This window comes from Sphingobacterium sp. BIGb0116 (genome assembly GCF_024808035.1).
In the GTDB taxonomy this organism is placed as follows: domain Bacteria; phylum Bacteroidota; class Bacteroidia; order Sphingobacteriales; family Sphingobacteriaceae; genus Sphingobacterium; species Sphingobacterium paramultivorum.
On sequence record NZ_JANUDT010000001.1, the window covers coordinates 749,727 to 980,412 of the forward strand.

Genomic DNA, 230,686 nt, shown 5'->3' on the forward strand with positions numbered 1-230,686 from the left:
CCTACGGTCTACTTCCAAATGCAGCATTTTTTGTCGGTGTTCAAGTAAGCCATGATCATCTCAGTATCGTGGTCATGAATATGAAAAAAGACATTATTGCCAGCCAGGAGGAAATTCCACATCGTTTGGAGAATAATCAGGAATCACTCCAGAATATATGCCGGGAGATCAATCAATTTATTGCCACACATCAGATTCAAAAGGATAAAATATTGGGTGTAGGTATCAATCTTTCTGGTCGCATCAACTATCGAACAGGTTATTCCTACAGTTATTTTAATTTTTATGAAGATCCTTTATCGAAATATTTCGAACAGGAGCTGCAATTGCGCACCTATCTTGAAAACGATAGTAAGGCGCTTGCTTATGGCGAATTTTCCAGCGGAATTTTAAAGGACGAGAAAGATGCACTCTTTGTCAATGTAGACAACGGTATCGGGTTGGGTATTTTAATCAACGGAAAGATCTATTATGGGAAATCGGGTTTCTCGGGTGAATTTGGACATATTCCCATTTTTGACAACGATATCATCTGTCGCTGTGGAAAAAAGGGTTGCCTCGAAACGGAAGCATCTGGTTTTGCACTTAGAAACCGTGTAATAGCAGCACTGCAAAATGGCGCAACGAGCATCCTAACAAAAAAATTCAATGACCTGGAAGATATCCGGCTCAGCGATATTATCACTGCTGCAAAAAAAGATGACAATCTCGCTATTGAGTTGATCAATGAACTTGGGGAAAAATTAGGTCGTGGGCTTGCTACATTGATCAATATTTTCAATCCAGAAATTATCATCGTAGGTGGTATTTTAGCCAAGAGTGAGGAATACCTGATGTTACCGCTGAAGAATGCAGTCAATAAGTTTTCATTATCCATTGTCAACAAGGACACCAAACTTGCTTATTCAAATAATGGGGAAAAACTTGCGGCCTTTGGAGCTTGCCTTCTCATTCGGGACCGTCTGCTTTCTATTATCGATTAAGACATAAGGCGTGGATTTCAGTGAAATCCACGCTACTTTATCTTTCTACAATCTCCTTCACAACCTCTCCATATTGATCTTTCACCTGCTCTTTCCTTTGTGCAAGGTATATCCACTTCTTAAACGTTCCGATAAATACTATCGCCATCAATGACATCGCTGCTACGGCCAAGCCCGCCAGTAGGTACTGTCCTTTGGGCACATATCCTTGTACCACCTGAAGATAGCCGGCCCAAAATGTAATCACGGCCATAAAGACACCGGGAACGGCTGCAAACAAGACATATTTTCGTCTATTCATCCGGATGAGCATCGTTGTACATACAATCAGACCACAGGCGGCCAAGAGCTGATTGCTAATACCAAATAATGGCCAAATGCTACTTACGTTACCGGTATAAACCAAATATCCCCAGGAAAACGTAAACAGAGCGCTGCAAATCCATACACCTGGTTTCCAGTTTTTATCGCTAAATTTAGGAAAAACAGTTCCAAGCATTTCCTGTAGAAAAAAACGCCCTACCCTGGTACCTGCATCAATCGCTGTAAGAATAAAAACAGCTTCAAACATAATCGCGAAATTATACCAATAGGCCATTATATCGTTCATAAAAGGAACCTTATCGAAGATATGAGCCATCCCTACAGCCAACGACACTGCTCCGCCCGTCCGACCGTGCAGATCTACACCTATTCTGTCTATAAAATGCGGTAAATCCACAGCCGAAAGATGGGGGTGCTGCGCTAGAAACTGTGCATAATCGGCTACCGGCGTATTGATTGCAAAATAATCACCAGGCATCAACGTACAAGCTGCAATCAATGCCATCAAGGCAACAAAGCCTTCAACAAGCATGGCGCCATACCCCACAAACAAGATCTCGCGTTCATTACCGATCATTTTGGGTGTTGTCCCGGTTGCGATAATAGCGTGAAATCCCGATATGGCTCCACAGGCTATCACAATAAAGATAAAGGGCAAGACAGGTCCTGAAATTACGGGTCCGCCACCATGGATAAATGAGGTCAAGGCGGGCATCTGAATTGTTGGTGCAACAAAAAATATCCCTACCGTCAGCATAATAATTGTACCTATTTTGAGATAGGTCGAAAGGTAATCTCTCGGAACCAATAATAGCCAGATGGGCAATACTGAAGCGAAGAAACCATATACAGCAATACCGATAGAGATCGTTTTCACATCCCAGTTGAAAAGTGCATGAAAAGTTGGAAGCTGCATCAGGTGATGACCGGCTATAATACCTGCAATAAGCAAGATACCGCCAATGATACTCGCCAAGGTCACCGAGCCCTCCCGATAGCGCATCATCAAGCCCATTAAAATAGCAATGGGCATTGTCAGTACAATCGTAAATAAAGACCATGGTGCCTCGTGCATTGCACTAATACAGGCCAGCGATAATCCGGCCAACGTTAGGATCAAAATGAAAAGTACGGCAATACCAGCAATAGCGCCAATAGGTTTACTGACCTCCTTGGAGGCAATGGTTGCCAAACTTTCCCCTTTATGTCGTACAGAAGCGAAAAGCACGACCATATCGTGCACACCGCCACCTAATACACAACCAATTAATATCCACAGAGCGCCCGGCAGATAACCAAACTGTGCCGCGAGAACTGGACCAACTAGTGGTCCTGCAGCAGCTATCGCCGCGAAATGATGGCCAAACAACACTTTTTTATCGGTTTTCACATAATCATGTCCATCAGCAAACTCCACCGCCGGTGTCTGGCGACTTCCATTCAACCTGAGCAGCCTATTTGCTAGAAACAAGCCATAAAAACGATACGCGATCGCAAAGATCAATATCGCTGCGAAAACTAAGGTCAACGCATTTATTCCATTGAGAGCATCCATACCAGTTAAGTTACACGATTATTTTTGCTTTTTCAAACACCTCATATACCTTCCATAAGGCACGAGGCACATGAAAGCATCCCTTCCATTTTCCGCCTTTGAGATCGAGCAATACCTCACCTCTTCGATTGAGGTAGCCAAACCATTCGCCATGTTCGGGGTCCCTAAAATGCGTCCAGGTATATTCATGAACCCGTTCGAACCAACGTTTAGCCTCTTCATTTCCCGTTAGTACCCAAGCTTTCGCCATACACACCAGTGTTTCACAGTGCACCCACCATAACTTCTGGTCCCATTCCAACTGCTGGGTCGGTTTACCCTGCGCATCCATAAAGTAGAATATACCTCCATATTTCTCATCCCATCCATGCTCCAACATACGAAGACCAATACGCATGGCTTTTTCAATCAACGCTGGTCGCTGCAATCTTTCTCCCAGATCCATCATAAACCACATGGCCTCTATCGCATGTCCCGGATTGAGCAATCTTCCTTCAAAACTATCCAGCAATGAACCATTGGGACTTACATTTTCAAAGACAAGCCCCTGCTCCTCTTTATAAAATACATCCATTACCTCGACCACGATATCCTCGATCAATTCCTGCACCAGCTTAGGTTCCAATAAATGCTCCAGTTCAATGGAGAGATTGCTCAAGATCATAGGCAACGCAAAATTCTTTGATGGACGTGTCCCTGGAACAGCCTTATCGTATATGCCCTTGGTATGTGTTCGACGTTTCAATATATTATGAAAGGTATCTTGCGCAATTTCTGCGTAACGCTGCTCCTGAGTTGCTGTATACAGGGCACCAAATCCCATGGCAGCAAAGCAATCGGAAAAAATATTGTAGGGCTGCACAAGTGCCTTCCCTTGTCGATCAAGTGAAAAATACCAGTTCCCCTCTTCGTCACGTCCATGTTTTTCCATAAAGCTGGCACCATGAACTGCAATATCCAACCAGGATGACCGTGTTTCAATTTTGTTGTAAATACTCGAAAAGAGCCAAACTTGCCGCCCCTGCAGCCACATAAACTTATCCGTATCAAAAACTCCACCTCTTCTATCCAGACAGGTAAAATAGCCACCATACTCCCTATCGAGCGAATGCTCCGTCCAGAAAGGAAGAATATGATTAAATAATTCGTCTTTATAAATTGTACTATAATGATTCATATATAAATGAATTTGCTCTTTAAAGGCCATTTAAAATCTCTGGCCTACTCTTATCAATAATGCTATTTCTTGTTCTCTGACTTTTTCGAGATTGCTTTTGTCTTCATTTCGCGTGCTGTAAACACGCGATCCCTATCACCAATTGTGGTTCAGTGCATGTTCCCGGTACCGATTGTAAAGGTGTCCTGCCTGTAAATAAGCGGATTGTGGACTCATAAAGTGAGAAAATTCAAAAGTAATAGCCTTATCATAACCCGCCTTTGCTGCAGCCTCAAGTTTTAGCCTTAGTTTATCAAACTTGATCGGCAAGAATTTGATCGGCATATCCCGGTCAAAAGATTCGGCATTCGTCCAACAGGCCATACCATATTTATCAGCCAATTTCTTATTGACCTCAAAGAAATCGGGAAGCTCATCGTAATCAATGTGTCCATCCTGAAAGGCCACTGCGTCGACAGCTCCTTGTATACCTTCAAAAATTTCGCCCCATTCCCGTTCGTGTTCCAATACCGAAACTGCATCGGCTTTACTAAGCTCGGGAGAAGCGGCAAGCACAGCTTTTTTTCCATCAATCCAGGGTGATATAAATGTCGGCAAGCCCCCACTGACGGCCTTGCACTGTAACCCAAGTGTACGAAAAGCATGAACAGCCCCTTTGGTTTTACGACTGATTTCCGTACTGATATACCATCCACCGAAGCTTTTATAATGCCCATATTTAGCCCAAACCTCTTCAATTACATATTGATTGGCATCGATTTCGTGACTCAGATCTCCTGTCTCCCAATAAATACCGCTGTCATAAAGTCCAAAATAGAATTTCATCTCATACTTGTCTGCAAGCTGCAGATAAAGCTCTACAAGATCCAACGATGGTTTAAAACAGCCATATTTGTCCATCAGATAAGCCGATGGATAGGTTATAAATTTACGATAGCCACTGCGAATCATAATAACAGTGTCTATACCAATTGCCTTCATATATGCAAAATCCCGATCCCACTCTTCCGGACCCCAATTCTGGTGCGGAATATCGTGGGAAATCTCGTCAATAAATGTTCCTGTAATTCTCATAAATATTTCTTTTCTTTTAATAATTGCACCCATTTTATATAGGCACTGGGTATCAGATGCACACCATCAGCTGAGTAAATTGCGTTAAGTTTTCCCTCATTGTCCTGAAAAAGTGGGCAGAGGTCGACAAATGGAATATTTTCATCTGCTGCAATCTGTCTTAGTTTTTCATTTAAGATCGGAACCAACACATTTCTACCTTTTGTATAAGGCTCTTTTGTTAATCCTTCATTGATCGGTAGAGCACTCTGAAGATAGATAAGGGTCTTTGGTGAGATCTTTTTTATTCGTTTAATGATACGCTTGTAGTTATTGACCGACACTTCCTGTGGAAGCTTTCGGAATTGGTCATTAATGCCATCCATCAGAAAAATTGCCCGCGGACGTCCGCGCAACACCTCATCTATACGCGCAAGAATCCCAAACGAATTATCTCCGCCTATCCCCCTGTTCAGTACAGGATATCTTGAATCTGCAAGCAATTCCTGCCATTCTGCCCGTTCAGTAATACTATTTCCCAAAAACACGACTGCTCCTTTAATTGTTGGACTTTGTTCGAAATAGGCCATTCGTTGTTGATAATACCAGTTGGCGTAACTGCTATCTATTTTAGTCTCCTGAGCTGAGAGGGACTGGGAAAATACCGATAGATATATTCCAATTAGGAAGCAACCTTGGAAAACACGATACAGCTTAAAAAATTCCAATGATCTCATAATAGTTTTTGCTGTTTTAAATAATTGGCCCAAATTAAATAGGTGGCTTGCTTCAGATGTAAGCCATCAATTGTTAGCTCAGCTTTTAGTTCCCCTTTACCATCCACCAATATCGGCTGTAAGTCTACAAAACGAACTTGATGTGCCGTACACAATTCTTTCAAAGCTTTGTTCAGTAGCACGATCTTGTCATTCCGAACCTCTTCATAGATTTTTGGCAGTAAAGATTCATTCACAGGTAGAAGTCCCTGCACAAAAAGCGCTGTATTTGGCGACTGCTTTTTAACCTGCTTTATTATCCTTTCTATATTCGTTGAAATAATGGAAAGCGGTATTCCTCTTTTCATGTCGTTCACCCCACAGAGCAGAAATATTTTTCGTGGTCTGGATGCTAGTATCTCGTCTAGTCGTGCTAAAATACCATAAGTCACATCACCGCTAATCCCACGATTGATCACATGCTTCCGCTGGAGGATTTCTTGCCATTTTCCACCTTCGGTAATGCTATTGCCAAGGAAAACGATTTCGTCCTTCTGATTGGGCATCGCTTTAAAAAACTCAAGCCTTGCGCGATAATGCTGATTATCAAACGTAGAATCAATACCCTTTGATTGTGCTAAAGTCAATGCCGGTAAAAAAAAAGGCAACAATATGGCCTTCCAGTTCCTATAAGAAAGTATGTTCATATGCATTAATTATTTTCGTCGGTATGCTCTTTTTCGGGTTTTCGCAATGGCACCCACCAGGAAACCAAAAAGGCTGGAATAGTAGAAATCAACACCCAGATAAAAAATTCTTTATAGCCCAAATAATCACTCAGCCAGCCGCTGATCATCGAAGGAATCATAAATCCCAGATTAACAAGTCCACTTCCGAAAGCGTAGTGTGCCATCTTATATTTGCCTGGGGCAATATTTTGCATGATAAAAAGAATAATTCCGATAAAGCCAAAACCATATCCAAAGTACTCGATGGCGACAGCAGCAGCTATGAGATAAAGGTTTGTCGGCAATGTGATCGCGAGAAATGCATAAGCTACAAATGGAATATTAAAGAAGGCACAAAGGATCATAAGTGTCCTCCGGTCTAAGCCCTTTTTGGATACAAAATGCCCTGCGACAATCGACCCCAACACAAAGGCTATGGCACCAAATACACCATAAAGCAATCCAATTTCCGAAGTACTCAGGCCAAGCCCACCTTCGGTACGTTGCGCTTTAAAAAATAAGGGGGTGATCTTAATAGCCTGCCCTTCAGCAAAACGATAAAAGACAATAAAAAGTAAACTAAACCAAATATTCTTTTTCTGAAAAAAAGTTATGATAACGTCTTTAAGCGTATCCATTCCCTCCTTTAAAGAAGTGGATTTGGGTGCTTCATCGTGAGCAGGTAAAGCACGTATGCTGTACAATCCAATCCCCAACATAATAAATCCATAAGCAAACATCACCACCATCCACGCGGATTTAATGCCGATTTCCTGCTCCAATTGCCCCGCCAAATAAACGAGTACGCCGCCAGAAAACACTTTGGCCACATTATAGAAGGCACCTTGCCAGCCGACATATTTTGCCTGTTGTTTTGCATTCAGTTCATTCAAATATACCCCGTCGGCTGCGGTATCATGTGTGGAACCACTGAATGCGATCAGTGTCAATAAGGCAATGGAGAAGCTAAAGAAATGATCCAACTGTAGCGTAAGACCAAGCAGACCAAAGAGTAGCCCCGTGAGTATCTGCGTGGTATAGACAAAAAATTTCTTGGTCTTATACAGCTCCAAAAAAGGCCCCCATAAGGGTTTTATTGTCCAGGGCAGCATAATCAATGAGGTCCAAAAAGCAATCTGTGCGTCCGATACCCCCAAATTTTTATACATAATGGAGCTCGCACCCGAAAGGGCAACAAAAGGTAGCCCCATGGCAAACCATGTTGTGGAGATCCAAAAAATAGGCGGAAGTGCCTTACGCCCTTTGCGAAGCTCCACCGTTTGTTCTAATAATTCATTCATTTTATGACTTCCAATAAAGTTTTAACCGGCTGCTCACGATCGTCAACAGCGCCACGATTCCAGTGAATAATACACCGCGCATCACTCCCCCAAAAACACCCTGTGCCCCCATCTGATCAAGAGCGCTCTGTAGTCCCGTAAGCGCCAATAGTGGGATCAACAATAGATTTCCTGCGGTATAGGCGACCATCGGATTTTTACCAACCAGTGCTATACCTCGAAACAGCGATTTTCCAAAAGCAAGTTTCTCGATACAACACAGCATTGTTAGCGCATAACAGGCTAAGCCCGTACAGACAAAATAATAGCTGTATGTGGAATAATCCTTTTTTATTCCTCCCTCATACGCTTCGAAGATCAGTCCTAAAAAAAGCAGATAGCTTCCGAGCACAGCCATTTTTGCCTGCAGTGTCAGTACTTCGCCCCTCCGAAAAACACCTGAACAGAAGCATAGCGAAAAGATCAACATCAGGGTAAGTCCGATATTGATATCGAGATAGCGCATGTATAGATTGAAGACATTCAGCCCAATTAGAAGTGCACAGAGCAAGCCTTGTAATGCCAGTTGAGACCGCTGCATCCTGGGTTTGTCGGCCAACGACGTATCAGCAATAATCCACTCGCCGACAACTGTAGCCGGAAGGATAATAAAGAGGTATTTGAGGTAATAAAATTGATAAAGCCAAGTCGCAGGGCTGAGTTTGTAGATAAATTCGTTGATACTACCGACTTCTTTGGATCCCAAAAAAACGCCCATAATAAATGGTAAAATCGCCATACGTAACCAGATGGATTTTGCCGTCAGCCACCACCACAGCGTTCCAAACAAAGCCATATTGGCCAGTACCAGAATAATAATATCTGTCTTCTGGAGGATAAATCTATCCGTTGGTGCATACAACAGATATAGCATCCCTACAGATAGCAACAGGGCCACTATGTGAACAAGTCTCGCGGTCCGCATCGACAAATAGGACTTTAAATCGGCATAGAGCGCAAAGAGCAGGGCAAACCCCACGATTGACAAGAGATACTGCGACGCAGCAGGCTCTCCACTCATAACCCAAGCGCGCATATAAAAAGAAAATAAGGCGAAAAAGAATAAGGCAACAAAACGCTTAAAAATTGCACCCACGATAGGCAAAGCGTTTAGGTTAGCCACTTTTTTCCGCATAGCCAATGGGATGGCCGCCCCCATCGTAAAAAGGAAAATCGGAAAAACCAGATCTACCCAGGTTATACCTGCTATACTGGGATCAAATACATGTTTGGGCGGTGGCACCTGTGCATGGTACATCCAGGCAGGAAGGTTTCCAAATGAAATGCTCGATGAAAGCACCATTAAAAGGATGGCAATTCCCCGCAGAACATCCAAACTATCGTTTCGCTGCTGTGGAGTCGCTTTGGAATTTGGTAAAATTGGTATCATCTCGTTTTTCTATGCGTTCGGAAATCAATTTTTTGTTGCTATAAATTGGCCGGTAAAATCCACCGGCCGTTCAAACGGCTTTAGGATATGATCCAACACAACCGCCACTTGAGCCCTTGTTAACACTTGATTTTCTTTTGCTGCAATGGCGGACCAGATTTTATCTTTATTCAAAGTGGGATCGACTTGGAGCAATAGAGCCGCAAAAAATTCTGCTGTGACATCGGCACCCGAGCCAGCAACTTTATCGGCCGCTGGATAATAACTACGCATACCGTCGATCAGGTCTACTTCGCTTATGCGGTGTTCGGGATAGAACCAAGTCTGATTGGCCCATTTGTAGGGCACCCCTTTTCCTTTAAGAATCCCGGTTGCTCCAATACGTTGGATTGCCTGAAAACGACTATCTTTTGGATCAACATCGATAAAGGGCATGAGATAGGCATGATTGTCCAAAAGTACTTGCTGTACCTCCCTTAATGAAAGATCTTTAGGAGTAACAGCTTGTTTTGCAGACAGCGCTGCCAGTACTCCAGCAGCTTGACCAATACCCAATACAACTGGCTGAAGGCGGGTGGCCCCAGCCACAATATTGCTCACACTGATGCTTTTTTCAGCAACAATAAAATCCGCTATTTTCTCAGGAATCAAACTTCCAAGGGGCACATTGTAAGATGGTACCCGAATCTTAACAAAATCAATTTTGGGTGCATCCGGGTTCTTCAGGTGATGATGATCGATGGTATAATCGCCTACTATCCCACCTGTGCGGTACAAAGGCAGCTCCTGCTGATAAGGGCTCTGCACATAAGGCAATGTAAGCTGCACCAAGCCTTTGGCACGTCTAGACTCGCGATGATAAGCAATAAAGGGAAGTTTATCGACCGTATCATATTCATCATCGGCAAGCCCCAAGTTTTTAAAACCAAGCTGATTTTGAAGATGATATACAAAACGTAAGGTATGATTTTTCGCCTTTTGCAATTCCACCGCCCTCGCCTTTGGCGACATTTCAATAATATTCAGGTAGATATCATTTCCATCTTTAGGCCAGTTTATCATGTATTTTCCATTCGGCAATTTGCCATAGGTAATCATTTGATCACAATTGATGATAGGCGTATTGCTGTGTGAAGCAGGATCTTTAACATCACAGGCATGTTCAAACTCTTTAGGATCATAACCTTGAGGTTTCTTTAGCAATCTCTTTGGATCGGCACCATAGTCTTTCAGGATAGCGACATAAGTAAGGTCTTGAATTATTGAATTGGCCTTTTCGGGAGCAAATTCTTCTTTCGTATCGTAGCGGCTATCCATACCGATGCTGTAAGCAACACCTGCACGCGGCAAGAGATCCCCTAATTCCGTCGCATCGACTAAAATAGAAGCGTTTACGGTTTTCTTTTTTCCTTCCTGTTCAATGGCAACGGTCCAGCCTTTAGGCTGTTTTTTCAGGTCTAAAAGGGTACTTTTATACCAAACGGCAATATTTTTTTCGGCTCCAACCATCTTTTTTAGCAAGCGGTTACCGACCGAAGGCTCAAATAGCGTATTGCTTACCCAACCTGTTTCCACTGCTTTTGGACCACCATAATAGGCATAAAGTTCTGCCCTAAATTCGCCCCATATTCCCGAAGGCATACGATGGTTACCATCAATAGCGGAGACCCCAGCGGCAGTGAGCATACCACCCAACCAGCTTGTCTCTTCCACCACAAGGACCTTACTTCCCAAACGGGCGGCTTGCAAAGCCGCAGAAACACCACTTGCTCCTCCTCCTACAATCAAGACATCGTATGAAGCAACAGCCTGCCCCTGCGAGGAGAGTGTGACAGAAATCAATAAAATAGAAAAAAAAGATTTAAACCAATTCATATGAAGTTAATTGCAGTAAATAATTTAAAAAATACGCACCAAATACCGGCGTAAGAACCACAGATACACTATTTTGTTGCCGGACTAAAGGATCAGTATAAGGTGAATAAAACATATAGGTTATCGATTAATGGATCAGACGATTAAAATATGCGAAATGAACCGGAATGGTTTTGGCCCAATAGCCAGAGGTATGAGCGCCGGGCTGCGCAATGTAAGTGGCTTTGATCTTGAGTACATCACAACTATCCCGAAGGGACTTATTGGCCCCATATAGATAATCTTCAGTACCACAATCAAAAATAAATGTCTTTTCACTCCCAGCGATCTTATGGACATTATGGATGACACTAAAACGATCGAATAATGGATTTTGATCGCTGTACTGACCTAAATGTTGGGCTAGACTTGTCTTCTTGAAAGCCGAATGTCTCAGATTGACAACTCCCGAACTGCTACCAGCACTTTTAAAAAATGATGGATAGTTAAAAAAGAGCCAAAGTGCACCATGCCCCCCCATACTCACACCCGTAATAAATGAGTTGTCCCGATCCGTATGATATTTGCCCTGTATGTAAGGCATTAATTCCCCTGTCAGGAACCGACCAAATTGTGCTCCGCCTTTTTGTGGACTGTCTAAAAACCAGCTCGTCCGAAGACCGTCAGGGCATACCACCACAAAGCCATATTGATCGCTCAATGCCTGAAAATCGACAAATTTTGAAAGACTTTTATAATTTGCCCCATGACTATGCAGCACATATACAACAGGTAAGGCACGGTTGTCCGGCTTCATCTTTGGTATATAGACGTAGCCGGAATCTACTCCAGAAAGATGAGCAGACTGTAACGTATAAAGCTCTTGTCCTTTGGCCAACATTGTACCAACGGCACATAAAAGGCATATGATTAAACGCATGGATATAATTGAGTCAGTCTTTAGATTTATAGTGAAGCTAAATTAATAATAAAATTTATAATAAAAAAAGTATTTAATAATTTTTTTTATTTAATAAGGTTGGATTACATTATTTTATAAAGAACTATATAAAACCGTAATTTTTCCAATAGTGGAATGAACATCCGATAAGATTTTGGCATAAAAAAAGCACCGGAGTTTTCCGGTGCTTTTTTTAGTTCAAAAGTTCAATAAAGACAAGTGAGTTAATTATTTTATGCTATAGGTTACGTTTGCCATAGTCAACCAAGGCGAGGTAAATCGTATATTAATTGTATCGCCCGATTTGCCCAAAGCCTGAACATACACGATCATTTTTCCATGATAAACGCGCTGTTTATTATCGGTATAGTCGCCCATATCTGCATTGTTCCCCGCTTCCATACCCAGTAATCGTGCATGCCCAGCAATATCACAGGTGATTTCATCTTCCGAAAGGACCACAGGAAGTCCCTTGTTATCAACCACTTGCAAGGCAACCTGCAAAATACCATCGCCTTCAATCGCTTTCCCTCCTATCACCGTCGCCTGGATCGCCGCCGGACGTTCACTGGATTCGATAGTGTGCCGAACTACTTCTTTTTTATTCGTGTCCAGACCAACAACCTCTAGTTTACCAGCGGCATAGGGAATATCCCAAAAGATGATACCTGTCTTCTCATCGTAATTTTTCTCTTCGCCAACAACTTTACCATTGAGCTCCAATCGCGCCTGAGGGCTATTGGTGTAACAGACCACCCTGATTTGCTGTCCCTCCTGATAGTTCCAAATTGGCCAGGCATCCATGGAGGGCGCTTCATTTTTCCGTTGTCCTTGCTCGGATTCCAACGCAGACCAAACATCGGTAGTCGTTGCTCCGCCCTTCAATGGATAGGTTCCCAAATAAGCCATTGGTTTATCGGACCACAGCGATTGACGATAATAACCCCTCGGTTTAATAAAACCTGCGAAATCCAGCAGTCCTGAATAAAATCCACGTGAAGGCCAACGCCCCGACTCTCCGAGGTAGTCAATACCTGTCCACAAGAACTGGCCAAATATATGCTTGTTGTCACGCACCGCAAGCCATGCCGGAAGATCATGTCGATTTTCACTTCCAAAAATTACGCGTGCTGGATAACGCTGATGATCCAGTTGATAACGACTTTCGGTATAATTGTACCCTGCAATATCAAGTGCTCCAGGATAGGCTGTTTCATTAGACATAGCCACACCTGCGAGGCCTGCAGTAACGGCTCTGCTCTTATCGTATCTTTTTACTGTAGCAACCAGTCTTTTGGCAATATCCCCAAGGCGCATCGCATCTGGTGCATCCTTTTTGTATCCGCCATACGAAGCCTGTGTAAAACCACCCTCCTTTTTCTCGCCGTTAAGGACAGGATGTGAATAAGGGTCATTTGGATAATCCACTTCGTTCCCTATACTCCAGGCGAAAATCGAGAGGTGATTGCGATCCCGTTTGACCATATCTGCGAGATCCTGCTCGCCCCAACATTCAAAAAAGTCATACGATCCCTCAAAACCGGGGGTCCCGACATTCCAGCCCTGCAGCCATTTCCGTTTTGGAAATTCCCATTCATCAAATGCCTCATCCATAACCAACAGCCCCAACTCGTCACATAAGGTGTAAAGCGAGGATGCTTGCGGATTATGACTGGTTCGAATGGCATTGACACCCAAAGATTTCAATGTCTGCAGCCGCCGACGCCATACCTCGGTATACATTTCAGCACCCAGCACACCGGCATCGTGATGTAGGCATACGCCTTTGACTTTCATCCATTCGCCGTTTAAAGCAAAGCCCTTGTTTGGATCAAATGTAAAAGTTCGGAAGCCCGTTTTGATTGCCGACTGATCAATTTGCTTTCCATTTTGCAATACGCTTGTCCGCAAGGTATATTGATTGGGTTGATCCAAGCTCCACAATTTAGGGTTGGCAACCGTCAATTGCTGCTGTATCGTCGCTTTAGCGGTAGCATCAATCTTCACTTTCTCCGATTTATTAGCGACAACCTTCCCTGCGGAATCAATCAACTCCTGCACAACGGTAACCGCACTGCCGTTGGACGTGCTATTGACAACGGTCACTTCGGTATTTAACATTCCTTTCCCTTGCTTTAGCTCGGGATAGGCATATACTCCCCATTGATCGATATGCAACGCATTTGCCTTTATAAGCCAAACGTCACGATAGATGCCCGATCCCGTGTACCATCTTGAATCGGCACTTTTACTGTGGTCGACCTTAACAGCGATGGTATTTTCTTTTCCAAACTCAATATATGGTGTGATATCATAAGAAAAGGATATATAGCCGTTGGGGCGTTTTCCAACAGATTTGCCATTGATAAACACCTCGCTTCGGTTGTATACGCCCTCAAAATAGATAAATATTTTTTTGCCCTGATCTGCCATAGGTATCAGGAGCTGTTTTTGATACCAGCCAATACCGCCCGGTAAATAGCCTGTCGCGCTGGCTAAACTTGGACTGAGCGGGTATTTTACGCCCCAATCATGGGGCAAACGGACCTGCTGCCACGCTCCACGCTTCGTTTCTGCACTGGCCTGCCCCTCGATATCACCCAAATGGAAACGCCAGTCTGAATTGATCGCTTCGGCCTCACCAAATCCAGCCTGTGCATATAGGCCACTGATGCCCATACCAATAGAAACAGCTAAGACTGATAGTTTTTTTATGAGATTATTCATTTTACTTTTTTGCATTAGGTTCAAGTGATTAAAGCGTTGGAACAACAGGCAACACATGGCCCTGATCATCAAAATACAAACGATCCATGCATACCTCCCGGTTAAATCCTGCTGCGTCGCCCATATCAATACCTTTGGGATAATTGAATCGATGGTAAACAATATACCATTCGTCTTTACCGGGAATCTGCAAAATCGAATTATGCCCAGTGCCATAGATCCCTTTCGCAGGATCTTTTTGTAAGACTAAATTATTAGCAGGAACTGTGATCGCTCCATCTGGGGAAGTTGCAGTTCCATAGCGTACCCGATAATTTTCACTCCGGGTATCGTCTTCTGACCAAAAGAAATAATAGCGTCCTTTACGGTAGACAACATAGGCACCTTCGCGGAATGTCTTATCCGGAGTGAGTACCTTGACTGTATTTTTTTTGATGGAAACCATATCTTTGTTGAGTTCAGCAACAGCTAGGTAACCATTTCCCCAATACAGATAGCTTTTTCCCGATTTGGGATCGTTAAACACCGCCGGATCAATCTCCTGCCCGCCATTGACACCCTCAGGCTTAAAATCGATCAGCGGTTTTCGCGAGTCCTTAAAAGGCCCGGTAGGTAAATCAGCTACCGCAACACCGATCTTTTGCGCTGCTGTAAAATAATAATAGTACTTATAATCGTTCTTGACTTTCTTTTCCGTGATTGTAGGTGCCCATGCATTTCGAGGTCCCCAGGCAACATCTTTTTTCAGGTCCAAAATCACCCCTTCATCTTTCCACTGATTGAGATCGGAAGACGAGAAGGTCTTGAAATAATAGCCCCCCCAGCCATCAAAACCATCACTCGTTGGATAGATATAGTATTTTTTTGTTTTATTGGAATAGAGTACATCCGGATCGGCATAAAAGCCATCTAAAACGGGATTCTTTCTGAATGCGAATTCCATATCTTTGGGTTTCCCCCATTTGGAGGTCAAGTCCAAAAGTTCTTGTCTTGAAATAGGAATAATGGTCCCATGACGTGGATGGAAATCCATGTCAATTTGATGGTCGATTACTTTAAAACGATCAAGGTCTTCGGAGGTGCAGAATTGGTACTTCCCTTTACCATAGACATCATACATAAGGATATATTGATCCGACTGATTGAGTTTAAAGACACTGGATCCTTCCACAGCATCATTGGTCTGCTGTTTATAACCCGGCTGTTCAATCCATTTCCCCGAAGTCAGTAAATCGGTTATCGCCAGCTTAATGCCATTGCCATGTCCTTCAGTTTTGTAGAAAAGGTAGAACAAGCCATTCTTTGCAATAATATCGCCATCGATACAGGATTTACCATTTTTTGGAAGAAACAGCACTTTAGGTTCGGTTTCAAAATCTGTAAACTCCTTATTAGCATAAGCATAGTAGATGATATCCGGACCATTTCCGTGCTGCATGGACCAGTATACCATGTATTTACCGACCGAAGGGTCATATATAGTCTGTGGTGCCCATACTCTCTTCAACGCTTCCTGGCCTTTGAAGCGCTGCTGGATATCAATTGCTTGATGAGACCAATGCACAAGGTCTTCGGATTTTAGCAGGATCAAACCCCGATTGGAATCCCAGCCTTTGGAGGAGGTCATGTCGGTGAGCACCATATAAAATGTTTTTCCATCTTCGCCACGGAGAATATGGGAATCCCGTACACCGCCAGTCTTGCTGATCACCTTCGAATCCAGGATAGGCTGGTTTTCATTCAAGGCTCTGTAGGTATAGCCATCTGTACTGATCGCAAAACAAACCGCTTCATCTGCGACAGCATTACCTTTGAAATAGGCAAATAAATAACCTGCAAAATCTTTGTCCGTAGGTCCGCTGCGATAAGCCTGAGCAAAAACACCGCATGTAGCATGTATTAAAAATAAGGTAACTAAGATTGAAATTTTGTTTTTTTTCATGAAGGTTTAGTAGAATAAATAAGCATTAGACCATTTTTTTGCATCGATGAAAGCCACGGAATATGATCCCGTGGCTTCGTAATCCGGCAATTTTACTTGCCATCAGCACCTATTTTAAAGCTATTTTTTGAACTGCTGTATAGTAGTACTCTCCGGATACCGTAGCTTTCACCCCAATTCGGGCAAACACATAATCGAGGTTTTTCAGGTTGTCCGGCAATTCACCGACGATACTTGTTGGTTGACCAAAAGCAACATTCGCCAAATTGGCATCCACACGCAGCTCGCGTTGTACCTGATCTGTTAAAACAGATTTACCGAGGTATAGACGCACAAACTCCAAATTTGCCGTACCTACTATTCTATTAACCGTAAAGCTAGCAGTAATACTGTTATTATTTTTTTGAAAAGACTCGTTTGTCACCGTGAAATAGGGTGTTACAGGCACATCAATTGTCGTATTGCCCTTCACTTGCACCAATACCGTATCGGTTGCCTGTTGTAGCCATGGTGAATCTCCTTTCCGCACCAATTTGTATTCACCATCAAAAAGACTAACAGAAAAAGAGCCGTCCTGATCAAAATATACGGGTATTGCTGAGCGAAGCGGATACCCATCCTGCCATAATTCCAATTGAGGCCCATTATTCCGAACGCCAATCGCCTTTCCTTCATAAACAACGCGTCCCGAAAGCGTTGATTTTGGGGCTTCAAAATTATCATATTTACAACCTACAACGAGTAAGCTTGCAAAAGCTACCAATAAGCTTAAAAATTTTATTTTCATGGTACAACTAGATTAATGGAATGGATTTCTAACTATTTTAGGATTTTTATTAATGACATCCTGACTAATGGACGCATAATAATTGGCCATACGGAAAAAGCGTGCCTTTCTGAAACGCGCAGGTCTTACCCGTTCATAGATATACTTACCGTCATCGGCATGCCCTGGACGCACGACACGATAAGCATATAGTCCATATACAACAGCGTTGGGATCATTTTCCGATCCGTCCCACACCAAATGTGCAATACGCCATCTTTTAAGATCATAGTAACGATGATCTTCGAAAGCAAGTTCGACACGACGTTCGTTCCGGATAATATCCATCGTTAGGTTGCTAACGCTATTGGCCGGAAATCCTGCTCTTTCGCGCAATTTATTGACGTAAGTTCTTGCGTCCACAGTCTGTCCCAGCTCAAATGCAGCTTCTGACGCGTTGAGATAAATTTCACCAAGACGAAACCACGGCCACCAGTTAGCAGCCGATGTACCGCGTGTACTGGCTGCCGGCGCATCGCTGACAAATTTACGGATATAGAAGCCGGTGTTGCTGACGTCCTGTGCGTCATAAAGCGGTCCATCAAAGCCGGTCCACAAACCACCACTCGCATAATTCTGTCCCAGTTGTGGCGCTGCAGTAAACTGGTAAGCTCCATTCGTCCCCCAAGTTGCCACTCCAGCTTGAATACTCACAGCACGTCCGCGGAAAGAAGTTCCCGGATAAATCACCGTCCCAAACAAACGAGCATCTTTATTCGCAAAAATATCGTTGATATTTTGGTAGGCTACGTAATTTCCTGCGCCGTTTTTATCATGTAGTGTACCTTTGCTACCGTCTAGATAATCAAAACTTTCTACAAGACTCAATGAAGGAGAAATCGTCGATGATGACTCATTGTCTTCGGTCAGACTTCTGACGATATTGTCATAAGCAAAGCGGTGAACTTTTAAACTCGTGACAAAATCTTTGGCAAAGATGACTTCAGCACCAGTTTTCTTATTGAGCATATCATAAAAATTGGCACCTTTATCGGCATTCTCATTATAAAGCGCATAGGGGCCATTCATAATTTCCTTGGAAGCAGCCAGCGACTTGGTATAATACCCCGTCGCCATATTGGCTGGAATCCCCACTTCTCCTCCGGCAGTCGTTATCGGTGAGGCCATTAGATTATTATATTTCGCGATGGACGCCGCATACAGCATTGCCCGACTTTCCAAAGCTAATGCTGTATACTTGTTGGCTCTAGTCTTACTGGCATTATAGACGGTAAGATCTTCCTTGATCTCTTCCAATTCTTTGTAAATAAAATCGTAGACTTCATACTCCTTGGCACGTGCCACCTGCAATGGTGTTGGATCACCGCTAAAGTCATAGATGAGCTGGGTTGTAACGATCGGTACGCCGCCCATGCGTTTGACGAGTTCGAAGTAAACAAAGGCCCGGATGAAGCGTATTTCGGCTTTATACTGCTTGCGTTGTGCATCAGACAATTGTGTACTGAACTGATCGATATTTTCTAGGGAAAGATTCAGATCCCGAATCAGTCCATAATCCCAATAGCGACCGTAATCGTCACCAAACTGATAATCATTACGCCAGTTTTGATCGCGATGTCCCGACCACATGGCATCATCCAATTCGGTCATTCCTCCTGTATTGAAAACACCATGTAGCGTTGGCATTCTGTCGTAATAATTGGCGACGAGTGAAGTCAACAGTTTCGGGTCATTCCAAAGCTGTGCATCGGTAATCAATGATTTTGAATCCCGGTCAAACCAATCGTCGTGATTGCAGCTGCTCAACGAGGACAAGGTCAATAAAGCAACTCCTATATATGTAAGTTTAAATCGTAGTTTCATGTTAAAAAGTCATATTAAATCCAACCATAAATACCCTTTGCTGTGGATATACTACTGCTGCTCTCGCTTCGATCTCAGGATCAATCTGGTAGTCTTTGACATTGTCAAAAGAAATCAAGTTTGAAGCATTGATATAGAACCGTATTTTTTCGGCCTTTATCTTTTGAATCCATGCTTTTGGCAGATTGTATCCAACCTCCAGGTTGCGGACACGCAGATAACGTACATTGGTCAACCAAAAATCACTATTTCGACTATTGGGACCTGAGTTGCCGTTACGAATCGCAGGGTAGCGTCCCGGAATCCATTCACTGTTTGGATCATAAGGGTCTTTGCGATGCCATCTATCTTCAAGTAGATAGGCTGGAGAATTACCCCCACCGTGGAAGGCATTACGTAATTCATAATCCTGAAACCAGGATTGTATTGCACCACCAGCAAGATCGATATTCAAGTTGATGCCTTTCCAGTCGAGACCAATACGACCACCAAAGCTCATCATCGGTGCCCAGCCCGTTTGGTAACCTATTGGACGTTGATCCATATCGTTAATGACACCATCTCCATTTACATCTTTATAAATTAAATCACCAGGGAGTTGGGACCTATTGTTCTGACCATCATTATTGATCGGATGGTTGCGGATCTCTTCTTCCGACTGAAATCGTCCGACGACTTGGTATCCCCACCATACTCCACCCCAGCGATCCTCAATGGAATTGCGATACTCATTCCAGGAGTTGCTGAAACGAGGTTTATAGGTTTCTAACTCCCGATAACGTGAAAAAGTCATATTTCCACTGACAACATAGTTTAACTCGCCGACCTTATCGGTATAGGTAATGATACCTTCCGCACCATAATAGCCGTTCTTACCGAGGTTTTCATTGGGAAGGTCATAACCGATTTCGGCTGGTAATAGGACATCGTATCGTTTGCCAGGATATCCAGTACGGATAATTTTAAAGATATCGGCCGTCAATGTCAGCTTATTGTTCAGCAGTGTCGCATCGATACCCATGTTATAATTGGTATTTTTAACCCAGGAGAGGTTGCGAACTGGTAAACCTCTAGGCTGTACCCCGGGTACATAGGCTCCGTCTAAGACAGCACTTCCAGCCGCCCAATTATATCCGGCAAGGTAATCATGCATTCCCACGCCCTCTTCAAGTCCTGTTTGTCCGATCGAAGCACGGATTTTAAGGTCACTAACCACGGATTTTAAGGGTTTAAAGAATCCTTCATCCGAAATACGCCAACCTACCGATGCTCCCGGAAACAATCCCCAGCGCTTACCTTCATAATATTTAAAAGATCCATCATAACGGCCCAATACTTCCAGAAGATACTTGCCCTTGTAGTTGTAATTTATACGGCCAATATATCCAGCCCGAGCCTCGTAAGCCCATTCATCGGCCAAACTATTGAGCTCCGACAGTCTTAACAACGGAATATAATTGTTTGAAGGATTTGCGCCCAATGCCTTATACGTCCGGTCCCAATCTGAACGCTCATAGCCTAACATTCCCGCGAAAGTGTGATCGCCAATCTGCTTGTTATAATCGATCTGGAACTGTGCAAAGCGGGAAACAATCTCCCTCGTGGTATCGTAACGCCAGCCAGCATCACTTCCGCCAGTTCGCTTATAAGCATTATTTTCGTATCGATATACATCATAGGTATATTGGAAGCCTTCAAATTTATTGTTGGTATAGTTGTAAGAAACAGTTCCTTTTGCCGACAAACCAAAATTTGTCTTATAGGCCGCAAAGAGATTCACATTTCCTGCAAGGTATTTATTGTCTTTATAGCCGGCAATATCGCGGCTAAAGAGAGCCGGATTATAGGGAAAATCATTGGTATGATTGATATATTCCGGATTGTCATTTGCGTAGGGACCTACAGTCGGCCTATTTTTCATAATAGCCAAAATAGACGAGAAGTATCCATCCCCACCTGGTAAGCCAACATCCTGTGTTCCTTCATGTCTTCCTGAAATCTGTGTCCCGACAGTAAGTCCTTTGAGTACCTCAGCTTCCATATTGGCCTGGAAATTGGTTCGCTTATAATTGAAATCCTTGATCATTGCATCCTGATTGAGGTGGCCCAATGACAGGAAGTAATTGGACTTTTCATTTCCACCGGTGACATTGGCATTGATGTATCGCTGTGGAATATTCTTACGGATCACCATGTCATAATAATCATAGCCTTGGTAGCCGGGCTCTGTCCCTGCCTGCCATTTCGCCAACTCCTCGGGTGTATAAACCGTCTTCGGGTCGCGGTTTTCATTCTGTGCGGCCTCAACTAATCCACGTGTGTATTGTTTAGCGTTTGCCATGGTCGGAAAACGTGTCAAATTTTGCCAGCCTTGGTAGCCATTAATATTGATTTTTGCACTTTCTCCTTTTGCGCCTTTTTTGGTGGTAATCAATACAACACCTCTGGAAGCACGGAATCCATATACTGCTGCTGCGGCATCTTTCAAAATAGAGATACTCTCAATATCTTCGAGATTCAGCGAATTAAAGATATCTGCGCCGGAGCCATTCTGTGTACCAACCCAATCAGTACCTTCCTGACCTCCATAAGCAACACCATCAATTACATATAAAGGCGAGCCCATATTCCGGATTTCGATCGCTGCACCACGACCGGGACGTGCGTCTTTGGCACGCACTGAGATCCCCTGCACCTTTCCTGCCAAAGCCCCAGCAGTCGTCGTCGATGATGACCGTACAATATCCTCTGATTTAATATTGCTTACCGCCCCTGTAATATTACGTTTGGACTGTTTACCATAACCAACAACGACGACATCCTCCAATACATTTTCATCTGCCTCGAGCTGGATTTTTAAATTTGTTGTTCCATCCAATGGAACTCGACGAGTCTTATACCCAACAAATGACACGACGAGCGTTCCTTTGTTAGCATTCAGCTCAAATTTCCCCGATTTGTCTGTTGAGGTTCCCTTCCCCCCTTCAAGGAGGAGTACACTCGCACCAACGATAGGCTCGTTTGCTTTGTTGAAAACTTGTCCCGTAACCTTCTCCTGCGCATACAGCAAAGTTGGCATCACGCTCAACATGGTGTAAAAAGAAGCAATCTTTAAGTTTTTCATAAATTTCAATACGAATTAAACAGTAAATAATACAATCTAGCTGGACAAGACAATATGATGGTAAACTACGGTCTACTTTGGTTATTTCTTTTGCATCGTTGCCACCCCTACCTAGATTTATAATTGGATTAATACCTCAAACTTAGCCGATATTGCAACACTCCATCGTACACAAATCCGTCAAAAAACATATATTTTTTAGTCAAAAACAGCTTTTTAAACATATTTAAGGCATATTTTATGTTTTTTTTCAAACTGATCTCGTTTTGATCGAAGTATATTAGACAGCAGCTTTATACGAAAAAACTATGCCCCTATCTATGTTGAAATAGTAGGGGCATACTTATCTGATGCGGATTGTTTTAATACACTACGCGGGCTTTATTGTCGGATCGTTGATATTCGGAAGGTAGTTGGCCAAACTCCTCTTTAAAGCATTGCCGAAAATAAATCGCACTATTGATTCCGACCATAAATGACACTTCGGTCACGTTATACTTCCCAGTCCGAAGTAGATCTGCCGCCTTATGGATACGTATCTTACGTACGAGCTGATTGATATTTTTTCCTGTGATGCCTTTCAATTTCCGATAAAGGGTAGACTGACTCATATTCATGCGATCAGCGAGGGCAGCAGCATCCAAGACCTCATCCTGCATATGCTGCTCGACGATCTGCATAAAATCCTGAACAAATTCATTTTCACGCCAGAGTTCCTCCGAAGGCTTTTGTTCTAGTTCTATATTGGTAGTTGAAAAAGATGGTTTTGTATTTAAACTTTCCAAAATCAGTTCATTGATCTGTTTCTGTCGGCTCAATAGATTGTCAATACGTTTGAAAAGTAAAGCTGCTGTAACTGGCTTGATCAGGTAGGAATCTATCCCTAGATCATAACCTCGTTGCCGGTCTGCATCGGTATTTTTTGCTGTCAATAGCAACAGTGGGATATGACTTGTACTACGTTCCTGTTTCAATTGCTGTACAAGCTGAAAACCATCCATATCGGGCATCATAATATCACTGATCACCAAATCGGGCACCCTAGCCATCGCCATTTGATAGCCTACAGTTCCATTTTCGGCGAGCACCACGTCATATTGTCTTTGCAATGTACTTCCCAGATATTCACGAAGTTCCAGATCATCCTCAACCAATAGCACTAGCGGACGTTGCGAAGAAACAGGCAGCTCGCCATTCTCAACAGGTAATCGATCGGTTTTCAATTTTACCGTAAAGGTGGTACCAAGGCCAAATGTACTATTCACATCAATCTTTCCATGATGGATCGCCACAAGTTCTTTCACCAAGGCCAGACCAATACCCGTACCCTGAGTACCTGTGTTCGCAACCTGATAATATTTTTCAAAAATCCTACCGATATCTTCTTTGTCAATACCTACTCCAGTATCTTCTACAGACAACACCGCCCAATGATCCAAATCCGATTCTTCGTAATGCAAGCTTAGTTTAATATAACCTGACTCGGTATATTTATAGGCATTCGACAATAAATTATCTACGATCAATTGTACGATTTCGGCATCAAATAGCGTACGTGAATCCCTCACAGGGAGTTCAGACAACACCCGAAGACCAGGTTTGTGATTCAATGTTTTATATTTATGGGCAAGATCTACGAGCATTTCTCCCAAAGACCCAGCTTCCGGTACAAAGGGTTTAAACTGCGATTCTACCTTCCTAAATTCCAACAACTGGTTGACCAATGTGAAGAGTCTATTAGCGCTTTTCTGTACCGTCTGAACCAGTTCGCGATGTTTTTCAGTAAGCTGCTGCTCTTGGGACAGGTCGTCAAGGGGGCCTAGAATCAACGTCAAAGGTGTCCGTAGCTCGTGCGTTATATGCGTATAGAAATTCAGGCGTTCTGCATGTAACTGTTCGTCCTGCACATGTTGCCGCTCTTTCAGTTTTAGTTCGGATTCAGCTTTCATTTTTTTGAAATAGAAAGAAATGATAATATATCCAATTAGCAGCACAAGGAGCAGATACACGATCTTGGCGGATAAACTGAGATAAAAAGGTGGCGCAATTTTGATCAATAGATGCTGGTAGTCCTGCGACCATTGCCCATTTTTCATCCGGGTGCGAATCAGCAGCTCATGTTCACCATAGGGTATATTACGAAAATCGAGGTTGGTCTCGTTTCCCAGAAAAATCCAGTCATTATTAAGCCCTTGCAATTTATAGCCAAACTCGACCAAACCGTCTAGAGCAAAGTCCATAACAGCAAGTTCGATGCGAAAGCTATTTTCATCATAATTGAGTTCAATTGCCTTTGTCGGCGAGGGATATTTATCGACCTGTGTACCGGACTCTCCGGATCGAAAAACAATAAATCGGCTAATACTTAGGGGTGAGGTTGGTAAATTGGACGGGATTGTGGCTGGGTTGAAATAACACATTCCTTCCTGCATCCCAAAATACAGTCGACCTTCACTGTCTTTTCCTACACTTGCATTGATAAAACCTCCCAAAGGCAAACCGAAAGACTGGTCATATTGTAGAAAACGTCTTTCTTTCGGGACATAGCGTAACATCCCCGATTTGGTCGAACACCAAATATTTCCGGTATGATCTTCTGCGAGTCCATTGACAAAAAGCCATGCATTCCCTCCCGGAGGCATCAATAGAGACAGATCACCAATCTTCTTACCCGCTTCCTGTACGGCCAGTCCTTGATTTGTAGCCACCCAGATATTGTTATTTCTGTCCCGCAACAAATGATTAATCGTGTTATTTTGCAAGCCATTACCCTTGTCCATTTTTCGAAGCAGTTTATGCTGGGGATCGTAAACATAGAGTCCTTGCCCATAAGTACCGACCCACATGTTGTGTTGGCCATCTTCCATCAACGTTCGGGGTGCATAATCGCCAAGCATTGGTTTGTTGATCAAAAGCTTCTGGACATGCCCCTTTCCTTCATCATATATAAATACCCCTTGATGTGCTGCAAACCAGATCTGTCCCAAATGGTCCTCATAAATCGCGCGTACCTCCGTCACAGGCTCACCTAAATCAATGGTTTTCCAAACGGACGATCCAGCATATTGAACGGCAATTCCACCTTTACGTAATCCAAGCCAAACATGTTGATGCTGGTCCTTAAAAGCTGTTAGAAGGAAATCGTCTGCCCCACCATTCTTTTTGGTAATCTGCTTCAATAAACGCCCTTCCGCATTCATTTCGACCAGACCTGAGCCTTCAGTGGCCAAACGTATTGTCCGATTTTCCCCCACCAATACATTGCTCACTGTTGCCAGTCGATCCGGCAGCATATTGTCTGATGGAAAGACACTAAAGAAGGGGGCAATATGACTCACAACTCCCAAGCCACCACCATATAACGCTAGCCAAACGTTTCCAAACCGATCGGGAGTAATATGCTGGACCATCGCATTATTGCCTTTCCCCAGATCAAAACGCTCTACATGCTGTACGGCCTCAATATGCTTATCATAACCATAGCTCGGCTGCAGTAAAAAGAGTTGCGACGATTCGGCCCCTATCCACAACGTATGACCAATTTCCTTAATCGCATATACAAAAGGTTCATTTCCATTTTTTGCCAATCCTGCCAAAGAAACCTGCTGTAGTTTACCGGAAGCTGGATGATACACAGCCAGCCCCTTTCGGGTCCCTATCCACATATTGCCGGCTTGATCACAAAACAAGACTTTAATTTCATTATCCGGTAATTGTCCGGAAGTATTGTGATTAGTTAGTCGTTTCAAAGAATGGCTAATGGGATCCATTATTGTTAAACCTTCGTTAACATGCCCTATGTAAAGCATTCTTTTTTGATCTTCGGCCAGAGACCAAATGCTATTTTCGGGAAGACCCGGAAAATTCTTTTTATTGAAATGACTAAATTCCCCCGTTACCGGATCAAAATGCTGCACCCCTTGATGGTAGGTCGCTAACCACAATTTCCCATCCTTGCCTTCGATCATATCCGTAATATCATTCGTGGCTATAGATTTTGGATTAGCTGCATCATGTGTATAATAACTGAATCTATTTGTGCCTAGGTCAAGCACATTCAGCCCATTGGATCTTGTTCCGATATACACTTTCCTGCCTGCATACAGTAGCGTATTAATTTCATTGCTATTGACCGATTGACCGTCCTGCTTATCGGCAGCATAATACGATTTAAAAGACTTTCCCGCATAACGGTTCAGCCCCAGCTCTGTGGCTACCCACATAAATCCTTCATCGTCATGCACGATATCCAGTACCTGCTGATTGCTTAAGCCATCTTGAAGGGAAAAAAAATGGGCACTATTGGGCTGTCCATAAACATGGGCCAACTGCCAAAAAAAACCAATGATAATGAGAAAATTTTTCATAGCTCCGCCACCACCTAATAAATTAACAACACCTACCTGTTCTCTTGGATGAGATCCTTTGCCGACTATCATTCGCCCCAACCCATTTGCAACTTTTTACAAAATTGTCGAACACCGCAACAACTATACAATGAAAATATTCAGGATATAAACACAACATAGGCCCATTCAAATAAAGGTTATTTTCAAGTTAAAGATAAGAATAAATATATAAATGTCAAACAAACATTTATAATAATACCAAGAGGAGTATTGCGCATAATCTCACGGAATATTGATCAACTAAAATTACCTGCCAATACCTGAAATATTGGTATATTGCAACAAAATCTAATAACACTTGTGAATCACAAAAAACACGTTCATGAATAAAATCTTCTCAACCTTACTCCTATCCTGTGCCCTGTACCTGCCGACACTAAATTTTGCGCAACAAAAAAATGCACTTCCTCAACTCATTCCATTTCCGCAGCAGTTGGAGGCTAAGCCAGGCCTTTTTCAGCTAAAGGGGCAAGAATTGGGTTACTATATTGATCCATCCCTATCTTCTAAATCATTATCGGGATGGATCGACCATTCCCTATTCGGGAAACTGAACAAAAAAAACGTGAAGCAAGCCAGCGCCACGTTGCAATTGATTAAAAATCAAGGGCTCTCAAATGAGGGGTATGAATTGATAATAGATCAAAAAGGTATCCAGATCATCGCCGCATCTGAAAAGGGTGCATTTTATGGATTACAGACAATCCAGCAATTATATTTACTCTCAGGAACAACAGCTAAGCTTGCTCTTCCCTATGTAACGGTCAAAGACGAGCCAGCTTTCCAATGGCGAGGTGTCGAACTCGATGTAGCCCGTCATTTTTTTCCAAAAGATTATATTTATAAATTTATCGATCTACTTGCAACCTACAAGTTCAACAAATTTCACCTGCACCTGACAGACGATCAAGGTTGGCGCATAGAAATCAAAAAATACCCCAAACTAACCGAACAAGGGGCTTGGCGGACGTATAACAATCAGGATTCTGCCTGCTTTGTGAAAGCCAAGGAAAATCCCGACTTTAATCTGCCCAAGGAACTGATCCGCACAACAAACGGAAAGGAAGAATATGGCGGTTTTTATACACAACAGGATATCAGAGACATTGTTGCCTATGCGGGCAGCCGACACATAGAAATCATTCCGGAAATAGATATGCCTGGGCATATGATGGTGGCTACAAAGGCCTATCCCGAACTCCTATTGGACAGTCAGTCCGCGGGCTGGGGAAAACAATTTTCTGTACCGATCAGCCCCTGGAAAGAAAGCAGTTATACTTTTGTTGAGAATGTACTAAGCGAAATCATTGAGCTATTCCCATCACACTATATTCACATTGGTGCCGACGAGGTAGAAAAAGATTCCTGGTCAAAATCAGCAGCTGCGCAAGCTTTTATGAAAGAAAAGCAAATACCTAACTTACATGATCTGCAAGGTTATTTCGTCAAAAGAGTGAACAATTTTATCCGTTCAAAAAATAAACAGAGTATCGGCTGGGATGAAATATTGGACGGCAGTTCCGATACCAGCATGATGGTCATGTACTGGCGTGGTTGGGTAAAAAATGCACCTATGGAAGCCGTTAACCGTGGTCACCGGGTCGTTATGACACCTACAAATCCGCTTTATTTTGATTACCTTCCAAATAGCAGCAGCCTAGATGCCGTGTACAATATGAGCGTGGTCCCTTCGGATATATCCAGCCAAAAAGCACATTTGATCCAAGGTGCACAAGCCAATATCTGGACAGAAATGATCCCCTCCACTGCGCGGTTAGAGTTTATGATCCTCCCACGTTTAAGTGCTTTATCGGAACGCGTATGGACCAACAAATCCCTCTATGATAGCTATAGAAATCGAGTAATTGCACACTTTGGACTCTGGAACAAAATGGGTTTACGGTATCGTATGCCAGACCTTAACGGTTTCGCTGAAACACAGGTAATTGTCGACGGACAATCTACACTAAAAGTTTCGAATGAACTTCCCCAAAATCCAATACACTATACTACCGATGGTAGTCTTCCAACAAAGCAAAGCCCAGTGCTTAACGGCTCTCTTGTCGTTAAAAAAGAAGGTCCTATTCGTTTTGCGACAATCTCGCCTTCGGGTGCAAAAAGTGAGCTCTATCAGGTTGATTTTAAAAATGATACTTGGAAAAAGGGTATAAAAGTTGATGAAAGCACCGTGGCCCCGGGCCTTACAGCGACATTTTTCAATGGAACTTTTACCAATACTTCCGCCATTTCGGGTCCCGAAGTGCGTCAGGAAGTGATAAGCAATGTAGCGCTAAGCGATACCATCAAAATGCCTTCTTTTGGTGCAAAAATAAGAGGATACCTCTACGTCAAAGAAAAAGGAATTTATAATTTCTACTTCACTTGTGATGATGGTGGTGTCCTGCGGATACATGATCAGCTTGTCGTTGATAATGACGGACAGCATGCACCGATTATGAAAAGCGGACAGATTGCGTTAGAAGCAGGCTACCACCCAATTGCTGTAGATTTCCTTGAAGCTGGAGGAGGTTTCACCTTAAAACTTCAATACAATGTCAATGATTCAAAAGTGATCGATATTCCCAAAGCGTCTTTTTTCCATAAAAAGGATTAAAAAAATCGACATAAAATAGCAGTGATACCATCCCCAGTGCAGTCAATGCTCACTGGGGATTTTTTTACCCCACAAGATTCTGGTCTAACGCGAAGCTAGGGATAACATATTCGCAAAAAGACGATATGCCCCTGCTACTCCTGCTGGCAGTTGTCTAAACAGCGACAGGCTGTTATAGATATAATAACCTTTTCCTTTTTTGTGCAGTAGCAATAACCCATCTTCCGTACGATTATCTCCATTTTGCCCACGCAGTATCGGTTCAAAATCCGAAGCCCATTTTTGAGGTAAAAAAAGTGCCCGGTCCTGCACCCAATTTTGAAAATCATGCTGTCCGATTACATTAGGGTAGTTCAATATGCGATGGGAAGGGTTCAAAAATGATATATGGCTTTCTGTATCTGTAATTCTTTCCGGGGAAACCGCTAAAGGATAAGCCCCAACCTCCGTCAAATGCAAATCATACGGCGTATTATACTGCCCTATCAATACACCGCCCTGCTCAACATAGTCACGAAAAAGCTGATGAAATCCCGTAATTAGGGGATGGCTATTGTATATTCGTATTCCCAAAACCACTGCATCAAAGCCTGAGAGATCCATTCCCCCAATTGACTCAAATGGAATAATCTCCAAATGACCAACAAGCTGGCGTAAGCTCCCTGCAAGTTCATCGTTCACCCCCGAAATATAAGCAACTTTCTGGGCCGTAATATTCACGGGTAAATTTAGCACCCGCAATATGCCCTTGGGAAAGTAAGTTACTTGATTAACATGTGGATAAATAATACTTCTGGATGTGAACGGATACCGCCCTGTAGTCGTCTCAATCTCAAAGCCGATCTCTTGAATATATTCCTGCTGCGCATGCGACCTCAACTCAAACTTAAGCTTCTCGGTTGCATTACCCGCTATATTGAGCTCAATTTCTTTCGGAAATACATCGAGCCCATCCGGTAGCGTAAGCTTAACCTTTATAGATAAGGATTCGGAGACATTAGATTGTAGCTCTAAAGCAATTAAACGTCTGGTCGCATTGGAGAGCACCACGATGTCCGAATCAAAAGTTGCTGTCACCGGAGGGGCCACCGCAATAGGACTACCAGCATGTTTCACAGGCAACTTAACCGCGATCGGCAAGCCGGCAAACTGCAGTTCCAAATGAACAGACAATTCAGTTCCAAATTGTGTCAATACAACATCAGCAGGCGATGCCGGCGCATAGTTATGTGCATCGCCCTCAGCACTAAGCCAAGTTGGAAAAGAAGGTAAAATCGTATCCAGAAGCTGACCATTTAAATGGATCGTCTTCGAAGGTGACAAAGTAAAGTCTTTTTGCTCTCCGTTACGAATAAATGGAACTTTCACCCTGGTCAGCTGTAGATTGGATTCCGATGGGATATGCGCATTCAGGACCATATTAACCTCGGTCCCTGGTACCCAAAGTTCCTCAATAGCCTGTACTTCCAAAGATACACCAGCAAAGTCGAGCAGAAGACGCTCTACCTCCGCTCGTTTTTCATGGATAACATGCCCCTCGGGAACAATCCTCATCCAAAATAAAATCGTTCCAAGCTCCAAGACAAGTTCTGCTGCATCTGACTCACATTTTGCAATGAGGTCGTCCACCAAGCGATTAAATACGAGTGAATAAGAATCTTGAGCAGTATATTGTGTAAAAATAGCGTGCTGTTTCTCCGAACTGATCGGTGTACCTTTTAATAATTCAAAATATTCGGTGCTAGGCTGATGCCGAACCAGACTTCCCATGGCCTGAGAGCGATGTCTATTACGGCTTTCTGCAGCAATCTCACCATAATGAAAGTCCAAAGAGCCGTGTCTCGCTGGAATATCCAGCGAAAAATACGCTGGCAAAGGCCTTACTTCTCCACCGATATCCTTAACACCACTGTCCTGATATACATTCCACAACAGCTGCCGAGCCTGCCAAGGCTCCAATTCGGATAGCTGTTCTATATAAGCTGATGGATCAGCGGCCAGATCAAAAGCCTTTGCCGCTAGAATTGCTGAGGCCTGATGATGTCCATGTGAGTCCGGGACATCCGGTGAAAAACGTGTTACAATTACAGTAGGGCGAAAATAACGGATGGTCCAAACCATATCGGCAAGTACACCGTTTTCATCCCATCGTGCCAGCGTTTCATCGACAGATTTTGCAAATCCAAAATCCTTAGCACGTGTAAAGAACTGTTTTGTTCCCTCAATTGCACGAGCGGCAAGTGATTCCTGCACCCGAAGTACACCCAGATCCAGTCCCTTTTCTGTGCCAATAAAATTCTGTCCTCCCTCACCACGCGTCACGGAAAGATAGGCCGTATCGACCAACTGGTGCTGAGCCAAAAAGGTCAACAATTTATTGTTCTCGTCATCCGGATGAGCACCGATATATAAAACACGATCAGACATTTTAAGCCTACATAACGCACGCATCATCATTTGTTCTTTACGCGAAAAAGCCTGATCTAAATGTTGTTCGTGTGTCTGTTGTGCTAAATATTCCAATGCCATATCCTTCCTACTAAATATTTCTACGGCTCAAATATAGGAATATTTTTTAATAAACTACTAAATAGGTAGATTATATATTTTAATAAAGAATTAGTATTAATTATAATGGAGGATTAGCGTTAAAAACAAAGATGTTGCTCGTAAAAAAACACTAATCTAATCGTGTCAATACACCTTCTTTATGGGCGTAAAATTCATAGCTGGCTCCTTTTCTAAACTGCATAACCTTTTCGATATGGATACTACTATGGTTTTTGCTGAGGGTAAAGTATTTTTGCCGGAGCTGAAAACTAAAAGCTACTTAACTGTAACACCTGACAAAGATGCCTCCCCTTTCTGTAGAAATTTAGAATTGATAGCCGCTGGTATTTATTTTTGATCTACATCATGCGTACACTGCCTGCTCAATCTTGTTTTGTATAAAAATTAAATGCTTTCGTATAATATCGATTTCCCGGTGTCACCAGGAGCATAGATTTGTAAGGATACCTCAGGTGATTGGGGAATCAAATGATTTTGAACGCAAATAAATTAGTAGCGATGAAAGTTAGGCAAGTGATGATTTTTAAAAGTTCAGTGAAGACCAAAGACAAGAAAAATTTTTTGATGCAATTGGTCAAGACCCATCTTCCACAAGTACAAGATGCTACGGTTGATATTGATGATGAGGATGCTATTTTCCGGTTCGAAACAGAAGAGTGTTGTGTCGACTATCTGACAAATTTCCTACGTAGTTATGGTATCCAAGTTGATTTTCTGGATCGCTTTGTGATGGCTTAAATCAGCCATCAGATCAGAGGAGTCCTCCGGTATATTGTTTAAAGAAAGATTCTCTATAGATCTCACCAATCGGGATTTCAAACTTATCGATGTAAACAGTATGGTTATCAAAAGAATCAATAAACGATAAATTAATCAGATAGGATTTGCTGGTACGCGCAAACAGGCTCACCGGAAGTTTCTGGTGAATTGTCTTCAAATTCATTGCAGTAATCAGTTTATTGTTCCGGGTATAGATGACCACATAATCTTTGAGTGCTTCTATAAAGCGAATATCGGTAAATGCAATTTTATAGAATTTCCTATCCGATTTAATAAAAAGTGCATCCTCACTGGCCTTCTCAACCGTACTTTGGTTTTCTTTTAACGCTAGTAATTTTTTATAGGCTATTGCTTTATCGATCGCTTTTGCCAAACGGTCTTTATTGATCGGCTTCAACAGATAATCTATTGCATCCAATTCGTAACTTTTCAGTGCATATTGCGCATAGGCAGTCGTCAGGATAACCAGCTTGTCATTGGGAAGAGACTGTGCAAAATCGAGTCCATTGACTGTCGGCATCTCGATATCCAAAAAAAGTAAGTCCACCGGGTTTGTCTTGATACATTCCAATGCCGATATCGCATTGGAAAATGTACCTACTATCTGAATAGACGAAATTTCTTCGATTAAATTTTTCATTTCTTCCCTAGCCAGGGGTTCATCGTCTACAATAATGCAATTCATAAGGGAATAGTAAGTTTAACGCTATATAATGTCTCAGTTGTTGACACAGACAGTTCATAATCATTTCTATACAGCAGATCCAGTCGTCTTTTGGCATTAGCCAATCCCAGTCCGCTATATTTGCTTCGGACAAATGAGTTGTCGGGATCTTTCGAATTTTCACATTCAAAACAAAGCTGTTGATCCGTCTCAGAAAAATGGATTGTGATGAAAGTATCAGCATCACCGGCACTGAGACTATGTTTAATCGCGTTTTCAACAAAGGCCGTAAATAGATGCGGCGGTAGAAATACACCTTTTTTTTCCAATTCTATTGGGCAAGATATACGCGTTTTTAGGTTATCGCGGCGTATTTCCTCCAATTTTAGGAAATTGCTTATAAAGTTGATTTCGGACTTGAGAAGTGTCTTATCATCGTTATTTTCATACAGCTGATATCTTAGAAAATCTGATAACTTCATGATGACCTCGGTAGCCATATTCGGATCTTTTCGAATTAGAGCTTTAACGTTGTTCAGCATGTTGAATAAAAAATGTGGCTGAATCTGATTTTTTAAGGAAACAAGCTCTGTGGTCAAAGCCAGGTTTTTCAGTTCAGAAATACGCTTATTGTCTTCCAACCAACGTTTAAAAAGCTTAAATGTCGTGGTGGTTAGAATAATCGGAATACAGATAAATAATGCAGCGATTAGCCCCATAGAGTCCGACTCCGGTTTTTTTATAGCGGGAATATGAATGGAATAGATGTAATTTGCAATGTACATGACTACCAGCAAACTGGCCGTTACCAGCAGTATCAATGCTAAGACATATAACTCATATTTGGCCTTAAAGAAAAACTTTGGGATCAGTACATACATATTGGCGTAAAACATGCAGACGAATACAAACCAAAGGATAATAGAAAAATAAAACCGATAACTCCCTTGAAAATGAGAACTCGAATTTGCATTTGCAAAGAGCAACAGTAAACCGATCAGAAAAAACACATGTCGCAGTGGCCTGAATTTATTTTCTGTAAAATACCTTAAAACAATGCTATTATTGAAGTCTTGCATGCATTAGAATGATTTTAACCTAAATAACAAAAATAAAGCTTTTCTTGGCAAGAATCCGATCTCTTATACGAAGACCTGTTTTTTTTATACCAAAACTGGGAGATGATTTTTAACGTTCCTTTTCACTGTTCCGCTAAATTGGACTTTTGTATAAAAACAAGACCTGTTGGTCTAAAAAAAAAATACCACCTACAAATTTCGGCTATCCTTACAATGATTTTAATCATACATTTATGCAAAAAATACTTTTAGTGTTTGTACTATTGTTTCGTATATCCACTTCAATCGCACAGACTAAGGATAGCGTACAGCAAAAAGTGAGGGCTGTTGTTACTGACAAATTCCCCATAACACGGGTCCTCAATTTGACCTATGAATCCAATACAGGATACAGTTATTCATCAAAACTCCAAGGTCAGGATTTACCTAAAACAAAAGTAGAATCGATGTACCAAGCCGGAGGTAGTATCAACATTAATTTTTTAAAGAGCAGAACCTGGAACTTGGGTACCAATATTGGCTATCAGTTCACTTCTGTAAACTCCAATCGTTTAGACCCCATCGCACAATCTACCATACAGTCAACCCATCAATATCATTATCATTACGAATCACTTAATCTTACCCGTTATTCACGTTTATGGGGCAAAGTAGCATTTTATACCGCAACGGTTGCTGCCAATGGGAGTGAAAAAGCAATAGAACGCATTAATGGGATATTATCTGCTACAGTGGTACTAAAAGCCACGCGGGAGATTCAAATGGCGGTGGGCCTCATCGGCTTTATAGATCCAGCAGCGATTATTCCGGTTTTCCCAACCTTTGCCTACAAGCAACAATTTGCCAATGGGATGATACTTGATGTCATCTTACCTAAAGGAGCCTACCTTCGAAAAGAGGTCTTGCGGAATGGCCGCGTTTCAATAGGTTCCGATTTAAATAGTACGATCTTTTACCTCTATAACTTTCAGGGCGCTGAAAAAGTATATACCTTCAGTCAGATGGAGATCAATTCGGGTCTGACTTATGAACATAACCTGGGCCGATCTTTTATTGCCACCCTTAAATCAGGACTAAAAACCATACCTCGTGCACGCGTATTTGAAAAAAATAAAACCCAGCGCGATTATGTATGGGAAGCAAATCCCGATCCTTCGTTTTATATTAATGCGGGGCTTTCCTTCAATCCCTTTGCTAAGAAAAGGAAATAATATCTTTTTTTCGGGTTATCCACCCCATATAAATCGATGATTGAAAGAATCGAACAGGAGGTTCAAATCCGGCTTCTTCACAGAGCTCGGCTAATCGTTCTTCCGAGACATGCAACAATTCATGCTCGATTCTTCGCAATCTTTGAGCGACCTGTGTTTCATCTATCCCCTTGGGCAGAAGAAGTCTCAACAACTGCAAGTTTTGTTGAATCTGCTCCTTATTGCCCGTAATATCTAATAATAACAAGGGTGCTTGCGACATCATTCTCTTGAAAATATCTTGGAGCATAACCAATTTTTCGCCATTGTCTTCTAAAAAGTGTAATACAAGCAAAAGCGTCGCAGCACCATATTGTTTCTCTTCGTCCAAATCACTTATCACACCTTCGACAAGATGAACATTTTCGTCTGCTTCAAATTTTTCCAGGGCCTGACTAATCATCTCAGGCGACGGATCTATCCCGGTTATTGTCCAAGATTCTGCTGTGTCAACAAAACGTTCTATTTCATTTCCTGTGCCACATCCTACCACCAATAAATCCTTATTTTCAGTTTCTCGGAGAAGCTTCGGCAGCTGATCTAAAAAATAATGGTAATTGGGAATCCAGCTCTCAACAAATTGGTCATAGCCACTTGCACGCTCATTTTCAAACAGTTCTACTTTATTCATCTAGCTAACAATAATCGTTCAATATAAAATCAGTATGCAGTTAAAAGGTATACCTTTTCTGCATTCCAAATATACATCCAAAGTTATCTATTTAAAACTATTCTAAATAACTAATGATTATTCTGACAATCTCGTTACTTATATTTCACCGAATAGATCGGTCAATGAGTTTCTATATTCAGATTATATCAATACTATTTTTTTGAGAGTGTATCAATTACTTTTTTCAGATCGATCCCTTTCCCCAATACAGGTTTAAAGATATCACCCAGCTCATGCATTCTTTCAATCGCATTAAACAAGGTGAAATCACTAATTTTCAGCCCTTTTTTAACTTCATCCCAATGTAGTGGCATGGACACTGTCGCTCCAGGCTTGGGACGCACTGAATATGCTGCAGCAATGGTAGCATGTGGTCTATTTTGAAGAAAATCAAGATACATTTTACCTTTCCGATCACGAACAGTTCGCTCTAAGCTGGTATAGTCGGGTAGCTCCGCATGAATCAGGGTGACAATAATATGCGCAAACTCCTTGGACTGATCGTAATTATATTTATTTCCTAATGGTATATATATGTGAAGTCCCGTGGAACCACTTGTTTTACAATACGAAGGTACCCCCATATCATCTAAAAGTTGTTTGGTGAGCTGGGCGGTTTCAATAACCTGATCAAATGTATTTTTATCCGGATCCAGATCAATGATACAAAAGGTCGGATTATCCGGTTTTCTGACGGTACTACTCCAGGGATTCATTTCGATACAGCCAAGATTAGCCATATATAACAATGTAGCCTCGTCTTTTCCGACCAGATAATGCCGATCACGGCCATCGGCCTCGCTTTGGTAAAGATAGGTTTCTGCCCATTCCGGTGCTGTATCAGTAACATCCTTGAAATAGAACCCTTCTTCTTTGATACCATTTGGGTATCGATTCATGCTTTGTGGTCGATCTTTAAGGTATGGTAAAATAAAAGGTGCAGCCTGCTCATAGTAATTAATTAAATCGCGCTTGGTGATCTTTTCGTCAGGCCAAAATAGTTTATCGAGGTTGGTAAATTTTAACTCATGTCCATTTACCTTCTGAACCTGGGTTTTGTCTTTGGGGTTTAGCATTGTTTTATAGTTTTTTTTATCCGAACTGCCTTCCTTACTATTCTTTCGCATCCCATCTCCCTCTTTTGATTGTTTGCCGATAATCTCATTAACGGCCTGCTCTTCTTCCAAAATCACTTTTTTGGCATTTTTATCGTTACGCATGCCGACAAATGAGGGATGTCGCATAACGCCGTCACCGGTCATTTCTGTAAAGCTCACTTCGCAAACCAGGTTGGGATGTAGCCAGGTGACAGCGGCATGAGGAGGGCGGGGTCTAAATCGTGAGGATTTGTTGATATCGGGTTCGTCATCAAACGGGCTATTTTTTGTGACCAAGGGTTTGAACTGCGCCATCAGCTCTTGTTGTAATTTTGCACTGAATCCTGTTCCGACCTTTCCGGTATAAATAAGCTTTTTACCTTCATATAGGCCTACCAATAGGCTACTAAACAGTTTGCTGGAGCCTTCGTTCTTTGTAAAACCGCCAATAACAACCTCCTGACGCCTATTAGCCTTGATTTTCAACCAGTCAGGTGAACGCTCATGTATATGGTAAACGCTTTCCTTGCGTTTGGCCATAACCCCCTCTATACCGAGTTTTTTGGCTTCATTCAAAAATCCAACGCCCGATGTATCGAAATGTTCACTCAATAAAATCAAATCGTTTTGCGGCATTACTTCCTTTAAAATCGCTTTTCTGTCCAATAGCGAAAGACCTTTTAGATCTTTTCCATCGTACCAAAGGATATCAAATACATAATATACCAAATCGCCATCCGCCTCACTTCTCCAGTTTTGTAGGGCCGCAAAATTGGCCGTTCCATTTTTTTCCAATACAACGATCTCACCATCGAGTATGGCATTGATCGCGATGCTTTTCAGGGTATCATATACTGGATAAAACTTTTCCTTGAAGCTTTTGTCATTTCTGGATTTTAGTTCTATTTTGCCATTTTTCATAAAGGCCAAAGCACGATAACCGTCCCATTTCACCTCGTATACCCAGTTTTGATCATCAAAAGGCTTGTCGATCAGCGTCGCCAGCATGGGCTGCACCGTAGTATAAAAGACCTGCTTCGGTGATTTCTTTAGCAAGTCGGTGATATTATACGCTTGTTTCTGCGTCTCAGCCTTTTTCTTTTTAGGCACTTCTTCCAACTGGTTGCTGATTATTTCAGCAGCATTCCTACTTTTTTTGCTTTTATTTTTTGATATGCTATTCTTTTTAACAACAGGCTGTCCATAGACTTTATCGGGCGATTTTTCCATTTCCGCTATCGTCTTTCCCGACAATACGGATTTATCCTTTGCTATGACATCCTTGCTTGTTGCATATTGATCTTCCAACTTCATCAGTAGCCATTCATTCCCCCCTCTTCCATATGCTTTTACCAAAGCAAATTCTCCCTTCAATTTTTCTCCAAACAATCTGAATTTGAGCTTTCCGCTATAAAGCTGATGTCGAAGATTCTTATCCATTTTTACAACATCATTTGTCTCAGGAGCTAAAGCTTCATAGCTCCCTTCATCCCACACGATCACTGTGCCACCACCATACTGTCCTTTTGGTATGATACCTTCAAAATTCCGGTAATCGTAAGGATGATCTTCAACCATCATGGCCAAGCGTTTGATAGATGGGTCCATAGATGGCCCCTTGGGAACCGCCCAACTTTTGAGCACCCCGTTCATTTCAAGCCGAAAATCATAATGCAGATGCGAAGCATCATGCTTCTGCACGACGAAACGCAACTCCTTTCCGCTTGATCTTCCTCCAAAGGGTTCCGGTGTTTTTCCTGCGGAACGCTTTTCGCGATATTTTGACAAACCCATACGCCTGTTTTTAATCGTAGCTAACTTTCTATCTTAACACAACCATAACACAAAAAAAGTTTGTTTTTTTAGATGTTGGGGTTGATAAAGGTTCAGCATAGTTTTCCGGGCAAGATCTCACAAGCCAGCATAAAAAAGGCCAGGAAATCAACCCCTGACCTTCGAAAAATACAATATCTAACCTACATTACTTACTTTTTTAACCGATGCAGATCGCAAATAGTTTTAAATATTTTTAGGAAATTCGTCTTTCCACCAGGTAAAACGCCAGTCATAGCCTTCTTCTTCGGTCAACAGGCATTCTTCCAGCTCCGCCAGATATTTTTCTTTATCCAGATCCTGACCTATAAATACCAATTCATTTTTTCGATCTTCCCACTCCGGATGCCAACGTTTAAGAAGTTCAGCTCTGATTTCGGCATAACTGGGATACTGATAGCGCTGCTCTTCGGGCATGCTACTCCACCATGAGCCTGCACTTTCCAACCTTACGCTACCGCCTGCCTGACTAAAGCTAATGGCCAAATGCGGGCGGGAGGCCAACCACAGGAGACCTTTAGCTCGTATGATATTGTGCGGGTAGCGCTCGTTGAGGTAGCGGTGCAGTCGTTGTGGATGGAAGGGCCGTTGCGATCGAAAAACAAAAGATGAAATACCGTACTCTTCTGTTTCGGGTGTATGTTCATTTTCAAGTTCCCTGATCCACCCTGCCGAAGATGAAGCTTCATCAAAATTAAAAGAGCCCGTACCCATAATTTCCCGGGGATCAACGCGTCCAAATTGTGTACGGATACGCTTTGCACCTGGATTGAGCCGCCCAATTGCAGCCTCCAAGGTACCCAAAGTTTCCTCAGATACCAGATCGGCCTTATTCAGGAGGATAACATTCGCAAACTCGATCTGATCAGTCAACAGATTTACGATCGCCCTATTATCATAGTCGTCGTCCGTCAATTTTCGATCTAATAAGGTGTCGGCGCCTCCAAAATCTTTGGCAAAGTTGAAACAGTCCACAACTGTTACCATGGTGTCAATATAGCTGAATGTAGACAGGTCAATCGCATTATCATTACCAACATAACTGAATGTCTGGGCAACAGGGATAGGCTCCGAAATACCAGTACTTTCGATAAGAAGATAATCAAAACGGTTTTCTTTCGCTAGTCGCTCCACCTCCACCATCAAATCCTCTCTTAATGTACAACAAATACATCCATTGCTCATCTCTACTAATTTTTCTTCCGTTCGTGAAAGTACATTTTCGCGCTCAACAGCCTGTGCATCGATGTTCACTTCGCTCATATCATTGACAATGACGGCCACCTTCTTACCCTCCTTATTGTGTAAAATATGATTCAATAGTGTTGTTTTTCCTGCGCCTAAAAATCCACTTAAAACGGTGACAGGCAATTTAGTTTTTTGGGAAATGCTGCTCATAGTAATTTCGTTTTCACAAATGTAAAAACAATAACACTTAAATGCAACACTGTTGCTTTATTATTGTACACACTAAACCAAAAGTCTTCCAAATGCCATTAAAAACTTATCAATGATTAAGATAAGTTTCATTTAACCTGATCAGCAAGACGTTGCCGTAAGATACGTTCACGATCAGCATCCCAATACTTGCAGTCCAGTTCGATAAATAAGGAACTGTAGGGTAGAGTTGACTCGGTCTTCAGTACGACAACACCAAAAAGCTGTGCTGCTTTATCCATTTTCGCAAATACCTCTTCGTGCATCAGCGGGGTTAATTTTATGTTCGGAAGTAATTTCTTTAGACTCTCCTGATATGCTTTTAAGCCTGGCGCGATGGTTTCATCTAAGTATCCAAGCTCCTTATCTTGGTAAAAAACAGGCCTTATATGTGTTTGCTTATCGAGTAGTCGCAATGCGGTATCCAATACCTCAGGCATCTTTCTTCCCGTATTAATAATCAGCATATTTTTGGTAGCAGGAGCCGGATAGGCCTTATCAACAATCAATATCCAATTGCGGTGACCTAACAAAGGTAATTGCTGCGAAAATAAATCCTTCCAGTCTGGTTTTAACGGCGGATCACCCAAATGACGTGGCGATGATTCACAAGCGACCATCACAGCAAACATCATGAAAAGAAGCAAATCATTTATCCATTTTTTCATAGCCATTGTATTGTTAGTGTATCTCCATTTTTTAGCATGACTTGCTCCTTAAAACTAAGAATCAGACGTCCATCAGTGCATTTCAGCTCAACCAGTTCAATCGACCTTTCATTTTGCTTTACAATGAGTTGTTTTTTATTGAGCGATAGGTCATCCGCATCACCTAGATGAAATTCATGAAGCATCAATTGACCATATTTCAAGGTCAGTGTACACTGACATACCCCTTTAGTTTTTCGCTTCTGGGTATATGTCCCCCATCCTTTTGCTGTTGTGAAAGGCGCCTTGAAATCTGCTTTTCCTAACTTAGGGGCAAATCCAATCTGCCCTTTCGGCCCATGATAACTAAAACCACAGGCGCTGATAAAGGTTCCATAGCTTGCCATGGCACGTGCATAATGATCGCTGCATTCAATCTCATTAAAAGGATTTCTCTTGGCAGCGTGATGGCGATCGTGGATCACCCTTGTCAATGTTAAACTTTCGTCAACCATGCCTTCCGCCATCATATGTGCAGCGACCTGATGTTCAAAGCCACTCATACATTCATGGAAATAACCTAATTGCCAGGTAGTATTGTCGCCATAAGCCTTGTCTTCATTCTTTGGATTAGTGTTCATAACCATGCCCCCCTCCCCAGCCAAGGCATAAGGCCTTCCGCCAAGATGCGTTTTTATATAGGGGCCAACATCCATGGTAAAGTTATATTTCCAGAGTGCTTTCAATGCAGACACTACGTTCTCCTGACGATTGACCCCCGGCATGTCCACTTGTCTGCACCAGGCCTGACCATAGACCTGGTCAATATGACAGGTATTATAAGAGCCTAGCATCTTTCGCCCCTGCAGCATATCGGGACGATGAATATAATACTCTCCATTAAAGAGTTTGCTATCCATATTTTCAGATCCCTTCCTAACGTATTCCAAACACAATTTTTGAAACGTTTTATCACCTACTTCCTTCGCCATCAATGCAGCAGCCTGTATTGCTGCGAGACATAATCCGACAATCCAGGCAATTTCACCTTCCCAGACCGCATCAAGTGTATTTTCCATTGGCGTATCGGTCATACCATCCTTGTTTTTATCCTGATCAAGAACAAATTGAACAGCCTTCTTAAGTTTAGGCCAGTTTCGCTCAAGAAATGTGCTGTCGCTGCTCATCTGATGGTCACGATAGAAGCGTAGAATAACACCAGCCTGCCCATCAATAGCCGGTCTTTTTTCATATTCAGCACGAAAGATGATGGCACCGGTATCAGACTGAAAGCCAACACCTAGATCCGTCACTTCACGTAGATTACGTTCAAGATCCGGAAATATCCTGCCCATGGACTGCCCATATTGCCAAACGTGCGTACAGGTACCAGCACATGCCCCTACTCCTTCCCAGCCCCAAAATCTTCCCGAAGCAAAACGCATGGTGTTTGCTGTGGCCAGTGTGCCTATATTGACAAAAGTGCGATCCATAAACCAGTACGGCAGTGTTGTATCATTCCAGGTCTGCTGCCATGCCATGGTTTCGCTCTCGAGTTTTTCACGATTGTTCAAATAATAATTGATTACTTCGGCCGCATTACTAAACCTGGCACCATACCAATAACCCGATTGCGCATCCTTGAGGTGAAGTTTCAGTTTAGGGTGTGGATTGTTAAAATACCAGGATATTACATAAGAAATTTGGCTTGTCGCCTTCGCTTTTATTGTCCGTTTTACCGTAAAGGCACCTACTTGCAAATCCGAAAAACCGACGGTCGAATCCACCCTATCCGCCTCTACCTCCTTCGGTTTTACAGGCCATTCCCGTATCCTCGTCGTGGGTTGCGCTTCTATATCAATACAGGTAAAAGCCATTGATCCATGGTCGCCAGCTTCCATGGCTTGAGTAGGAACCTGATCGCAACTAAAAAGCAACACTTGAGTATCGGCATGTTCCGCTAGGAAAGAGCGTTTGTGTACAGTATCAAAATCTTTCCGCCCTTTATGTACACCATTTTCCATCCAGCCCGTAACCGTTACATCGACTGGCGCGTCGCCCTTGTTCTGCAATTCGATATGTATGGTGGTAAGTGGCAAAGAAGAGTTATCCTGATCCAAAGGAATAAATGGTGAATAGGCTACCAATACCACATCCAATGGAAAATCGATACTGCTATAGGTTATTCGACATGTTGGATATGTTGCTTCAAATGCTACCTCATCCCAGTGGTTTTCCCTAAGCTCCTTGATAACCTGCTTTCCATCGACTAAGGTCGAAATCGCAAAGCCCTGTTCCATACTCCGCAGGTTGTCTGCTATAGCAGGGTCAATATAAGCAGATCCATCCCTCGGCCGTACAGTGACCAATTCTTTTCCATTGTTCCATTGCACATTTTTGGGTTCTATCCCCTCGCGCTCACCATCATAAGCCGTATTAAATATCTGCCACAACCATAGCCGACCATCACCTCCTATATAGACCGTACCCGAATGTAAACCACCTACAGGCATTCCAATGTACCGAAGCTCGTTTTTACTTTTTCGATAGGTGATTTTTTTTCCCTTTTCATACAGCGAATCAAACCATTGCCTGCTGAGACCTTTTTCCTCTGGAATGTTGTGAACAGGTTTATCCCAGGCAAATACGGTATTTGACCATACAGGAAATTTGCTGGCCAATACGCCCAGGCCAACTAAACTGGCTTTCTTAAAAAAACGTCTTCTGTCCATTCGTTTATAATTTATTGCCGTCCCGAATTTAGCGGAAGGAACTATTGGTTTGTCTGCACAAGATATTGAAATATCCTTGATATCCAGCAATAAACATCCCCACAACAAATGGTAAATTATTAAAAAAGTTAAAGCCGCCTGATGTAGCAAAATCAGAGCGGCTCAGCTTACAGCACAGGAAAGTCTGTAAAGGTTACCTACCAGTGGAACTATTAGCTTAAAACAAACGCACTTTAAATCCCAGTTGATACTGGTCAATATGCGCATCCCAGTTGTCTACGATTTTATTATTCTTTTTGAACTGTCGGTATCTAAAATACAGCGCGCCAAGGTCTATCCCTAATGCGTAACCTATCCGTGTACGACTGTTGAACGCTGGTTTTCCATCATTGAGCTTATAAGCGTCGTCATTGAGCAACATATTAAGGTCTAGACCGCCCAGGATGGAAAATTTTCTTGTAAAATTAACTTTAAGGTACACCGGAGTGTTGAGATATTTCAGCGAACGAGTCCCTTTGGATAAACCTCCGGAAAGGGAAGCTGTGTTGTCATTAACACGTATTCTGGTTAAATTATAACTAGGTTCAACTTGAATATCCATTTTGCTATTAAGCCCAAATATCAAATCTCCCCCCAATTGATATCCCATTCTATTGGCGCCAAATGCATTCCCACTTGCACGCGAAATATTACCACCAACCCGAAGTCCAAACCCCATTTGTCCGTAACATGCGGTCTTGAAACCGAACAATCCCACGATCAAAAAACAAACTAGTGTACAATGCTTCAACTTTAATCGATCTATCTTTATCATTTTTACCATAAAACACACCATTACATTAGACCAATAACTGTTTTCCTGTAATTTGCAACTTCACAAAATAGGCTATATTATTTTTCTTTATACTTTCCTTCAATATTCGGGCTTCCAGTGTAAAGTAAGCATGATTTCGCAAGAAGACTAGGGTAAGAGCATACCAGATGCGCTCATCGACCACCTGATTTTTCCTATAATTTACCTCCAGATACATCCTTTGATTAAGGTCAACAAAACTTTTACTCCCCAAATGAAATGAGACCGCATCCACAACTATTTCCTCCAGCAGATTTTCTGGCTTTTTCGAGGGCCTTGTTGCAAAAATGCACATTTCAACTTTTTTGATTACGGACTCTGCAACCAAATGTTCCTGTAAAAAACACCTTGCTGCAGATGCGCTCCTCTGACGGGTTCCTTTTACCCCTTCAAATAGATAACCTATATCCTGAAAATAAGCGGCACAATTTACGACGAATTTATCTTCGACCGTCAAGCTATACTTTTCACTCAGGATAACTACCGCATTTACAATATCACGAACCCTATCAATCGTGTGAAAACACAGTTGTGGATTGTGGTTCTCGCGGTAACTCTGCACTAAAAAAAGATCTGCCTGCTGAAGTAAGTTTGTGTAATCCATTTAAACAAAACTAAAATTCCGTAAAAAATAGATTTAACATATTATACCAAAGGGGCTATTTTTTATACCAAAGGGCCTTTAAACAAAAAAGGCCAGGTAATCATACCTCGCCTTTATCCTTAAATTTTCCTTTTTCTATCAATTATCCCAAGCACCAAATCGCTTTAGATGGTTAATTGCTGTTATTTATGACATTATTTGATCGTTACAGCAAAAGCATATTCATCGGGAGGAAGACATTGTGAAGCGTCACAAGCTTGCCATTCCACTGTACCTTTTACTGTTGCAGTTCCTTTGTTGAGCGAAACTTTTTGCTGAAAGATCACTTCATTTGTAAAGTATCCTACATCCATTTTGAAAACCTCTTCGTGTTTAATCTTTGGTTTTGGTTCAGCAGTCTTACCTACCAACGCATAATCAGCGGCTTTACTGAAATTGAAAGATGTTGGAATTGGTCCTCCGTCTTTTACATTTTGAGAGTAAATGTGCCAACCATCTTGAATGGTAGCCTTCACGTAAACCATAGCTTCCTTGTTGTTCAATTTTTTGCTGGCCACAGTCCATTTTACAGGTTTATGGATCTGAGCGAATGCGCCCGAAACGGCGAACATAACCACGGTCACTAACAATAAAATCTTTTTCATGTTTGTATCAATTTTTCAGTTTATTATTTCATCGGCAGCACATTTCATACAGTATTTTTTCTGTAAAAAACACCACTTAAATGCTTACAACAATATTCGCTATAAACAGAATAAAACACAACATGATCACAATAAAACAATAAATTTTATCAAAAAATAATAATTAAACCATATTTTTTACACTTTTAGAGGCTCAGTTTTTTCAATTCCAGTAATATATCCAAAAAAGGCTATCAGACTAAAACAAAGGGAATTGTCAAACATTGTCTGTTGCGAGCTTGTGAACGCGTTCTGCTCTACGACTCCATCCCGAGCTAATCAATTTTACATAATAATCTGTATCTTATGCATGATTCACATTTATGCCATGGCTATACCAACCACAAAAGACGAACTCCTTCAAGCTATACGTACAAATTACAGCAAGCTTGTCTGTGAACTTTCCGATATTCCAGTCGATCAAACTAATCTTCTTATACTCCAGGGTCATGCTAAAGGAACAGTAATGAGTATAAATAATCTAATTTCCTATTTAATTGGCTGGGGTGAGCTGGTTCTCAAATGGAATAAGAAAAGTGAAGATGACAAAGAGGTTGATTTTCCGGAGACTGGTTTTAAATGGAATGAACTAGGCAAACTGGCTCAAAAATTTTATCAGGATTATTCCGACCTCGATTTTACGACTTTGTGCGCAAAACTAGATCAAACTGTTTTAACAATTGTGGAACTCCTTGAGCAAAAAACAAACATGCAGCTGTATGGTGTAACCTGGTATGGAAAATGGACCTTAGGCAGAATGATTCAATTTAACACCGCTTCACCTTATCAAAATGCAGTCGGGAGAATCCGCAAGTGGAAAAAAGAGAAAAAATAGTAAACCATCGCTGGATAAATATTGTTATTCAATAAACACATATAATCATTACTATGGGAAATCTATTATATACTATCGCTGTTATTTTGGTCCTGATATGGGCAATCAGTTTTTTTGGCGGATTTGTTGGCGGAGGGCTAATTCATATTCTTTTGGTTATCGCTATCATTGCAGTGCTTCTGCGTGTAATTAAAGGAAACGCGTGAAGACTGTAAGCAGTTTATTGATTACGATAAAAAGCTCCTCATTTTTAACGCTGAGGAGCTTTTATTTGCTGTAAATTCTTTAGCTAACGAACTTAAATATTCAGATCTCCTTCTTTACCTATATCTTCCGTTTCACCTGTTAGTCTAACTTTTAGCATCTTAAACAGGTTGACAATCATATTGGAGTCTGAATCCCAATAATGAGCATCTTTAGGCGTAACACGCAACAATCGGATATTAGGATCCTCCTTACCTTTCTCAAACCATCCTTCCATCATTTTGTTCCAGTAACGATTTATCCTTTCCTGATCTCGCGAAAGACTCGCTTTACCATTTATACTTAGAAAGGTGTAGTGTTTTGGGTCCGCATAAAATAAGGAAGCCTTTGGGTTCTGTGCGATATTCTTAAAGGTATCGCTCTCAGCAGAACAAATAAACCAAATATCTCCATCTTCGTCTACTTCTTGTCTACTCATTGGAACCCCATGTGGATACTCCGATTCAGCTGGGAATGAACACACTGTTCCCACATCGATTTGATCTACAATTGCTTTAAGCTTATCTAAAGCTTCTTTGTTATTTAAATTATTCTCTGCCATAATATGTCGTTTATTAAGGAACAGTATCCTGTAGAAAATCGTTTATTTTTTTAGCAAATTCAGGCTATCTTCAGCAGTGAAAGGGGAAAAGTACGAATAAAAAAAGGCAAATCAAGTAATTTTACGTATTTTTAATACTAATAATATTAGTAATTTTACGTCAAAATATTAGAGAATAAATCATGTTTGGTTTTGATGATAAATTGCAAATATTAGCTGATGCCGCTAAATATGACGTAAGTTGCAGCTCAAGCGGAAGTAAACGAAAAAATAGTGGTGGTATAGGTGATTCATCGACTAGTGGCATTTGTCATACCTACACCGAAGATGGTCGCTGCGTCTCCCTGCTAAAAATTTTAATGACTAATTATTGCATCTACGACTGTTCATTTTGTGTGAGCCGACGAAGCAATGACGTACAACGGGCAGCATTTTCGGTGAAGGAAGTTGTCGAATTGACCATGAACTTCTACCGTCGTAATTATATTGAGGGTCTTTTTTTAAGTTCGGGTATTTTCAAATCTGCCGACTACACCATGGAACGCTTAATGTTGGTCGTCAAGAAACTTCGGACGGAAGAACGGTTTCATGGTTATATCCATCTCAAGGCCATTCCGGGTGCGAGTGAATCGTTATTAAAAGAAGCAGGCCTATATGTTGACCGGATGAGTGTGAACCTCGAAATTCCCACTGAGGAGGGACTCAAGCTAGTTGCTCCCGAAAAGGATCATCAATCCGTTCGCGAGCCTCTAGCGATTATTAAAAATGAAATCCTAAACCTTCGGCAGGATAGAAAAAAAGACAAGAAAACACCCTTGTTTGTACCAGCAGGCCAAAGTACACAGCTGGTTATTGGAGCAACTCCAGAGAGCGACCTACAGATTATGCAGACCGCCAATACATTCTATAAAGATTACAATCTCAAACGGGTTTATTATTCGGGTTATATTCCCATCAACGCGACCGATTCCAACCTTCCCCAAATTGGGACATCACCACCTCTTGTACGTGAAAACAGACTTTATCAGACAGATTGGCTACTTCGGTTTTATGGTTTTTCGCTTCATGAAATACTCAACAGCACGCATCAACATCTCGATCTAGAAATAGACCCTAAGCTTGCTTGGGCGCTACGCAACCCACAATTCTTTCCCATCGACATCAACAGCGCTACGTATGAGTGGATTATCCGAATCCCCGGTATTGGCAGGCAATCCGCAAACAAAATTGTGCAGTCGCGCAAATATGGGAAATTAAAGGAATATCAACTTCGAAAAATAGGAATTGCCTATAATCGTGCCAAATATTTTATGGTTTGCCAGGATACACTCATCGCTGGAGGCTTCCACTATCCCGAAAACATCAGAAAGTCTATTCTTGAAACTAATCCCCGTGCACAGGTCACGGCTTCCAATACCCAGCTAACACTTTTCTAATGGACTATATTTTTGACGGAAGTTATTCCGGATACCTCTGTTGTGTATTTGAGGCCTTTGAACGGAAAGAATTTGATAGCATTCCTACAACAGAAAAGTCCATGGAAATTAATATTTTTTCGGAGAAGCGACAGGTTCATACTGATGTAAAAAAAGCCATGCGCATTTTAGTGGGAATGGAAAAGATACTCGGAGCACAAGAAACAAAAATTTTTTATCTTAACTTTTTGTCCGATAATCAATCGGAATGGCTCAATGGATTTCGACTGATCGTTGAACTTTTTCGAAGGGGAAAATTGGATATACGCAATTATGGATACCCACCTATACTCCGTATCCATCAGACGATCAAAAAGATCAGCCGCGAACGACACCGCATGAAAGCTTTTATCCGATTTGTCAAGTCTAACGATAATCTCTACACAGCCATCGTTGAACCCGATTTCAATGTGATTCCTCTGGTTGTAGACTTCTTTAAAAATCGATTCGCCGACCAGTGCTGGTTAATTTATGATATACGGCGAAACTATGGCTTCCATTATGATGGCAAAAATATCTTGGAGGTATCCAACAACAATACACATGAGGTTCAAGATCCATATCAGCTAGAAGTGGATCTCGACCCTCAAGAAAAAGATTATCAGCATCTCTGGAAGACTTATTTTAAGAGTACCTCTATTGAATCACGCAAAAACCTGAAGCTTCACTTAAGACATGTTCCCAAACGTTACTGGAAATATCTCGTCGAAAAACAATAAGTCCCGAATTAGCGAAAATCCTATTCATATCATTATTTTGATCCGCCAAACAGCTTGCTCACCAACCAAATGACAATAGCGACGACGACAACAACCAATAGGATGCCCGACCACACACCAGCTTTAAATATACCTTCAATTGCTGCACAGCTCGACACGAGCACCAATAAACTCGACATGAGCGCAAATGGAATTATCTTTTTCATAAATACCTGTTTTAATTATTAATTGGAAGTATGACAATACTGGCCTTGAAAATGTTTTACAGCAATGACGTTCATGTACTTTTTACATCTCACTGCGGATACGTCCGATACGTTCACTGCATTAAATACTTGAGTAGTCCGTATTTTTTTGTCATAAAGTGAATGCGCTACGTTATTTACACCCTAAAAATACGGTTAACGGACCAAGGGAAGCTTTTGGGTACAGCATTTGATTCTGTTTACCCAAATAGCAAAATAGAATTTAAACAATAATTAACTAAAGATATGGACACTATACACCAAAAAGCACAAAAAATAGGATTGGAAAAAGGTTATTATCTATTATTAATGGCTATATTGGATTTACCTGTTGATGGTAAGGAAAAATCGGAAAAGAAAAAATAAGGTTGGTTCACCAAGATACACAAAGGAAATCCAGCGGTCTCAATAGTATTTGATACTCCCCTATTAAGGAATAGGGGAGTATTTTATTAAGGACCCCGTTTTTAATAACCTTCGTTCTGTTTAAAATCCTTCGTCACATCCATGACACTTTGTGGAATCGGAAACAAACGCCTGAACGGTTGTGTTGCCGGTTTGGCACTATAAGGCAGATCATACTTTCCGAAACGTATCATTTGTGGGCGGCGAAGCAGCTCCCAGTACGTTTCAAAAGCAATTTCACGGTAAAGATCGCCCGCATTTAAAGAGGAAATTGTCTTCCCAGGTTCACTTCCATAGAGTGACTCCCTCGTGCGTGATGAACGTAATTTATTAATATCATTGAGCGCCAAATTCACTTCTCCTTTTCTGAAATAAGCTTCGGCACGCATTGTGTAAATTGCACCAAGGCGCACCAATGGAATATCGACATTACTTGAGCCATTGCCGTCTCCGGGATCGTATTCATATTTAAAAACCCGAACACCACGATTGATTTGATCTTGCTTAAAGACAGCCTGTTTGGGATCGTCAAAATTGAGTTCTGGAGTAAATACCATCTTTGTACCAGCGCTTTTCTCCATAGACAATTGCGATACCTTAATACGTCCGTCTGCGGTCATTTCAAAAGCCCCATTTGCAGTCAGCTTTGGTCCATACTGTTGGCCTTCAATAATACCGCGGTTAAAATGAAACCACATCAGATTTGTCCCCGGTACAATATCTGTCGATGGAACACTTTGCTCCCGATCATTATAAAACCAAGTACCGTCGCCATATTGATACTTTCTTGAGAAACGTGGATCATCATGATTTCCATTCCACGTCGCATAAAATTCAGGTGTGATACAGGCTGCATTGGTACCACGATTTACCGGAGTAGGTCGCTGGTTACGTTCGACGCAGACATAAGCAAAAGAATTGGATCCATTTCTGATCTTATCGATTTTCTGTGTAATTACCCAGATTAGCTCTGGGCCTTTCTCATTTTTAATGGAAAAGCTATTAAAATAGTTGCTTTCCAAACGGAATTTTGAAGAATTGATCAGCAGTGAAGAATAATAGATGACCCTATCCATATCTGTTCCATCACCAGAAGCAGCTTTCTCGGTAAATTCATAGGTATTTGCCATCCTGTTTTTAAAAACAGCGCGATTGAGATACATCTGTGTTAATAAACCGTAGGCTGCTTCTTTGGTAAATCGACCATTGTGGGTGGATTGATCGCCCAATGAAGCCAAATCAGGAAGTAAGCTCTCGACTTCTACAATCAGTTCATCAATAGTGGAGGCCGCCTTTTTTATTTCCAAAGGTGCCCGTTCATTCAAAGGGTCTCTATAAGGAACCTGACCATACAAATCCAGAACCGTATACATATAGAATGCCAGTAGTCCTTTGGATTCTGCAAGAAAGAGCTTTTTTTGTGGGATATTTGACTCAGTCACAGCTTTAACCGCCGTCATTGCTCGTGTGATTCCATTGGTTAACATATTCCAATTGTCCGTGACAATGGCATTATCTGGTGTCCAGGTAAATTCATGCATCGAACGCCATTTACCGCCATCCCCCCAATCGCTTCCACGGGTTGCCAAAATAGCTTCATCAGTGGTATATTGCTGGAGGGCAAAAACACCACCATGATCAACAAAAGTTCCTTTTCCCAGACGATCATAAGCCGCGGCCAATGCGCCTTCGGGATTTGAAGCATCGTCACCAAGAACCTCATCGAGTACCTGTTCATCCAACTTTGTACAACTACCTAAAAGCAACATAAAGGATAGGCAGAGGATATATTTATTAAAAAAAATCTTTTTCATCACTAAAATTTAATCGTTGCACCAAATAAAAATGTCTTCGCCGAAGGATAGGCCGTATAATCAACCCCCAGTGACTGGTTGCCGTTACTTACACGCGGGCTGTTGATTAACGGATCATATCCCGAATATTTTGTTACCGTCCATAGGTTCTGTCCCGTTACGTACAATCCAACGGATTGAACCCATCTCTTGCTGACCAAAGGTATCGTATAGCCTAAACGAACAGAATTAAGACGAATAAAATCAGACTTTTCGAGGTAAAGCGTTGAAATCTGCGGGTTATTGGAAGGACTGATATTGGGCGCATAATACCTATTGGACACGTTTCTATCCGATGCCAGATTATTAATATTCAAGGCATTCATCGCCATATTATTAAAATTATAACCGCCCAACTGTCCAATAAATGAAAAAGAAAAATCAAATGCCTTATAGTACATTTGGCTGTTCAGACCGTAGGTAAATTTAGGTAAAGCCCCTTCGATAATTCGACGCTGGTCACTATATTAGTAATTACCTTTATCATCTACTCCTTCATAATCCCATAAATAAAAGGAGCCGGCAGCATATCCGCTCTTATAAATATTGACGTTCACACCAGATTGCCCCGGTCCTGCAATAGCGCCAGAAAGAATTTCGGATACTGGCAAATCTTGGATCTTATTTTGCAGTGTAGCGCCATTGACATCCACTGTCCAGCTAAATCCTTCCTTATTGATCAACTTTGATCCGAGTAAAAACTCAAATCCTTTATTCACCAATTTACCATCGATATTGACCCAAATATCGGCCGTAGGACTCAATACCTGCGAAGGGATATTTAATATTGCATCTGTGGTGGTTTTATTGTAGTATTCCAATGTTCCGTACAATTTACCTTTCCACAAATCAAAATCAACACCGAAGTTTGTTTGCGTGACAACCTCCCATTTTAAATTTGGATTGGGTGTACGATTGACAGATACGCCGTTGACCAGTGCAAGGTCGTCATTCATGTAATAGCCATTGCCAGCTGCCAAAGAATAGCTCGCTTTGGTGATCTTATTCTGCACTTCTTGATTACCCGTATTCCCCCAACTGGCCCTGAATTTCAAGTCATTTAGCCAATTGGTCTCTTTCAGAAAGTTTTCCTTCGCGATATTCCAGCCCAAGGCAAATGAAGGAAAATAGCCATATTTGTTATTCTTTCCGAACCGGGTCGATCCATCGGCACGCAAGGAAGCTGTCAACAGGTAACGATTGTCATAACTATAGTTTACACGTGTAAAATAGGACTGCAGTTCATTCACCTGAGAAAAACCTGTCGCTGTTGTTGGACGCCCAGCGTAGCCCGGATTATTTTCAGGAAGTACACCTTCCCCCTTATTTGCGATACCATCAATGGTATAACCATTTCCTCCATTATCAAATTTCTGATAGGAAAATCCCGCTAAAGCTTCAATTTTATGTTTATCGATCAGTTTACTATAATTCAGGTAATGCTCGAGCAGAGTATTTTTCGAATTCTGATTATATTTCATGAATCTTCCTCGTGGATTGAGGTCGGTAATATTGGGAAAAATAGTGGTATTCCGTTCACCCATGGCGCGGTCAATTCCCAAATTGAACTTGTATACCAGCCCATCGATAATGCGAAAAGAAATATCCAAATTACCTAATGCACGCAGTGTCCGCGTATTATCCCGATAGATATCCAACAGATACATCGGGTTGTAATGCGCATTCATATTAAAATTTGTAAAATTCCCTTTGTCATCAAATACCGAACGGGTAGGATTTGCCATCAAGGTATGTGTAATCAATTGGCCAAATGCCCCCGTATTGTCACTTGTCGGCACACCAATATCTTTGGTTTCACTAGCCGTAAGGTTAAATCCAACCGTAAGCCTTTTATCATCCAAAAAAGATTCGGAAGCATTAACACGAGCAGAAGTTCGTCTAAAATCACTATTCTGTACAATCCCCTGCTGGTCCATTTGTGCGGCAGACACATAATAATTACCTGTACTACTTGCTTTTGAAAAGGAGAGGGAATTGTTCCTTGTTTTTGCCGTACGATAGACCACATCCTGCCAATCGGTGTTACTACCGTGATCAAAAGCCTTATCTTTTATTGCACTGCGGTATTGTTCGGCAGACATCACATCTACTTTATGAGCCACCGAAGAAAATCCCAGATACGAATCAGCCGTTAGATTGGCCTCCCCCTTCTTGCCTTTTTTTGTCGTAATAATCACCACGCCGTTAGAACCTCTCGCCCCGTAAATTGCCGCTGCTGAAGCATCTTTAAGTACCGTAATGGATTCGATATCGCTTGTATTCAGAAAATTCAGTGGATTTTTAGGTCTACTTGAACCAAAACCGATATCCTGACCACCAGGACTCACATTTTCATTGCTCAAGGGTACTCCATCAACAACAAATAGCGGTGTACTGCCACTGCGGATAGAACCTACCCCTCTAATCGTTACATCCACGCCACCGCCTGGCTCGCCGCTGTTCCCTACTACACGCACGCCGGGAACTTTACCTTGAATTAGATTATCGGCCGAGATGACCGCTCCCTGTCTGAAACTCTTTTCATCCAACTGATTGACAGAACCTGTTAGATCCTGCTTCGTCTGCTTTCCATATCCCACAACGACAACCTCATCCATTGCATTGATCACCGTATCCAATTGAACAGTCAATACATTGTTATTATTGACAGCGACATCTTTAGCCTGGTAACCTACGATCGTAAACTGAAGAACAGGATTTTGGCTTTGTACCTCAATTCGGAAGCTCCCATCCGCTTGGGTACTGGTCTTATTGCCCATTCCTTTTTCTGTTACCGTTACAGCAGCAAGACCCTTACCGTCTACCGATTTGACTATCCCTGTGATCTGCCGTTTCTGAATATTCATCCGAATGTCTTCTGTTTTCGACAAGGCAACCGCGGTGCGATTCAATACAATATTATTATCTACACGCTTGTAATCGATCTTGTATCGCTTACAGATGTCTTCCAATACATCGTTAAATGGTACATTTCTATAATTTACATTGACAAGCCTATCTTCCGAAAAGATGGACTCGTTAAAGAAAATATTAACACCACTTTTCTTTTGTAGGTCTTTGAGAACGGTAGATAGTTTGGCATTTTTCATGGATAAACTTACCTTTTGCGCGTAAGTCATCGCTCCGACATGCATATTTGCGGCAAATAAGAGCGGCAAAGCAATAGACAATTTCATTGAAATTGGAATTTTAAAGCATACGTTTTCCTTCATCGGGAAAACGCGAGCCCGATTTTTTTTATAAATTTGCATTGGTTGATAAATTAATAATAAGCGACTTGATCTATCAATCTAGGATTTATCCAAAATCCATCAATTAGACAGGAGTGCTTCCAACACTCCTGTTTTTTTCCTGTTACATCACCTCTACCCTCCTTTCCTTCCGCTCAAAGCGGACACCCCCGGCTAGAGCGATTGTTTTCAACAGTTTATCGATATTTTCATATCGGGATATAGAACCCGAAAAACGAACTTTTTCCAAATTACCATGATAGCGGATTTCGACGTCATACCAGCGGCTAATTGCCTCCATCACCTCATAGATCGAAGCATTGTCAAAGGCAAAATTTCCATTTTTCCATGCCATGAAGTAAAAAGGATCAACCACAGCTTTGGTAAATACAGCTTTCTTGATATCGTATCGTGACTGTTCATTGGGTATCAGGAACTTCTCGCCAACTTGGGCTCCCGCATAGGTCAATTTCACTTTTCCTTCAGTAAGTGTAGTGACTACCTGCTGATTATAACTGGAGATATTAAAAGCTGTCCCTAGCACCTCCAACGACTGCCCACCCGTTTTCACTATAAAAGGAACGCGTTTGCCTCCATTCATGACCTTTGTGACCTCAAAGTAAGCTTCACCTTCCAGATCAACCTCCCGAATCTGCGCCCGAAAATTGATGGGGTAGCGAATTTTCGTCATAGCATTGAGCCACACCTGTGTACCATCGGGAAGCACCAATTTGTACTCACCGCCTTTAGGTGTCACAATCGTATTATACACCAATTTATTTTCAGCTTGCCCCTGCGGGAAATGGTAGGTAATTTTTCCGTCTTTGGTTTTACGAACAGTAAACGATGTGCGCACGATGGTAGTATCTCCAATGATTTTCTCAAGATCGACAGCGGTTCCATCATCAAATAGGATCTGAGCTGTCTGCCTTCCCGGTACCACGGCCGAATCTTGGCTGGCCAATCTTCTTTCGACAGTCTGTATAGAGGGTTGCTGCAAATAAAAATATAGTGAAGCTACAAAAGCGCCTAAAATAACAGAAGCTGCCACTTTAAGCCACAAACGCCTTGGCTCTACGACGCTATCCACGGTGGGAATAGCTCCAATTTTCCTATCCGCCCTTATACGGGATAAAATGTGCTGAAATTGTCGCTCTTTGTCGATAGCTGTCTCCTCGACAACATGCTCTCCCTTTTCCCACTGCTCTTCCAAAGCAGCAATAAACTTAGGGTCATTTACCAACTCCCGAATCCGTTTGATCTCCGCCGCATTACAAGAACCTCTTCTATATTTTTTGATCAGTTCGTTGTACTCCTTATTTTCATTCATGCTTTCTTTGCTCTTCTATACTAACTAATCGAACGAAAAAGAAAGATGTACCAATGGAATTGTAAAGTATTTAAAAAATAATAAAAGCGGCATCAACCCTTGGCTGTCCAGGTTACTATTACTTACGTTAAAGATGCTTTATGCTACAAAAAAAACAGAAAAATCTTGTCCAGACGAAGACGGACAAATTTACTTGCCAGGGCCAGATGATTGCGCACCGTATTTTTGGATAGCCCCACCTGTTCGGCAATATCTTGATAACTATGATCTTCCAGCTTATTAAGACGATAGATACGCTGCTGCTGTTCAGGAAGTTCTCCGATGATTTTTTCCAATTCTTGTTGAAGCTCACGGTAGTCCAGTTGTTGTGCCAATGCCTGTCCAGCTTCTTCCCAATCCGCATGTTGATCGAGTTCATATTGATCACGCAATACCTTTCGCCTAAATCCAGAAATAGCCATACGTTTGGCAACGCGATATAAAAAGGGATAAATTGATTCCGGAGTGTTTATTTTTTCACGATAACGATGTAACTGCACAAAGGCTTCCTGTGTAATTTCTTCTGCCTCTTCCAACTGACCTGAGAAATATAATGCGCGTGAAAAAATCTGTGGCTGATATTTTTCAAACACACGTCGAAAAGCCTGCTCATTTCCTTGCTGGAAAAGAGTGAACGTATTTATTTCAATAGGCATTTCCTTTAAACTCATCGGTTGTTTCTTATCGTAAAAAAATATGGATAAATAAACGATGTCCATTTAACTTTACTGTTAAGCGAACATAAATTTATCTCAATACTTTTTGGTAATAGAAGATAATTGGTTGAATCTTACTACTAAAATATAAAAAGGAAATGGAAAATACACTTTTATTCTTTTTGTGAAGATCCAGGAAGATGCTACAATGGAAAAATAAAGCCTTTTTCAACTACATGAAAAAGGCTTTTAGTCATATTTACATCAACAATTTTTCCTAAACTCCTCAGGACTCATTCCTTTATTTGCTTTAAAAAATGTACTGAAATATGGTACATTTTCAAAACCAAGTTCAAAGGCAATTTCTTTTACAGTTTTAAAAGTATGATAAAGCAGTCGCTCGGCCTCCAATAGTATGCGTCCACGGATAATAGTACCGCAGCTCGTCGATCTTTTTTTTCGACAAATCCGATTAAGATAGTTGATCGATATATTCAATTGCGCTGCATAAAATGACGGATAACGCTGCTGCGCATAATGACTATCAACCAAAGATTCGAAACTTCGGATTTTATCGTCATCTTCCTCCTGCTTTACAGCCACATGATCGACCACGATTTGCCGTCCCAAAATCTGGAGCAGCATGGTTAAGTAGCGGCTCAATACACCGTGAGCACTCAACTTGACTGGATTATAAGCTGTTTCCATCAAACTTACTATATGTAGACAACTGATCATATCTTCTTTTGAGAGCACAAAAGCGTGCTTACATCTACTCCTTAAAAAATGAAAGAAGTTTCTTACGGCAGTGTTCTGCCTTTCCATGAAAAAAGATTCTGTAAATAAGACACTGTATCCTTCTACAGACGAACCTGCCTGAAAACTACACACACAATTTGAATTTATGCTGATTATATCATGGCCAGCTATAATCTGTACGCTCTGATCCGCTACCATAGACAGTTCACCACTCTTGATAAACAAAAGGGTATAAAAAGATCTTAGATGGAGCGTATTTTGATTTGCTTTAGCTTGTAAAAAAGCTGCTATAGGCATAATAACGATTCCCTTCGAAGCGGAATCAATATCTTCTAATTTTAGAAAATCTAGTTTCTCTTTTCGTATTACCATTTCTTTATGATTATTCTGTAAAAAAATATTTGTGGAATAATCAAATGATTGGCGGTCTAAAAATTTCAGGTAGTATACCTCCGAAGGTATCGGAGGCAAAGTCTTTCGGATAGACAGTCTTCACAGCAGGTACTATTGGAGAGCACAGCAAGATTTCCTTCACATACTGCACAAAGACCAATATTTCCATCCCCTTCATTTTGGCGAGCACATTGTTCACATCCTTTTGTTCAACCGTTTTTTCGCTAAGGAAACAGAAGCCTTTACAGCTCACTGCCGGTTCAAAACGATTGACACAGAGATTTTGCTCGATATAGGTGCGATTGCACTCAAATTCAATAAATGCCCACAACAGATTGGTTGCCTGCACACATATTGCCCAAGCCATTGTCATACAAAACCACCATCTACAGCGCTGAGACTTCATTGATCCGATCTATTTTGTTGTGCTATTACGTTCGCGCAAATATTCTAAAATGGCACGTGCCTCTTCCTGCTTCAAGCCCAAACTAATCATTGGCGAACCATATTCCTTACTAAGTACTTTCGCGTCGGCATCCTTCTCCAGCATGGTTGCCGGATCCAGCATCATGTTCATAATCCACTCCGGGGTACGACGTTTGATGACAGCGTCCAGCGATGGGCCTACCAATGTGCGATCAAAACTATGGCACATTGCACATTTCGACACAAATAGTTCTACCCCCCTATTTGCAAGCTGCGCATCAAAGGGTTTGTGTTCAAAGGAGGTAATGGTTCCTACACCTTTGGATCCCTCTGTTTTATAATCGAGCATGGCCGCGGGCTCAGCTACGGAAGGTTGCTGGGCACCATCTTCTTTCTTGGCTTTTGTCCCCTCATTTCCGCTACACGCCAGTATAGCTACAAAACCGAAACAGCCCAGGATTACGTTGATTCTCTTTTTCATTTTTATTGTTTAAGTATATTGGTAAAATAAATTCTGTTTGTGTTAAGTGACCTGCACCAGATATTTTATATCATCCTGATTTGATTTTTTGCCCTCTTTCCATAGTTCGACAATGACTTCCCAACGACCAGGCATAGAAAAATTAACCGTGCCTTCATAGTAACCATTACCTGTACTTTCAGCAGCAAAATTTTCCGAAGACCCCGTTTCCGTAGTAGGCCTATTGGTCTTTAGTTTAATGACATAATGATCTAATACCGGAAAATGATGACCATCCATTTTATTCATTAAAAATCGGATCGGATGCTTTCCCTGCTTTACGCTATCAGGCAATAGGCAGGAAATAAATATGCGGCTATCATCTCTAGTTCCTGAGCTCATTGTTCGCATGGTTGCTGCTGCAGTAACCGGAATCTTGATGGCAACTGTATCTTTTATGCGATTGTGACTACGTATCGTATGTAATTGCCAGCCCTTTCCCATCTGCGGGATATCTGCCATAATAAAAACCATTGGGCCTCTATACCAGCCTTCGCCGAGCGCGACGGGATGTTCAAAGGGGCCACCATGCTTCATACGTCCCATACTCATTTCTGGATAGAAATCAAGGGATTTGTCATTGATCGGATTTCCCGAAGTATCTCTTAAACGCAGATAAATGGTATGATATTTATTGTTGAGTTTGGCATCCGCATATATGGTATAATTGGTAAAATCCCAAACCGTATCCGCTACACGGACCAGATCGGACTCCTTAGGCAGGATAAAATCCGTAGCATTCTTACCGTTCTTTTTTGAATGATCGGCAGTACAGGATGAAGTTGAAAAAGCAACTGAAAACGCGAGTAGCAGTAATATCACGCCCCCGACAGTCCCTACACGGGAATATAAATTCATATGTATTGATTTAAATCTTTTGAAAATAGACAGTACCTGCCATCAGTCAACATGCCGACAGCCCGTACGAAAAGCAAAATGACTTAAACCAAAGGTGGATGAAAAATAGTAAAGATTGGTCTATAGCTATAGTTTGTCTGATATGCTGGAAGTAAGGTCTCCGCAGCTGCTTCTTCAAAAAAAGCGATATCAAGGTTAAAACATTGCTGATTATTGATAAATACAACGTCGATTATACGAGATTCCAGATTCTTTTGTTCCTTCTCCTCATGTTCACGCATTTTCTTCATCAAAATACATTGTCCTCTACAGGAAAGTGCCTTTTCGTTGAATCGATTGATACACTCATTCTTAGCGATATAATCTCTGTTAAATTCAAAAACAGTCCATAGCCATACCGACGAGAAGCTCTGCAGGAGCATCAGCGGCAGTAGAATCCATATCAATTGTTTCGCTTTCATGTATCGCTAGTGCAGCAAATATACTAATTATTGACATACCAGCAACGAACTGCCTCTTTTCAAAACGCCCAAATGTTTTCTAAAACATCAAGAAGTTTTAGTACATTTAGCTAAAAATCACGTGCTTTGAGCAAATGAAGTTTAATCCTCTTTTAGTCATTAAATTATTACTTGGGCTGTTTATCTGCATCGGAATAGCTTTGACCATATTGATGATGGTTCATAACAGCAAAGTTGTGGGAGCTTATGTCGTTTCTGGACTTTTCATACTATTCCCAGGTATTATCCTGTACGGTATGACCGTTGGATTTCGAGTATCCGAGAAAACCATAACACAACAGATCGCCCAACAGGAAAGTGTAACATCCGATCATAAAGGCCTATCCTATCAAATCCCTTTGCTAAAAACAACCCAATTTATCTCCTGGGAAATTATCGAGACCATTATCTACAGCAACTACCACAGCGACGACCAGGCGCAGTTCAGCTTTTATCTGACACAACCGGCATTGCAAATCGCGTCAGAAAAGCCAGGATGGATAGCGAAAGTCCTTTTACCCTTGATAAAAACAAGTAAAAAGGTCGTTATTTACGAAAATTGCATCAATTTTCGCGAAATCCCGAAAATGCTAGAAAAACATTTTTCCTCCATCAACCCTGTTGACATAAACGAAGTCCATGGAAAAGGAACACTACTGAGCTCAAAGACCACCTTAAGGGAAAATACGGTTCAGATCGAAGAATATTGGAAACCTAATCCAAATTTTGAGCCTGAAAAAGTCATTTATGATCGATACAACCGGACGATTGATGAACTGAAACAATCAAAAAACAGCTAAAATTTGTTTTCCTCGGCAAAATCACCCACGTCATCGTGTAATATTCAACAGGTATTGCTTATTATTTATTACTACGTTGGTGCATTGGCTTGATGATATTTATGTTCGCAGCTGAGGCAAGCAGAATAAAAATCCAAAATAAGCTGATCGGAGATATGACATAAATTCCAGCAATTATTGCTGATAAAATGGATAAATTTGTACCCGTTAACATTATTACGATGATTAAAAGAATAACAGCATATTGGAATGACCGTAGTAGTTCCTGGCGCAAGGAAAGGCATGAAGCTTGGTCCCGGCCGGAGACCGAACGCTGGCTTGCGTTTTTCAAGTCCATCCGTAGCCAGACTACGGGCAATAAAGTACTTGAGGTTGGTACTGCTACCGGATATTTTGCCAACATTATGACCCTTGCCGGTTTTGAAGTTACTGCCGTTGACCTCTCCCCGCAGATGATTGAATATGCAAAACTCGTCAGCCAAGAACTAGAACTTCGCGTAGACTATCGGGTCATGGATGCGCAAGTACTACAATTTGAAGCCAACACCTTTGACTTCGTCTTCACTAGGTTGATGACGTGGACCATCCCCGATCTTGAAACATGCTACCGCGAGATGGAACGTGTACTTAAGCCGGGCGGAAAACTGATCAACCTGGATGCCGATTTTGGGAAAACGGTCTTTAGTACCGAAAGGCACGATGAATGCCCATCGGGCGCTATCGATCAGATCAATGACATCAAATCGGCATTGGACATCAGTGCGCATCAACGTCCTGCTAAAGACGTCGAACTATTGGAAGCAGTTGGATTTGGTTCTATTGAAGTCGATATGGATGCCCAAAATCGTATTCTTGAACTCCCTTTCGAAACTGAAGGACTTTTTATGCTAGGGGCTATCAAAAAGTAAAATTTGTTCAACACCTTTGATCTGTTTTTCGTCTGGAAATGCTGGAAAACAATCGGTTTACTAACCTTTCATGCCAACCGATCTTTCATGATAAACTAAGTTTGTCATTTAAATTTTCATAAAAAAAAGCCCGATATAGATCGGGCTTTTACAGTAAATTGATTGTTATCAAGAGACAGCCTGATAAGCCTTCCGCGGAAACGAGATCCGAACAGAAACGCCTGTACCATGCTGATTCTCGAACTGCATTTTTCCATCAATCCGTTTGATCAAATCCTTACAGAGGGAGATACCCAATCCTGCACCATTTTTGCTCTCAGATTTTTTACGGTCCCAGCTATTGACAAAATTTAGATTATGGAGGACTTCCGAAGTAAGTTCTTCGCCATCATTGCTGACGATAAGTTCCCATCGATCGCTCCGATCATCGATCAATTGCAGTGTAATGGTACCGCCGACTCGTCCATATTTAATGGCATTGCTGATCACATTTCTAAGTACAAAAGCAAAGATTCCCTTATGGGTATCCACCCAAAAATCCTGGCTCACTGAATTTATTATCTGTATATTGAAACGTTGGATTTCTAGCGTATAGATCCCTAATACCGCGTCAATTTGAGCACAAATATTGCAGTTCTCAGTATTTTCAAGCTTATCTCGAAGTTGTGATTCTGTCCAGAGTAAAACCTCTTCCAACATCGTACGCGATCTGGCCACCTGTCCTTTTAGATTTAAAAAGATAAGTTTAAGATCCTCCTTATCGACTAAAGAAATATCATCAATCGCCAACAAAATTTCGACCGATGCAAATGGTGCTCTGAGATCATGTGAGGCAATCGATAGGACTTTAGTCTTGAAACTCTCGGCAATTTTTAATTCCTCATTATAATGGTGAATACGAATTGCCTGTTCACTGAGGATACTGTTTGCGGTCGTCAATTTGAGCTGCTCGACCTTTAACAACCGATTTTTTCGGATTAAAAAGTAGATCAGTACGCCTATCAGCGTTTTACTGATGACTATTCCAACAATAAGTAAGGTAATAATAGTTTGGCTTTGCACAATTTTTAGGTAATAAATTAACAATAATGACTAATGGAATACCAAAGCTAAACAATCACATGCTAATTAAAAAATTTACCTTAAAAAAAATTACACTTACCTCGATTCTTTCTTAACTCATTCAAAAAAAGGCTAGATCAATATTGACCTAGCCTTTACAAAAAAATATCCTCTAATAGACGTATACCTTATATACCTTTGGTTTAATGAACAATAGCTCAGTAAAATAGTTTTAAGTATCTTATTTTTGTTTATTCGCCAAATAAACCTATCTATTTTTAAATCCATTTCGGCGATGCTGCACTTTCAGCAAAGACTTCCTAAATTTCCAAAGCCTGCCTAAAGTCTACTGAATATGCTCAAAATTATTTGCAATTGGGTATGGCTGCCATCACATCCAGTGACATATCCATCGCTTTCTTGGCCCACTTTTTCAGATTGTCCAAATCAGCTGCTTTTAACGCCTTATTTCCAAAGATTACCGCATTAAGTGAATAATTTTTGGCATTCGCACAATTGCAATTTGGAATTATACTGTAGGCAGAAGCTTCTTTCGCTTTGCCTACGGCGTCCTTAAGCAAAACTTTGGCCTCATCCAGTGATCCAGCCTGATAGGCTTTTTTAAAGCTCATAAAGGCCATCTCGGCATAGGTAGATGCCATACCGCAGCCCGTATTTACCTTTTTGTTCTCCTGGGCCATTACCGAAAAAAACATACTCAGCAAGGTCATCGTAAAAAAATATTTCTTTTTCATGATAAGGGTATAATTATAGGGTTAAATCTAACTTAAAAACGCTATTTTATCGTTACAGTTTCTTTAATATCGAAAGAGCAATATCCATTGTTCAATCCTACCTTAGCAATGGCTGTATACGTCCCCGCTTTTGTGTAGGTATGACTCGCATCTCGTCCTGTAAAATCTTGCACCGTGCCATCGAACCGCATTGTCCACTGTCTCCTTGCCTGCATACGTAATGTTAAAATCAATCTTTGATGCATTTGAGTCTGAAGCCTTGTGCTCGACATCAATTAGAATAGATTGACCGAAACAATCCACCACGCTCTTCTCAACTTTATCACCGCAGGAAGAGACTGCTATCAGCCCCAAAAACAGGAGGCTCTTTTTTACAAGTTCCATAGAATAATCTGATTACACTTTTTTTGACAAGATAACAAGATATCCGTCACAACGTTTTCACTTTGTCCATTTTTTGTCTTGAAAAAAAATGATACATAATTCACAAAAACTTAATCATTTAAAAATACAGTATAAATAAACTTTGTTTAGTATTACAAAACTTATGTATTTTTATATAAAATGAAAAACCTAGCAACATATTACGTATTTGATCGCGCCAATACAGCGCTCTCCAAAGTGATTAAACCTATTCCACCTTTGCAGGATGGTGAAATTTTGGTCAACATACGTTATACCACACTCTGTGGCAGTGATCTTCATACCTATTGTGGGCTGCGCAACGAACCACGTCCTACAATTTTAGGTCATGAGATTGTAGGCGTTATCGCCGCGATTTCTCCTGATCATAGCGGACTTGATACACGAGGCAATCAGCTACATATTGGCGACCTGATTACCTGGACTGTTTTTTCCAGCGATCCGAATAGTGTCAACTATCAGCCGGATATTCCGCAGAAAAACGATAAGATCTACAAGTATGGTCACCGTCAGATAACCGAAGCGGATGACCTTCATGGTGGATTGGCCACACATATCATCTTACGGCCGCATACCTGCATACGAGTACTTCCAAAAGATATCTCCCCCGCAGTAGCCGCCACCATCAACTGTGCTGTTGCCACTTCGGCCGGAGCCCTTCGCCTGGCAGGAACCATTACGAAAAAAAACATTCATGTCGCAGGCATTGGATTATTGGGTCTGGTTAGCATTGCCATGTGCAAGGAAATGGGTGCCAAAAGTATCATAGCTTCTGACATTAATCCTGCACGTTTAGAACTTGCCAAGAAATTTGGTGCGACTGCTACAATAGATCTGCGTGAAACCACATCCAGCACAGCATTACAAGCTACAGTAATAGATCGATTTATCGACATGAGCGGCTCGCCAGAGGCTATGGAACTCGGCATCGAAACTTTGGCGCTCCATGGAAATGCTGTTTTCGTAGGTGCTGTGTTTAAGCAGCGCGCTACTGGGATAGACGCCGAAAAAGTGATTCGAAAGATGCTCACGATTAAGGGGCTGCACAATTACAACTATACCGATTTCTCCGCGGCTGTAGATTTTATCATCGAAAACTGGCAAAAGTATCCCTTCGAATCATTGATCGAACGCGACTTTCCACTGGCCGAAGTCAATGAAGCGATAAGCTATGCATTAACGCACAAACCAATACGAGCAGGTTTATTCATCAACCCCTCAACGGAGCAGCTTTAATGGAAAGAAAATTTAGAAAAGACCAGTGGAAAATGTTGTTTGTAACCATGTTTTGCTACTTATTCTTTTACACAGGGCGACACAATTTTGGATGGGCAGCAAGGGGTATTGCCAAAGAGCTAGACATCAGTTTTCAGCAAGTAGGCTGGATCAGTTTTGCAATGTTAATGGGCTATGCGATAGGCCAGCTCATCAATGGAAATCTCGCAGATCGATGGAGTCCCAAGATTATGATTGTCGCTGGCGGGGGGCTATCTATTCTCTGTAATCTCGCCATCAGTTTTGCCAGCTCCTATATTGCTATTTTGGTCCTTTGGACATTAAACGGCTATTTCCAGTCCATGGCCTGGGGCTCTGGAGGTAAGCTTATTTCCAACTGGTGGAACAGTTCCGAACGTGGCAAGGCCTTTGGCTTTTATACCATGGCTGCCGGAAGCTCTTCTGTTTTGACCTTTTTGATGGCCTTGTTACTCGTCCAACAGGAACAAAGCTGGCGTACACTATTTCGCTATCCCATCTTATTTCTTGCCGGGTCATTAGTGGTCTTTCTATTTGTAGCATATAGCGATCCCAAACGAAAAGGATATACTTCTGCTGAAGAAAAAGAAGGAATAGCGAAGCAGGAAGACGCACAGGAAAAGGTTTCAGCATCGGAAAAACAAGACAACTGGAAGCAGTCCTATCTACACGTATTTCGGCATCGCAACTTTATGATCGCTTCGCTGGCCATTGGATTTCAAAGTATGGCACGCTACGGTTTAATCTTTTGGGTGCCGATCCACTTTTTAGGGAACAACTATAAAGAATCCTCAGGCAACATGTGGCTTACACTGCTCATCCCAATTGGAATGGCTCTCGGAGCCCTATCTTTTGGGTACATTTCAGACCTCGTCTTTAACAAAGATAGAGGTAAATCTATTGCCGCAGGTATGATGATCAGCTGCATTATTGCTCTTCTCATTTATTGGTTACCTATTCACAACCACCTTCTGATGGGTATGCTCATGTTTACCTCAGGTTTCTTTGTATACGGTCCACAAGCCAATTTCTGGACCTTGAGTCCAGACCTATTGGGAGCCAGGCTCGTCGGGACAGGCATTGGTGTAATGAATATGTTTGCGTATGTATTTGCTGCTGTCGGTGAACCTTTGTTTGGTAAGCTGATCGATTACACGGGCAATACTGCCAATATATTTCTTTTCGTTGCGCTAATATGTGCGATATGTGCAACAATCATTAGTTTTGTCCAAAGCCCAAAATCAATATCAATTAAAAAACCATGATAAACCGAAAAAAATTCCTAAAAATTGGCAGCCTGGGTATTTCGGGACTTTTAGTTCCCGCCGCATTCAGCTTTGCAAAAACACGTACAGACCTAGACTCTGCAGCATCTGAGAACTTGGGAGCGAGACAGCAAAACCTAAAATTCGGTATTATTGCCGACCTGCATTATGACCTTATGCATGATGGTGAACGTCGTGCTCAACTTTTTATCGATGCAATGAACCATGAACAACCCGACTTCATTATTTCCTTAGGCGATTTCTGTGTCCCAAAATCCGCCAACAAAAAACTGATGGCTATATGGGCACAGTTTAAGGGTAAAAAACACTACGTACTGGGCAACCACGATACCGACGGCGGATTTACCAAACAGCAGGCTTTGGCTTTCTGGGATGCAACATCCCCCTATTATTCTTTTGACGATAAAGGTTTCCACTTTGTGGTGCTGGACGGCAATGAAAAAGATCCCGAAAATAAGATTGAAGGCTATCCACGTACCATTGGAAAAGAACAGCTTAATTGGTTAAAACAGGATCTCCAACAGACAAAACTCAGAACGATTATTTTTTGCCATCAAGGGCTCGATAATACCATGGGCGGCTTAGATAATGGCATGCAGGTACGCTATTTACTTGAACAGATCAACAAGGAAGCGGGTTTCAACAAAGTCATTCTCGTTTTGACAGGACACCATCACCTCAATTATCACAATGAGATAAACGGCATCCACTACGTACAGATCAATAGCTCTTCGTACTATTGGGCAGGCGAAACCTTTGAGAGCAAAGCTTTTGATGCAGCGTTCTATAAAGATCATGGCATCTTAAAACGCACATTGGTTTATCAGGATCCCATTTGGGCAACGGTATCGATTGGTAAGAAAGATATTACGATTCAGGGAACGGAAACCGTTATAGCAGGCATTCCACTCGACCAAACCGGAATTGATGTTTACAAAGACGTCTATCCCATTACTTCCAAAGTCGACTCCCGTAAACTGATGTACTGATGCAACAATCAGTGAATAGCCTGGTAAAAATCCCCTGATCTAAAAAAAGAAGCCGCTTTCCATAACGGAAAGGCGGCTTCTTTGTACTTCTTTCTTTCGACATCTTCAAGCAGAGCAACCCTAATGATTGGGTTCTACTTTTGTTCGCTATCGGTCTGATCGAGGACTATCTGTTGAATCGGCAAAGCCATATCGATACCTTCATCAGCAAAAGCTGCATAAATTTTGGTTAATAATCCGCTCTTGACACCGCCACTATCTTTGGATATTCTGACCCAAAAATAGAGTTCGACCACCACTGCCTGCGAGCTCACCTGCACAAATTGCACAGCAGTGCCACCTGAAGAAAGAATCTGCTCGTCCTCGTCCATTATTTTTTTGAGCAGCTGAGTTACCCATTCAAGGTCTACCCCATATTTTACCTCAAGTCGAATACTGAGACGTTTTTTTGCACCACCCTGGCTCCAGTTCATCACATGTGCATTGAGCAGATCCCCATTCGGCATAATCAGATCGGCCCCCTCTGCTGTCGCAATTACACTGCTGCGAAATCCGATAGATTTCACTTTTCCCGATCGCCCACCGATCTCAATTAGATCATCAACATTCACAGGCTTTTCAAAGGCAATGATCAAACCACTCACAAGATTGTTGACAAGCGTCTGCAAGCCGAAACCTATTCCTACACCCAACGCCCCTACGATAATTCCGATCTGCTGAACCGGAATCCCCAGCGCAGAAAAGGCCAGAAAAAATCCAATCACGATAATCGTGATCCGAACGAGCAAAATCCAACTTCCCAGTCTAAATTTATGCTGAGCTGCCCCTTCCTTTTTCTCCCATTGGGAGTCCGCAGCAAAATAGGAAACGATCTTCGAAAGCACCGTTGCACAGACCATAATTAATAGAAACACCGCGAGGTTATTGACGGAAAACTGATAGTTACCCAAACGGTGTTCGGTTTCCAAAAAGTCTCTCAAGGGATCTGCAAGGAACCTGAATTCGTAGAAATTTCGGCCAAAGAGCACAAACCATCCCACAATCAATACCGCATAGAAAAAAGCCGGAGCTCTTTTACCCACCCGATTATAATTGATAAAAAATAGTCTTCTTTCCTGTTTCTCGTAGACAGAAGAAGCCAATTGCAATCCCTCATTTACCAAACGAATCACCCACAAAAACAAAATAAAGACCACAGCATTTGTCAATCCCGCTATCAAGAGCACTTTACTGAGGTTAAAACGCCCGAAAAGATTCATTATAATGGATGCAAATTCCAGGAAAACCATAAATGCGATCGGAAAAAGTATCCAGCGTTCTTTGATCTCATCGCGACGTTTCTTATTCAAGAGTGCCAGCAGACCAACCAGGCAAGTAAGGATAGCAATGACAAGAATCAGCCAGCGCTCCGATCGCGAAGGCTGAAGCACGAGGTTATCTAATCCGGCTAAAATAAATAGGGTCAGAATGGAAAGCCATATCGCCATCCAATACCCTGTTATTGCCGGTCTAAAAACGAGGGATAAAAAGACCGAGGCAACAGTCAATATGGTGATCGTAAACACAAAAGGTGGCGCGGGAAATATAAATTGCATGACGCACAATCCGATGATTAACCCGCTCAGAAGCGGTCGGCGCAACAACAGACTTGACTGAACCATATTTTTATCGTTGATCCTCCTGCGCAATACATAGACATAGGAAACTACGACCAGGGTTGCCAAAAAAAAGAAAAGCAGTTTTCCCAGATGCGCTCTCAAATAATAAAAATAGAGCCATTTTGCTTTCACGAATGAGAAGAAGAGGATTTCATTCATCGGTCGTTCAAACTTACTTGGGAACCAAATATTGACAAAGTTGCGAGCTATCGTTCGGTTAGAGAGCCGGTTCTGGTAATAGAGCACCTCCTCCATATCCGATTCCAGCCGTGCCAGCTCGATATTAATTTTATTCTGCAGTTCGTGGACACTGTTGATCCGCTCTGCCAATTTCAGCGTAATGGGTGAAATCTCCCTTGCGATCACCCGAATCCTCCCCATATACCGGGCAAGATTAGCAGAATCCTTGGAGATGACAAAAAGTGCGGGGTCATTGCTCAACGAGTCGAGATCCAATTGATAATTTGTGATCCTATCCTGATAACGGTCCATATCGCGTTTTAAACTCCTTACCTCTATGGAAAGTGCGTTCAAGATGTTGAAGGTCACTGTAAGGTTGCGCGATGATTGGGCAGAACCCTTGTTTTCAAAGACACCATCTTTTGCAATATCGTGTAAGACGATCAACTCCGTCAGCCCTTGGTCCACGTTCAACGAATCGAAACCTTTGTGCAGAAAGGAACGCGATTGGCTCGCCAATAACTTAATATCCTCCAATACCCGATTTTGGCGGATGGCTGCACGGTCCATTTCCAAATCCCGGACACTCCTTTTAGCCGATTCTTTAAAAAATCGTTCCGTCTTGGCGACAAATCCCTGTTGAAGAGAATCTTGCGGATTACCAAATAGCACCTTTGAAAACAGTATGATGAAGAAACACGCTAAAAATTTCCTACTCATTGCCATTGAAGTTTATTTTTTTCCTTTAGGTATTTAAATTGTACTATGAACACCTAAATGTACATATATTGCTTTAATATTGTTTCATTATCCTTCATTTAACAGCAAGATATTTTATAGTTATCTCCCCCTCAATTCGATCTTTCACAAAGCCATAGCCGTTTCGGTCAAAACGCTATCAGTAGCCTAAAAACACGTCCGGGTTCATTTAACCATGATTCCAAGGCCAATTGCGCATCTTCCACCCGAAAAACACCCGTTATCAGTTCTTCGATCGGGCAGGTTTTCATTTTCAAGTAATTCATTACAGCAGCAAAATCCCTTGCCGTAGCATTGCGCGACCCTCTGATATCAAGCTCTTTTTTGACAAAAAATTGTGTATCAAAAGGAATCGCTTCCTTTGCATACCCGATATACAGCACTCTGCCTGTATATGCAGCGGCAGCAATGGCCGCCAGGTATGTTTCCTTTCGGCCAACGGCTTCGATAACAACATCAGCTCCCATGGACTGAGTCAACACATCCAACCTCGCATGCAGATCTTCCGTAGCGCTATTAATCGTATACTTTGCACCTAATTTTTTCGCTAGTTCGAGCTTTTCAGTACTCACATCCACAGCAATGATTGTAGCCCCCCGTAATACCGCCCGAATGATCGCCCCCACCCCAATCATACCACATCCAAATACCAATACAATATCGCTGTCTGTTACCGATGCTCGGTCAACGGCGTGGAAGCCCACACTCATAGGTTCCACTAGAGCCAATTCTTTGGATGAAAGTTGTCCCCCAGCGATGATCTTTTCAACAGGTAAGACAAGATATTCGGTCATGGCGCCATCGCGCTGCACCCCCATGGTCTCGTTGTAACGGCAAGCGTTGGGCCTATTATTTTTACATGCGGTACAAACACCACAGTTGGAATACGGGTTTACTGTAACGTTTGTACCAACCTTAAGATCAGTTGTTACATTACTCCCCAATTCCACGACCGTTGCCCCAATTTCATGCCCTGGTATGACCGGCAAATTGACCAATGGATTCAACCCCCGAAAGGTATTCAGATCTGAACCGCAGAACCCAACATAATCTACCTTTACGAGGACATGCCCATCTTTAACAGTCGGCTGCGGAATATCCATGATTTCCACACGTCCTTCTTTCACTATTTTTATTGCTTTCATTTATAAATGGCATCAAGATTTAAATAACAATTGCGTTGATTATGAATTGGATCAAAGCTCATATCGGAATCGATGAGATTTCCTGTTTTGGAATCTTTACTAGTATCGTATAGTCAAAAATAATTATATAGAATGGAGAAAGGAACTACATTAGCGATAAAAACTAACACGATATCGATCCATCCCCATTATATATCACAAAACCTCTCTTTCAAAAATCTCAAATAAGGGAAGGTTATCAACGATCAGATAAATTGCTTTATGCTAAAAAGATATTTATCAGATAAGTTCAGCTACTCGTAAAGCTGTTATGAAACCATAGCCTTCAAAAAAAACAAAACTCTCGGAATAATTCCACAAAAAACATACAACGATCTCTTAGAAATGCGTTGCTTGCGCAAAAAAAACACATTATCGACAACTGTAGGTAAAAAGTGCTATTTTTTTTTGAGAAAACGAGTATTATTGTATCTGAGATTAATATGGTATCTAACTATTTTTCCGCTTCGCATAATGATAAATAACGAAAAGAATAAACTCGATTTTACACTATTGAATATTGGCTATGCGGAACATCTGGCAGATTGGAACTTTCAAAATATTAAGAGTCCCTTTGCAAGAATACATTATGTATGTGAAGGTGAGGCATCTATTATTTTAAAGGATGAAATCATTAAACTTCGACCTGGCCATCTCTATCTTACACCAGCCTATATCCATCATAGCTATGCCTGTTCAGCTAAACTCTCGCTCTATTACATCCATATCTATGAAAATCCCGAAAGAAGGTCAAGTATTTTTGATCGTTACACTTTTCCAAAGGAGATCAAATCTGATCAGCTATTGGAGACTGTCATCCAGCATCTCTATGCCTCGAATCCAGGTCGTGAGTTAAAAATTTACGATCCAAAGGGCTACGATAATTCATCAGAATTAATGAAAAACATGGCACTTCAAACGGCTTCGCCTTTCGCCAGAGCCTCCGAAAACCAAGCGATCATTCATTTGTTGATGAGCCGATTTCTAGCAGAAGCGACCAACAAAATACCACAAGTAGAAAAACGACTTCTGCGTGTACTCGATTACATAGACGAAAATATCAATCATACGATTTCAATCGAACAACTTGCCAATCTGATTTTTATCTCCAAAGATCATCTGATCCGACTTTTCAAAAAACACATGAATGCCACACCGGTACATTACATCAATCAAAAAAAAATAGAAAAAGCACAGTTGATGATGTTAATCGATGAAGACAATATCCAACAGCTGTGCTTTAAATTGGGCTTTGAAAATATATCTTATTTCAACAGACTCTTTAAAAAAATAACGGGCGAAACACCTACGATTTATAAACGTCGAATAAGCAGATAAAGCAACCCATTATGAATAAGATCTTGAAGACATTGCTTTCGTTGCTAATTATGATGCCCCATCGGCAGCTTAATTTTCTTTAACTCCTCCAAATTATGTATTGGTCGCTCCAACTCGTAAGGAATCGGCTGACGCGAAAAACACTGAAAGTACTGTAGACAAGCATCTTTCCACCAAACTGCATCTCTAGCTTGGATTCTCAGTTTAGCTTGAACAGCCAAAAAACGTGGTCGATCAATATATTTTTCCATACGATCCCAAACTTTTTGAAACTCCCTCACTTTTTGGACACCGTGGTCATAACGGAAACATAATTCGGTCCAAAGCGTATTGCTGCTATTCATTCGATAATTCCAGGAAACATGATAAAACCACAATAAAAGATTTTCCGGACAGGTGGATATATTCCCATAAATCTTGTCCAATGGTGGATTATATTGTGTTACAGCACGACTTCCATTAACCGTTCGGTCAAAGCCCAATCCCACGCTATCCGCATTATGGTAATACCATGGCATCCAGTCTGGACGTCCCCCCGGAATATCTCCCCAAGGTTCTGGGCCGTAATGATGCTCAAAAGCAAAAAGGTGATGCAGGCCTAAAGGCATCATATAATCGACTGCTGCCTCCCGTGATTCAAGCATCAGCTTCTTTATAGGTTCTACAAACTCCTGGACTCCCGTAAAAGTCATTCTTATCCACTCATCCGCTATCTGAACCGACGACAGGTTATTGTTCCAAGCCAAACGACCAAAGGCATACCAGTTGGCTTGGGCAAAATGATGCCCCGTCCAATTGGTATCCAAACCAATATTGGCGACAGCAGCGATTGCAGTTTTACGTCCCAAATGCCCCCTACTGTCGGTCAATTTTGACACCGTTTGCCCTTTCCCATTGGCATAGGTATCACTATCCAATACTTCCTTAAACAAAGGAGCCAAATAGACCAAATGATTAGAAAAGCCTAGATATTCCTGTGTCAATTGAAATTCGAGCATCTTTGCTGTATTTGGCATCGCACCCAACAAAGGATTGAATGGCTCTCGGGGCTGAAAATCTATAGGCCCATTTTTTACTTGAAGAATAACATTGTCCCGGAACTCGCCATCAAGGGGAACAAACTCTTGATAAGCCTGTTTGGCACGGTCATCTTTAGTCGGATGATAGACAAAAGCCCGCCAAAAAACTATACCACCATAAGGACTTAGCGCATCGGCAAGCATATTTGCCCCATCCGCATGGGTTCTTCCGTAATCTTGCGGTCCTGGTTGTCCTTCAGAATTTGCTTTAACCAAAAATCCACCGAAATCCGGAATTAATGCATAAATTTCTTTGACTTTGGATTTCCACCAGCGCTTAACTTCCTGATTTAAGGGATCTGAATTGGTTAAACCGCCTATGTTTTGAGGTGAGGAAAAATTGATTGAGACATATACTTTAATGCCATATTTACGAAAGACATCCGCCAATGCTTTAACCTTTTTCAGATAATCCGTCTTCAAGAGATCCGACGAAGCATTCACGTTATTCAATACCGTCGCATTAATTCCTATTGAAGCATTGGCTCGTCCATATTGTTCATATCGGGGTGAAAGTTTATTCGGCAACTCCTCCCAGTTCCATAATGAATGCCCGGCATAGCCGCGTTCTATTGTCCCGTCGAGATTATCCCAGTGGTTTAAAACCCTGATATCATAGGCAGGTATTTCAACCAATCCCGAGCGGGGTATCCCTGCTCCCGTTTCCTGAAGACGTAATAAATGATAAACAGCATATAATATACCCACAGATTGGCCTGCAATCATATAAACCTGATTTTCGTGTTGGCTTATCTGATAGCCATCTTTTAAATCCTTTCGGCTAGGATCTAATTTTAAGATGACATCCCCTCCCTTCCAGTAACATTCCAGTTCCTGTTTTGCCAATGCCAAGGTTACATCGGTTGATTTTCCTTTGATAACCTGGATGGTGCCTACAGGTTTTACCTGTTTTGAAAACCGCAGCCACAATTGGCTGCCATCCTCCGACCGTAAAGTAGCGGGGAAAATAAAAAGCAACGCCAACAATAAGAAATGGAAATACATAGTATACCTCATCCGTAAAAAAACAAATACATCTTTTAAGAAGACAATCCATCTATTGGCTTAATATGACCATTCTCATCATACGTCAACTCAATAACTTTCATGCTTCTGAGCCAGGTCTTTCCTCCAGATGGAACCGAGTCGTGATAAAATAGGTACCACTTGCCCTTGAATTCCACGATGCTGTGGTGTGTGGTCCAACCAACAACAGGCGATAAGATCACCCCTTGATAAGTAAATGGTCCATAAGGATTGTCTCCGATGGCATAACAAATCAAATGGCTGTCGCCTGTAGAATAGGAAAAATAATACTTACCTTGATATTTATGCATCCAGGAAGCTTCAAAAAATCGCTTTTCCGTATCCCCATGCTTTAATGGTTTGCCCTCTTTATCTAAAATAACTAGATCCCGCGGCTGTTCCGAAAACTCCAGCATATCAGCAGACATCTTGACAACCTTAGGCGACAATGCAGTTTCATCAGATTTTGGCAATTCATTGGGCGAAACAATCTTATTATTCCGATAAAATTGGAGCTGTCCACCCCATATACCACCAAAATATAAATAATAGGAACCATCTGTATCTTTATAAGCACATGGATCAATACTGTAGCTTCCCTTAATTGGATTATCCTGCGGCACAAATGGTCCATAGGGTTGGTCTGCCATAGCGACACCCAGTCTAAAAATATCGTTTTTGTCTTTCATGGAGAAATACATATAGTACTTCCCATCTTTCTCGGCTACATCGGAATCCCAAAGCTGACGACCGGCCCAGGGAATGTTTTTTACATCCAATACCTTTCCATGATCAACAACCGCCGCATTGATATCTTCTAGGGAAAATACATGGTAATCCTGCATATCAAAATGGTCGCCGTTATCATTTTCGGGGATGCCGCTTTCCCTATCGTGAGAGGGATAAATATAAATTTTGTTTTCAAAAACATGTGCTGAAGGATCAGCCATGTAATCTCCCGGATATAAATACTTACTTTTGTTCATTTTTCTTATTTCTTTTTTTTTTTTGAGTCAACGCAATAATATCCTTTACAAAAGGTTTGGGCTGATAATTCCGGTCAAATAACAACGGATAGTCTGTACGTCCCGGAATAGGCCAGCCATTCTTCCATGAGTCTCCATCGCCAACACCCCACAATGTCACACGTGATATTTTATCCCGATGTTTGAGATATAAATTAAAAAACGCTACATATCTCGCTCCCAACTCATTCATTTTCGCTGCAGGAAGTCCTTTTTCGTACGGATTCATCGCTTTACTGTAGGCATGACGCTCCCCTATTTCCGCTCCCATATTGGGACGTACATGCGGTAGGACCGAAATATCCATTTCCGTCACCATTACCTTCGCACCAAGCCCCGCAAATCCGAGTATGGTTTTTTCGACTTCATCGACCGATGGATTGTCCAATGCATTATGTTCCTGCATACCAATTCCAGTGACCTGCCCACCGGCAGCCTTTACCTGTTGCACCATGCGCATAATACCCTTTCTTTTTTCGGGGATAGCAGTTGAATAATCGTTATAATATAATTCTGCATTTGGATCTGCCTCATGCGCAAATTTGAAGGCCAATTCAATAAATTGCGGCCCGATGATCTGGTAGAATTTGCTTTTACGCCATTCTCCATTATCCAATATGGCCTCATTCACCACATCCCAACCAAATACCCTTCCTTTATAACGGGAAACAACGGTTTGTATATGCTTCCGCATGCGTTCGATAAGTACCTCTCGGGTGACCTCTTTCCCATTTTTATCGACAAAAAACCAAGCTGGTGTCTGCGAATGCCAAATCAGCGTATGACCGATAATTTGCATTTTATTTTTTTCTCCAAATGCGACAAAGCGGTCCGCATCCTTAAAATCGAACTCACCTTCCCTTGGTTGCAAAAACATACTTTTCATACAATTCTCGGCAACTATGGAGTTGAACTGCGTTTTGACCACCGCGACCGCTGCCTGATCGCGCTCCCATATCTGATCAAGGTTTAATGCTGTTCCTATAAAAAATTTATCCTCAAATGCATCTTTCAAGGTCAATGAATCAGGAGCCCCCTTCAGGTTCTGCAAAGTGGCTGAAGCAGCAGGACCAAATAGTAAGGCTGCTACCGCCACAAAAATAGTTTTTAACATCTTCATGGTTTATTTTTGATTAATAAGTATGTCTTGATTCTATATCTTGGTTGATTTTGTCGATCGTTATATCATCCAGTTCGTATTTGGAGATAACATACATCGCGAGCACCAAAAGTACTGCAGGAATAACAGCCACCAACCATAGAATTCCCTTTTCAGCCAATGCAGATTGGCTTACGGCATTATCTTTATCAAATTCAACATAAGTCAGTACCAATCCAGGGACGACTCCTCCCAATGCCATTCCAGCCTTATAAAAAATACCTGTCAGTGCATTGACAATGCCCGAAATACGCTTACCGGTTTTATATTCGCCATAGGATATGACTTCAGGTACAAGTGCCCACATATACCCCGTAGCAACGATTACACCAGTTGATTTGATAAACTGAGCAGCCAATACCAGTCCAATACTACTCTTGAGTGTCTCGGCGGATGAAATTATGTACAACATGAGCATTCCAAGGATAGCGACAGTCAGAAAAACATAGAACATTTGCTTCTTTCCTATTGTACGTTTGATAGCCGGCACCAATGGCATAAAAATAAAAGCAGGCAGGGAGCCCAGAGCCATAAAATAAGGCAGCATATCCGGAGCATGTACATTATAGATCATGTAGTAGGATCCTGCCGAATTACCGATGGCCATCATCGCAAATGCTGTAATGAAAAAAAAGGCCAAAATACGCAAAGGCCGATTGTGCTTAAATTCTCGCCATAGATCAGATACGTGTACATTATCAGTATCCTTTTCATCCATAATAACCCGTTCTTTTGTTTGTGAGAAACAAAAAATCAGAAGGGCCAATCCGACTAAAGCATAGATCAGCATCGTTGTAAACCAGGCTTCGGCCGAAGCTTTTGAGTTTATCTTTCCATCCGGAGCGAGATACTGTACGACCAGCGGTACGCCATACCCAACAGCCAGCCCGCCCACGTTCGCCATAAACATGCGCGTCGATGTTAGTTTTGTCACCTCGTCCGTATCTCTCGTCAAAGAAGCATTTAAAGCACCATAGGGAACATTTACTAAAGTATAAAGCATTGATAGGCCAACATAGGTAATATACGCGTAGGCCAAAGAACCCGAAAAGCCATTCCAAAAACACAGAATTGCAAACCCCGTCAATGGAATTCCTCCCAACACCAAATAAGATCTGTATTTTCCCATCCGTGGATTTCTCTTATCGACAAATGCGCCTACAATGGGATCCCACAACACATCCACGATTCGGACAATGAGAAACATGACTCCTGCCGAAGCAGCAGAAATTCCATAAACATTGGTATAAAAAATCAGGAGGTACATCGAAACAGTCTGGTAAATAAGATTCTGTGCAAGATCACCAGCGCCAAACCCGACCCGTTGTTTCATTGAAAGTTTGTAAAAACCTTTAATAGGCTTTACCTCTGTTATACTTTGATCCATATAATTGGTTATTCGATTAGTTGAATTACAAGGGTAAAACTACAAGTAGCTTTCTACCGGGAACCAATACAAATGTTTTATATTCCAATAAAAATGTTTAAAAAAGGCTGTCCATTTTCATTGGACAGCCTTTTTCTACATGTTTGTAAAACCGCTTACCGGCTAACGATTCAATTCTTTACATACTTTACAAGATAGCTTTTGGTTTGCCCTTTGTAAACACAATCAATCTGTGCGTAATCGGTAAACGAGCTTCCTTGTTTAATTTTGATCTCAACTTCAGGGTTATTTGCCATAGCCTTCACCACAGGTATCTTCTTGTCGTTGGTTTCCATTGGAAAAGTAACTTCATAATGGTTGTAACCAACGATGCCGTTCTCATCGGTAGATCGCACAGGAATCGAAGGCAACATTAGTTTTTTGCCATTCACTGTAATCGTAACCGAAGGCGGTACCGGACGTTCAATTTTTTTGTCTTTCGAACTAAATCCCAATCCTATAAAATCAAAAAGCGGCTTGCCCTCTTCACCCTCAGCGACCAGAAACAAAGCATGTTTGCCATCCAAGTGATCGACATAATTAGAAACATCGACCGTAAATTGCTTTACTGTTGTCGCCGTATTTGCGGGAACTGTTATTTGAGCAATACGCTTTCCTTTCCAGGTTTCATTATCCCAAGGGCTATCCAGCCACACATTGACCTTAAATGAAGCTTGTGTTTTTGGTGTAATAAACAGATTGAAGGTCGTACGATTTCCTTTTTTTGTTCCCTCAAACGCCTTTAATCCAAATTTATCCTGTTTCAGGCCACCAAATCCAAAATATTTAAAACCTGCGATAGTTCCATTTTTCATATTTGTCACAGGCATATGGTTATCCCATACGTCCCATGAATCCTGTTGTAAACTGATATCTGAAAGATAACAGGCATATCCAGCCGAGTAATACCGATAGGGGTCTAATCCATAGAAATGGAATCCTTCCGATGTCACCTCTGCACCTTTATATTCTTTTCCCTGCTTATCTTTGATGGTTAAATTTTCTTGAAATGGGTCAAAAGCTCGGATAGCAACCATCCCACCATCTTTTACGCTTTTTTCATCCCACGAAACTCTGATAGGTTCTACTACCGCTTGACGTGCAAAGCCAAATCCGCGTGGCGGTCTATGGTAAAATACGTACCATTGTCCATTGATCAATTCGATACTGCCATGGGTATTATGCCCCGCATTGCTGGTTTCGATAGCCGATCCGTCTTTATTTAATACTGGAGCACGCGAATCGACCAAAACACCACCACTCTTCCAAGGCCCCAATGGCGAATCTGCCACCGCGTACCGCAAGGTTGAATTTGAGCTCCCTACCCCATATTCAGGACCTGAATACCCACTGTATACCGAAACATATTTGTTGCCGACTTTACGAATTGATGAAGCTTCAAAAAAATTAAAAGTTCCTAAATCCTCGCCCTTAAAAATATTAGGATAGGCGGTACCTTTTGGATCACGCAATTCACCATATCGTGCACTTGCTGGCAATAGATAATTAATAATTTCGGTACCTGGTCGTAGCGAATACATCGTTTTCTGATCTAACTGTGCCGCCATCGAGCGTTGAAAACCCCAAAAACCGTATGCCCGGAATCCAATTTCATAATCAGGATCTTTGGGATCCGTCACATATTCAATGTAAACGGCCGGATCAAACCCTAAGATACTTCCGGGCAAAGTACGCTTACCGTCTTCCGTGAGGTTTATAGGTTTAAAGGGGCCATTCGGTCGATCGCCTTTGACTACCATTGCTTCACGTTTATCTCCTCTGCTGTGTGGAAACAAGTAGTATTCTTTTTTTCCATCTTTACGTTTGACCTCTACAAGATCTGGGGCATACATCACATCCCATTTTCCATCAATCGGATAGCTAAAAATAGCACCCTCGTCTCGCCAGCTCGTTAAGTTTTCAATCGGCGCTGACCACATCCGAATGTCAGGCCCACAATAACTCGTAAAACGTAAATCATGGGAACCAATGATATATGCGCGATATTTCCCTGGCTGGTCAGGATCTTCAAAAACACGGGGTTCACCATCAGGGAGATGCTCCCAAAGTGGTAGGTATGGATTACCTATAGACTGGTGCACAAACCCCTTACTGAGATCCTTCACCATATTTTGCTGCTGCCCCAACGCCCGTGTTGTTGATAAAATTCCCGTAACGGATAATAACAATATCATTGTCCGTTTTTTTAAAACAATATTTAGTCCCTTCATAAATTGATTATATTAATTACTTAAATTGCTGAATTATATTTTACACTATTCAATTGATTTTTTTGCTTCGAACTACTCATGCTACCAATTATCGGTACGAAATGGCCCAGCTAGCATTCCTTCCTTGTTGACTAGATTTGCATCTTCGGGATTATTGCTCCATGCATAGCGGACTGCCTGTGGATTGCTGATCTTTGGATGACTCAATACAACCTCATTCCCACGTATAATTGCATTCGCCCATACAAATTTTCGGTCTGAACCTGCAATCGCAAAATGTTGCAATTTTTTACCATGACCGATAGCCAGTCCCTTTCCAATTTCGTTGAATGAAACGACAACTTGATTTCCATCGGTCCGCATATGTTTAAACCGTGGGCCGGAAGCGACTACTTGTTCGCCATACAACATCTTACGCGCGCATAGAAATAATCGCTTTGCCATATCCTTCTTATTTAGCGGATGTATATCGTTCCACTCACCAAGATCATAAGTCACGGCAAGCGCTGTTAAAGGAACCTCTTTGCTAACCTCAAATTGAGCCTCCCTGATCCTTGCCCAGTTAGACTCCGTTGGTAACGTATCTTTGGCCATAAAGTTGGGCAGCTGCACCATCAAAAAAGGAAGCTGAGGCTGACCAAATTGCGCGCGCCAATTACTGATCAAACTAGTAAGATAGCTTTGATAATAGGATGGATCACCCGCATTTGCTTCCCCTTGATACCAGAGAACACCTTTTATTCCATAGCCGCGCAATGGATAGATCATTCCGTTATACAGGCCTGAACCAACCTGCCCCAAATGCCGCAGGCGGCTTTTATACTTTTCAACTTCTTCCTGGTCGATCGCAATTTGCCAACGCCATTCGCCTGCAAGATCAATACATACATCGTCCAATCTAATCTTATAGGATTTATCGGGTGTAAATCCGCCATCCCCTCCATCCGATCGCAGGCGCACGGTTAAATTATTTCTTCCTGCATGAAGTATCCCTGCAGGAATATCGTAAATCCGCGGCGGGTAACGGTAGGCAGTAGAACCTACAAAATGACCATTGACATACACCGAATCGCTATCGATCGAAGTCCCCAAATACAACTTGGCATGCCGCCCTTCTTTAGCTTCCGGAACAGTGAAATTCTTACGGTAATAACGTACCCCTTTAGTAGTTCGCTGCGCTTTTTCCCAGTATTCAGGCACCAGCACCGTTGGCCAATCCGAATCGTTATATTCTTCTTCCGTCCAATAATCCGCTCCCAGATCTCTTTCGGCCAACCGAAGGCTATCGACAGCATGTTGATCTAGCAACAATTCGGGAAACTTTTTCAGATATTTCTGATCAATCCAGCGCTCTATTCCTGATCCGCCGAGACTAGATACGATCATTCCGACAGGAATACCATTATGCCGATAGGACTCCATAGCATAAAAATAGGCCAATGCCGTCCAATTCATAACATCAGAGGCGATTCCCGAATGCCATCGTTCACCAGAAGGTATATCTTCCTGTCTATCCACTATACTATTTTGTGTCGGCACCTTGAAATAACGGATCATATGATTATTCGATTCATTTATTTCAGGAAAACGTTCGACAAGCCGCTTAATCGGTGTCTCCATGTTGGACTGGCCCGAACAGAGCCAGACATCGCCAATTAACACATCCCGAATAACAATGTCATTGATCTCCATGAGATAAGGACCACCGTAATGCTGTGGCGGGATATGCACAGACCACTTACCATCCCTCCCTGCTTCTGTATAATAGTATGCACCTCTAAAACGAAGAGTAATCTTTTCGCCTTTCGCTGCCCATCCCCAAATATTGAGATCGATATCCCGCTGTAGAACCATCTGGTCCCCCAGGATTGCTGGCAACCGTACACTGGCAGCACATGGTAGTAGTCCGAGAAGCCAAACAGTAACCAGCGTTAGACGACTAAAAGATGAAAAACAAAAGAAATTTTCTATTCTAAAAAACATATTCTACCACTTTACCTTCCAAATTTCCAACAATCGAAAAACAGAATATTCGACGGAGCCTTGCCTTTAAAAACAAAGTATAAATCATGTATTCCCTTCACTTTATCGGCTAGTACGGTCTCCACTGTAGTCCACCGGTCATCGCCCCCTGTCATAGGAACTTGTATGGTAGCTAATAAAGCCCCGTCGATCGCTCCCGAACGAACCTCCATGCTGACTCCACCGTTATGTGTTGTTCCCACCCGTGCAAAAAAAGTGCGGGCACCTTTCTCACCAAAGTCAACATTTTTCACACAGGTATAAGCTCCATCTTTCCTTGCCTTTATAAAAACACCTACTTTTTCACGCTGATAGGATTTAACATGCTCGGACCAAGCAATCATTTCGGCCTGATGAAGTTCGTAAGGGTTTACGTTTGCTAGCCCCTGAGTAATTCCTGCAGTCATTTTCATCGGCGGGATACTGCCGTCTGGATTAAAGTTTAATTCCTGAACAGCAACAGAGCGCGTGAAACCTCCCCCGCCGGGTAAAGCTCCATTGTGATAAAAGAAATAGGTCTTCCCTTTAAAATCGACAACACCAGGATGGTTTGTAAATGCTTTTCCTTCGGCTGACATAACTACACCACCATACTTCCAGGGTCCTTCGGCTTTTTTGCTGGTCGAATACCCAATAAATTCAGGTAAAGGGCCTCCCGGCCAAAAAAGATAATACAAGCTGTTTCTTTTGTACAACCAGGGACCTTCCTCGTAGGTTGTAGGTCGTTTCGGATCTCCCGCTCTTTTTCCAAATGATGCTGCTGTCATCGGAACCTCAACGATATCACCCGCATAAGAGATCATATCTTCATTCAGCCTGACATATTTCAGCTGAGGATTCCCCCAGTACATATGTGCCTCACCATCGTCATCAATAAACACAGTCGGATCGATATCGCCCCATTCACTCTGTAGTAATGGTTTTCCCAAGGGATCATGAAAAGGTCCCAACGGACTATCAGCAACTGCAACACCGATCGCACCACGATTGTTGAGTTTAGAAATAACAGGCACATATAGATAAAATTTACCATTCTTTTCAACACATTGCGCCGCCCAAGCATCCCCTTTTGCCCATTCAAAATCTGTATAAGAGAGAATCGCACCATGGTCGGTCCAGTTCACCATGTCATTGGTTGAATACACCCGCCAATTGTTCATATTAAACCAGGTGGATTCTTCTTCATCCTGCGTGGTATAAAGATAAAGACGGTTATTATACACTAATGGTGCCGGATCCGCCGTATAGGATGTCTGTACGATCGGATTTTGTGCTTTTAACGTATTTATTGAAGGCAAAAACAGGAATTGGAATCCAAACAGAAATAACGTAAAAAATTGTTTTCTCATATCATCTTAATTTATGGTTAAATGGAAGTAATCAAAATCTACGTAGCCACTAGCCTCTTTACTTGCATAGTTAAAAAGTCCGAACCGATACCCCATAAAATGAGGAATGGTGTAACTCATTTTTAGCACGTTACCTATCATCTTCCAATGGTGTCCATCGGTGCTATAAAAAAATTGGGCCGTATCTTTTTTGTTTGAAAAATCGCAGTTTGCTTTAAGAAATATACGCTGCTGTTTGAGATTGATCTTCGCCAGTTCTTGTGGCGCCCCCGTCATCGCATTAATCATTACCAACGATTTTGTATTTCCTTCCATCCGGACTCCTACTAAACCATAGTTTTTTTGCAATAGCGATATTCCCGCAAAATCACCATCTTTCATGTTAGAAACCTCTATAGCAATAGCGGCGCTGCAGCTCGGGCCGATGGTGCGTTGCGTCAATGTATTTTTAGCTGAAAGAAAGTCATCAGTAAGGTCGCCGGTTCGCAGTCTCAAAAAGCCACTGCGTTCGGTCACTGACCAAAGATCAACAACTGGGTTATGGTTCCATTGCCATGCCAGGGGAAGGGCGGCTTGTCCGGCTTCCCGGTCAAAATCATCCGAGTCAACAATTCCGGGGCTTAAGCTTTTATTTGCGGGAAGATCCAATGTGGCCGGGACTTTTCCGTCAATACCAAGCACTGGCCATCCATCTTCCCATTTGACAGGAACCAAAAATGGAATTCGGCCTACAGCACCATAATCCTGAAAAAGATAAGCATACCATTTTCCGTTGGGCATATCAATCAGACCTCCCTGTGCCACACCCTGATCCTGCAAAACCACTTTCCCCTCATACGGACCTTCCAATTGGCTCGCCCGATGTACAATCACCGTGCGCATTCCTCCCGCTGGCCATGAAATATTAAAAAGATAATACATACCATTGATCTTAAACATTTGGGATCCTTCAGCAGGTAAACCGGCTTTGCCTTCTTTAGGCTTGGCGGGTAAAGAGGCATCGTCTATCAATACGCGTTGTGTTCCTGCTTTAACACCTGAAAAATCAGGCAATAATTCAGCAATATAGATACGTCCCCCACCCCAGATCATATATATTTTCCCCCCGTCAAAGAATAAGCTATGATCGTGCATCATCGGCTGAAATTCTTTCGAAACCCAGGGGCCATGTTCAATATCTGCTGTGTGGTAGACATGCGTTTTTCCTGTATTGGCCGAAAATGTACTGACATAGTACCGCCCCTCATGAAAGCGCAAACTGCTTGCCCAGGAGCCGTGCCCATACGCATTTTTATGGTTTGACAGATTGAGTTCATCCTGATCGCCAAGACGATCGTACGCATAATTAATCAACGTCCAATTGACCAGGTCTTTGGACTTCATAATCGGGACACCGGGGTTCATGTGCATGGTCGTACTGCTCATATAATAGGTATCACCGACGCGTATCATGGACATATCGGGCACGTCAGCAAAGATGATTGGATTATGGGCTTGCTGCGCCAATGCTCCCAAAAACGGGATCATTAAGGAGAAGACAAAAGCGCCGATTTTCATTCTTAACATATTGACAGGATTTATTAGTCGCATTAATTTAGTAAGCCTTAAATGTATAATGTTTTCCAGGCAAGGTTTGTACATCGTATTCATAATAGCTTGGTAATTCAATTCCTTTCAGCTGTGAATCTGCAGATTGAATACTTACTGGTGTTATTACAGGAGCTAAAAGGGTATTAGTCTGATCGCCTCTTGCGATTTGAAGTTCAGATCCTTTCAATGGCGAAGCTGTCCGTAGCCGCAAATTACCGCCTAAAGGTGAAAAGACCATTGCCTCCTTTATCTTCCCTTTTTTCCATTGCATTTCAATTTCAAATCCACCGCGCGCCTTGATACCCTTTACCCAACCCTCTTTCCATTGATCGGGAATCGCTGGCAGCAGATGCACAGCGCCATCGTGGCTTTGGACCAGCATCTCCGCAATACCCGCTGTTAAGCCAAAATTACCGTCAATCTGAAATGGAGGATGTGCCGTAAAAAGATTTGGATAGGTACGTCCATCGGGATGGTTTTCATCGGAAATGCTCAGCATTTTCTTTATAATTTCGTAGGCATGGTTTCCATCCAATAAACGGGCCCATAAATTTATTTTCCATCCAATTGACCATCCCGTCGCAAAATCACCTCGATATATCAATGAATTACGTGCAGCCTCAAACAATTTAGGCGTGCGGAACGGTGAAATTTGACTACCTGGAAACAATCCGTATAAATGGGATACATGCCGGTGTCGATTTTGAGGATCATCCACATCTTCCAGCCATTCTTGTAACTGATTAAATCGACCGATATGCATTGGTGGAATCCGCCGTGCCGTTGCCAGCAATGTATCCCTATACATTGCATCAACATCCAGCGCTTCTGCCGCCAAAGCGGTACGGGTAAGCATGTCGTAGCATAGTTGATTATCCATGGTCACGCCTGCCGCAAGTGGCCCTTGCTCGGGCGAAATTGAGGGACTCAGGACGAGCCATTTTTCAGCTGGATAACCGCGATGCACGACAAGCGCAGACAAAAGAAAGTCGCAAGCTCCCTTCATAACCGGGTAAAGTTGCCTCAAAAACTCTTTATCTCCCGTAAAAAGATAATGCTCCCAAAGATGTTGGGACAACCACAGCCCCCCACTTGGCCACATTCCGGCAGCCGCAAAATCAATCGGACTCGTCACGCGCCAGATATCGGTATTATGATGGGCCACCCAGCCACGCGCATGGTACAATGTCTTCGCGGTTTCTTCACCACGTTCACTGAGTTCTTTGATCATGGAAAATAACGGCTGAAGCGTACTGGAAAGGTTGGTGACCTCAGCAGGCCAGTAGTTCATTTCGGTATTTATATTGATTGTATATTTACTGTCCCATGCTGGTTGCATGGATCGGTTCCAGATTCCTTGTAGATTAGCAGGCTGGCCACCCTCTTGTGATGAGCAGATGAGCAAATAGCGCCCAAATTGAGCCAACAAGGTCACTAAGGCCGGATCCTGTGTACGGGCAAAGTCTGCAATACGCGCGGACAGCGGCAACTGTTGTTCGCTATTGGCATCCCCCAAATGCAGCTGGAATCGATTAAACTGTCTGCTGTAAGCAAGGGTATGCTGGTGTGAAGCCTGCTGATAGTCTTTGTCCATGGCCTTTTCCAATCTTTCTGCAGCCAGCTTATAGGGATCAGCTCCCAGTTGTTTATAATTTTGAAAATTACTCGCAATTGAAATATAAAGACAAACGGAACTTGCATCTTTTATATCAATCGATTCCTCTTTCACGACAAGCTGTCCATCGGTATGCTTTACTCCCGTATGAATCTGATAAACAACCTGCCCTTTAATACCCTCGTGATCGGATCCTCGTCCTTCTAAAATAAGCTTATCACCGGTTTTGTAAATAGTATGCTTCGACTCATTCTCATAAGTTAATGTGAAATTGAGTTTCCCCTTCTTGCTCGACTTTATTTTCATAACAATGGCATCATCAGCAAACGAAGTAAAAACTTCTCTGGTAAATGTTACCCCATCTACTGTATAACGCGACAACGCAACTGCCCGTTCAATATCCAGTTCGCGATAATAGTGCCGGTACCGTTCATGCCCAGGGAATCGCAGCAGAATATTTCCTGCCGTTTGATAGGGCATGCCATGTGTCTTAGTGAAGAAGGTTTCATTTGCAAGCTTATCGGCTTCAGCTGGTTTCCCATCGAATATATAATTCTGAATAGTTTTTAATGCCGCGCCGCCTTTCTTATTATCGTTGCGATAAGGACCTCCCGCCCAAATTGTTTCCTCATTAAGCTGCATACGCTCACAAGATGGAATTCCATAAACCATCGCGCCCAACCGACCATTTCCAAGCGGTAAAGCTTGTTCCCATACCTTTTCGTCTGCAGGCCGATCATACCATAGGGTCAATGCCGATCGCTTTTGGGCAAACAACACTGTAGTATGCAGTGACAAGATCGCAATGAATAGGCTTATGTACTTCCAAATAAATTTTTCAATCATTTTTCTTGATAGTATTTTTTGCAGTTTCGGAATTAATTCCCAGAGCTAACAAACTCATTTTAAGAACGGCCAAGGCAAACCTTCGAATTGTTTATTGCTATTATCAAATTAGTAAGGCCTTTATTTCTTATCCTTAAATAGCAATTGCGAAACATTATAGAGATCATTTCTCCATACATTGAAATCATGCCCGCCCGACTCCAGATAGTAAATATGAGGCACCCCATGTTCCGAAAGGTACTCATGTGTGCGCTTACTTATATTGAGCAAACCATCCTGGTCACCACAGGAGATCCACAGCAGTTTTAATTTATCTTTAGCTTCTTTCGGAACAGGCAGTAATTCCTGTGGCATCTTGGTATTGGGCGCGGAGGAAAAGCCGCCCACCCAGGCAAAAGTATCGATATGGCCAAGTCCAAAATTCAGGGCCTGTCCACCGCCCATAGACAATCCAAAAATCGCGCGGTGCTCGCGATCCTTGATAACGGGAAACTGCTTTTCAACAAATGGAATCAGGTCATCGAGCAGATCTTTTTCAAAAGTTGAAAACGCCGCTACCCGATCCGGTGCCATCACATTTCCACCAGCACGGTCATCTTCCATGGCGCGGCCATTGGGCATAATCACCAACATAGGTTCCATTTTTCCTTCTGCATACAGGTTATCAAAAATAACCTGAGGATTTCCATGTCTGAACCATTCCCGTTCATCACCGCCAATTCCGTGCAAGAGATATAATACGGGATATTTTTTTGCGGCACTGTATCCCGGCGGGGTATATAGCAGTGCTTTCCTCTTAACTCCTACAGTTTTTGAAGGATAAACAAGGGAATCTATTTTCCCAGTTGATGTCAATTTTCGCTCAACATCAAATCCCTGTGGGGCAGTCTGCTGCGCCTGGGCCACTAGGCTGGCGGAAAAAACGCACAACATGGTGCAGATCATCTTTTTCATATTATAATTGGTTTAATAGCAAATAGATAGCGAGGCTATCACCCATGACGGGACAACAGCCCAATTTCAACTAAATCACCACTTTCCTTTTGAGTACTCTTAATACCGCAGCTACAATAGCATCGGCGTTTAAGCCATATTTATCCATCAGCGCACTTGGCGGTCCCGATTCACCGAAGCTGTCGTTTACAGCCACATATTCCTGCGGAGTAGGCATTTTTTTTGCCAACAGTTGCGCTACACTATCTCCTAGTCCACCGATACGATTATGCTCTTCGGCTGTAACAACACAGCCCGTTTTAGCGACAGAAGTCAGTACGGCTTTCTCATCTAGTGGCTTGATGGTATGGATATTAATGATTTCGGCATCAATACCTAATGTTTCCAATTCTTCCCCGGCACATATGGCTTCCCAGACGAGATGTCCAGTTGCCAAAATAGTCACAGTTGTACCCGGATTGAGCATCAGGGCTTCGCCGATCACAAATTCCTGATCTTCCGGGGTGAAAACCGGCACCACGGGTCGTCCAAACCGCAGGTAGACTGGCCCCTTGTGTTTGGCAGCAGCTAGCGTTGCAGCCTTCGTCTGATTATAATCGCAAGGATTGATAACCGTCATCCCTGGAAGCATTTTCATCAATCCAATATCTTCCAATATCTGATGGGTCGCCCCATCTTCACCCAACGTAAGGCCGGCATGCGAAGCCGCTATTTTCACATTTTTATCCGAATAGGCAATAGATTGACGAATCTGATCGTATACCCGACCCGTTGAAAAATTGGCAAATGTACCAGTAAAAGGTATTTTTCCACCGATGGTAAGTCCAGCTGCAATACCCATCATATTTGCTTCGGCAATGCCGATCTGAAAAAAACGTTCCGGAAAGGCCTTGATGAAATCGTTCATTTTGAGCGAACCGATCAGGTCTGCACAGAGTGCAACCACATTTTCATCTTCCTTTCCTGCTTCCAGCAAACCGGCACCAAATCCAGAACGTGTGTCTTTTGATTCTGTATATGTATATTTTTTCATGTTAATCTATTTCAAAATCGTCCTACGATTAGGCGATATAATCACCCAATGTTTCTGCATTCTGGTTTAAGGCCATAGCTAGTTGTTCATCACTGGGTGCTATGCCATGCCATTTATGTGAGCCCATCATAAAATCAACCCCATTTCCCATTTCGGTATGTAGCAACACCATTACAGGCATTTTAGTTCCGGTCGAAGCTTGGGCCTTTCGTAGTCCTGAAATCACAGAACCAATGTCATTACCGCGCATAACCTCTATAACCTTCCAGCCGAATACCATCCATTTGCGGGGTAGGTCGCCCAGCGAAAGGACATCGTTGGTAGCCCCATCAATCTGCGCACCATTGTAATCTACAATAGCAATCAAATTGTCCATTTCGTTGTGAGCTGCATACATGGCCGCTTCCCATACCTGCCCTTCCTGCAATTCGCCATCGCCCATAAGCACATAAACCATGCGGTTATCTTGATTTAGTTTTTTGGCTTGAGCAGCACCAATAGCGACAGAAAGACCTTGCCCCAAGGATCCCGAAGCGACACGGATACCTGGCAGTCCTTCATGCGTAGTCGGATGTCCCTGCAGTCTTGAATTGAGTTTTCTGAAGGTGGCAAGTTCATCGATTGGAAAATAACCTGCTCGCGCCAACACACTATAAAATACCGGAGAGATATGACCATTGGAAAGGAAAAACAGGTCTTCCCCGACGCCATTCAAATCAAACTGATCGTTTCGCTGCATCAATTCAAAGTATAAGCAGACCAACAATTCGGTGCAGCCCAACGATCCTCCCGGATGCCCCGACTGGCAACCATGCACCATGCGGAGTATATCCCTTCGGACTTGCTTAACAATCGCTTCTAAATTATGGATACTATGTCTTGTCATGACCATCTCAATTGTTACTTTGTGCGGCAACGCGTTTATGATCAGCTAAAAATTGAGCAAGGCCACTGTCCGTCAACGGGTGTTTTAAGAGGGAAAATATCGCCTGCAAAGGTCCAGTCATCACATCCGCACCAATTTTGGCACAACCCAAGATATGCGCACTATGACGTACCGAAGCCGCAAGAATCTGGGTAGGGAAAGCATAATTATCGTAGATCGTCCGAATTTCGCGAATCAGGGCCAGTCCATCGACAGAGATATCATCGAGCCTACCGACAAAAGGAGATACATAGGTTGCTCCGGCTTTGGCGGCCAAGAGTGCTTGCCCGGCAGAAAAGACCAGGGTGCAATTGGTTTTAATTTGTTTTGTACTAAAATATTTAATTGCTTTAATGCCGTCTTCAGTCATTGGAACCTTAACAACAATCTTATTGTCTAAGGCCGCTAAAAGCAAACCTTCCTCAATCATCGCGTTAAAATCAGTTGAAATCACTTCAGCACTTACATCACCGTCTACAATATCACAGATAGCTTTGTAGTGCGCATGTACAGGAGCTGTTCCTGTAATACCCTCTTTGGCCACCAGCGAAGGATTGGTCGTTACACCATCTAGGACACCTAAATTTTGAGCCATACGAATCTCACTGAGACTTGCCGTATCGATAAAAAATTTCATTTTTTTTAGTTGATTAGTTTTGAATTCGCTAGATCTCCAGCGATTGGTTATAAGACAAAACTATAGCTTTCAACCAGATAGGATTGCAACAAATAAAAAAAAGAAGGGTAAAAATGTTTAAAACAGATTACCCTCCTAAAAAACTGACCTAAAACGACCTTTTAAACAACAATATTATGCTTAGTGCACGGATGTATTTTTATGCGATTGGATATATTCACTTGGCGTCATTTGATATTTTGCTTTAAAGACTTTTGTAAAATAGTTTGGATTGGCAAATCCCGTCTCATAAGCAATTTCAGAAATAGACTTATCGCTTTTTTCCAGCAAACCTGCCGCCTTTTCTAGTTTCACAGAGCGTATAAAATCTACGGGAGACATGCCCGTCAGTTCCAGCAGCTTATTGTAAAGGGAGGCTCGGCTCATCGAGGTGTGGGCACTTAGCGCTTCGACCGATAACTGCGGATTATCGATATTATCGTGTACATAATTGAGTACTTTTTGTAAAAATTTATCTTTTTCGGACCTGATCGTCATTTCGGGCGCTAAAATAGACACCTGTTTACTATAGACTTCCCTGAACGCCTGGTTCAGCTGAAGCAAACTGTTAACCTTCGCTACCAGTACATCCATATCAAAAGGTTTGGTCAGATATCCCACCGCACCCGATTCAAGCCCGCAAACAAGACCATTATCGACCTGTGAGGCCGTCAGCAGTACAACAGGAATATGTTTTGTCCGTTTATCCTGCGCCAGCTTCTGTGAAAATTCCATACCATTCATATATGGCATCTGAACATCGCTCACCACAAGGTCAGGGTGATGAAAAAGTGCTTTTTGCCAGCCATCCTTTCCATTAGTAGCCTCGATAATCTGATAATACTCCTTTAAAGACTCGCTGAGGTAATATCTAAAATCTTCATCATCTTCAATAACCAACACAAGCGGGCACTGTCTAAGCTCCACAGGTTGTATCTCCGTAACTACCTCTGGTTCAACCCCTCCCTCATATACCGACTCAGCTTGATCCAGCCATAGATCAAATTTAAAGGTACTTCCGCTGTCGGGTTGACTGTTAACCGAAATCTCGCCATGGTACATCTGAACAAATGACTGTGCAATTGACAGTCCAATACCTGAACCCTGACTTGCCACCTTGCCCTCAGTATCATGCTGAAAAAAACTCTCAAATATCGATTGTTGCAGTTGCTCGGGAATTCCGATACCAGTATCGCGCACTTCAAGGGAAACATGCAGTTTCTTGTCGACAAGGCTTATAGATGATATACTTACAGCGATATCCCCACCCTTTTTGGTAAATTTAAAAGCGTTATAGATTAAATTAAATAGAATGCGCTCAACCTTATTTCGGTCAAAACGACAATACAATTTTTCCTGGCATGGAAAAAAAGAATAATCGATACCTTTTTGCAGCGCCATATCCTGAAATGAACGGTATACTTCCTGTACAAAAGATACCAATTCACCATCTTCATCCTGCACTTTCAATTCATGGTATTCCATTTTACGAAAATCCAGTAATTGGTTGACCAAATTTAAAAGCCGCCGCGCGTTACGGCTTACCAAATTTAGTTGATCGCCCAGTTTGCTATCTTTATTTTTGGCAATCAAAGCATCCACGGGCCCTGTGATCAAAGAGATTGGGGTTCGGAATTCATGACTTAAATTTGTTAAGAATCGGATTTTCATTGCATCTATTTGATGCTTTGTCTCGGCATCTCTCTTTTGCTGTTCAATGAGCTGCCTCGCCTGGATACGCTCTTGTTCAATCGCAAATTTTTGTTTTAACTTTTGAATCCCGCGATGTCTGGTCCACAGCAGCCCCCCCAATACTGCTAGCACATAAAATAGATAAGCATAAATGGTGCGCCAAAACGGTGGAGCAACATGTATCGCAATCGATTTGATTTCCTTGTTCCAAATACCGTCGTTGTTGCTTGCGCGAACCTCAAAAACATAATCTCCCGGATCCAAATTTGTATAATAGGCACTATTTTCCTTTCCATTTCGAATCCAATTTTTGTCAAAGCCGACAAGTCGGTACTCGTATTGGTTATCCTCAGGTACAGTTAGATTTAGCGCGGCAAAAGAAATTGAAAAATTTTGTTTGTATTTCAGGTTGATGCGATCGGCAGTCAACAGCGACTGCTGTATTGGCCCCTTCTCCGTGGGCTGAGCGATCACATTGTCAATTTTTAAATCCGTCAGTGCGACCTTCGCAGGATTGCCATTTGTTTTTAAATGAGCCGGATAAAAATGGTTAAACCCTTTCTGCCCACCAAAATAAATTTCTCCATCGTCCGTTTTTAGTGACGCACCGAGCATAAAAGCACCTTCTTGCAATCCCACAGCATTAGAATAGTTTTTGAACTTATTTTGCACCGGAGAATAACAACTCAATCCTTTGTTTGTTGAAAACCAGATCCTCCCTTTATCGTCCTCGATAATACTCTGAATAGCACCATTTACTAATCCATCTTTCTCAGAAAGTGTCTCAAATAGTGTTTTCCCTTTTCGCAGCAAACCTACTCCATTGCCATTTGTTCCAACCCATAAATTTCCATTTTTATCCGTATGCACGGCTAATATATAATTGCTTGGGAGCTTATTTTTTGCTTTGTCATACAGTGTAGTCTGTTGTTTCAAAGGGTCATACATCACCAGGCCCGAGCCGTAAGTTCCAATCCACATATTATGTGCCTGATCTTCCGCTAGCGCACGTATAAAATTTCCAGGTAGCTCTATTCCATCGTTTGAGTGCTCTTCCCTCTTGTATTTTTTGACGATAGCGCTTCCTTTTTGAATGATGTTCACGCCGCCGCCATTTGTCCCAACCCAGGTATTCCCCCGAAAGTCTACTTTTAAACAAAAAATATCGTTATTATTCAAATTATCTTCCCTGTTACCAACAGTATATCTTTTTAGATTTCCATTAAGCAGATCATAACAGATAACCCCTTGCTGGTAGGTACCGATCCAAAGCTGATCGTGTTTTCTTTCCAAAGTCAACACCGTTAGATCTTTAGGTAAGTTGGCCGAAAGTTCAACAGACGACAGTTTATCTGTCAATCGGTCATATTTCCAGATACCACCACCATCAACGCCCAAAAAAATCTTATTCTGATAAGCCGCGAAAGAAGTTACTATAGCTGGGTCACCGGTCATACCCTCCAAAAAATCTAAACTTTTTAATCTAAATTGGCTTAAATTGGTATCGAATTTATTTAGCCCTCCCTGAAAGGTACCTATCCAGTAAATTCCGCTATTATCGACAAAAATAGACCGTATCGATTTATGAGAAAGACTATGAACATTACTTGGATCCGGCTTAAAGGTCCGAACTGTTAAATCCCTGGTATTAAGCACATCCAGACCATTGTCCGTTCCGATCCATAAGTCCTGCTTTTGATTGTAACATAAGGTGTAAATGCGGGGACTGCTTAAAGCTCCTTTCCCTTCTCCTGCGCTAAATTTATTGAACTGCGAATCGCCCGGATTCAAATATTTAAGGCCAAGCATAGATCCGACCCAGATACGGCCCTGATCATCTTCAACAATGGAACTAATTTCAATTCCATTTCCATATCCTTCCTTTTCCGAAAGAACTTCAAAACGTTTTATGGTCTTTAGGTCTGCCGATATGCGGAATATGCCATTCTCTGATGACACCCACATGTTGTTCTTTCGGTCACGAAAAACACTGCCCGTTACTTTACCGGCAAAAGCTTCTACAATACGTCGATAAGTTGGATCCATTCTCTTTTGTAGATCATTGACGTCCAAAATATACAAAGCACCATATGAAGCGATCCAGATATTTCCACTTGCATCCTTATCAATTGCATTAATTGCGGTACTGAGCCATTTACCATCTGGGGTAAGATTGTACGACCTGATCCGGTCTGCTTCCCGATCATAATAACTTAATCCCCCTCCATTTGTACCTATCCATATTCTTCCCTTCCTGTCTTCACATAAGGCCGAAATATGGTTTGCCATTAAACTATTCTCTTTGTTGGCATCATAGCGGTAGACATTGTAATGACGTCCGTCGAAGCGATTAAGCCCATCCTCTGTTCCTAACCAAAGAAAACCATAACTATCGCGGTAGATACTATAGATTGTATTGGAAGAAAGTCCATCCTTTGAAGAATAGCGTTGAAAAGTTACAGGCTGGCTTTGTCCATAAGAAAAAAACGTCAGCATCATCCAGGTGAATACCACTAAAGTTCGTATCATATATTTAGGTATGTAATCTTCAATACAAAAAAATCTGTATTGAACTGTCAACTAAATTATCAAATTAATCCCTACTAAACTAGTCTCTACAATCATTTGACCCATGTAAGCGGTATTTTTTGACATTCTTATCCTTCATTTAAACATTCTTGCTATCCACCAAATTTTCCAATGGCTAGCTTTGGTATACAATTATAAACTGCTTTGAAAGGCATTTCCAATATAGGGAAAACTATATGCAAACAATGCAACCGGTTGCTATATAGTTATAAAAAATTTAACCAATTATTATACAGCATATGACAGTACCTGATGATCCATGACTGTCCCTTAGATTTTTTATCAAAATGAACAAAGGGAACACCGATACAAACGTATCTAGCCAATTAGAGAAAATTTAACCAAGAATTCTTCAACCTATTTATCAATCCACAAATGCGATGATGATTACATGTACAATCACACGAGTAAGGCATTGGAAAAAGCTATGGGGTATAGCTAAGCCATTCACTTTACTGCTGTTCCTGCTTTATGTGGGACAGGCAACACTCTATGCTCAGGCCAAAAGGCAGATAAGGGGCATTGTCGTCGATAGTAACCATAAAAAAGTGAGCGGTGCATCCATCAGGGTAAAAGGCACCTCGCTAGCCACGGCTACCGATGAAAATGGAGCTTTCACGATCCAAGTCCCTACAGATAATAATTTGTTGACTATCTCCAAGCTAGGATATGGCCAACTCGAAGTGGATATCCACAATAAGAACACGGTAGAAGTACAACTGAGCGATAAGTCTATCGAGATCGAGGAAACCGTTGTCGTCGGTTATGGTCGTCAGAAAAAAGAAACCGTTGTAGGTGCCATTGCGCAAACTTCGGGTAAAATCCTCGAACGCGCAGGGGGTGTTTCCAGTGTAGGAGCCGCATTGACCGGTAACGTGCCCGGGGTTATTACCACGGCCAGTACAGGTATGCCCGGCGAGGAAGATCCTCGTATTGTGATCCGGGGGCGCAGTACCTGGAATAATACCGACCCTTTAGTCATGGTGGACGGAGTGGAACGACCACTATCTGCCGTTGATATCAGTTCCATCGAAACTGTTTCCGTCCTCAAAGACGCCTCTGCAACTGCTGTCTATGGTGTTAGAGGGGCCAATGGCGTTATTTTAATCACCACCAAGCGGGGTAAAGAAGGGCAAATGCTGATACGCGGTACCGTCAACAACATTGTAAAAACCGTTTCCCAACTTCCGGGAAAAATGGATTCGTACGATGCTTTGATGCTACGCAACAAGGTTATCGAATATGAGTTAGGCATTTCTCCTTCCAGTTGGGCCAACTATCTTCCACAAGACGTCATCAATAAATACCGTTTTCCCGCTGACCAGACGGAACGCGAACGTTATGTGAATACCGACTGGGCAAAGGAATTATTTAAAAGCCACGCTTTTTCACAAAATAGCAGCGTCAATATTGCTGGTGGTACACCCTTTGTCAAATATTTTGCCAATGCGGATTTTCTTTACGAAGGCGATATGTTCCGCCAGTTCGAAAATGCTCGCGGTTATAAAGCAGGCTATGGTTTTAACCGTCTGAATGTACGGTCCAATTTAGACTTCCAGCTTACTCCCACAACCAAATTTTCAACCAACCTGGCAGGGTCTCGCGGTGTCAAAAAAAGTCCATGGGGCGGCGGCAACGATTATTCCTATTGGATCGCTGCCTATACGGTAGCTCCAGATGTTATTTATCCACGCTATTCAGACGGTACTTGGGGTTACTATGCCTTAAACACACAAGCCGGAATAAACTCTGCCCGTGTGCTGGCACTAAGCGGAACCGAATACATCACCACAAGTCGTATTACAACAGATTTTACGCTCGAACAAGATCTTAAGTTTTTAACGAAGGGGCTTAACGTTCGTGGGACAATCTCACTGGACAACACGTTTGTCGAGGGCGGCCGCGGTATCAATGATGCCAACAACAGTACACAAAGTAAATGGATCGATCCCAATACGGGATTGCCAACCTATCAGATCGCTTTCGATGGTACAAATAGATTTGACTTCGTCGAGGGCATAAACTGGACAACCGGTGCCGGACAGGTCAGAGACTGGTCTACCTATCGAAGATTATTTTATCAATTGCAGTTAAATTACGCAACGACCATCGCTAAGAATCACAACATCACTGCCATGGGTTTATTCAACCGCAATCAGACCGGAACAGGGAGTATGATTCCCTCCTATCGCGAAGACTGGGTATTCCGCACCACCTACAACTACAAAAATAAATATATGCTCGAGTACAATGGAGCCTATACGGGATCAGAAAAATTCGGTCCTGACAATAGATTTGCCTTTTTCAATTCCGGTGGGATAGGCTGGCTAGTTACTGAAGAAGAGTTTATGAGGCCTATCTCGTTTCTCAATATGCTCAAGTTACGTGCGTCCTATGGTGACATCGGTGACGATAGTGGCGGCCGTCAATTTCTGTACCTAACCCAATGGGCATATGGGGGCACCGCTGGCATGGGGGTTGAAGGCCGCTACTCCTACTCCGACGGCAATACCAGTCCTTATATCTGGTATAAGGAAAGTGCGCTTGGCAATCCAAATATCCGCTGGGAAAAAGTTAACAAATTCAATATCGGCCTCGACTTCGGTCTGTTCAATAGCCAGATAACCGGTAAAGTCGACTTTTTTAGGGACCGGCGGACAGATGTTCTGATTAGCGGCGCCAACCGAGCCATTCCTTCCTACTTTGGGATGGAGGCACCTACAGCCAACCTAGGTAAGGTACAGAATAAAGGGTTTGAAGTAGAACTGAAATTTAACAGACAGCTCAATACCGACTGGAGAATATGGGCTGATATCAATTTTACCTATGCCAAGGATAAAGTCATCAATGCCGATGCACCCGAGTTGCTGCCCGAATATCAGAAACCGGATAACAAACAAGTGAGTCAAACCTATTCTTATGTTAGCTCCGGATATTACAATACTTGGGACGAACTTTATTCGAGTACCGCGCACGAAAGCAATGACCTAGCGAAACTACCCGGCAATTATCATATACTGGATTATAACGGGGATGGTATTATCGATGCTAAGGACAACATTCCCTACGCCTTTCCTTCAGTTCCACAGAACACTTATAATTATACCATTGGATTTGATTGGAAGAATTTCAGTGTCATGACCCAGTGGTATGCCGTAAATAATGTCACCCGGCAAGTTGTTTTCAACAGCTTCTCGGGCCAACTTAACCTCGCTTATGACGAAGGTTCCTATTGGTCAAAGGACAATGTCAACGCAGACGTACCACTACCACGCTGGTTATCACAGTCGAGTACTTATACACCCGGTAGCCGGTATATGTTTGATGGTTCCTACATTCGATTGAAAACAGCCGAAATTGCCTACAATTTTAATCGAGAATCCAGCGTAATCAAACGACTTGGGCTTCAAAACCTTCGCATTTTTCTAAATGGCAACAACTTAGTTTTCTGGTCCAAAATGCCAGACGACCGTGAATCCAATTATGCCGGTACGGGCTGGGCATCACAGGGCGCCTACCCTACGGTAAAGCGGTTTAATCTAGGTGCAAACATTACATTTTAATCCTACCACTATGAAAAAGTATTTCAAGGTAATCTTTATATCTACTGTGATCTGGTCTTCAACATCCCTACTCTCGTGTAAAAAATACCTGGATAAAGAAGAACAGTCCAATGTGTCCTCCAAAGAAGCATTTAAAAACTTTATTAACTTTCAAGGTTATACAGAAGAGTTATACAGCTGTGTTGTCAACTTCAGCAACAACTACTGGACCAACTCGTGGAACTGGGGTGAAGATGAAATGACCTCAACGGCTGGCAATTATCATTTCGTTCACAAAATCGACAATGGTAATTTTTGGGGTTGGCAAAGAGAATCCGACGGCTGGGGCTCCGGCTGGATGGATCAGGGTGATTTTACCACCATCAATGGGGATGTATTTGCCAACCGTGCCTTCCGCGATTTATGGAGCGCGGCCTGGTTTGGCCTGCGAAAAGTCAGTCTCGGACTAGAGAATATCGACAAATTAACCGAAGCCACCTCCGAAGAAAAGAACCTGATCAAGGGGCAATTGTTATTTTTCCGAGGTTGGTTTCACCACCGATTGATGGAATATTTTGGCGGGATGCCGTACATCAATTATGTACTTCCAAGTGACGAAAAGCTGCGGTTGCCAAGATTGAGCTACCATGCCTGTGCGGATCTTGCTGCGGCCGATTTTAGAGAAGCGGCCAATCTATTGCCGATCGACTGGGACAATACCACTGCCGGAAAACGTACCCTGGGTAAAAATCAATTGCGCATCAACAAAATCATGGCCCTTGCTTATCTTGGCAAAAATTATCTTTGGGCGGGAAGCCCTTTGATGAATTTTCAGTCTACCGGGAATAAAACCTATCATACTGACTATTGTAAAAAAGCAGCCCAAGCCTTTGGTGAACTACTTTCACTTGTCGAAAGCGGACAGACAAATTACGCCCTTGTTCCTATGGCCAATATTCACTTGAATTTTTACACAACAGGCCAAAATTGGGCCATGCCTGGCAGTACAGAAGCTATATTTAGAGGGCCCTACATTGACGCATGGGTATCGAATTATGGTACCAGTAAACAGTACATTCCGCTGGTCGTCTCCGACGGAGACGCATTGAAGTTTATTCCAACAGCCAATTATGTCGACTACTATGGCATGAAAAACGGTTTACCGATCAAAGACATTACCCAGTCTGACGCAGAATCAGGTTACAATGCCGAATACCCTTGGAAAGATCGCGACCCACGCTTTTATAAGGATATCATTTTCGATGGAACAAAAGTCGTCCAAGGAAATACACAGGACGAAAAAAATCGATACGCTAACCTTTACAGTAATGGAAGCTATCGAGATATCCAGTCTGGCAGCCAGACAGGCTACGTGTTACGTAAATTTGTCCCTATAACAGCCAACAAATATGATCAAGCCTATAATTATGGATCCAATCTTCATATTTACGTGCCCTATATGCGTTTATCTGATGTCTATCTGATGTACGCCGAATCCGCCATGATGGCTTCCAACTCAGCTACAGGCAAAGCGGACAATTACGGTAAAACAGCAGTTGATGCGATCAATATCGTTCGGGATCGGGCTGGCGTGGATCATGTAGATGCCAAATTTCTAGGTTCGGCTAACGCATTGTTACCTGAATTACGGCGGGAACGAGCTGTGGAGCTCGCTTTTGAAGGTCATCGTTTTAATGATCTTCGACGCTGGTTGCTGTTGACCGAATCACCTTACACCTTAAAAAAATCGGTTGTTTTTGATCGGGCAGGAACCTTCAACACCGTAGATCCATCCCAAAACCGCGTCGTCAACATTAAAGAAAATGTGCTTTTGGAACGGAAGTTTACAAGCAAACATTACTGGTTGCCCCTAAAGGTCAGAGATGTCAACATGTATCCCGAGTTCTATCAGAACCCAGGCTGGTAACAAGTTTTTCATTTAATCATTTAAAAAATGAAGTACAAAAAATTAAGAATAGCACTATGTCTTGGATTAAGTTGGATAGCTACCGCTGAAGGAATGGCGAAAGAATCACTTAATCCAACCATTAGACAACATAAAAATATTTTTCCGGAGCGCTCGACATTTGTTGGTCCGGACAGTATTGGCACCGATAGTACGACACTTGTACAGGTCGCTTTCCGAAAAGTTCAGAAGAAGGACCTCATGGGCAATGTACAATCCATCAATGTTCCACAATTGCTCGACAAGAGTTACAACACCAACAGTCTGGAAAATCTAGATGCCTTTATTCCGGGATACAACGGTAATATTTGGGGTATGGGTGGTTATTTGGTATTAGTGGACGGATTTCCGCGTGATGCCAATAACGTTATGCCAACAGAAATCGATCAGGTCAGTGTATTGAAAGGCGCCAATGCCATCGCTCTTTATGGTAGCCGAGCAGCCAAAGGCGTAATTAGCATCACGACAAAACGCGGAAAATCCGGAAGTCAACAGATAAAAATTAGAGCCAATAGCGGTATCAATGCGGCTATGAGCTATCCGCAATATCTTGGCTCCGCAGAATATATGACATTGTATAACGAAGCTCGACAAAATGATGGATTATCACCACTCTATAGTGCCGAAACAATCTACCAACATGCAGCCGGAACAAATCCTTACCGTTATCCCAACGTGGATTACTATTCATCGGACTATATCAAAGATCACTACAATCGCTACGATGCCACCGCTGAAATCTCGGGAGGCAATCAACGTGCACAATATTATACCAACTTTGGATTTTGGTCTGAAGGGTCCCTCCTCAATTTTGGACAGGCGAAAAAAAATGGTGGCGCCAATAGATTCAATATGCGCGGTAACATCGATGTGAAAGTCAATGATCTGATCTCCCTGAACGTCGATGCAGCAGCCAGTTTTTATATTTCCAAAGGGGTAAATGCGGACTACTGGGGTGCAGCGGCAACCGTGCGGCCACATCGCTTCTCTCCACTCATTCCTATTGATATGATCGAAGAAGGTGACGTCAACTCGATGGTGTATGTCAACAACAGCAATTTTCTCATCGATGGCAAATATCTCCTTGGGGGAAGTCAGCTGGATCAAACCAATGCCTTTGCAAACGTTTATGCCGGCGGCACAAACCGCTATCTAAATCGGCAGTTTCAATTTAATACGGGTTTAAATTTTGATCTAAAAAACATCTTGGAAGGTCTGGTTTTCAAAACCAACCTGGCTGTGGATTATCAGTCAAATTACAACCAATCCTATAACAACAATTATGCTGTTTATCAGGCATCGTGGAACAACTATGATGGAAAAGACCTTATCAGTAGCCTCACAAAATATGGTGACGACCGTATTTCAGGCATCCAAAATATCAGTGGCAGTACCTATAGACAGACCATCGGTCTCAATGGGTCCCTAAACTTTAACCGTACCTACGGTAATGACCACCATGTATCGGCAATCCTATTGGCCAATGCGTTCCAGATCGCTGCCTCCGGCAGCTACCACAAAACCAGCAATGCCAACCTAGGGCTGCAGTTGGGCTACAATTATTCAAGCAAATATTATGTTGACTTTAGCAGTGCTTACAGTCATTCCGCCAAATTACCACAAGGGAATAGAAGAGCCCTATCTCCTACTTTAGCGCTCGCCTGGCGTCTATCTAAAGAAAATTTTTTGGTCGACAGCAAAGTCGTCAATGAGTTAAGATTATCCGCCTCGGCAGGTATATTAAACACGGATCTGGATATTAGCGACTATTACCTCTATCAGGGGTATTATACCTATAACGACGCAGCATGGTATAGCTGGCGCGACGGTGACCTCGTCCATACCTTTGACAGACGCAGGGGTGACAACCCCAACATGAAATTCCCGAAACGCAAGGAATTTAATATCAACCTCGAAGGTGGGCTCTACAACAACCTGATCACCTTTAATACGTCCTACTTTGTTAATCGGATGAGCGGCGGGTTGGTACAGGCGGCAACACAGTACCCAATGTATTTTATGACTTACTGGCCGGTTTATTCTGACCTTCCCTATGTCAATTTTAACTACGACGAACGCCGGGGTGTCGACTTTGGCATCAACCTGAACAAACAGATCAACAAAACCTTCGTATCACTGGGTTTCAACGGGATGTACTATACGACCAAGGCGGTAAAAAGGGACGAACTCTATGAATTTGCTTACCAAAACAGAGCCGGAAAACCACTAGACGCCATCTGGGGCTTACAGCATGATGGTTTTTATAACAGTCAAAGTGAAATTGACCAAGCTGCCTTTTCAACATTTGGAGAAGTCAAGCCTGGAGATATCAAGTATAAAGATCAGAATGGTGATGGTACCATCGATACCCGCGACGAAGTATACTTAGGCAAAGGCGGATGGGCCGGTGCCCCACTGACATTAGGTTGCAACCTGACAGTCAAATGGAATAATTTCACATTATTTGCCGCGGCAACGGGACAGTTCGGAGCCAAAGCGATGAAAAACAGTTCTTACTTTTGGGTAGATGCGGAAGATAAATATTCAGTGGTCGTACGTGACCGCTGGACAGAATCGACCAAGGAGACCGCAACTTATCCGCGCCTTACCACCTTTAACAGTGACAACAACTTTCGAAGCTCAGACTTTTGGCTCTATAAGACCGATCGCATCAACCTATCCAAAGTGCAGCTGTCTTACGATTTCCCAAAGCGTCTATTCAATGCTAAGTTTATACACGAACTGGGTATTTATGCCACGGGATCCAACCTACTAACCATCGCCAAAGAAAAGGAAACGATGCAATTGAATATTGGACAAGCACCACAAATGCGTTTTTTCAACATCGGACTGAAGGCACTATTTTAATCTTTACTATCTAAGACGAGAATGATGAAAAGAATACTAACCATAGCCATCCTAAGCAGCTTACTATTTTCTTCCTGTGAAGATATGTTTGAGCCGGCTCTTGAAAATAATCTTGAAATTGAAACAGCCAATAGTCGCCCCCTTTACGCACAAGGGCTACTTTTAAATGGATACAACCGGGTTCCGGCTAATAGCTATAGCTTTGATGATGTCGCCACAGACAATGCTGTGAGCAACGATAAAAGCAATACTTACCTTAAAACAGCAACCGGACAATGGACAAGCATCAACAATCCTTTCGACCAATGGCGCAATAGCTATGCAGCCATACAGTACCTCAACAATTTTTTATCCCTAAGTGATAAAGTAGAATGGGCCTTGGATCCCAAGGTCAGTACGATGTTTAACGATCGCATGAAAGGTGAAGCTTATGGTCTCCGGGCACTATTTATGTTTCACCTGTTGCAATCCCATGCCGGAAAGTCGAGTACCGGTGAGATACTTGGTGTGCCTATCCTGCTGACTCCCGAAGATGTCAATTCGGATTTTAACCACAGTCGTGCACCGTTCGAAGCCTGCATGCAGCAACTTTACGATGACATCAAAAAAGCAGAAGACCTGTTGCCTATGGATTACGAGGACATCGGTGCAGACAGTCAAGTTCCGGTCAAATACGCAGGCACAATCAATAAAGACGACTACAACCGTGTATTTGGAGCCTATTTCAAACTCCGCATGACCAAGCGCATCGCGCAGGCAATTCGTGCCCGAGCAGCGTTAATGGCGGCAAGTCCGGCATACAGCGAGGGCAGCAAAACAACCTGGGAGCAAGCCGCCACCTATGCGGGGCAGGTCATCCAGGCCAAAGGCGGACCAAGTGGTATTGATCCTAAAGGATTCACCTGGTACAATAAAGATGTGGTCGATGGCTTAACCTCCGGATCCAATCCGGCCGAAATACTTTGGCGCACCGACAAAGGAAATAGCAACAGCATGGAACAGGACCATTTTCCGCCAACATTGTTTGGCAGAGGACGTCTCAATCCAACACAGAATCTGGTCGATGCCTTTCCCATGGAAAATGGCTATCCCATTGACGATGCCAATTCGGCTTACAATAAAACCAATCCGTACGACAAGCGGGATCCCCGATTGAAGACTTACATTATTGTCAATGGTGCCACAGCAGGCGTAAGCAACACGGCTATCAATACCGCTGCCAATAGTCCAACAAACGATGGGTTAAATAAGGTCGAGACATCTACTCGGACGGGCTATTACCTGAAAAAGCTGCTGCGCCAGGATGTAAACCTCAACCCTTCATCTTCTACACAACAAATGCATTTCAATACACGTATACGGATGACAGAAATGTATCTGGCCTATGCCGAAGCCGCAAATGAGGCCTGGGGGCCTACTGGCATGGGTACTTTTACCTTCTCGGCCTACGACATCATCAAGGCTATTCGCAGACGGGCGGGTGTAGGAGCCAACAATGGCGATCCTTACCTAGAACAGGTAAAAAACAACAAAGAGCAAATGCGGCAGCTAATCCGCAATGAGCGGAGACTAGAACTTTGTTTTGAAGGGTTTCGGTTTTGGGACCTGCGTCGCTGGAAGTTGGATATCAACGTTGCTGCAAAAGGAGTCAGTATAAGCAACAACAGCTATACCGAGATTCCGGTAGAGAATAGGCTTTATGAAAACTTTATGTACTACGGTCCGATCCCGTACAGTGAAGTACTCCAATACAGCAATCTTGTACAGAATACGGGATGGAATTAACATTAATACACGCATAATGAAAAAGATCAATCTTCTTTACGCCATGGCTTTGGTAAGCCTGGCGTCTTGCAAAAATAACGACTGGGAGTTCCCAGATTTCGAATTTCAATCGGTATACTTCGCCTATCAGACACCAGTCAGAACGGTAACCCTAGGCGAAGACATTTTTGACAACAGTCTCGACAACCAGCATAAGGTGAAAGTCATGGCAACCACTGGAGGAGTATACAACAATGCAAAAGACATCCGTATCGATTTTGTTGTCGACAACAGCCTTACGAATGGCCTTAGCTATCCAAACGGCCAGGCAGTTTCCGCATTGCCCAACAATTACTACCAGCTTGGCAGCAATCAAATTAACATCCCAAGTGGTAGTCTCACAGCCGGTGTTGAAGTGCAACTGACTGACGCATTTTTTGCCGACCCAAAATCCTTGGAAACCTATTACGTACTTCCTCTAAGGATGACAAAAGTGGTTAACGCCGATTCCATCCTCTCCGGTAAAACTTCGCTACAGACTGCCAATAGGGCTATTGTATCCGATTGGGATGTCGCACCAAAAGATTTTATCTTTTATGCACTCAAATATATCAATCCCTGGCACGGCAATTACCTGCGTCGGGGTACCGACCAAATTGTCGGCAAAGGTGCCAATAATAGCTTGACAAAAAATATCGTCAGACATCAGGCCTACGTAGAAAAAGACGAAGTCAAAAGCGTCACGACGGCAGCGCTAAAGAAATCGATCTTACCCCTTTCTTTTAAAGGAACTGATGATGTCAATATCAATGTCAATCTGAACTTAACTTTTGATGACGACAACAATTGTAGCATTAGCTCGGCAAGTGCTGGCATCTCCGCTACAGGAACCGGTAAGTTTGTCAAACGGGGCGAAAAAAACAGCTGGGGTAATACAGACAGAGATGCACTTTATCTTTCCTACACGATCGATATGACACAAATGAGTGTCACCAGCAAGGATACCCTCGTGATGCGGGACAGATCTGTAAAAATGGAAACATTTACACCCATCAAAAAGTAGTATCAATTCTATAACGAACAACGATGAAAAAAATCAATAAAACTATCGTCATCCTACTTTCGCTCGGCACCGCCTGGAGTTCCTGTTCCAAATATCAGCCACTGGATTACGCCGTCGATAAACCGGAGAAAGTACTGACGCAGGAAGATATCAATGCTTACAACCCATTAAAAAGTTATCTGGATAAGCAAGGCAACCCCGGATTTAAGCTCGGTGTTGCGCTCAATATGAACGATTATTTTAACAAAGGAATCCTTTACCGCTTAGCTAACCGAAATTTTGAAGAAATGGTCATGGGCTATGAAATGAAACATGGCTCCATTGTGCAGGCCGACGGAAGTCTCAATCTATCACGGGTCGAACAGCTTATCACAGCCGCACAGGAAAACAACATGGCGCTATATGGCCATACCCTTTGCTGGCACTCGGGACAGAATGCGGCCTATCTCAATAAGTTAATTGCCCCTGTGGTGATACCAGGTTCGGGAGGTCCAGCCCTGGCGGGGCACGCTTTAAAAATGAGTAACCCCTCTGTTGTCAATGCCTGGGAAGCACAGACCGCCTATGATATCAACCCGACGGAAGTGGGTAAAGAATATGTATTGAAGATTGTCGCACGAGGCAATAAAGCGGGCAACATTGACATCGATCTGCAGACCACCGCCAATTACACCGGCGACAACATGGGCTCATTAGCATTAACGACAAGCTACAAAGAATACGAACTTAAAGTGACTGCAACTGCCGCGCGTAACCGTTTTATTATCAATTTTGGCCAATACGATGGAACAATCTTCATCGACAAGGTTGTGCTTACAAAAACTGGCAGTTCAACAAGCCTCATTGCCAACAGTGATTTTGAAAACAATATTGACGGTTGGTTCGGTTGGGGAAATAATTCATCCCGAGCGCAGTCCGCCAATGGTGAAGGATATGGCAGCCCGGGAGGTAGCACGATTGAGAAAACACCTGCCGAGAAAGACGCCATACTCACAAAAACTCTTGAGACGTTTATTGCTGGCATGCTCGAAAAAACCAAAGGTTATATCAAAGCCTGGGATGTGGTCAACGAGCCCATGTCCGACTGGCCCGATCAATATGCCTTGAAGACAGGAGTTGGAAAAACCGACCTGGCTGATGATGAGTTCTACTGGCAGGATTACTTAGGTAAAGATTATGCCGTGAAAGCTTTTCAATTTGCCCGCAAATATGGCAATGCAAATGACCTCCTTTTCATCAATGACTATGGTTTGGAAGGCAGTGGCAATAAATGTAAAGGACTGATCGCGTATGTCAGCTACATCGAAAGCAAAGGCGCCAAGGTGGATGGGATCGGTACCCAGATGCACATCGACATCAACACAAGCAAAGACAATATCGTCAGTATGTTTAACCTATTGGCCGCCACCGGCAAGCTGATCAAAGTGTCTGAGCTCGATATTGGTTTGGGAAATGGCATAAAGACTAGCAATGCAACGACTGAAATGTATCAGCAGCAGGCCGACATGTACAAATTTGTCATTGAAAAATATCTTGAGATCATTCCCAAGGATAAGCAATATGGTATTACCATATGGAGCCCACTGGACAGTCCGGACCAAGAGAATTCATTTTGGAGACGTGGGGAACCCATCGGTTTATGGACCGAAGGATTCGTTCGAAAGCCAGCCTATCAGGCGGTTGCTGAGGCATTGTTAGCTAAAAAATAAGATCATTAATCACCCTTTAAATATGTAAATTATGAGAACAAACAACATGTGGTTATTGCTGATCTTTTTATTAGCTATTTTTTCCAGCTGCTCGCGGCTGGAAGAAAAAACATTGACCAGCGAATCCGAAAGAAGTCTTAAATCCAATGTTTCCGCGCAAGCCGTTACAAGCTGGCCGCGGCCAACCCCGACCCTACATGTCGGAGGCAAGTACCTCAAAGATCCCTGCGACAATAATATTGTCCTGCATGGGGTAGCCATTACGCCAAGCCCTTGGTTCAATGGCTGCCAGTATGGTGCCAACTCCGGTTACTGCACCTGGGATAATTACAATGTTCAGGGTGCGCTCAATTACAATAAAGCAGTCGTTGACAAACTCAGCAGCGCGGCCGACGGTTGGTATCTCAATTATATCCGTCTGCACATCGATCCGTATTGGACCAATGATCCAGGCGCTCCTATTCCTGAAGACGACATCTCAAGATTTAACTATAATCGCTTGGTTACCTATACTGATCAGGTCATTATTCCACTAATCAACCATGCCCGCAGCCGGGGCATGTATGTGATCTTGCGTCCTCCTGGCGTATGTCCACACCGTATCGCAGTCAATGATGCCTATCATACCTATCTTAAGACCGTATGGACTTTTCTATCGCAGCACCCATCACTAAAGAATGCAGACAATGTGATGTTTGAATTGGCTAACGAACCCGTTGAGATTCTGGGAACAAATGGCAACTGGGGGACGACCGGCAACGAGCATTTTGCTGCGTTGAAAAATTTCTTTCAGCCCTTGGTCAATATCATTCGTAATAACGGTGCCAACAATGTATGCTGGATACCAGGAACTGGCTGGCAGTCCCATTATCAAGGCTATGTCAATAATCCGATTACGGGTGGCAACATTGGCTATGCAGTACATATCTACCCCGGGTATTGGGGTGGTGTCAATACCTATCAAGCTTTTCAAAATGCCTGGAATACAAATGTTAAACCTATTGCAGACATTGCACCCATTGCCATTACAGAGACAGACTGGGCTCCACAGGGATATGGCACATTTGGTACGGGATCAACCGGTACCGCTGGCGGAAACGGTTTTGGTGCAAATTTAAAATATATTGTGGATCAGTCCGGCAATGTAAGCTGGAACTTTCTCGCCCCCGACGATCTGCTCCACAAAGGGGATCCCAACGCCGGGACAGCTTTTAACAATGATTGGGAAGCCTGTGCTGCTCCCGCTAAACAGTGGTTTCAGCAGTATGCTGCCTCCAATTACCCCATGTCTAACTGTACAGTTACTAGTCTGGTCAATAATGGCATTTACGAAATCGAATTCCAGACCGATGCCAACAAGGTACTTGATTTAAAATCAGGTGAAGATGCCAACGGTGCAGTGCTCAGACCGTGGACCAGAAATGGCGCAAATGCACAGCGCTGGGTCGCTATAGATGCCGGTAACGGATACTGGCGCTTTGTTTCAAAAGCAAGTGCAAGCAATCGCTGCATTGATCTGACGAGTAATAGCAATGCGCTCGGAACTGCCATCCGGCTTTGGCAGAACTATAGCAATGATGCTCAGGCCTGGAAGGTAACTGCTGTAGCCAATGGCTATTACAAAATTACCTCAAAGGTAGATGCTACACGCGGTTGGGATGTACCCAACTGTACCATGGACGGCAATTCCAATCTTCAGCTTTGGGATTACTATGGTACCTCCTGTCAATTATTTAAGTTCAAATTTATTGCCATGAACTAAACACTATCTTTTCGCGGTAAGCCATACTTACCGCGAAATAGGTTAATTTTAAAAACATAAAAAGCTTCACGATGCGACAAACACAATTTAAAATGCTGCTACTGATCTTCTTGGTATGTTGTTTTACCGGAACAACAGCTTGTGCCCAAGACAAGAACTTCCATATCTACCTTTGTTTAGGACAATCCAATATGGAGGGACATGGACAATTCGAACCTCAGGACACCATCACCAACAGCCGGTTTCATGTGCTGGCGGCAGTAGATTGCCCCGAATTGGGACGGCAGTACGGTAAGTGGTATCCTGCCCGGGCACCACTTACGCGTTGCCACACAGGCCTTACACCTGCAGATTATTTTGGCAGAACGCTTGTAGAAAAGCTTCCCAAAAATATCGAGATCGGAGTCATCAATGTTTCGGTAGGTGGTTGCCATATTCAATTATTTGATCAAGATAGCACGTCAAGCTATGTCGCAAAGGCACCCGAATGGATGAAATCCATGCTTGCAGCTTATGACAATAATCCTTATGAAAGGCTTGTCGTCCTGGCCAAGATGGCACAGCAGAAAGGTATTATCAAAGGTATTTTACTTCACCAGGGGGAATCCAATACCGGCGATCGCGAATGGCCCAATAAAGTAAAAAAAGTCTATGAAAACCTCTTGCACGATTTGCACCTGAAAGCCGAAGATGTACCCCTACTTGCTGGTGAACTCCTATCGGCCGAAGCAGGGGGTAAATGCGCAAGCATGAACAGTATCATCCAAACATTGCCCGCTACTATCCCAACTGCACATATCATTTCTTCTGCGGGTTGCCAGGGTATCGGCGATGGACTACACTTCAGTCCTGCCGGATACCGGCAGCTGGGTAAAAATTATGCGGCAAGCATGCTTAAATTGCTGACGAAAATAAAAAAATAAAAAAAGCTAGGGAGTCAATCCCTAGCTTTGAATGACAAGCAGCTAGCCGCCCGAATCACTAAACCGTTCTTTTCTTATAATTTCCTTCGTTATCTTTAAAAGAGATAACAAAACGCTCGATCATTAATTTCCAAAAATTTTGGCCAACTCCTGGTGTAACAGTTCACCTTTTATATTGATAGCGACAATGTTTCCTTTAGGATCCACTAAATAATTTTGTGGTACAGCACGTACGCCATACAATACCGCAGCCTCATTGCTCCAGCCTTTTAGATCTGCGACATGGATCCATGGCAAACCATCATCTTTGATGGCTTTTAACCAGGCATTTTTTCCTTTGGTATCATCTAGCGACACTGCAAGGACCTCCAATCCTTTACTTTTGTATTTGTTATAGGCCTTTAATAAGTTGGGGTTTTCAGCACGGCAAGGACTACACCAGCTTGCCCAAAAGTCGATAAGCACATACTGGCCTTTAAAATCGGATACTTTGATCATTTTCCCTTCCGTATCCGGCTGGGAAAAATCGGGTGCCTTATTGCCGATTTTTACACTTCTCTCCGCTAGAAAACGCGCTTCCAACTGTCGCGCATTGGTCATTTGACGCACTTCTTTGGACAGCTTCAAAAACAAAGGTTCGATCTCACTGAGCTTTCGTTTGTTGGCCGCATCAATAAGGGCGTCCACCGCAAATATTGAATTGGGATTTTTGGCAGCAAATGCAAGCTCTTTTACCCGGCGAGCTTCAAAACGCGCCTCAAACCTTTCATGAATAGCCTTATACTGCTCGCTGGCATCGGGAGCATCTTGCTTTACGGCCGCAAAGGCCTTATTCCCCGCATCAATGATATCCATGAAACCACCACCAATTTCATTTAAATAAGCGACATAGGCGTTATGCAACGGCGACCCTTTTATGGCAGCAGTACGCAATGAATCCTTGATGGTCATATTGTAAGTTTCATTGCCTAAATAGAAGTATAAACGGTCGCCAATATTCTGTGCGACTAATTTCCCCTTACTGTCTTGATCAAAAACCATCCTGGAGTAAGACGGCTCCTCTACTGTTCCTTTGAAACTAAATCTGCCGTCCACGATAGCCGATGAATCCGATGCCGGAAATCCATCTCTTATATAATCCAGATACACTTTCTTGCCATTGAAAGCTTTTGGTGCACTTCCCTTGATCTGGAAGCTAGCTTGCTGCGCAAAGGATGTCATAGGCAAAAATGCCAGTGCTAAGGCAACTATTTTTAAATTTTTCATATTTTTTTGTTTGGTTCAATTTTTATATTATTCCTTTTAGTTACGCCAGGTCATATCCACAGGATTTCCGGGAAGACCCTCAATTGTTTTGAGCAACTCGCCATTTTTCCCAACACGGATATCCATATAATACAGCGCTCCTTCTGCCCCAGCAATCAGGGTATTCTCATCGTCCTCTAATTTGAGCATGCTTATATCCGATTTGATGGTTGTTTTCAATAGATCGACTTGCTGATTGAGCGGGTTGTAGCGAAATACCTGATTTTTGTAGGCCACATAAATATACCCATTTCGGGTCGCCACCAACTTTGTTTCCGCATTGATCCATTCTTGTTTTATAAAGATCTTCTTATGTATTGCGGTGATCATAAATGGTCCATTAAAATTTGCATTGAACTTCAATTCATAAATATGACCACTCCCGTCCTTCGTATAAGCATAGGTATCCGTATTATTGATCTGCACCATTTTGATCAGATCCATGCCTACCTGTGTTGGATCAAAAATTTCAGTACTGACGGGACTATACTGGGTACCAAAATACATAGGGCTACCGTAAATATTGATTCGGACAAACTGCTTTTTATTTTTTTCGAAAGCGATTACGCTATAATTATTGTCTACTGTTGTCAATACTACTTCTGGTGCTAACGCGTAGTCCCCATCCGCATAAGTTCCAAACATGCCGTAGGTGTTCGATTGATCCCAGGTGTTTGTAGTTCCCCCATAAAATTTGTCATTGATTACCCCCATCATTACCCCTTGAGGATGGGCGAACAAACTTCCCACAGCAATCGTTGACGGTGCCAAAAAAAAGTTATCGTGCAGGGTACCGGGTTTTACCGCCTCCTTAACAAGATTGTTTACATCTAACCGCACGCCGGCCTGTTTTGATATAATCCAGTAACCCAAGGGGGTATTTCCCGTAAACTGGTTTTTTAAGTAATGGATATGCATAGGATCCACCGGTAATGGTTCGCCGTTGATCGCCTCATAAATATTGGGCTGTACAGTATTATCGGGCTTTATAAACGAGAGTTTACTAACCCCGTTTTCGACAGATAACACAAGTGACCCACGCGAAAAAGCTGTCGTTCCCTGGATCTTAAAATTATAGAAATATTTCATCCCATTGCCCGTATTGGTCACCGTAAGGCGCGCCGTATATCTTTTGGCCTGAAGCCCGAAAACGATACGCAGCGCGGGACCTTCGTAGTGGTTAGCTTCGGGGACGAGTGCCTCTGGCACATCGATTCGCCAGTTACATTTCACTGAAGCCGCATCGATGCCGGTAATTTTTGGGGTTATAATAAGGCTGTCCCCCACCGATGCTTCATACAAAGTATCTAACCCTGTGATCTGCGGCCCATCAGGCATATCGATGGCATAATTTCCCTTGTCCTTATAACAGCTTTCGAAAGCCAATAGGGTTAAAGGCACAATAGCAAAAAATAGTATTGCTCTCAATCTGTTTAAATTTCTTTTCATCTATCTGACTTCCTTTCCTGATTCATCTATAAAATAATACTTACCCGAAGCGCTATTTTTCCTTAATAAGATGCTTCGGTTTGGATTGTCCACATGATAGAATTGGTAGGTCTGTCCATTATCGTTGCTGCTCAGCACGTAATTTTTTTCTGGATGATCCTTGACCCATTTAAATGGATCGTTGAGCATCATGAGCAAGAGATTTGCAAAGTAGAGATTTTTGGGTGCATCGAGCCCGACCGTCGAAAGCGAACGTTGTTCGGTGACAATTAGGAAGAGCTGATGTTTTACCCGCGAATAATTATCGAGCCACATGGTCCACCAGGCAGGCTGTTCCAATTGGGCCGAAATAATAATTCGCGCCCGTATCAGTGTTGGGTTTTCAACCCCAAAGTCATCACTAGCCTTAAGTTTTACGAGCAGTGATACAGATTGACTTTCAAGCGCGCTTATATTATGCACAACGATAGGCATAAAGGCCCGACCGGCATTACTTTCCAATGGATATTCTGATTTCAACGGATCATAGTGCAGGTCTGCACGCGCCGTTGATGAATCTTTTTCCACGAAAGCCTCAAAATGCCGAGTGTGCTGGTCACGGTATCCCATTACTTTGACAGGAACAAAAATGGTATCCTGCGCCTTGGTCATATCGTAGGCAAAAGTATATACAATGCTATCCCGATCAGCGTCGCTCAAATCAAAATAAACATTTGCCGACCTGTCGTAGGTCGCTAAAACTGCCTTTTTGCAAGAACACAACATCAGCAGTGGTAGTAGCAATAGCAGAAGTAATAAAGTATCTTTTTTCATTTTGGTTACGATTTACCGTTGTCCATAGATAATTTCATCATCCGGCAACGGCCATACATAAATTTGTTGACTGGCCGGAATTGTAGTGCCTTGCTGTCCGACAATTGGTTCATTGAGCCGTTTATACGCGAAAAACAATTGTCCTTCGGCAAACATTTCTTTCCGATATTCCTTCAGTAGTTCGGTTCGGAGTTTGGCGTTTGTCGAAATATCCACTTTCTGACCAATGCCTCGATGTTCACGGACCTCGTCAAGCCATGCTGCAGCCTGAGCGGGTGCTGTTTCGTAGCTACATTCGGCGGCGATATAGTAGATTTCACTCAAGCGGATCGCCGGAGCTACCAAATAATGAAGATTGGCAGCAAAACTGTCACCCAACGTATTCCGGCGATATTTGTGAATAGATGATATAAAGGAATTTCCAACGCTTACTGTTCCAAACCATTGTGTATAGCGCATGTCACCGCCACCGGCTCCTGCAACCTCGTAGATGGTTTTTGCCTCATCCTGATCCAAATAGATCGCGCTGTTGTTGTCCTGAAACCAGTCATTGTTATAGGTGTTGTTCATAGCCGGGATATACCAGGCAAACAACAGTTCTTTATAGAAAATCCGATCCTTTTTATCCGCATCGACAGCAAGGAAATCAGTGGCATTGGTCCATGGAAATTTTTTGGCATCAATCACTTCACGTGCGTTCAGCAATGCCTTTACTTTGTCTCCGCTGTAGAGATAGGTGCGTGCCAGCAGTCCACACACGGCATAATAGTTAAGCCGGTGCCTTCTATTCTGTAAAAAGAGGCTCTTGTCCTGTAGCTCCGAATTTTTCAACGTGTCACCGACAGTGGGATAACCAACCACATAGGATTTCAGGCGGATGGGGTCAACTTTCAGCAATTCTTTGGCTTCTTCCAGATCTCGGATTACTGAATCCAATAGTTGGGACACTGTGGACAATTTGGTAGACTTATTGGAATAGGTCGTTACATATGGAATGGCTTCGATTTTGTTATTTACAACCGGAGCCGGACCAAATAGGCGCAAGGCATCAAAATGCAGATATGCTCTCAAAGCCAGCGACTCACCTTTGATCAATTGATAATTGCTTCCCGTAAACAATTGTTTTTTACGGTCGATTTCCTCCAGTATCAGATTGGTATTAACAATACCATTGTATAGACCTTTCCAGATATTGTCCTTTCGGCCAATAAAATTACCGTCATTAAATTTAAACAACTTTGTCTGCTGATAACGCAACGGATCATTGCTTGATAATGCATAGTTCTGGACCAATACCTCCGGTGTTCCAATGGTTAGCTCCTTACCATAGAGATCATCTTTTGCACAACGCGTATATACCCCAATCAGGGCTTCCTTGAAACCATCTTCGGTGGAGAAGAGAACTGATTTGTCAATTTCGCTTTCTGGTTGTATATCGAGCCACTTGGAGCAAGAAAGCGTACTCAGGGCTGTGAACAGTATTAAAACTATAGTTAAATTCTTCATCTGTACATATTTTTTCCATCCTTCGGATGGGATTTACCATCTTTTATAATCCTGCCTGTAGGGTAAAAGTCAAACTTCGGGCAAATGGATACGTAATTCCACGTTCCACTTTCACCGAAGACCAACGAAAGATATCATTTGCAACAAGGCCGACACGCAGGCTTGACAGCGCCAATTTTTTCGACAGCGCTTTCCCTGCATCATAAGAAAGATTAAGAGACTGTAGGGCAAATAAGTTGTCCGGCATAATAAAACGCGAGGACACTCTTGTCTGTCCCAAATCCTGAATACTTTTGTAAAAGGTAACATCGCCAGGATTTTTCCATTTTTCCTCCAGAACCCTGCTATCCACATTGTAGCGTGGATCGGCATTTTCGACACGGTCTACCAAGGTTTGGTTATAGGTTTTACCTCCTATCCGCGTTTGGAAATAAGCGACCATCATAAATTGCTTATAGCGAAGTGTCCCTCCGAAAAATCCTTCCATTGTTGGTGTAGCTACTCCAACGACATCAATATCCCTTGCATCCCAGTCATACGACAACGTCCCGTCTTTTTTAATAAAAACTTCCTTTCCATTCTCGGGATCGATACCCAAAGAAGGAACGGCATAGATAGCGTCGAGGGATTGCCCTTCTTTATAACGAAGCAAAGGAACAGCCATTAAATCAGTTCCCTGCTGAGCTTCGTCGACACGTTCGTTGTAGCTCTTCAATGCGTTTGAAATACGGACGATTTTATTTCTGTTCCGCACCAAATTCGCCAATAGACTCAGAGTCCATTTTTCGTTTTTAAGGGCAATCCAATTGGCATTGAGCTCAAATCCTTTATTTTCAAGGTCCCCCAGGTTTTCTTTATAAGAGCTAAATCCGGTAGAAGGTGCCAGGTTAATATCAGCCAAGATATCACGGGTTATCTTATGGTAGTAGCGTGGCGAAAGGGTCAGACGATCGTGCCAAAGGCCTAGATCAAGACCAACATCGGTACTTTGGGTCTTTTGCCAGGTCAGGTTTTCATTGCCATAGTTACGCACGATACTTCCCAGCCCCGATGAGTACCAATTGCTTTTATCGTAACTATAGGTTGTCCGCGACATGTAAGGATCGAACTGCACAGATCCCGTCAGCCCCAGTGTTGCACGCAGCCGCAGCTGGCTGACAACATCGTTGGCGAACCATTTCTCCTTGTGCATATTCCAGCCGATACCAGTCGACCAAAATGGTGCGGTGCGCTTATTTGCCCCAAATTTTGAGGAGCCATCAATTCGGACCGTTGCATCCATCAGATAGCGGTTATCATAGGAATAGTTAGCACTTAAAAAAGCTCCAAACAACCTGGAGGCACCCAAACTGCTCGACGGGCTCGCATTCTCAGCATATCCCTTGGCAAATCCTACACTTGTAAACCGATCATTCGGAAATCCGATCGCTTGAAATGAACGCTCGTCATAGCTTTCTGTCCGTATATTGGTTCCCCCCACCACATTGAAGCTATGTTTATCAATCGTACGCATCCAATTGAGACGTATGTTTGCATCCCAGTACAATTCATTGTTTGTATAACTGGTATAACTACCCTTTTCGTCTGTTTGTGCCGTAGGATAGAAATAAAAGTCATTAGCTAAGGGCGAGCGGAAATTATCATCGGTATTCAAACGTTTCAACAAACTTACCTGTCCCCGGAGACGCAGCCCATTACTCAGGTCAAAATCCCCCGAAAAATTGTTCAGCAGTTCGGTATAGCCCAATTTATTGAAGCTATTCAATGTCGCATTATAGAGTGGATTCAAGACGTATTCCCGTTGTGCACTACCTGAGTTTGCAACCCTTGTCCATACATCCGCCTCCTGTATAATATTGCCCTGATCATCTGTCATGCGGTAGTAAGGATTCATTCTTACATAATCCGCAAAATTTCCATAGGGCGATTCACGCCCGTCTACCACGGTTACGGCAAGCTCATTCTGAAATCTAAATTTATCCTTTAGGTTATAACTAAAGTTTAGCCCACCCGAATATTGATTTCTTCCCGATCCCTTCATCACACCGGGTCTGGTCTGATAACGCATGTCTACGCCATAGCGAAAACTTTCCGACCCACCTTCTAGATAGAGACCATGCTTTTGTCCGACCGCGGTCCGTACTGGCTGTGACAGCCAATAGGTGTCAACACCGCCAAGCACATTTGCTAGTTTCTGATAATACAGCTCATCCAATGCATCCTGTGGTTGGCGCTGAATTGTTGCATCATACAACCCAGCCAGTTTTTCATAGGCCAATTTATCAGCAGCATGCAATACATCGTATCCTGTCAAATCCGGCATATTTATATTGCTCTCATGCGTATAAGTCAATTGCAATTTCCCGTCCCTGGGCATCTTAGTCGTTATTACCATCACACCATTGGCCGCTCTCGAGCCATATATGGCTGTAGCAGCAGCGTCTTTCAAGATCGTGACACTTTCAATACGGGTCATATCCAGATCGAGAACCTTCTGTACACTCACTTCGAAACCGTTTAATATAAAAGCCGGCATATTGATAGTTGTAGTGATATTATCCCTCCGCAGCACTTCGTTCCCGCCAGTAGGCAAAGATGAAGATCCGCGCACATTGATATTCGGCAAGGCATTGGGATTGGATCCAGCAAGATTATTGTCGAGCAATTTAAACGATGGATCGAATACCTGCATGGCTTGGAGGACGTTTTGTGGATTTACCTGTCGCAGCTCGTCGCCACTTTTCGTAATCGCCGTTCCTGTGTAGGAATCTTTTTTTAGCACTTGGTACCCCGTTACAACGACCTGCTCAAGAGCATTCGCTTCTTCCTCCATCACTACACTGTACTCATCCTTGTTTTCGGCCAAAGCGAGCGTGAAGTTTTTATAGCCAACCCTACTGAATGTAAGCGGTTGCATAGTACCGACAAAAGAAAAATGCCCATCTTTATCGACCACTGCGATGGTATTGCCCACCTGTGAAATATTCACGTCGGAAAGCGGCTTTTGGTCTTTCCCAAGGACTTGTCCACGAATCTGCTTCTGGGATGGTTTTTCTACCTGGGGGAGGCTTTTGGGCTCGGATTTCCGTGAACTGGCTTTCCTTTCGAGAAAAATTGTCTTTGATTCAATCGTGTAGCCGATTTCCTGCTGACTTAAAATTTTATCAAGAAATAATTTAAGGGGCATTTTGTCCGCTTTAATTGAAATTGACTTTGCCGATTCCAATATCTTTTTGGCTCCGAGCACCTCATAGTTCGTCTGAAGTTTGACCGCCTGCAGCACATCCATCAGTGGAACATTGTGCCCGGCATAGGTAACGGTTTGCGCATTTACCTTATGGCCCAGCTGGAGTAAGACAGCAAAAACGAGCCATAAAAGGGGTTTGGTCGCTTGTGAAAAACAACTTAATTTCATTAATTCTAGTTAGTTTAGTTAGGTTAGATTGCAGGATCCACTGATTAGATGAAAGGATCCACTGTCCAATTTGTTAATTCATATCGTTTGGTGAAGTATAATTTTTCGTTCTTTATTACCCTCCTTTCTGTGCTTTAGGATCATTTTTTTCAATAATGAGTTTCCCATTTTCCGTCAAATGGTACGACAGATCCTGGTCTTTTAATATTTTAAGGATAGTTGATAACTTGCTCGTTCTGAATGTTCCACCGAAAAAGGAAACATTAGGCACATCGCCCTTATACACGACATCTATGGCATACCATTGGGACAGTTCATCCATCACTTGTCGAAGTGATTTTCCGTCAAAATTAAATTTGCCATATACCCAAGCCATTTCTTGTTGTACGTTTACCGGATGTTTGGTCAACTCTGTACCTGTGTTGACAGACTGATCGCCGGGCAATAAGGTTACTTTTTGACTTCCGAGCAGCGTCGTTACCATTACTTTACCTTCTAACAAAGTGGTCTTTGTAGGTACCGATGTCTGATAGGCATTGATATTGAAGTGCGTTCCAAGTACTTGTACTTGCTGGTTTTTGGTATGAACTATAAAAGGCTGATCCTTCTTTTTTGCAACTTCAAAATAAGCCTCTCCACGGAGCGTTACCTCGCGTTTATCTTTAGCGAATACTGTCGGATAAGAAAGTGTCGTCCCGGCATTTAGTTTAACCAGGGTTCCATCGGGCAGAGTGACTTCGTAGATACCACCCCGTGGGGTTTCGATTCTGGCAGACACCGCAGCATTGATCGGTGCAACTTCATGTCCGTCTTCATAGCGTATGCCGCCGCCATCGATAACAACTTGTTTTTCGCCTTTATTCAAAGCATATTGCCTACCGTCCGAGAGTGTGATAACAGCCTGATGGGAAGCTGGAAGCCGATCATTTACAACCTCCCGCTGCGTTTCAACCAGCCGGTTGCTATCCTTATTCCAATACCAAACCACAGAAAGAGCCAGCAGCACACTGGCGGCAGCAACGTAAGGCAATAGACGTTTCAGGAGCCCAGGTCCTTTCTTTGAAGTATGGAAGGAAATTTTAGCTTTTAATGACTCAAAATTACGTCGCGTTTCAAAATCCTGTAGACGCGTATAAGCATCACGCTGCAGCTTCTCATCAAGACAACGTTGATAGATCTGTTTGTTCCTTTCGGATTCCTGTAGCCAACTCTCCAAAAAAAATCGATCTTCGCCTGTTAGCGTTCCCTGCATTTTTTGGAGAATGAGTGCACTGATACGGATGAGTTTTTCTTCTTCTTTAGGATCCATTTTGAGCTATTTCATCTATAGATACCACACCGATTGAAAAAAGTACCAAAAACAATTAAAAAAAAATTAAATTTTCCCAAAAAGAACGATTAATGACAATAGGTAATTAAAGGAATCTCGTCTCAAATGCTGCCGCAGCAGACCCAGGGCACGTAATTTTTGGTTTTTTACCGTCTGAATATTAATCTGCAGTAGATCAGCAATCTCCTGATTACTGTTGCCTTCGAGGTAGCTCAGCTGTATTATTTCCCGTGCTTTGGGTGGAAGTTTTTGAATGGCATCGTAGAGTTCGGCCATTGTTTCGGCATAGACAAGCTCATGCAAATGGGATTTTTGATCCTGTTCCTGCTGCTCCACATAGCTATCGACCCGATTTATCCTTCGCTGCCGGGCAGTCTGCTTATTGAGTCCTACATGGCGGGTGGCCTGATAGAGTGCCGCTTTCAGATGGGATAAACTTTCAAAACTTCGTTTGCTCTGCCATAACCGTATAAATCCCTCCTCGGCAATGTCTTCCGCTTCTTTGCTTTCCTCTACAAAGCTCGATGCATATAAACAAATACGACTGAAATAACGGTTATATACATAAGCGCAAGCGCGCTCCTCCCCATTTAGGAAATCTTCAAGCAGCTCTTTCTCGCTCGTATACTTCATGGGTAGATTCGTTTAGCTAGCGGTTAATCTTTTCGTGGATAAAGATAACTAAAAAGAATGGATACTTCCTATGATTGGCCTATCCCTAAATTCTTCCTACTATTTTTTCAAAATTTCCACTCGTAAACCATAAATTTTTCGGCAAAGCGCATTAAAAACTAAGTAAAATCAATAATATATCCAGAACTAACCACTTACCCTTGTTTGTTTATTAACAATTCCACTAACTTTGAACCGTGGTCTTCTAAAACCAAACCTAATCCGATAAATCAACCTATTCGCAATATGATACCTCGTTCCAAAAAATTCGCTATAAGCACATTTCTCCAATATCTTATTAAGACAATATTATACTTAATTACCTGCTCCACCTACTGCTTTGCGCAGACGGGGCGGTCAGCAGTTCATGAGATACCGAGATCTGTCATTGAACGGGTTCAGACGGCTTCCATAAAGATGTTTGGCATTGACAGTTTGAGCGGACAGCAAAACAGTGCTCCCTTTAGTGGGGTAATTGTCCATTCGGACGGAACAATTCTTACTGTGGCACATGCTACAAGGCCCGGCAATTTCTATCGCGTTATTTTCTCCGACGGAACGCAAGGGATTGCCAAAGCGCTCGGAAGGCTAGTCGTTGATCAACAAAGTAACTTGCCCGATATTGCCATGATGAAAATGCTAGGCCAGGGCCCCTGGCCTTATGCTGAAATGGGCTGGTCGTCATCCATCACTGAAAACCAGCTTTGCTTTGGGCTATCGTATCCCGAAACACTACCTTTCAACATTCCTTTTCTACGGACGGGACGCATTCTAAAGAAATTGGACAACTTTGGGTTTATTCAAAGCAGCAGCATAATGGAACCCGGTGATTCCGGAGGTCCATTATTTGATGCCCTGGGCCGTGTAATCGGTCTTCACAGCCGTATAGATGGTGCTGAAGGCATCAATTTTGAGGTTCCTATAAACAGTTACCGGAGTTATTGGCAGTCGCTGACCAATCCAGTTGTTATCAGCAGTTATCCTGTATCAACCGATTCAATCGGTAAAGATCCTCAGCAAAAAAAACTATTTAAATTGGGGATCAAAAAACCTGCGAAACATCCGAAAACAAATTTTCAGCCCATCCAGATTAGCAGTACATTAGATGGCGACAGCATACTGCTATTAGGTACAGCATTTAATTTGGGAAACAATAAACAGGTCATCTTATCCAAAAGTAGTCTTATTGGCGAAGCACCAATCGTCAAAATAGGTAACAGGATTCATGTATTAAGAATTCTGCTCAGAGACGAAAAAAGCGACTTGGCAGCGCTCGTCAGTGATCATCAATTTCCGTCAGTCGATGTATCGAAGGTAGCCCGGCAAAGTATTTCTGATTCTTTTGTTGGTTTAAACCTGTGGTCGCTTCTTGGAGACGATCAGCGTAAATTCGGTGTACTGGGCATGTCATCCCAAACCTTCCCACGTTTACCTGTTCCCGGAACTTTCGATGCACAAATGCAGGAAATAGAAGGCCTTCCGACCTTAACAAAAGTAGATAGCATGGGTGCCGCAGCCCGGGCTGGACTTCGTGTCGGCGACCGTATGCTTACACTAAATAATCGCGATGTGTCAAGCGCCATCAAAATAAATGCGGTGATGCAGCAATTTTCTGCCGGCGATACGCTGCAGGTTCAATACCGACGTGGAGCTGCAGATCTATACACAAATGTAATTCTTTCTAATTGGCCCGTCAGGGAAAATCCACACCCTGCAAACAATATTCCAAAAGGAAAGTCAGTTCGCAGGGATAATTTTTTGCGTGTATTTCTTCATGACTCACGCATTCATGCCGACGAATGTGGAAGTCCGGTAGTCGATAGCAAAGGTAACTTTATCGGGCTCAATATAGCCCGATTTAGTCATACAGCTTGCCTGGCGATCCCAAGAGATACCATCCTAGCCTTTTTATCCACAGTCGAACACATGCTCTAGCACAAGAAAAGATAAAGTCATTAGGAAATTTTTAGTACCGTTGCGATACTGTTTTGAACAAAACTATCGGGTATGGAGACCACTAGATCATTATCGAGTTGTTGAAACGCTATACGATCGTTAGTTCCGAGTAACTGTACCTGACCAACTTTTCTCGAATTGGGGGCTAAACGACCCAATGACTTTATTCGGAGCTGCTTTTTGGTCAACGTTCCCATTATAAAAGCGTACATGACATTTCCTTTTGTCGTGAAGCGCACATCATCGCCGGTAAAAGCTTTTCCCTTCCCTTCATTAAAGCCCTGCACATGCAGTGAAGGAGCTTCCTCCTGTGCAGGCCCCTCACCAAAAATATGCCATGGTCTTGTTCCTATGATTGCTTCACTGTGAACTGCCATCCAGCCTCCTATTCCCGTTACGACCTCCTTTGCACGGTCGTCGATGGAACCGTCACCGCGTAATGGTACACTTAACAATAAGTTGCCGTTTTTACTGACGACATCAATCAGCATATGAATTACGGTTTTAGCCGATTTATAGTGATTATTCTCATAAATCCGGCGATCATAGTGCCAAGAACCGATACAGGTACAGGTCTGCCAGGGCTGCGGTTCAATGGTGTTGCTCTGTCCACGTTCAATATCCCATACCAGGCATTTTCGTTGTTGTTCATTCAGGATTTTTCCATTGATTACCACATCAACCTTGCCTTTATTTGCCTGCACGCTTTTATTATAAAAATCGGCTGCGATCTCCAGGCCAACATTGCTTATTGGATAAAGTGGCAGCACCGTATCGTCAAAATAAACGATATCGGGTTTGTAATTGTTGATCAATTCCAGGGTCCGGGCCTTAAAGTTTTCGCAATAGGCCTTTGTTGGCACACTTACCCCTGAATTTACATCCCAATGCCATTGCCGATGAACGGTGTTATCATCCTTACTATCCAAACTAAGCGCATGATCCTGTGCATAAAGCTCCTGCGGATCGTATGCTGCCCACCATTTTCCTGCGCCATCCTTTTTCGTTAGTTTCCCATCATAGGATATACCGGCAAACTTACCTTCTTTATCACTCCGTTGTGCCGTTTCATACCAGGTCCAGGCATGTGCCGCGTGTACGCTGACACCAAATTTCAGCCCTCTTTTTTTTGCAGCGCTTTCCCAACCCTTTATAATATCTTTCCTGGGGCCAACATTTACACTATTCCATTTATGGTGGCTGCTGCGATAAAGGTCCAGATTATCATGATGATTGGCCAAAGCCATAAAATACTGGGCTCCGGCATTTTGATACAGTTCCATTAACTCTTCCGGATTCCAATTTTCGGCTTTCCACTGATGGATAACATCTTTAAAACCAAACACCGAAGGGTGTCCATATTTTTCGACGTGATAATTATACTGATCGGATCCCTCCTGATACATACCCCGCGCATACCAATCGCCGCGCTCGGGCTGACACTGCGGGCCCCAGTGCGCCCAGACACCAAATTTGGCATCCCTGAACCAATCAGGTACCTGATAATTTTCAAGTGAGCGCCAGTCGGGATGAAAAGGTACTCTTCCCAAATAGGTGTGTGCAGCGCTAAATTTGCCAAGGAAAAGCGTCGGAATAGTTGCACCGAGAAATTTAATTGCTGTTCTTCTGTCCATTATACAATGATCTTCGATCAGAATGCCTCGACACAAATTGCACGACAAAGGCATCCGGTTTATAATTTGTTATCTACTTGAATACCAAAAATACCTGTATTGGATCAGGAAAGAAACTACATAATCGATCAATACTAGTACAATATCGACACAGGATTCTTTTTGTTCAATGGAACAAAAAAAGGTGCCCTAAAAAGGACACCCCACCTAAAACTAACTATGAATAAATAAAAACATCTATTTTCCCAGATCAATTGTTCATGTCGTTCCCTTTCAAATTTTTGTTATTGTCCAGTTCGGCCTGTGGGAAGGGATAATACATGGCTTTTGCCGACCAGCCCGCTTTCTTTAAAGGCTCAAGCCAGGTAGGGTCAGCCATGCCCCAGCGCAAAAGGTCAAAATACCGCTGATATTCTCCCAAAAATTCGACAAATCGTTCATGCACGATAATACTTTTTATAGTATTCAACGCAACACCGTTTTTCACCAAACCTTTTGCAATCAGTCCATCTACGTCGGGAATTGTCCCGTTGGATTTTTGATACCAGAGATGCGGTTGCTCATCGGGGACGATATTATTGGCTCGTTTACGCACAAGATTGATGTATTGCTTTGCTCCAGCGATATCGCCACGTTCGTTAAGGCACTCCGCATAAAGAAGCAGAACATCACTATATCGGAAAATCCGGTCGTTGTTGCCGTTATCAAAATCCGCTATCTGAACATCGGGGCAGTATTTTCTCGTACCATAGAGATCCTTATTGGTCGCCAGATTTTTCATCCAGTCAGTATATGTGCTCACCTTACCGTCCAGCTGCGTAAATTTTGCACCATTCTCGCACCACAGCGTCATAAACTTTCTAGGATCTCCATCTTCAAATTCATCGTGGGCCATTTTATTGGGGGCCAAGTTCCACCAGGCACCACCCGTTCCGTCAAACATTCCGATTTCCTGCCACCGCCATGAACTCGATATATCGTCCCCTAGCCAACCTGGGCCATTGTAAAGTTGCACCTCGAAAACCGATTCTTGATTATTCTCTTTCTTTTCCAAAAAATTATCGCTGTATGCGGACATCAACTGATATTCCTTGCTATCAATAACGCTTTTCAATTGAATCTCGGCATTTGCAAAATCCGCTGGCTGTCCTTTTGCCAAAATCGGTTTGTACAGGTAGGTTTTAGCCAAGTAAGCCTGTGCTGCACCTTTGGTTGCCCGACCGATCATTTTACTGTCGGCATAGAGTGCTGTCCGCGTTGGCAACAATTCCGATGCCCTCTTAAAGTCATCCACGATTAGGGCATATACGGCCCCCGCCTGTGCATTGCCGGGATAGTAATCTTCGTTGGTCTCGACAGGTTTATTGATCAGCGGAATGGTTTCGCCAAACAACATGCTCAGGTGCAAATAGTTCAGTGCTCTCAAAAAATACGCTTCCCCCAAGAGTCTATTCTTTCTATTTTGATCTATTTCGCCTTCAAATTTCTGAATCCGATCGATGGCTAAATTAGCCGCAAACACCCCGTTCCAAAAATCTCTCCAGGTCTGGGCTGCCATCCCATCGCTCGCAGGGGTATTGTAGGTATCCTGATATATGGGTTCCCATTTGAAGGTATGATTATAATCATCCCCAGGAGCCAAGAGCTCGAAATACAAACTGCGCGCATATCCACCCTGTGTGCGGCCGATTAACGCTTGGTAGGCCGGTATGACCGAATTTTCCAATTGATCTGCTGTTTTATAATAGGTGTCTGTCGACAATTCCTGCGGGTTGGAGAGATCCAGATTCGGTTTGCAGCTTGAAAACTGTATCAGCAATGCAGCAGCTGCGAGTTTTATATATTTTCTATTCATGATGTCAATAAGGGATTAGAATGTAAATTGAATACCCATAAAATACTCTCTTGAATTTGGAAAGCTCAACCCCCAAGGCGTTTGCCCATCGATACCACGGCTTAGATTGGAGCGTGTATCGCCCGAGCCCACTTCAGGATCATAACCTGAATACTTGGTAAAGGTCAGTAGGTTTTTTGCGCCTACGTAAAACCGCAGTCGGTCGATCTTCCAACGTTCAAGTCTAGGACTTGAAAAACTGTAACCAATGTTGACGACTTTGAGCCGCAAATAAGAACCATCCTCCACAAACCTGTTGGATGCCCTTAAATTTTGATTCGGGTCGCCGAGTACTGCACGTGGAATATTGGTATCTGTATTTTTGGGATAGATGGTCGTTTCACCGGATATGGGATTTTTGAAGACAAGCTCCTCCGCACGATAACGATCCAGAGTCGATGCAAAATTATTGTAGTAATGGTACATTCCCTCGCCCCAATAGCGGCTATTGTTGTAGATGTCGTTTCCTTTACTTCCCTGCCACATCATCGACAGATCAAATGTGCCAATCGAACTGTTGTAGTTTACATCAGCATTGAAGCCGTAACTAAAATCAGGTATTGGGCTTCCCAAAAAATCCTTATCCTGATCATTTAAGACCTTGTCGCCATTTCGGTCATTGAAGCGTACATCGCCCAATGCTGCGTGGGGTGCAAAAGCTTTATCGGCATCCAATTGTGCCTGACTGGTATATAAACCGTTGGTGGTGTAGCCCCAAAATTCCCCTACCGAACGACCAACTGCTGTTCTTGTGACGTTTTCACCCCCAGGAGAGATACTTCCCCATAAAATTTCATTATTGTTGCCCAGACTCAGCACGCGGTTTTTCACAAAAGAAATATTGGCGCCGATACGATAGCCAAAATTACCGACCTGATCTTTGTAGGAAGCCAGGATATCCCAGCCCCGATTCCGTATGCTACCGGCATTCAGCACGGGAAAGTTGTTACCATAGCCTGCGGTAAACGAAATGGGTACATTGATCAGCATGTCCTCGGTCTTTTTATTATAGTAATCAACTGTCAAAGCCAATTTATGATCAAAAAGCTCCAGATCGAGACCAAGATCAGTTGAATACTGACTTTCCCATTTTACATTCGGATTCGAGGGAGTCTGTGGCAGGGCCCCCGTGACCATCACATTGTTCAGGTAATACCAGACATGGTCGAAACTAACTGTCCGTTGATACTGATATTGTGCAATATCCGAATTACCCAGAAGCCCGTAACTAGCTCGGAGCTTCAATTCGCTGATTGCAGGAAACGCTTTCATAAAGGATTCCTGGCTGATGCGCCAGCCTGCAGATACCGAAGGGAAATTTCCATAGCGGTATTGATTACTGAAGTTGGCCGATCCATCCCGCCGCATGTTAAAGGTCAACAGGTAACGATTGTCATAATTATAGTTGATACGCCCCAGCATGGAATACATGGCCGACTGTCCCACACCTGACCCCACAAGACGGGAACTCGCCAGGGATGCCGAATTAAGGATCAAAACATCCGGACTCGGCAAACCACGGGCCCCAGCATTGACAGCATTATACCGGGATTCTTCTGAAGTGATTCCCGCCAAAGCCGAAATCGCATGCTTACCAAAGTTATTTTCATAAGTCAGCGTGTTTTCAAATAACCAGCGGTTATTCTGACTGCTGGAAATATTGAGTTCATCCGGATTATGGTTCTGATATTGTCCGACAGAGTAGTTACCTATATACCCCTCATTCCGCACCCGGCTAAGGTCGATCCCCATATTAAATTTGTAAACCAGGCCTTTTATAATCTCATAAGTAGCCCAGGCATTGCCGTTTACCGAAAAGTTGTCATTGACGTTTTTATTGAGGTATGCATTTGCCAATGCACTCTGAACATCCGTTCCATTGCCAGCTCCGGCAAAACCAGTGCTGCTGTTGGCATCGTAGAGCGGTAATGTCGAGGACCACTTTTGCGCATCGATGATATTTTTGTCGCTCCAGTTGCGGCGGGTGTAACCTAGGGAAAGGGTTTCGCCTATCTTGAGTTTTCCTTTGGTAAAATCAGAGATAAATTGGGCGCCATAATACTTATTTTTATCTTGAATAATAATGGATTTGTCTGTCGCATAGATACCGCTAAGCCGAAAATTGGCGTTTTGAGATCCGCCGGAAACCGAGAGATTATGCCGTTGATAATTGCCCGTCTGCAGCAATTCGTCCATCATATTATACCCGTGCCCGATGTCGGAGGGTTTAGACAGCGCGGCCAGATAATCTTTGCGCGAAGGATCCTTATTGTACATTTCCTCATTAATCAATTCGGCCAGTTGCTGTCCGTTCAGCAGAGGTATATTATGGGAAATATTTTTGATGCCGGCGAAGGCATTATAATCGAGCTTCACCTCTCCGGCTTTACCCCGTTTTGTGGTGACCAAAATAACGCCATTGGCCCCACGGGAACCATAGATGGCACTTGATGCGGCATCTTTCAAAACCTGAATGCTGGCAATATTATTTTCATCCGGCATAGCTCCGCCGATCATCCCATCCACGACATAGAGCGGATCGGTTCCGTTAATGGATCCAACGCCACGGATACGGATAGCGCCATTGGTTACCTGCACTCCAGGCACGGCGCTCTGAAGCGTAGCAATTGTACCACCAGGTACTTTCACCAGATCTTTGGTGTCCACAACAGCGATGGAAGAGGTCAGATCGACCTTCTTCTGTTTACCATAGCCTACCACCACAACTTCATCCACGGCAATTTCTGCGGCAACAAGTGGTATACTGATTTCCGAAGAATTACCGATTACATATTCTGCCTGATTATAACCCACATTGGATACAATAAGGACTTCTCCCGGATTGAGCTTGAGTACAAATTCGCCTTTCTCGTTTGTTGAAGTACTGAGGGTTTTGTCCTTCACTTTGATCGACGCCCCAATAATTGGTTTTCCTTGATCACTGATGATCTTTCCATGGATCACTTTTTCCTGAGCAGACAGTCGTCCAATGGACATTAACATGGAAGCCATTAACAACCACTTCACTTTCCTATTCCTTTCTTTAGGAAAACAAAAGAAAGAAGACACATAATTTCTGTTCATAATCTTTATTTAAGATAAATGTCTTTTTGCCCCTTGAGGCGAGTACTTGGTTATTTATTTATACAAATTGGTTATTTATTACTTATATGCTAACTGTGTGTGCTCACCGCTATGTGCTATCAGGTCACATATTAAGCTCGTTTCAACAGGCGGCATCCCTTAAAAATTCACTATTGCATTTACTCGATCATTTATTTAAAATGAACTGGCTTTTCGCCAATTGGTTACAAAGCAAAGCTATTGCTTTCAACAAAATCGCTTTGCAACGAATATTTAAAAGAAGGGTAAAAATGTTTAAAAGCTCTTATCGAAGACGGATGCCATTACTTTACGATATCGATCCAGAACCTGTCTTGAGACCAAAACAGAAAACCTATTGGGAGATCATTTTGAGAGATCTATTGAAATGCGGTGATCAGGTCGCCAAGCGAAAACAGTTTAACGCAAAAAAAAGCAATATTAATTTATAATCTTTTGAAGAAATATTAAAAATATTTTACATCTTTGAATTGACTTATGCAATCGATTGAATTAGCCATTTAACGCATATTTTGGATAGTTTATCCGACCTATTTTTTAAAGAAAAAACCAAACTTAATGGAATATTTTTCGCTATTGAAACACCATTCCGATGAAATCATCAAATTCATCGCTAATTGCGGTATATTTTCCTTACTTCTCAAAAATGGTAAGGTGATCCATTTTATACCGGACGACCCGGATCATTTTACCGAATGGCTCCATAGGAAAGGCATCAAAAATATTAAAAAATCACAATCTGTCGCTACTGAGGAGGAAATAGCCGTATAAGCGAATAACGAATGTTCACAATCCTAGGTAAAAGGAAGTTTCTTATCGACCAAAAATAGTACAATATTAACCAATTGAACCCTTACCCTCATTCCAGTGTATGAATGGCCAGTATTAAACTTCGCATGTCCTGCTGAATAGAACGTATGGTCGCCTGCAATTCATTGTGCATATTGGCCAGATCGTGCAGTTCCTGGGCAGCAAAAGTTCCACCATTCTTAAAATAAAGCTGCAGCAGGGGACTATCCGGTTCATCGTCCAAACCATATTGCAGCCAGCGCTGCCGCATTGTTTCTATCAATGACGAGTTTTCAGCGTTGCTAAAGTTTTTCTCGGATAAAATCCCCCAAACTGAGCTTGGGTAGACCTGCGCCTTATTATTTTGATACCAAATACTTTCAAGCATATTACGTTGCAGCTGCATCTTGACCTTTTTGCCTTTTGGGTTCAGTGTCATAAATCCCAATACCGCCGTACCGACCCCGCCAGCGATGCTCAATCCATTGTTGAGTCCATCATTTTTGACCGTGGTCGCCGTCACCGCTGTCACCGCTCCCAGAAGTATAGAAGCCACCGTCAAACGCGTCTGCGTTTTCGCATTCAGTTCGTCTATATATCCTGCGAGCTTATCGATACGCTCACCGTTACAGTCTAACTCTGCTGCAATGGCATTCAGTTCTGTCTCAAACAGCATGTACCTTTCGGTCATCTTTTGCCTTGCCGCCAATTTCAGCGTAGCATTATTCGCAGTCCCCAAATACTGGATAATGGGTTCTGCCAGATTGAGGTATTTGATCAGCACAAAATCATGGTAAGAAAAAATTTTCCTTATCTGAATACTGTCCGAGGCAGTGATTTCCTGTATTGGAATTGATGTATAGGCCACATTTGGCACACAGTAGTTTGTTGTCAACGTATGTACCTGAACATTGTTGATCAAGGTCGAACAGGCTGTCAACAGCAATACGGACAAAAAGAGAAAGGATCTGATCGTTAGAAGAATTATTTTCATTATCTGAGGTTATGCCTTATTTTTTACAACAATAACCTTTTCAGAATGTTTTTGCCCCCCCTTATTTACTTTTTTGGAAAACAAAAAGCAGGCCCTATATTTTTTTGAAAATCCGCACAACAGGTCGATCACTCCATATTTTTTTAATATATTTAAAATGAAAACAGGAACCCATTGTAGACAGATACAATGCGGGTGCAAAATATACGAGCCTAGCAACATCAAAAGACCATTTATGAACAAAACCCTTTTTCGTAACCTATTTATTGTATTATCCTTCGTTGTGATACTCTTGCCCATTTACCCATCTATTCGGTCGTATTTCAGCAAAACATGTATTATTGAAAAATATGGAGTCAATTACAATGGGCAACGCAAAAAGCTGGGACTGCATCCTCTTCCAGCTAGCTGGGGCAGAAGAAATCTCGATTCGTGCATCATTTGGTATAATCCGAGCGGTAATACAGGACATCGCTGGAAAAACATCTATTTTAAAGGCTGCAGCATCAAAAAAGAACTCGATCTTTTTGCTTTCGGATATGATGCCGAAAAAAGACAATATACCAAGGTATTGGAAGTAACGACAGATTATGATTTACAGGAGAAAGTGTTGGATATCCGTTATAAAGTGCTGACCGCATCATACAATAAACAAATCGAAAAAGCAGAAGCTGACTCATTGATCAGCACTTTAGCGCTAAATGACTCCAAGTAATCCATCATCAGTAAACTTTCGATAAAAAACGGCATTGAACAATGTTCAATACCGTTTTTTATGGACATATCATTTTTACTTCCAGATACGAAGTCTTTCAAATTCACCATAACCTAACTGGTTGTTACCGGCAATCTGATAAAGTCCAACGCGCAGTCTTTTGCCGTTCAAATCGGGGCGTAGAAACGGTGTTCCGGGAAGATCCTTCCAGTCCATGCCATCTCCCGAGCAACGCAAAAAGAAATAATTACCGATCTTCTGAACCTGAAGGTAGGGCGAAAAATTTAGGCCGGTTCCTGTATTCTCTTCCTGAAAAATCTGTGGGCCGATGCTCCGCGAAAGATTGCCCAGGTTCCATCCCGTCAAAATACAATTGGTGATGTAGGCATCCTTACTATCCATGCGTTGAATCATGATACCGGCTTCATTTGATGTGCGTACTTTACGGGCTAAGCCTGCCACATCGCTTACCTTAACCTCTAGCGTGAAATCTCCCTCCAGCTCTTTATAAACAAAGGGGGCAAGAAGGTCTGCATCACCCCATTTTGTATTTTTAGACTGGATTTTCCAGGTTCCATTCAAGTAGGAAAGCGCTGTCTGCGTACTGTCGGTTCTTTCACTATATTGATAACCATCCCAGAAAGGAACTTTCTGATCCTTGGCCGAATAGCTTTCATTGTGTGCTGACTGTACCAATTGTGGCTTTTGCACCAAAATCCCTTCCACTACCGGCTTACTGACATGGCCAAAGGCATCCTTCGCCAGAACTTCGATAGATTTTCCAGATTCGAATGATTTAAAGAGATGGTAAGACTGTTGCTTCCAGCCTGAGCTCTCACCCTCAGAACGGAATAGATACCACATTCCCGGCTGTTTTTCGACCTGTGCAAATACCTGATCGGCATTGATCAGGTGCGGTGGAGAAAGCACCTGCGGAACATACCCGTCCAGCCCATTGGCCAAGCCAGCCTTCCACTGACTGAACTTCGCGGTTACCTCATCCGATGTTAAGGTGCCAGAATAGGCGCGAAAGAAATAAAATGGATAAGTCAGTTCGATGCTAGTCTTATTTACCCGCAGCAATTTGTCAGAAAACACCCGCTTTTCAGCCTTCCCATTGCGATAAAAGCGCTTTTTTCCTTTATCATACACAAACACAGCATGCTGCCAGGCAGCGCCATCGTACCAGTCAAAACCCAGCGTATACTGTTGCTGTCGGAGAATGTCTGTTAACGCCGCACTTTCAAAAGCCTTACCTTTCAATGCCAATCTATTTCCCGCTACCATGACCTCCGCATCGTCAAGCGTCACTAAGGTATCCATTGCTGTTCCTTGGTTCCGCAAAGTGCTGAGCTTTCCGAGATTTAAATCGTCAGTTTGCAGCGCAAAGAAATCCGATTTCGGGACTTCATTGGCCAAACTGGCCACTTCCTCCTCATCCAAGCTCGTATTATATACCTGCAAACTGGATACATAGCCCGAAAAATGTTGATCCAGCACATCCGAAGCCCCTAGGACAAAAACATCCCCGGGCCTGACAAACAGCATCCTATTTTCCTTGCGCTGCAGCTTTCCGTCCACATAAATAGACTCCTTATAGCCGTCAAAAGAAAATACAATATGATGCCATACATTTGCGCCCGGAACCGATGCATACCCCAAATCAGGCCAGGAGCCATGCGTGATGGCCCCACGTCCGGAATCTGTACCATAACCAAAAATCGCTTTACTGAGATCCTGCTGCCCCGACGACCAGGCAACCAACGGTTCAAACCGGGCAATGTCCGGATTATTAACCCATAGCGCAATACTATAAGAACTATTTGCAGCCAACGACTGTGGCACAGCGAAAGTCGAGCGCAACGCGGTAGCTCCATCAAAGAAGAATGCCTTTTTACCCTGATAATTTTTAACGGCCAAGGCATGTTCTGTACGGAACATCCCCCCGAGTAGCCCTTTATTCTGAATACCTTTTACCTGTTGCCCCTCCTGGTAATTGGCCGCATCGATATGGATTAAATTACCCAATGTTATTTCCTTGACGGGCATCGTTTGTGCTGCAGACCACAGCGTCTGTTGCGCAAGCTTTTGTGCATACACTTTCATGTTCCAAACGCCACGAGGAAGTCCATTCACTTGCGTGTTCAATACATGTAATCTAACATATCTTGCCATAGCTTTGCCGTGTTCAACAATAGGACTTGCCCAACGGTCATTATTCGAGCGATCTACAAAGCTTTTCCAGACAAGACCATCCACAGAAGTTTCGAGTCGATATTGATAGGCATAAGTTGGGTATTCAAACTGAATGGATATGGTCTGTATATCCAGCTTCTTACCCAGATCAATAGTTACCCAGGCCGGTCCTTGATTATTTTTGGCCCGCCATAGTGTTCCATTGTTGTTGTCGACTAAGAATGCAGGCCTAAAATCTGCGTTGTAGTAAGAGGAGGCCTGCACCGTTTTCCCAAAAGCCAAATCTACTGGCCCTGTAACTGTTGGAAGCAAATCTGGCACACCAGCATGTGTGGGCCGCACCTGCTCAATATCGCCGTCAGGCGTAAAGAATAGCTCGTCCATGGCAACCTGACGATGGAATCCGCCCCCAGCATGTGGATTGTTATGCCTGTGATAGACGATGAAATAACGATTATCCTGTTCAAGAATACTATGGTGTCCCGGACCGTGAATACTGCCATCCTCGTTTGTAATCAATATTGGATTGGTCGATGGAAATTCAAAAGGTCCCATCGGACCGATTTTACTTTTAACATATTGCACGCGATAAGTACCATCTTCACAATGCCCCGAGGAGTACATCAGGTAATAGATACCCTTACGCTTAAACATATAGGGCGCCTCAAAAAAGTCCTTTGCCACCGTATTGGGAATCAATGCTGTCTTTTCGAACGTTTTCATATCCCTGTTGAGTATTCCCACCGCACATCCATGATCGGGGTAGATTCCCCAGGTTCCCCAAAATAGATAAATACGGCCATCATCATCCCGAAAGGTTTGCCCGTCCAGAGTAATTACGCCTGGAATCATATAATTAGGGATCATCGATTTGCCTTCGGCTACCAAAGGTTCCCAGGGTCCCGTTGGGCTGTCGGCCACTGCCCCAAAAATTTCTACAGGCTGACTATAATAGAGGTAATATCGTCCGTCGTATCCCTGCGTCATATCAGGAGCCCAGTACCAGTGTGTATTGGGCCAGTTCATGGGTTGAATGGTCCAGTTCTTAAAATCCCTGGATGTCCATACCTGTGATGGCCCTGCTCCCCAGCCATTACCATCGGTGGTCGCATAGATATAATACGTATCCGCAATTTTCTTGATGCTCGGGTCCGCAAAATACCCGGGCAGCAGTGGATTCAATACATTAGGCTGTTGGTAGGGTTTCAACGACTGTGCCACCAGCCCTGTAAGCGACATAACCAGTACAGCCAAAATAGCGAAAGAAAAATAATGTTTCATGATAACACAAAGTTTACAGGTACATAAAAAACGATATCGCCATTCAATTGACTTTATAACAAATAAAATCTACGATAAATGTCTATTTAACATTAAATTTATAACTTCGATCATCGCATTACAAATTTTGAGGGCTAATAGGTTAAAAATGGGCTATTGAAGGTTAAAATCTACCCATAAATCGAGGGTACAATCCTTCATCTTTGTAAGAACAATGATCTTCGGCGTATTAAATGAGCAATAACATGTCAAAAATGAATCTTAAAAAAAGCTATTGGATCCTATTTGCGCTCGTATGCACACAGTTGCCAAGCAGCGTATATAGTCAACAGGACGAACACCCCGTATGGAAAGCAGTCAAAGCACAGCAAGCCACTTTAGGTGTTGAAGAGGGTGCCAAAAGCTTTACCCTCAAAAACCTCCATGTAGCTATCCTCAATGCATCGCAGACGCTATCTTCTTTTCGCCCCAACGGCGGCGAAAAAGATTTTGACTATACACCTGTTGAGCTCCTGAGCAAAAGAGACCGCAATAAGTTTTTTCATATCGGTGATATCAATATCAGTTTGCGCCGTCAGGGTGATACCCCCTGGACTTCCTACTCATCGGCGGCAGACCGTAAGCATGTCATCCCGATAAATCCGGCGAAAAACGATCTTGCAAGTGCAGATATCAGCCCTACGCTCAACAATATTCCGTTGAAGGTTGTACGCAGCTGGCGAGATGACGGAGGCGATCTGATCCTGAGTTTTGAGGTTTCAAATCCCAACGATTATCCCATCGAAATCGGCGCGCTGGGTATCCCACTTCCCTTCAACAACAACATGGATTGGAAAAATCTCGATCAGGCACATGCACAGAATGTCTTTTTCGATCCCTATATCGGCCAAGATGCGGGTTATCTACAGGTCAACCGCCTACATGGCAATGGGCCGAGTCTGTTGGTATTGCCCTATAAAAATGCAGGCTTTGAAGCCTACAATCCGCTCAATACAGACCCTACCCCCCGAAGTATTACCTTTGAGGGATTTCATGAATGGATGATCCACAGTAAGGCCTATGCCGAGACTGATTGGAAAGGCGTAGAACAATGGAATACACCGACTTCTACCCTCTTGAAGCCACATGAATCAAAGACCTTTGCCTTAAAATTTGTCCTCGCACCAAGTATCCGGCAAATTGAATCGGAGTTATTGAAAAACAATAGGCCTGTCGCTGTTGGACTTCCCGGATATGTTGTCCCCATGGACAATCCCGCCAAACTCTTTGTTAAGCACAACAAAGCGGTCAAAAGTGTCAGTGTCTATCCCGAAGGTGCATTGACCCTGACAAAAAAAGGAAGCACAGCTCAGCAATGGACCGAATACGAAGTGAAGGGCAACCGTTGGGGACGTGCACGGCTTACCATCAACTACAGGGATGGCATTACGCAGACGATCCACTATAAAGTAATCAAATCCGAAAAAGAAGTTGTACGGGATCTGGGCCATTTCCTCACCACCAAGCAGTGGTATGAAAATGACAAGGATCTCTTTGGCCGTTCACCATCTGTCATATCCTATGACTATGAAGAACAGCAGCCCATCACCCAAAATAGGAGCGCCTGGTTTGCAGGCCTCAGCGATGAAGCCGGAGCAGCAAGCTGGCTTGCCGCCCTGATGAAACAAGTACTGCAGCCCGATCAACAGGAAATAGCCAAATTGAAACGTTTTGTCAATGAGACCCTATACGGTCATATCCAGCATAAAGAAGGCGACAAGAAATATGGTGTTGTCAAAAGCCTTTTTTATTATGAACCAGATTCAATGCCAGCCGGTACCTACCGTTCGGATATCAACTGGAAAACCTGGTCTGCCTGGCCCAAAAAGGAAGCCGATGACATTGGACGATCCTACAATTATCCACATGTTGCGGCAGCACATTGGGTGATGTACAGGCTCGCCCGCAACTACAACAATCTGGTCAATGAGGAAACCTGGGACAAGTACCTCGAACGGGCTTACCAGACCAGTATCGCCATGGTCGAAAAAGCGCCTTATTACGCGCAGTTCGGTCAAATGGAAGGCAGTATCTTCCTTATCGTCCTCAATGATCTCCGTAAGGAAGGATTAACAACGATGGCCGACAAGCTTGAAGCCGCCATGCGCAAGCGAGCAGAGCATTGGAAAACCCTCAATTATCCATTCGGGAGTGAGATGCCATGGGATTCTACAGGTCAGGAAGAGGTATACCTCTGGTCGCGCTTTTTCGGCTTCGACGAAAAAGCTCAAGTGACGCTCAATGCCATCATTGCTTACATGCCTACCGTGCCGCACTGGGGTTACAATGGCAGTGCACGTCGTTATTGGGATTTTGTCTATGGCGGCAAGCTCTCCCGTATCGAGCGGCAGCTGCACCATTATGGTTCGGCCCTCAATGCCATTCCTGTCCTTACAGCTTATCGCGACCATCCGGACGACTTCTACCTGCTCCGTATCGGACATGCAGGTATGATGGGGGCCTTGGCCAATGTCACAGCCGACGGCTTTGGCCCGGGAGCGTTCCACTCCTACCCGTCCACACTAGCCAATGACGGCATCTCGGGCGATTATGGAACCGGCTTTTATGGTTATGCCGTAAATTCGGGGACCTACATTGTCGAACATCCCGAATTTGGCTGGCTGGCTTTCAGCGGTAATCTAAAAACCGAAAAACAACAGGTCAAGGTTGCCCTGACTACAGCCTCCAAGGGACGTGTCTTCCTGGCAAAAGAAAATCTTTGGTTGACCACAGATGCCGGAGAAATTGCCGAATTGCACTACGATCAAAAAGACCGCAGCGTCACCCTGATCTTTAATAATGAGGCAAAACAAAATAGCGCGAATATTCTGCTCAATGTAAATCCCGAAAGCCATTATGAGGTGGAAGGAATAAACAAAGATCCGTTGAATCGCTATGTAATACCCCTATCAACAAAAACGGTAAAATTGAAAAAGCTGAAGTAGAAAAGATCCAGACAACAGCCTACTAAAACATAGGCTATATCTTCGCTAGCGTCAATGCTAGAAACACAAGCGATTATAAGACTTCAAAAAGCGGGCTTTCATTTACATGGAAGCCCGCTTTGGTTTCGTAGCAGCAGCGCAGTTCAATTAATTTAAAAAATAATCCACTAAACTAATAGACTTTATTTATTATTCCCTATATTTGCTTATCATATTCAATCAACTAAACTTTTTTAACATTTAAGATCCCTTATGAAAAATCAACAATTCCACATTGCATCCATGCGAATGTGTTGCTAACACAAAACTACAGTGCTCTGCTGTAGAAACATTCCCCTAGAAATCCTGCAAGTAATCAATTGGCGTTGGCACTTGTTTAATTTTTAACTATTAATCCAAATTTTATGAAAAACATTGGAGTACGGCTGTATTCTATCTATTTTCTATTGTTCTTTTTTTGGGTACAACCCACTTATTCACAGAACAAGCCCAAACCTATCGTAAACGCTACCCTTGAGGGCCATATCATTGACGCTTCTACAAAACAGCCTATAGAAGATGTCACTGTGCAATTGGATGCTGTTACCCACTCTGTGAAAACCGATCGGGAGGGTAGATTTCAATTTGTTACTGGACAGAAGCTTCCCTTTAAGGTTAGGCTGACGCATCTCAACTACAAGTCACTCTCCCTTGTGATCGACAAAAGTCCCATTGTTATTGAGCTTAGCCCAGCAAGCAAAGACCTGGAAGAAGTCGTGGTAACAGGTGTTGCACAAGGCACAAGCCGCAAAAAGCTATCCTTTGCATTGACCAAAGTAGACCAGGAGCTGATCGGCACAGTTCCTGCTCTCGATGCTTCCACAAGTTTACGCGGGAAAGTCGCCGGCCTTCGTATCGACCAGTTGGGTGGCAATGCCGGGGCATCGGTATATCTCCGTGGATCAAAGTCGGTAACTGGAGAAATCGAACCTTTGATCGTGGTGGATGGCTTCGTCACAGCTCTCCGTCTTTCAGACCTTAATCCCAACGACATTGAGAGCATTGAAGTTGTCAAAGGAGCTGCAGCTTCGGCCTTATATGGAACCCGCGGCGAGGGCGGGGTCATTCAAGTGTTGACAAAAAACGGTAAAAAGGAAGGAAAACTGAATATCAGTATAGATAACGAACTTGGTTACTCGAGTCTGTTATTACTTCCACCCCTATCCTATCAGCATCATTTCAAGGTCAACCCAGACGGATCTTTCCTGTTGGTCAATGGAGCCCGGGTGATCGACTACAAGGAAAATGGTTTTTCGGTCAATCTGCATCCCTATAAAGACTATGTGGACAATACCAAAAATCTATTGGGCCGGACCAGCTATTTTACCAATTCCATCTCGGCCGCAGCAAGTGGTGAAAAATATAACATCTATTTATCCGCACAAAACCAACATAAAGGCGGTGTTTCACCGGTGGTCGATGCAGACAAAAGACAGAACATTCTGTTCAATCTTGGTTACCGCGTTTCACCCAAAATTACAGCCGATCTAACCACACAGTATAGCTTCTTCAATACACCTTCGAGTGCTGTATCCAGCCGTTCGGATGGACTGCTTTATTCGACTTTACTTGTCGAGCCTTTTATCGATCTCAGTGAAAAGAATGAATCGGGAAAATATGTCTACCTACCCAAAGGGAGCAATCTTTCCGGTCAGCAATGGACCAATCCTTTCTATCGACTGAGCAATGAGGAATACGCCTATCAGACCGAGAATCTGCTGCTGGGTGGAAAACTAAAATATGCAATTACCGAACACCTGAGTGCCGAAGGAGCCCTTTCCTTACAGACAAAACAATATAATACCGAAGAATACTATCCTAAAGGTTATCAGACCATTGTCCCGGATGTCAGTCTGAATAATGGAAACTATGCTTTAAGAACCTCTAAAAGCACCAGCAAAAATGGTCAGCTACAATTAAATTACAACCGCAGGACTGGCAATCTGGATTGGGGGCTTACTGCCAAATATGTGTATGAATTTGCATCGCAGACAGGTTTCAATGCTTCCGGTCGAAATCTTACGGCCCCAGTCAAAAGCCTGGATGTGACAGAACCGAGCACGAGGGTCATTTCATCCAATTGGGAAAAAACAGTTAACCATGGCTATTTCCTCAACGCCAAGTTTGCCTGGGCAGATAAACTATTTGTAGATGCCTTGGGCCGGCTCGATCAGAGTTCACGGTTTGGCCGCGATGTAGGAACAGCCTTTTTCCCCCGCATTTCTGCCGCCTACCGTTTGACGCAGGATATCAAGCTCGATCCATTGACAGAGTTTAAGCTACGGGTGGCATATGGAAAAGCGGGAAGCCTTCCTCCTTTTGGAGCCAAAGACAGCCGCGTCAGCATCACCAATACAGGGGGTGTCAGCTATACACAAAATGACAATACCGACCTGAAGCGGGCAGTTACCGCGGAAACGGAACTTGGTTTTGATGCCGTCTTATTTAAGCGACTGAATGTACAGTTCAACTATGCTTTTTCAAATAGTACCAACGATTTTATTTCTGTCCCAGCCTTTACACCGATTTCGGGCTCAGCAAGCATCTACGACAACCTAGGCGCTGTAAAATCAAATTCTCTCGAACTGGAGGTCAATGGAAAAGTGCTCGAGCATAAAAAGTTTAGTTGGTCATCAGGCCTTACTTTCAGCCGCGTCCGTAGCCGGATTACATCACTGGGCGATGTTCCCGAGTTTACATACAACGGTTATCGAAAAGCTGTCGGCGCCAGTACCACCGCAATTTATGGGTACAGTATCCACTCGGATCTCGCGCAGTTGCAAACCAATGCCGACGGTTTTGTCATCAATGCCGGTAACGGTACCAAACGGGTTGAAGAATATGTGGTAAATGACTTTGGTGTTGTGGTCGAAAAAGCAGCTTTAGGTACGGCAAATGAAGCGCCCGTATTTTATGTCAATGCTGCAACTGGCAATGCCAAAATTATCGGCGATGCCAATCCAGATTTTTTACTGGGCTTTACAAACACCTTTAATTACGGGCGTTTTTCACTTTACAGCGTGCTGGATTGGCAACAAGGGGGACAGAAATTCAATGAAACCGCACAATATCTGACCTATGTCTACCGCTCGGAATTTTCTGACCGGAGTGCCGCCGCAGGCAAACCGCTAAACTTTACCACCCAAGTATTCAACGCCTCACAAGTAACAGATTATTGGATCGAAAAAACAACCTATTTGGCCCTTCGCGAGCTATCGTTATCCTATAAACTCCCAACAGAAAAACTAGGTCTTTCCAAGGTTCTGAAAAACGCCAATCTATCCCTTATCGGCAGAAACCTCTTTATCTGGACAAACTATAAGGGAGTTAATGTTGATGGAATCGGACAGGATGGATTCAACTATCCTAGCTACCGTATTATTTCAGGAAAACTAACCTTCAATTTTTAACCTAATCAGACAAAGTAAAACATGAAGAAGATATTTTTTGGTTTAGCCGTGCTTTTCTCACTAGGCTCATGCGAATCAATCGGATTCGATGACCCCTCGACATTGACGAATGCCGAAGCCATAGAAAAGATAAAAAGTTTAGGTTATGTACTCACAACAAGCAGTGTGCAGACCGCCTTCAATACCACGACCAATAACGCCGGTGGCTCCCATTTTAGCCTTTGGGCAGACCAGTCGACCAATACCAACGGCAGCCAGTCCTGGTGGGATTTTGCGAACGAACCGCGGTTACGCTTGAACAACAATTCCGCTTATCGCGGTAATGCAGCCGTTCGTGAAGTGTATTCCAATTTCTATCAGTCCAATTTGGATGCCACCAAAGTGATCGACCTGATCGAGAATCAAAAGTTGACGATCTATGATGACAAGGGTGCCGACCGGACTAAAGACTGTCTTATTGGTGCCTACTATGCAAAAGGTGTCTCCCAAGGTTACCTGGGCGCAATATTCGACCGCGGACTGATTGTCGATGATGTCAACCTTAAACTCAAGGAGTTTCCCAATTCCTATAAAGAGCTGATCGAGAATGGCATCAAACATCTTGATAAGACCTTGCAGCTTATTGCCGAAACACCCAACCTGAATTTCGATTTTTTAAAGGGTGTCACCATTTCCAAAGGCGATCTCGTATTGCTGATCAATTCGCTTTCTGCACGGATCCTTTCCTCCGTAGCACGGGATAAGGCCGAAGCAGAAAATCTGGGTTCTCCTTATTGGAACAGAGTTCTTGCCTATGCCAACAAGGGTTTTACCACCGATTACACCATCACCACTACCGTGGGCGGCTATTACAATGCCCTGGTCGATGTACTCGAACGTCCTTACGGAACGGCCTCCTATGTTCCTGCAGATATCAAAATCGCTTATTTGGCGGATAAAACAAAAAAAACGCCCACAGCTTATCCAACCAACAACAGCATTATCTTGGGTCCTATTGAATCTGACGACAAACGTTTCTACCAATATTTTACTTACACAAGTAACTTCGGTATTTTGCTTGAAGCCAGAGGAAGGGGGCTTTTCAGCAATTACATGCGTTCCCGGTGGATGTATCCCAAATTGTCTACCCTCAATGTTGCTGGCGCTGTCAATCCTTACTTTTTGGCCGAAGAAACACGCTTATTGCGGGCAGAAGCAAAATACTGGTTGAAAGATTACGATGGTGCTGCCGCTGAGCTGAATGCTTCGACAGCCTCCCGCAAACAAAAAGGAGGTCTTCCTGATGTGATAGCCAACGCCAGTGCCCTACGCGATGCCATTCATTATGAATATGCGATAGAAATAGATGGAGCGGGTGGTACTTTTGTCCCCTTCAGCTTCATGCGGAGAAATGATCTGCTACAGGGCGGCACGCCGACCCAGTTTCCGATACCACAGATCCAACTGGAACTCATCGGAGAACCTGTCTACACTTTCGGCGGGAATGAGTCTGCCGGTGAAAAAGGCAAATTTGGTGAGCTTGGTACAGCCCGCGACAATGGCTGGAAGCCAGCTTCAAAATAATCAAACAGAACAACCATTCTGTCGAACTAACCCCGTTTACATATATACGCCTTCTGTTTTCCGCGCTGCACACAGCAGCGCGAAAACAAAGGCTATTTTTTTACAGCGCTATTTAGCTCAGCAGTTTTTGCTGAAATGCAAAACGGATCAGATCGGCCGTGTTTTTGCTTTTTGTCTTATCCATCAGATTCTGACGGTGCCCTTCGACAGTCCGTTTGCTCAAAAAGATTTTATCCGCAATTTCCACAGCGGTGAAACCCTGCGCAATGAGTTCCAGTACGGCAAATTCCCTTTCTGAGATTTCATACTGCGACAGCCGTGAAGTAACATCAACATTCGCACTATTCTCAACATCAAAGTTTTCCATAAACCGTAGACCGAAATTGGTCATCAGATATTTATGCCCCTGAGATAAACGTAACAATCCAAATAAGATTTCATCATAGTCCCCTCCTTTAGATAGATACCCGTCTGCACCACTCCGAAAAGCTTCGGCTACATCAACCGGATCTTCAATCATGGAAAGCACAGCAAACCTAAGATCAGGATATATTTTTTTGGCCATTCGGATGAAACTCACACCATCCATGCCCTGCATATTCAGGTCCGTTAAAACCAGATCTGGCAATGCATTTTGTTCAAGATAGATTAATGCATCCTCTGCACTGTCTACTTCTCCTACCACCGAAAGCTTGTCGTGGGTATCAATGATCAAGCGTATCCCATTTCGCACAAGTCGATGGTCATCAACTAAAAGAATTTTAGTCATTTTTCCTCCAATCCTACCAAGATAATCTATTTTTTTTATTAAGTTATTTTTTAAAATTAGTTCACGTAAAAATCCCATCCAGTTCTACTTGACCTTTCGCCATATCTTTTCATTGCCCACCTGATTATAGTGGGGTGCCAGTGCAGAAAAGCGCAGTGTCTCCTGACTGCCTAAGGCAAGGTAGCCGAATGTTTCGAGGCTTTCATCAAAAAGGGACAATACCCTGGCCTGCAGCTCTGTGTCAAAATAGATCAGCACATTGCGACATAGAATCAGCTGAAAAGCATTAAAAGAAGCATCACTCACCAGGTTGTGAGAAGCAAAAACAATACGTTCCCGCAAGGTGGAATTGAATTTTACCCAGTTATAGTTCGCGGTATAGTACGATGAAAAATCAGCTTTACCGCCCGAAAGCTGATAATTTTCAACATAGGATTTTAGGTTTGCCATCGGGATAACAGCCTTCTTTGCCTGCTCGAGCACCGACGGGTTGATATCGGTGCCATAGATCAATGATTTGTGCAATAGATTTTCTTCTTGCAATAAAATTGCCAGCGAGTACGCTTCCTCACCTGTTGCACAGCCCGCTATCCAGATGCGGATAAACGGCGAAGTACGCAATTTTGGAAGGATTTCATGACGAAGATTTGCGAAAAAGCTTGGGTCACGAAACATTTCGGTTACGTTCACTGTCATCTTTTCGACAAATCGCTGCATGTATTCCGGATCGTGGACAACACGATAACGTAGTTCGGCGAAACTCGCAAAATTATCCAGCAGGCAAAGCTGGTTTATCCGCCGCGATAAGGATGCTTTCGTATAGTGGGTAAAGTCGTAACCATAGAGACGCTCCACATCCTCCATCAGGATCATGACCTGCTCTTGGCTTACAATTTTTTTCCCCGTGGTCATCCTGCTATTTCTCTTATCATCTGCACAAGCAGTTCAATGTCAATCGGTTTCGAGATATAGCCATTTGCCCCTGCAGACAGACATTTTTCACGATCGCCGGTCATGGCCTGTGCCGTCACGGCGATAATAGGCAATTCACTTGCATTCCATGAATGACGGATCAGCTTGGTGGCTTCATAGCCGTCTATCTCGGGCATCATCATATCCATGAGCACAACACCTACACTGGCATGATCCCGTAACTGAGCTAGTCCTTCTTCTGCAGACAGACTGCCTATCGCCTGAAAACCTCTTGACTTCAAAGCCAATTTCAACGCAAATATATTGTTCTGATCATCGTCGATGATCAATATGGTTTTGTTTTTATCCATGCTCCTTATTTATTGCGTTATTATTCATACAGCCATACGCGCAAGAGGGACAATAGCTGATCGATATCCACCGGTTTGGATATATAATCAGACGCTCCTGCAGCAATACATTTTTCCCTATCCCCCATCATTGATTTGGCTGTAACAGCAATAATGGGCATATTTTCGTATAGCTGATCTTTTCGGATCGAAGCAATCGTTTCGTAACCATCCATTTCGGGCATCATCATGTCCATCAGGATCACAGCCACATCCGGATTATCTTCCAACTGTTTCAGCGCATCTTTTCCGTCCGTTGCCGGCACCACGGTCATCTGATATTTTTCGAGCGCTTTGGTGAGCGAGAAAATATTTCGGATGTCGTCATCCGCTACAAGTACCTTTTTTCCCTGCAGAACATCCTGCAAAAAGCCAAGTCTACCCGGCGATTTGGTAGAAGGACCATTATTTTCCTCTACAAGATGTAGAAATAGACCGACTTCGTCCAAAATACGCTGATAGGAATTAGCCGTTTTTACAATGATAGAATCCGCATACCGTTTTAATTTCATTTCCTCTACCTGCGAAAGGTTCTTACCGGTAAATACAATAATCGGCAAATTTTCAAGGCCTTGGTTTCGTTTTACGGCTTCCAATGTCTCGTAGCCAACACGGTCTGGAACCCCCATATCAAGGATCACACAGTCGGCAGTGTCTGAGCTCAGCGCCACAATGCTATCTTCTACATTGCTCTTGATCTCCGAGGCAATGTCAAAACTATCGAGGAAGAGCGACAGCGCCGCAGCATGTTTGGGATTTTCTTCAACGATCAGTACTTTTTTGGGATGCCGCGTGAGGGCATCTTCTATTTTACGGAACATATCGCCCATCTGCTCCAATGCCATCGGTTTATTGATAAAGTCTATGGCGCCCTGAAGCAGGCTTTCTCTTTTAACCTGTAAAGAAGACATAATATGCACGGGTATATGACGAGTCTTGGGGTTTTCCTTGATCTCAGCCATTACCTGCCAGCCATCTTTGAGCGGAAGCTGAATATCCAGCAGGACCGCCAGCGGCATATAACGTGCCACCATCTCCGCCGCAATATCACCACGGACTACCACGATACCTTTGTAGTTTTGCTGACGCGTATATTTCAGCAGGATCTTTGCGAACTCAATATCATCTTCAACAATCAAGATAAAGCGGTCGCCTGCGACGATGCTATCGCGATCATCCGGGATATCGGCTGGGATAGGAATCTCAGGCATCCTTTCCACTGCCGGCACTGCCACTTGTGAATCTTGTCCCACTACTGCGGGCCCCACTGTTTCAAGGTCTGTTTCGCGGGTCATTGGCCGCTGCAATTCCACAGCAAATGCGGTCGGAATGTCTCCCGAAATTTGCTCCGGAAGGATCAGCCGGAATACACTGCCTTTGTTTTCTTCGCTATCCAGCAAGATTTCGCCTCCGAGCAGACGCGCCAGTTCACGGCTGATCGAGAGCCCCAGTCCAGTACCGCCAAATTTGCGGCGTGTAGAACCATCTGCTTGTTGAAAAGCCTCAAATATCAGATGCTGCTTGTCTTTTGGTATTCCTATTCCCGTATCGCGCACTTCAAATACGATACGGCTTCTCTGCGATTGTTCGCGGTCAATATGCAAGGTAACCTTACCCGAAGCTGTAAATTTGATGGCATTCGACAATAGATTACGTAAAATCTGATCCAAGCGTTGCTTGTCTGTTTCGAGCTGCATCGGCAATCCCTCGGCGACGCTCATTTCTAATCCGAGCTGCTTATCCGCGGCGACTGGTCCGAACATAGCCGTCAGCCCATTCAGTATATCGGCAAAGAATACAGGCTGTACATCCAGATCCATTTTTCCGGATTCTATTTTGGAAAGATCCAGAATCTCATCTATCAAGGTTAGCAGGCTCTTTCCCGAACTTTGGATCACAGCTGCCGATTCCATCTGTTCTTCATTCAGGTTACCATCCGAATTTTCGGCCATCAAACGGGAAAGTAACAGAATTGAATTGAGCGGTGTACGCAGTTCATGCGACATATTGGCCAAAAATTCAGACTTATAGCGTGTACTTTGTTCCAGCTCTGCCGCCTTTTTCTGAATTTCCTGATTGCGTTCGGCAATTTCAACATTTTTATCTTCCAACAGTTTTGAGCGCTCCTCCAATTCACGGTTAGACTGCACCAGTTCTTCTTGCTGCACGCGGAGTTCCTCCTCCGATGCCTGCAATTTATGGGTATGCATTTCGAGGCTCGAATTGAGGGATTCCAATTCGGTATGCTGTGCCTGCAGCTCTTCAGTTTGCGCCTGGGTTTCTTCCAATAGATTCTGCACCACCAGTCTGGCCTGTGCCGCCGCAAGTGTAGTACCTACTTTTTGCACTGCATCTCTAAAAAATGCCAGCTGTATGGAAGAAAAAGGCTGTAATGCCCCCAGCTCCATCACACCGATACATTGGTTACCATCAAAAACAGGCAAGATAAAAAGGTTGTTCACCTGCACCTTTCCGATAGCAAAACTGATAACATAGCTGCTATTTTCGAGGTTTTCGAATAACTTTTCTTTCCCGTCCTTAAAGACCTGGCCAACCATACCCTCCCCCGGTACGAAGCGTTTATGGTCGGGATCTTCAAGTCCATAGGATCCCCTTAAGACAAGCTCATCCTGTTCCATCAGATAAATGGCACCATTGACACAGTTGCCATATTTTGTCAGATGGCCCAGCGTAACGGCTGTGAGCTCTTCCCGCTGTTTATTACCCATCAAGAGGTTGCTCAGCTGGGTTAGTCCGGCTTGGTGCCAGTTGTTATTATTGAGTTCATCAAAAGATGTTTTGAGCGACCTAGCCATTTCATTGAGGGATCCCGTCAAGCTGCCCAAATCATCCTGTTCGCCATCCTGAATCTGCATCTCATAATTGCCGGCAGCAATCTCCCGTGCTATACGCTGGGTAATGCTCAGTCGACGCTGGATCTCTTCATCTTTGCGCTTTAGGTCATTCTGCAACTCCTCGCGCTTAAAGAAATCTGCCCGAAGGCGGAAGTAAAAAAACAGCGTAATCAGCAACGAAACTGCGGCAGCCAATAAAACAAATATGGATGTGTAGCCCGAAGACCGTGTAAGCTCATCCGAGCGTCGATTGAGCAACGATTCTTCTTTATCTATGATTTTGCTGATCAGCAAACGGCAACTGTCCATATAGGTTTTGCCTTCTTCGAGCTGGGCAACAGAGACCATACCACCTCGTTTTTTGATGTTCACCAAATTCTCTAATCGATCTAGTCGAGACTGAACAAGTGTTGACAGGGTATCAATCACCTGCTGCTGCGCTGGGTTATCAGCCGTAAGATCGTGCGCGCGGCTCAGCGATTGAGGCAAGGACTGAAGACCATTTTTGTAGGGATCGAGAAACTTTTCCATCCCCGTCAGCAAGTACCCACGCTGGCCCGTTTCTGCATTCTGCAAATCCTGCAGAATTTTATTGACACGGCTCATGACCCGTCGGCTGTGGTCAACCATCGTACTATTGTGGATCTGCTTACGGATACTGACATAAGAAGCCGTTGAACTCGCTAACAGGATCAACAGTGAAATTCCAAAACCTACCTGCAGGTTTCTTAAAATAGTTTTAGGCATGCTTTTCAACAATTGAGTTAAGACAATGCCAACTGATGGTCTAGATGGCCGCCAAATATAGCAATAGGGAGCCTAAATTAAATCCCGCGTCACCCGGCCCCAACCATCTTACCGTATTTTAACAAAAACTTACGTATTTATCCCCCCGAAGCAATTCTATTGGCGATGATTTCGGAGGTTGCTGCACAAAAATCGAGGCCCGAATAATCCGGATTATAGCCGCCCATATAAGGTACAGCCATCATGAAAAGACGTTGACTGGCGTTGCCGCTGTGGTCTACCAGCCGGAAGCTGTCGTCTATCTTTACCCCTGGTACCTGCAAAAAAATGGCGCCATCCGGAGCCACAAACATATGGTCGTTGCCTGCCAGCATTTGTTCTTTGGCCTGTTCCACTGAACGAAATCGCAGGTAAGCTGGACTGACATTGCCATTGTCGACTAAACTCTTGAAAGTAAATTCTTCAAAGTCCAACGGTCGCTGTCCTACACAATCCACAAATGTCTTATAATGGGTTTTTACTTCTATCCCAGATTCATCGGTATAAAAATAGTTAGCGCCGCGGTCGCTCGCAGGTTCAACCCGACTGTCCGTACCAACATTGACCACATCCAGCCGACCAGCATCGTGTAGTGCGAGGAGCTCACGACTGGAACTCTGCGGCACAAAAGCGATGACAATGGAAATCAACGGCATCAGTACTTTTTTTAACCGCAGCATATCTTCGGCAGACATATATTTGGCCGGGTAATTCAGGGTAAAGCTCAAGGCAGAAAGCACTTCTTTCCAATAGATAGACTGACGCCTTCTGATAGATTTCAGCGCTTGTTCGTGCTCCTGGCGAAATCCCTCGAAGGCATCTTTCTGTTCCCTTAAACTGAGTACTGCTTCTACAAAGTCTTCCAGGCTGAGCTTTTCTACAATTGCATAAAAGTCGGGATCCTTTTCTTTAAACTGCGCTTTAAAATTACGATCGAACAGAAAATCCAACGACACGAAACCTTCATTTTCAAGTCTGTTAAGCATAAGTTCCTCTTCGGAGATCAAGAGCTTGTTGGCTAGGAAAGGTTCTTCCTGATGGAATCGGATCGCAGGCAGAAGGCCACTGCGCGTATGCATCAATAACTTAAAATTTTCGCTACCCGGGTCGATCTGATACCTTAGCTCCCCGGTCTCCAGGACTTCAAAAGAGCCATTGTGACGAGCCAGCGTACGGATAGCGTCGATTGCTGTGAGCGAAGCACCGCGTATGCCGACAGCATGATTGGTTTTTAAGGCCAACTTGGACGGTGGATAGGGCGACTCAAAATAATGTTCAACATTACCCTCATACCTGGTTGGCCATTTATGTCCGGTACAGATGATAACCTTGTCTACGATATAGGTGTCGGTGCTGCCCACCATGATTTTAACCTGCATCTGGCTATCGAGATCAATGATATCGCTGACCTGGCTGCCAAGATGAATCTGTGTTTCGATCCCCTTTTCATCCGCCATCCGTTTCAATAGCATAAACTGCTCCGAAAGGTAGCGGCCAAGGAGCAACCGTGGCATCACCTTGTAGCGATTAAAATCGTCAACATCGATTCCATAGCTTCGAAGCGTGGTTTCCGATAAGGATTGAACATAATCCTCAATCGTGGAGACCAGTGCGGGAATTTCATGATCCGAGACATTAGTTAGATGCTCAGGTGTAGCACCTTCGTAGCTATAAGGCATCCCTGCCCCCAATTGCTTGCGGGACTCGAAAATAGATACTTTGAGACCAGCTATATTCTTTTCGACCAATCTCTTGTACATAAACAGGCCACTGGGTCCACCCCCGATAATGGCTACATGAATGTTTTGTTGCATAGTTTTCGTTGCGCTGCCTAAAGGACAGTATTCGGTTCTAAGAACAAGGGTAAATTGCAGAAAGTTTTAGGCCCATTTATTCCCGGACAATAAAAAACGGGATAAATACGGGCCATGATTTAAATACCTGAATCTCGGATTCTGCAAACGATCATCAGGTACCTGCTGTTTTTCGAATAAACAAAATGATAACAAATAACAATATTATGGAAAACAACATCAACAATCCGGAGATCATCAATGACATTATTAAGATCAACAACGACCGCATCGAGGGTTATAAAAAAGCTATTGATCTGGCGACAAGTCATGGTTTAGATAAACTTATACCAACATTTCAAAAATTTATCGGACAATCGGAAGAATTTATTGCCGAGTTGACACCTTATGTTGAGCTTGAAGGCAAAGAGGCGACGGATAGCACCATGCTGAGCGGCAAGCTTTTCCGTGCCTGGATGGGGATAAAAGTAAATATTACGGGAGATGACGAAAGAAGTCTGCTCGAAACCTGTGAGCAGGGAGAAGATGCCTTCAAATCAACTTATCAAACAGCTTTGGCTGAAGGATCGGAAGAACTTTCACAAAATGTTCACAGCTTAATCAATACACAGCTCAGCAAACAGCTTGAAGCGCATAATATCATTAAAATGCTGCGCGATAGCAAAACCATCTAAGATTGAAATAGTAAGTTTTCTTTTTCACAAAAAATACCGAAGTGTAATCCCTTCGGTATTTTTTTATGTTTCGACTTCATCATTGACTCATCTTAACCAAGAATGTAGCGCTGCTTTTTCTGATTGCTTCCATTTCTCCCGAACAGAGATTGTTGTCGTAACCATAAGCGGAAAAAGGGAATCTGAAAAATCATATATTATAGCAGCATTGACATAAACGGTTAAAAAAAGTAATATTTTACATGATTTTAAGCCTTTAATACATGGCTTTTTTGGTTAATAATGCGTCTTTTGAGATACAATTTCAAATCAATTATAAAGATAGGTACACGCTGCCATTATTTCATTAAAATATTTTCAGCATTTATGAGACCGGTTTATACGAAAGCACTTTCAAATTTAGGGAACAGGATTTTTGAAATTCGACGAGAAAATTGCGACAAATACCTCTCCGAATATCATTTTCACAGTGAATGCCAGCTTACCTACATCATCAAGGGTAATGGGCAACGCTGCATTGGAGATCATCTGGAAGACTTTGAAAGCGACGAGCTGACATTTACCGGCCCGGGCTTGCCACATGTTTGGTATAATGCGCGTGGTGATACCAGCCACGAACCTAGCGCACAGTCTATCACCTTACATTTCGATCCAGAAGCCCTACTGTCTTTTTGCCCCTTATTAGTTGAAACGGCCCCGCTGCATGACTTCCTGGAAAGATCGCGACAGGGGATGTTATTTTATGGACAAACAAAAGATGCACTCAAAAAAATACTACGAAAAATGGTCGGCGCCTCCGATATGCAAAAAACAGCCTATCTATTTGAGTGTTTGGCTACCCTTCTTCACACAGAAGAATATGCTGTACTATCGGATAAGTCTTATAGCAATGGATCACCGCGCAAGGACGGAGAACTTATTTTTAACATCTACAATTATGTTTTTGAAAATTTCAACAATGAAATTTCCTTAGAGGAGGCAGCTAAATTGGCGAACTTGACCAAGCCATCCTTTTGTCGCTTTTTTAAAGCACATACACGAAAAACATTCTCAAAATTCGTCAATGAAGTAAGGATCAATGAAGCTTGCAGGCTGTTGGTTCAGGATGAGAACCCGATCACCAATATTGCCTATGCCTGTGGATTCAACTCCCTGCCCAACTTCAACAAGTTCTTTAAATCCATTAAAGGGATTACCCCTTCCGATTATAAAAGTAAGCTTTTATCAAATAAAGATTAGCGAGCAGTGCCGCCCTTGTAAAAAAGAGCTGTTAACATAGCTCTTTTTTTAGCCCTTAGGTTCCAATGGGCTAACGGATGTTCCGGCGAGCTCACGCATCCAGTTATTGAAATCCACATCTGATGGTATGTCGAACTTTTTGCGCAGTCTATTTTTACGGACCTGCACCGCCCTGATCGTCACAAAGGTGTATTCCGAAATATTTTTTGTCGAGAAGTTGAGAAATGCCATGGCACAGAATTCCAATTCGGTACTCCGAAGATTAGCGTCAAATGATTTGAGCGCCTGGATAAACTGTGGATACAATTCAGTAAATAAAATCAAAAATTCAGGATTGTTACTTTTGGCCAGGTCTATGAGCGTATTGAATTTATTTTCTCCGATCTGTTCGGTCAGTTCCTTATTGATTGTTTCGGTTTCCTGCAATGCCTCTTCTTTCTGTACCAATATCTTCCTGTTGTGCTTCGACCGCCAAACAAAAAACAAAACCACAACAAGCAGCAACAATAGGGCGTTAAGTGCAATTGTTCCTGCCCTTGACACCTTGGTATTCGATTCCTCATCTTTGAGTTTCAAAATCTGATTGAGCACCTGATCGACGACATGTCTATTTTCATTCTCCAGCGAGTCATTGAGCCGGCTAAAGGCTATTTCATAGTGATCTGCTTTAGCTTTATCCAAGTTGCTTATGCGATAAAAATCAGCCAGCTCACGGTAAGAATTTTGCACTCCTATTCTACTACCAGCTGCCCGCTTTCTCACAAGACTTTCTTCATAGAAAGTAGCAGCTTTTTGCAGGTTTCCTTTTTTTTTCTCCAAAATAGCTAACGCAGTATAGGTATTCAGCACAACAGGAATGTTATATTTCTTAATAAGCTCCAATGATTTATCCAAGCTTTGCTTCGCCTTTACTAAATCACCTTTTTCAACATATAGCCTCCCCAAATTTTCATACACAATCTGGTAGCGCATAGCCGCATCCTTTTCTGCGAAAACCTTTAGATTCTCCAACTGGAGTTCGGTGTATTTTTGCACGGAATCCAATTGTCCCATTCGCTGGAAAACTGCACTTAAATTCTCGTAATTATACTGGTATGCTTTGACTTGCTTTTCGCCGGTAAGCTGTTTAATGAGTTCCTGCTGCAAACGAAACTCCCGAATGGCCTGCTGATATAGCATGAGACCACCATAAGCCCGTCCCCGTAAGCGATAAACGTCGGATTGTACAAAGATTTCTTTTTTATAAATGTCGGTGGTTTCAATACGGTCCAGCTGTTTTAATGCTTCCTTAAATAGGCCAACAGTCACTAGACCTTCTGCTATATACATTCCGGATTTGGCCTTCCCCTCATCATAGTTAGCAGAATTGGCCAAATTAAATGCTTTTATTGCCGTCTCTATATAGGGTACTAATTTCCCTTGACTGCCAAATTCCATTGCCTTTGCTAAGAGCGAATCTACTCTTTGTTTCGGGCTATCCCCTGCGATGGCCTTAAACGAAAAAAAATAAGAAATAAAATTAAAAGGTGCTTTTTCATTAAGTAGGTTGTCAATATTTCAGTAGCTTTCCATAACTACTTTAGCTATATAGTCATGGCATAGTATCTGCAAAACTAAGCATTTTAATTGATTAAACGGTAAATGAATAAACCGAAGATTTTTATGTCAGCATGATCATTTTACCAGCAATTCTTTATAAAAAAAGCAGCAAAAATTCAATAATTTTTAGAAGTTAACACCGCAGTGACTACAGGCAAAAGCTCGTTTATAGCGAAAGGTTTGGGCAGAAAATAATCAGCTCCAGCATTAAGTGCAATAGCTCGACCCTCAGAAGATGCAGATACACAAATAATAAATAGATAGTCGCATTCTCTTCGGCTACGAATTTCTTTAATTAGGTCTTCACCACTGCGTACAGGCATTTCTAAATCACAGATAAAAATATCGGGTTTTTCCTGCAAGATATATTCCAATGCTTCGGTACTTCTGTTTTCACTTATAATAGTAGCTTCGGTCAGACTCAAAACCAGTTCCAACGACTGCAAAATTAGCAGGTTGTCATCACATACAAAAATCTTTCTGTTCATCAAACATCGATTTAAAAATTTCTCTTATCACCTGCAGCCCCTCACGAATGCCATCACCAAAACTCCGATTGGATAATAGCAGGATTTCCGGAATGCTCCCCTAAAAAATAAGCTTCCGGAAATTATGGCTTAGGTTTTATATTTGGGCACTTATAATTGAAATCTGACTCTGTTCCACAATTGGACCAAGTAAAATCTGATCACGCATCCAGTTATTGAAATCCACATCAGAGGCAATATTAAACTTTTTACGCAGTCTGTTTTTACGGACCTGCACCGCACGAACCGTCACAAATGTATATTGAGCGATATTTTTGGTCGAAAAATTTAAAAAGGTCATCGCACAGAATTCCAATTCACTACTCCGAATTTTGGGATTAATCCGCTTTAACGACGCCACAAATCCAGGATAAATTTCACTGAACACAGTTAAAAATTCCGCATCATTGTTTTTTGCCAAAGTAATTAAATAATTGAAGTTATTCCTATCCATATATATCGTTTTTCAAGTAAATTTATTTCTGTATTCCCCCTATTCTGAGTCACCTTTGCTCAAATACTATTAACTATTTTTTATTTATTTGGGAATAGCGGACTTACGAGCAAATAGACTCGACAGGGCCAAATGTCCCCGTCGAGTTAAATCCAAATGATATTATCACAGACCTCCACGCAAATAAGATCTAGTAATAATTCAGTCTCAGCATGCAATTAAAAAGTTGTCCATTACCCCTTTCTGCGATACAATCATCCAGTTGTTGTCCGTCCGAAATGATTTAACTGATTCTGTTTGACAAAGATTTGCATTAAAAGAAAGAATCAAAAAAAACAGCCTTTCACATAAATATCACACTTTACAAAAACCTCATTAACAACAAATTAAAAGCGTAAAAAAAGAATTAAAAAACCCATTCGATCAATATCCACTGAACCAGAACTTCAGTAAAAGTGATCCTTTTTCAGGTTAAGATCCATAAAAAAGCTCGACAGGAACCTGCCGAGCAAAATGTGATGGATTAGACAATATATTTTAGATATTACCAATTGATTAGTCGGTTATCATCATCTGCTTTCTCCCAAGATTCCTGTGGATCGTTGCTTGTCGTCGCAGCAGAACCTGCAGCAATACCTTGTTCCAATTCTACATTAATGGCCTCAACTTTTGGGCTCACATATATATTTTTTGATTTATTTGTGTTCATGTTTTATTATTTTTTAGATACTATTTCGATGCATAAAGTAACTAGCTGTTACTTTATAGTGTACAGGCAACTTTCTTTCTGCCGCTTCCTGATCCGATCATGGTTGTCTTTCCTTGAACAATCTGCGTAATTTTGACGGTGTTTGAAGTAGAGCTCCATGGAACCAAATTAAATGCCCCCTGTGTCAGCACTAATGGATACAGCTCACCACCTGCCACTTTACTGCCATAGATCGTAACTTCTCCCGAACGGCTGATGACGACACGGATTATTGGATTAGTTGCTGTACCTACCATGCTATAGATCTGAGGGACAGCGCCGCCTTCAGTATTGGTTCCACCATATTGACTACCATCCGCGAACTGAACATTTTTAGGAGCGATAGCGATGTTTCCTTCAAATTGAATTTCCTGGGTAGCAAGTTTTACACCATTTACTTCCATGTTGAAGGAGTTGTCCAATTGAAGAATATCAAAAACGAAACCATAGTCTGCCCCCGGAGCAGTCAATTCCTGTGTCACTGTAGTGCCTGCAGCAACAGTTTGACCGTTCACAACAGCACCTGATCCGGAAGCTGGATAGTTCCAGTTTAAGTCAGCCCCACCCGTCACAGGTTGTGTACATGTCTTAAAGTTCAGGTTTAAATTGTAGCGTTGACCTGGTAAGATCTGTAAACCAGCAACACCAACATTAGATCTTGTTTCACCATCAATGGTGATAGATCCGAAACTGAACACACCGTTTGTTTCTCCCGGATGGATCAATAAAGTAGGGTTACTTGATACAGAACGTAAACCTGCCCCCAAAAGAGGGAATTGAACAGCTGAACTTGAAGTAGTACCATTATACGTGATTGTACCGTCCGCTAATTTTAAATTAGCGCTTGGATGTGTAGGATTGATTGTTGGAGACACCAGACTTGTAATCGCCCCCGTCATTTCAGTAGCCATCGTTAAGTTGGTTGTCACTTCACTATATTGGTGTTTTAAAATCACATCAAGATTATTGTCACCAGAATGAACTGTTAAGTCTTTTTTGAAGTACATCAGGTCTGCGCTGATGTTATCGAGGCTTGCATTAGCCAAATCAGCCTGTGCAGTTACTGTAGGTACTGATGAAGTACTGTTTACTGAATAAGCTACGAAGGTATAGGTCTTTTCTGCGTCCAATTCAATTTCAGTCGCGTTGTCTACTGAATTTGTATAGGTCTTTTCAGTTACATAATCACCGTCAGCGTTATATACGACGATTTTATATTTGACATTTGCTGCCAATGGTGTTTTCTCTTCAACAACTGCAGCGCGAGAACCAGAAGAAGCCCGCAAAAGGCTGCCGTTAGTTGCGGACGACTTGCTGGTCAAAGTTGCTTCGAAAGAGCTAGACTTTGTTAATGGAACCACCACTTTCTGTGATACCCCTGAGTTATTACCATTGCTCGCTTTTTTCGTTGCGATAGCTGGATTTTCGACGCCAAGTAACTGGATACTGACGTTTGCCTTACCGCTGGCTGCTACACTGTCTTTGCTTTCCTTACAGGAATACATCGAAATACAAATCAAAGCCGACAGAGCCAGAGCTCTCCAACCTTTCATTGTCTGCGCTTGTAAAATCATTTCTTCTAATTTTTAATTATGTGATGAATATTCAATTAACTGGATGCAAATATTAAAATTATTTCACAAAAAGAAATATCACCGCAATATCACAGATATATCACACAAACGTTAGTATAACAAAAGTGCGATAATCTGCTAAGTGAAGATTTAACTTAGAGTTCACTTTGATGAAACAAACAGAACATTAGAAGGTATAACTTAACATATTACACGTCTTGTCAAACAGCAATTTCCATTAAAGACAAAAAAATTAAACCAGAAAAACCTATTAAATCGACTAAAAATCAAAAATGTGATACAGGTGTGATAACCATGTGATATATACATTTAGTATTTCATCATTAGCTATGAAGTATCTTTGAACAAGTATTTGGATATGTTCGAAAATATCCTAGCGATAAGTCCAAAGTATTGAAAAGACACAAATACAGCTAATTGTTTAACTTAAGAGAAACTAACTTAAATATAAATCATCATAAAAACGATAAGCATTTGAAATCTCAACTAACAATAGGCATTGCTACGCAGCATATTGCAGCTTTTTGGTTCACCAGGAAGTCTTTCGTCTGATAAACAGTGCGCTAATCTTAAACCAAACAATATAAAACAAATGAAAAAAAGAACTGAAAAAATGACTTACGTGAAACCCGTGATCGAGCAGTTAAAGGTGGAGATGGAAGAGGGAGTTGCTGCTGGATCTGTGGGAACCGCCCAACCTGGAGGTGGGACTGGTGTCACAGAAAACGAATGGAATAATGGCGGATCAGAAACACAGGATCCAAGTGGAGAATGGTGGAACTAACAAACAATCAAACAACTATTTCAAAAAGATGATGAAAAAGATATATCAGATTACAAAAATAAAATTAGCTTTGATTGTGCTTCTGACAATAGCTTCTTCCTGTAATAAGGATAAAACAGGAAATCAAGCTGATGTAAATCAGGGTGGTTTGAAACTTACGTTAACAGAGGCTGAATTTACGAGTACTGACGATCCGGTAACGAAAGCTTCGACAAATTCAAGTATAGCAAAACCTCTAAGTATAATGCAAGAAATACAATCGGGCCCATTTTCTATTAGCGCCGAACTTACTGAAAACACACCTGGAACAGCTGCACTTAAAGCATCTTCGGGAAACAAAGCTGCAACCTCGCTGTCTTTGAGAGGTACCGTACAGTATCGGATAGTCGCCTACGAAACAGATGGTACTTATATCGATCAAGCAGTTGGCAACGCAGCAGATGCAAGCCAGGTATTTTTTGGTGATAAATTGATCGCGGGCAACAAATATACCTTCGTGGTATATTCTGTGGGTTCCACAACTACAGCGCCACCTGCAGCGCCGACAACGAACTTATATTCGGCAGGTGCATTATTCTTCGATTTTTCGACGTACGCGCAGGATGGTGGTGACTTAATGTATGCAATTTCTAAAGATGTGACCATCTTAGGTAACAATACACCTACGCCATTGACAGCTCCGCTTAAACACTTGTTTACACGAGTAAATATTGTAGTGGACAATAGCGATGCAACAGGCACCTTTGGTACTGCAAACTATGTAAAAGGAGGTTATCTGTCGGAAGTTCCTGTACAAGCGCAATGGCTTTCTCCTTTTCAGGATGTTGAAATTGACCTGAGCACCGGAGCAACTTTATCTTCAGTTGCGGACAATTCAGTCGCTGCAATTTCAAACCTTAATGCGACAGCGCAGACTTTTATCGTTAATCAGCTGCAGAGTTCCACTTTTGCAGTATCTTTCCGGATCCCAAGCAGTCAGATCAAAATTGGTCATGATGTCAATGCTCAAAATGTCGATTTCAATTTTTCGAATGCTGGCTTAGGTTTAAAACCAGGTTATTCGTATACCTTAAAATTGCGTTTTAACAGCGATCGTTATGTAAATGCCTCAAATGTCACTAGAACGGCTACAGCCGCGGATGCACGTTATGCTGTGATCGGTGGTTATCGTTGGGATCGTTATAACCTGGGCGTCACTGATGTGAATCCAACAACAAATTACCCTGATGCTAACCCTTCCAAACAAGCTTTATATGGCAATTATTATCAATGGGGTCGTCAAGCAGCGGTAGCAAATGCCTACAGTGGCGATGGCGCTATTGCAGGATGGAATACTACACCTGCTCCAGATGGATCTTGGAATAATGGTACTGCAGCAGCTCCGGTGAAAGCGGCATTGGATCCATGTGGCACTGGCGATCGCGTACCTAGCGCGGCTGAATATACCCGTTTGGGAAATTATACTCGTCATACTTCAATTGGAAATTGGATTCCAAATACAGGAACTTCATCTGGGTTATCGGATTTTACTGCGGCGCATATTATGACTAGTAAAAAGAGCAGTGATATTAAATTAAGCTTCCCAGCAAATGGTCACAGAAGTTCAGTAGACGGGGTGCAAGTTGTTAGACAAGCTACTGCTATTTATTGGCTAAATATGGCTGTAGGCGGTAATGATAGAGCTTTACAGGGCCGAGGATTCGAAGGTGGTGCTTGGGATACACAGAATTATTTTAAACGTGCCGCCTATCCAGTTCGCTGTATCCAGGACAAATAGCATAAAACATATATTTTTATTATAGTTTTTTTTATAACTATCCCTACCTATTACCACTCCTATTGGGATCAATAGGTATCTAATGCCCGGCATGAACTTCCATGCCGGGCTTTTTCACATATCGTTTCATGCGTTGACTCAATAAGAGCCAAATCGCAAATCCTACTAAATCTTAAGTCATGAAAGAAACTAGAAGTTACCGAGCACGTTACCATTAAGCTAATTTCCCACCGCTATTTACAACTATGCAAGAAGGGCTACCTGAAATACTTTTCCGCTATCGGGATAGCGCTGCAGTTCTGCCGCTGTGAGTCCTTCCCTGGCTGTACTAATAAACAGATCAGTGCCTGTAGCGCCGCCAAAACAACAGGAAGTCACATGCGGCGCATTCACCCTTATTTTATCCAACAGTTCGCCTGTTTCAATATGCCATTTGCAAACGGCAAAACCACCCCAATGGGCTACCCAAAGATGCCCATCGGGTCCCAGACACATACCATCAGGCATGCCCAGCTCATGGGGTACGCATACCAATGTGCTGTAGTGCTCCCCCCCTGCTGTCATTGATTCACCTGTGTTATGCCTAGCATAACGACGGATTTCGCGGGTATAGGTATCGATAAAGTAAAAATAAGGGCTATCGCTGGGCCATACAATACCGTTGGGAATCGTCACTGCCGGAATAATTGTATCCAAAACTCCGTTGCAGAAACGCATAAGTTTCCCCTGATCGGGCAAAGCTTGCATGTGCATCGTGCCGAACCAAAAATTACCCTCGGGATCTACTCCGCCGTCATTGGTACGGACTTGTCCACCCCTAGCATCTAGCTCAGCTACGATCGTCAAATCTTGCGTTTCCTTTGTCCAAATAGCCAACCCTTGCTGCATGGCCACAAGAAATTTACCGGATCCATCTGGCCAGGGTACGATCTTGCTTACATAACCTGGTAATTCCCAGTAAGCCGACTTCTTGCTTTCCAACTGATAGCTATGAATACGCTTGTGCAAAATATCCACCCAATACAAACTGTTATCGCGCTGGCTACATACCATGCCTTCCCCCAGCAGACATTCGGTATGCAATAAGACTGCTGCTTCTTTTAAATTATTCTTCATCACCATTTTGCTATGCCCGACCTGATCGGCAATTTCTTCTTGAGATTAATATTCTAGTATTAAATAGGCAAGCTCACGTTGGGGTTTAATCCTCTTGCATCAGTGCACTTCTTCCACCATCAATTAAATAGGTACTTCCACTTGCAAAGGAAGCGTAGGTACTGGAAAGAAAAACACACCAGCCACCGATCTCTTCAGTTGTACCTAATTTTTTGACGGGATGTCTATCGACTGTTTTCTGTCTTTCGGCATCGGCATCCGGAAAACTGTCAAACCATTTTTGATTGCCGGGTGTATCGATAAACCCAGGGGCAAGTCCGACCGTACGGATCGCTGGGCCCCATTCGATAGCCATGGCCCTCACGAGTGAAAGGAGCGCCCCTTTGGTTACATTATAAGGAAAGCAGCCAGGTATGGAGGCATAAGCATGGTTGGAGGCCATGACAATAATTACCCCCGGCGAAGCTTGGGCCAACAGTGGTTTTAATGCCCGTGCCAGCAACCAATGTGATGCCAGGTTTAAGCTATTATTGTGATTCCAATCTCCTAGCGTACACTCATCCAAGCCTTTGAACATATTCTGACCTGCATTCGAAAGCAGTACATCCAAACGGCCATGCTCCTGTTGAAGGAGCACGGCCAATTCCTGAATAGCAGCCTCATCGGACACATCAGCCGCATAATAAAATGTTCGCTGCCGATAAGGTTCCATTGCTGCAAAAAATGAAGCCACTGCCTGATCATCGACCGCCAATTCGGCACAGGCTATAACGGTCGCACCTGCCGATGCAAATTGCAGACTCGCTCCCAGCCCAATGCCCGAAATTCCACCTGTGATCAGGACAACCTTACCCGTTAAATCAATTGTAAATGCCATCTACTGCTAAAATTACACATAAAAACCTGGTCGTGGTTCCAATACTCCAGGATGTTTGAGCATTTCTTCTTCGATCAAATCTACACCCAATCCTGGTCTTTCGCTCAAGACCAAGTGCCCATTTTTCACCATATCCTTAATCGGATAGTCAATGACTTCATCGCGCCAAGGCACATCATTGAACATAAATTCCTGCCGAAAGAAATTGGGCACCGAAGCACAGACATGCGCACTGGCCAATGTGGAAAGTGGTCCGTTGGGGTTATGTGGTGCCAATAACACATTGTATGCTTCCATCATCGTTGCCATACGCTTCATTTCGGAAGGCCCACCACAACGCGTAATATCAGGCATCATAATATCACAGATATTTTTTTCCAATACCGGTCGGATCCCATGACGGGTATAATGTCTTTCGCCCACGCAGATCGACACATTGGACGGAATACGCTCCCGCATGGCACGCAGGTTGTCTGCATTTTCCGGTCCCGCAGGCTCCTCATACCAGGTAATATTCAGTTCAGAAAGACGTTGCGCCATCTGTACAGCGACACGATAATTGAGCATGGCATGTGTTTCGATCATGATATCAAAATTGGGTCCAACTCCTTCACGAACCGCTTTACTCACCTCAAACGCCAGATCCTGCTGTTCGGCAGTCAAAGTCAGGTTTGCGGCCAAATCTTCTCCATACAGATAGTTTGTATGCGCAAATGGGTCAAACTTTAAGCCTGTAAAACCAGCTTCTTTGACCGCTTGCGCTTGTCGGGCATAATCTTCGGGGTTATGTCCACCACCCGTAAACCAATAATTGGCATACAACAGGATCTCTTTACGGAAAGCACCGCCCAACAATTCATAACAAGGTACACCAAGCACCTTGCCTTTCAAATCCAATAGTGCCATGTCAATACCCGAAATAGCACACATGCTTGCACCATAAGGTCCGATCCAATTGAGATCGCGGTAGAGTTTGGTCCAGATAAAATCTGTTTTCATCGGATCCAAACCAATAATGCGCTGTCCCACATGCTTAGCGGCCTCATATACAATGGGACTGCCGGGCCAGTTGGTCGCTTCGCCCACACCTGTATGCCCCGTATCCGTATAAATCTTGACTAAAGTCCAATTATATTTTACGCCTTCAACCAGCCAGACTTTAACATCTATAATCTTCATTGTTCTATTATTTTAATTTATCTTAAGAATAATCTGTCCACTTAACTTATCACCTTTTTTTAGCTTTTTGCGCCCATAACTGTGTGGCGATCCATAAAAAGGTTCCGAGCCATTATTCGAATAATCAGCGATCAACCATTGTATCTGCTGATCCTGTTTCCAGGCCCGTGCATGCTGCTGGCCATTCGACAGCACCTTTACCGTTGCCGCAGGGCTACGCAAGCTAGCCCAGTAAATGTTTCCTTTGGTCGACCTAAAGTCGTTCGAGCCCAATATATTGGCATCGTCTTTCCAATCTTTTGCCTGTGGCTTACCATGCTCTTCTACTTCATACAACGGCACGGCATGCAATACAGCCTCGCCCTCATTGCGTCCGATATGATTGGCGGGATAAGTGGAAAATGTACCCTTTCGCGACCAAGCCAATTTATCGTAGGATAAAGGCAATTCAAGCATCAGACCGGCCTGATAAAGATCCATTTCCTGCCCCTGCTGATAGACCATTTCATACTCCACCCGCAAAAGACCATTTTTAAGGAAAACAAATTTTTGTTTTCCGGTGCCATTCTGATACCGCAGGTCCATGCGAACACTTATACTGTCGCCTGTCTGACTGGCTTCTGCAGCATCCGCAAATAAAGTATACTGCTCGTACTGCTTCAATGGCGCAATGTTATTTTGATACGTCTCTCCCGCAACATTTGGCTTACCACCATCTTCCGCATTTGCTTCGATGAGCGCTACGGCCGGCCCCTTCGTCAGAATCAGCTCACCATCTTTGCGCACAGCAAGCAATTTGCCATAGGTTCGGCTGAATGTATAATCCACATTTCCCTGCTTTACATAAATATACGCCGAATCTTGTTTGAGCTGTAGTTCCGTAGCCGAAAACTTTTCCTGATTTTTGGCTACTTTCTCAAAGAGTTCATTTTCAACCTCATTTTGCTGATTGTCCATGGCAATAATCCGCAATGAGCCATATTCAGCTTGGATCGGTAAAATGATCTCGCCACTCGTCCGCGGTCCAATCGCTGCCCTAAAAGGAACTTCCTTACCATCTACAATGGCGACGAGTTTGAGCTGGTCAAGGGAAAGAAAATCGTATCTATTTTCAATCGTGACCACCACTTTACCTTTCTTCAATTGCGGTGTACCGATCCTGATTGGCGAATAAGCCTTCTTCATTCCAAAATACTCCGGTTTTGGTCTACGCCATCCATCAATCGGCCCCCAAGGTCCATAACCAACAATACGTCCATCGGGAAGGTGAAAGGTATCATCGATACCGCTCCATATCGCGCCACCCAAGTTGGCCGAATGCTTATAGATGGAATCCACAAAAGTAACCAGAGGCGCATTGTAAGCATCGCGTATACCAGGGTCGGTCAGCAACTCACGCCTGTTATACGTCGACAAATGGGCGTATTCACCAAATAAAGTCGGTCTTTTCATGGTATCGGTGGCCGCAGGGCCATTGATACCCGGATAATGGTAATTGGCAATATCCGCTTTACTTCCGCCATTATTAAATCCACCCCAGGTCTGATCATGGAAACTGGTTGGGCGCGTTGGATCCAAGGCCTTCACACGTGTATTGACCTCGGCCCACAGCGGGCTCCAATGCGACTCATTGCCTAGAGACCAGAATAACACCGAAGGATGATTGCGGTTGCTCAATACATTATCGATGTTTGCACCCAACATAACCGGTAAAAAACGCTTATCCTTGTAATCCCATTTGCGCCAGATTGGTGAAGCATGGTGCTGAATCCAGCTCAAAGCCGCCTCACTCTCCACATACATTCCCAACTCGTCTGCCGCATTCAAAAATTCTTCTGATGGCGGGTAGTGCGACGTACGGATATAATTGACATTGGCCTGTTTAAATAAAACAACGTCCTGCAGATCTATTGCCGGATCAGCAGCCCGGCCATTCAGTGGATGTACAGCATGCCTATTGACTCCTCTCAATTTGATGGGTTTACCATTTACCATCAGCTGATTTTTGAGAACTTCAATTTCACGAAATCCGACCTTTTGTTTATTGGTCTGTATCGCCTTGCCATCCACAATCAATGCCGTCTCCAGCACATAGAGATAAGGCGTCTCGGCCGACCATTGCTTCGGTTTTTTTACCGCTAATAGACTTTCGATCTGTTTATGGCTCCCTAATCCAAGCTGAATCTTGTCGGAGGATTTTTGAAGCACTGTTTTGCCCTCGGCATCTCGGAGCACATAGCGCAATTGGACCTGCTGCTGCTGATCCGAACTATTTTGCACCAGCCCCGCAAGTTTAAGTGTTGCATGGACATATTTTGAATCGAATTCTGTTGCAATCGCTGCATCCGAAATATGTACTTTAGGCACTGTAAACAAAGTTGCTTTCCGCAAAATTCCACCCACGGTATGCACCGCATACTGAGACACACAAGATAATATATCACTGATGGTATTTGCCTGAACTTCTACAGTCAGTTTATTTTTTCCTTTGTTGACTTTCCCTGCTAAGTCGACCTGAAAAGCGACAAATCCACCTTCATGTTCACCGACTACCTGATCGTTTACTTTGACGAGCGCATGTGAACTGACCCCGTCAAAGCGAATGTATACTGGATTGCCTTCCCAATCGTCGGGCATATCAAATGAACGCTCATACACTGCCGTTTCTCGCGCAGCGACATGCTGGCCTTGCATTTCCCATTCTCCCGGTACCTGAATGGTCACGGGCTTCGTATTGGCCACTTTGAAGTTCCACTGTCCATTCAACAGAATCCGACTGGTTTTACTTGTGGCCAACTGATCGGGCAGGGGCGTCAAAAATGGTCCAGCCTGTTGTGCCGACAGATTTCCAAAGGACGAACAGGCCAACAACAGCGCCAGCCAGCTGCCTTTGGACAATTTGAATTTACATAATTCCATATTTTTCAAATGCTTCTTTGGCACCCATGCCTTCCATAACCTTGTTCAATACTACTTTTTCAGCTCTGGCTTTTTCAAATGCTCGAGCGAAAACCTCCTGTTCATGTTCGCGCGGTACCACGCAGACACCATCAATATCGCCGATCAGCATATCGCCATCCTTGATCAGGACATTTCCAAAATGGATTGGCACACGCCAGTCAATAACCTTTCCTCTCGGCGCCTGATCCTGCGCATAACAGCCCATGGAGAAACAAGGAAACTCGAGTGCCAAAATCCCTACGGTATCTCTCGAGTAGCCATTGACAATCGCCCCATGTGCACCCAATGTTTTGGCCCGTGCACTCATAATCTCACCCCAAAGCGCATAGTCCGGCGAAGAGCCGCTGCAAATGTAAACCTCGCCCGGGCGCAGATCATCCAGGGCCTCAAGCATAAATCCAAATGATTTAGCCAATACAGGATTCTTCGACTGCTGTTCAGCATTTCCGCAAACATCGGCCTCCAATACCGTCATCGCCCTACCAATTAAAAACAAATCTGATTTTAACGGTCTTATACTCGGTGGCAGAAATTGATGGAACAATCCCATTTTGTCCATCACATCCCCAATGACAGCTGTAAAAAGTTCCTTACGGATCAGCTCAAAGAGCTCCTCATCATTTGCCCATTCCACCAGATAGTTTTCTTTCATTTTTTATATCAATTAAATCATGTTACCATAAAAAGACATACAGGGCTACCAATATCCCTAGGATGAATAAACTCACTAATTTGAAACCACTGGAGGTCACAAAAAGATTTCTATTCACGATTACTGTATCATTACGATAGTTTCGATTGCCCAGCAGGCTGACCAATACCATCGTTGCTACCGTACATATAAACACCACAAGAATGCGATTCATAAAGGGGCTTTGATCTAACCAGAAATTTTTAAAGAGCAAAGAATAGGCAAATGTAGAGATGGCACCAGCAAATGCTGCGTTAGGTGTTGTCCACGTAGTAAAGATACCCATCAGAAAAATCGCCAATACTCCTGGTGTGATAAAACCTGTAAATTCCTGAATAAACTGAAAGCCCTGATCCAGATGCTGCAATAGCGGAGCCAAGGAAGCACCAATGACCAAGGCGATCAGTACAGTTACTTTGCCCAGCTTCACCAACGCTGTATCGCTCACGGCATCGCCTTTTATATTCTTATAAATATCCAAAGACACGATGGTTGCTATACTATTGACCTTTCCAGCCAGTGAGGCCACGATAGCAGCCGTTAAAGCTGCAAAAGCCAATCCTTTAAATCCCGTCGGTAAAATCGAGAGTAGCAGCGGATAAGCTTTATCGGGCTTCACGGTACTACCTTCAAGCATCCCTTGTGCAAAACTGAGATTCGAACCTTCTTTATATAAATAGTAAGCAGCAATGCCGGGCAACACCACAATCAAGGGCATAAACAGCTTCATAACGGCTGCAAACAACATCCCATTTTGGGCTGTTTTTAGATTTTTGGCTCCAAGTGCACGCTGGGTAATATATTGATTGCATCCCCAATACGATAGATTGATCACCCACATACCGCCCAATAGAACCGACCATCCGGGCAGATCCATATAAGCATCGGTACCATCGGGTTTTATCAGCTGTCCTTTTTCGATAAAAAGATGAAAATGCTGTGGCACTTCCGTTTTCAAGATAAGGAGTCCATCTAGCCAATGTCCCATGCCCTTTGTATGCGCCACGAGATCGAGGGCGATATAAGTCGTCGTGAGCCCGCCTATAATCAACAAGACCACCTGGATTACGTCGGTGTAGCCAATCACTTTCATCCCCCCTAAGGCGATAATCAAGGCCAATGCCGCCAACAACCAAACCGCTAAAACCATGGGAATCCCCGCAATCGACTGAATGGCCAAACCACCCAGATAAAGTATCGAGGTCAAATTGACAAACACATAGACCAAAACCCAGAATACCGCCATCACCATACTCACCCGCGGATCGAAACGCTTGCGCAGAAACCCAGGCATGGTAAAAATCTTATTCTTCAGATAAATGGGTAAAAACACCACCGCCACAATAATTAGTCCGATAGCAGCCATCCATTCATAGGATGCAATGGCCAGCCCCAGTGCAAAACCCGACCCCGACATCCCTATAAATTGCTCGGCAGAGATATTCGAAGCAATAATAGAAGCCCCAATGGCCCACCAGCTTAAGGAACCTTCCGCCAGAAAATAGTCATGCGTTAGTGAACCGGAACTGTGTTTGCGTCGATAAATGTAATAGCCATAACCACCGACAACAATAAAATACAGCAGATAAATGATTTGATCAATCCAAGCCAACATAGCGATATCATTAGAATTTTAATGTGATAGATCCCTGACAGGGTGAAGCTTCCAAGGTCTTACAATAATTGCCCCAGGCAATTTCAGGATAATCCCATTTGTTGTTTACATACAAAACCAGTTGCTCATTTTCCAGGCGATCCATACGACAAGCATTGTCTGCTTGCTGTGAAACCACATGCATCAGATTCTTTGTGCCACTGCCCAAAGAGTAATAGTATATATTCTCTTTCATTCCCTTCGCCTGCTGTGTTAGTGGATGCTTACTACGCGCTCCTTTATCGGCCCAATAGTAATAGTTGTGCGTATCCATATACCACGACTGTTTAGGCTCCTGACCGTACGGCGTCTTATCTACATAAGACAAGCTTGCTGTTCCTTCATTACCCGCAAATGATTCTTGGGGATAATCGTTCCAATAACCATTTCTGCTCCAGGTAATACGATCAAGTTCATTGCTGAGATAATACTTTAGCCCAATTTCACGCAGGTAGCCATTGGGTTCACCCTGGGTATGATATAACGTCTTCATTTCTCCTTTACCATCGATAGTCAGATCAAACTGAATGGATAAACTGCCATTTTTTCCCACAATCGATACCAGGGCCAAATTGTCTTTGATGCGTACATCCAATTTGTTCAATTGCCAATTTTTATCTTCGAGCAGGTATTTGCTTGCACTTTTGCGTACTTCTGCACCAGTCAGATGGTTGAGGTTGATGTCCATATTTAAGAAAGGACCTTTTTGGATCACCACTTTACCATCGATCAGCGCGTTTTCGATCAAGCCTGTTGTTTTTGAAATCGGAAAGGTGAAATTCCTTCCCCTGATCAGGTAACGATTAGGCTCTTCAACAAGCTGGATTCCTCCATTTTGAGTCGATTCAGGTATTCTGACCTTATGCTCACCCAAGAAATAACGATAGCTATCCAGCAGCATCCCCCTGCTATCCACAAAGCGCAAAGCCAGTTGCCCGCCCTGTTGCCAGGCTAAACCGGGTAGTTGAATATATCCTTTCTGATGCGGTGCGATATCGGGTAATCCTAAGGTATAGGTCTTCCCGTCATACGTGTATTGCAGTTTAATTTCCTGGAGCGAAGTATGATCAAATCGATTGTATACTGGGATCGTCAGCGGCTGAAAGCAGGCAAAATCAGGCATAATCTTTCCTTTCAACGTGACCAATACAGGAGACTGCGCTTTTTTTGTTGACCAAAATTCAGGTTTCTTTCGCCGCCAAACATCGACAATCCCCCATTCACCGTAGCCTACTGCCTGCCCCTGAAAATCTTCGGGTTTGGCTGTATGGGCAAATTCCTTCCAAAAAGCAGTTCCTTTCTTGAGCTGTTGTGGAATCATAAATACTTCGTCCACGTAGCCCCATATTGCACCGCCAAGGCCCCCTTGCTTCGGAAACAGGCCGCTCCACATCATGTCCATGGAGATCCCCCAAAATTCACGAATATTCGGATCATCCTGTAAGGTTTTATACGTATAACAGGCCGGATGAGCCCATTCATCAAATAAAGCCGGGATGCCGTGTCCCTCAAAGTTACGCGTGGTCTTGCCATACTGTGTCAAGTTACCATACACGTCCTGATAGTGCATGCTGAGGATTTCATAAATCTTAGGTTCGGTGGTTTGCGAGCCCGGATAACTCCAGATAATGGGTCTTGTCGGATCCATTCGCTTCACCAAATCGTGGCTCTGCTTAAAGTTGTCGCCATAGATCGACTCATTGCCGATGGACCAGAAAAGTACAGCTGGATGGCTTTTAAAGGTATTGACCATCTCACGCGATTGGCTCAGGTATTGGTCCGTCTTTTTCGGATCATTTTGTGAAGCGCCGGGCGCATAATTTTTTTGCCTGTAAGTATCCACAAAACAGATTGCGGTTTCCACCTCCACATAGATACCATATTTATTACAGTATTCGACAAAACGCTCCGTCGGCGGATAATGCGAAGTACGAATGAAATTGATATTTGCTTCTTTAAACAATTGAACGTCCAGACTATCGTAATAGGCCGAAGCACTGCGTCCTAAGATCGGGTGCATATCGTGCCGATTGGCTCCACGTAGCTTGACCGGTTTGCCGTTTACCATAAGCTGGTCTTTAACCACTTTTACTTCGCGGAACCCGACCGATTTATGAAAGGCATACGTAGACCTCCCCTGCTCTTTCACTTCCACATCCAACCGATAAAGATTTGGATGTTCGGCATCCCATTTTATCGGTGCAGCTACACGGAACACATGGCTGTTGGCCCCCGCTAAAATTGGTTTTTCAGGGTTATCCAGAACAATACTTTTGCCGTTCGGGTCAGTCAATGTATACTTAATCGTAGCCTCCTTGGCCACAAAACCGCCAAAATCCAATTTTAGCTGCGCGTCCTTATAAGACGCATCAAAGGCTGTTTCGAGGTTAAAGTCGGTCACAGAATGTGTTGCAGTTGCAAATAGGGTGACATCCCGCAAGATTCCACCTATCGGATGGTGTGCATAGCCCGATGCATACGAAATATCATCCAGTTGATCCTGCACCTCCAGTTCGATTTCATTCTGCTTTCCGAAAATCACATAAGGTGTAATATCTACTTCCCAACGCGTAAATCCACCATGATGGCTCGTAACCGCTTTACCATTGATGCTAAGTTTGGCGAAGCTGTACACACCGTCAAAGCGGATGATTGTCTTTTTGCCTTTATAGGGGCTGGGTACCAAAAATTTACGGCTATAAAAAAAAGAATTGTCGTGTTGAATACCATAGCCCTGCATGACAGCTTCCCCGGGAACCTGAATATTTTCCCAGGCCGAACTGCGATCAAATTTGAAGTTCCATTGGCCATTTAAGGATTGTACAGGAGCTTTCAGACCGGTCACTTTGGCCGGCAACTGATAAGCTGTCTGCTGCGCCATTGCCCAACTCCCCATTACCCCCCACAAGGCCAACAACACCAGTTTTTTTAGTTTTTTCATATCATAATAGGTTGTAATTCCCCCCGATTAGAACGCAATACCACATTGTTACATTCTTTGTCAAAGATAGGTCCTCTCACACGGCAATACTACAACTGGTTATACAAAAACTAAAACTATTTACACCCTAATAACAAGCAATAAAATATTATTAAGTGAATATTGTTTGATATAACAGTAAATACCGTATTTTTGCATTAACCAATTTAGCTATGTATGAACAAATTATCCAAACCTCAATTTATTGAGCTTACTCCACCCAGCGAAAAGACAATCCATGTCAAATTGGTCGATCAGGAATTTTTGAGTAATCCGCTGCACTTTCACGAGCTCTGTGAATTGGTGCTGATCGTAGAAAGTTTCGGCAAGCGCATTGTGGGCAACAATGTAGCGACCTTTACAGAAGGAGACCTGGTCTTGATGGGCCCCAATATCCCACATATCTGGCGCAACGATGATTTATTTCTGCAGCAGGACAATGATTTGCGTGCCCGGGCCATCGTTGTCTATTTTCCGGCCGATTTCTTACTTCGCCTAACCGACGAACATCAAACCATCCAGGCCATGCAGCAATTTATCCGCAAGGCTCAACGTGGACTTCGTTTTTATGGCGAAACACTCGATAAAGCACAGCGCTTAATGGAAAAACTCAGTGATAAAGAAGGATTTCCAAAAATCATCGAATTCCTAAACCTTATTCAGTTGCTACAGGAAACCGATGAATTTGAAAGTTTGGCTTCCGACGGTTATCGCCCTACTTTCAGTGAGCAGGAGACCCAACGCATCAATAAGGTTTACCTCTATGTGATGAGCAACTTTAAGGAGGATGTTAATCTACAAGTTGCCAGCGACATGCTGAATATGACGCCTAACGCTTTCTGCCGTTTTTTTAAACGCCATACTCAAAAACCCTTTTCTCGCTTTGTCAATGAGATGCGTATCGGTCATGCCTGTAAACTGCTGATGGACCGGACACTTAGCATATCAGAAATTTGCTACGAATGTGGCTATCAGAACCTGACCAACTTCAATAAGTTTTTTAAATCCATTATGAACAAAACACCACGGGAGTTTCGTAAAGAGATGGATCTGTAAGCTGTGTCAAATCGATCAGAATGATGTGGGGCTATACCTCCTATCAAAAAGAAAGGCTGTACAAAAGTACAGCCCACTCCTACCAATTTACTGAAACTAACACCTATTTAAAAACCCTTTATTGTTTTCAACGTATAATCTTGAGCGTCACCATTCGCTGCTGTCACCCGATACATTCTATCCTGTGAAAAATCGCCTGGTTTACCCAGTACTGGAGCTCCATTGAGCGGCGAAACCACCGAAACGTCCGACACAGTGATCGTAACCCACAGATTAGCAAGTTGATCTTTTTGAATTCGTTTTTTAAACTCATCAAATAACATCTGCTTGGTGACGGATCCCAAAGGCCCCGCCTTCTTAACTGAGTTGATATCGTACGAAATCGTAGACGTATATCCTTTTTGTCCATTCGTATCAAAAGCTACCGCCGTATTCTTAAAAACGACCTCGCAGACCCGGTCAAGCTCAATCTCCTGCATGGGAGTTCCTTTCTGTATGGTATCATTATAGAGAAAGCGGTACGAATAACTTACTGCAGTCAATTTGTTGTCTGGCGAATTTGGCAGCTCCTCATAACCCTTTTTTAAACAGCTTCCCATCGCAATGAGCGTCAGCGCGCCGAGCAGAATACGCCCTATTTTGTGATTTATTCTATGCATAATCAATTTCATTATATCTGTATACCAAAATTTTATTCCCATCCCGGATTTTGCTTCACGCCCGATTTCAAGCGGAATGTTTCGTTGATTGGCATCAAGTACCTTTTGGCAGAGAATCGAGCTTCCCCAACGACGTTATTGTCTTCAAAAAAAGAATAGGATTTACCATCTCTCGAAATTCGAATACCCCGTAAGGCGCCCTGCAGTTCAGGAATAACAAATCCCGATCCTACATAAGCTCCATCACGCAGACCACCCGATGTGCGCATGCCCCAGCGTAACAGCGACCAATACCGATCGTTATTCTCGTAGACCATCTCCACATTGCGTTCTCTTTTGTAGGCCTCAAAAAGTGAGCTCCCCCAATTGTTGCCCGAAAGCGTATTCAAATACTGGTTGACGCTACTTTCAGAAAAACCACCATGACGTACCATGGTCGGCAGCATGTATTTTTTTGCATTAGCGAAGTCTCCTTTCATGAGATAAGCTTCGGCCATATTGAGATAAGCCTCACCATAGCGGAGCACCGAAAACACATAGTCTAATTTTTGGTCAGATGGTGAAGGTAGGCTCACAATATTATCGTAAAAATACTTCACCATCGCATAACCCGTACTGGAATTATAATTTTCGGTATTTCCGGATTGGTATCCATATTCCTGTACCGAACCTTCATTAATCTTGCTATTGGCATTGCTCACATTTCCATCCCTTCTAAAAAACACACGTACCTGATTATTGAAATACATACAGCTATCATAGAGAATCGTTGCATAAAAACGTTGGTCTCTTTTCTTGGAGTTGGAGAAATACATTTTCTCGTCCACATTTTTACCCGTGGTGACATAACTGGCATTATTCCATGATTTCAACTGTCCATCTACATCCGAGACCAGATAGTCATCGACCAGGTCCTGCGTTGGCCACGAACCGCCATCCATGCCCCAAAAGTTCATCGTGACATTGATTGGAAAGTTAGCTTTGGCATAAGCCGAAAACTTACCCGTGGACCAAAGCCCCTGATATTGCATAGGCACATCATAGAGGGAGGTATTTGTTTTGTTACGCTCACGGGTGAGGATAAACTCGGTGGCCGTAACTGCAGTTTCATAGGATCGAAACATGTTGTAGTAAGGACTTAGTTGCGTCCCACCATTACTGAGCCCCAATGCCTCACCCGACTGAATCACTTTATCATAATACCCGCTATTTGCAGCCCCTCCATCCACATAGGCAGCAGCCTGCAACCCTATGCGCATGATCATAGCATTTGCAGCTTTGGCAGTAGCCCGTCCCCTTTCGGCAGTTGCCGGAAGCGCGGCTGCAGCTTTTTGAAGATCGGCCAGCATAAAATCGTAAGTTTCCTTGGCTGAACTTCTCGGAATCTGAAGATCATCATCCAGTGTCAACACTTTGTCAATCAGTTGCAGTCCACCATACAGTTTGGCATACACAAAGTAGTGCGCAGCCCTTAAAAAATATAACTCCCCTAAACTCCTGTTCTTAAATTCACTTGAAAAAGTCGTGCTTGTTTCAATATTGGCAATTGCCGAATTGATACGCCATAAAAGTGAATAATTTAACCAGCCATAATTATCTGATTTTAGCATGAGCTCGGCTCTTTCTTTTGTCCAATAGGCACCGTTCAGCGTACCCACCATCACATTTTTAGTGGTCCCTTCCGATCTTGCCGAATAAGGATGCGCATATCCCGACATCCAGGCATCGGTACCCAATACATCAGCATATACCTGATAAATATAGGCTGTTGTCAAATTTTCACTATTCCAGGTCTGCTCACCAGTAATTTTATCGTATGGTGTTGTTTCCAAAAACTTTTTACAGGAAGAGAAGAACATCACCGTCAAGCCCAGCATCCCTATTATCAAACGTTTTTTCATAATTTTCTTAGTTAATTAAAATCCCAATAAAAATCCCGCGGAGTAGGTTCGCATCATTGGATATGCGTAACCATCAAAAGTGTTGGATTCGGGATCACCATATTTGACTGATGGACCAAATGCCAACAGGTTTACACCCGAGACAAAAAAGGTCAAGTTGTTCATCCATTGCTGCGACTTCATGATCGAATATTTAAAATCATACGATAGGGTTAAGGATTTCAATCGAACATAATAGGTATTGCGGGCCCAGAAGTCTGAGGACGAATAGTTATTGTTATTGTTCAAACTAGCGTTGCCGGGTCTTGGCATCGTCGCATTCGGATTCGATGGCGACCAATTGTCGTTCTGAAACTGAAAGTCCAGGCGTCGTTCGCCTTCGGAGCCCATGGCCACATTGGAGAAGTAATTTTGTTTCATCCCTGTTCCCTGAATGGTAGATTGTACACTGAAACCTTTGTAACTTGCGCCCAAGTCTACCCCATAAACGAATGTCGGGCTCGAATTATGTCCATAACGCACCTGATCCTGCCCATCAATCTTACCGTCACCATTGACGTCCTGATACCAGAGATCTCCAAGTCTGAGGTCTGTTGAAGTTTCGCGTTTGGGATTATTCAGAATATCCTGTGGGTTCGTATAGAACTGTGCCCCCACATAACCAGTACCCACGTAACCATAGTAATTACCTTGCTGACGAATCCGCGGATTAGCCAAGGTGACACTATCCTCGTTGGTTTTAAAAGCAAACGATTTATAATAGGTAAAGTTAAAACCGGCATTAAAATCGACATTGCCAATCTTGTCCTTGTATTTGATAAAACCATCAAGTCCTTCTTTCCGGTCTTCGGCATTGGTCACCACCAATGGAAGTGTATACCCGATGGGTTCTGTATAGCGATAGGAATTATCGGCGGCGAGATAGCCTTTGGTTTTTTCAAAGAAATAGTCCAACGCACCATCGACCTTATTTCCGAATAGTGCAAAATCGGCGCCTATATTGTATTTCGATCGGGTATACCAGGTCATGTTGATACTTGGCTGTGCACCAGGGGTAACCGTATTGACCAACTTCCCATCCACCACATACCCATTTGTATTGTAGTTGTACGTTGCGAGATAAGCATATGCCCAGTGATCCGCATCATTGAGACCAATTTGCCCGTAAGAGCCCCTCAGTTTCAAATAAGTCAAGACATTTTTGGCCTTTATGTCTTTGAAGAAGTTTTCCTCAGACAGCGCCCAACCAGCGGAGAATGAAGGGAAGAAGCCCCATCTTTTGGTTGATATAAAATTGTCTGAACCGTCATAACGTCCGGCAAAATCAAAAATATAACGCTGTTTATAATCGTAATGAAACTTGCCCACATAACCCATCCATGCCTGTTTGCCTTCGGTATTACTCGCTGTGATCAACTCCGCGTCGCCTTTTTGGATCTGTTTGATCGCGGTGGTGTAGAATCCGCGGGAACCCGCATTTAAGGCATTGCTATAATACTGACGCATGTTTTGAACCAGGGTTGCTTCCACATTGTGGCCATCGCCAAATGTCCGCCGATAATCGGCTCTGAAATTGACGTCAAAGTTTTGGGTCATATACGAAGAGCGTCCGACACTAATGTTTGTAGGATCTTCTTTTGTTGCATTTCCCTGTTCATCGTAATAGGTAGCCGTTTCTACCCAGTCTACACGATCCTGAGATTCGATGTTAAAATTCCCATTAAATCCGAGGCTCAACCCTTCAACCCACGGCACGTTCCAGTTGAGGGCCCCCGATAGTTGATTATACACCGTCTTTAACTTGATATAACCAGGGCTCAGCAATGCCAATGCTGGGTTATCAAACTGATTGGATATTTGGCCGCTGGATGTAAAAGGTTTCTCAAATGGATTACGATCGCGCAGCCTACTGTAGATCGTATAGGCACTTGCTGGTGGATAATCCTCATTTCGGATGTATCCATTGACATTGAAATCGAGTTTCAGTCCGATTTTATCGAAGTTGCTCGACACATTGCTCCGATAGGTATACCGGTGATAATTCAGTGATTTGGCTTTATAAATACCCTCTTGACTAAAGGCGTTGAGACTACCAAAGAAACGTAGCTTTTCGCTGCCGCCATTCAGTGAAAGCGTATGGTCCTGTTGCGGCACAAACCTGCGGGTCAGTTCTTTTTCCCAATTGGTGTAGTTACCGGGATTGTTTTTGATATCCTCCATTTCTTCAGCGGTCTTGAACGAGTTGATTCCCATTCCCAAGGCCTGATTAAGGTTGTTTATCGCCGTAGCATATTGATAGGCATCCATACGTTTGGTTTGGTATGAAGGCGTATTAAAGCCAAAGTTTGCCTGGTAGTTGACATTGAGTTTACCCGAATCACCCTGTTTGGTGGTAATCAGCACAACCCCATTTCCGGCATTCATGCCATACACCGCAGTTGAAGCGGCATCTTTCAAGATCGTCATCGATTTGATATCCGCCTTATTGAGGCTAAAAAATTGCTGCTGTGTAGAGATAAATCCATCAATTACATAAAGCGGTGTCCCATTGCCACGAATGGAAATGCTAGCGCCATTTTGCCCCGGCTCGGCCGAACCTTGCTGCACGATAACTCCCGGAATTCTTCCCTGCAAAGCTGAGCCCATGTCCCCAAAGGGCAAGTTTTCAATTGTTTTCGCATCAAAAGAAGCTATGGCAGTAGAGTTTTTCTTCACACTGGTCGTACCAAAACCAACCACAACGACCTGATCCAATGCGATATCATTATCGTCCAACACAATTTCTACGTTCTTTTGCGTGCCGTGAACAGGGATTTCCTGATTTCTATAATTTACATGGCGAACAATCAAGGTCGAACGGTCAGCCACACGGATGGAAAAATGGCCCTCATCGTCAGTTTTCGTTCCGATTTTACTATCCTCTTTAGACAATATCGTTACGCCAGTCAGTCGTTCACCTTTTTTATTCCGCACGGTTCCCTCGATCAGGACCGGTTCCACCTTTTGTGCTTTGCTGTTCAGCCCGCCTTTGTAAGACCATTGGATGGTAAACATCTTTTCACTTTCGGGCCGTTCCTTGGCAAATGAATCCTGTCCATGGCAAATAGACATAACAAGTATCCCTACGCCCATTCCAGCCTTCAACAGGTCAAAATTGCCCATACGATCCCTAGGCTTTTTATTGGTCAACAGTTCTTTCATAAATAATAATAAGTTAGTTTATAATTCAGCATCGGTAAACGACGGCACCATGGATTCGCTTCGGTTTACAGCGCTATTATTAACCAAAATTATTACAGATCGAATGGAGAAACTAAAACTTGAAAATCAATTATTAAAACTATTTTACCCCCATTTAAAATTCAGGTATTCAATAAAATAAAAAAAAAAAAAACACATCAACCCTTGTTGATGTGGTTTTTGTTTAGCCAAAGAAAGCAATGACTTTTGTCCCTATTTGCTGCTTGCTTTCAGTATAAAATCGATAATCGGACTTGGGTCTACCAGACAATGCGGATGATGGCCGACCTCGGGTTTATGGATGATCTCAATATGACCACCTGCGCGACGAATCTCCTCCGCAAATGGCAAGGTATTTTCGGCAATAGGCACGACATCGTCCTTATCGCCGACAACATGCAGCAATGGTATTTTGAAACCCGCAATGATTTTGGCTTTATCAATGGGTGCATCCGCAAATGCCCAAGCCTGTGTTTCGGTCAATCCATAGTCTTTCTTAAAAATCTCCCAATCCGGTTTACTTCCTTTTCCTGTAGTTTTGCCGCCGGGCCAACTTTTAAAATCCAATACGGGCGCATCGGCATAGATCACATTTACCCGATCAGGATAACGTAGGCACCAATTGTAGATATAGACACCACCCCTGCTCATTCCCTCCATAGCCGATTTTTTACTGAGCCCACCTTTCTGTAACTTTCGGTAAAATCCATCCCAGATTGTTATCGCTTCCTCATTACCAAAAAGCTCGGCGACATCACAGTATACCACATGGTAGCCGCGCTCGAGCAGGCCAATGTCTACCTGCGGTTCGTGCCCCCAAAAGCGGGCCCGCCATACCCAAGGATGCCCTACCGCTGTCACTTTTGGACGGATAATCTTGGCCTCACGTCCCTGAAATAAAAAACTATAGCCCTCAAAACCGTGGAAATCTAAGTTTGAGGCACCCAATTTCATATTTTGGGCCAGGTTGAAATCGCCCACTCCATTTTTCCCTAAGGTGATCCCGTCGGTACTCGATTTTCGCTGCCCTATACTTTGCCCTGCAATAGTCAACAATAAGACAAATAAGCCGTACTGTAGGGTACGGCTTAGGTAAGAAATTTTATATTTCACTGCTTTTTTCATGCTTGTTTTAGGTTCCTAAAAAGTTCAATACCATTGATTCCTAAATTTAATTAAAATTGAGCGTTATCGATCCACTCACCTGATCATTTCTTTTAAGCGGCCTATAATCCAATTCGGCATGCGAACTCAAAAACCCTTCTCTACCGGCGTTAATATAATCAGCGACCAGGAGTTTATTGGCGTCGGTATGGACATCCCGCCATGTCCGGAGATGTTGCTGCCCATTACTTAAAACATTGATTTTTCGTCCATCGCCCGCAACTAAGCTTGCAGATCTGATATTTTGTTTGGTTGCCCTGAACAGATTTGTCCCGGCCGTGGTCTGATCTTCGGACCAGTCCCAAGTTGGTTTTTCGGAAGGTCCTGCCGAAACAGAAATCGGCCGCTGCGGATTGAAAGCCTTTGCCCTTCCTTGCAAGGCACCCAGATGCTGCTGCGGATAATAGCTCCAATAGCCCACACGATCCCAGCTAAGTTCATCCAATTCTTTTGGAATGTCAAAGACCAGTCCGATCTGTCTTGGGCTGACATCCTGTAGCAATTTAAAATTATAGGTAACAGTGAAGGTACCATCATTGGAAACAGTATAGTTCAATTTCCCTTCGGCCTGGGCATAAGTGCCAGTCACTTCAATCACGACCTTATCTGCAGAAGATTCTTTCAGCAGAATGGATTGAGCTACCCAGTTTGAGCAAAGGGGATTGTAAGGCTCAAAATTCTGATCGTCACCCAACATCTGAATGCCACGACCTTCCGAGTTGAGTGGAAGCAACATCAAATTGGCCCCCGACTGGATAAGCGTTGTTCCCTTAGCATTTGACACCGTAACTTTACCGTTCGACTTATCAAAGACAAAGCTGTTTTGTTTGGTAGACACCGTAATATTAGCTGTAGATGCTTTGGTCACTAACGTAGTCTTTAGCGATTTGTGTACCTGTAAGGCTTGAGGTTTTACGGTAAACAGATATTCATCGACCACAAAACCTAATGGCGAAATGACCTTTATATACAACTGACTATTTGGTTCGTCGATGCCATGGAGGTCGAGTTCGAAAGCACCCGTTTTACGCGGTTCGATTTGCGTCTGCGCAGTGCCCTCCCTATCACCCCATTTCCATACGATCTGACAGGCCGCTGTATTTGTAAAATTATACCTGTTTTCTAGCTCAAATTTCAGTTTCCCGTGGGCATCATGGTTTGCTACCTGGGTTATACGGACAGTGCTATAGGCCTTTTTCACATTCCAATATTCGGGTTTCTCGCGGCGCCAGCCATCCAATGGCCCCCAGGTTCCATAGCCGACCACTTTATGGTCGGGCAGGAAAAACGTATCGTCTATCCCCGCCCATATCGCACCACCCAGCACTGCTTTACTGTTGTACATAGCGGTCCACATCCGATCCAAAAGCGGGCCCCACATATCGCGGATGCCAGGGTCGGCAGAAAGCTCAAAGCGGTTGTAAGAATTGACATGGATATATTCATCAAAGGTAATTGGTCTTTTGAGATCCCGGTATTTATCGGGGCCTGTCGGTCCGGGATAATGGTGGTTGGTAATTTCCAGTTCACCATCATCCGCATCAGGTCCCCATTGGCTGAAAATACGTGGCCGCGTGGGATCCATCTGTTTGACCACCTGGCCCGCCCGTTTAAAATACTCTTTGTATTTGAGTGATTCATTTCCGAGCGACCAGATAATCACCGAAGGATGGCTTTTATCCCGATTGACCATTTCAACATGCTGATTAACCAACAGCGCTTCCATTTTATCGGCCGGTACCTCGGTCTGATGGGCCCAGCAGAAAGGGGCTTCCACTTCGACAAACATCCCCAGTTCATCGCAAGCATCCAAAAAACGCTCATCGGGCGGATAGTGTGAGGTACGGATATAATTAACATTTGCGGCACGGAATAATTCGACATCCTTTTTCCAGATATCGTCCGTCAACGACCGGCCACGGAGTGGCATCACCTCATGGCGGTTGACGCCATGCAATTTGACCGCTTTGCCATTGACCAAGAGCTGGCTACCCTCCACTTTCAGTTCACGGAAACCGATTTTTCGGATTGTACGATGCAGCAACTTGTCGCCATCCATCAATTCGGCCTGCAGGGTATACAGGTAAGGATCTTCCGAGGTCCATTGCTTTGGCTGATTGACCGGTATAGCAAATTTGAAACTTTTGCTTTCTTTGAGCGACAAAGGGTCGATTGTTTGTATTTCATTTCCGATCGGTACGACCTGGGTATCTTTATTCCATAGCGTAAATTTTACGCGGAGATTTTGTTGTTTTTGATTCGACTGATTGGCTACTTCGAGTTCTGTATGCAGTATTGCATTACGAAAGGCCTCATCAAAATCAGTTGATACATGAAAGGAAGATATATTGGTCGATGCCACTGCAAATACGAATATATCACGGCTGATTCCACCTAGATTATGGGCTGCATATTTGGATGCACTGGCCAAAGAATCCGCCAAAGTCTCGCTTCGTACCGCTATGGCGATATCATTGGCCCTATCCCAGTGGACAAGATCTGAGATATCAAATTCAAAAGGCGTAAAACCACCAAGATGGTACCCCACCCGCTTTCCGTTCACATAAATCGTACTTTCGCTAAACACGCCATTGCATCTTATTTTGATACATTTACCGCGGTAGCTCTCCGGAAGCGTAAATGTACGCGCATAACCGGCCGGTTGCCCCGCTGGAACCTGCTTCCCCTGCATAATCCATTGTCCAGGGACCTGTATATTTTGAGTGTTGCGACGGTTGAGGTTTGTCCAGAAGTCTGGTTTAGGGGATGCATCAAAATTCCAGCTTCCATTGAGATCAACTTTAGTTTGGATGATATCTTTGGGTAAAGCTGTCAGTGTCGGAATGCTGTAATCCTGCCCTCGCGATAGGAAGCAATTGAAGATCAAGATCAGCACGATAAATGGTACTTTCATCAGGTTCATTTTTGAAAATAAAATCATAAAAATCGAAGGTATAAGAAATACCCTTCAAAAAATTAAACTATACACACCGTTCGCACAACTATTTATACCGAATCCCTCCCATTTATACCCAATCCTTTCCCGTTTATACCGAATTCCTTCACACATTATTTGCTATTGAAAAAACGGAGGGGATTTATGAAGATAGATTTATCCTAAATTTAATTTTAATAAGACAAACAGTACTCCAATATGCGCTGATATTTCCTAAATTTAAGCTATACGTTACAACACAATCAAACACAACATGAAAACATTCGTAACATTTATTTTGGTCCTCTGTTCCTTTGCAGGTTATAGCCAGGCATCCAAAGACCTTATTGGCAAATGGCAGCTGGTCAAGATTACAAAAAACGGAGCTGAAAAATCCATTAAGGAGCAGTTCAAATCAGATCAGGTCTATCAGGTTTTTGAAGAAGACGGAAAATTTGAAGGTATTATTGCCGAAGAAAGCATTAACGGAAAATGGAAGCTTTCAAAGGACGATAAGATATTGACTGTGACAGTCAAACTGATCCCTGTCAAATTTAATTTAGAGTACATTGATGCGACCAAACGTATCATTTATCATAAACAATTGGGCACCCTCGAATACAAAAAAGTGCAAGAATAACAGCGTAAAATAATTCCTATTGGAAGCAATGAATTATAAAGCCCGGCATGGATCTCCATCGCCGGGCTTTTGTCTGCTTTATCCTGAGCAATCATCCATTCAGCTACAGCTGTCAGGGTATGATGGCTATTTTTTGGTACCATAAATCAACACCTAGCTCTAGTTATAAGGCAATTGAATCGACCATTATGGCGTAAAAAAATCAAGCTCTGCTATGGCCAGTGACTGCGATTTCCCGGCAATTACTGTCGATTCTACCTTTATAAAACGTGCTTTTTTAGCATTTTTTAAGTGATAGGTGCGTGTCGAGGGATCATTAATTAAATTGCCAAACTCAAAGCTGCCTGCATCTTCCCAATGCGTGCCATCCAGACTTACAGAAAGCTTACCTGACTGCATCATGCCTTCCGCATTTTTACGCTGTGGAGTGTAGCTGAATGTGGCAATTGAATACTCGGTTCCTAGATCGACAACCAGCTCCTGCACCGGGCCAGTTGCTTTCGATTGCCAGTATGAATCAACGCGCTCGTCAAAAGCTTCACGCCCATTCTTTCCATCTAAGGAGCTGCTTGCAGCAACTAGATTCCAGCGTTGTTTAGGAATTCCCATTTCTTTCTGTGTTATGGCACCTTTAGCGCCATCCTTGTCAATTGCGATCGCTTTAACGAGTTTACCTTTACTTTCAAATGCACCACTGTATTTTAGAGACGCAGCGGAAGGCGTTGTACCATCTTCGGTATAATAGATTTCAAAAGCGTTATTGAGATTTTTGAGAATATCCTCATGGTGTGGTTTCCAACCAAATTCGCTTTTTGCGGGATAAATGCTGACTTTACCTTCTGTATCCCGAGCGATATCCAATTGCGGTGGTCGTGTTGGAACATAGTAGGCACCGAGACTAGCCAGCACCGGTGTTGCACGACTAGCCAATACGCGTAATCGAATGCGGTCTGTTTCTTTTGCCGGAAAGCGCAAAATGCGTTTGTACCCTACATTGGTAGCTGTCGCCACCTGATGCCATTTTCCGCCTTGCCAGATGTCAAGCGCATGCTGTTCAATACGTTCACCGTTGCTGTGCACCGCCTCCTGAATCACCAAGCGATTCAATTTAACTGGATGTGGCAAAGAGACGATCAGTTCACCTGTCTCGGCAGGAAATGTCTTATTCGTTTTATCATTATTGTCTAACAAGGATTTGTCCAGATTACTTCCGGTCAGCAAATTGTTTTTATAGCCCAATTCAATACGTTCGCCTACAGCGTGTAGCACGTTTACATCTTCATCAGAGAAGCGCCCCTCTCGGTTGGGCGGAATATTTAAAAGGAATGTTGAATTACCACCAACAGCACGTTCGTAAATATCGAATACGTCGTCCGCCGATCGCACTTTTTGATACACATCATCGCGGTAAAACCAGCCCTCCCGTATAGATGTATTGGTTTCGGCCTGCTGGTAATGGAGAAATTTTGCGCTATACAACTTTTCCCTGCTGCCCAGATCCTCATCCGTCAGATCTCGAAAACCCTCCATCTGAACAGGATCTGCATAAAATGGAATCACATTCCACTCTGTACTGCGGGTCTTACCGGCCTCATTACCACACCAGCGAATATCTTCCTTACCAAAAATAACCGCTTTCGGCGCCAAATTGGAAATTAAATCCCGCCAGGCGGCATAGTTATATTTCTGTCCACCTTTTGTTTTTGGATGCGCGCCATCAAACCACACCTCATGGATAGGGCCATATTCTGTCAGTAATTCAAAAAGCTGATTCAGAAAATAGGCATTATAATCGTCTACTTTATAGCGGAAAGTTCGCTTATCCTTAAAGGGCCTTCCCGACGCCTTTTCCGGTATAGTTCGCTCCGTATAAACACTTTGATTCCCATAGATTCCTTTCTCATTTTCAATCTGATAAAGATCCGCCGGAGAAAGATAAACCCCCAATTTGAGCCCATATTTTTTACAGGATTGTGAAAGATCTCTTAAAATATCGCCCTGTCCCTGCTGAAATCCCGTCGACATTATACCATGCTTTGTATAGCGACTTTGCCAAAGAACGAAGCCATCATGATGTTTGGCCGTAAAGATCACCTTCTTCATCCCGGCAGATTTCATCGCAGCACACCATTGGTCGGTATCGAGATTTTTTAGGTCAAATATTTTTGGATCTTCTGTTCCGCTGCCCCATTCCATTTTGGTGAATGTATTGGGGCCAAAGTGAATAAATGCAATGAATTCATCCTTTAAGGCCTCATACTGCTTGTCCGTCGGTATAATATGGACTGCCTTGGCAATAATGTCTTTCTTACTATCCTTTGCTTCGATAGCGTAGGTGTTTTTAAATACCAATGCATCTGAGTTCATTTGTTTCTGCGCATAGATAGGTGTAAAAAAACTACTTACACATAGCGCAAACATCAATTTCCTTTTCATAATTCGTTATTTATTCTAAAAAGCTCGCTTTAAACTGGGCAAATATCTTTCGGAAACCAATAGATCAAAACAGACCAATTTCGCAAAAAATAGCAGGTGTTTAATTTAAGTAAACTTTTGTTTACACACATACAGATTTTGTAAAAATACAAGAATTAAAAAAGAGCAAAAAGAAGATTATCGATCAATCATTGCACATTATCGACTTGTTGAATACCGTCTTAGGCTTTATCGTAAGACGGTATTTTGCGATCAGAAAGATATTATTAACCTAAAACTTTCAAATACTATAGCTAAGAAACAGTCGGGCAAAATTTATAACGGATCCCTATTCAATGGCCATGGCAGTTTCAATCTCGTTGGAACGGCGCCAGTGTGCATCCTGAAATTTATACTCCATCGATTCTCTGCCGCTAAGCTCATAATTGTCCAATCGCTCTTCCAGATCAAAATAATAGATTATTCCCCCGTCATCTTTCACCAGCGCCATCTGCACCAGAGGATTCAGCAATTGCTTACTTTTGAGCAGCCCCCACTTTACATCAGGTGCTGCCTTTGATTTGAGGTAATCGCCCATTACCGCAATATAATTCAATTTATATTTTTCAAAATTCTTCTTGTCTGCTACAAAGGCATAAATCTTATCGATTTCAGCGGCTGTAACTATCTCGGATTCAATTCCAGCTGCTTGCAGGAGCTCTTTTTTCAGTACAGGGACAAAGGTATTTAAATGATCCATTTTTTCTCTGTTATTGAAATAGAAACGGTTCAGTGTGCCTTCCATGGGAAAGATTTCCTTCTGGATCCAGCTTTCCATCAATACGCTATCTTTGGTTAAGATCGCTTTGCTGAATGGGTTGAGCGGCATGATAATAAAGGTTTCCTTATATTTATAGACCTGAGCATTGTTAAATGCTATCGATTTCAGGAACGATCCTCCCTCTTTTGAGGACATATCATTGGCCGTGGCCCAATCGACCATCTTATAACTTGGCAATTGTGCCAAAGATTTCATGGTCAGTAAACAGAAAATGCAGAAAAGGAATCCAAAAGCTTTCATAAAAAATAATACGATTTAAAATAGAGTAGATTTAAATTCAATTGAACAATTTTAAAAGTTTTTTATCAAATTTCTCTTTTGTCTCCTATGTTTATGACTCCCTATTTATTCAGCGCCTTTTCTATCCAGGATTTGGCAGCCTCAGTCTTGTTCTCGGGGGAGACAGCACGATCGGATAAGTTTCCTGCTTTATCAAAAACCAGATAGCTCGGAATAGCATAGTCAAACTGTTTGATAACTGCTGCAAATTGTTTTTTATAGAGGTAATAATGATCGCCTTCCAGCAGATTTGTAAACTCCTGGAATTTTTTGCGATCGGAGCTTTCATCCGTCACATACACAAATACCACATCATCGCGATCGCTATACTGTTTCTTTACCTTTTCCATTTCAGGAAAAGATGCAATGCAGGGACCACACCAGGTCGCCCACAAATCGACCAGTACCACTTTTCCCCGATAGGGTTTGATCAAGTCTTCAATAACCTCCTCTTTGTCTGCTGCGAAAGGAAACATCGTGACCTTTGAATTGGACTTCTGTTTTAGGAGCACATTTTGTTCATCCTGATAAAGAAGATATTCGCCCAGGTCTTTAATTGTAAAACTATTCGTTATATCGTATTTATCTTGTGGACTTAACAGATAACCCTTGTTCATCTTTTGAACAAAGGCACTTGCTGTTGTCATCTCATAAAACAGGTTGCCCTGCCCTTTAAATATAGGATCAAAGCGCTGCTGCAACTGTTTTCTGAAGGCTCTAGGCCCAACCGCTGTAATATCTGGAAGATGTAATAGCGTATCTTGTAGGATAGCAGCCTGAACATTCGAATACACAGAATAATAGAGACTCATCGTATCCTGGTACCTGGGGTTAAGGATATCGCCGTAAAACGAAATATCCCGTGTTGGTACCATTGGAAACTTGGTAGAGTCCAGTCCAGCCTTTTTATTGTGCTCATACACAATAGCTGCATAATTTAAAAGAAAGCTTGGTACCTGAAAACCTTCAACGAGTCGGGTATAGTATTCCCTGAGGAATCCCGAAGTTGTATCTGCGATCAGTTTCTTTGTCATCTCTTCCGTCTGGCCCAAAAGATATCTTTTAAAATCATTGGCTGATTTAAATGGTGTTTTTATATTTTTTTTATCGGTTGGATAAGTAAACAAGCCCATCAGCAATTTTTCCTGCTTTGCCGAATTGTCAAAAATCTCCTTAAACGGCCCCTGATAATGCAAGCCGCCGTTTTCACCATTCTGAATATCAATGGTTAACGTGCCTACCTGTTTTGGTACTAGTATAAAAGCAAGGTATTGTCCATTTAGCCGCATATAGACTGCAGAAGGTCCAAAGGAATAGGCTGATGCCATTAATGTAGAATCATTTACTTGTTTAAATGGCAATGGTTTATCCTGTTGGAAGGGATTGCTCATAAACGGAATAGGCAGATCGAGATCTTTCACATTCTTATCGCCCCTAACCTTAACGACCAAGGTTACAAAACCACTTGAAAGCGAAGGGCTTTGCGCAAAAGTACAGCTCAGCGACAGGATGCACAAGAAAAAGACACAGCTCATTTTTTTTAGCATAGCTCAGGATTTATATAGTTTACCGGGTTATTTACCCTCTAATTTAAATAATATTTTAAATTAAAAGCAATCCATCCAAGCTAACGGCGTCGTGAAATCGGCAATGCAGGCCCGAGAGTTACTCGAGTACCTCTGGCTGATCGATCTTATCCACCAGTTCACGCATCCAATTATTGAAATCCACATCCGAAGGGATATCGAATTTCTTACGCAGCCTATTTTTACGGACCTGTACCGCCCGTATTGTCACAAAGGTATATTCCGAAATATTTTTTGTCGAAAAGTTGAGAAAGGCCATTGCGCAAAACTCCAATTCGGTGCTTCTAAGATTTGCGTCAAATGTTTTTAATGCTTGAATAAACTCGGGGTACAACTCGGAAAACAAGATCAAAAATTCGGGATTATTGCTTTTGGCCAGGTCGACCAGATTATTGAATTTATTTTCTCCAATCTGCTCGGTTAGCGCTCTATTTGTATTCTCCGTTTCCTGTAGGGCCCCTTCTTTCTCGGCTAGGACCTTTCGGTTGTGCCTAGAGCGTCTTATAAAAAATGCAATTACGATAACGAGCAACACAAAGGCCATGATTGAAAAGGCTACTGATTTTGAAACCTTTGTAGCAGACTCTACATCTTTTGATTTCAAGATCTGGTTGAGCACAATATCCAATACTTGTTTATTTTCGTTCTCTAGCGAATCATTGAGCTGATTATAATGGATATTATATTCACTGGCTTTATTAGCGCCCAACTTGTAGTATTGATAATACTCCGCTAGAAACTTGTATTGGTTTCGCATGGCATTTCGATCGCCAACTGCCTGCATGTTGGCCAGGCTTTTATAAAAATAAGGCAATGCTTCTTTAATATTACCTTTCTCTTGCTCTAAGTTGCCCAGGTAAGTATATGTATTAAAGTATATGGGAATTTTATTCTGCTCAATCAATTCCAGCGACTTTTCAAGATAAAATTTTGCTTTTGCAAAATCCCCTTTCTTGGTATACAATGTCCCAAGATCATCATAAACGCCTAAACCGATCATCGCTGAATCTTTTCCATGCAACTTGGGTAATATATCCAACTGAAATTGGCTATATTTCAATACCGAATCCGCCTGTCCCAGCCAATCATATGCTGTACTTAAATTTCCGTATGCATGTAAATAGGATTTTATTTGTATTTCACCCTTCAAGCTACCGGTAGATGCTATTTGGAGATGAAATTCTCGAATCGCTTGGCGCAATAACCTTAGTCCCAAATACACCCGTCCTTTTAAGCGATGCGTTTCGGATTGCAAGGAGTTCTCTTTCTTGTAATAATCTGTCGTTTGAATCTGTTGGAGGTGGCTAAATGCCTCCTTAAACAATCCAATATTCGAAAGTGCGTCTGCTGCCCAAAAATGAGCTTTTGCTTTTCCTTCATCATAACCATATTCAATGGACAAATCAAGAGCTTTCATAGCTGATTCCAGTTGGGGAGCCATTTTTGCGGCCACATGGAGCTCTTTCGTTTGGTTTAAGATGGAATCAATCTCTTTTTCTCTGCTACCACTAGCGATTGTTTTCAGTGCAAATAACAATAAAATCAAAGAGAGAATTCGTTTTTTCATAGGATAGATTGTCAATTAAGATTTTTTTATAAGTATCATCTGAACCCTACTAAAGCCAGCATGACAGGTTATGCAAACATAAGAATTTTGACAGAAAGGTCTTTCTGCCCGCCACAAAAAAAAAGACTAGTCTCACGACTAGTCTTTGATTTTACGAAACAACAAATTTTAAGTATGATCTAAAATTAAATATTATTTAGAATAATTCCAAATAAATTTTAAATAAATATGATTTCCATTTTATCTTTATCCCCGATTACAATCGGTAGGAAACCGTCGCCACAAAATTTCTGCGCTGCTGTGGATTGACAGACCAGTAGCCAATGTAATACTGCTTGTTGTTTATATTATTGAGGTTAAAATTGACCCTGAATTTGTTAAACGAGTAGTATACGCTGCCATTTAAAAGCGCATAGCTCGGGAGCTCAAACACTCCGGTTACGCTATTGTCGATGACTTTGTATTTGCCAGCATAGTTACCGCCTAGGCCAAAGCCCAGATTTTTGAGTTTACCGTTCTGAATCTGGTACGATCCCCAGAGATTACCCAGTGTACTCGGTCCCTGTCCACCCGGAGCACGTCCCTTTTCGTTGTAGAAATCATTTCCGTTTCCGGAGATGATGGCAATATGGTTGTAACTGAATCCTGCTTTGACCGAAAAACCAGCGTACGGTATTGCTTCGACGTCAAAATCAAATCCCTTACTCTCGACCTTTCCACCCTGTATGGAACCTGTGGGAGTGCTATACACCCGATTGGCAACCCTAATATCATACAGGGCCAGTGTTGTCCACAGTCTATCCTTGATCAGACTCGCCTTGGTGCCGAGTTCCCATTGGTTGGCCCGCTCCGGCTTGAAGGACTGTACTCCGGTCTTGACATTATTGGCATCGTATACGATACTGGGCGCAACATTGTAGAATGCATTCATATAATTGGCAAAGAGCGAGACGCGGTCTTTTACCACCTGATAGACCAAGCCCAATTTTGGCGAAAGTGCCCATTGGCTATAATTATCGTCTGCATTGGAAACCTCCCCTTTTGAATCAAAGTAATCGGCACGCAAACTCGCCATCAGCGAAAGGCGGTCGGTCAGATCCAATAAGTCCGAGGCATATACACTGAACGAACTGCTTTTGATATGCGAAGGGTCGCCCGCGTCGGTCCCCGCCAGTAGCTGGTCTATCGCCTGCCTGTTCATCGGAACCGTCGTCAGCTCCTTGCCATTGCCATCCAGTGGCCCCTTGATCAGTCCCTGCGGATTTACCCGACGTCCCAGTGCCCAGCCCGAACCATGATCCTTTACATCGCGGGAAAAATAGTCGACCCCGACCAAAAGCCTGTTTCTCAGACCGGCCAGCTTAAAGTCGCCGTTAAAATTCTGCTGTATATCAAAGGTTCGGGTCTTCTGGTTTTCATTGTGGAAGTACTGGTCAAAAAAGCTATCACCGGGCTGATTTCCCCAGATATAGCTGTAAATCCCATCAGACTTCACATTGCTCATGGAGACTACAGTCTGTGAATTCCATTGCTCATTGATCTTGTACAGCACCTCGCCCTGCACATTGGACCGTGGATTTTTAATGGACAGATCGTTGCTTGTAAAGGAAAGTTTTGGATTGAGGTTGAGTTCGGCAATATTTTTAAAGGTCAACGGAGCAACACGGTCCGAGTGGAAGAAAACCGGCGCAACAGCCCGTTTCATATCGAGTAGCTCGGCCATCAGGTTGACCGTCAGCCTGTCATTGACCTTATAGGTCAGTGAGGGCGCAAAGTAGAACGAGTTTTTAAAACCCGCATCCTGAAAACTATGCTCGCGGTGGAAAGCCGAATTGATCCGGAGTACGATCGTCTTATTTTTATTTAGCGGTGAGTTGAGATCTAAGGTTGCGCGATGCAGGTCGTTGCTGCCATAGTTGTAGGCCACTTCACCACCAAAATCAAAATAAGGTTTTTTGGTGATGGTATTGATCACACCACCGTAACCGTAAAAACTAGCGCCAAAAAGCGTTCCCGAAGGCCCTTTGAGCACCTGTATTTCCTCTACACCGGCCGGGTCCAGGATACCGCTCGACAAGCCCGGAAGCCCATTGACCAAATTGCTCTGGGCCTCAAAACCCCGTAGCGAAAAATAAGCGCCACCATCGCCACCCCGTCCTGTCGATTCCCAGGTACGGCTTATACCCGATACATTGCGCAGCAAAGCGTCATCAAAATTGGTAATGGCCTGCTGCTTCATTACTTCATGAGAGACTGTACTGTACACCTGTGGGTTTTCGAGATTGCTCAGCGGCATTTTGGCGACAGAGCTTACCGTACGGTTGGATTTGAATGCAGATACGAGTACCTCCTGCAACTGCGCGTAGTTTTCATTGAGGACAAAATCAAGCACGGTCGGCTTATTGCCTTCAACGGTTACTGTTTTTTCAATTGAGTTTAAACCCGTAAAACTCGTGACAAGCTGATAGCTCCCCGGTTTTAGGCGTTCAAATTTGTAGTGACCATTTTTATCTGTCTGTGTCTGTCTGTTCGTTCCCTTAATGGTTAGGTTGACCGATTCCGCTGGATTGCCATCCAAAGTCGTAATCTTTCCAAAGATACTGGCTGTCTGTGCATTGGCGACACCGGTAAGCGATAACATCGCTACAGCAATATGTATAGATTTCATTCCATAAAAAATTTATGGAGCCGAATATACTACTATTTGATGTTTAATTAAAACTAATTAGACTAATTATAAATAATAATTTAGTTAACTGCTAGCCTGAAGGTTAAATAATACAGTGCGCAACTCGCTTTATTGGCCTATCGATTGGCGACCGCAAAATTTCATGCTTAATTCACGACCCCAAAACCTGATAAGAAAAAGCATTTTTGTCAAAAATAACTCACCACATAGGTACAAATTATTTTAGCATACCGTAACGGCACCTCATAGGGTTCGGTTCTCCACATTTGTGCAGATCGGCCGAGGTTCAAAAAAGGCAACCGATAAAATCAGCCACCTTAGTATTAGAATTGAATAATAATTGTCCTTAAAATTCGGTCATATCAATAAAAACTGACTGTATTCTTATGAAAGTTTATTGTAAACATTATTTGCTTGTCGCTTTAAAGAATAGCATCTCCTCATCCTGCTCTACATGATCAAATTTTTGCACTCGTAGCGAAAATAATCCCTTTCAATCGCTTGATCTAACCAGATACCCCGCGATCCCCTTATAGTGCCCATTAATATCATTTCAGGGTAATAATAAAATGTAAAAACTGTGCTTTCGTTCGTTAAAACTTACTTTTGGATTCAAAAAGTCAATAAAAGAATTCAAATGAAAAAGCGCTATAAATTCATCACACTAGCTTCTCTCTCTTTTCTTACCAACAGTTGCAACATGTTTGACATCCACCCTTATTCAGGAAAAATCGATGGAAGAAAACATATTAATGCAGATAATATCGCCAAAATCGAACATGATTATGCTAATCAGGATACCATCCGCTACGCTTTTATCAGTGATTCGCAGCGCTGGCACGATGAACTTGACGATTTTGTAAAAATAGTCAATAAAAGAAATGACATTGATTTTATTGTACACGGCGGCGATATTAGCGATTTTGGACTTACCAAGGAATTTTTGTGGCAGCGTGATATTTTGGAAAAGCTGAAACAGCCTTATGTCGCCCTTTTGGGGAATCACGATTGTCTCGCCAATGGCGAAGAGATCTTCGAACAAGTGTTTGGCACAGTCAATTATAGTTTTATTGCTGGTAAAACAAAATTCTTATGTTTAAATACCAATGCGCTGGAATCAGATTACTCCAATCCCGTTCCCGACTTTTCATTTATCGAGCAAGAGCGTCAAAAAGATACCACACGTTTTGAACAAACAGTTGTCGTCATGCATGCCAGACCCACATCCGATCAGTTCAACAACAATGTAGCTTCGGTCTTCCAATACAGTATAAAACAATTCCCCAATCTCCTTTATTGTACCAATGGCCACGATCATATCTATCAAGAAGAAGATATTTTTAAGGATGGTATCATCTATTACGGTACTCCCAATATCGGTAAACGTCAATTTCTAATTTTTACAATCACTAAGGACCACTATACCCATGAACTTGTTTCTTACTAAATCAAAAATACGTTCTTTCGCGCTTGTTACCCTTTTCTTTTCAGTTCACGATATGGCTCAGGCCGCCAAAAACCAATATCTCCCACGAACAAGCTTGGCTGGCAACAAAACGGAGACCCTCCAGGAGAATAGCATCACAACGGACAGCATCAAAACGGGAAACATGAGCACTAAAGAACTAAAAAAAGCTGCCTTTAGCCTTGTTCCATCAAGTTATATGCTTCAATACGCAGGGTCCATAGGACTGCTTTCTACCGGAACAGGCTGGGATTATGGCCGACACAAGCAGTGGTCGACAGATTTCCTGCTTGGCTATGTACCAAAATATGATACAGACCGGGCAAAACTTACCTTAACGCTGCGTCAATCGTATACACCTTGGGAAATTAAACTCAATAAACAGTTTACTTATCATCCCTTGCGTACCGGCGCTTATCTCAATACGACCTTGGGTAAACAATTTTGGTATAAAGAACCTGACAAATACCCGAATAGCTATTATCGGTTTTCGACCAGGCTACGCATCAATATCTTTGTAGGACAGGACTTCAGCTATAAAATCAAATCCAACAGTTCTTATTTTGAAGGCCTAAAATTCTATTATGATCTTCATACCAGCGATCTTTACCTCGTTAGCGGCGTACAGAACAAGTATCTTAAATTTGATGATTACATTGGACTGGCCCTAGGTGTCAAGCTACAGATTAGGCGAAAATAATGCACAAAAAAGGCTAGATCGATATCGATCTAGCCTTTCTGTTAAAATACAATCAACGCACTAACTTACTTAAGGTATCATTTAAACAAAAGCTACGGTCAAAACGTTTTAGAATTTACAGTCTGTACAGTTAATACCCCCTCTTTTAAACCTTTGCATTTCGCCTTTATCTGAATCTTTCCCGATTTTTCGCCTGCCTGCACAATCAAGGTAAGCTGTCCATTGAATAAATGCATCTGCGGTTTATGAAAAGCCTCCAGATTGGTTGGATCACCGTTAGCCAAGGCTTTAAATGTACCATCGCCAACTACGTCAAATTGGATCAGCTCTGCAGCCCTTGGACAGAGGTTCCCCGCTTTGTCCACTGCTTTGACACGGATGTAGGCTAATGCACGGCCATCAGCAGAAATGGAATCATGAACTGCATCCATTTCAATCCTGGAGGGTTTTCCAGCCGTCCGTATTATTTTTTCGGCCGCTGGTTTTCCAGATTCATCGTAAGCCACTACTTTGACTTCTCCGGGTTCGTATATTGTATTCATCCACATTAGGCGGTAACGCTCCTGTAAAGAAGCCTTACTCTTGCGCTGTATTCCCTGACTTTTCCCATTGATAAAAAGTTCGGCACTTGGATAATCTGTATACACGAAGACAGGGGTTTCTTGTCCCACACGCTCAGGCCATGTCCAATGTGGAAGTATATGCAGGGTATGCTCATTTCTATTCCATAAACTTCGGTACAGATAATAACGGTCTTTGGGAATGCTCGCCAGATCAATAATACCGAACATGGAACTATGGTTGGGCCAGGCATCTGTATCGTAAGGGGAAGGTTCGCCAAGATAATCAAAGCCGGTCCAGACAAATTGTCCCATGGTCCAATGATGATCTTCCGCCAGGGCAAAATCCTCATCCGGCAGGTTGGACCAAGAGCAATATTCCATATCGTAAGAAGACGACTGATGATCGGAATACAACATATCACCTTTTTTTAGCACCGGAAATTTATAAACGCCCCTTGAGCTCACTGTTGACGCCGTTTCAGAACCCAACACTAGATTTTGGGGTAATTTGGCATAAGCCTCTTCGTAACGGTGCGCGCGATAGTTTAACCCCGGAACATCCAACAGACTAGCAAAACCATTTTCCAGCACACAGCTTACCTGATCCATACCGCAGGTCACTGGTCGGGACGGGTCCTCACGATGGCATATATCCTGTAAAAACGAAGCTACTTTATAGCCTTCAGCACTGCATTGTGTGGGCACTTCATTTCCAATGCTCCACATCACGACAGATGGGTTATTTCTAAAATGACGAATCATGTTGACCATATCCCGTTCGGCCCAATCCGCAAAAAATCGATGATATCCATTTTTACATTTAGCAATATCCCATTCGTCAAAAGGTTCAATCATCAGCATAAAGCCCAATTCGTCACATAGGGCAACCAATTCCGGAGCTGGCATATTATGTGCCGTACGAATGGCATCGCAGCCCATATCTTTGAGTAATTCCAATTGATAACGAAGAGCCGAAACATTAATTGCAGCCCCCAATGGTCCAAGATCGTGATGATTACATACCCCCTGAAACTTTCGGACCTTTCCATTTAACATAAATCCCCGGTCGGCAATAATACGTACCTCCCGAATCCCAAAACGGGTTTCAAAACTGTCTGTCAATTTGCCTTCTACAAATACTTGTGTGGAGGCCCGATATAGATTTGGATGTTCGGGGCTCCAGAGGGCAGGGTTTATCACTTCAAGATTTTGTACGAAAGGCTTGCCATAATTTAGTTTTTGTTGGTTTTCTTTCTGCGCAACCACCTGTCCAGTTGCATCCAAAATCGCAGTTACCATACGTACCAACTTGCCATCAGCATTCTTCAAACTGGTTTCAAGCTTAACTGAGGCTAAACTGTCCGACACAAAAGGCGTCGTGATATACGTGCCCCAAACAGGTACATGGATCTTCTCCGTCACGATTACATGCACATTGCGATAAAGTCCTGCACCGGGATACCAGCGTGATGACTGCGCTTTATTTTCCAACCGTACAGCAACCGTATTATTCATCCCGTCCTGATGTAGAAATTCGGTCACATCACAATGAAAAGCATTGTAACCGTAGGGCCAAAAGCAGGCTTCCTTTCCATTGACATAGACCCGGGCTTCGCTCATTGCACCATCAAATTTCAGTACCACGCGTTTATTGACGGGATTGAATTGTGGAATATCAAATTTGGTACGATACCACCCCACCCCCACATAAGGCAAACCGCCAGTCCGGCCCGTTTTTACCGTTGCCTTTTTCTCTCCATTTTGTGTCACTGCAACATCCTGCAGATCGTGTGACCGGTCAAAAGGCCCGAAAATAGCCCAATCATGCGGTACAGTGACATTTTTCCAGGTATTATCATCCAATGCTACTGATTCCCCGTGAACAACCTCACCCTGAAAAAAACGCCAGTTTTTCTCCAACAAGAAGGATTGGCGGGTAGACTGTCCGTGCGAATTGCCCGGAACAAGTAAGAATAAAAGAAACAAAAAGTAAGTCGTACGCAGTAATCTCATCATCAAATCATGTGTTTATAGTCTACAGTTCAATTTTTTCATTGTCATTCAGCGGCTTAAATATACCTTATTTAAAAGCATTCAATGCTTTTGTTGGCCGCCCATTATTGTCAAATGCACCCAGGGTATAACCATTCCACCCACCATACGCCAAAGGCTCCCAATAGAATATACCCAGTACTTTCTGATCGGGCACGCTATTAACCAAGTTGAAAAGATCCTTTAACCATATTTCAGCACTATCTGCTTCATCCCAGCTCATCCCCACCTCGCAGATCATCACTTCTGAATTGTATCGGGCAACCATATCTTTGATGTTGCTGATGCAGGCCGCATTGCGCTCTTCCCAGTTTTCTGGGGTCGGATAAAGTGACATGCCAATTACATCCCATTTCCCACCGTTGTTTTTCAGACCGTCGAACATCCAACGAAACAAGTCATTGTCAAATCCATTATGCAGGTGTACGATCACTTTTGCTGCCGGAAACACCGCTTTTACCGCATCATAGCCGGCATTATTCAATGTGGCATAATTAGCCATACTGACAGAGGCTTTTCCATCTTCCCAAAGCATACCATTGCCCGTTTCATTACCTACCTGCACCCATTCAGGTGAGATACCGCTATCTTTTAGCAATTGAAGGACCTCCGTTGTATGATCACTAACAGCCTTCCTTAAACCATCAAACGATAAGCTCTTCCATGCGGCAGGCTTTGTTTGCTGTCCCGGATCCGCCCAGGTGTCACTGTAATGAAAATCCACCATAATGCGCATGCCCAGATGATGCGCCCGACGAGCTTTGACCAGTACATCATTCTTGTTGCACCAGCCTTGCTGAGGATCTACCCAAACACGCAATCGTACCGCATCCATCCCCAGTCCACGCAAGATTTTCAGCCCATCCACTGCGCTGCCTCCTGCATTAAAAAATTGCATACCTGAGGCTTCCATTTCAGTAATCCAGCTCACGTCCGCACCTTTTGCCAAATGTGTTGTGGGTACATCCACCTTAAGATTATCTTTGTCGTTGCAGCTAGACAAGCCCAAACACAAGCCTACCAAGGCCAAGATTATTTTTATTTTTTTCATCCGATTATTTCGTTTAAGAACCCGTCTCGATCTATTTTATTCCACATGATATTTGAATTGTTTTGGATCGCTTAGATCAAGAATCAATGTATGTGTACCGATCTTATCATAAGCGAAGCCAGTTCCATCGGCCGTATACAAGGCACAGTTTCCATCGCCCTCTGCTGCGCCAAAAAACCAAGTCCAGCTGCCATTGATCAATACCTTAATTCCCCATTGTTCAGCTGCCGTTGTCGTGATGGTTGCTTTCCAAACCTTCGCCGTCTGGTCATATACCATTGGCGTTGCTGTTGCACTCCAACCATTAAAATCGCCCGTTACCGTCATGGATTCTACGGAAGTCTCTTTCCAGGCCAATTTATTGAGATCGGCTGTCAAGTATAGGTACCCACCTTTACTCGTCCAGCAATTCCAGCGATCAGCTCCGCTATACAAGATGTATTGGCTACCATCCAGGGGATAAGAACCATAGATGAGCGGTGCACTCGCGCTTTCCGCATTGGTCAAATAGAAGTTGTACCATTGGTCGAGACGCACAAAACCATCGTAAAAACCATCTTCCTTTCTCGAACACAGTTTCCATGGAAACTGCGTAAACTCTTTATTCGATAGATAGAGATAGGCAGCATCCTCGACGGGCTGGTAAGCTGTAACAGTCAGGGCGATCACATTGCTGTAGAGCCAATCTGTATTGGTTCCCAATCGTGAAGCAATACGGACATAAAACACGTTCTTTTCATCGGGCAAAAATCCCATTCCCGTGACAAGGTTATTCAATTGTTCATGCGTATAGCTGAGCGAGCTTGCTACCTGCTCGATACTTTTGGTGACAGCAGAAAAAGATGGATCAGCAGCAATTTCTATTTTATTTTTTAAAGCCGACTGCGCCATTGGTTCATCGCTGGCCAAAATCGCCTCATCCCAGACAAGCTGCAGGGCCACGGCCTTGCGGTCAGTAGATTTTAAGACCAGTTCTGTTGTACTGCTGTACAATACCGCAGGTTTTATCCCACTGACAGCCGGTGTCCCGCCCTCCTTTTTACAGGCAACGAAAAGCAACACCAGAATATAGAGTGTCAATTGTTTCATAGGTATTATTATCTTTAAAAGTCCATATGGGAATACCTGGATACTCTCCGCAGCATGTGTGCTCAAATAGCAGTATATCCCCATAGATTTAGTTATTAATGCCAGCCACCGCTAGTAGCCAGGATTTTGGATCAAATTCGGGTTAGCGCTCATATCGGTAGTTGGAATCGGATACAGATTGAATTTCGCATCCACAGAACGGCCATTCATGTCACCGCCTTTCCATTGCCAGAGGTAATTGCTACCAGTAAATTTCCCAAATCGAATCAGGTCAGTACGACGCGTACACTCCCAAAACAGTTCACGACCGCGTTCTGCAAGGATAAAATCCAGCGTCAGCTGCGCCTGGTCTATGGCTCCGGCCGAACTACCATACCCTCGCTGACGGATACTGTTGACCAACCTGATCGCTTCCTGTACACTTCCTCCGCCACCGCGCAGTACAGCCTCAGCATACATTAGATACACGTCGGCCAAGCGGATCATCGGGAAATCAGTACTTACCAAACCTTCATCTGTCGTATAGGTACCATCATCTTTCAAATTTGTAAACTTAACAAGCCCATATCCCTGGCTCGAGGCAGCGGGGTCTTCGACATCCAGGGACTGGCCGTTTTTCCAAAAATCACCTCTTTTGTCTTCCGCCTGAAAGAGTGCCACAAATTCGCGAAGTGTACGAAAACTATTCCAGCCGGAAAGCACACCGTAATCCGATGATTTCATGCTTCCAACAATAGGGCCGTTGACAAGATACGTTGTCGCACCCCATGTCGTTGTATGCGCTACATCGGCCTCTATCGGGAAAATAATTTCATTGGTCCGTTTATCATTATCAGCATTAAATACCTGCTTATAATTCGCATTTAAGGAATATCCAGCATCAATCACTTTTTTCGCATAGTTTAGGCATTCGGCATTACGAGCTGTGCCCGTATAAACTTGAGCATTCAGATAATTTTTGGCCAATAGGGACCAGGCAGCGGCACGGCTTACCCGGCCATACTCATTTTGACGTGCTTCCGGTAAGATCGTTTCGATCTCTGTCAATTCTTTTTCAATAAATGCAAAGAGATCAGCTCGTGTCATCCGTGGTGGAAAAAATGCAGCTACCGGGTCCTTTTCGGTCACAAAAGGAACGTTCCCATAAAGGTCCATGGCATGACTATAGGCCAATGCACGCAGAAAACGCGCTTCGGCTGCAAACTCCAAAATTTGTGCCTGCTCGGCCGAATTAAAAGTCGCCAGCTTCTCTGTTGTTGCATTCCGTAGAAATTCATTACAGATGGCTACCGTATAATAGATCCGATAATACATGGCATTGACCCAGGTATCGGAAGCTCCCCAGGTCATATACTGGATATCGGTCATATTGTCGCCTCCGGCCCATGTATAGATCACCTCATCAGTCGGTACCTCCTGCAAGTTAAAATACACCCGAAGGTACCCCCAAGAAGCCGTGCTGCCCGCCATATCCGGATCGGCATCACCACGTCCATTGCCCGCAACGGCAAATGAGGCATACAATTTAGCAAGCACAGCCCGGTAACCATCCACAGAGGTGTATACCGACTCCGAAGTCGTTTCTACAGTAGGATACTGGTTTAAGTCCTTTGTACAGGATTGCAGCAATGCGATTATACCCAACAATCCAAAACAATATCTTTTTATATTTTTCATCGCTATATAAGTTTTCTTTTTTGAGGTAGCCATTAAAAATCCATATTGAGACTCAAGGAGAAAGTTCTTGAGCGTGGGTAGAACGAGCTGTCGAATCCATTCGGAACCTCAGGGTCCATACCGCTATATTTGCTCACAATAAAAACGTTCTGAGCTACTGCACCCACACGTAGATTGGAGATCTTACCTACCTGACCAAAATTATAGTTCACCGACAGGTTTTCCATCCGAAGGAAGGAAGCATTTTCGACATAATAATCCGAATAATATTGTCTGGTCTGGAATTGGGTATTCAAGTAATCCCGATGTAAGTTATTGATCGACGCATCGACATATTGAACTGTCTCCCAAGCACTAAGGTTCATTTTGGTATTATTGAATACGTAGTTACCCAAATTTGCACGTAGAGTCGTTGCTGCTGTCCATTTTTTGTAGGTTAACTGCGTATTGAAACCGAAGAGCCATTTTGCTGCCGGCGATTGATAGCGGTACAAGTCTTTTTCGTTGATCGCTCCATCACCATTCAGATCCGCATATACACCTTCCAGCGGCTTGCAAGCCTCATTATACAACTGTTTGTAGACATAAAACATGTAAGGCTGATACCCCGTTGTCAGAATCTGGATACCACGACCACTGACATTCGGTCCCACATAAGTTCCCACGGCATTCGCATCCTGCACCAGAGCTATATTGGTCACTTTTGTATGTTGATTAGTCGCATTGAAATTGACTTCCCAGCGCAAATCATCCTTTTGTATGGGCACGGTATTCAGTTGAAATTCGAAGCCACTACTTTCGACATTACCTACGTTAATAGTCGCATTCTGGTCAAAATTGGTTCCCGCGGCTACAGGCACATTAGCCAATAGATCATGTGTTTTTCTTGTGTAATATTCTATTGCACCAGACACCCTGTTTTTCCACAAAGCGAAATCGAGGCCGTAGTTAAATGCTTTGGTCGTTTCCCAGCGTAAGTCCCTATTGTAAACCGATGGTCTATACACCAGATGGTACTGATCGCCGAAACGATACTGTGCATAGGCTGTTCCCAAATTGTATACCGGCAAATATTCGTAATTTCCAATTCCCTCCTGCTGTCCTGTAATACCGTAACTCGCACGGAGCTTTAGATCGTCCAGGAAAGAGATTCCTTTCATGAAAGACTCCTGCGAAAGACGCCAGGCCAAGGCGACTGACGGAAATGTTCCCCAGCGGTTTTCGGGACTGAATCGGGAAGTTCCATCCTTACGGACCGTAGCCGTCAATAAATAACGGCTATCGTAATTGTAATTGATCCGTCCGTACCAGGAAATCAGGGTATGTCGTTCGTCAGATGCAATAGCAGTCGAGCGTATATCACCAGCTTCGTTATAGTATACTATAGGTGGCCGTCGGGCACTCCAATATTGATAATCGTGGCCTGCTGTCACATCAATTGTACTTTTAATTTCCGGAAAGAACTTGTTATAGTTTAGATAGCCTGTAAACAATTTATTTTTAAGCGTCTGTTCATAACGGTCAAAAGCACCTCCAATCGTAAAATTATTGGCCGCACTTGCCGGAATAAGATTCGATCCATTTCCTTTGGCATAGTCATATCCGAGTGTTACGTGCGCTTTCAATTCAGGTAGCAAATGGAATTTATAATCGAGGTCAAGATTACCCACAGCTCTATTGACTGTACTACGGTGTTTTTCCTGCTTGAGCAATCCCAGTGGATTGAGGTTTGCACCTGTTGCCGGAAGACCGGCATTATCCAAACTCTCGTAATAGCCGCCATAAGCATCTGCCCCAGAATAAATCGGTTGCGTAGGATTAAACGCTACAGCAGACCATATCGCATCGGTATTGGCAAAACCGTTGTTGTTATGGGCACCTTTAACATTTAAATTTACGGTCAGGTGTTTATTAAAAAAAGTGGGATTTAACACCAAAGCCCCCGTCACGCGCTCCGTTTTGTCGGTCCGCAAAGTCCCTTGCTGATTATAATAGCCCACCGATGTACGAAAAGGCAAGGTCTTACCGATCTTTCCCTGTAGACTTAAGTTATTATCCGTCCCGATGGCATCCTGAAAAACCTCAGACAGCCAATCTGTTGAGGCATTGCCCAATAATGCCTTTTGGGCAGTGCTCCCTTTGGTATTGATGAGCGAGGCAAACTCGTCGCGCGACATCATATCGGCAACCCCCATAGCCTGCTGCATGGACACGATTGAAGAGAAAGAAAGCCGTAAAGCATCTCCTTTACCCTTCTTTGTGGTTATCAATAATACCCCGTTTGACGCTCGGGATCCATATATTGCTGTCGATGATGCATCTTTGAGCACTGTCATGCTTTCGATATCATTCGGGTTGATCAGACTGAGAAAATTGCCACTATTGCCGCTAATACCACCAGTCTCTAGCGGTACCCCGTCCAATACGATCAATGGATCGTTGCTGGCACTTAAGGAGGCTCCCCCACGGATACGTATCGTACTCCCAGAAGAAGGTGAACCGCTGTTGGACATCACCTGTACACCAGCTGTTTTTCCATTGATCAGCTGTTCGGGAGAGCCGACAAGTCCACTGTTAAAATCCTTGCTACCGACCGTATTTACGGCACCGGTTAGATCCTTTTTTGTCGTACTACCATAACCTACGATGACGAGCTCTTCCAGCACATTTCCCGCAGGCACCATACTGACATCCACGGATGTTCTCCCTACAACCGTCAAGGTTTGGCTACTGTAGCCTACAACAGAGAATAGAAGCTGGGATTTACCCTTGGGCAATGAGATACGGTACGAGCCATCACTCGCTGTTGAAGTGCCCACCGTAGTTCCGGCCACCAGTACTGTTACACCTGCCATCACCTGTCCATGCTCGTTGCGGACCACCCCACGGACATCCTGTTGTTGCATCGACCTGATCCACTTGCTTTCCCCTTTCGTTGCAGCATAAAGCTGCGTTTCCCCAAGACAGGATAGCAAGGACAAGCCCAATAAACTTGTTTTAAATGCAAAACCCTTCATTGTTTAAAATTTAGATGTGTTTATAATTGTTTTCTTTCCCTTTATTATATTCTTTGTACTCCTTATCGCTTTGTTAAGCCTTCCCCTAAAAAAACGCAGCCGTTTTTTTCAGGTCGTCGTCCTGCTACAAACCTTGATCCTTACAGCCTGACGGATTATTATCCATGCCCTACTAATCGGTGGTATTAAGCAGCTTTATCGTTATTCGAGCCATATCGCAGCTATAGATAGTGCCACCCCTTCCATCTTTTCGCCTGAAACGATTAGTTTTTCGATATCCCTTTTGTCAAATTGAACCGGAACCGTGGGCTTAAAAAACCGTTCGAGAAATACAGGATAAGGAGCAGGTAGCAAAGCCGTAGGCACGAGCTTTAAGTCGGCTAGATCCATACGGACCAATGTTTCGCCGGATGCCCCAATAGCTATGTTTTCCACATAGGTATACCCTTTTTTTGTCACAAAACCAGCATTCAGTAGCGGATTCCCGCCCTCATGTTTCAAGAGTATACAGAGCTTTGTGGCAGCAGCGATACCCGCAGGCCGTTCAGCAATTGTCGATTTGATATCTTTTACCCAAAAATACTGTACCCCCGAATCCTTGGCATGAAAGGTATACGTCCAAAAAGGAACTTTACTGAGATCATGATGCTCCCGTTGCGCAGTCATGTAAGCCGTTTCTGGAATAGCGAAAGTTTCCAATGAAGAGACTTTGGACAAGGACTCAAAAAGTCCTATAGACGCACGCTGCTCATATAAGCCCACCGTCCAATAACTATTGACGCGATAATTCCATTCCAGTGGGGCTCCAGTCTGATTGTCTGGGTAAGTAATTTTTTCACCACCAACAAACACAGTAGCTGTATATTTCAATTCATGGCCCACTAATAAGGATGCCGGGATGTCCGCTTCATAGGTACGGTTATCTTTGGAGAACAACTTGATGTAGGGATTATGATCTTTCCAAAACGAAACCTGATCCGTTTGTAGAATAATTGAATCGGGCTTTTTTTCAAAAACATAACGGAACTGCAATTTAGTAGACCGGCCTTTTTCCAATATTTCGGGCTGCTGGTGTATCAATAAAGGCTGCTTCAGCGCTTCAGTTTTTGGCGCGTAATATTCGCCCAAATGGCCATTTTTCCAGGGCGAGGAAGCTAGCCAGCTATTTTTCAGCTGGAGATTCTTACGTTTTAACAGATATACTCCAGGCTCAACGCTGAAACTTGTTTTAGCGACTGAAATATCTTCATCGCTGTTGTTTTTCCCTAACAGTGACCGGACGGTAAAAAGGTCGCCTAGATCAGGAATCCGAATATCGATCATCTGTGACCGGTACAGGATATGTACCACCTCACGATCGAGCGATGGCTTTGCAAAAGGATCAGCGATTTTTTCTGCATCCGGCATAACCTCCAAACGCCATAGACCATCTTCCAGACGATCTAAAAAATAAGCACCAGATCCGCCATACTCCACCACAGGTGATGAACCATGACCGGCAATATGTTGCAATTTCACTGGATTTAAAGGGCTTACTGTCGTATTATTGGTGTAAAAATACTTATCCTGCGCATTCATCACGGAGAGATCCTGCTCATAACTGACGCTAAAATCGCCAAATAGGGTGTCTTGAGGATACTGTTCAAACTTTTTATTTCTCGGTATCGTATAAGCTACCTCCGCAGCGATCATGGTACTCAGTGCTTTTGCTGGGGTATAAGCCAAATTGAGATAATGTGTCTGATATTCGGTATTGTAGGCTGCAATATCCATCGGATCGTAAGCAAACTGAGTGATCCACTGAAATCCCGCCGAACGAAATGTGCGGCTCATCGCGGGATGCATATAGCTGTAGAGATTATCAGCAGGATCATATTCGTAAACCGCTTTCGCTTTGTTGGCGAAGCCTTTCAAGTTTGAAAAAGGGATATCGTACTGATCAATGTAAGGAAGAAAATTCCCCTGACGCTCCCGTCCAGCAACCAGTCCCACAGGATACCATTGATAAGTTGTCCCTTGGATATCAGCATCAAAATAAGCCTTAACATGTTCCATATTATGACTTACATTGTAGAAAATTGGTTTTTTATTACCACTTTTCTTCATGGCCTTCACCATTCGACCGATATAGTCCGACGTTGTCTGAATGGCACCTGTATGACAAGGTTCATTATTTATTTCAAAGCCAATGATATAAGGGTCCGTCTGATAAGCATTTCCGGTATACGGGTTGACATGATGAAGTAATTGGGTAATGTATTTTTCCTGTGCAGCTATCGCCTGTGGATTAGCATGAACCGCACACTTATCATAATGATACGTAAATGCATCTGTATTTATATTTCTCTCTGGATAACCATTACCAAAATTGGTCATTCCCGTAATCAGGATCCTAATTCCTCTTTCCTGAAGTTTAAAAAACAGATAGTCCAATAGATCAAGGTGTTCATTGTTGATCAGGTTACCATTTTTATCGGAGATTTCTACATCCCAGATATGGATACGATAAGCATTATATCCCAAACGGGCGAAGTGGTAAACGTCGCGATCAATAGCCTGTTTTCGATCGAAGCCTTTATTGTGTAAAGCCCGAAAGGCATGGGCAAAAGGAACAGTATAATTGACGCCATAAAATGAAGCTTCAGCTTTGGAGTCGGACCAGCGCATGACACCTTCACGGTCGACAAAAACTGTAGGGACCTTTTTAATAGCCTTAGATTGAGCGTAAGAATTGACATAGCCCAAAAGAGCAAAGCAGCATAAAATAATTACACGCATGGATTGTATCGATTTATAATTTTTTGGTTATTACTCTTACAAACCTATTAAACGTGATTATTTTTTAAGGCCACATATCGGACAAAGAACAACACAAATTGGACAACCTCAACCACCCAAAACAACAAACAACACTAACAATCAACTACTTACAAATAACCCTCCATATATACCTTTGGTGACATCCCAAATTCCGATTGAAAGCATTTTGAGAAATAAGAAGCATTGGAGAATCCGACCATATACATCACCTCGGAAACGGTAAACTTTTTTTGCTGTAATAACAGCGCTGCTTTTTTGATACGAATGCTGCGTATATACTCCACCGGTGTATAACCTGTTAGTTGCTTAATTTTACGATGGAGTTGTCTGGCGGCGACATCAGTGAGCTCACTGAGCCGCTGTACCGAAAATTCCGAATCGTCCAAATTTTCTTCGATCAGCTGCGTCACATTGGTCAGAAATTTTTCATCCGGTGAATGTACAGCTATTGATTCTGTGGGTTTACTTATTTCGTCGATACGCAATTGAGCGACAATCTTATCTTTCCTATCCAAGAGCTGCAATAGCTGTATCTGGAGCAATTCCAGATCAAAAGGTTTCGCCATATAAGCATCTATTCCGACTGCAACCCACTCGCGTCTGATCAGCTCATCGTTTTGTGCTGTCAGCAAAATGATCGGAATAGTTGCCGTCACGATATTTTGTCGTAGTTTTTTCACCATTTCAATCCCCCCCATATTGGGCATCATGGCATCAGTGAGAATAATGTCGGGCACAAAAGCATGTCCGTCGATCAAGCGTAAGCCCTCGCTACCATCACTCACAATGCGGCAATCGTAATGTGGCTGCATGGCATTTCGTAAAAAATCAGCGAGTTCGGCATTATCTTCTACGATGAGTAGTTTTCGTTTACCCCCTACAGGTATGCTATCGGTCGCCTCCTTATCGTTTACATAGTCATGTTTCCAACTAAGCGTTACGGCTGTGCCCTTTTGATCGCTCGCTATATCAACGCTCCAGCCCAACTGCTCACAATAACTTTTGACCAGGTACAGACCAACGCCCGTCCCCTGTACAGCACTCACTTCTTTCAGGGAAGAACGATAGAATTTGCTGAAGACATAAGGTAGGTCTTCGGGTGCTATACCAATTCCCGTATCCCGAACGATAAGCTTGACATCTGGACCAATTACTTTCAGCTGCAGTTCCACGCTACCCTCCGGACGATTATACTTACAGGCATTAGCTATGAGGTTGTTGAGAATCGACCCCAGTTTGGCTACGTCGGTCTGTATAAAAAAGCTCTCTACATCAGCAACAAAGTCAATATGGACGGTACTGTACTCCGGAACCTGCTGCCAGTCAGCTATAATTTGTCTGCTATAGGCGACCAGATCCACCTGAGAGGTAAGCAAGCCCTGCAAGGGCGTCTGTTGCTGCTCGACCTGATCAAAAGTCATCAATTCCTGGATGAGATGGCTGATTTTTAAGGCATTTCGATGAACACCATCCAACTGCTTCTTTTTGTCACTGTTCTTTGTCTGCCGCATCATTTGGCTGACAGGAGCCAAAATCAGGCTTAAAGGGGTTTTCAGCTCATGCGACACAGCTGTCAGGAAGTCCATTTTCATCTTTGTGAGCTCAAGTACCTTTCTCCGTTCGCGCCTTTCCCATTTTAGCGTACTGCGAACCCTGAAAAAATTGACAACCCAAAATAGCAGGAAAATAACAATGAGGGCGTAAGCAGTTTTGGCCCAATAGCTTGCATACCATGGATAACGGATCTGAATATGGTAGGTATAAATCTTTGAGACTACATGACCGGCGATATCCACTTTAGCCAACTGAAGATCGTAGTTACCCGAACTTAAGTTGGACAGGAGCACTTTGTTATCACCCCGTTCCATCGGAATCCAGGTTTCATTTTTTCCTTTAAAAGCATAAGCTAGGCGATAGCCCAAATGATTCCCATAATCCAAATCGGAAAATTCAAGCCGGAGGTTATTCTGATCATGCGCCAAAGCGATCTCGTTCTTATACCGCAAGCCATAGTCGTAATTACCGAAACGTTCATTATTGACATACATTGCGGTGAGCACAATCTTTTTGGAACCATCCAGATCCGCTAGCTCATTTTGCGCGGGCAACAGGACCACCTCATCAATTCCTCCCAGCACCACTTGTTCCCGCTCGGCATCGTAGTACATCGAGGATATCCTTTGTCCGTATCTTAATAATCCCGTTTTTAAACTCTGCTTATTAACCTGCCATACTCCAGTACTCGTTGCCAGCCAGATGCTTTCTTTGACCTCGGCCATGGCAGTTACTTCTCCTTTACCAACAGGATCAAAACGAAGCAATGTATTTTTCCCGTCCGGAGCAATTCGCCTCAATTCGCCATGTTCCCCTACCCACACCGTATGCTGCCCATCCTTCAGCATAAAGGTCGCCTGATCCAATGCATGCCCAGCGCTGTCTTTAAGCTCCGTTATTTTCCCTGTGGCCACATCAATGCTACTGATCCCCTTATTATAGAACAGCGCCAAGATCTTCCCCCTTCCATTGTCAACGATCTGATTGGCAAAATCTTCCAGAAGACCGTCAGCTTTACTGAAATTACGGTTTGCTATGACCGGGCCCGTCGCCTCCAATAAACGGCTTCGGTTGACAACAAATATCCCCCCCATATAGGAGGCCACCCAGAGATTATCCTGTCCATCTTGCAAGATGTCGTACGACCATTTCGCATTTCGTCTTCCACTGGCATCGACGATTGTAAAGGTTTTAAACTGTTTCGTATGCGCATCAAACACATTGACGCCACCGTCGGAGGCTATCCACACCAATCCCGTATGATCCTCAAATATATCCCGGATACGGTTGTGTGCCAGACGATAGGTCTTGGCATCCATACGGTACCAGTTGCTTTCCGTATTTTTGTCGTCCAGTCCACGTACACGGATCAAACCATTATCGCCTCCCAGCCAATACCAGCCATTGCGATCCCTGTTAATTTTATAAAAACGGTTGCCGTCGCTGCTCGCTGTAAATTGATAGATCGGCAGTATTTTTTCCACCTTGCGGTTGGACCATAAGGAAAATCCCAGGTCGGTACCCAGCCAGATATTTTCCGACCGATCCTTAAAGATACTCCACACGATGTTATTGGCCAGCGAGTTTCTATTCCGGGAATCATGTTTGATCCGTTTAACCAACTGCTGATCCAGCTGATACGTAAAAAGACCATCATCCGTACCGACAAGCAAGGTGTTGGAATCTTTGGAAGCCATTGCTTTGATGGGATGATTTTGTAATACCGGAGTTTTCTGAAGCGTATGGTTCTTCGTATTATAGCGATACAGGCCGTATTCTGTTCCAACATAGGTACTTGCCGATTCCGGAATAGAAAATATAGAATTCACAAATTGATTACTCCCCGGCCTATAATCTGGGAGCGGTAGAGGCACAATATCTTTTCTCGCTGGATTTAACTCAAAAAGTCCATTATAGGTACCGATTAAGATTCTATCGCCCACCTTTTCCAGTGCATACACGGCGGTTTTTGATTTATTTTTTGGAAATAAATTATGATAATCAATAAGTTTACGTGTCTTGGTATTATAGCAATACAAACCACTTATTGAACCTATCCACAAGGTGTCGTCAACAAGTAGCAAAGACCTGACATCTCCAGGTCCCCCTGCCGGAAAAGATTCAAATCGGTCGAACTGATAGTTATAGAGCAGCACTCCCTGCCCCGTCCCCAATGCGTAATGTTTATTATCGATCAGCGCAATGCAGTAAACGAAAGTCTGAAAAGGAGATTTGGTCCCCGTGAGCGGCTGCAGCGCATAGCCATCATAATTAAATAACCCATTGTTACTTCCCAGCCAAAGCATCCCCAAGCTATCCTGTGCAAAAGAATGGACTGTATTTGCATTCGTTCCCAAGGAAATATTCCGAAAAGAGGGATAATCCAGCGATTGCCCGAAAACAGCCGTACCCACAAAGGAAAAGACAAGTGACCAATAGAAATAAAGAGATTGCATTTTTTATAAGCGCTATACCACAAACTTAATTATTTCAAATGGAATACCACTTATCCAATCAATCGTCCGAAGCGGAAATAGCATCCTGTACGTCGATGATCCGTTTCTGACTTTTGGACCGTTTTCCAGCTGATATTCTTTACCCGGCAATCCTGCTCAACTCAAAATTTTTCAAACGAAGCCAAGTAGCGGTTGTTCTTTTTAAAAAAGTATATATGGCACATTTAGAAGTAAAACCGAGAAACGGAGCCCCCTGGTGGCTATGGCTGCTGCTTTCACTTATCGCGCTGGGCTTGGTCCTGTATTTTATAAACCGTTACAACAGTGACGCTAGGTTAGATAAATCCACTCCCGATACAAGCATTAACACAACAGCGCCGCAAAGAGATACCCTTTAGACCTCCGTTGCATATAAGAATTGATCACCAAAAAAATTGAAGACATGGCATTAGAAGAAAAAAAATATAATCATTTAATTGAACTCGGTGGAAGCGATTACGAAATTGTCGACGGCGAACCTGATATCCGGGGCTGGAAAGTAAAGAATGAGGCCGGTCAACTGCTCGGCAAGGTAGATGATCTGCTCTTTGACCCTGAAAGCCAACAGGTCCGTTACATTATAATCGATCTCCATGACGCCGAATTTGTTATTGACGAAGATAAAAAGGTATTGGCCCCCATTGGACTAGCTTCGCTTTACGATGGCACACAGATTCAGGCCAGCAATGAGGAAGCTTACGCCACTCCGCCTGTCGAACCGATCGATCATAGCGTAATCCTAACGGTAGACGAAATCCCAACAGAGGAACCCGCAACGGATTATCTGTATAATCCCGCCGATGATGGCGAAGTTGTGGTCATAGCTGTCAGTGAAGATCAGTTAATCCGCTTACCTGCTTACCGACCAGATGAAGTTGATCCGCAAACTGAGCTATCCGTCCGTCATGTGTTTGAAGGTACCGGCGACGTCGGTTTTGTCGTGAGCGACATCAACTATCACCCGACTGAGTTCTATGATCATTATCACTTTAGTGAAGATACGTTCTACAGCGGCGGGAAAAAGACGGAAAGTCTTCCTACAGATCAGAGGCAGCGCACCCGTAGAGTGGCTGCCCGATATGAGCAAGGTACCGGACATGAGCCGGGTACGCTTGACAATAACAGTGAACTATAGGACAATCAGGTATAACTATTACATCAGGTATAGATAACAGCACTTATCTATACCTGATGTCTATTTATAGCTGTTTTATCGGGCCGTATTTCCTGAATTGACTCGTTAAAATACCCAAACCGCCAGTATTTTATAACCTATCTCACAAAATAACTACTGAAATCCCTTTAACGTCATATAAACTGCATTAAAATTGCAGGATTTGTAGAAAATCAATACAAATCGGTTATGAAAGCAACATATAAAATCGTCAACGAAAAGAACAGGCAAACCATCAGGAGGTATTATGAAAAATATAGCTGGTATAAACTTGACCGCGAGGAGCTTACTCAGGAATTACTGATCCGGGGTGGTTTTCTAGCGATTCTTACCTGGTTGCTATGGTAAACTCCGTTTTCGTTGAATTTACGCTTATCGAGTTTTGCCAGGATATAATAAAACAGCATAAAAAAGGCGGATAACATTGCTGCTATCCGCCTTTAACCTAAAAACACTATTCTACAAACCGTTCAACCAGCTATTCACCTCATCTTGTGTTTTTCCTGTTTTCTTTTGAAGTTTACCGACCAACTCATCTTCTTTTCCCTCTGCATATAGTAAATCATCATCTGTAAGATCTGCATATTGTTGTTTTACCTTACCTTTAATTTCGTTCCAACGACCTTTCCATGTTAATTCGCTCATAATATTTCCTTTCGTTTTTTTATAAATAGAACATCCTGCAGCTGAAATCGTTTAAAAAAAAATGTTATCAAATGTTAAAATATTCTTTCGAATCTTCTATTTCAGCTATTCATTTTATAAACCACAATAATTACTATAAAAGAAATAAAGACAAACTAATGATTAATCTACCTTGTTCCTTTTAAAAACAGCATAAAGATTAAAAACAGTATCACGAAAAAATGAAAAGTAATCGGAACAACCCTAATATTTTAAATGAGCTTATAAAAATCAATAATGACCGCATCGAAGGATACAAGCTGGCGGTCGATCTGGCCAATGAGCAAGGCGAAGGTGCCCGGGAAGCTGTCTTCAAAAAGCTCGCTGCGCAGTCCGAAAAATTCATTGCCGAACTCAGTCCGCTGGTTGAGTTTGCCGGTCAAGACGCCACCGACCGGACGAAACTGAGCGGCGAACTTTTCCGGCTGTGGATGGTGATCAAATCAAAATTATCGGGTGGCAATATGCAGCATTTATTGGAGCAATGTGAGCGGGGAGAAGCGGTTTTCAGTGAAGTTTATGAGAAAGCGCTAGCAGAGGAAAACAAGCTATCCATTGGGGCCAAAAACCTCATCCAGATTCAACTCAGCCAGCAGCGCGAAGCCCATGAAAATATTAAAATTCTTTGCGGTATCTAAATTTTTGCATTGATGAGTAAATCACAAAAATATCGAATAAAAAATAGGCTAGGAAACCATACCTAGCCTATATAAATACAATCATCTAACTTATTTAAGGTATCCAAAAAACCACTGTCAGCGCAAGAATGTTTTAAAAAAATTTCGAAATTTCCAGGTAATAGCAACTGCTACCAAAACAAATCCGATGAGCCAAAGCTTAGGGACCGCCCATGCGCTACGTTTATCTGTGCTGAGTACATATTTCGTTTGCATGTAGCTATCGCTGCTGCTTGTGGAAAGCTCATTTTTCGCGCGTGTATTTACTTTAGATTCCAGCATCGCCAGTTGACCGTTTTGTCCAATCAGACCACTATCTGGGTGAAAGCGGAAACTGCTATTCGTCCAAAAATGCCAATACCGCGATTGACTGTCTTTTAGTTCCTTGTACACAACATCCACTTGCCGCTTGTAATGTGATTGAATTCGCTCTTCTCGCTGATCTTCCTTTCCCCTGTTTCGATAAAGCTTACAGGAACAGAAAAACAAGAAGACAATAAAAAAAAGCAACCGCTTGTAAATATACCTTACCATATCCCCTCCCCGCAGTCCAACCAATTCGAAAAGGCATAAATAGTTATCAAAGGGCGTCGCTTGGAAAGCACTTGGTCCGCACTATTCCCCTCCACGGTCAGTATCCAGCTTCCCTCCTTTTTGCGCACAATACCCACATGGTTGATACGCTGGAGATTGGGGCTATATATAGCGAAGAGATCTGCCTGGCGCACAGTTCCCTGCCTGATCTGCTGGGCCGTATAACGCCGGGCCATTGGAAAAAGTGCCGGACTCCAGGCATTGCGCGGAACAGCAAGGCCCGTCTGGCCATAACACCAGGAGACAAAAGCGGCACACCAGGCATCCCCCTTTCCAAGTCCGGTATACGCTAGGTATTCCTCTACCCGCTTGCCATCGTTATTGCCTGTGGCTTCCTGCACACCAATTTCGTGTACCGCAATATCGACAATGCGTTCGCGTACACCCGAACTGGCGTAGCGTTTCACTGATGGGTCATCCACCTGCTCCAGCCCAGGGCTGGTACTTGGGAGCTCAGCATAACTGCCTGACTGCTCCTTATCGGCTATAGCAGCATTGCCAGCACCGCCAAGAAAGAGAACAGCGACAGAAAGAAAACCGAAAAATAAATAACGCATTGTTGCCATGATGTCAATTGATTAAAGTGAACACTAAATTGCTGACGAAAGAGCTTAAAAGGCTGCCAGAGGATCTCCTGTAGCCAAAAGCAGCAGTAGATAATCAATAGTGCCGCCAAAACGGCAAAGAACAATACCGAAAGAATACCAATATCCAATACCCCTGCCGTGGGATCTATCGCTTGCAGCAGAAAGCCTGCAGCAATAAAAAATACCATAAGACAGACCAGACTAATGCCCAGTACCCATCTCCCTGTCAAAGGCCAATAGATATACTCGATATCCGCGACCAATTGTTGTTGTTGTTGTACTATTTTCATTTGTTTGATTTTAAATTTTACCTTATCGAATCAATTCGTTTCAAAAAAAGAGCTGCTCCCGAAAGAGCAGTCTCTATAAATCCACACAGCTAGGTGAGCACAAATTCACCTAAATACTGGCTGCTTGATGTCATCACTCCGTCCCGATGGATGTTAAATGTCCAGCCGACTATTGTCTTACCGGTATAGCTGTCTGGCAGCGTAATATCCATTGCGGCATCAAGTCGTGTTGCACCTTCAAATGCAAAAAAGAGGTTTTCTATTACGTCGTACAGAATCACCAGGACCTGATCATCGTCAAACGCATTGAAGCGGTTTCCGATCGGATCCCAGGTCAAAGACAATACCTTCGGAAAAGATTCAACTGTCTGCAACCCTACCAGAGCGGCCAAACCGCCGCTTGCGATTTTCACGACACTATAGTCGACCGTAAAATTGGGATAAGTCCCTTGAAACGCATTATTGATAAATTGTTGGAAAGCTACATTGTAGCCCGTTTTGTTTCTTTGTTTGCTGTCCGAAAAACCCAGCATCAGGATATCTTTAATGGATTTGAGAAAACTGGTTGTCATCCCAAATTTCATGCGCTGTGCCAGCTGGTCTTCCGATGCTGCCTTTGAACTTTTCTTTGGCAGTGACCGTACATAGTCTATACCCCGCCACGACGAACCTACGATGTTGCCGACCTTACCCTGGTAGGCCCCGTGAATTCCTTTTATAAATCTTGCCATACTATTATTTTTTTAAAATATTTAACCATCATGTGGCGCTGCAGGCAGCCACGATATCGATATCATGAAACTAAGGTAAAGTGGTTTAGAAGCGCATTTGGTCTAACGACGCCATCTGACGCCATTTGTCTGAAATTGCCATTTATGGCGACATAAAACCGAGCTATATGTTGGGAAATACTGTATTTTTCGAGGGGTTTCGGTCCGGGCTCGCCCGCTTCTGGATTAGTCATTCTTTGTTAGTTTGTGGCTATTTTTAGGCCATTCAAAGGCCGCTGCATTGCTAATATGACAAAGTCTAAGCAGATAAACAGCAAAGAATCACCAAAGAATAGGCAGAGAAATGGCAAAGAAATACCAGAGAATAGGCAAAGAAATAGCAAAGGATATGCAATGAAGTAGGCTAGTTTAGGTAAGCTATCAGTAAGGAAATAGCAGGTCAGTATACTAGCAATACCAAACCAATGCGCCACAACAAGTAAAGAATTGGCCATAAATCAGCTATGAAAAAAGAGAATAAAAAAAGGCCAACCTTTTCATAAAAGATCAGCCTACTAAACACTAGGACTCAAATTAGTCCCTTAGCGATACTCCGCTTGATTGCATCCTGTAGATCCTTTTCGCGGTAGTAATGTTTGTTACCCAGGTAAATGGGCTTAAGGACTCCCGATTTTACCCAGCGGTTGTAGGTTCGTTCGGAGATACCTAATCTTGACACCACGGCCATGCGGGTCATCAATTCATCAATGTTCCACTTTGTCATTTGTCCAGACTCCGAAGAGAGGTGGTGTGCTGATAGTTTTGCATTGATTTCTCGCAACAATTGTACGATTTCATCCAATTGTGACATAAAATATTCCATTGGTCGATACCATGAAATGAGGGCAGCCTACCCTTTACTTATTATTTTGTTTATATACTTCATATTGGTGTTTAAAATTCTCTTTATAAGATCTCGTCATTAAAATAGGAAAAGTATTTCTTGGTTTCATCAAGTATAATTCATCTGTGCGTACTAGATCAACCTTCGCTAAATTAACCAAGGTATTACGTCGTGGACGCGCAAACTTAGCGACCGGAAGCTCGGATTGTAATGCTCTAAGGTTTCCACCACATCGATAGGCCTCTTCTGCCATGAAAATATCTATTTTGTTATCGTCGACAAAAGCATAGTAAATTTGATCAACTTCTATTTCTATCATTTTGTTTTCGAGACTTTTCATCCTTAGGCTTTTTACATCACGCGTTTTCACATCCAATCTTTTGTCGACCATCTCGACTACATCTTCCATTTTCGCCTTTAAGGCGTTAAAACTAATCTTTTTACTGAAATAAGTATAGATACCAGCCTCATTGGCTTTAAAGACATAATCTGTATGCGCAGAACAGGCCACCATCAATGGCGGATTAGGGATCAATTTAGCCAGTTTGATTCCATCGATATCGGCATCGCCAAGGTCCATATCCAGTATCAAAATATCCACTTCATTTTCTTTCAAATATTCAATGGCTTGCACGGGTTTATTCACGATCGCGATATCCTCATTGATAAAAGGAAGCTCTTTTAAGGACATCAGCACATATACCAACGAACTGGGTTCATCGTCCACGATCAATACCCTATAATTTAGCTTATTCATTTCTTTTCAAAAAATTTTAGTTTAATATGTATAGAAAAGATCCCATTTTGTTGCTGTGTCTCCAGTGTGGTCTGATAATCTACTTGTTCCAGTTTCGCGCGCAGTAATCCAAAGCCAGTTTCAGTACTGACTTTATCACTTTTTGGTGCCCAATGGTTTGTGCAACACAAAGACATTTCTACCCCGTTGCCAAGGAGCGTAAATACGATTGGATAATCTGCCGATATAAGGGCATGTTTTAGACAGTTTTCCAACGGGAAGAATAATATGCCTGTTGGTATTGCCGGGTAAGTAGGCTTTCCTATTGTAGGCTCATAGCGAACGGCTCTTTCTCCATAGTAATCCTGTAGTAGTCGAACGAAACAATTGAGCTCGTCAAGCTCTTCCTCAAAAGGTTTGAGTTCACCATTTTTCTCGATTTCCAGCAAATAAGCCAAAAACTGGATGATATCCCGTTTGGTACGTTTATCGGATGGTTCCTCATCGATCAACATCTTACCAAAGCTCGTCAGGAATATCGTTGTCAGGAAATGCGAGGTGTATTGAATACCCAAAGCCCTTTCCCTAAATTGTTCCAAGTCCTTATTCAGCTCATTTCTCTCCTTTTTTAACAGCGATGCTTTATAACGAAAGAAAACTCCTGCCGCCAATAAATTAGCGACAAGATATCCACTGATAATCCTAAAATAAAACTTTGACAGATTAGCGGATTGCACATGACGGGAGAAATGTATATTAACCTTCGGAAGTATCGTATAAATTAAGGTATGGACACAGGGTATAACAGTCAGGGAAATAAGGACATACAGCACTATGCTGACTATTCTTCGTTTATACCCTTCTTTCCAGATATATAAGTACAGTACAGTTATCACATAACTGTATACCGTATACAAAGATGCAGCGATTACAATCTGGATGAAGGGAATAGCTTCTTCACTCCATAACAAATTTGCCAACCCTACTAAAGTCAACATAAAAGCAAAAACAAGCATATTCTGATACGCCAAATGAAGTATGTTTCGCATGGTAACCCGTCAGTTTACTTAACAAGTTTAAGTTAAAAAAATATTTTTATTCAAATTGGTAACAAAAATATTTTCTGTTAAATATTCCTTTCCTTTCTTCGAGTTGAATATGAATATTTTCTGCTAGTTTCAAACTAAAGTTAGGCGTTATATATGATTTGATTTTATAACAATTGAGAACATGTAGATATGCCCAGCATTCCCAACGCCAGGGTTCATCCTTGATTTGATTGGCTAAGAATTGAAACAGCAATTGCATACTGCGCAATAGATAATCTTCTCTACTTTCGTGGCTCAATCGAAAAATATTTTCCCCCATAAAAATGTAATAGCGGCCGTCTTTGACGGAATGGGCTAGTGGGACAATCGGCATTTGAAGTAAAAAACTCAGTACAGCAATACCTTTGCGTACATAGATAGAGCTTTCCAAAAAACTAACTTTCAGTTTTCTCTCCAGCGTATCTTTAGTTCCACTATTTCCATCGGCAAATATCAGCAAGTGTCTCCCCGCACGCATCGTCGTCCTGGCCTTCAATAGTACACTTGGATCGTCGCTCATCAAAAAGCTGTGTGATGTCCCCTTTTCATGACATAGATCACGAAGTGCTGACATTTCTTCCTGATGCTTTGCAAATACTTTTCTATCCATTAAGATATCGAACTGGATGTTATTTTCAGCTAGTATTTGGGGGATATAGGCATGCATCCCCAAGTGATATAGTACCAAAATGCTCGGTTCGGCTTCCGGGAGCGATTCTATAGCGTCAGTATTCCAAATCAGATTAGAATGCAAGGGTTTGGGCAAATGATAATTGCACCATTGTTGGTAAATAAATTGGTGTTGCTCCCATTTCAATCGGGGCATGTAGCGGTGCAGATGCGCCGAAAATAGCGCATAGCTCCAGCTGTGGTTGTCTTCTGAATATATCATTTAAGGCGATTTATTGAAGGGAGGAAGAAAACATCGCTGTTTTCGTTCCTCCCTCAAGGGTATTTGGCTGCGCGAATTAGAAAGTTAAGATGGGACAACTTTCCTCATCTTTGATCTCACCGGAAATAAAAGATTGCAGCTCATCCCATTGTAAAATAGGCTGCGCTTCCATTGCCTGATCTATGCCATTGAATACCTGATCTTTCAAGATTTTCATTTCATACTATCTTTGATTTACAATTGGTCCTTCAAAGGATTGTACCTTCCCTTTGTCGAACACTTGACTACTCCATATCGGATCCGACGGTGGCAAATATGTTAGAACAAATAAATCCTTTCAAAAAAAATTGTACATATACCGGTTAATGTCACTTACAATTCAAATACAGCTTAGATCTGTCATCCACAATCAAAAAATGTCATCTGAAATTTAATTCCGTCAACTGCATTAAAAAACAAGTCATGTACAATTATATTTGGCTCCCTCCAATTAAACTTCATAAAATCATCTTTTAACTATTTATATAATCGAGATGAAAAGAACTTACAAATTTTCTTTAAATGAGGGTTTTAGCGCAGTCAACCAACCTCAGCAAACATTTAGTTACCCCATCCGCAATGCAGAGCAAATGCATTGGCAATCTACCGACAACCAGATTAGCGAGCAGATCTTCGATGGGCGGTATGCTTACCTCTATTATTACGAGTATTGGATCAACGAGGCAATGGATCTCCAGGTGGAGATCACCATGAACGACCTGCATCTCATCTATCCCCAGTTAAGCACAGGGCATATTTACGGCAAACGTATGGATCAATCCTTTACCTTCGAACTATCAGAAGCAAAAGGTGCATATTTTTACCTCGCTAAAGGCATTTACAACCTACACCTGCCAGTAGGCCACCACATTTTGATTGGCTTTATTGTCGATGCGGGCATGTTCAGACCACCTGTCCTACAGCAATTCGCTTTTATCAGACATCTTATACAAGCCAAGAAGGAACAGTCTGCGGCAACACTTAAAAGTGCAGACTTTAGGGTAGGTCCGCTAACCATCAAATATCTGCGCATTCTATTTAGCAAGCTTAACCCCAATACGCTAAACAACGAGCATATCCTGCTCAGATACTTAATTTTCCTGGTTCATCTCAGCCGCTTTAAGCTCATCGAGGTAGAGGATCCGATCCTGCCTCTCCCACAGAAAGCGAAAGAACTGCTCGAAGTGATCGTCTTTCATGAAGGCGCGAAGACGCGCATCCATGAAATTGCTCAGATTCTGGCTGTCGATCCAGCGAGCCTAAGCCGCCGATACCATCAATTTTACGGTATCAGCATGCAGGACGAGCGCAATATGCACTTGCTGGCCTTCGTACAATTAACCATCGTGGAACATGATAAACTGGGGGCTACCGCAGATGAGACCGGATTTAGCGGTCCGAGTGAACTGAACCGATTTATCAAAAAGTTGACCGGCAAAACTGCATTACAGTTTAAGGCCGAAATTGAAAAAAATCTCAAACGCTAAAAACAACTGATAAACTTAAACATGAAATTTAACAACAACAAAAAACTAGGTACTAAAATCACCCAAGCGATTCTTCAGGATGCTTATGAGGCCGTACCACAACTGATGACCTTGTTGGCTCCGGGAGGTTGGCGAGAAAGTTCTTTCCATCAGGAGCTTATGGCCTGCCGTCAGGTATTATATCATGAATTTCTCCATGTGGATGATTATCCGTCCACAGAGATCGACTGTAGGAGATCGGAAACGGATCAGGAAATCAGCTCCGAATCAGCGCTCAGTTTTGATGAATACCTCTACCTCACCTTTCCACCATTGGGTAATGATCATCTAGAGCTCTTCTATATCCTATCCAGCATATTGATTGAAATCACCTTTACCTCTGCTCTCTACCGAGACCATGAGTTTGATGCTTACTATTTTGACGAATTGCAATGTGAAGGTATCATGATCCAGTTGGCGTATGTCAATAATCAGGTCGACAAAGAATGGGCTAATATCGCTTTCACTGCCATGCCGCCACCCTATCTCGATGAGATGGACGTACATCACTGTCTGGAACTTTTGTTCACAATTCTAAAAAAACATGGCTTTAAGCTGGATTATTGGCACGGTGAATTACTCTACATTGTAGAGTTGCAAGATATGTATTGGGCGATTTTGTATGGGGATCTAGACTACGAAGAAAAAGATAGTCGGTGCCAGCAGATCAAATCCGATATCAGCGAAATCCTCGAGCGTTATGACAGCTCCTACATTGATCCGCTTAACCTATCGTCAATTGTCGACCTACTCAACCGGCGCTGGGTATGCCCTTTTGTATTGGCCTACCTCCATGTTTATGATGATTTTCCAAAAGGCTACCCCTATTTACTGTCAGACTATGAAGGCTACTAAGGAGCCCGATCAAACTTGGCATATCGATCGATCAAATTTGGCCTAACACTAGGGTGAGATCAGGTAGTAATTTAGCTTTATAAAACTTGGTAAGCGATTAACAAAAACGGCAATGAAAGAAAACGGAAAATATAGAAAGTATGATGGGGTTGCAGCAGCGAATACAGTTCAAGGCCTGAGGTCACGTAGCTTGTTAGGGCGCAAATTCACCGGGGCGGTTTCTTATAGCAGAAAGCACCCCCAGGAATTTGTCTTGCATGTATTGACTTTCGCTCTGCTCTGTCTGTGGATTTATGTGGGATCGAAAAAGGTATTCACCTACGCCGAATTCAGGGCATCCATGATCAGGCAGCCTTTTGCCGATCAGTATGGGATTATACTGTCCTATATCCTGCCAGCCGTGGAATTAGCCACCGGTATCCTCTTTATTTTTGAAGGCACAAAAAGATTGGGATTCTGGTTAACCCTTATACTGATGCTTGTTTTTTCAGGCTATGTGATTCTTGCCCTACGCGATACCTGGGGCAGTATTCCCTGCGATTGTATACTCGAGTTTCCGATCAGCTGGAAAGCACATCTTTGGGTCAATGGTCTGATCACAATTGCATGTGCTGTAGGCTTGTTATTTGATAGAAAGATAAGGATTTCGCATCGAAGGAAATTGATGACGAAGTTAGGTTCATAAAAAAATTAACACTATCTGCCACAGCGGAAGCTGAACCCTAGGCTGGTTCGGCGGAAGGGCGCGTCTGCCAAAAGACTTAGGGCTTCTCGTCCCTGATAAGCTTCATTTGCCGATCAAAAAGAGAAAAACTAATACAATTTTTAAATACTAAACATCGATATGCTATGCATATGAGAAAATTCAAAATTAATGTAATGGTCTTAGTAGCTTTGGCCGTTGCAGGAGTAACTGGGGCGACATTGACCTCGGCAGGATTGAGCAAGAAAAGCTCAACTCCATGGATCGAAGTAACAACTAACTCTTCATCCGATCCCAATCAAGATCAATTGGGTGATGAGATTTCAGATCCGACAACAGGTAGTGGTCCTTGTGTTTTGACAGTTAAACCCCAACGTTGTGCTGTGCAATTCAATAATCCAAACGATCATGATCTTACCGACATGACCGTCGAGGAAGCATTGCAGCAGTCTGGTGTATCTATAGCAAAGAAAGCCTATAGGCCCTAATGAAAAACAAAAAAGGCCTTGCAATATGCAGGGCCTTTTTTGTTTAACGAGGTATCTGTATCACATCTGAATTTAACATCACACTCTGCGGAATTGGGAAAATATATCGTACATCATTAGGATTAAGGATATATTCCTTTCCTTCATAGTTTCTATGTAATACAATTGCGGTTTCTTTCGATCGATTTAATCTCCGAAGATCCATCCACCTAACTCCTCTAAAAAGCAGCTCTTTTTTGCGTTCATTAAGTACAAATTTTAATGCCCCCTCCTGGTTCAATACTGGAATGGACACAGCACTCTCTCGCTTAAACCTACTTGTCAGTAGCCTTTTGAGGTATGACATGCCTTGATTTATCTCCCCTTTCCTGACTAAACATTCGGCCAGCGTAAGGTAAGACTCATCTAGGGATAATCCCGAAAAATCCACGTAATTTCCACCATATGTACCTCTGAACGTTATTTTCTCCGGATCCTCCGATCTAAAAAACAGGGCTTTTCTCAGATCATTTTGATCAAAGGAATTATAAAAGACATCCGGAATTTTTGCATACGTTTCGCTTATCAGTTCGGCATAGTCTGGCATATCATAAAATAATATTTCCGTATTTCCTGATCCATAGGATGGAAATGGAAAATTCAAATTCGGATCAAGGCTATTGTAATTTAGTAATGTATGATCAGCCTGAATCGTCTTCATGGAATAGACAGAAGCACTATTGTAATCTTCAAGAACGAGATAAACTCTGGCAAGCAAGGCCTGTACGGCAACTTTATCAGCTCTATAAATCGAAAGTCCTTCCTGTGGCAAAAGCGATTCTGCCTCCAACAGGTCTGCTATTATCCTATCATAAGTTTCCTGAACAGTATTTCTAGCATTTTTTTGTTCAGGGTCACTCCCTGTACGCAGCGGAATTCCATAAATAGATCGTTGCTTATCTGTGGGCAATCCAGCAAATTGCATCGCCAAATTAAAAAACATTAAAGATCGTTGAAACAAGCATTCACCTTTAATACGATCATAACGTACTTTATTTATTTCATTTCTTGTGATCTTTTGCAGTCCTTCCAAAATAATATTACAATACAATATCCTACGATATGCACCGTTCCAGTCTTCGCTTTCTGCGTTTCCAAATATATCCTGTTGCCATAAAAAAGCAGCCCTTTCGAAATCTCTTGAGACGAGGCCTACGGAGGCATCACGAACTTCGTACTCATCGCCACTTATCATTCCTAATGTATGACTTGAAGACTGGTTCATTGTCATTGAATTGCCTAGCAAACCATCGAAGTCATCCAGCGTTGTAGGAACGGTTTGACTTTTGTCCCGTTTTAGATCCAGATAATCCGGATTACATGCCAGCAGAAACATGCTGCACAAAAATAATAGTAATGTTTTCATTTTATTAGCTCTTAAAAATCAAGTTGAACGCCTATTGTGTAAGTTCTTGGTTTAGGATAATTAGCCTGATAAAAATCGGGATCCAATCCTGATTTATTCGCTCTATACAGCATGCCTAAATTATTAACGACAGCAAATACCCGGGTTTGAACAAATTTTACATTCCTCCATTTGAAGGTATAAGCCATTTGTATATTCGAAAGCCGTACAAAATCACCTTTCTCAATCAATACCATCGAGTTTGCATAAAGCGCATCCCTTCTATTATCCACGTTTGTGGGCGTAGCAGGCGCCGTCGTAAACTGCTCATCCCCTATTTTCTGCCAACGTCGTTCATAGTCACGATTGCCAATACCATTCGCAAAAAGTTTGCTATAATCAATAGATGCTCTTCTGAGGTAAAATCCCATTTTAAACTCGATGTTTGCATTTAGTTCGAAACCCTTATAATTAAAGCTCTGCATCAGACTGCCCTGCCAGGGCGGGAATCTGAGACCTACATATTCGAGGTCTTCGATCTTCGCATTGTTCATATATTTCAGGTAATCCTGATCACCGCTCGGCGTCAAGATCATTCCATTTTCGGCACTTAGCCCCCCAAATTTCCATGCGTAAAGCTGATCAAGAGACTTTCCTACTGTCGGAACAGGACTAGTTACATAGCTTGAAGTCGAGACACGAGAAGCAGCCATATAATCCGTCACCTTATTGCTTGTATAACTCAATAGTGTGTTGACTGACCATTTAAAATCACCCTGCAATAGCAAAGCACGTAAATTGAAATCAAGACCTTTGGTGATCATGTTGGCATAATTCACTGAGTTATCGATGTAATAAGTACCATCTACCGGACTAATTCCGGTGGTGGGGTCATACAATTTCTGCCCGATGAGATCTGTTCCTTTTTTATGGAAGTACTCGACCGAACCAGTTAATCGCTGTTTCAAAGAGCCAAAGTCTAGTCCAAGATTTAAGATCTTTATTTTTTCCCAACGAAGATTCGGGTTGCCCGCACTGCGGAGCTGACTATAAGGCAAACCGGTCATCAGATCATAATTATTAAAGAAGGCCGAGGGCAGGGCACTCAATGCGGCATTGATATTTCCATTGACTCCATAGGTAGCCCTAACATCCAGTTGCGAAAGCCAGCTATTTTTAAGGAAGTCAAAGGCAATTAGCTTTTCCTTGGCACCCAAAGACCATAGCGGTACACCTTTTTGATTGGTCTTTACACCAAAGATATTCGAGGCATCCCAACGTACACTGCCGCTGAAACTATGTCGGTCTTGTATGGTTAATGAAGCATTTGCAAAATAGGACAAGAATCGCTCGGTGATATCCTGCATATTATTGGGCGGGACAGGAACACGGGCCGAACCGTTTGGTCGCAATTTGTACAGATTAGTATAATCGAAAGCAATCTGATTCGTCAATATATCCCTATTGTAATCAAATAAACGAAATCCAGGCAGATCTTTCGTCAGGTTGGCACTGATCTCCGCTCCAGCCAATGCGCTGAGTTCATAATTAGTAGCAAACTTTTTCTGATAATTTCCTTGCAAACGAAAATTATGATTAACAATATTACGGTTGGTGCCACCTTCCGATATACCACCGTATGGGATGATCCGCGTCATATCGGTCTGCGTGTATTGGTTGACAAGATTCCGTACATAATAACTGTCCTTATCGTACCAATTCTGCGAGCTGTTGTTTATATTCTGGTATTGATATTTGAGGTCCAGAGACAATCCATCAAGCAACCTATAATTTAATCCGGCCGCGAGCAACAGATTCTTGCTTTGGTTTGATTTATTTAAGAGCTCACGGTCTTCCAATGGCTTAAAATCCCAATTGAGCAAGCCTGTGCTTTCAGCCTGTTCTACATATTCCCGTAGATATTTATAGTTAGTTGAAGCCACAGTGCCGTCCACATTACGCAGAAAAGTATATGGAGATAAGGTTCTTGTTCCGTTCAGATTCGTCAGGTTATAACCATTATTGACATTGTCTAATCTTGCAACCTGCACTTCGGTATTCAGTGTTAGCTGGGATGTTAATTTAAGCTCATTAGCTCCACGCAGCGTGTACCGCTGTGCTTTATTACCGATTACATTCAGTAGATCCTTATTGAAGCTACCCGAAAGCACAAAACGGTTTTTGGTAGAACCACCGGAAAGCATCAAGTTGTAACGCTGCGTTACTGCCTTTCGGTAAAGCTCCTCTTTGGCTTCCTGCCGAATATCCTGCATTTCCATACGGTTTTTAATCTGGTCAAATTCGGTCTGATCGATCTTATTTTCCTTCAATTTGAACAAGAGCGAGACATAATCGGGCAGCATTGTCTGATTGGCTTTCTTATAATAACCACGGTCGAACAATGTTTTTTCGACCTCCATCATGCTTTTGGAATCCAGAAAATTGGGATTGTAAAAAAGATCGGGCCGATCGGACAGGACAAGCTGAGTACCGAAGCTTACTTTTATAGCATCGCTCGCCCGTCCTTTTTTTGTTGTAAGTACAATCACTCCGTTACCAGCACGTGCCCCCCATATACTTGCGGCAGCGGCATCTTTTAATATCGTGATACTTTCAATGTCATCAGGATTGATCGTATTGATACTTCCTTTGTATGGAAAATTATCGAGGATAATCAATGGCTCAGTGCTTGACTGAATAGAACTCAGGCCCCGAAGTCGTAAAGCAGGTTCACCTACATTTTCATTGACGTTAAACTTCCGATCGAACTGGAGGCTTGGAGTAATCCCTTCAAGTCGTTCAATGATGTTACCATTGGGATTAAACTGCAGCTGTTTATTGTCAATGGTATTAAACGAACCCGTTACACGACTTTTGTCGACCTTGTAATAACCTGTATTAACCAATACCTCGCCCAATTTTTGTTGACTAGTGGATAGTACAACGCTAATATGCTGGTCCCGCCCCTGTTCCAGTCCTATTACCTTGCGTTCATAACCAACCATACTAAATTGGATACGGGAGTTACTGCCCAGGAGGAAAGCAAAGGAACCATCCTTTGCACTTGATTGCTGCAGCCCTTGGGGCAACAACACAATTGACACCTTTTCTAAGGGATTTCCGATACTATCGGACACTATCCCGTTGACCCGATTTTGTGCCCATAATAGTGCTGGGAAGAGATAGATATAGAGTAAAATGATACGTTTCATTTTCTAGCAAAGATTAAGGATTAACGATTGATTTTTTTGATTTCCGAAACGCGTAGCATAGGTACGTTTCGATCCCTGATAACGATTTTCATACCGTAGCGTTTCAATTCCTGTTGTACAGACTGTAGTTCCCTTGCCTGTCGCATGGATTTAGGGAATGCAAAAGATGCCATGAAATCGTTTGGTATATCCGTTTCGTTAATGACTGCATTTTCATCTAGCTTGAGCTGTTTCATATTTCTGAGCGGTGAAGAAACAAATAGCTGAAAA

At 43.0% G+C, this 230,686-nt stretch carries 161 protein-coding genes (2 of these 161 only partly in view); 44 read left to right on the forward strand and 117 right to left on the reverse strand.

From position 1 onward, the window contains the following. Nucleotides 1–983 carry the 3' portion of an ROK family protein gene (locus tag M2419_RS03295; protein ID WP_182331128.1) on the forward strand. It extends 247 nt beyond the left edge of the window, so only the last 983 of its 1,230 coding nucleotides appear in the window; its start codon lies beyond the left edge, outside the window; it ends in the stop codon at nucleotides 981–983. 37 nt (nucleotides 984–1,020) lie between these two features. On the opposite strand, the gene M2419_RS03300 is transcribed toward M2419_RS03295, so the two are convergent. The 15 genes from M2419_RS03300 to M2419_RS03370 all read right to left on the reverse strand — a co-directional run bounded on the left by M2419_RS03300 (nucleotide 1,021) and on the right by M2419_RS03370 (nucleotide 26,963). Beyond that, on the reverse strand, nucleotides 1,021–2,862 hold the full coding sequence (locus M2419_RS03300; protein ID WP_182331127.1) for a carbon starvation protein A: 1,842 nt from the start codon (nucleotides 2,860–2,862) through the stop codon (nucleotides 1,021–1,023). Nucleotides 2,863–2,872: 10 nt separating this feature from the next. Then, a complete protein-coding gene (locus M2419_RS03305; RefSeq protein ID WP_153847155.1) occupies nucleotides 2,873–4,039 on the reverse strand; it encodes an AGE family epimerase/isomerase in 1,167 nt (388 codons plus the stop codon). Nucleotides 4,040–4,174: 135 nt separating this feature from the next. After that, on the reverse strand, nucleotides 4,175–5,113 hold the full coding sequence (locus M2419_RS03310; protein ID WP_159727818.1) for a DUF4434 domain-containing protein: 939 nt from the start codon (nucleotides 5,111–5,113) through the stop codon (nucleotides 4,175–4,177). Next, complete coding sequence (locus M2419_RS03315; protein ID WP_153847157.1) at nucleotides 5,110–5,829, reverse strand: GDSL-type esterase/lipase family protein; 720 nt, start codon at nucleotides 5,827–5,829, stop codon at nucleotides 5,110–5,112. Before M2419_RS03315 ends, M2419_RS03310 begins: the two co-directional genes overlap by 4 nt. Then, a complete protein-coding gene (locus M2419_RS03320; protein ID WP_153847158.1) occupies nucleotides 5,826–6,515 on the reverse strand; it encodes a GDSL-type esterase/lipase family protein in 690 nt (229 codons plus the stop codon). The genes M2419_RS03315 and M2419_RS03320 overlap by 4 nt, the downstream gene beginning before the upstream one ends. Nucleotides 6,516–6,520: 5 nt before the next feature. Further along, nucleotides 6,521–7,837, reverse strand: coding sequence for an MFS transporter (locus tag M2419_RS03325; protein WP_182331126.1), 1,317 nt, complete (start codon nucleotides 7,835–7,837; stop codon nucleotides 6,521–6,523). A 1-nt stretch (nucleotide 7,838) separates the two neighbouring features. After that, nucleotides 7,839–9,266 (reverse strand): DUF5009 domain-containing protein, encoded by a 1,428-nt coding sequence (locus tag M2419_RS03330; RefSeq protein WP_182331125.1) that lies wholly within the window; start codon nucleotides 9,264–9,266, stop codon nucleotides 7,839–7,841. Between the two features lie 24 nt (nucleotides 9,267–9,290). Then, nucleotides 9,291–11,141 carry an FAD-dependent oxidoreductase gene (locus M2419_RS03335; RefSeq protein WP_182331124.1) on the reverse strand — a complete coding sequence of 617 codons (1,851 nt, stop codon included), beginning with the start codon at nucleotides 11,139–11,141 and terminating at the stop codon, nucleotides 9,291–9,293. Nucleotides 11,142–11,268: 127 nt separating this feature from the next. Beyond that, complete coding sequence (locus M2419_RS03340) at nucleotides 11,269–12,060, reverse strand: alpha/beta hydrolase family protein (RefSeq protein WP_182331123.1); 792 nt, start codon at nucleotides 12,058–12,060, stop codon at nucleotides 11,269–11,271. Between the two features lie 249 nt (nucleotides 12,061–12,309). Next, nucleotides 12,310–14,808, reverse strand: coding sequence for a sugar-binding domain-containing protein (locus M2419_RS03345; RefSeq protein WP_259254224.1), 2,499 nt, complete (start codon nucleotides 14,806–14,808; stop codon nucleotides 12,310–12,312). Between the two features lie 28 nt (nucleotides 14,809–14,836). Further along, the gene (locus M2419_RS03350; RefSeq protein WP_182331122.1) at nucleotides 14,837–16,750 is read right to left on the reverse strand and encodes a family 43 glycosylhydrolase; all 1,914 of its coding nucleotides are present in this window, start codon (nucleotides 16,748–16,750) and stop codon (nucleotides 14,837–14,839) included. A gap of 109 nt (nucleotides 16,751–16,859) precedes the next feature. Then, nucleotides 16,860–17,537 (reverse strand): DUF3823 domain-containing protein, encoded by a 678-nt coding sequence (locus M2419_RS03355; protein WP_159727828.1) that lies wholly within the window; start codon nucleotides 17,535–17,537, stop codon nucleotides 16,860–16,862. Nucleotides 17,538–17,549: 12 nt separating this feature from the next. Next, the gene (locus M2419_RS03360) at nucleotides 17,550–19,400 is read right to left on the reverse strand and encodes a RagB/SusD family nutrient uptake outer membrane protein (RefSeq protein WP_145327888.1); all 1,851 of its coding nucleotides are present in this window, start codon (nucleotides 19,398–19,400) and stop codon (nucleotides 17,550–17,552) included. A 1-nt stretch (nucleotide 19,401) separates the two neighbouring features. Then, nucleotides 19,402–22,524: a TonB-dependent receptor gene (locus M2419_RS03365; protein ID WP_182331121.1), complete on the reverse strand. Its 3,123-nt coding sequence runs from the start codon at nucleotides 22,522–22,524 to the stop codon at nucleotides 19,402–19,404. 362 nt (nucleotides 22,525–22,886) lie between these two features. Continuing rightward, nucleotides 22,887–26,963 carry a two-component regulator propeller domain-containing protein gene (locus M2419_RS03370; protein WP_182331120.1) on the reverse strand — a complete coding sequence of 1,359 codons (4,077 nt, stop codon included), beginning with the start codon at nucleotides 26,961–26,963 and terminating at the stop codon, nucleotides 22,887–22,889. Nucleotides 26,964–27,255: 292 nt separating this feature from the next. Between M2419_RS03370 and M2419_RS03375 the strand changes: the two genes are divergently transcribed. Continuing rightward, complete coding sequence (locus M2419_RS03375) at nucleotides 27,256–29,547, forward strand: family 20 glycosylhydrolase (RefSeq protein ID WP_159727832.1); 2,292 nt, start codon at nucleotides 27,256–27,258, stop codon at nucleotides 29,545–29,547. Nucleotides 29,548–29,631: 84 nt separating this feature from the next. Here the strand turns inward: M2419_RS03375 and M2419_RS03380 are convergent, their stop codons facing one another. Beyond that, complete coding sequence (locus M2419_RS03380) at nucleotides 29,632–32,076, reverse strand: PIG-L family deacetylase (protein WP_153846200.1); 2,445 nt, start codon at nucleotides 32,074–32,076, stop codon at nucleotides 29,632–29,634. 540 nt (nucleotides 32,077–32,616) lie between these two features. On the opposite strand from M2419_RS03380, the gene M2419_RS03385 reads away from it, so the two are divergent. Continuing rightward, nucleotides 32,617–32,856 carry a hypothetical protein gene (locus M2419_RS03385; RefSeq protein WP_153846202.1) on the forward strand — a complete coding sequence of 80 codons (240 nt, stop codon included), beginning with the start codon at nucleotides 32,617–32,619 and terminating at the stop codon, nucleotides 32,854–32,856. Between the two features lie 13 nt (nucleotides 32,857–32,869). On the opposite strand, the gene M2419_RS03390 is transcribed toward M2419_RS03385, so the two are convergent. Together M2419_RS03390 and M2419_RS03395 are read right to left on the reverse strand one after the other, a co-directional pair. After that, complete coding sequence (locus tag M2419_RS03390) at nucleotides 32,870–33,583, reverse strand: LytTR family DNA-binding domain-containing protein (RefSeq protein WP_153846203.1); 714 nt, start codon at nucleotides 33,581–33,583, stop codon at nucleotides 32,870–32,872. Next, complete coding sequence (locus tag M2419_RS03395) at nucleotides 33,580–34,641, reverse strand: sensor histidine kinase (protein ID WP_070568077.1); 1,062 nt, start codon at nucleotides 34,639–34,641, stop codon at nucleotides 33,580–33,582. Before M2419_RS03395 ends, M2419_RS03390 begins: the two co-directional genes overlap by 4 nt. A gap of 233 nt (nucleotides 34,642–34,874) precedes the next feature. On the opposite strand from M2419_RS03395, the gene M2419_RS03400 reads away from it, so the two are divergent. Next, nucleotides 34,875–35,852 carry a hypothetical protein gene (locus M2419_RS03400; RefSeq protein ID WP_259254226.1) on the forward strand — a complete coding sequence of 326 codons (978 nt, stop codon included), beginning with the start codon at nucleotides 34,875–34,877 and terminating at the stop codon, nucleotides 35,850–35,852. Here M2419_RS03400 and M2419_RS03405 read toward each other — a convergent pair. From M2419_RS03405 to M2419_RS03440, 8 genes are all read right to left on the reverse strand, one after another. After that, on the reverse strand, nucleotides 35,836–36,522 hold the full coding sequence (locus tag M2419_RS03405; protein WP_259254227.1) for a trans-aconitate 2-methyltransferase: 687 nt from the start codon (nucleotides 36,520–36,522) through the stop codon (nucleotides 35,836–35,838). The genes M2419_RS03400 and M2419_RS03405 overlap by 17 nt on opposite strands. Before the next feature lie 194 nt (nucleotides 36,523–36,716). Next, complete coding sequence (gene ligD, locus M2419_RS03410; protein WP_259254228.1) at nucleotides 36,717–39,455, reverse strand: DNA ligase D; 2,739 nt, start codon at nucleotides 39,453–39,455, stop codon at nucleotides 36,717–36,719. A gap of 225 nt (nucleotides 39,456–39,680) precedes the next feature. Beyond that, the gene (locus tag M2419_RS03415; protein WP_259254229.1) at nucleotides 39,681–40,892 is read right to left on the reverse strand and encodes a GTP-binding protein; all 1,212 of its coding nucleotides are present in this window, start codon (nucleotides 40,890–40,892) and stop codon (nucleotides 39,681–39,683) included. A 128-nt stretch (nucleotides 40,893–41,020) separates the two neighbouring features. After that, the gene (locus tag M2419_RS03420) at nucleotides 41,021–41,599 is read right to left on the reverse strand and encodes an RbsD/FucU domain-containing protein (protein WP_259254230.1); all 579 of its coding nucleotides are present in this window, start codon (nucleotides 41,597–41,599) and stop codon (nucleotides 41,021–41,023) included. After that, nucleotides 41,596–44,310, reverse strand: a complete 2,715-nt coding sequence (locus M2419_RS03425) for a GH116 family glycosyl hydrolase (RefSeq protein ID WP_259254231.1) — start codon at nucleotides 44,308–44,310, stop codon at nucleotides 41,596–41,598. The genes M2419_RS03420 and M2419_RS03425 overlap by 4 nt, the downstream gene beginning before the upstream one ends. 217 nt (nucleotides 44,311–44,527) lie before the next feature. After that, complete coding sequence (locus tag M2419_RS03430; RefSeq protein ID WP_259254232.1) at nucleotides 44,528–45,124, reverse strand: PorT family protein; 597 nt, start codon at nucleotides 45,122–45,124, stop codon at nucleotides 44,528–44,530. Nucleotides 45,125–45,149: 25 nt separating this feature from the next. Then, nucleotides 45,150–45,767, reverse strand: a complete 618-nt coding sequence (locus M2419_RS03435) for a hypothetical protein (RefSeq protein WP_159727848.1) — start codon at nucleotides 45,765–45,767, stop codon at nucleotides 45,150–45,152. A 194-nt stretch (nucleotides 45,768–45,961) separates the two neighbouring features. Further along, complete coding sequence (locus M2419_RS03440; protein ID WP_075993535.1) at nucleotides 45,962–46,411, reverse strand: protein-disulfide reductase DsbD N-terminal domain-containing protein; 450 nt, start codon at nucleotides 46,409–46,411, stop codon at nucleotides 45,962–45,964. Between the two features lie 349 nt (nucleotides 46,412–46,760). On the opposite strand from M2419_RS03440, the gene M2419_RS03445 reads away from it, so the two are divergent. Beyond that, nucleotides 46,761–47,285, forward strand: a complete 525-nt coding sequence (locus M2419_RS03445; RefSeq protein WP_310440931.1) for a ClbS/DfsB family four-helix bundle protein — start codon at nucleotides 46,761–46,763, stop codon at nucleotides 47,283–47,285. A 53-nt stretch (nucleotides 47,286–47,338) separates the two neighbouring features. Next, nucleotides 47,339–47,491, forward strand: coding sequence for a lmo0937 family membrane protein (locus M2419_RS03450; RefSeq protein WP_112376008.1), 153 nt, complete (start codon nucleotides 47,339–47,341; stop codon nucleotides 47,489–47,491). A 92-nt stretch (nucleotides 47,492–47,583) separates the two neighbouring features. Here the strand turns inward: M2419_RS03450 and M2419_RS03455 are convergent, their stop codons facing one another. Further along, complete coding sequence (locus M2419_RS03455) at nucleotides 47,584–48,090, reverse strand: pyridoxamine 5'-phosphate oxidase family protein (protein WP_159727850.1); 507 nt, start codon at nucleotides 48,088–48,090, stop codon at nucleotides 47,584–47,586. Between the two features lie 182 nt (nucleotides 48,091–48,272). Between M2419_RS03455 and M2419_RS03460 the strand changes: the two genes are divergently transcribed. Continuing rightward, nucleotides 48,273–49,526: a putative DNA modification/repair radical SAM protein gene (locus tag M2419_RS03460; RefSeq protein WP_259254234.1), complete on the forward strand. Its 1,254-nt coding sequence runs from the start codon at nucleotides 48,273–48,275 to the stop codon at nucleotides 49,524–49,526. Next, nucleotides 49,526–50,284 (forward strand): TIGR03915 family putative DNA repair protein, encoded by a 759-nt coding sequence (locus M2419_RS03465; protein WP_153846213.1) that lies wholly within the window; start codon nucleotides 49,526–49,528, stop codon nucleotides 50,282–50,284. The genes M2419_RS03460 and M2419_RS03465 overlap by 1 nt, the downstream gene beginning before the upstream one ends. 32 nt (nucleotides 50,285–50,316) lie before the next feature. On the opposite strand, the gene M2419_RS03470 is transcribed toward M2419_RS03465, so the two are convergent. The 11 genes from M2419_RS03470 to M2419_RS03520 form a co-directional block, all read right to left on the reverse strand. After that, complete coding sequence (locus M2419_RS03470; RefSeq protein ID WP_167512259.1) at nucleotides 50,317–50,490, reverse strand: hypothetical protein; 174 nt, start codon at nucleotides 50,488–50,490, stop codon at nucleotides 50,317–50,319. 506 nt (nucleotides 50,491–50,996) lie between these two features. After that, nucleotides 50,997–52,748, reverse strand: coding sequence for a RagB/SusD family nutrient uptake outer membrane protein (locus M2419_RS03475; protein WP_153846214.1), 1,752 nt, complete (start codon nucleotides 52,746–52,748; stop codon nucleotides 50,997–50,999). A gap of 2 nt (nucleotides 52,749–52,750) precedes the next feature. Further along, the gene (locus tag M2419_RS03480) at nucleotides 52,751–53,188 is read right to left on the reverse strand and encodes a hypothetical protein (RefSeq protein WP_259254235.1); all 438 of its coding nucleotides are present in this window, start codon (nucleotides 53,186–53,188) and stop codon (nucleotides 52,751–52,753) included. Between the two features lie 66 nt (nucleotides 53,189–53,254). Next, nucleotides 53,255–55,984 (reverse strand): SusC/RagA family TonB-linked outer membrane protein, encoded by a 2,730-nt coding sequence (locus M2419_RS03485; RefSeq protein WP_259254236.1) that lies wholly within the window; start codon nucleotides 55,982–55,984, stop codon nucleotides 53,255–53,257. A gap of 178 nt (nucleotides 55,985–56,162) precedes the next feature. Beyond that, on the reverse strand, nucleotides 56,163–57,368 hold the full coding sequence (locus M2419_RS03490) for a FecR family protein (protein WP_259254237.1): 1,206 nt from the start codon (nucleotides 57,366–57,368) through the stop codon (nucleotides 56,163–56,165). A 143-nt stretch (nucleotides 57,369–57,511) separates the two neighbouring features. Next, complete coding sequence (locus tag M2419_RS03495; protein WP_159727858.1) at nucleotides 57,512–58,078, reverse strand: RNA polymerase sigma factor; 567 nt, start codon at nucleotides 58,076–58,078, stop codon at nucleotides 57,512–57,514. A 249-nt stretch (nucleotides 58,079–58,327) separates the two neighbouring features. Beyond that, nucleotides 58,328–59,194: a helix-turn-helix domain-containing protein gene (locus tag M2419_RS03500; protein WP_159727860.1), complete on the reverse strand. Its 867-nt coding sequence runs from the start codon at nucleotides 59,192–59,194 to the stop codon at nucleotides 58,328–58,330. Between the two features lie 40 nt (nucleotides 59,195–59,234). Further along, the gene (locus M2419_RS03505) at nucleotides 59,235–59,621 is read right to left on the reverse strand and encodes a hypothetical protein (protein WP_153846218.1); all 387 of its coding nucleotides are present in this window, start codon (nucleotides 59,619–59,621) and stop codon (nucleotides 59,235–59,237) included. Nucleotides 59,622–59,630: 9 nt separating this feature from the next. Next, nucleotides 59,631–60,122 carry a cytochrome c family protein gene (locus M2419_RS03510; RefSeq protein WP_153846219.1) on the reverse strand — a complete coding sequence of 164 codons (492 nt, stop codon included), beginning with the start codon at nucleotides 60,120–60,122 and terminating at the stop codon, nucleotides 59,631–59,633. Between the two features lie 42 nt (nucleotides 60,123–60,164). After that, nucleotides 60,165–61,019, reverse strand: a complete 855-nt coding sequence (locus tag M2419_RS03515) for a FixH family protein (RefSeq protein WP_153846220.1) — start codon at nucleotides 61,017–61,019, stop codon at nucleotides 60,165–60,167. A gap of 83 nt (nucleotides 61,020–61,102) precedes the next feature. Further along, on the reverse strand, nucleotides 61,103–61,480 hold the full coding sequence (locus tag M2419_RS03520; RefSeq protein ID WP_153846221.1) for a hypothetical protein: 378 nt from the start codon (nucleotides 61,478–61,480) through the stop codon (nucleotides 61,103–61,105). A gap of 134 nt (nucleotides 61,481–61,614) precedes the next feature. On the opposite strand from M2419_RS03520, the gene M2419_RS03525 reads away from it, so the two are divergent. Together M2419_RS03525 and M2419_RS03530 are read left to right on the forward strand one after the other, a co-directional pair. Next, nucleotides 61,615–62,319 (forward strand): hypothetical protein, encoded by a 705-nt coding sequence (locus tag M2419_RS03525; RefSeq protein ID WP_153846222.1) that lies wholly within the window; start codon nucleotides 61,615–61,617, stop codon nucleotides 62,317–62,319. Between the two features lie 221 nt (nucleotides 62,320–62,540). Then, a complete protein-coding gene (locus tag M2419_RS03530; RefSeq protein WP_159727862.1) occupies nucleotides 62,541–63,227 on the forward strand; it encodes a class I SAM-dependent methyltransferase in 687 nt (228 codons plus the stop codon). Between the two features lie 168 nt (nucleotides 63,228–63,395). On the opposite strand, the gene M2419_RS03535 is transcribed toward M2419_RS03530, so the two are convergent. From M2419_RS03535 to M2419_RS03545, 3 genes are all read right to left on the reverse strand, one after another. Then, a complete protein-coding gene (locus M2419_RS03535; protein WP_153846224.1) occupies nucleotides 63,396–64,289 on the reverse strand; it encodes a sensor histidine kinase KdpD in 894 nt (297 codons plus the stop codon). A gap of 365 nt (nucleotides 64,290–64,654) precedes the next feature. Then, the gene (locus tag M2419_RS03540; protein ID WP_227550190.1) at nucleotides 64,655–65,044 is read right to left on the reverse strand and encodes a hypothetical protein; all 390 of its coding nucleotides are present in this window, start codon (nucleotides 65,042–65,044) and stop codon (nucleotides 64,655–64,657) included. Nucleotides 65,045–65,085: 41 nt separating this feature from the next. Beyond that, nucleotides 65,086–65,259 carry a PKD domain-containing protein gene (locus M2419_RS03545; RefSeq protein ID WP_259254238.1) on the reverse strand — a complete coding sequence of 58 codons (174 nt, stop codon included), beginning with the start codon at nucleotides 65,257–65,259 and terminating at the stop codon, nucleotides 65,086–65,088. Between the two features lie 349 nt (nucleotides 65,260–65,608). Between M2419_RS03545 and M2419_RS03550 the strand changes: the two genes are divergently transcribed. The 3 genes from M2419_RS03550 to M2419_RS03560 are packed head-to-tail and all read left to right on the forward strand — an operon-like array spanning nucleotide 65,609 to nucleotide 68,996. Continuing rightward, on the forward strand, nucleotides 65,609–66,703 hold the full coding sequence (locus M2419_RS03550; protein ID WP_153846226.1) for a zinc-binding dehydrogenase: 1,095 nt from the start codon (nucleotides 65,609–65,611) through the stop codon (nucleotides 66,701–66,703). Then, entirely contained in the window at nucleotides 66,703–67,986 is a 1,284-nt protein-coding gene (locus M2419_RS03555; RefSeq protein ID WP_227550191.1) for an MFS transporter, read from the forward strand. Before M2419_RS03550 ends, M2419_RS03555 begins: the two co-directional genes overlap by 1 nt. Further along, nucleotides 67,983–68,996, forward strand: coding sequence for a metallophosphoesterase (locus tag M2419_RS03560; protein WP_159727870.1), 1,014 nt, complete (start codon nucleotides 67,983–67,985; stop codon nucleotides 68,994–68,996). Before M2419_RS03555 ends, M2419_RS03560 begins: the two co-directional genes overlap by 4 nt. A gap of 134 nt (nucleotides 68,997–69,130) precedes the next feature. On the opposite strand, the gene M2419_RS03565 is transcribed toward M2419_RS03560, so the two are convergent. Beyond that, on the reverse strand, nucleotides 69,131–71,554 hold the full coding sequence (locus M2419_RS03565) for a mechanosensitive ion channel family protein (protein ID WP_259254240.1): 2,424 nt from the start codon (nucleotides 71,552–71,554) through the stop codon (nucleotides 69,131–69,133). Nucleotides 71,555–71,721: 167 nt separating this feature from the next. Further along, nucleotides 71,722–72,738, reverse strand: a complete 1,017-nt coding sequence (locus tag M2419_RS03570) for a zinc-binding alcohol dehydrogenase family protein (protein ID WP_153846229.1) — start codon at nucleotides 72,736–72,738, stop codon at nucleotides 71,722–71,724. Nucleotides 72,739–73,251: 513 nt separating this feature from the next. On the opposite strand from M2419_RS03570, the gene M2419_RS03575 reads away from it, so the two are divergent. Next, on the forward strand, nucleotides 73,252–74,115 hold the full coding sequence (locus M2419_RS03575) for an AraC family transcriptional regulator (protein WP_159727874.1): 864 nt from the start codon (nucleotides 73,252–73,254) through the stop codon (nucleotides 74,113–74,115). A 44-nt stretch (nucleotides 74,116–74,159) separates the two neighbouring features. Here the strand turns inward: M2419_RS03575 and M2419_RS03580 are convergent, their stop codons facing one another. The 14 genes from M2419_RS03580 to M2419_RS03645 form a co-directional block, all read right to left on the reverse strand. Further along, nucleotides 74,160–76,211, reverse strand: coding sequence for an alpha-glucuronidase (locus M2419_RS03580; protein ID WP_259254241.1), 2,052 nt, complete (start codon nucleotides 76,209–76,211; stop codon nucleotides 74,160–74,162). Nucleotides 76,212–76,234: 23 nt separating this feature from the next. Next, nucleotides 76,235–77,206 (reverse strand): glycoside hydrolase family 43 protein, encoded by a 972-nt coding sequence (locus M2419_RS03585; RefSeq protein WP_159727876.1) that lies wholly within the window; start codon nucleotides 77,204–77,206, stop codon nucleotides 76,235–76,237. After that, nucleotides 77,193–78,359 carry an endo-1,4-beta-xylanase gene (locus tag M2419_RS03590; RefSeq protein ID WP_159727878.1) on the reverse strand — a complete coding sequence of 389 codons (1,167 nt, stop codon included), beginning with the start codon at nucleotides 78,357–78,359 and terminating at the stop codon, nucleotides 77,193–77,195. Before M2419_RS03590 ends, M2419_RS03585 begins: the two co-directional genes overlap by 14 nt. Before the next feature lie 19 nt (nucleotides 78,360–78,378). Continuing rightward, nucleotides 78,379–79,791, reverse strand: a complete 1,413-nt coding sequence (locus M2419_RS03595) for an MFS transporter (RefSeq protein ID WP_153846232.1) — start codon at nucleotides 79,789–79,791, stop codon at nucleotides 78,379–78,381. Nucleotides 79,792–79,961: 170 nt separating this feature from the next. Then, nucleotides 79,962–82,025: a hypothetical protein gene (locus M2419_RS03600; protein ID WP_200845567.1), complete on the reverse strand. Its 2,064-nt coding sequence runs from the start codon at nucleotides 82,023–82,025 to the stop codon at nucleotides 79,962–79,964. Between the two features lie 117 nt (nucleotides 82,026–82,142). Next, entirely contained in the window at nucleotides 82,143–84,044 is a 1,902-nt protein-coding gene (locus tag M2419_RS03605) for a sialate O-acetylesterase (RefSeq protein ID WP_200845568.1), read from the reverse strand. A gap of 11 nt (nucleotides 84,045–84,055) precedes the next feature. Beyond that, the gene (locus M2419_RS03610; protein WP_088162338.1) at nucleotides 84,056–85,432 is read right to left on the reverse strand and encodes a glycoside hydrolase family 43 protein; all 1,377 of its coding nucleotides are present in this window, start codon (nucleotides 85,430–85,432) and stop codon (nucleotides 84,056–84,058) included. A gap of 6 nt (nucleotides 85,433–85,438) precedes the next feature. Beyond that, nucleotides 85,439–86,998: a glycoside hydrolase 43 family protein gene (locus M2419_RS03615; protein WP_227550195.1), complete on the reverse strand. Its 1,560-nt coding sequence runs from the start codon at nucleotides 86,996–86,998 to the stop codon at nucleotides 85,439–85,441. Nucleotides 86,999–87,026: 28 nt separating this feature from the next. Next, entirely contained in the window at nucleotides 87,027–89,483 is a 2,457-nt protein-coding gene (locus M2419_RS03620) for a glycosyl hydrolase family 95 catalytic domain-containing protein (protein WP_159727884.1), read from the reverse strand. 120 nt (nucleotides 89,484–89,603) lie between these two features. Further along, nucleotides 89,604–90,437, reverse strand: a complete 834-nt coding sequence (locus M2419_RS03625; protein WP_153846235.1) for an esterase family protein — start codon at nucleotides 90,435–90,437, stop codon at nucleotides 89,604–89,606. Between the two features lie 70 nt (nucleotides 90,438–90,507). After that, complete coding sequence (locus tag M2419_RS03630) at nucleotides 90,508–91,470, reverse strand: transketolase family protein (protein WP_153846236.1); 963 nt, start codon at nucleotides 91,468–91,470, stop codon at nucleotides 90,508–90,510. 28 nt (nucleotides 91,471–91,498) lie between these two features. Then, complete coding sequence (locus M2419_RS03635; protein ID WP_259254242.1) at nucleotides 91,499–92,356, reverse strand: transketolase; 858 nt, start codon at nucleotides 92,354–92,356, stop codon at nucleotides 91,499–91,501. A 7-nt stretch (nucleotides 92,357–92,363) separates the two neighbouring features. Beyond that, nucleotides 92,364–93,032: a fructose-6-phosphate aldolase gene (gene fsa, locus M2419_RS03640; protein ID WP_153846238.1), complete on the reverse strand. Its 669-nt coding sequence runs from the start codon at nucleotides 93,030–93,032 to the stop codon at nucleotides 92,364–92,366. Nucleotides 93,033–93,212: 180 nt separating this feature from the next. After that, complete coding sequence (locus M2419_RS03645) at nucleotides 93,213–97,292, reverse strand: hybrid sensor histidine kinase/response regulator transcription factor (RefSeq protein ID WP_259254243.1); 4,080 nt, start codon at nucleotides 97,290–97,292, stop codon at nucleotides 93,213–93,215. A gap of 440 nt (nucleotides 97,293–97,732) precedes the next feature. Between M2419_RS03645 and M2419_RS03650 the strand changes: the two genes are divergently transcribed. The 8 genes from M2419_RS03650 to M2419_RS03685 all read left to right on the forward strand — a co-directional run bounded on the left by M2419_RS03650 (nucleotide 97,733) and on the right by M2419_RS03685 (nucleotide 112,949). Beyond that, entirely contained in the window at nucleotides 97,733–100,915 is a 3,183-nt protein-coding gene (locus tag M2419_RS03650; protein WP_227550196.1) for a SusC/RagA family TonB-linked outer membrane protein, read from the forward strand. A 10-nt stretch (nucleotides 100,916–100,925) separates the two neighbouring features. Further along, the gene (locus tag M2419_RS03655) at nucleotides 100,926–102,821 is read left to right on the forward strand and encodes a RagB/SusD family nutrient uptake outer membrane protein (RefSeq protein ID WP_259254244.1); all 1,896 of its coding nucleotides are present in this window, start codon (nucleotides 100,926–100,928) and stop codon (nucleotides 102,819–102,821) included. Nucleotides 102,822–102,848: 27 nt separating this feature from the next. Then, on the forward strand, nucleotides 102,849–105,728 hold the full coding sequence (locus M2419_RS03660; RefSeq protein ID WP_159727888.1) for a SusC/RagA family TonB-linked outer membrane protein: 2,880 nt from the start codon (nucleotides 102,849–102,851) through the stop codon (nucleotides 105,726–105,728). Between the two features lie 21 nt (nucleotides 105,729–105,749). Beyond that, nucleotides 105,750–107,513 carry a RagB/SusD family nutrient uptake outer membrane protein gene (locus tag M2419_RS03665; protein WP_259254245.1) on the forward strand — a complete coding sequence of 588 codons (1,764 nt, stop codon included), beginning with the start codon at nucleotides 105,750–105,752 and terminating at the stop codon, nucleotides 107,511–107,513. Nucleotides 107,514–107,529: 16 nt separating this feature from the next. After that, nucleotides 107,530–108,555, forward strand: coding sequence for a DUF5627 domain-containing protein (locus tag M2419_RS03670; RefSeq protein ID WP_153846241.1), 1,026 nt, complete (start codon nucleotides 107,530–107,532; stop codon nucleotides 108,553–108,555). 23 nt (nucleotides 108,556–108,578) lie between these two features. After that, complete coding sequence (locus M2419_RS03675) at nucleotides 108,579–110,264, forward strand: endo-1,4-beta-xylanase (protein WP_153846242.1); 1,686 nt, start codon at nucleotides 108,579–108,581, stop codon at nucleotides 110,262–110,264. Between the two features lie 31 nt (nucleotides 110,265–110,295). Then, nucleotides 110,296–112,026: an RICIN domain-containing protein gene (locus M2419_RS03680; RefSeq protein WP_153846243.1), complete on the forward strand. Its 1,731-nt coding sequence runs from the start codon at nucleotides 110,296–110,298 to the stop codon at nucleotides 112,024–112,026. A 71-nt stretch (nucleotides 112,027–112,097) separates the two neighbouring features. Further along, nucleotides 112,098–112,949: a sialate O-acetylesterase gene (locus M2419_RS03685; protein WP_159727892.1), complete on the forward strand. Its 852-nt coding sequence runs from the start codon at nucleotides 112,098–112,100 to the stop codon at nucleotides 112,947–112,949. Nucleotides 112,950–113,072: 123 nt separating this feature from the next. Here M2419_RS03685 and M2419_RS03690 read toward each other — a convergent pair whose 3' ends face one another. The 7 genes from M2419_RS03690 to M2419_RS03720 form a co-directional block, all read right to left on the reverse strand. Then, entirely contained in the window at nucleotides 113,073–114,215 is a 1,143-nt protein-coding gene (locus M2419_RS03690) for a TlpA disulfide reductase family protein (RefSeq protein ID WP_153846245.1), read from the reverse strand. 36 nt (nucleotides 114,216–114,251) lie between these two features. Beyond that, the gene (locus M2419_RS03695; protein ID WP_153846246.1) at nucleotides 114,252–115,703 is read right to left on the reverse strand and encodes a PKD-like family lipoprotein; all 1,452 of its coding nucleotides are present in this window, start codon (nucleotides 115,701–115,703) and stop codon (nucleotides 114,252–114,254) included. Then, nucleotides 115,704–116,516, reverse strand: a complete 813-nt coding sequence (locus M2419_RS03700) for a DUF4843 domain-containing protein (protein ID WP_201667630.1) — start codon at nucleotides 116,514–116,516, stop codon at nucleotides 115,704–115,706. It lies immediately after the preceding gene. 12 nt (nucleotides 116,517–116,528) lie between these two features. Beyond that, nucleotides 116,529–118,022: a RagB/SusD family nutrient uptake outer membrane protein gene (locus M2419_RS03705; protein WP_120332417.1), complete on the reverse strand. Its 1,494-nt coding sequence runs from the start codon at nucleotides 118,020–118,022 to the stop codon at nucleotides 116,529–116,531. 43 nt (nucleotides 118,023–118,065) lie between these two features. Then, nucleotides 118,066–121,437 (reverse strand): SusC/RagA family TonB-linked outer membrane protein, encoded by a 3,372-nt coding sequence (locus M2419_RS03710; protein ID WP_259254247.1) that lies wholly within the window; start codon nucleotides 121,435–121,437, stop codon nucleotides 118,066–118,068. Nucleotides 121,438–121,552: 115 nt separating this feature from the next. Next, nucleotides 121,553–122,746 carry a FecR family protein gene (locus tag M2419_RS03715; protein WP_259254248.1) on the reverse strand — a complete coding sequence of 398 codons (1,194 nt, stop codon included), beginning with the start codon at nucleotides 122,744–122,746 and terminating at the stop codon, nucleotides 121,553–121,555. A gap of 66 nt (nucleotides 122,747–122,812) precedes the next feature. Continuing rightward, on the reverse strand, nucleotides 122,813–123,400 hold the full coding sequence (locus tag M2419_RS03720) for an RNA polymerase sigma factor (protein WP_153846251.1): 588 nt from the start codon (nucleotides 123,398–123,400) through the stop codon (nucleotides 122,813–122,815). Between the two features lie 285 nt (nucleotides 123,401–123,685). Between M2419_RS03720 and M2419_RS03725 the strand changes: the two genes are divergently transcribed. Next, nucleotides 123,686–125,374 carry a trypsin-like peptidase domain-containing protein gene (locus M2419_RS03725; RefSeq protein ID WP_159727898.1) on the forward strand — a complete coding sequence of 563 codons (1,689 nt, stop codon included), beginning with the start codon at nucleotides 123,686–123,688 and terminating at the stop codon, nucleotides 125,372–125,374. Between the two features lie 20 nt (nucleotides 125,375–125,394). Here the strand turns inward: M2419_RS03725 and M2419_RS03730 are convergent, their stop codons facing one another. The 3 genes from M2419_RS03730 to M2419_RS03740 all read right to left on the reverse strand — a co-directional run bounded on the left by M2419_RS03730 (nucleotide 125,395) and on the right by M2419_RS03740 (nucleotide 132,007). Continuing rightward, on the reverse strand, nucleotides 125,395–127,029 hold the full coding sequence (locus M2419_RS03730) for an alpha-L-fucosidase (RefSeq protein WP_259254249.1): 1,635 nt from the start codon (nucleotides 127,027–127,029) through the stop codon (nucleotides 125,395–125,397). Between the two features lie 250 nt (nucleotides 127,030–127,279). Beyond that, a complete protein-coding gene (locus tag M2419_RS03735) occupies nucleotides 127,280–128,884 on the reverse strand; it encodes a RagB/SusD family nutrient uptake outer membrane protein (RefSeq protein ID WP_259254250.1) in 1,605 nt (534 codons plus the stop codon). 15 nt (nucleotides 128,885–128,899) lie between these two features. Further along, nucleotides 128,900–132,007 (reverse strand): TonB-dependent receptor, encoded by a 3,108-nt coding sequence (locus tag M2419_RS03740; protein ID WP_159727900.1) that lies wholly within the window; start codon nucleotides 132,005–132,007, stop codon nucleotides 128,900–128,902. Nucleotides 132,008–132,604: 597 nt separating this feature from the next. Between M2419_RS03740 and M2419_RS03745 the strand changes: the two genes are divergently transcribed. Beyond that, complete coding sequence (locus M2419_RS03745) at nucleotides 132,605–132,817, forward strand: hypothetical protein (protein WP_153846256.1); 213 nt, start codon at nucleotides 132,605–132,607, stop codon at nucleotides 132,815–132,817. Nucleotides 132,818–132,905: 88 nt separating this feature from the next. Here the strand turns inward: M2419_RS03745 and M2419_RS03750 are convergent, their stop codons facing one another. After that, entirely contained in the window at nucleotides 132,906–133,829 is a 924-nt protein-coding gene (locus tag M2419_RS03750) for a hypothetical protein (protein ID WP_153846257.1), read from the reverse strand. Between the two features lie 235 nt (nucleotides 133,830–134,064). Between M2419_RS03750 and M2419_RS03755 the strand changes: the two genes are divergently transcribed. Beyond that, nucleotides 134,065–134,544 (forward strand): hypothetical protein, encoded by a 480-nt coding sequence (locus M2419_RS03755; protein WP_153846258.1) that lies wholly within the window; start codon nucleotides 134,065–134,067, stop codon nucleotides 134,542–134,544. 75 nt (nucleotides 134,545–134,619) lie between these two features. Here M2419_RS03755 and M2419_RS03760 read toward each other — a convergent pair whose 3' ends face one another. Further along, a complete protein-coding gene (locus M2419_RS03760; RefSeq protein ID WP_259254253.1) occupies nucleotides 134,620–138,021 on the reverse strand; it encodes a family 43 glycosylhydrolase in 3,402 nt (1,133 codons plus the stop codon). Between the two features lie 254 nt (nucleotides 138,022–138,275). Here M2419_RS03760 and M2419_RS03765 point away from each other — a divergent pair, with 254 nt between their 5' ends. The 3 genes from M2419_RS03765 to M2419_RS03775 all read left to right on the forward strand — a co-directional run bounded on the left by M2419_RS03765 (nucleotide 138,276) and on the right by M2419_RS03775 (nucleotide 146,017). Further along, complete coding sequence (locus tag M2419_RS03765) at nucleotides 138,276–141,005, forward strand: DUF5695 domain-containing protein (protein WP_200845570.1); 2,730 nt, start codon at nucleotides 138,276–138,278, stop codon at nucleotides 141,003–141,005. 404 nt (nucleotides 141,006–141,409) lie between these two features. Beyond that, nucleotides 141,410–144,454 carry a SusC/RagA family TonB-linked outer membrane protein gene (locus M2419_RS03770; RefSeq protein WP_259254254.1) on the forward strand — a complete coding sequence of 1,015 codons (3,045 nt, stop codon included), beginning with the start codon at nucleotides 141,410–141,412 and terminating at the stop codon, nucleotides 144,452–144,454. A gap of 21 nt (nucleotides 144,455–144,475) precedes the next feature. Further along, complete coding sequence (locus M2419_RS03775; RefSeq protein WP_259254255.1) at nucleotides 144,476–146,017, forward strand: hypothetical protein; 1,542 nt, start codon at nucleotides 144,476–144,478, stop codon at nucleotides 146,015–146,017. 112 nt (nucleotides 146,018–146,129) lie between these two features. Here M2419_RS03775 and M2419_RS03780 read toward each other — a convergent pair whose 3' ends face one another. The 5 genes from M2419_RS03780 to M2419_RS03800 all read right to left on the reverse strand — a co-directional run bounded on the left by M2419_RS03780 (nucleotide 146,130) and on the right by M2419_RS03800 (nucleotide 153,563). Continuing rightward, nucleotides 146,130–146,786 (reverse strand): response regulator transcription factor, encoded by a 657-nt coding sequence (locus M2419_RS03780; protein ID WP_194932874.1) that lies wholly within the window; start codon nucleotides 146,784–146,786, stop codon nucleotides 146,130–146,132. A gap of 84 nt (nucleotides 146,787–146,870) precedes the next feature. After that, nucleotides 146,871–147,698: a protein-glutamate O-methyltransferase CheR gene (locus tag M2419_RS03785; RefSeq protein ID WP_159727908.1), complete on the reverse strand. Its 828-nt coding sequence runs from the start codon at nucleotides 147,696–147,698 to the stop codon at nucleotides 146,871–146,873. After that, nucleotides 147,695–148,069, reverse strand: coding sequence for a response regulator (locus M2419_RS03790; RefSeq protein ID WP_153846264.1), 375 nt, complete (start codon nucleotides 148,067–148,069; stop codon nucleotides 147,695–147,697). The genes M2419_RS03785 and M2419_RS03790 overlap by 4 nt, the downstream gene beginning before the upstream one ends. 20 nt (nucleotides 148,070–148,089) lie before the next feature. After that, nucleotides 148,090–151,710, reverse strand: coding sequence for a response regulator (locus M2419_RS03795; protein ID WP_259254256.1), 3,621 nt, complete (start codon nucleotides 151,708–151,710; stop codon nucleotides 148,090–148,092). Nucleotides 151,711–151,847: 137 nt separating this feature from the next. After that, the gene (locus M2419_RS03800; RefSeq protein WP_153846266.1) at nucleotides 151,848–153,563 is read right to left on the reverse strand and encodes an FAD/NAD(P)-binding protein; all 1,716 of its coding nucleotides are present in this window, start codon (nucleotides 153,561–153,563) and stop codon (nucleotides 151,848–151,850) included. A 206-nt stretch (nucleotides 153,564–153,769) separates the two neighbouring features. Here M2419_RS03800 and M2419_RS03805 point away from each other — a divergent pair, with 206 nt between their 5' ends. Further along, a complete protein-coding gene (locus M2419_RS03805; RefSeq protein ID WP_183043821.1) occupies nucleotides 153,770–154,237 on the forward strand; it encodes a PA2169 family four-helix-bundle protein in 468 nt (155 codons plus the stop codon). Nucleotides 154,238–154,603: 366 nt separating this feature from the next. Next, nucleotides 154,604–155,476, forward strand: a complete 873-nt coding sequence (locus M2419_RS03810; protein ID WP_194932875.1) for an AraC family transcriptional regulator — start codon at nucleotides 154,604–154,606, stop codon at nucleotides 155,474–155,476. Nucleotides 155,477–155,524: 48 nt separating this feature from the next. Here M2419_RS03810 and M2419_RS03815 read toward each other — a convergent pair whose 3' ends face one another. From M2419_RS03815 to M2419_RS03835, 5 genes are all read right to left on the reverse strand, one after another. Next, on the reverse strand, nucleotides 155,525–156,913 hold the full coding sequence (locus M2419_RS03815; RefSeq protein WP_153846268.1) for a tetratricopeptide repeat protein: 1,389 nt from the start codon (nucleotides 156,911–156,913) through the stop codon (nucleotides 155,525–155,527). A gap of 278 nt (nucleotides 156,914–157,191) precedes the next feature. After that, entirely contained in the window at nucleotides 157,192–157,563 is a 372-nt protein-coding gene (locus tag M2419_RS03820) for a response regulator (RefSeq protein ID WP_153846269.1), read from the reverse strand. A gap of 136 nt (nucleotides 157,564–157,699) precedes the next feature. Then, entirely contained in the window at nucleotides 157,700–158,056 is a 357-nt protein-coding gene (locus tag M2419_RS03825) for a hypothetical protein (protein ID WP_153846270.1), read from the reverse strand. Nucleotides 158,057–158,600: 544 nt separating this feature from the next. After that, nucleotides 158,601–158,765, reverse strand: a complete 165-nt coding sequence (locus tag M2419_RS03830) for a hypothetical protein (RefSeq protein ID WP_182331096.1) — start codon at nucleotides 158,763–158,765, stop codon at nucleotides 158,601–158,603. Between the two features lie 53 nt (nucleotides 158,766–158,818). After that, entirely contained in the window at nucleotides 158,819–160,378 is a 1,560-nt protein-coding gene (locus M2419_RS03835) for a hypothetical protein (protein ID WP_182331095.1), read from the reverse strand. 613 nt (nucleotides 160,379–160,991) lie between these two features. Here M2419_RS03835 and M2419_RS03840 point away from each other — a divergent pair. Together M2419_RS03840 and M2419_RS03845 are read left to right on the forward strand one after the other, a co-directional pair. Next, nucleotides 160,992–161,183 (forward strand): hypothetical protein, encoded by a 192-nt coding sequence (locus M2419_RS03840; RefSeq protein ID WP_153846272.1) that lies wholly within the window; start codon nucleotides 160,992–160,994, stop codon nucleotides 161,181–161,183. A gap of 28 nt (nucleotides 161,184–161,211) precedes the next feature. Continuing rightward, the gene (locus tag M2419_RS03845) at nucleotides 161,212–162,960 is read left to right on the forward strand and encodes a fimbrillin family protein (RefSeq protein ID WP_259254257.1); all 1,749 of its coding nucleotides are present in this window, start codon (nucleotides 161,212–161,214) and stop codon (nucleotides 162,958–162,960) included. A 243-nt stretch (nucleotides 162,961–163,203) separates the two neighbouring features. Here M2419_RS03845 and M2419_RS03850 read toward each other — a convergent pair whose 3' ends face one another. The 7 genes from M2419_RS03850 to M2419_RS03880 all read right to left on the reverse strand — a co-directional run bounded on the left by M2419_RS03850 (nucleotide 163,204) and on the right by M2419_RS03880 (nucleotide 174,379). Then, entirely contained in the window at nucleotides 163,204–164,076 is an 873-nt protein-coding gene (locus M2419_RS03850; RefSeq protein WP_182331093.1) for an SMP-30/gluconolactonase/LRE family protein, read from the reverse strand. Between the two features lie 85 nt (nucleotides 164,077–164,161). Beyond that, complete coding sequence (locus M2419_RS03855; RefSeq protein ID WP_153847859.1) at nucleotides 164,162–164,953, reverse strand: SDR family NAD(P)-dependent oxidoreductase; 792 nt, start codon at nucleotides 164,951–164,953, stop codon at nucleotides 164,162–164,164. A gap of 12 nt (nucleotides 164,954–164,965) precedes the next feature. Beyond that, on the reverse strand, nucleotides 164,966–166,132 hold the full coding sequence (locus tag M2419_RS03860; protein WP_120332389.1) for a mandelate racemase/muconate lactonizing enzyme family protein: 1,167 nt from the start codon (nucleotides 166,130–166,132) through the stop codon (nucleotides 164,966–164,968). A gap of 12 nt (nucleotides 166,133–166,144) precedes the next feature. Continuing rightward, nucleotides 166,145–169,051, reverse strand: a complete 2,907-nt coding sequence (locus tag M2419_RS03865) for a glycoside hydrolase family 2 TIM barrel-domain containing protein (protein ID WP_259254259.1) — start codon at nucleotides 169,049–169,051, stop codon at nucleotides 166,145–166,147. Then, nucleotides 169,038–169,745 carry an RraA family protein gene (locus tag M2419_RS03870; protein WP_200845572.1) on the reverse strand — a complete coding sequence of 236 codons (708 nt, stop codon included), beginning with the start codon at nucleotides 169,743–169,745 and terminating at the stop codon, nucleotides 169,038–169,040. The genes M2419_RS03865 and M2419_RS03870 overlap by 14 nt, the downstream gene beginning before the upstream one ends. A gap of 22 nt (nucleotides 169,746–169,767) precedes the next feature. After that, nucleotides 169,768–171,399, reverse strand: a complete 1,632-nt coding sequence (locus M2419_RS03875) for a sodium:solute symporter family transporter (RefSeq protein ID WP_153847857.1) — start codon at nucleotides 171,397–171,399, stop codon at nucleotides 169,768–169,770. Between the two features lie 10 nt (nucleotides 171,400–171,409). After that, nucleotides 171,410–174,379 carry a glycoside hydrolase family 2 TIM barrel-domain containing protein gene (locus M2419_RS03880; RefSeq protein ID WP_182331091.1) on the reverse strand — a complete coding sequence of 990 codons (2,970 nt, stop codon included), beginning with the start codon at nucleotides 174,377–174,379 and terminating at the stop codon, nucleotides 171,410–171,412. A gap of 216 nt (nucleotides 174,380–174,595) precedes the next feature. Between M2419_RS03880 and M2419_RS03885 the strand changes: the two genes are divergently transcribed. Continuing rightward, nucleotides 174,596–175,474 carry an AraC family transcriptional regulator gene (locus M2419_RS03885; RefSeq protein WP_182331090.1) on the forward strand — a complete coding sequence of 293 codons (879 nt, stop codon included), beginning with the start codon at nucleotides 174,596–174,598 and terminating at the stop codon, nucleotides 175,472–175,474. Between the two features lie 107 nt (nucleotides 175,475–175,581). Here the strand turns inward: M2419_RS03885 and M2419_RS03890 are convergent, their stop codons facing one another. From M2419_RS03890 to M2419_RS03910, 5 genes are all read right to left on the reverse strand, one after another. Then, entirely contained in the window at nucleotides 175,582–176,133 is a 552-nt protein-coding gene (locus tag M2419_RS03890; RefSeq protein ID WP_259254260.1) for a DUF5018-related domain-containing protein, read from the reverse strand. Nucleotides 176,134–176,165: 32 nt separating this feature from the next. After that, a complete protein-coding gene (locus tag M2419_RS03895; protein ID WP_182331088.1) occupies nucleotides 176,166–178,034 on the reverse strand; it encodes a RagB/SusD family nutrient uptake outer membrane protein in 1,869 nt (622 codons plus the stop codon). A gap of 15 nt (nucleotides 178,035–178,049) precedes the next feature. After that, nucleotides 178,050–181,235: a SusC/RagA family TonB-linked outer membrane protein gene (locus M2419_RS03900; RefSeq protein WP_202883733.1), complete on the reverse strand. Its 3,186-nt coding sequence runs from the start codon at nucleotides 181,233–181,235 to the stop codon at nucleotides 178,050–178,052. A gap of 252 nt (nucleotides 181,236–181,487) precedes the next feature. Next, nucleotides 181,488–182,399 (reverse strand): S9 family peptidase, encoded by a 912-nt coding sequence (locus M2419_RS03905; protein ID WP_228280169.1) that lies wholly within the window; start codon nucleotides 182,397–182,399, stop codon nucleotides 181,488–181,490. Between the two features lie 46 nt (nucleotides 182,400–182,445). After that, nucleotides 182,446–185,352: a glycoside hydrolase family 2 TIM barrel-domain containing protein gene (locus tag M2419_RS03910; protein ID WP_259254263.1), complete on the reverse strand. Its 2,907-nt coding sequence runs from the start codon at nucleotides 185,350–185,352 to the stop codon at nucleotides 182,446–182,448. Between the two features lie 295 nt (nucleotides 185,353–185,647). Here M2419_RS03910 and M2419_RS03915 point away from each other — a divergent pair, with 295 nt between their 5' ends. Then, nucleotides 185,648–186,013 (forward strand): lipocalin family protein, encoded by a 366-nt coding sequence (locus M2419_RS03915; protein ID WP_259254264.1) that lies wholly within the window; start codon nucleotides 185,648–185,650, stop codon nucleotides 186,011–186,013. A 186-nt stretch (nucleotides 186,014–186,199) separates the two neighbouring features. Here the strand turns inward: M2419_RS03915 and M2419_RS03920 are convergent, their stop codons facing one another. The 5 genes from M2419_RS03920 to M2419_RS03940 all read right to left on the reverse strand — a co-directional run bounded on the left by M2419_RS03920 (nucleotide 186,200) and on the right by M2419_RS03940 (nucleotide 195,369). Next, nucleotides 186,200–188,449, reverse strand: a complete 2,250-nt coding sequence (locus tag M2419_RS03920; RefSeq protein ID WP_153847851.1) for an alpha-L-fucosidase — start codon at nucleotides 188,447–188,449, stop codon at nucleotides 186,200–186,202. 328 nt (nucleotides 188,450–188,777) lie between these two features. Next, nucleotides 188,778–189,509 (reverse strand): hypothetical protein, encoded by a 732-nt coding sequence (locus M2419_RS03925; RefSeq protein WP_259254265.1) that lies wholly within the window; start codon nucleotides 189,507–189,509, stop codon nucleotides 188,778–188,780. A 101-nt stretch (nucleotides 189,510–189,610) separates the two neighbouring features. After that, entirely contained in the window at nucleotides 189,611–191,095 is a 1,485-nt protein-coding gene (locus M2419_RS03930; protein ID WP_259254266.1) for a TlpA disulfide reductase family protein, read from the reverse strand. Between the two features lie 118 nt (nucleotides 191,096–191,213). Further along, nucleotides 191,214–192,701, reverse strand: coding sequence for a tetratricopeptide repeat protein (locus M2419_RS03935; protein WP_153847841.1), 1,488 nt, complete (start codon nucleotides 192,699–192,701; stop codon nucleotides 191,214–191,216). A gap of 256 nt (nucleotides 192,702–192,957) precedes the next feature. Next, nucleotides 192,958–195,369, reverse strand: a complete 2,412-nt coding sequence (locus tag M2419_RS03940) for a TonB-dependent receptor (protein WP_153847840.1) — start codon at nucleotides 195,367–195,369, stop codon at nucleotides 192,958–192,960. Nucleotides 195,370–196,027: 658 nt separating this feature from the next. Between M2419_RS03940 and M2419_RS03945 the strand changes: the two genes are divergently transcribed. Continuing rightward, the gene (locus M2419_RS03945; RefSeq protein WP_153847839.1) at nucleotides 196,028–196,837 is read left to right on the forward strand and encodes a metallophosphoesterase; all 810 of its coding nucleotides are present in this window, start codon (nucleotides 196,028–196,030) and stop codon (nucleotides 196,835–196,837) included. Continuing rightward, nucleotides 196,818–197,555 carry a hypothetical protein gene (locus tag M2419_RS03950; protein WP_153847838.1) on the forward strand — a complete coding sequence of 246 codons (738 nt, stop codon included), beginning with the start codon at nucleotides 196,818–196,820 and terminating at the stop codon, nucleotides 197,553–197,555. The genes M2419_RS03945 and M2419_RS03950 overlap by 20 nt, the downstream gene beginning before the upstream one ends. 98 nt (nucleotides 197,556–197,653) lie before the next feature. Here the strand turns inward: M2419_RS03950 and M2419_RS03955 are convergent, their stop codons facing one another. The 7 genes from M2419_RS03955 to M2419_RS03985 form a co-directional block, all read right to left on the reverse strand. After that, a complete protein-coding gene (locus tag M2419_RS03955; protein WP_153847837.1) occupies nucleotides 197,654–200,134 on the reverse strand; it encodes a glycoside hydrolase family 2 TIM barrel-domain containing protein in 2,481 nt (826 codons plus the stop codon). A gap of 64 nt (nucleotides 200,135–200,198) precedes the next feature. Further along, a complete protein-coding gene (locus M2419_RS03960; protein WP_153847836.1) occupies nucleotides 200,199–201,221 on the reverse strand; it encodes a glycosyl hydrolase 53 family protein in 1,023 nt (340 codons plus the stop codon). Between the two features lie 36 nt (nucleotides 201,222–201,257). Next, entirely contained in the window at nucleotides 201,258–202,310 is a 1,053-nt protein-coding gene (locus tag M2419_RS03965; RefSeq protein ID WP_194932925.1) for a DUF5111 domain-containing protein, read from the reverse strand. A gap of 111 nt (nucleotides 202,311–202,421) precedes the next feature. Beyond that, nucleotides 202,422–203,987 (reverse strand): RagB/SusD family nutrient uptake outer membrane protein, encoded by a 1,566-nt coding sequence (locus tag M2419_RS03970; protein WP_153847834.1) that lies wholly within the window; start codon nucleotides 203,985–203,987, stop codon nucleotides 202,422–202,424. A gap of 32 nt (nucleotides 203,988–204,019) precedes the next feature. Beyond that, nucleotides 204,020–207,004, reverse strand: a complete 2,985-nt coding sequence (locus M2419_RS03975; RefSeq protein ID WP_227550311.1) for a SusC/RagA family TonB-linked outer membrane protein — start codon at nucleotides 207,002–207,004, stop codon at nucleotides 204,020–204,022. Nucleotides 207,005–207,205: 201 nt separating this feature from the next. After that, on the reverse strand, nucleotides 207,206–209,782 hold the full coding sequence (locus M2419_RS03980; RefSeq protein ID WP_259254267.1) for a hypothetical protein: 2,577 nt from the start codon (nucleotides 209,780–209,782) through the stop codon (nucleotides 207,206–207,208). Nucleotides 209,783–209,931: 149 nt separating this feature from the next. Beyond that, entirely contained in the window at nucleotides 209,932–213,834 is a 3,903-nt protein-coding gene (locus M2419_RS03985; protein WP_259254268.1) for an ATP-binding protein, read from the reverse strand. Nucleotides 213,835–214,049: 215 nt separating this feature from the next. Between M2419_RS03985 and M2419_RS03990 the strand changes: the two genes are divergently transcribed. The 3 genes from M2419_RS03990 (at nucleotide 214,050) to M2419_RS04000 (ending at nucleotide 215,395) form a co-directional block, all read left to right on the forward strand. Continuing rightward, nucleotides 214,050–214,232, forward strand: a complete 183-nt coding sequence (locus M2419_RS03990; protein ID WP_248932128.1) for a hypothetical protein — start codon at nucleotides 214,050–214,052, stop codon at nucleotides 214,230–214,232. A 44-nt stretch (nucleotides 214,233–214,276) separates the two neighbouring features. Further along, entirely contained in the window at nucleotides 214,277–215,008 is a 732-nt protein-coding gene (locus tag M2419_RS03995; protein WP_159727965.1) for a PRC-barrel domain-containing protein, read from the forward strand. 228 nt (nucleotides 215,009–215,236) lie between these two features. Then, entirely contained in the window at nucleotides 215,237–215,395 is a 159-nt protein-coding gene (locus M2419_RS04000; RefSeq protein ID WP_153847830.1) for a hypothetical protein, read from the forward strand. Nucleotides 215,396–215,506: 111 nt separating this feature from the next. Here M2419_RS04000 and M2419_RS04005 read toward each other — a convergent pair whose 3' ends face one another. After that, a complete protein-coding gene (locus M2419_RS04005; protein WP_046675215.1) occupies nucleotides 215,507–215,692 on the reverse strand; it encodes a CsbD family protein in 186 nt (61 codons plus the stop codon). Between the two features lie 221 nt (nucleotides 215,693–215,913). Between M2419_RS04005 and M2419_RS04010 the strand changes: the two genes are divergently transcribed. Continuing rightward, nucleotides 215,914–216,369 (forward strand): PA2169 family four-helix-bundle protein, encoded by a 456-nt coding sequence (locus M2419_RS04010; protein WP_153847829.1) that lies wholly within the window; start codon nucleotides 215,914–215,916, stop codon nucleotides 216,367–216,369. 117 nt (nucleotides 216,370–216,486) lie between these two features. On the opposite strand, the gene M2419_RS04015 is transcribed toward M2419_RS04010, so the two are convergent. The 10 genes from M2419_RS04015 to M2419_RS04060 all read right to left on the reverse strand — a co-directional run bounded on the left by M2419_RS04015 (nucleotide 216,487) and on the right by M2419_RS04060 (nucleotide 222,426). Continuing rightward, nucleotides 216,487–216,942 (reverse strand): hypothetical protein, encoded by a 456-nt coding sequence (locus M2419_RS04015; RefSeq protein WP_159727967.1) that lies wholly within the window; start codon nucleotides 216,940–216,942, stop codon nucleotides 216,487–216,489. Further along, entirely contained in the window at nucleotides 216,936–217,568 is a 633-nt protein-coding gene (locus M2419_RS04020) for a CHAP domain-containing protein (RefSeq protein WP_259254270.1), read from the reverse strand. The genes M2419_RS04015 and M2419_RS04020 overlap by 7 nt, the downstream gene beginning before the upstream one ends. Next, nucleotides 217,487–217,879, reverse strand: a complete 393-nt coding sequence (locus M2419_RS04025) for a hypothetical protein (RefSeq protein ID WP_259254271.1) — start codon at nucleotides 217,877–217,879, stop codon at nucleotides 217,487–217,489. The genes M2419_RS04020 and M2419_RS04025 overlap by 82 nt, the downstream gene beginning before the upstream one ends. Before the next feature lie 89 nt (nucleotides 217,880–217,968). After that, nucleotides 217,969–218,610, reverse strand: a complete 642-nt coding sequence (locus tag M2419_RS04030) for a DUF6266 family protein (RefSeq protein WP_259254272.1) — start codon at nucleotides 218,608–218,610, stop codon at nucleotides 217,969–217,971. Between the two features lie 62 nt (nucleotides 218,611–218,672). Continuing rightward, nucleotides 218,673–218,843 carry a hypothetical protein gene (locus tag M2419_RS04035; RefSeq protein WP_159727975.1) on the reverse strand — a complete coding sequence of 57 codons (171 nt, stop codon included), beginning with the start codon at nucleotides 218,841–218,843 and terminating at the stop codon, nucleotides 218,673–218,675. Between the two features lie 335 nt (nucleotides 218,844–219,178). Then, nucleotides 219,179–219,472, reverse strand: coding sequence for a helix-turn-helix domain-containing protein (locus M2419_RS04040; protein WP_182331064.1), 294 nt, complete (start codon nucleotides 219,470–219,472; stop codon nucleotides 219,179–219,181). 34 nt (nucleotides 219,473–219,506) lie between these two features. Beyond that, nucleotides 219,507–220,250, reverse strand: a complete 744-nt coding sequence (locus M2419_RS04045) for a LytTR family DNA-binding domain-containing protein (protein WP_153847823.1) — start codon at nucleotides 220,248–220,250, stop codon at nucleotides 219,507–219,509. Beyond that, on the reverse strand, nucleotides 220,247–221,278 hold the full coding sequence (locus tag M2419_RS04050; RefSeq protein WP_259254273.1) for a hypothetical protein: 1,032 nt from the start codon (nucleotides 221,276–221,278) through the stop codon (nucleotides 220,247–220,249). Before M2419_RS04050 ends, M2419_RS04045 begins: the two co-directional genes overlap by 4 nt. 46 nt (nucleotides 221,279–221,324) lie before the next feature. Beyond that, nucleotides 221,325–222,209 (reverse strand): hypothetical protein, encoded by an 885-nt coding sequence (locus M2419_RS04055; protein ID WP_259254275.1) that lies wholly within the window; start codon nucleotides 222,207–222,209, stop codon nucleotides 221,325–221,327. Nucleotides 222,210–222,285: 76 nt separating this feature from the next. After that, nucleotides 222,286–222,426 (reverse strand): hypothetical protein, encoded by a 141-nt coding sequence (locus M2419_RS04060; RefSeq protein WP_157626165.1) that lies wholly within the window; start codon nucleotides 222,424–222,426, stop codon nucleotides 222,286–222,288. Nucleotides 222,427–222,742: 316 nt separating this feature from the next. Between M2419_RS04060 and M2419_RS04065 the strand changes: the two genes are divergently transcribed. The 4 genes from M2419_RS04065 to M2419_RS04080 all read left to right on the forward strand — a co-directional run bounded on the left by M2419_RS04065 (nucleotide 222,743) and on the right by M2419_RS04080 (nucleotide 225,820). Then, nucleotides 222,743–223,735, forward strand: coding sequence for an AraC family transcriptional regulator (locus tag M2419_RS04065; RefSeq protein WP_259254277.1), 993 nt, complete (start codon nucleotides 222,743–222,745; stop codon nucleotides 223,733–223,735). 21 nt (nucleotides 223,736–223,756) lie between these two features. Next, a complete protein-coding gene (locus tag M2419_RS04070; protein ID WP_159727990.1) occupies nucleotides 223,757–224,629 on the forward strand; it encodes a hypothetical protein in 873 nt (290 codons plus the stop codon). A 112-nt stretch (nucleotides 224,630–224,741) separates the two neighbouring features. Continuing rightward, nucleotides 224,742–225,314 (forward strand): MauE/DoxX family redox-associated membrane protein, encoded by a 573-nt coding sequence (locus M2419_RS04075; protein ID WP_259254279.1) that lies wholly within the window; start codon nucleotides 224,742–224,744, stop codon nucleotides 225,312–225,314. Between the two features lie 170 nt (nucleotides 225,315–225,484). After that, nucleotides 225,485–225,820, forward strand: a complete 336-nt coding sequence (locus M2419_RS04080; RefSeq protein WP_259254280.1) for a hypothetical protein — start codon at nucleotides 225,485–225,487, stop codon at nucleotides 225,818–225,820. Between the two features lie 43 nt (nucleotides 225,821–225,863). Here M2419_RS04080 and M2419_RS04085 read toward each other — a convergent pair whose 3' ends face one another. The 3 genes in view from M2419_RS04085 to M2419_RS04095 are tightly spaced (at most 20 nt apart) and all read right to left on the reverse strand, a layout consistent with a single transcriptional unit that may run on beyond the window. Continuing rightward, on the reverse strand, nucleotides 225,864–227,225 hold the full coding sequence (locus M2419_RS04085) for a RagB/SusD family nutrient uptake outer membrane protein (protein ID WP_259254281.1): 1,362 nt from the start codon (nucleotides 227,223–227,225) through the stop codon (nucleotides 225,864–225,866). Between the two features lie 11 nt (nucleotides 227,226–227,236). Next, a complete protein-coding gene (locus M2419_RS04090; protein ID WP_259254282.1) occupies nucleotides 227,237–230,416 on the reverse strand; it encodes a SusC/RagA family TonB-linked outer membrane protein in 3,180 nt (1,059 codons plus the stop codon). A gap of 20 nt (nucleotides 230,417–230,436) precedes the next feature. After that, nucleotides 230,437–230,686, reverse strand: partial view of a redoxin domain-containing protein gene (locus tag M2419_RS04095; RefSeq protein ID WP_259254284.1) — the 3' end only. Its footprint extends 1,334 nt past the window's final position; 250 of the gene's 1,584 nt are visible here — the last part of the coding sequence; its start codon lies beyond the right edge, outside the window; its stop codon occupies nucleotides 230,437–230,439.

What these genes read in the sequence shown, in the direction of transcription:
- M2419_RS03300 (WP_182331127.1), bottom strand. Translation starts at nt 2,862, where the DNA reads ATGGATGCTCTCAATGGAATAAATGCGTTGACCTTAGTTTTCGCAGCG.
- M2419_RS03305 (WP_153847155.1), bottom strand. Translation starts at nt 4,039, where the DNA reads ATGAATCATTATAGTACAATTTATAAAGACGAATTATTTAATCATATT.
- M2419_RS03310 (WP_159727818.1), bottom strand. Translation starts at nt 5,113, where the DNA reads ATGAGAATTACAGGAACATTTATTGACGAGATTTCCCACGATATTCCG.
- M2419_RS03315 (WP_153847157.1), bottom strand. Translation starts at nt 5,829, where the DNA reads ATGAGATCATTGGAATTTTTTAAGCTGTATCGTGTTTTCCAAGGTTGC.
- M2419_RS03320 (WP_153847158.1), bottom strand. Translation starts at nt 6,515, where the DNA reads ATGAACATACTTTCTTATAGGAACTGGAAGGCCATATTGTTGCCTTTT.
- M2419_RS03325 (WP_182331126.1), bottom strand. Translation starts at nt 7,837, where the DNA reads ATGAATGAATTATTAGAACAAACGGTGGAGCTTCGCAAAGGGCGTAAG.
- M2419_RS03330 (WP_182331125.1), bottom strand. Translation starts at nt 9,266, where the DNA reads ATGATACCAATTTTACCAAATTCCAAAGCGACTCCACAGCAGCGAAAC.
- M2419_RS03335 (WP_182331124.1), bottom strand. Translation starts at nt 11,141, where the DNA reads ATGAATTGGTTTAAATCTTTTTTTTCTATTTTATTGATTTCTGTCACA.
- M2419_RS03340 (WP_182331123.1), bottom strand. Translation starts at nt 12,060, where the DNA reads ATGCGTTTAATCATATGCCTTTTATGTGCCGTTGGTACAATGTTGGCC.
- M2419_RS03345 (WP_259254224.1), bottom strand. Translation starts at nt 14,808, where the DNA reads ATGAATAATCTCATAAAAAAACTATCAGTCTTAGCTGTTTCTATTGGT.
- M2419_RS03350 (WP_182331122.1), bottom strand. Translation starts at nt 16,750, where the DNA reads ATGAAAAAAAACAAAATTTCAATCTTAGTTACCTTATTTTTAATACAT.
- M2419_RS03355 (WP_159727828.1), bottom strand. Translation starts at nt 17,537, where the DNA reads ATGAAAATAAAATTTTTAAGCTTATTGGTAGCTTTTGCAAGCTTACTC.
- M2419_RS03360 (WP_145327888.1), bottom strand. Translation starts at nt 19,400, where the DNA reads ATGAAACTACGATTTAAACTTACATATATAGGAGTTGCTTTATTGACC.
- M2419_RS03365 (WP_182331121.1), bottom strand. Translation starts at nt 22,524, where the DNA reads ATGAAAAACTTAAAGATTGCTTCTTTTTACACCATGTTGAGCGTGATG.
- M2419_RS03370 (WP_182331120.1), bottom strand. Translation starts at nt 26,963, where the DNA reads ATGATAGTCGGCAAAGGATCTCATCCAAGAGAACAGGTAGGTGTTGTT.
- M2419_RS03375 (WP_159727832.1), top strand. Translation starts at nt 27,256, where the DNA reads ATGAATAAAATCTTCTCAACCTTACTCCTATCCTGTGCCCTGTACCTG.
- M2419_RS03380 (WP_153846200.1), bottom strand. Translation starts at nt 32,076, where the DNA reads ATGGCATTGGAATATTTAGCACAACAGACACACGAACAACATTTAGAT.
- M2419_RS03385 (WP_153846202.1), top strand. Translation starts at nt 32,617, where the DNA reads ATGAAAGTTAGGCAAGTGATGATTTTTAAAAGTTCAGTGAAGACCAAA.
- M2419_RS03390 (WP_153846203.1), bottom strand. Translation starts at nt 33,583, where the DNA reads ATGAATTGCATTATTGTAGACGATGAACCCCTGGCTAGGGAAGAAATG.
- M2419_RS03395 (WP_070568077.1), bottom strand. Translation starts at nt 34,641, where the DNA reads ATGCAAGACTTCAATAATAGCATTGTTTTAAGGTATTTTACAGAAAAT.
- M2419_RS03400 (WP_259254226.1), top strand. Translation starts at nt 34,875, where the DNA reads ATGCAAAAAATACTTTTAGTGTTTGTACTATTGTTTCGTATATCCACT.
- M2419_RS03405 (WP_259254227.1), bottom strand. Translation starts at nt 36,522, where the DNA reads ATGAATAAAGTAGAACTGTTTGAAAATGAGCGTGCAAGTGGCTATGAC.
- ligD (WP_259254228.1), bottom strand. Translation starts at nt 39,455, where the DNA reads ATGGGTTTGTCAAAATATCGCGAAAAGCGTTCCGCAGGAAAAACACCG.
- M2419_RS03415 (WP_259254229.1), bottom strand. Translation starts at nt 40,892, where the DNA reads ATGAGCAGCATTTCCCAAAAAACTAAATTGCCTGTCACCGTTTTAAGT.
- M2419_RS03420 (WP_259254230.1), bottom strand. Translation starts at nt 41,599, where the DNA reads ATGAAAAAATGGATAAATGATTTGCTTCTTTTCATGATGTTTGCTGTG.
- M2419_RS03425 (WP_259254231.1), bottom strand. Translation starts at nt 44,310, where the DNA reads ATGGACAGAAGACGTTTTTTTAAGAAAGCCAGTTTAGTTGGCCTGGGC.
- M2419_RS03430 (WP_259254232.1), bottom strand. Translation starts at nt 45,124, where the DNA reads ATGATAAAGATAGATCGATTAAAGTTGAAGCATTGTACACTAGTTTGT.
- M2419_RS03435 (WP_159727848.1), bottom strand. Translation starts at nt 45,767, where the DNA reads ATGGATTACACAAACTTACTTCAGCAGGCAGATCTTTTTTTAGTGCAG.
- M2419_RS03440 (WP_075993535.1), bottom strand. Translation starts at nt 46,411, where the DNA reads ATGAAAAAGATTTTATTGTTAGTGACCGTGGTTATGTTCGCCGTTTCG.
- M2419_RS03445 (WP_310440931.1), top strand. Translation starts at nt 46,761, where the DNA reads ATGATTCACATTTATGCCATGGCTATACCAACCACAAAAGACGAACTC.
- M2419_RS03450 (WP_112376008.1), top strand. Translation starts at nt 47,339, where the DNA reads ATGGGAAATCTATTATATACTATCGCTGTTATTTTGGTCCTGATATGG.
- M2419_RS03455 (WP_159727850.1), bottom strand. Translation starts at nt 48,090, where the DNA reads ATGGCAGAGAATAATTTAAATAACAAAGAAGCTTTAGATAAGCTTAAA.
- M2419_RS03460 (WP_259254234.1), top strand. Translation starts at nt 48,273, where the DNA reads ATGTTTGGTTTTGATGATAAATTGCAAATATTAGCTGATGCCGCTAAA.
- M2419_RS03465 (WP_153846213.1), top strand. Translation starts at nt 49,526, where the DNA reads ATGGACTATATTTTTGACGGAAGTTATTCCGGATACCTCTGTTGTGTA.
- M2419_RS03470 (WP_167512259.1), bottom strand. Translation starts at nt 50,490, where the DNA reads ATGAAAAAGATAATTCCATTTGCGCTCATGTCGAGTTTATTGGTGCTC.
- M2419_RS03475 (WP_153846214.1), bottom strand. Translation starts at nt 52,748, where the DNA reads ATGAAAAAGATTTTTTTTAATAAATATATCCTCTGCCTATCCTTTATG.
- M2419_RS03480 (WP_259254235.1), bottom strand. Translation starts at nt 53,188, where the DNA reads ATGTACTATAAGGCATTTGATTTTTCTTTTTCATTTATTGGACAGTTG.
- M2419_RS03485 (WP_259254236.1), bottom strand. Translation starts at nt 55,984, where the DNA reads ATGAAATTGTCTATTGCTTTGCCGCTCTTATTTGCCGCAAATATGCAT.
- M2419_RS03490 (WP_259254237.1), bottom strand. Translation starts at nt 57,368, where the DNA reads ATGAATGAAAATAAGGAGTACAACGAACTGATCAAAAAATATAGAAGA.
- M2419_RS03495 (WP_159727858.1), bottom strand. Translation starts at nt 58,078, where the DNA reads ATGAGTTTAAAGGAAATGCCTATTGAAATAAATACGTTCACTCTTTTC.
- M2419_RS03500 (WP_159727860.1), bottom strand. Translation starts at nt 59,194, where the DNA reads ATGGTAATACGAAAAGAGAAACTAGATTTTCTAAAATTAGAAGATATT.
- M2419_RS03505 (WP_153846218.1), bottom strand. Translation starts at nt 59,621, where the DNA reads ATGAAGTCTCAGCGCTGTAGATGGTGGTTTTGTATGACAATGGCTTGG.
- M2419_RS03510 (WP_153846219.1), bottom strand. Translation starts at nt 60,122, where the DNA reads ATGAAAAAGAGAATCAACGTAATCCTGGGCTGTTTCGGTTTTGTAGCT.
- M2419_RS03515 (WP_153846220.1), bottom strand. Translation starts at nt 61,019, where the DNA reads ATGAATTTATATTCCCGTGTAGGGACTGTCGGGGGCGTGATATTACTG.
- M2419_RS03520 (WP_153846221.1), bottom strand. Translation starts at nt 61,480, where the DNA reads ATGAAAGCGAAACAATTGATATGGATTCTACTGCCGCTGATGCTCCTG.
- M2419_RS03525 (WP_153846222.1), top strand. Translation starts at nt 61,615, where the DNA reads ATGAAGTTTAATCCTCTTTTAGTCATTAAATTATTACTTGGGCTGTTT.
- M2419_RS03530 (WP_159727862.1), top strand. Translation starts at nt 62,541, where the DNA reads ATGATTAAAAGAATAACAGCATATTGGAATGACCGTAGTAGTTCCTGG.
- M2419_RS03540 (WP_227550190.1), bottom strand. Translation starts at nt 65,044, where the DNA reads ATGAAAAAGAAATATTTTTTTACGATGACCTTGCTGAGTATGTTTTTT.
- M2419_RS03545 (WP_259254238.1), bottom strand. Translation starts at nt 65,259, where the DNA reads ATGCAGGCAAGGAGACAGTGGACAATGCGGTTCGATGGCACGGTGCAA.
- M2419_RS03550 (WP_153846226.1), top strand. Translation starts at nt 65,609, where the DNA reads ATGAAAAACCTAGCAACATATTACGTATTTGATCGCGCCAATACAGCG.
- M2419_RS03555 (WP_227550191.1), top strand. Translation starts at nt 66,703, where the DNA reads ATGGAAAGAAAATTTAGAAAAGACCAGTGGAAAATGTTGTTTGTAACC.
- M2419_RS03560 (WP_159727870.1), top strand. Translation starts at nt 67,983, where the DNA reads ATGATAAACCGAAAAAAATTCCTAAAAATTGGCAGCCTGGGTATTTCG.
- M2419_RS03565 (WP_259254240.1), bottom strand. Translation starts at nt 71,554, where the DNA reads ATGAGTAGGAAATTTTTAGCGTGTTTCTTCATCATACTGTTTTCAAAG.
- M2419_RS03570 (WP_153846229.1), bottom strand. Translation starts at nt 72,738, where the DNA reads ATGAAAGCAATAAAAATAGTGAAAGAAGGACGTGTGGAAATCATGGAT.
- M2419_RS03575 (WP_159727874.1), top strand. Translation starts at nt 73,252, where the DNA reads ATGATAAATAACGAAAAGAATAAACTCGATTTTACACTATTGAATATT.
- M2419_RS03580 (WP_259254241.1), bottom strand. Translation starts at nt 76,211, where the DNA reads ATGAGGTATACTATGTATTTCCATTTCTTATTGTTGGCGTTGCTTTTT.
- M2419_RS03585 (WP_159727876.1), bottom strand. Translation starts at nt 77,206, where the DNA reads ATGAACAAAAGTAAGTATTTATATCCGGGAGATTACATGGCTGATCCT.
- M2419_RS03590 (WP_159727878.1), bottom strand. Translation starts at nt 78,359, where the DNA reads ATGTTAAAAACTATTTTTGTGGCGGTAGCAGCCTTACTATTTGGTCCT.
- M2419_RS03595 (WP_153846232.1), bottom strand. Translation starts at nt 79,791, where the DNA reads ATGGATCAAAGTATAACAGAGGTAAAGCCTATTAAAGGTTTTTACAAA.
- M2419_RS03600 (WP_200845567.1), bottom strand. Translation starts at nt 82,025, where the DNA reads ATGATATTGTTATTATCCGTTACGGGAATTTTATCAACAACACGGGCG.
- M2419_RS03605 (WP_200845568.1), bottom strand. Translation starts at nt 84,044, where the DNA reads ATGTTTTTTAGAATAGAAAATTTCTTTTGTTTTTCATCTTTTAGTCGT.
- M2419_RS03610 (WP_088162338.1), bottom strand. Translation starts at nt 85,432, where the DNA reads ATGAGAAAACAATTTTTTACGTTATTTCTGTTTGGATTCCAATTCCTG.
- M2419_RS03615 (WP_227550195.1), bottom strand. Translation starts at nt 86,998, where the DNA reads ATGTTAAGAATGAAAATCGGCGCTTTTGTCTTCTCCTTAATGATCCCG.
- M2419_RS03620 (WP_159727884.1), bottom strand. Translation starts at nt 89,483, where the DNA reads ATGATTGAAAAATTTATTTGGAAGTACATAAGCCTATTCATTGCGATC.
- M2419_RS03625 (WP_153846235.1), bottom strand. Translation starts at nt 90,437, where the DNA reads ATGAAAAAGATGATCTGCACCATGTTGTGCGTTTTTTCCGCCAGCCTA.
- M2419_RS03630 (WP_153846236.1), bottom strand. Translation starts at nt 91,470, where the DNA reads ATGAAAAAATATACATATACAGAATCAAAAGACACACGTTCTGGATTT.
- M2419_RS03635 (WP_259254242.1), bottom strand. Translation starts at nt 92,356, where the DNA reads ATGACAAGACATAGTATCCATAATTTAGAAGCGATTGTTAAGCAAGTC.
- fsa (WP_153846238.1), bottom strand. Translation starts at nt 93,032, where the DNA reads ATGAAATTTTTTATCGATACGGCAAGTCTCAGTGAGATTCGTATGGCT.
- M2419_RS03645 (WP_259254243.1), bottom strand. Translation starts at nt 97,292, where the DNA reads ATGATACGAACTTTAGTGGTATTCACCTGGATGATGCTGACGTTTTTT.
- M2419_RS03650 (WP_227550196.1), top strand. Translation starts at nt 97,733, where the DNA reads ATGATGATTACATGTACAATCACACGAGTAAGGCATTGGAAAAAGCTA.
- M2419_RS03655 (WP_259254244.1), top strand. Translation starts at nt 100,926, where the DNA reads ATGAAAAAGTATTTCAAGGTAATCTTTATATCTACTGTGATCTGGTCT.
- M2419_RS03660 (WP_159727888.1), top strand. Translation starts at nt 102,849, where the DNA reads ATGAAGTACAAAAAATTAAGAATAGCACTATGTCTTGGATTAAGTTGG.
- M2419_RS03665 (WP_259254245.1), top strand. Translation starts at nt 105,750, where the DNA reads ATGATGAAAAGAATACTAACCATAGCCATCCTAAGCAGCTTACTATTT.
- M2419_RS03670 (WP_153846241.1), top strand. Translation starts at nt 107,530, where the DNA reads ATGAAAAAGATCAATCTTCTTTACGCCATGGCTTTGGTAAGCCTGGCG.
- M2419_RS03675 (WP_153846242.1), top strand. Translation starts at nt 108,579, where the DNA reads ATGAAAAAAATCAATAAAACTATCGTCATCCTACTTTCGCTCGGCACC.
- M2419_RS03680 (WP_153846243.1), top strand. Translation starts at nt 110,296, where the DNA reads ATGAGAACAAACAACATGTGGTTATTGCTGATCTTTTTATTAGCTATT.
- M2419_RS03685 (WP_159727892.1), top strand. Translation starts at nt 112,098, where the DNA reads ATGCGACAAACACAATTTAAAATGCTGCTACTGATCTTCTTGGTATGT.
- M2419_RS03690 (WP_153846245.1), bottom strand. Translation starts at nt 114,215, where the DNA reads ATGAAAAATTTAAAAATAGTTGCCTTAGCACTGGCATTTTTGCCTATG.
- M2419_RS03695 (WP_153846246.1), bottom strand. Translation starts at nt 115,703, where the DNA reads ATGAAAAGAAATTTAAACAGATTGAGAGCAATACTATTTTTTGCTATT.
- M2419_RS03700 (WP_201667630.1), bottom strand. Translation starts at nt 116,516, where the DNA reads ATGAAAAAAGATACTTTATTACTTCTGCTATTGCTACTACCACTGCTG.
- M2419_RS03705 (WP_120332417.1), bottom strand. Translation starts at nt 118,022, where the DNA reads ATGAAGAATTTAACTATAGTTTTAATACTGTTCACAGCCCTGAGTACG.
- M2419_RS03710 (WP_259254247.1), bottom strand. Translation starts at nt 121,437, where the DNA reads ATGAAATTAAGTTGTTTTTCACAAGCGACCAAACCCCTTTTATGGCTC.
- M2419_RS03715 (WP_259254248.1), bottom strand. Translation starts at nt 122,746, where the DNA reads ATGGATCCTAAAGAAGAAGAAAAACTCATCCGTATCAGTGCACTCATT.
- M2419_RS03720 (WP_153846251.1), bottom strand. Translation starts at nt 123,400, where the DNA reads ATGAAGTATACGAGCGAGAAAGAGCTGCTTGAAGATTTCCTAAATGGG.
- M2419_RS03725 (WP_159727898.1), top strand. Translation starts at nt 123,686, where the DNA reads ATGATACCTCGTTCCAAAAAATTCGCTATAAGCACATTTCTCCAATAT.
- M2419_RS03730 (WP_259254249.1), bottom strand. Translation starts at nt 127,029, where the DNA reads ATGGACAGAAGAACAGCAATTAAATTTCTCGGTGCAACTATTCCGACG.
- M2419_RS03735 (WP_259254250.1), bottom strand. Translation starts at nt 128,884, where the DNA reads ATGAATAGAAAATATATAAAACTCGCAGCTGCTGCATTGCTGATACAG.
- M2419_RS03740 (WP_159727900.1), bottom strand. Translation starts at nt 132,007, where the DNA reads ATGAACAGAAATTATGTGTCTTCTTTCTTTTGTTTTCCTAAAGAAAGG.
- M2419_RS03745 (WP_153846256.1), top strand. Translation starts at nt 132,605, where the DNA reads ATGGAATATTTTTCGCTATTGAAACACCATTCCGATGAAATCATCAAA.
- M2419_RS03750 (WP_153846257.1), bottom strand. Translation starts at nt 133,829, where the DNA reads ATGAAAATAATTCTTCTAACGATCAGATCCTTTCTCTTTTTGTCCGTA.
- M2419_RS03755 (WP_153846258.1), top strand. Translation starts at nt 134,065, where the DNA reads ATGAACAAAACCCTTTTTCGTAACCTATTTATTGTATTATCCTTCGTT.
- M2419_RS03760 (WP_259254253.1), bottom strand. Translation starts at nt 138,021, where the DNA reads ATGAAACATTATTTTTCTTTCGCTATTTTGGCTGTACTGGTTATGTCG.
- M2419_RS03765 (WP_200845570.1), top strand. Translation starts at nt 138,276, where the DNA reads ATGAATCTTAAAAAAAGCTATTGGATCCTATTTGCGCTCGTATGCACA.
- M2419_RS03770 (WP_259254254.1), top strand. Translation starts at nt 141,410, where the DNA reads ATGAAAAACATTGGAGTACGGCTGTATTCTATCTATTTTCTATTGTTC.
- M2419_RS03775 (WP_259254255.1), top strand. Translation starts at nt 144,476, where the DNA reads ATGAAGAAGATATTTTTTGGTTTAGCCGTGCTTTTCTCACTAGGCTCA.
- M2419_RS03780 (WP_194932874.1), bottom strand. Translation starts at nt 146,786, where the DNA reads ATGACTAAAATTCTTTTAGTTGATGACCATCGACTTGTGCGAAATGGG.
- M2419_RS03785 (WP_159727908.1), bottom strand. Translation starts at nt 147,698, where the DNA reads ATGACCACGGGGAAAAAAATTGTAAGCCAAGAGCAGGTCATGATCCTG.
- M2419_RS03790 (WP_153846264.1), bottom strand. Translation starts at nt 148,069, where the DNA reads ATGGATAAAAACAAAACCATATTGATCATCGACGATGATCAGAACAAT.
- M2419_RS03795 (WP_259254256.1), bottom strand. Translation starts at nt 151,710, where the DNA reads ATGCCTAAAACTATTTTAAGAAACCTGCAGGTAGGTTTTGGAATTTCA.
- M2419_RS03800 (WP_153846266.1), bottom strand. Translation starts at nt 153,563, where the DNA reads ATGCAACAAAACATTCATGTAGCCATTATCGGGGGTGGACCCAGTGGC.
- M2419_RS03805 (WP_183043821.1), top strand. Translation starts at nt 153,770, where the DNA reads ATGGAAAACAACATCAACAATCCGGAGATCATCAATGACATTATTAAG.
- M2419_RS03810 (WP_194932875.1), top strand. Translation starts at nt 154,604, where the DNA reads ATGAGACCGGTTTATACGAAAGCACTTTCAAATTTAGGGAACAGGATT.
- M2419_RS03815 (WP_153846268.1), bottom strand. Translation starts at nt 156,913, where the DNA reads ATGGAATTTGGCAGTCAAGGGAAATTAGTACCCTATATAGAGACGGCA.
- M2419_RS03820 (WP_153846269.1), bottom strand. Translation starts at nt 157,563, where the DNA reads ATGAACAGAAAGATTTTTGTATGTGATGACAACCTGCTAATTTTGCAG.
- M2419_RS03825 (WP_153846270.1), bottom strand. Translation starts at nt 158,056, where the DNA reads ATGGATAGGAATAACTTCAATTATTTAATTACTTTGGCAAAAAACAAT.
- M2419_RS03830 (WP_182331096.1), bottom strand. Translation starts at nt 158,765, where the DNA reads ATGAACACAAATAAATCAAAAAATATATATGTGAGCCCAAAAGTTGAG.
- M2419_RS03835 (WP_182331095.1), bottom strand. Translation starts at nt 160,378, where the DNA reads ATGATTTTACAAGCGCAGACAATGAAAGGTTGGAGAGCTCTGGCTCTG.
- M2419_RS03840 (WP_153846272.1), top strand. Translation starts at nt 160,992, where the DNA reads ATGAAAAAAAGAACTGAAAAAATGACTTACGTGAAACCCGTGATCGAG.
- M2419_RS03845 (WP_259254257.1), top strand. Translation starts at nt 161,212, where the DNA reads ATGATGAAAAAGATATATCAGATTACAAAAATAAAATTAGCTTTGATT.
- M2419_RS03850 (WP_182331093.1), bottom strand. Translation starts at nt 164,076, where the DNA reads ATGAAGAATAATTTAAAAGAAGCAGCAGTCTTATTGCATACCGAATGT.
- M2419_RS03855 (WP_153847859.1), bottom strand. Translation starts at nt 164,953, where the DNA reads ATGGCATTTACAATTGATTTAACGGGTAAGGTTGTCCTGATCACAGGT.
- M2419_RS03860 (WP_120332389.1), bottom strand. Translation starts at nt 166,132, where the DNA reads ATGAAGATTATAGATGTTAAAGTCTGGCTGGTTGAAGGCGTAAAATAT.
- M2419_RS03865 (WP_259254259.1), bottom strand. Translation starts at nt 169,051, where the DNA reads ATGGAATTATGTAAATTCAAATTGTCCAAAGGCAGCTGGCTGGCGCTG.
- M2419_RS03870 (WP_200845572.1), bottom strand. Translation starts at nt 169,745, where the DNA reads ATGAAAGAAAACTATCTGGTGGAATGGGCAAATGATGAGGAGCTCTTT.
- M2419_RS03875 (WP_153847857.1), bottom strand. Translation starts at nt 171,399, where the DNA reads ATGTTGGCTTGGATTGATCAAATCATTTATCTGCTGTATTTTATTGTT.
- M2419_RS03880 (WP_182331091.1), bottom strand. Translation starts at nt 174,379, where the DNA reads ATGAAAAAACTAAAAAAACTGGTGTTGTTGGCCTTGTGGGGGGTAATG.
- M2419_RS03885 (WP_182331090.1), top strand. Translation starts at nt 174,596, where the DNA reads ATGAACAAATTATCCAAACCTCAATTTATTGAGCTTACTCCACCCAGC.
- M2419_RS03890 (WP_259254260.1), bottom strand. Translation starts at nt 176,133, where the DNA reads ATGCATAGAATAAATCACAAAATAGGGCGTATTCTGCTCGGCGCGCTG.
- M2419_RS03895 (WP_182331088.1), bottom strand. Translation starts at nt 178,034, where the DNA reads ATGAAAAAACGTTTGATAATAGGGATGCTGGGCTTGACGGTGATGTTC.
- M2419_RS03900 (WP_202883733.1), bottom strand. Translation starts at nt 181,235, where the DNA reads ATGAAAGAACTGTTGACCAATAAAAAGCCTAGGGATCGTATGGGCAAT.
- M2419_RS03905 (WP_228280169.1), bottom strand. Translation starts at nt 182,399, where the DNA reads ATGAAAAAAGCAGTGAAATATAAAATTTCTTACCTAAGCCGTACCCTA.
- M2419_RS03910 (WP_259254263.1), bottom strand. Translation starts at nt 185,352, where the DNA reads ATGAAAGTACCATTTATCGTGCTGATCTTGATCTTCAATTGCTTCCTA.
- M2419_RS03915 (WP_259254264.1), top strand. Translation starts at nt 185,648, where the DNA reads ATGAAAACATTCGTAACATTTATTTTGGTCCTCTGTTCCTTTGCAGGT.
- M2419_RS03920 (WP_153847851.1), bottom strand. Translation starts at nt 188,449, where the DNA reads ATGAAAAGGAAATTGATGTTTGCGCTATGTGTAAGTAGTTTTTTTACA.
- M2419_RS03925 (WP_259254265.1), bottom strand. Translation starts at nt 189,509, where the DNA reads ATGAAAGCTTTTGGATTCCTTTTCTGCATTTTCTGTTTACTGACCATG.
- M2419_RS03930 (WP_259254266.1), bottom strand. Translation starts at nt 191,095, where the DNA reads ATGCTAAAAAAAATGAGCTGTGTCTTTTTCTTGTGCATCCTGTCGCTG.
- M2419_RS03935 (WP_153847841.1), bottom strand. Translation starts at nt 192,701, where the DNA reads ATGAAAAAACGAATTCTCTCTTTGATTTTATTGTTATTTGCACTGAAA.
- M2419_RS03940 (WP_153847840.1), bottom strand. Translation starts at nt 195,369, where the DNA reads ATGAAATCTATACATATTGCTGTAGCGATGTTATCGCTTACCGGTGTC.
- M2419_RS03945 (WP_153847839.1), top strand. Translation starts at nt 196,028, where the DNA reads ATGAAAAAGCGCTATAAATTCATCACACTAGCTTCTCTCTCTTTTCTT.
- M2419_RS03950 (WP_153847838.1), top strand. Translation starts at nt 196,818, where the DNA reads ATGAACTTGTTTCTTACTAAATCAAAAATACGTTCTTTCGCGCTTGTT.
- M2419_RS03955 (WP_153847837.1), bottom strand. Translation starts at nt 200,134, where the DNA reads ATGATGAGATTACTGCGTACGACTTACTTTTTGTTTCTTTTATTCTTA.
- M2419_RS03960 (WP_153847836.1), bottom strand. Translation starts at nt 201,221, where the DNA reads ATGAAAAAAATAAAAATAATCTTGGCCTTGGTAGGCTTGTGTTTGGGC.
- M2419_RS03965 (WP_194932925.1), bottom strand. Translation starts at nt 202,310, where the DNA reads ATGAAACAATTGACACTCTATATTCTGGTGTTGCTTTTCGTTGCCTGT.
- M2419_RS03970 (WP_153847834.1), bottom strand. Translation starts at nt 203,987, where the DNA reads ATGAAAAATATAAAAAGATATTGTTTTGGATTGTTGGGTATAATCGCA.
- M2419_RS03975 (WP_227550311.1), bottom strand. Translation starts at nt 207,004, where the DNA reads ATGAAGGGTTTTGCATTTAAAACAAGTTTATTGGGCTTGTCCTTGCTA.
- M2419_RS03980 (WP_259254267.1), bottom strand. Translation starts at nt 209,782, where the DNA reads ATGCGTGTAATTATTTTATGCTGCTTTGCTCTTTTGGGCTATGTCAAT.
- M2419_RS03985 (WP_259254268.1), bottom strand. Translation starts at nt 213,834, where the DNA reads ATGCAATCTCTTTATTTCTATTGGTCACTTGTCTTTTCCTTTGTGGGT.
- M2419_RS03990 (WP_248932128.1), top strand. Translation starts at nt 214,050, where the DNA reads ATGGCACATTTAGAAGTAAAACCGAGAAACGGAGCCCCCTGGTGGCTA.
- M2419_RS03995 (WP_159727965.1), top strand. Translation starts at nt 214,277, where the DNA reads ATGGCATTAGAAGAAAAAAAATATAATCATTTAATTGAACTCGGTGGA.
- M2419_RS04000 (WP_153847830.1), top strand. Translation starts at nt 215,237, where the DNA reads ATGAAAGCAACATATAAAATCGTCAACGAAAAGAACAGGCAAACCATC.
- M2419_RS04005 (WP_046675215.1), bottom strand. Translation starts at nt 215,692, where the DNA reads ATGAGCGAATTAACATGGAAAGGTCGTTGGAACGAAATTAAAGGTAAG.
- M2419_RS04010 (WP_153847829.1), top strand. Translation starts at nt 215,914, where the DNA reads ATGAAAAGTAATCGGAACAACCCTAATATTTTAAATGAGCTTATAAAA.
- M2419_RS04015 (WP_159727967.1), bottom strand. Translation starts at nt 216,942, where the DNA reads ATGGTAAGGTATATTTACAAGCGGTTGCTTTTTTTTATTGTCTTCTTG.
- M2419_RS04020 (WP_259254270.1), bottom strand. Translation starts at nt 217,568, where the DNA reads ATGGCAACAATGCGTTATTTATTTTTCGGTTTTCTTTCTGTCGCTGTT.
- M2419_RS04025 (WP_259254271.1), bottom strand. Translation starts at nt 217,879, where the DNA reads ATGAAAATAGTACAACAACAACAACAATTGGTCGCGGATATCGAGTAT.
- M2419_RS04030 (WP_259254272.1), bottom strand. Translation starts at nt 218,610, where the DNA reads ATGGCAAGATTTATAAAAGGAATTCACGGGGCCTACCAGGGTAAGGTC.
- M2419_RS04035 (WP_159727975.1), bottom strand. Translation starts at nt 218,843, where the DNA reads ATGACTAATCCAGAAGCGGGCGAGCCCGGACCGAAACCCCTCGAAAAA.
- M2419_RS04040 (WP_182331064.1), bottom strand. Translation starts at nt 219,472, where the DNA reads ATGGAATATTTTATGTCACAATTGGATGAAATCGTACAATTGTTGCGA.
- M2419_RS04045 (WP_153847823.1), bottom strand. Translation starts at nt 220,250, where the DNA reads ATGAATAAGCTAAATTATAGGGTATTGATCGTGGACGATGAACCCAGT.
- M2419_RS04050 (WP_259254273.1), bottom strand. Translation starts at nt 221,278, where the DNA reads ATGCGAAACATACTTCATTTGGCGTATCAGAATATGCTTGTTTTTGCT.
- M2419_RS04055 (WP_259254275.1), bottom strand. Translation starts at nt 222,209, where the DNA reads ATGATATATTCAGAAGACAACCACAGCTGGAGCTATGCGCTATTTTCG.
- M2419_RS04060 (WP_157626165.1), bottom strand. Translation starts at nt 222,426, where the DNA reads ATGAAAATCTTGAAAGATCAGGTATTCAATGGCATAGATCAGGCAATG.
- M2419_RS04065 (WP_259254277.1), top strand. Translation starts at nt 222,743, where the DNA reads ATGAAAAGAACTTACAAATTTTCTTTAAATGAGGGTTTTAGCGCAGTC.
- M2419_RS04070 (WP_159727990.1), top strand. Translation starts at nt 223,757, where the DNA reads ATGAAATTTAACAACAACAAAAAACTAGGTACTAAAATCACCCAAGCG.
- M2419_RS04075 (WP_259254279.1), top strand. Translation starts at nt 224,742, where the DNA reads ATGAAAGAAAACGGAAAATATAGAAAGTATGATGGGGTTGCAGCAGCG.
- M2419_RS04080 (WP_259254280.1), top strand. Translation starts at nt 225,485, where the DNA reads ATGAGAAAATTCAAAATTAATGTAATGGTCTTAGTAGCTTTGGCCGTT.
- M2419_RS04085 (WP_259254281.1), bottom strand. Translation starts at nt 227,225, where the DNA reads ATGAAAACATTACTATTATTTTTGTGCAGCATGTTTCTGCTGGCATGT.
- M2419_RS04090 (WP_259254282.1), bottom strand. Translation starts at nt 230,416, where the DNA reads ATGAAACGTATCATTTTACTCTATATCTATCTCTTCCCAGCACTATTA.